Source organism: Streptomyces sp. NPDC008163 (assembly GCF_042956885.1).
Classification (GTDB): Bacteria; Actinomycetota; Actinomycetes; order Streptomycetales; family Streptomycetaceae; genus Streptomyces; species Streptomyces drozdowiczii_A.
On sequence record NZ_JBIBHG010000004.1, the window covers coordinates 1 to 228,143 of the forward strand.

The window sequence follows — 228,143 nt, forward strand, 5'->3', positions numbered from 1 at the left end:
GTCCTCGACCGCCTCCCCCTCACCCCCAACGGCAAGATCGACCGACGCGCCCTCCCCGAACCGGCCGCCGTCGTCTCCGAGGGCCGCGCCCCGCGCAACCCGCTGGAGGAGACCCTGACCGGCCTCTTCGCCCGCACGCTGGGCGCCGCGGAAGCGCTGAGCATCGATGACGACTTCTTCCACCACGGCGGCCACTCCCTCCTGGGCGCCCGCCTCACCAACCACATCGCGGTCTCCCTGGACGTCCGGCTCACCGTCCGCGACGTCTTCGAGCACCCGACACCGGCCCGGCTCGCCGAGCACATCACCGCACTGAAGTCCGCGCCGGCCGCCAAGAAGGCCCGGCCCGCCCTCCGCCGTCGTACCGAGACAGAACGGATCAGCTCATGACCTCCGTGTCCCCCGCCCCCGAAGACGTCGTCTGGGACCTTCCCGGTGACGGTCCGCACCGCATGTCGCTTCTGGTGCTGCCGCACGCCGGGGGCAACGCCCACGCCTACGGCGGCTGGCGCGAGCACCTGCCGGCCGATGTGCGGCTGCTGATCGGCCAGTACCCGGGGCGTGGCGCCCGCTACTGCGAGGACCTGCCGCTGTCCGTGGACGACCTCGCGCAGCCCGTGGCGGACTCGCTGCCCGCCGACACCGGTGAGCTGGTGGTGCTGGGGCACAGCATGGGGTCGCTGGTCGCCTTCGAGGTGGTACGCGCCCTGCGGGCGGCCGGCCGCACTCCGCGGCTGCTGATCGCGTCCGCGTGCCGGGCGCCGGTACTGCCGAACCAGTGCCCGGTGCACCCGGAGCGGCTGGACGACGACGAGCTGGTCGCGGCCATCAAGGAGCGCGGCGGCACCGACGACGGCATCCTCGACGACCCGGAGCTCCGGGAGATCGTCCTGCCGTCCATCCGGGCCGACTTCGCGATCGACGACGCCTACCGGTGCACCGCCCCGGACGCGCGACTCGACTGCCCGGTGGCCGTGTTCGGCGGGTCCGAGGACCCGATCGTCCCGGCGGACCTGCTCGCCGGCTGGTCGCTGGTGACCGGCCACGCGGTCGTGCCGCAGCTGCTGCCCGGCGACCACTTCTACTTCCAGCAGGACCTGCCGGGCTTCTTCGCCCGCCTGAACCCGGTCCTGGACACCCTCCGCGACTCCGCCGCGGCCTCCGCGTAACCACCCACCCGACTTCGCTCGAAGCAAGCCAAGGAAGAGGAACCCATCGTGACCGCTCTCGCCCAGCCGCCCGCCGCCGCCATCGCCCCCGTCCGGGAGCCCGGCAAGCCGGTGATCGTCCACACGCCGGAGTTCGGGACCATGGCGGAGGCCACCACGTGGCTGAACGCCCAGCGGCCCGCGATCCAGGCCGAGTTGCACAGGTCCGGTGCGGTCATGCTGCGCGGCCTGCCCGTGCGCGACGCGGCGACGTTCGCCGAGGCGCGGGACGCGCTCGTCGCGGAGCGGGCCGGCTACAAGGAGAAGGCCACCCCGCGCACCGACTTCGGTGAGGGCGTGTTCTCGTCCACGGACCTGCCGGCCGTCCAGCCGATCCGGCTGCACAACGAGAACAGCTACACGCTGGACTTCCCCGGTGTGCTGCTCTTCGGCTGTGTCACCGCGCCCGAGACCGGCGGCGCGACGACCGTCGGCGACATGCGGGCTGCGCTCGCCATGCTGCCGCCCGAGCTGACCGCGCGGTTCGCGGAGGCCGGCTGGCTGCTCGTACGCAACTACTCGGACCTGGCGGGCATGCCGTGGCGCAAGGCGTTCTCCTCTGAGGACCCGGCCGGTGCCCAGGAGTACTGCGACGCGCACTCCATCGGCTACGACTGGCTGGACGAGGACACCCTGCGTACGCGGCAGCGGCGTTCGGCGATCATCACGCACCCGGTGACCGGTGAGCGGGTCTGGTTCAACCACTTCGCGTTCTGGAACGCCCGCAGCCTGGACGAGGACGTCCGCGACGTGCTGGTCGAGACGTTCGGCGCGGACGGGCTGCCGTTCAACACCTACCTCGGGGACGGCACCGCCCTCACCGACGCGGAGGTCGACGCGATCAACGACGCCTACCAGGCGGTCACCGTACGGGAGACCTGGCAGGCCGGTGACGTGATGCTCGTGGACAACATCCTCTGCGCGCACGGCCGCGAGTCCTTCACCGGCGACCGGAAGATCCTCGTCGCGATGGGCGAGCCGGTGCCGCTGTCCGACTGCTCGCCCGCCTCCGCCCCCTCGACCACCCTGTACGGAAAGTGAGCCCCGCCATGACCGCCGTACTCCCCGAGCGCACGACCGCCCCCGCCCCCGCCCACCCGGCCGGCTGCCCCTGCGAGACCTGCGCCGCCGCCGGGACCGGCGCGGCCGACCTGATGGCCCGGCTCGCGGCCGTGCCCGGTGACCGCACCGCCGTGGTCGCCGGAACACAGCAGCTGACGTTTCATCAGCTGCGTGAGCGCGCGGCCTCGTTCGCGCACGGGATCGCCCGGCTGGGCGCCGGTCCGGAGAGCGTCGTGGCGCTCTGCCTGCCGCGCGGCGCCGACCTGGTCACCGCGATCATCGGCACCCTCACCGCGGGCGCCGCCTATCTGCCCGTGGACCCGGCGCTCCCCGAGGAGCGGCGGCGGCTGCTCCTCCAGGACTCCGGGGCCGACCTGGTGGTCACCGACGGCACCGGCCCCGCGCTTCCCGGCATCCGGGCGGTCACGACGGGCGAGCTGACCGCGCTCCCGGGCGGGGCGTTCGCGCCGGCGCCGGTGGGGCCGGGGGCGCTCGCGTACGTCATCTACACCTCCGGCTCCACGGGCCGGCCCAAGGGTGTGGAGATCGCCCGCGGTTCGGCCTCGCTGCTGCTGCGGGAGCTGGAGGACGCGGGAGCGGCGAGCGGTGAGGGCCTCCGGGTCGGGTGGAACGCGTCGCCGTCGTTCGACGCGTCGGTGCAGCAGTGGGTGCGGCTGTCGCGCGGGGACACTCTCGTGATGACGGACGAGGAGACGCGTCGCGACCCGGCCCTGCTGGCCGCCTTCATCGACGCGCAGGGGCTCACCGATCTCGACATCACCCCGTCGCACGCCGAACCGCTCCTGGACCTGCTCACCCCGGACGGCGGCCCGCGCCCGCTGACGCTGCTCGTCGGAGGCGAGGCGATCGGCCCGGCGCTCTGGGACCGGCTGGCCGAGGCCCACCGGGCGGGTGTGCTGCGCGCGGTGAACGTGTACGGGCCCACCGAGTGCACCGTCGACGCGACGGCCGGCTGGATCGAGGAGCCGGGCGAGCCGCACATCGGTGCCGTGCTCCCGGGGCTGCGGATGCGGCTGCTCGACGCGCACCTGGCGCCGGTCGGGCCGGGTGAGGACGGGGAGCTGTATCTCGCCGGGCCCCGGATGGCCCGCGGCTACCGCCGCAGCCCGCAACTGACCGCCCAGCGTTTCGTCGCCGACCCGTTCGGCGCGCCGGGCAGCCGGATGTACCGCACCGGGGACCGTTGCCGGCTGCTGCCGGACGGGCGCCTCGTCCACCTCGGACGCCTCGACGGGCAGGTGAAGCTGCGCGGCCACCGCATCGAGGTGCAGGAGATCGAGGCGACCCTGAACCGGGCCGGCGCCACCGAGGCGGCGGTGGTCCTGGGCGAGGACGCCGGGGGCACGCCGTGCCTGATCGCCTACCACCGGGGCGGTGACGCCGACGCGCTGCGCGAGGCCGTGACGCAGGCGCTGCCGGGGTACATGACGCCGTCCGCGTTCGTCGCGGTCGAGCGGTTCGCGACGACGCCCAGCGGCAAGCTGGACCGGTCCGCGCTGCCGGCCCGGACCGAGGCGGCCCAGCAGGCGCCCGCTCCCGGGACCGGGCTGAACGGGCAGGCGGAGGAGCTGATCGCCCGGGTGTGGGCGCAGGTCCTGGGCGCCGCGTCGATCGGCCCCGACGACAACTTCTTCAAGCTGGGCGGCCACTCGCTGCTCGCCATCAAGCTGGTCTCCCGCGTACGTGCCGAACTCTCCGTCGCCCTGCCGGTGAAGGCGGTCTACGCGCACCCGAGGCTGCGTGATCTCGCCGCCCACATCGAGGAGCTGACGGCCGCCAAGGATGGCTGACCCCCGCCTCCGCACCGGCCCGTCCTCCCGCCCTCCCCCGCCGTCCACGAGGAGCAGCAACCGTGATCCCCCTCTCGTACGCCCAGCACCGGCTGTGGTTCCTGAACCGACTCGAAGGCCCGTCGGCCGGGTACAACGCGCCCGTCGTGCTGCGCCTTGAGGCCACGCCCGACCGGCACGCCCTGGAGGCGGCGGTCCGTGACGTGGTGGACCGCCACGAAGTGCTCCGTACGGTCTACAAGGCCGTGGACGGGGAGCCGTACCAGGAGGTCGTCGGCGATCCCGGCGTGCGCCTCGGCGTACGGGAGTGCGGGGCGGGCGACGATGTGGACGCCCTGGTCACCGACTTCGCGCGGCTGCCGTTCGACGTCACACGTGATCTGCCGCTGCGAGCGCGGCTGTTCACGGTGCACGACGGAAGTGCGGTGCTGGTGCTGCTCGTTCACCACATCGCGACCGACGGCTGGTCCGTCGGCTGCCTGCTCACCGACCTCGACCGCGCCTACACGGCCCGGTGCGAGGGCCGCGTGCCCGGGTGGGAACCCCTGCCCGTGCAGTACGCGGACTACGCGCTGTGGCAGCGGGACATGCTCGGCGACCCCGCCGATCCCACGAGCCTGGCCCACGAACAACTTGCCCACTGGCGTGCGGCCCTGGACGGCGCACCGGCCGCGACCCGGCTGCCCGCCGACCGTCCCCGCCCCGCCGAGCCGAGCCACCGGGGAGCGCTGGTCACCGCCCGCCTCTCCGCCCGCGCCCACAAGGCGCTCGCCGCGACCGCCCGCGCCCACCGCGCGACGTTCTTCATGGCCGCCCGGGCCGCCCTCTGCGCCGCGTTGGGAGCGGCGGGGGCCGGGCCCGACGTGGTGGTGGGGACGCCCGTGGCGGGCCGGCCCGAGGAGGATCTGCACGACCTCGTCGGCTTCTTCGTCAACTCGCTCGCCCTGCGCGCCGATCTGTCCGACGACCCGGACCTCGGCACGCTGCTCAACCGGGTCCGCGAAGGGGACCTGGCCGCCATGGCCCACGAGGACCTGCCGTTCGACCTGCTCGTCGAGGACCTCAACCCGGAACGGTCCCTCGGCCTGCACCCCTTCTTCCAGGTCATGCTGACCACGCAGACCGCGCGGGACACCACCTGCACCCTGGGGGCCGTATCCGGCACCCTCGACGCCGCGGACCTGGCCACCGCCAAGTTCGACCTGAGCTTCCACTGTGCCGAGACCCACGGCCCCGACGGCGATCCCGCCGGGGTGCTGCTCGGCCTGCAGTACGCGACCGACCTGTACGACGAGGAGACGGCACACCTGCTCCTCACCCTGTTCCACCGTGCGCTGACCGCGTACGCCGAACAGCCGGCCGGCACACCCCTCAGCCGGACCGGCCTGCTCACCGCCTCGGACCGCGAGGCCATCGACCGCCGTCACGAGGCCCTGACCCGGGCCGGACAGCGGACCGCCGCCACCCCGGGCGACCGTGACGGCGAGAACCGGCGCACCCACGCCGCCGACCCCCGCGAGGAGATCCTTCGCGGCCTGTTCGCGGAGGTGCTGGGCCGGGACGAGGTCGGCGCCGAGGACAGCTTCTTCAAGCTGGGCGGCCACTCGCTGCTGGCCGGGAAGCTCACCAACCGCATCCGCAAGGCGCTGGGCGTCCAGGCCGCCATCCGCGACGTGTTCCTGGCGCCCACCCCCGCCCGGCTGCTGCGGCGCCTCGCGGAACAGGGCGACGGACCGGTCCGGCCGCCGCTGCGCCCGGTGCCCGCCGCTCTGCGGCCGGAGCGGCTGCCGCTGTCCGCCGCGCAGCAACGGCTCTGGTTCGTCGGCCAGCTGGAGGGCCCGAGCGCGACCTACAACATCCCGGTGGTGACCCGACTGCGCCGCCCGGTGGAGCCGGCCGCCTTCCGTGCCGCGCTCGCCGATGTCGTACGACGGCACGAGGTGCTGCGCACGGTGCACAGGTCGGCGGACGGGGAGCCGTACCAGGAGGTGCTGGCGCACGCGGAGCCCGTGCTCGATGTGGTGCGGACGGGTGGGCCGGAGGAGCTGCGGGCGGCCGTGGACACCGCCGCCGGGTACGTGTTCGACCTCGCGGCGGAGATCCCGTTCCGGGCGTGGCTCCTGGAGGAGGCCGACGGGGGCCAGGTGCTGGCGCTGCTGGTGCACCACATCGCCGGGGACGGCTGGTCCACCGGCTGCCTGCTCGCCGACCTGGACCGGGCCTACCGGGCCAGGTGCGAGGGCCGGGCGCCCGGGTGGCAGCCGCTTCCCGTCCAGTACGCCGACTACACCTTGTGGCAGCACGAGTTGCTGGACGGTGAGCACGGGCTGGCCGGCGAGCAGCTGGCGTACTGGCGGACCGCCCTCGACGGAATGCCGCCGCTGCTCGCACTGCCCACCGACCGGCCGCGCGGGCCGGAGCCGGACGGGCGGGGCGCGCTCGCGCGGTTCGAGGTGGGCGCCGAGACCCACCGGGCGCTGCTGCGGTGCGCCCGGGAGAACGGCGTCACCCTGTTCATGGTGGTGCAGGCGGCGCTCGCCGCGCTGCTGACGCGGCACGGGGCCGGCGAAGACCTGGCCATCGGGACCACCGTGGCCGGGCGGGGCGACGAGGCGCTGCACCCGCTCGTCGGGTTCTTCGTGAACACCCTGGTGCTGCGTACCGACACCTCGGGCGACCCGGCCTTCACGGAGCTGGTGCGCCGGGTCCGGGACACGGGCCTCGGCGCCTACAGCAACCAGGACCTGCCGTTCGACCGGCTCGTGGAGCACCTGAACCCGCACCGCTCGTCCGCGCACGCCCCGCTCGTCCAGGTGATGCTTCAGGTGCACGCGGCGGGGGCGGGCGAGTCCGGCGCCACGGCGTCCGCGCTGGACGGCGAGCCGGTGGCGTTCGGGGGCGCGGGCGCCAAGTCGGACCTGACGTTCGCGCTCACCGAGACGGTGGGCCCGGACGGTGAACGGGGCGGGCTGCGGGGCGTTCTGGAGTACGCCACCGCACTGTACGACGCGGAGACCGCCCGGCTGCTGGTCCGGCGACTCGCCGAGATCCTGGACGCGTGCGCTGCGGACCCGGGGGCGCCGCTGTCCGCGCTGGGCGACGGGCGGCCCGCGACGGGCGGCCCGGAGGTGGTCCTCGACGCGCAGGGCCGCCGTGCCCCGGTCCGCGTACCGGGCGAGGTGCACGAGCCGGGCCCGGACGGCGGGCTGCGCGCCACGGGACGGCGGGCGTACCGGGGTGCGGACGGGGCGCTGCGGCCCGTGGCCACGCAGTTCGTGAACGGCTATCCGGTGGAGTCCGGTCAGGTGGAGGGTGTGCTCACCCGTCACCCGGCGGTGACCGGGGCGCGGGCCCTCGTGCGCGACGGGCGGCTGCTGGTCTTCGTGACCTGCGCCCCGGGGACGCCGCCCGCCGAGAGCGCGTTGCGCGCCTGGGCCGCCGAGCGGCTGCCCGAGTATCTGGCGCCGGCCCGGGTGGTGCGGGCGGCCCGGCTGCCCGCCCCGGGCGAGGATCCGGCGGAGCTGTCCGAGGACGACACCGCGAGCGCCGCCCCCACGGGCGGGGCGGACACCGACGGGCGGCTCCTCGGGATCTTCCGGGACGTGCTGGGCGGGCGGGACGTCGGGGCGGACGACAACTTCTTCAAGTCCGGCGGGCATTCGCTGCTGGCGGTGCGTCTGCTGAACCGGATCCGCTCGGAGTTCGGCCGGGACCTGACGTTGCGCGATGTGTTCCGCAACCCGACGGCGGCGACGCTCTCCCGGCGGCTCGCCGGGGCCGTGGCCGACGCGACCGAGCCGGAGGAGGCCGGTCCGGTGGCCGCCCCGGCACTGCGCCGCCGGACCAGGGCGGGCGCCCGCAGGGGGTGAGGAAGCGACGGGGCGGGGGCCGGAGCGGCAGCTCCGGCCCCCGCTTTCTGCCGCCCGGAGCTGCCGGGCGGACTGCCGAGAGGGGCGGTCGGGGCCCCCTAGCGTGAAGGCACGGAGGCGAGAGGAACCGTTCGCCCCGGTCTCTCGGCGCCCCAGACGGAGGAAACCCCAGGATGCCCCCCATCAGAACGGACGACCTGCTCGACGGCGGCCCCTCTCCCTCGCCCGCCCCGCCGGTGCTCGACCTCATCGCCCACCAGGCGCGCATCCGGCCCGACGCGGTCGCCCTGGTGCACGACACCGCCCGGCTGACCTACGCGCAGCTCGCCGCCGCCGTTCGGGAGCGGGCGGGCGCGCTGGCCGCCGAGGGCGCGGGCCCGGGCCGGCTGGTCGCCCTCCACCGCCCCCGTGGGATCGACGCGATCGTCGGTCTCCTCGCCGTGCTCGGCACCGGCGCCGCCTATCTGCCGCTCGACATCCAGGCCCCCGACGCACGGAACGCGGCCATCCTCCGGGACAGCTGCGGCGACTCCGCGCCCGCGCCCGCCGAGGTGGCCGCCGCCGGTGAACTGGTCCTGCCCGGTCCGGGCGCACCGGCCGGGGCGGCCTACGTGATCTACACCTCCGGGTCCACGGGCACCCCCAACGGGGTCGTCGTCGCCCACGACTCGCTCGCGCACTTCATCGCGGGCGCCGTCCCGGCATACGGCATCGGCCCCGCGTCGCGGGTCCTCCAGTTCTCGCCGCTGCACTTCGACGCGAGCGTGCAGGAGGTGTTCGCCACGCTGGGCGCGGGCGGGACGCTGGTGCTGCGTACGGACGACATGCTGGACGTACGCGATCTGCTCGCCGGCTGCGCCCGGCACGGGATCACGGTGCTCGACCTGCCGGCCGCGTACTGGCACGAGCTGGTCCACGTCCTCAGCACCGGCGCGGTGGGCCTGCCCGGCTGCCTGGACACGGTGATCATTTACGGGGAGGCGGCGCTTCCGGAGCGGGTCGCCCAGTGGCGGGAGCTGACCGGGGAGCGGGCGCGGCTGCTGAACGCGTACGGCCCCACGGAGACCACGGTGGTCGCGACGGTCGCCGACCTGACCCGGCACGGGGACGGTCCGGTGCCGATCGGCCGGCCGCTGCCCGGGGTCCGGGCGGCCGTCGTCGGCGGTGAACTGTGGCTGCTCGGGGGCGGGTTGTCGTACGGCTATCTGAGCAACCCGGAGCTGAACGCCCGGCGCTTCACCGAGCTGGACGGGGAGCGCGCCTACCGCACCGGGGACCTCGTCACGATCGGCGAGGACCGGCAGATCCTGTACCACGGGCGGCTTGACGACGAGGTGAAGATCGGCGGGCAGCGCATCGACCCCGCCGCGATCGACTCGGTCCTCGCGGCGCATCCGAAGGTCCGCGAGGCCGCCGTCGTCGCCCAGCAGGACGCGGACGGGGTCAAGCGGCTCGTCGCGTTCGTCGTCACCGAGGGCGGGGTGGGGGCCGAGGAGCTGCGCAGCCTGGTGCGCGAGCGCATGCCCGCCGCCGCCGTGCCCGCCGCGGTGGGGATCGTCGCCGCGCTGCCCCGGACCAGCTCCGGGAAGATCAACCGCAAGGCGCTGCGGACCACGGACCCGCGTCTTTCGGTCGTCCACGAGGAACCGCTGCCCGCCGAGGACCGGGTGCCGCTCTCGCACGCGCAGCGTCGGCTGTGGCTGCTGGACCAGCTGGACGGTCCGTCCTGCGCGTACAACATGCCGATCGTGCTGGAGCTGGACGGGGTGCCCGACCGGGCGGCGCTCGCCGCCGCCGTCGGCGATCTCGCCGAGCGGCACGAGGTGCTGCGGACCGTGTTCCTGGCCCCGGAGGACGAGCCGTACCAGCATGTGCTGGCCGCGTCGGCGGTGCGGGCGCGTACGGTCGGGTGCCCGGCCGGTGAACTACGCGAACGGGTCGCGGATTTCGTGGCGGAGACGTTCGACCTGGCGCGGGAACTGCCGTTGCGGGTCGCGCTGTTCGTGCCCGAGGGCCCGACGGATGGCGGCCCGGCGGCGGTGCTGGCGGTGCTGCTGCACCATGTGGCGGGCGACGGCTGGTCGCTGGCGCCGCTGATGAACGACCTGGCCACCGCGTACGCCGCCCGTGCGCGGGGGCGTGCGCCGGAACAGGAGCCGCTTCCCGTCCAGTACGCCGACTACACCCTCTGGCAGCACGACGTCCTCGGGTCGGCCGACGACCCGGACTCCGCCGTCGCGCGCGGCCTCGCGCACTGGCGGGCCGCGCTGGACGGGCTGCCGGCCGTCACCGGTCTGCCGCTGGACCGGCCGCGCCCGGCCGTGCCGGACCACCGGGGCGGGGTCGTCTCCACGCGCCTCGGCCGGGACGCGCACACCCGGCTCGCCCTGCTGGCCGACGCGCACGGCGCGAGCATGCTGATGGTGCTCCAGGCGGCGCTGGCCCTCGCGCTGCGGGCGGCGGGCTGCGGGGAGCGGGTGGCTTTGGGCACGCCGGTCGCGGGGCGGGACGACGAGGCGCTGGGCGCCCTCGTCGGCTTCTTCGTCAACACGCTGGTCCTGCCGACCGACACATCGGGTGAGCCGGCGTTCGCCGAGTTGCTGGAGCGGGTACGCGACACGGACCTCGGCGCCTACGAGCACCAGGGCCTCCCCTTCGACCTGCTGGTGGAGCATCTGAACCCGCCGCGCACGCCCGGGGTGCACCCGCTCTTCCAGACGATGCTGACCCTGCGCACCGCGGCCCCGGACGACGCCCCCTTCGCGTTCGGCGCGCTCACCGGCCGCTTCCGGGCGGACGGCCCCGCCACCACCAAGTTCGACCTGACCGCCGCCTGCGTGGAGCACCGCACCGCCGACGGCACGCCCGCCGGTCTCGAACTCGCCCTGGAGTACGCGCGTGACGTCCTCGACGAGGACACCGCCCGCCTCCTCCTCGACGCCCTCGAACGCGCCCTGCGTGCGGCCGCCGAGCGGCCCGGGGCGCCCGTCGCCGACAGCGTGCTGCTGGGCGACGAGGAGCGCCTGGCCCTCGCCGGGCGCCGGGAGCGGGTCGCGGCCCTCGCCGTCCGGCAGGCCGCCGACGCCGAGGCGGCCCGGGCGGGCGGCACACCGGACGCGGAACACGTGGGCACCCTGCGGGAGATGTTCGCGGAGATCCTGGGGCTGGACGAGGTCGGCCCGGACGAGGGGTTCTTCACCATCGGCGGCCACTCGATGAGCGGGGTGCGGCTCGCCAACCGGATCAGGGCCCGCCTCGGCGTCGACATCCATGTGCGGGACCTGCTGCTCGCTCCGACCCCGGCCGCCCTGGCCCGCCGCATCGCGGAGCAGCGGGCCGCCGGGGACGGGGGCCCCGCGCTCGTCCGCCGCACGGAGCGGCCGGAGCGCCTGCCGCTGTCCCGGGCGCAGCGCCGGCTCTGGTTCATCGACGCGCTGGAGGGGCCGAGCGCCGCGTACAACATCCCGCTGGTGCTGCGTCCGGCCGAGCCGCTGGACGCCGAGGTCCTCGGCCGCGCCCTGGCCGACCTGGCGGAGCGCCACGAGGTGCTGCGTACCCGCTGTCCTTCGGTCGGCGGGGAGCCGTACCAGGAGATCGTGGCGGACGCGCGGCCCGTGCTCGATGTGCGGACCGTGCCGGCCGGCCGGTTCCGGGCGGCGGTGGCCTCGGCCGCCGGGCACGTCTTCGACCTCGCCGGTGAACTCCCGCTGCGGGCCGCCCTGCTCACCCCGGACGACGGCGGAGGCCAGGTCCTGGTCGTGCTCGTGCATCACATCGCCGCCGACGGCTGGTCGACGGGCCCGCTGCTCGCGGATCTGGGGGCCGCGTACGCCGCCCGCGCCGGGGGCCGCGCACCGGGCTGGGAGCCGCTTCCCGTCCAGTACGCGGACTACACGCTCTGGCAGCAGGAACTTCTCGACGGGTCGGCGGCGCATGACCACCTCGCCTTCTGGGAACGGGCCCTGGCCGACGCGCCGCCCGTCCTCGAACTGCCCGCCGCCCGCCCCCGCCCCGCCGAGGCCACCCACCGGGGCGGCCACGCACCGCTCATCGTCGACGCGGCCACCCATGAGGCTCTGGAGGAGCTGGCCCGGCGCCACGGCGCGACGCTGTTCATGGTGCTGCAGGCCGCGCTCGCCGCCGTCCTCACCCGGCACGGGGCGGGCACCGATCTGCCGCTGGCCACCATGACGGCCGGGCGCGACGACGAGGCGCTGAGCGATCTGGTCGGCTTCTTCGTCAACACGCTGGTCCTGCGCACCGACACGTCGGGCGACCCGGAGTTCAGCGAGCTGCTGGGGCGGGTGCGCGACACGGACCTCGCCGCCTACGCCCATCAGCGGCTCCCCTTCGACCGGATCGTGGAGCACCTCAACCCGGCCCGCTCCACCGCCCACCACCCGCTGGCCCAGTTCGTCGTACAGCTCCACCACGACTACGCGGCCGCCCGTGCCGAGGGGCCGCTGCTCCGGGCCGAACCGGCCCCGCTGGACACGCTGACCACCAAGTTCGACCTGACCCTCGCCCTGTGGGAGCGGAAGGACGGGGCGGGGCTGCCGGCCGGTCTGGCGGGCGGGCTCGAATACGCCACCGACCTGTTCGACGCGGCCACCGCCGGCCTGCTCGCCGCGCACATCGGGCGCCTGCTGCACACCGTCGCCGCCGACCCGGGGGTACGGATCGGGGCGGTGGACCTGCTCACCGACGCCGAGCGGTTCCGGCTGGTCGCGGAGTACAACGACACGGCCACCGTGACCCGCGACCGGGCGCCCGTCCACGAGGCCATCGCCCGCAGGGCCGCGCTCACGCCGGAGGCGCCCGCGCTGATCACCGGCGCGGAGACCCTCGGCTACGGCGGGCTCGACGCCCGTGCCGACGCGCTGGCCGCCCGGCTGCACGCGGCCGGGGTGCGCAGGGGCGACACCGTCGGGGTGCTGCTGGAACGGGGTGCGCCGCTGGTGGTCACCGCGCTCGCGGTCCTCAAGTGCGGCGCCGCCTACGTCCCGCTGGACCCCGCGCTGCCCGGGGCCCGGATCGCGCTGATGGTCCAGGACGCGGGTGTGCGCCTGATCGCGACGGACACCGGCCAGGCGGGCGCGGTACCGGAGGAGGTCCCCGTACCGGTCCTGCTGGTCGACGTGCCCGCCGAGGGCGCACCGCAGACGGGCCACGCTGCCGTGGCGGTCGACGGCGACGACCTGATGTACGTGATGTTCACGTCCGGGTCGACCGGCCGCCCGAAAGGCGTCGGCGTCACCCACCGCAACGTGACCGAGCTCGCCGCCGACCGCGACACCACCTCCGGCGGCCCCCACCGGATGCTGGTGCACTCCGCGACCGGGTTCGACGCCTCGGTGTTCGAGATGTGGGTGCCGCTCCTCAACGGCGGCAGCCTGGTCCTGATGCGCGGCGACGGCACCGACCTGGCGGAGACCGGCCGCACGGTCCGCGAACACGGCGTCACCGCCGCCTACTTCACCGTCGGCCTGTTCCATGTGATGGCCGACGAGGCGCTGGACACGCTGCGGCTGCTGCGCGAGGTGTGGACCGGCGGCGACGTCGCCTCGCCCACCGCCGTGCGACGGGTTCTGACGCACTGCCCGGACACCGCCCTCGTCCACTCCTACGGCCCCACCGAGACGACGTTCGCCTCGCACAACCAGTGGCTCACCGGCCACCGGGGCTCGCTCGGCGGATCCGGGCTGCACCTGGGCCGGCCCATGGACAACACCCGCAGCCACGTCCTGGACGCGGCGCTGCGGCCCGTGCCGCCGGGCGTGCCCGGGGAGCTGTACATCGCCGGTACGCATGTGGCGCGCGGGTACACCGGGCGCCCGGACCTGACGGCCGAGCGGTTCGTGCCCGATCCGTTCGAGGCGGACGGCAGCCGGATGTACCGCACCGGTGACCGCGTCGTGTGGACGCCCGAGGGCGAACTGCGTTTCCTGGGGCGGGCGGACGGCCAGGCCAAACTGCGCGGGGTGCGGATCGAGCCCGGCGAGGTGGAGCACGCGCTCGCCGCCCACCCCTCGGTCGGGCAGGCCCTCGCCGTCGTACGCGAGGACCGACCGGGCGAGCGGAGCCTCGTCGGGTACGTGGTGCCGCGCGCCGGGTCCGAGGTCACCGGGGCGGAGGTCCTGACCCTGGCCCGTACCACGCTGCCCGCCCACCTGGTGCCGTCGGCGGTCGTCGTCCTGGACGCCGTGCCGCTCACGGTGAACGGGAAGCCGGACCGCCGGGCGCTGCCCGCGCCGGACCGGCCGGCCGCCGGGTACCGGGCGCCGCGCAACGCCCGGGAGGAGGTGCTGTGCGGGCTGTTCGCCGAGATCCTGGGCGCGCCCCGGGTCGGTCTGGACGACAACTTCTTCACGCTGGGCGGGCATTCGCTGCTCGGTGTGCGCCTGGTGAGCCGGGTGCGTTCGGTCCTCGGCGTCGACCGGACGGTCCGGGACCTGTTCCGCTCCCCGACCCCGGCCGGGCTGCTCGGCGCGCAGGACCCGGACGGCACGGCCGGTGCGATGGGTGTCCTGCTGCCGCTGAACACCCGGGGCGGCCGCCGCCCACTGTTCTGCGTGCACCCCGGGACCGGCGTCGGCTGGTCGTACGCGGGCCTGGCCCGGCACCTCGGGGAGGACCAGCCGCTGTACGCCCTCCAGGCCCGTGTGCTGAGCGAGCCGGGCCATCTCCCGCGCACCGTCGAGGAGATGGCCGACGACTACCTGGAGCGCATCCGGCAGGTCCAGCCCTGGGGCCCGTACCGGCTGCTCGGCTGGTCCTTCGGCGGGATCGTCGCCCACACCATGGCCGTCCGGCTGCGCGCGTCCGGTCAGCGCGTCGAACTGCTCGCGCTGATGGACGTCCACCAGACCGGGCCGGGCAGCGTGTCCGTGCTGCCGGCGCGGGGACGGGACGCGGCACCCGAGGAGGACGCGCTGCCGGAGGCGGTGGACCCGGTGCTCGACGGCTTCAGCGCCGAGGAGATACGGGCGGTGGCGCGCGCCTCCGAGATCCATGCGGCCCTCATGGCACGGCACAGGCCGGAGCTCGCGGACACCGGCGCGGTCTTCTTCACCGCCCGCAGGCCCGGCGAACCGGAAGGTGCGCTGGCCGCCACCTGGAATCCGTATCTGACGGGCCGGGTCGAAAACCACACCGTGGAATCCACGCATCTCCGGATGGCCGAGGAAGAACCTCTCGCACACATCGGAAAAGTCATCGCGGAGAAACTCTCCGCACTGCAGGGGAACAGCCTGCGGGAAAACGAAACGAGGAGTTATTCATGAGCGACATCGCGAACCCCTTCGACGACGCCGAGGGCTCCTTCCACGTCGTGGTGAACGACGAGGACCAGCACTCCCTGTGGCCGGCCTTCGCCGACATCCCGGCAGGCTGGGAAGGTGTCTGGGGGCCCGGCAACCGCTCCGAGGCCCTGGAGTACATCACCGCGCACTGGACCGACATCCGCCCCCGGAGCCTGGTCGCCCAGTACGCCTGACCGGCCGCCACGCCCCTGCCGTGCCCCCGCAGCTCCTGCGGGGGCACGGCATTTCCGTATGCCCGCCGGCCCCTTTCCCGGGAAATCCAGGAAAAGGGGAACTGCCGCCTGTTACTGCCGCTCGACTTCCGCCTCGACTTCCGCCCGCGAGGGGTTCGGGAAAATATTGTCGAGGGCATGAAGATACTCCTGAGCGGAACCGCTTCGGACTCCCATACCTGGAACCTCGTGTATCTCGGGCTGTTCCTGGAGCAGCGGGGGCACGATGTCGTCGCGCTGGGCCCCTGTGTGAGTCCCCGTCTGCTCACGGCCTCCTGCCGCCTGCACGCCCCCGACGCGGTCGTGCTCAGCAGCGTCAACGGGCACGGTTACCGGGACGCGCTCGCCGCCGTGCGCGCGCTGCGGGCCGAATCGGAGCCGGCCGCCCTGCAGGTGGCGGTCGGCGGCAAGCTGGGCACGGCCGGCCACTCCCGGGAGGCCGAGGCTGCCCGGCTGCGCGCGGCGGGCTGCGATGTCGTCCTCGGGGACGGGGCCGGCGACCTGGACGCCCTGTGCGCGTTCCTCGAGGCGCCCGCGCGGGTGGGGGCATGACCGCCGCCGCGCCGCGCCCGTTCGGCGCGTTCCTCGCGGCGTCGGCCGCCGGCGGACGGCTGGTGGTCCAGCCCCGCATGGGCTTCGGCGACCCGCACGCCATGCGCACGGGACTTGAGCGGACCAGGGCAGCCGCGGCCACGACCGTCGGCACGCTCACCATCGACAGCTACACCCGGGTCGGTGACCTCGCGGGTGCCCGTGCCGCGCTCACCGAGGGCGCCGGGCTCAACGGCTATCCGATCGCCACCCACCCGCTCGCCGTCACCCGCGCCCTGCTCGACGGGGTGCACGACGACGGCTTCCCGGTCCAGGTCCGCCACGGCTCCGCCCGCCCGCAGGCCATCGTCCGGGCGCTGCTCGCCGCCGGACTCGACGCGACCGAGGGCGGGCCCGTCTCCTACTGCCTGCCGTACGGTCGCACCCCGCTGCGCGAGTCCGTCGCCGCCTGGGCCGAGGGGTGCGAACTCCTCGCCGGACACGCCCTCCCCGGCTCCGTGCCGCACCTCGAAAGCTTCGGCGGCTGTCTGCTCGGCCAGCTCTGCCCGCCCGGGCTGCTCGTCGCGATGAGCGTGCTGGAATGCCTGTTCTTCGCCCAGCACGGGGTCCGCAGCGTGTCGTTGAGCTACGCGCAGCAGACGGACCCGGGCCAGGACGAGGAGGCGGTACGGGCCCTGCGCCGGCTGGCCGGAGAACTGCTGCCGGCGGGCGTCGACCACCACGTCGTGCTCTACACCTACATGGGCGTCTACCCGCGCACCGAGCGCGGGGCGACCCGGCTGCTCGAAGCGTCGGCACGGCTCGCGGTGCGGGCCGGAGCGGACCGGCTCCTCGTCAAGACGACCGCCGAGTCTCGCCGTATCCCGACCGTCGCGGAGAACGTCCGCGCCCTGGAGACCGCGGCCGCGGCCGCCGCGCTCGCCGGTCCCCCGCTGCCGGGCGGCCGGGAGGACTCCGAGGTCTACGCGGAGGCGCGGGCCCTGGTGGAGGCCGTGCTCGGGCTCCACCCCGACCTGGCCCGTGCGCTGCCCGCCGCCTTCGAGCGCGGCCTGCTCGACGTGCCGTTCTGCCTCCACCCCGACAACGCCGGCCGCTCCCGCGGCGTCATCGGCTCGGACGGGCGGCTGCGCTGGTCGGACACCGGCGCGATGCCGATCCGCCCCGACGCCCCGGCCGATCTGGCGCCGCTCACCGCGCAAGGCCTCCTCACCGCCCTGAACCACATGGCCGACCGCTACGACCGGCCGCCGGACGATCTCGTGACCGCGTACCGACCACGCACCGCCGCCCCTCACCACCGCCACGAACAGGAGCCCGTCATGGACCACGCCCCGCAGCCCGCAGGCCCCGCCCTGCCGCCCCCGCTCGGCGAGCACCTGCGCTCCCCGCAGCTGCGCGCCGCCATGCTCGTCCAGCAGGAGGCGCTGTGGGCGGCCCGCGACTTCCTGCGGCGGTCGGGCTTCACGGAGCTGCTGCCCCCGCTCGTCGGACCCGTCACCGACCCGGGAGGCCGGGGCGCCAAGGCGCTGGACGTCGACTACTACGGACGCCCGTACAAGCTGATGACCAGCGCCATCCTGTACAAGCAGGCGTCGCTGCACGGCTTCCCGAAGCTGTTCTACATCGCGCCCAATGTCCGCGTGGAGCCGGAGGAGACCGCCACCACGGGCCGCCATCTGGTCGAGTTCCACCAGATCGACGTGGAGATCGCCGGCGCGAGCCGCGAGGACGCCCAGGAGGTCGCCGCCGGTCTTCTCACCCATGTCGCCGAGCACGTGTGGAGTGCCGTTCCCGAGGTTCTCGCCGAACTGGGCCGCCAAGAGGCCGACTTCGCCGACGTACGCAGCGGCAAGTACGACGTGTGCACCCATCAGGAGGCCGTTGCGCGGCTCCTGGCAGCCGGGCACCCGCAGAGCCCGGACAGCGAGATCGACTGGACCGGGGAACGGCTCCTCTCGCTGGAGAGCGACCGGCCGTTCTTCATCAACGACTACCCGAAGGGCTCGCGCGGCTTCTACGACCGCGAGGACCCCGAACGCCCCGGCGTGCTCCGCAACTTCGACCTGATCGCCCCGCACGGCTACGGCGAGCTGGTCTCGGGCAGCGAGCGCGAGTCGGACTACGCGACCATCGTCACGCGGATGCGCGAGAGCGGTGAGAACCCCGCCAAGTACGCCTGGTATCTGAAGGAGGCCCGCGAGGGCATCCCGGCCAGCGCGGGCTTCGGGATGGGCCTCCAGCGCCTCGTCCGCTTCCTCACCGGACTCGACTCGCTGTGGCAGGTCAGCGCCTACCCGAAGCTCCCCGGGGTGGTGGCCCCGTGAGCGCCCTCACCGCCCCCGGCCTCCCCGAGCGCGCGATCCGCGCCCGCGCCCGGCGCGGCACCGCCGAGGTGTTCCCCGACCCCGGCTCGTACGGTGGAGAGCTCTTCGGCCCCGGGCCCGCGGCCGGAACGGACGCGCTCGACCGGGCCAGGATCGTGCCGCCCGTCTTCATGCCGGAGCGGCTGGAGAAGCTGATCGCCCTCGCCCGCGAGCCGGAGTCCGGGGACGTCGGACTGGGTGTCAGGACCGGCGGGTTCACCGCTTCGCTGCCGCTGTACCTGTCGGCCTTCGGGTCGACCCGGGCGGGCAGCGGCGACCTGGCCGTGCAGGCGTCCCGGCAGGCCGGCCGCCTCGGCATCCCCATGGTCATCGGCGAGAACATGGTGCCCGTGCACGGCTACCGGCGCGGCGGGGACGCCGCCCGCTCCGCGCTCCTCGCGCGCATCGAGGCGTATCTCGACGCGGCGCCCGAGGGGGTCGGCGGGATCGTCGTCCAGCAGTCCACCGAGGACGCCGACTCGGAGGTCTGGAACCTCCTCTACAGCGACCCCGCCACCCGTCCGCTGCTCGCATCGGGGCGCCTGGCGTTCGAGTTGAAGACCGGCCAGGGCGCCAAGCCGGGCCTGGGCGGCATGACCGTCGTCGGGGGCGCGGAGGCGGCCCAGCTGGCGGACCGCTTCACGGTCACCGAGGCGTTCGGCGCGGACGACGAGCGCCGGCTGCGCTGTGCCACGCCGGGCACCTTCACCGACGAGATCCTGCGCCAGCAGCTGCGCTTCATGCGGAACAACTTCCCCAAGGCCCGTACGTGGGTGAAGTTCCACCCGGGCCGCGACATCCGGCACGCCGCGCGAACCGCCTGGGCGGCCGGGGCGGACGCCGTCACCGTGGACGGCGCGGAGGGCGGCACCGGCTGGGCGCCCCGGGTCTTCCTGGACCAGGTCGGTCTGCCGCTCGCGGAGTGCCTGCGCAGGATCGGGCGGCCCGGGGGCTGCCTGCTCGCGAGCGGCGGGATGTGGGAGGGCGGACGCGCTCTGCGTGCCCTCGCCCTGGGCGCCACGGCCGTCGGGCTCGGACGCGCCGCGCTGGTCGCCGTGGACGAGGACCCGGAACACGGCCTGGTCCGGCTCGCCGAGAGCATCGCGCTCGAACTGCGTCTGCTGATCAGCGCGTTGGGCAAGTACGAGGCGGGCGCGCTGGGCCCCGAGGACCTGTGGTGGCCGGACGGCGGCCCCTTCGACGCCGGAGCCCCGCTGCCCGCCGACCGGGCGGCCGCCGGAGCGACACCGTGAACGGGCGGGCGATGTCCGCGTCGGCACACGCCACCGGGGGCCGGTCCGCCGCGTCACGGCGACCCCGCCGCGTCACCGGCCGCCACCGCACCGTCCGGGCCCGGTTCGAGCTGCGGGAGATCCCCGGCGTCACCGTGCACGGCGTACGCGACGCGGCCTCCCGGGCCCCGGTGACCGGTGGCCCGGCCCCGGTGACCGACGCGCCGGATCCCGTGACAGACGGCCCGGACCCCGTGGCAGACGGCCCGGACCCCGTGGCCGACGCCTGGGCCCCCGTGGCCGACGCGGCCCGGCTCGCCGCCCAGCGGGCCCTGGCCGAGGCGGGCCGGGGCTACCTCGGCGGCTGCCTGGAACTCCGCGCCCCCGGGCGCGTCCGCGCCGCACGCGACCGGCGGGCCCTGCGGCGCGCCGCGGGCCGGGCCGCCGCGCTGGCCGTCGCGGCGACGCTGCGCGGCGACGACACCGGCGTCCACGTCCGCGTCACGCGCCGCTGAACCACGTAGGCGGCGCGCCCCCTACCGCACCAAGCCAACCCGGAATGCCGACCTCAGGAAGCCGATCCCATGACATCGAACCCCACCGCCCCGCCGTCCGATGCGGGCCCCGCGCCGGACTGGCGGCGCATCGGCAGCTTCATCACCGGACAGGCGGCCGTGCAGTGCGGCAGCTTCGCGCTGATCATCGCCATGAGCTGGACGGCCGTCCAGCTCGGCGGCCGGTCCGCGGTGACCCTCGTCATCCTCGCCTCCACCCTGCCGCGCGCCCTGATGCTGCTCTTCGGCGGCGCCCTCGCCGACGCCCTCGGCCCGCGCGCGGTCCTCCTCCGGGCCACCGCGACCCGGCTCGTCGTGCTGCTGATCGGCGCCCTGGTCACCGCGGGCGCCCACAGCATCTGGCCGCTGATCGCCGTCGCGGTGGTCGAGGGCTCGCTGCTCGGCCTGACCGGTCCGGCGTCGGGCGTGCTGCTCACCCGGCTGGCCCCTCAGGAGCACTTGGGCCGCGCCAACTCCCTGTTCTCCATGGTGATGCGGCTGGCGCCGATCGCCGGATCACCTCTGGGCGCCTGGCTGGTGGTGGCGGGCAGCCTGTCCGGGGTCATGCTCGTCTCGGCGGCCGGGTGCGCCGTCTGGCTGGTCTGCGCGTTCCACGTGAGCCGGGGCATGACCCGGCCGGAGCGCGGCGCCGGGGCGGGGGGCACGTCACTGTTCCGGCGCTCCGGCGACGGCCTGGCGCTGCTGGGCCGTCACCCCCGTCTGCGCTGGATGTTCGTCGCCTGCTTCTGCATGGACTTCGCGTTCCTCTGGCCGGCCGAGGTGGCCCTGCCGCTGCGTGCGGCCGGCGAGGGCTGGGGCATCGGTTCGGTCGCCGCGGCCCTGACCGCGTTCAGCGCGGGCGCCCTGGCGTCGGCGGCGGCCGGTGCCGTCCTCGCCCACCGCATCCCCGTCCCGATCAAGCTGATCGTCACCGGCACCGGGCTGGCGGTGGGCATGGGCGCCATGGCCCTGGCGCCCTCGCCGGCCGTCCTCGCGGTCACCGCCTGCGCGGTCGGCCTGTCCTCGGGGCTCAACGGACCCGCCCTGGTCACCGCGTACCAACAGGCCGTGCCCGAGGGGAAGCTGGGCGCCGCGATGTCCACGTTCTCGCTGTCCAGCATCGGGGCCGCGCCCCTGTCCCTGGCCGTCTTCAGTTCGCTCTCCGCGCCGCTGGGCGTGACCGGCACCTGGCTGCTGTGCGCATCCGTCGCGCTGTTCTCACCGGTCGCCGCCACGCTCGCCCTGCGCGCCCCGCTGACGCGGAAGGCCCCCGTCACGACGGAGGCCACCGCCGCCCCCGAGCCCGCCGCCACAGCCGTGTGAGGCAGCCATGTCCCTGCTGGACCCCCGTCCGTCACCCGCCCTCGAATCCACCGTCCCGGAATCCGCCCTGCTGCCCGCGGCGCTGCCGCCGCTGCCCGCCGCCCTGCCCCCACCGGCCGGGCCGGGCCCCGGCCGCCCGCAGCTCTGGCTGGTGGCCACCGCCGTGCACGAGGAGACCGCGGCCCGGTACGCCCCGCTCGTGCTCGGCCCCGCCGAACTGGCCCGGGCCGAGGAGTTCCGCCGCCCCGCCGACCGCGCCACCTATCTGTGCGCCCACGTCGGACTGCGCCGGGTCCTCGGCAACCACCTGGGCGTCGCCCCACGCACGGTGTCGGTGGCCCGGGCCCCCTGCCCGGGCTGCGGCGAACCGCACGGGCGGCCCGTGCTCCGGGACGGGCCCCTGCACTTCTCGCTCTCGCACTGCGAGGGCCTGAGCCTGATCGCCGTCGCCGCCACCCCGGTCGGCGTGGACGTCGAGCCCGTACCGGACCCGCGCACCCTCCTGGAGGCGGCCGATGTCGTCCACCCCTGGGAGGCGGCGGAACTCGCCGCGCTGGCACCCGCGTTGCGGCCGGCCGCCTTCGCCCGGGTGTGGACCCGGAAGGAGGCGTATCTGAAGGGCCTCGGCATCGGCCTGGGCGCGGACCCGTCGCAGGAGTACGTGGGCGCCGGACCGGCACCGGCTGCCCCGGGCGGCTGGCTCCTGGCCGACATCGCCGTCCCGCCCGGCCACCGCGCGGCGGTGGCGCTCCGCCGCGACGAGACGGGCGGCACCGGCCCGGACTGACCGGCTCTGCCCCGTAACGCCCCCGGCGGCGACCACCGCCGGGGGCCTCCGCCTGCCGGACGGACGGTGTCCGGCCTTACGTTGTTCCGGAAAAGACAACCGATTTCCAATATCCGGAACAACGTCGAAGCGAGGCGCCCGTGCCCACCGTGACCTTCCTGACCATCGGCCAGTCCCCCCGCCCCGATCTCTCCGCGGCCATCGAGGCGGAGCTGCCGCCCGGCGCCCGGATACGGCACGCGGGGGTCCTCGACGGACTGGACCGGGCGGAGGTGGGGACGCGGTTCGGGGCGGCGGCCGGGCGGGCGACGCTGCTGAGCCGGCTGGCCGACGGGACCTCCGTGACCCTGGACGCCGATGCCGTCGGGGCCGGGCTCACCGCCCTCGTGGAGCGGGTGGAGGCGGAAGGGGCGGACGTCCTGGTGCTCCTGTGCACCGGGGAGTTCCCGGGGCTGCGGACCCGGCGGGCGCGGCTGGTCGAGCCGGACGCGCTGCTCACGGGGTATGTGGGCGCTGCGTTGCGGGGCGCCCGGGTCGGGGTCGTCGTACCGCTGCCGGAGCAGGTGGCGGAGGCCCGGACGAAGTGGCGGGCGCTCGACCCGGCCCCGGATTTCGCCACGGCCTCCCCGTACGCCGACGACGACGGCGCCCTGTGCGCGGCGGCCCGCACGCGGCTGGACGCGGGGGCGGAGGCACTGGTGCTCGACTGCATGGGCTACGGGACCCGGCACCGCGAGGCGCTGCGCGCGGCCGGGATCACCGCGCCGGTGCTGACGCCGGGCGCGGTGGTCGGCGCGATGCTGGGACCGTTGCTCGCCTGACGAACGACCCCGGGGCCGGGGCCTATTCGGCCACGTACCGCAGCCAGTACGGATCGCCGATCCGCTTCCCCACGCGCCGGGCGGCGTCGCGCACCGCGCGTCCGAAGCGGGCCTCGTTCTCGTGGCGCAGCTCGGGGGCGGGCAGGGCGATCCCTATGCCGAAGACCTGCCCCGTATCGCTGTCCACGACGGCGGCGGAGATGCCCGCGACGTTCGGCACGAACTCTCCGCGCGAGGACTCCCAGCCGTCCGCGCGCACCCGGGCCAGCGAGGAGACCAGCTCACCGGGGGTGCGCGGGGCCGAGCCGGTGGCCTGTTCGAGGCGGGCGTCGACGAGTCGCAGCACCTGCGCGTCGTCGAGGCGGGCGAGCAGGGCGCGGCCCATGGAACTGGCGTAGGCGGGCGCGCGGGTGCCTGCCGGGGTGTACGCCTGGAGCGCGCCGACCGTGCCGATGCGCATGTGCAGCACCAGCGATTCGGTGCCGTCGAGCACATCCACGTAACCGGTGTAGCCGATGTCGGCGACGAGCCCGGCCAGTTCCTCCTCCAGGAGCGAGGCGGTGGAGCGGGAGGCGCGGAAGTGGTACGAGGCTTCCATGACGAGTTCGCCGGGCCGGTAGGCGCGGCTCACCGGGTCGCGGTCCAGGAAGCCGTATTCGGCCATCATGCTCAGCGTCCGTGACACGGAGCTCTTCGGCAGGTCGAGGGCGCCCGCCACATCCGTGACGGTCAGGTCGCGCTGAAGGCGCGCCAGCAGCCGCAGGACGTCCCGCGCGTTGGCGAGTGTGCTCACCGTTCTCCTGCCTCCCCCGGGCCCCTGGCCCGTGCGTCCGATCGTAAGGGGCGCCCACATACCGAGACCGCCGCCCACCCCCTTGACGGGCGGGCGCGCCGCGGAGATGATCCAGCGTATCCAGATATTCACACATGGTTCCAAATTTTGGAACTCCTGGAGCGGCGGAGACGCCGCCCCGCACGGAAGCACCGGAGATCCATGAGCACCGACGCGACGCCCCGGGCCGTCACCGACGCCCCGCATTCCGCGGCCGACGGAGGGCGCCACCCCCGCGCCCTCGCGCCCGGCAACCTGATCCTCACCGTGGTGCTCAGCGTGTTCGGCGCGGTCGTCGGTGTGCAGCTGCTCGCCACCCTCGGCGTCACGCCCAGCACGTCGCTGATCGGTGCGCTGGCCGCGATGACGCTGGCCCGTGTGCCGCTCGTCGCCTTCCGCGGCTTCCGCTCGGTGCACGCGCAGAACCTGGCGCAGACGAGCATCTCGTCGGCCACCTTCGGGGCCGCGAACAGCCTGTTCCTGCCGATCGGCATCCCGTTCCTGTTCGGGATGGACGACATGATCGTCCCGATGCTGGTCGGCGTCTCGGTCGCGATGCTGGTCGACGCCTGGCTGCTGTACCGGATGTACGACACCCCGGCCTTCCCCGCGAAGAACCCGTGGCCGCTGGGGCTCGCCGCCGCCGAGGCGATCCGGGCGGGCGACGAGGGCGGCCGTCGCGCCAAGGTGCTGGGCGTGGGGCTGGTGACCGGCCTGGTGGGCGCGGTGTTCTCGCTGCCGATGTCGGCGTTCGGCGTGGCCCTGATCGGCGGCTTCGGCGCGATGGCCGCGTTCGGCGTCGGCCTGCTGTTCACGCAGTACGCGGACCCGCTGTTCGGGCTCGACCTGAACGCGATGTACCTGCCGCACGGGATGATGATCGGCGCCGGGCTCGTCGCCCTCGTGCAGGTCGCCCGGACCATCCTCGGCGCCCGGCGGACGAACGCGGCGCGAGACCGCTCGGCGGCCGGGGCGCCGGAGGGCGCGGAGGACGGCGCGCGGCGGCTGGGGCGCTCGATGCGGCTGGGCCTCGGCGCCTACCTCGCGATCTCGGTCCTGCTGGCCTTCGGGACCGGCGCGGCGACGCACATGAGCCCCGGCATGCTGATCGGCTTCCTGGTGTACGCGACCGTCGCGGCGTTCCTGCACGAGCTGCTGGTCGGCATCGCGTCCATGCACTCCGGCTGGTTCCCGGCCTTCGCCATCGCCCTGATCACCCTGCTGCTCGGCATCCTCATCGGCTTCCCGCCGGAGGCGCTGGTCGTGCTGTCCGGCTTCACCGCGGCGACCGGTCCGGCCTTCGCGGACATGGGGTACGACCTGAAGACCGGCTACCTGCTGCGCGGCGGGAACGCGGACCCGGCGTTCGAGCTGGAGGGCCGCCGCCAGCAGCTGATCGCCGCGATGATCGGCTTCGGCGTCGCGATCGTCGTCGTCCTCGTCTCGTACCGGATGTTCTTCGACAACGGGCAGACGGCCCCGATCGACGCCGCGTACGTCGCCGCGATCAAGGCCGGCCCGTCCGTCGAGACGGCGAAGCACCTCGCGCTGTGGGCGATCCCCGGCGCGATCGTGCAGCTCGTCGGCGGATCGAAGCGCCAGCTCGGCATCCTGCTCGCGACCGGGCTGCTCATCACGACCCCGATGGCCGGCTGGATGGTCGCCGCCGGCATCGCCGCACGCGTCCTCGCCCCGCGCCTGTTCGGCCGGGACGTCAAGGGCGACCTGGAGGTCTTCGCCGGCGGTGCGATCGCCGGCGACGCCCTCTACTCCTTCGGCAACGGCGTGTTCAAGGCCGCCGAGTAACCGGCCCCCCTCACTGCCCTCTCGTACACCCGCACAGCACCACCCTGGGAGAACCCCGTGAAGCGACAGCTGACCCATGACGACATCCGCGCGGCCGTGTACGGCGGTGCCGTACTCGGCGGAGGCGGCGGCGGCTTCGTGGAGCGGGGCCTGCGCACCGCCGAGCTGGCCCTCCAGGTCGGCACGCCCGAGCTGTGGAGCGCCGACGAGTTCGCGGACGGGGACCTGACCGCGACCGTGGCCCTGGTCGGCGCCCCCGCCGCGCCCGACCCGCAGGTGCTGCCGACGCACCTGGTGCGCGCACTGGAACTGCTGCGCCGTGAACTGCCGGGCGACCTGGTCGCGCTGCACACCAACGAGAACGGCGCCGAGACCACGATCAACGGCTGGTTCCACTCCGCGCTCACCGGCCTGCCGGTCATCGACCTCGCGTGCAACGGCCGTGCCCACCCCTCCAGCCAGATGGGCGCGATGGGCCTGCACCGCCGCGAGGGCTACCGGTCCAGCCAGGGCTACGCGGGCGGCAAGCCGCACGCCTATGTCGAGGGGGCCGTCTCCGGCGGCCTGGACGCGACGTCGAACGTCGTCCGCCGCGCGTCCGTGGAGGCGGGCGGCTGGGTCGGCGTCGCCCGCAACCCGGTCGAGGTCGGCTACGCCGTCCGCAACGGCGCCCCGGGCGCCATCGGCTTCGCGATCGAGCTGGGGCGCCGCTTCCTGGCCGACGGACCGGCCGGCGCGGCCGCGCAGCTGGGCGGCGAGATCGCTGCGGCGGGGACCGTCCGCGAGTACCGCTGCGAGCAGCGCGAGGGCCTGGATGTGGGCGTCGCCGTGCTGGACGACGCCGACGGCACCACGCTGCACTTCGTCAACGAGTACATGGCGCTCGACCTGGCGGGCGGCCGCCGGGCCGCGTTCCCGGACCTGATCACGACGTTCGACGAGGCGGGACAGCCGCTCGCCTCCGCCGATGTCGCGGTGGGCCGGCGGATCGAGGTCCTGGTCGCCCCGGCGGAGAACCTGCTGCTGTCGCCGACGATGTACATGCCCGAGGTGTACGCCCCCGTGGAGGCGCTGCTCGGCATCGAGTTCGCGCCCGCCGGGAAGGCGTTCGCCCATGTCTGAGCCGTTCCTCGCGGACCCGGGCCCCGTACGGGAGTTCTGCGACGCGCAGTGGGAGGCCGAGATCCTGCCACTGGTCCGGGACCACATCCGGGTCCCGGCGGTCAGCCCCGCCTACGACCCCGAGTGGGAGGCCCGGGGCCACCTGGACCGGGCCGTGGACGCGCCGGCGGCCTGGCTGCGCGCCGTCCCGCTGCCGGGCCTGCGCACCGAGGTCCTGCGCGCCCCCGGCCGTACGCCCCTGATCTTCTTCGAGGTCCCCGGCGCGGGCACCCGGGCCGAGGAGACCGTCCTCTTCTACGGCCACCTCGACAAACAGCCCGAGGGCGGGGGCTGGACCGGGGGCCGCACCGCGTGGGAGCCGTCCTTCGACGGCACCCGGCTGTACGGGCGCGGCGGCGCCGACGACGGGTACGCGCTGCCCGCGTCGGTGACCGCGATCCGGGCGCTGGCCGGGCAGGGCGCGGCCCGGCCCCGGTGCGTCGGGGTGTTCGAGGCCGGGGAGGAGTCCGGCAGCCCGGACCTGGACCACTGGTTCGGGGTGCTGGCGGACCGGATCGGCGAGGTGGGCCTCGTGGTCTGCCTGGACTCGGGCGCGGGCGACTACGAACGGCTCTGGCTGGTCACGTCGTTGCGCGGGGCCTGCGGTGGCACGCTCGACGTGCGGGTCCTCGGCGACGGCGCGCACTCCGGGGACGCCGGGGGCGTGGTGCCGTCGTCGTTCCGGGTGCTGCGGCAGCTGCTCGACCGCGTGGAGGACCCGGCGACGGGCAGGCTGCGCCCCGCCGCCCTGCACGGCGCGGTGCCCCCGGAGCGCCGGGAGCAGACCCGCGAGGCGGCGGCCCTGCTCGGCGACGGGGTGCGGGAGCGCTTCGACTGGTACGGGGAGACCTCGGCCGTGGCCGACGACCCCGGTGAGCTGCTGCTCAACCGGGCGTGGCGCCCCAGCCTGGAGGTCACCGGGGCGGACGGGCTGCCGCCGGTCGCCTCGGCCGGCAACGTGCTGCGCCCGCACACCCGGGTGAAGCTGGCACTGCGGCTGCCGCCGACGGTGGACGCCGCGGCGGCCGTCGCGGAGCTGGGCAGGCTCCTGGAGACGGACCCGCCGTACGGCGCGGCGGTCCGCTTCACGCCCGACCGGGTCCTCGCGGACGGCTGGCAGGCCCCTGCCGAGGAGCCGTGGCTGAGCGCCGCGCTCTCCGGGGCGAGCCGGGCCTGCTTCGACGGGGCGGAGATCGCCCGGATCGGGCAGGGCGGCACGATCCCGCTGATGGGGAAGCTGTCCCGGCAGTTTCCCGGGGCCCAGTTCCTGGCCTGCGGAGTGCTGGGCCCGGGCGCGAACGCCCACGGCCCGAACGAGTCGCTGCACGTCCCGTACGCGCGGCGGCTCACCGCGAGCCTGTCCCTGACCCTGAACGCCTTCGCCGTACGGGAGCCGGCAGAGGCGGGGTGAGGGGGTGTCACGCCTTCTTCAATGACGTGAGGTGGGCGAAGACGACGACGTTGGCCGCGTAGCCGTCCTTCTTGTTGAAGCGTCCGCCGCACGTCATCAGGCGGAGCTCCGGACGACCGGTGCTGCCGTACACCTTGTCGTCGGGGAACTTGTCCTTGGTGTACGTCTCCACAGCGTCGACCGTGAAGACCGCCTTCTGCTTGTCGGCCCGGGTGACGGTGACCTTGTCGCCCTTGTGCAGGGCGTTGAGGTTCAGGAAGATCGCCGGTCCGGTCTCCGTGTCGCGGTGGCCGACGATCAGCGAGGTGCCTTTTTCGCCGGGCGAGGGCCCGTCGCGGTACCAGCCCACCTCCCGGGGCTTGCTCATGGGCGGGGCGCCGAGGTGCCCCTTCTTGTCGAGTCCGAGGCCGGTGACCGGCGCCTCGATGAAGATCGCGGGCACCGCGACCTTCACCGGCCGCGACGGGGAGAGGGGCGCGTGCGAGACCGGCCGGTCGCCGCCGCCCGCGGCGTCGTTGCCGTGGGCGGCGGCGACCGGATCGCCGGGCGAGTCGGAACTCGCCCAGACGATGCCGGCCACCAGCGAGGAGGTCACGCTCAATGTCATCGTGAGACGACATGCCCGGCTCGGGCCCCGTCGGCGTCTTCTGCGCGGGTTATGCCTCGTTGCGGGCACGGCGGCGTGCGGCTCGGCGGACCATGATCAGCCCGGCGGCTCCGGCGGCACCGGCCGCGAGCGCGGCGGTGGTCCCGACGTTCGAGTCGCTCTCGGAGCTGACGCCCTCCATGTCCGGCACGCCGCCGCCGCCGGCGGGCACACCGCCGGACGGCTGCTCGTAGCCCGACTCGGAGCCCGAAGCGGCGGAGCCGCGCTCGGCGTTGTTGCCGGAGCCGTTGTTGCCGGCCGGCTTGGTGCAGTTGACCTTGAACGCCTTGTTCTTCGGGCCGGACGGAACGATCCACACCAGCTGGTACGTGCCCTCGGGGAGCAGGTACTCCTGGCTGCGCGCCGAGCCGTTCACCAGGGGGAGGGTGCTGGCGAGGGTGTCCCCCGGGGGAACGGTCGGGGGCTGCGCGGTGATGGTCCACGGCACGGCCGGCATGTCGCCGAAGTTGCTGGCCTGGAGGACGAACTTGCAGACCTCGTTGCCGTCGCCGCCGCGCGCCGCCCAGCCGCCGGGGCGGATGTCGATGTCACCGCTGTCGCCGGGGGCGGCGAAGGCGGCCGACGCCCCGCCCAGCGTGGCGGCGGCGGCCGCGACCACGGCGGCCGCGACGGTGCCCGCGCGAACGCTGCGGGCACGGACGGAAGCGGAAATACGCATGCTGAACTCCTTCGAGCCGGGATGATTGTCGTACTGATCAATCGATCGACCTAAGAGATGCCATGACCCGCGGGATAAATGCCGCGTAACACTCTGAAAAGTGCGACAAGTACCCTGAGTAGCCGATAGCGGTCCGACCCGAAGGGCCCCCGGACGCGCGAACGGGGCGCCCGGTGAGCGCCCCGTTCCCGCTGGTGTCTCCGCAGCTCAGCCCGGCCCCACCCCGGCCTCGGCCGCCGCGCGCCGCCTGCGCTGCCCCGCCACGTCCGCCACCGGCGAGGCGAGCAGCAGGGTGCGCGTGTAGGCGTGGCGCGGCTCGGAGGTGACCGTGGCGGCGTCGCCCGTCTCCACGATCTCGCCCCGGTGGATGACCGACACGCGGTGGCTCATGAAGCGGACGACGGCCAGGTCGTGGGAGACGAAGAGGTACGCGACCCCTGTCTCCTCCTGGATCTCCAGGAGCAGGTCGAGCACCGTCCGCTGGGTCGTCAGGTCCAGTGCGGACACCGGCTCGTCGCAGATGACCAGCCGGGGCCGCAGGGCCAGCGCCCGGGCGATCGCGACCCGCTGCCGCTGTCCCCCGGAGAACTCCCGGGGCAGCCGGTCCGCCGCGTCGGACGGCAGGTGGACCCGCTCCAGCAGCCCGGCGACCCTCCCCCGGGCCTCCCGCGCCCCCGCCCCCTGCCCGATCAGCGGCTCGGCGAGGGTGTCCCCGATGGTGCGGGACGGGTTCAGGGAGGTGTAAGGGTCCTGGAAGATGACCTGGAGGTCGCGGCTGAGGGCCCTGCGGCGGCGGGCGGGGGCGTGCTCGATGCGCTCGCCGTCGAAGGTGACCGTGCCCGAGCGCACCGGGACGAGCCCGAGGACGGCGCGCCCGATGGTGGACTTGCCGGAGCCGGACTCGCCGACCAGGCCCAGGGTCTCCCCGGCCCTGACGGAGAGGCCGACGCCCCTGAGCACCTCGGTCTCCGGGGCGCGCCGGCCCTTGCCGGGGAAGGAGACCCGCAGGTCCCGCACGGTGAGCAGGGCGTCCGCTTCGGCGGCGTCGGGCGCGGCGTCGGAGGTCTTCATGCGGTGACGGTCCTTGCTTCTCGGGGCTGCCAGGGGGCGCGGGCGGGCGCGTCGTCCAGGACGGCGGCCAGGAGGGTCCGGGTGTACGGGTCCCGGGGCGCTCCGAGGATCTGTTCGGTGGTGCCGGTCTCCACGATGCGGCCGGCGTTCATCACGGCGACCCGGTCGCAGAGGTCGGCGACGACCCCGAGGTTGTGGGTCACCAGGAGGACGCCGAGGCCGCGTTCGTCCCGCAGGCGGCGCAGCAGGGCGAGCACTTCGGCCTGGACGCGGACGTCGAGCGCGGTGGTGGGCTCGTCGGCGATGAGGAGGTCGGGGTCGCAGGACATGGCACCGGCGATCAGGACGCGCTGGGCCATGCCGCCGGAGATCTCGTGCGGATGGAGGCGCAGGGTGCGGTCCGGGTCGGGGATCTCGACCAGGCGCAGCAACTCGCGTGCCTTGTCGGCGGCTTCCTTGCGGCCGAGTCCGAGGTGGTGGCGTACGGGCTCCATGAGCTGGCTGCCGATGGTAAAGGCGGGGTCGAGATTGCTCATGGGTTCCTGCGGTACGTACGCGAGGGTGCGGCCGCGCAGCGCGCGGTGGTCGCGTTCCCGCAGGCCCGCCGTCTCGCGGCCGTTGACCGTGACGCTGCCGTGCGTGACGCGCCCGCCCTCGGGCAGCAGGCCCAGGACGGAGAAGGCCGTCTGGGTCTTCCCGGAGCCGGACTCGCCGACCAGGCCGACGATTTCGCCGGGGCGCACATCGAGGTCGATGCCGTGCACGACCTCCTTGTCGGTGCCGTCGGGCCGGGTGTAGGCGACGGTGAGGCCGCGCACGGAGAGCAGTGCGGCGCGCGGGGCGGTGGACGCCTCGGGCTCGACGGGTTCGGCGGGCCCGGTGCGCCTGCGGCGGGCGGGCCGGGGCGTCTGGTCCTCCAGGGCGTCGCGTACGGCTCCGGCGAGCAGGACGAGCGCGCAGTTGGTGAGGCCGAGGGCGAGTCCGGGCCAGAGGATGAGCCGGGGGGCGCGCTGGATGTTCTGGAACGCCTCGTTGAGCATGGCGCCCCAGGTGGCGGACGACCCGCTGCCGACGCCGAGGAATTCCAGCCCGGCCTGGAGGGCGATCGCGATGCCGGCGACCAGGGCGATCTGGATGATGATGGGGCCGCGTACGACGGTCAGGACGTGCCGGGCGACGATGCGCGTGTCGGAGAGTCCGGAGACCTTCGCGGCGTCCACGTAGAGCTCGCCCCGGACGTTGGCGACGATGCCGCGCACCAGGCGGAAGAAGCTGGGCGCCACCAGGACGCCGAGCACGATCATCAGGACGTGGACGTCCGGGCCGAGGATGGCGCGGGAGGCGAGCAGCACGACCATGGCGGGCAGGGCCATGACGAGGTTGACCGTCCAGGTGGCGGCGGAGTCGAACCAGCCGCCCCGGTACCCGGCGAAGAGCCCGGACGGCACACCGAGCACCAGCGCGATGGCGAGGGCGAGCAGCGCGCCGCCCAGCGTGTTGCGTCCGCCGTACAGCACCCGGGCGAGGATGTCGCGCCCCGCCGAGTCCATGCCGAGGGGGTGGCCGCCGCTCGGCCCTGCGAACGCCTCGCCGAGCGAGGAGGCGCCGGGGTCCTGCGAGGCGATCACGGGCGCGAGGAGCACGGCCGCGACGACGATCAGGAGCAGGGCGGCGGAGAGCCCGCCGAGGGGGTTGCGCAGGACCCTGCGCAGGGTGCGGCCGGTACTCATGCGACCCTCGCCTTGGGGTTGAGCCAGCCGATCAGGATGTCGACCAGGAGGTTGATCAGGACGACGCCGACGACGGTGAGCATGACGAGGGCCATGATCACGGGGATGTCGCCGCGGGTGGTGTAGGTGACGGTCATGGAGCCGATGCCGGGGAGCCCGAAGATCTGCTCCACGAGGACGGCGCCGCCGAGCAGCCCGACGAACTGCATGCCGAGCACGGACAGCGCGGGCGCCGAGGCGTTGCGCAGGACGTGCTTGAACACGATGCGGGACGCGGGCAGTCCGCGGGCGCGCAGGGTGCGTACGTAGTCCTGGCGCAGGGCGTCGATGACGGCGCCCCGCACCTGCTGCGAGACGCCCGCGACGGAGGCCACGGACAGGGAGAGCACCGGCAGGGTGATGGTGGAGAGCCAGCCGCTGGGCGAGTCGGTGAATCCGGTGTAGCCGATGGCCGGGAACCAGCGGAGCCGTACCGCGAAGACCAGTACCAGGACCAGGGTGAGCAGGAATCCCGGCAGGGCGTAGCCCACCACCCCCAGCACCTGCACGAAGCGGTCGGCGGCTCCGCGCCGCACCCCGGCCCACACCCCGAGCAGGAAGGCGAGGACCGTGGTGACGGCGGTGACGCCGAGCATCAGGCTGGCCGTGACGGGGAGGCGGTTGCCGACGGCCCGACCCACGTCCTCACTCGTGAACCAGGAGGTGCCGAGGTCGCCTCGGACGGCGTGGGCGAGCCAACTTCCGTACTGTTGGAGCACCGGGTCGTCCAGGCCCAGCGACGCGTTCTTGGCGTCGATGGCGCTCTGGGAGGCGCTCTCGCCGAGCAGTTGCCGGCCCACGTCGATGTGCGGGACGGAGAGCAGCAGATAGGTGAGGAAGGAGATCACGACCAGGAGCAGGGCTCCGGAGGCGATCCTGCGGGCGATGAAGTTCAGCATGACACTCGGTATCCGTCGGCGCGGGGCGCTACTGGGCAGGCGCGTAGTTGTAGATCGAGGGGACGGCCATGCCGGACTGCGGCGCGATCTTCACGGTGCCGTCCGAGACGTGCAGATAGCTCATCCGGTAGAAGGGCACGAACCAGGCTTCCTCGACGAGGTGTTGGTTGAGTTCGCGGGCGGCCGACTTCGCCTCGGCCTCGCTGCCGGCCTTGAGGACGGGCAGCAGCTTCCGCGTCACCTCGTCCGTGGTGCCGAACATGTTGAAGGCGCCCGGGGTGACCAGCTCGTCGGTGGCCGCCCAGTCCGAGGTGGACTGGCCCATGTTCATGACCATGCCGGAGTACTGGCGGTCCTTGAACACCTTCTGGACGGCCGAGGCGCCGTCGAGCGTGTCCCAGACGAGCTTCACGCCGATGGCCTTGAAGTCGGACTGGAGCGAGGCGGCGAGCGCGTCGTTGACGATCGCCGTGATGCGTGGCAGCTTCAGCGTGAAGCCGCCTGCGTAACCAGCCTGCTTGAGAAGGGACTTGGCCTTGGCGGGGTCGTGCGCGTAGTAGCCGTCCAGCTTCTTGTCGTACGCCTGGGTCTCGGGGCCGAAGACCTGCGAGGTGGTCCGGCCGCGGTTCTGGCGGATGCGGTCGAGCATGGTGTCGCGGTCGACGGCGTAGTTGAGCGCCCGGCGCACGCGCGGGTCGCGCAGCGCGGGGGTGATCTTGCCGTCGCGGTCGAAGAGCAGCAGCCCCTGGAAGTCGAACTCCTGCTTCTCCGTCTTCACCTCGGGGTCGGACTCGATGGCGATCTGCTGGTCGGCGGTCTGGAGGAGCGCCGCGTTGACCTGCCCGGTCTTGAGGCCGTTGGTGATGGCGGTCTCGTTGTCGAAGAAGCTGATGTTGATGTTCTTGTAAGGGAGCTCCTTGCCCCAGTAGCCGGGGTTGCGGCTGTAGGACCACTTGGTGCCGACGGTGGTCCGCGTCTTGTCGAGGCGGTAGGGGCCGGTGCCGTCCGGGGTGGTCTTGAGGCTGTCGCCCTTCGTGAACTGCCGCGGGTTGGCCATCAGTCCGGGCGCGTCGCTGAGGTAGAACTCCATCGCCGGGTTGGGCTGCTTGAACTTCAGCGTGACGTGGGCGGCGTCGGTGACGTCGACGGCCTCCAGGTCGTTCAGCCACTTCGCGGAGGCGCCGCCGCCCTTCTGGAAGCGCTCCAGGTTCGCCTTGACCGCCGCGCCGTCGAAGGCGGTGCCGTCGGCGAACTTGACGTCCTTGCGCAGGGTCAGCGCGAGCGCGGTGTGGTCCTTGTTGTACGTCCACTCCGTGGCGAGCATCGGGCTGAAGGTGCCGTCGGGTTCGCGCTTGATGAGGGTGTCGTACATCGCCTGGAAGTACGGCAGGGCGCTGCCGGTGGCGACGGCGGGGTCCAGGCTCTGCGGGAGGGTCATCGTCGCGATGTTCAGCGTGGACGATCCGGCGCCCGCGGTGCCGCCGTTGTCGCCGGCGCATCCGGCGAGGGCGAGCGAGGCCGCGAGGCAGGCGGCGACCGTCGCGGTTCGGGCAGTTCTGCTCATGTCTTTCGCTCCGTCTGGAGAGCCGGGGGCACCGCCCCGGCGAAGATTGCCGGTGAGCCTACCCACGGAATTAACCACTTGGTAGGTTTTTGCTCGGTGGAATTAACCAGCCGGTAAGTTCTGCTGGACGAGGACCGATCGCGGCAGGAGACGACCGAAGTGACCGACCTTGCGCCCGAGGCGCCCCGGCGGCTGTCGAAGGGTGAGCGCACCCGTGCGCGCATCCTGGACTCCGCGACCGAGCTGTTCGCCCGCTCCGGCTTCCTCGCGGTCTCGCTGCGCGATATCGCCGCCCACGCCGGGCTCACCCATGCCGGGGTGCTGCACCACTTCCCCGGCAAGGAGGCCCTGCTCCTGGATGTGCTGAGCCGCCGGGACGAGCTGGACGCGCGCCGCCTCTTCCCCGGCGTGCTCGCCCCGGGCGAACCGGAGCCGGAGCCCGCCGAGCGGCTGCGGCTGCTGCTCGGCGTGGTCGACCGCAACGCCCGGACGCCGGGCCTGGTCGCGCTGTACGCGAAGCTGTCGGCGGAGGCGTCCGATCCGGACCACCCCGCCCACCTCTACTTCGTACGGCGCTACCAGGTGCTGCGCCGCGAGACGACCGGCCTGCTGGCGGAGCTGTTCGCGGCCGGCGGTGCCCGGGAGGACCCGGCCGCCGCGGCGCAGCAGCTGCTGGCCCTGATGGACGGGCTCCAGACGCAGTGGCTGCTGGAACCGGAAGCGGTCGACATGGCCGAGCAGGTCCGCGCCTTCCTCCGCCGCCACGGCGTCGCGGCGGAGGGGCGGGGCTGAGGCGTCAGTGACCGAGGGCGGCGAGGACGGCATCGGCCGTGCTCCTGTGTCCGGCGGCGTTCGGGTGGAAGCCGGCACCCTCGGCGGAGTCGGCCGGTTCGATCCAGCGCACCCCCGCGGCCCGGCAGGCGTCGTGCCCGACGGACGGACCGTAGGTGTCGACGTATCCCGCACGGTGCGCCCCGGCCCGCTGCGCCATCATCGCGTCGAGCTGCTTCTCCTCGTCCCGGACCCAGCCGAAGTCGCCCTCGGCGAGCGGGATCGTGGCGCGGCAGGAGCTGCCGTCGTCGGGGAGCAGCGAGGGGTAGCCGACGACGAGGACCCGGGCCTGCGGCGAGCGGGCGTGGATCGCGTCGAGCACCGCGTCCAGCTTCGGTGCGGTGGCGTTGATCCGGGAGCCGATCTCGTCGGTGCCGAACAGGGTGAAGCTGCTCTTGCAGGGCGAGCCGTGCGGCGCGAGGTAGCCGACGAGGACGCACCGGGTGATGACCCCGGCGAGGTCCAGGTCGTTGCCGCCGATCCCGAGGGTGACCAGGGTGGTGTCGGGGCGCAGCGCGTCGAGCTGGGGCGCCACGGAGCCCTGCGGTCCGGCCATGTGCGTGGTGTCGGCCCCGGCGCAGGTGACGTCGGTGAACGAGGCGGCGCCCACCGCGGCCGCCACGAGCGAGGGGTAGTTGCGGTCGGAGCGCCCGCAGACCGTGTCGGTCTGCTGCGGAATGCCGGGCCCGGAGCTGTACGAGTCGCCGAGCGCCACGTACCGCACGGGGTCGGCGGCCGCCGGGGCGGCCGGGGCGGCGACGCCGGGGGCCGCGGCGGCCGCGAGCAGCGCGGCGGCGGTGGCCGCCGCGAGAGCGAGACGCGGGGCGCGGGCCGGGTGGCCCGCCCCTTGGCGCGCGGGGGTGGTCGACCGACCGGATGCCGACATGACCGTTCCTCGATTCATGGGAGAGCGGAGCCGACGGGACGGACGGCAGCAGCAGGGAGCTCATCGGAGCGGACCGCCCGAGCTCGAAAACCGTACGGTGATCGGTTTCTGGCCGTCAAGAGCCGCGCCCGAAATGAAATCCGGCCGTTCGAGGTGGTCCCGCGCGCCGCACGCGGGGACCCTTGACACCAAAAACCGATCACCATACGTTTTTGGGCCGCATGCCGTCTTGCCCCGATTCGCCCGCCGGACGGTCACGGCCCGCCCCTCGCGCCCGGCACCCGCCCTCTTCACGGAAGCCCGACAGGTACTCGTATGACTCAGCGATCCACCCCCCACCCCTCCCCCGCCACCGCCCTTCCGCTCGCCGAGAAGGCCGCCCTGACCAGCGGTTCCGGGGACTTCGTGAGCGAGGGGTCCGAGGCGGCGGGGCTGCCCGTCGTCCGCATGTCCGACGGCCCGCACGGGCTGCGGCTGCCCCGGGAGACCGGCGACGGCGGCCAGCTCGACCTGCACAGCGCGGCGCCCGCCACCTGCTTCCCGCCCGCCGTCGCCCTCGGCAGCAGCTGGAATCCGGAGCTGGCCGAGGAGGTCGCCGCCGCCATCGCGGCCGAAGCCGCGGCGCACGGCGTCCATGTGGTGCTCGGGCCGGGCATCAACATCAAGCGGTCACCGCTGTGCGGCCGGAACTTCGAGTACTTCTCCGAGGACCCTCTGGTCTCGTCGGAGCTGGGCGGCGCGATGGTGCGCGGGCTCCAGAAGGCCGGGGTCGGGGCGTCGCTCAAGCACTACGCGGCCAACAACCAGGAGACCGACCGGATGCGGGTCAGCGCCGACATCGACGAGCGCCCGCTGCGCGAGATCTATCTGCGCGCCTTCGAACGCGTCGTCCGCCGTGACAAGCCGTGGTCCGTCATGGCCTCCTACAACGGCGTCAACGGCGTGCCCGTGGCGCAGCACACCCGCCTGCTGACCGAGATCCTGCGCGACGAGTGGGACTTCGACGGGATCGTCGTCTCCGACTGGGGCGCGGTGCGCGACCGGGTCGCCGCCCTCCGCGCCGGCCTCGACCTCCAGATGCCGGGCCCGGGCGGGCACACGGACCGCGAGGTGGCCGCCGCCGTGGAGTCCGGCGCGCTGGACGAGGCGGTGCTCGACCGGACCGTCGAACGCCTCGCCCTCTTCGCCGACCGCGCGACCGGCGGGGCCGGGACGCCCGCGCCGTTCGACGCGGAAACCTCGCACCGCATCGCCGGACGCGCCGCCGACCAGTGCGTGGTGCTCCTGAAGAACGACGGGGCGCTGCTGCCGCTGGACCCGGCGCGCGGCAGCCTGGCGGTCATCGGCGAGTTCGCCCGTACGCCCCGCTTCCAGGGCGCGGGCAGCTCGCAGGTCACCCCCACCCGGCTCGACGTCCCGCTGGACGGCCTGCGCGAACGGGCGACGGGCGCGGAGGTGCGGTTCGCCGCCGGGTACGCGCTGCCGGGCGCCGAGGACGGGCCGACGGAGGCCGAACTCGCCGACGAAGCGGTGCGGTTGGCCGAGTCGTCCGACACGGCGGTGCTGTTCCTCGGGCTGCCCGCGCAGGACGAGTCCGAGGGCTTCGACCGCGACCATCTGGACCTGCCCGCCGCCCAGACCGAGCTGCTGCGGCGGGTCCTGGACGTCAACCCGCGCACGGTCGTGGTGCTGTCCAACGGCGGGGCCGTCCGCACCGCACCCTGGCAGGACCGGGTGCCCGCGCTCGTGGAGGGGTGGCTGCTCGGCCAGGCGGGCGGCGGCGCGCTCGCCCGCGTCCTGTTCGGCGCGGTCAACCCGTCCGGAAAGCTGACGGAGACGATCCCGCTGCGCCTGGAGGACTCCCCGAGCCATCTCTCGTTCCCCGGCGAGGAGGGCAGGGCCCGCTACGGCGAGGGGATCTTCGTCGGATACCGGGGGTACGACACGCAGCGCCGCGAGGTCGCGTTCCCGTTCGGCCACGGCCTGTCGTACACGACGTTCGGTTACGCGGACCTGGCGGTGCGGGAGGACGGCGACGGCTTCCACGTCACGCTGACCGTCACCAACACCGGCACGGTCGCCGGGCGCGAGATCGTGCAGCTGTACGTGGGCGGGCCGGACGGTTCACGCGTCCTGCGGCCGGTGCGCGAACTGCGGGGCTTCGCCTCGGTGTTCCTGGAGCCGGGCGCGAGCGCCGAGGTGGCGGTGCGGGTGGCGCGGCACGATCTGGCGTACTTCAGCGAGCGCGAGGGCGGCTGGAAGGTCGAGGACGGCCGCTACCGCTTCGAGGCCGGCGCCTCCTCGCGGGACATCCGCGCCCAGGTGGAGACCGACGTGGCGGGCGACCCCTCGGGGCTGCGGCTGACCGGTCGGAACACCCTCGCCGAGTGGTTCGAGCACCCGGTGGGCGGCCCGCTGCTGATGGAGGCGTTCGCGAAGGCGCGTACGGACGAGTCCGCGAGCGCGCTCGCCGATCCCATGATGCTGCGGTTCCTCGCCGGAGTGCCGCTCGACGTGATCTGCGAGTTCCCGCAGAGCCCGCTGTCCCCCGAGAGCCTGCCCGCCCTGGCGGACGAGGTGGAGGCCCGCACGGCACGGCAGGAGGGCTGAGACGGCCACCGGCCGGGTGGCGCCCGGCCGGGAGCCCGTCCGGGACGCCTTCGTACGCGGCTGCGCCGACGATCCGGGCGCCGCGCAACTGGCCGTCCGCCACCACGGGCACCCGGTGGTCGATCCGGCCTCCGGTCCGCCGGACTTCGGGACGGAGGCGGTGACCGCGACGGCGGCGGCGCGCTGACCCGTACGGGAACGCTGGAGGGGCGGCGCATGCGCGCCGCCCCTCCTTCCCGGGTCAGGCCCCCTCGGGCGCCGGGCGTGGGTCGAGGATGGTGAGCAGGTCCTCGATGGGCTGCTCCATGTCCGTGGAGCGGTCGATCAGCCATTGCAGCTGGATGCCGTCGGCGACGGCGACCAGGAGCACCGCCAGCCGTTCCGGAGGGATCGCGGAGCTGATCCGCCCCTCCGCGATCCCGTCCCGGACGAAGTCCGCGACGCGTTCGCGCACCACCGGGTAGCGCTCGGCGAAGTGGGCGTGGGCGGGGTGGGCAGGGTCGCTGGCGGCGGCGGCCATCGAGACGAACAGCTCGACGAGGCCGGGCGTCTTGGCGCCCTCCCGGATGATCTCGCGGTAGCCGTACGGATCGGCGCGCTCCACCTGCCGGGCCCGCGCCGTCTCGTCACGCATCCGCAGGACCTGGGTGAGCAGGTCCTCCTTGGAATCGAAGTAGTGCATGAGTCCGGGCAGGCTGAGGCTGCACTTCGCCGCCACCTTCCGCAGGGAGGTACCCCGGTACCCCTCGGCGGCGAAGATCTCCAGTGCCGCGTGCAGGATCTCGCTGCGCTTGGCCTCGCCCTTCTCGTACGGGCCCCGTTTCGCCATGCCGGTCACCCTAACGCGAGGAGGGTGCGGTCACCGACCCGAGCGTGGCCCCGGCGGGCAGCCGGCGCTCCCGGGACAGGCCGCCCAGCCAGCGCGCCGACTTCTTGGGCGTCCGGGCGAAGGTGTCGCGGTCGACCGCGATCAGCCCGAACGTCGGCCGGTAGCTCCCCCACTCGTAGTTGTCGAGGGCGCTCCAGTGCAGATAGCCGCGTACGTCGACGCCCTCGGCCATCACCTCGGCGAGGCTCGCCAGGGCGCGTGCGGTGTAGGCGATGCGCCGCTCGTCGTCGTCCGTGGCGATGCCGTTCTCGGTGACCAGGACCGGCACGCGCGGGCCGACGACCTCCGCCGTGTGCCGGACCGCCTCGCCGAGCGCTTCGGGGTAGAACTCCCAGCCGGTGAGGGTCAGTTCGGCGCCCGGGGGCGGGGGCAGGGTGCCGTCGGGACCGATGCGGTGGCGGGTGTATGCCTGGACGCCGATCCAGTCGTCCTCGCGGGCGGCCTCCAGGAAGACGTCCTCTCGGGGCCACGCGTAGGCGGTCGCGGCGGACGCGCAGCCCGGCTCGGGCTGGTACACCTGATTGGCCACGGTCCAGCCGACCAGGACACCGGGCACGGTCTCCTTCAGCGCGGCGGCGGCGGCCCGGTGGGCGCGGATCAGGGCCCGGATCACCTCGGGGTCCGGGGCGAAGGAGGCCGGGTCGACGGCGGCGGCCCCGGCCTCGCGGGCGGCGTTCGCCCCGTGCGCGACGCTCTCCCAGCCGTGCTCGGCCGCATGCCGCTTGAGGGCGTACATCAGGGCCATGATGTTGGGCTCGTTGATGGTGGCGACATGGCGGACGCCCTCGCGCAGGATGCCGGCGCAGGTGCGCGCGTAGGCCGCGAACAGTTCCTCCGCACCGGGGGCCGTCCAGCCGCCGAGGTCGCTGAACCACCGGGGCGAGGTGAAGTGGTGGAGGGTCACGACCGGGGTCAGCCCGCGTTCCAGCGCGCCGCGCACCATGGCCCGGTAGTGCGCGACGGCGGCGCGCGAGATCCGGCCGCGCTCCGGCTCGATACGCGCCCACTCGATGCTGAACCGGTAGGAATCGAAGCCGAGTTCGCGCAGCAGGTCCATGTCCTCGGGCCACCGGTGGAAGCTGTCGGCCGCGTCCCCGCTGGGCTCCTGGACGAAGCTCCCGGGGTGGTTCTCCAGGGTCCACCAGTCGCTGGAGACGTTGTTGCCCTCGACTTGGTGGGCCGAGGTCGACGCTCCCATGAGGAAGCCTTCCGGCAGGGCGAAACCGGGTCCGGCCTCGTGCACCATCGGGTTCTCCTTTCGCCCGGAGGCGGCCCGTTCGCCCCCTCCGCAAAAAGCGTTCATTGATCGGTTTTCGTGTTAGCGTACAGGTGGCAGCGGTACGGGAGAAGAGGCGGCAGGTCCGGTCTCGCTCCGGCGCCGAATGCCCGGGGGGCCGGACCCGCCGGAACCTGACACCGCCGCTCCGGCTCCCCGGCCCACCGCGTACACCTCAGGGAGAAGCCTGTGAACGCCGTCATCCCGCACGCCGACGCCCGGCCGTCGTCCCCCGCCGGCGCACTGCCCGCCGCCGCCCCCTGGCACGTACGGGCGACGGACCCGGCCCTGGCGGAGGTGGCCGAGACCGTACGGGCGCTGCTCGCCCCGCACCTGCCGGACGCGTCCGGCGGCACGCCCCTGGAGCTGGTCCTCGCCCTGGACGAGTCGGCGTCCGCGCCCCCCCTCGGCGTCTCCCCCGAGGGGTTCGCACACCCGGTGGACGAGGGCTACCGGCTGCGGGTGGACGCCGACGGCATCACCTGCCACGGCCGCACCCCGGCCGGGGTGTTCCGGGGCGCGACCACGGCCCTCCAGCTCATCGCCACCGGTCAACTCCCGTACCAGGAACTGACGGACGCCCCGCGCTACGCCTGGCGCGGCCTCATGGTCGACCCGGCCCGCAGCTTCCTCGCCCCGGACGAGGTACGCCGGATCATCGACCTCGCCGCGCTCTACAAGCTCAACGTCCTGCACCTCCACCTCACCGACAACGAGGGCTGGCGCATCGAACTGCCCGGCACCCCCGCGCTGACCGCACCGGGCACGGACTTCTACACGGCCGCCGAGTACCGGGAGCTCCAGGAGTACGCGGCCCGCCGCTTCGTCACGGTCGTCCCCGAGATCGATCTGCCGGGCCACTGCGCGACGTTCCGGGCCGCCGTGCCCGGCCTTCCCCCTGCCCCCGCCCCGGCCGGGCTCGCGGACCGCTTCCCGTTCGTGCCCCCGCTCGACCTGACCGACGGGACGACCCGCGCCGCCGTGGCCCGTGTCCTCACCGAGGTCTGCGCCCTGACGACCGGCCCCCACGTGCACATCGGCGCCGACGAGGCGTTCGGCGCGACCCCGGAGAGCTTCGACGCCTCCGTACGCGAACTGCGCACGCTCGTCCGCGAGCTGGGCAAGCGCCCGGTGGCCTGGCAGGAGTCCTCACGCGCCGGGATCGGGCCCGAGGACATCGCGCAGTACTGGGTGGACGTGGAGATGTTGGACCTCCCGGACACGGCGGAAGGGCTGGCCGCCCGGCCCGAACTCGTGGCCGCCGGACGGACCGTGGAGCTCATCGCGGCGCTGAAGAACTTCTTCGCCCCCACCGACGACGACCTCCGCCGCACCGTCGAGGGCGGCGGGCGCGTGCTGCTGTCGCCCCAGTCCCACCTGTACCTGGACCGCCCGTACGCGGCCGGGTTCGCCCCGCCCGAGCAGTCCGCCGAGGCGGCCCGGCTCGGCTTCGAGGGATACCGGCCGCTGGGCATCCGCCACACGGCGGCCTGGGACCCGGGCGCCTACGCGATCCCGGACGCGAACGTCGCTGGCGTGGAGGCCACGGTCTTCGCCGAGAAGTTCAAGGGCTTCGAGGACGTCTCCGTACTCCTGCTGCCCCGGCTGGCCTCGGTCGCGGAGGCCGCGTGGTGCGGGCGCGCGCCGGAGTGGGCCGAATACCGCGAGCGCCTGGCCCGTCACGGCCGTGTCTGGGCCGACCGGGACCTGCCCTACTTCGCCTCCACGGAGGTGGACTGGCGCTGAGGGCGGCCCCTCAGGCGCCCAGCCCGAGCAGTTCCGCGAACGCCGTGCTCCCCGCAGGCGTCACCTTCACCGCGCGCCCCGAGCCGACGCGGCGGACCCACTCGCGCTCCAGGGCCGCCGCGCACAGCGCCGCGCCCAGGGCGCCGGCGAGGTGGGAGCGGCGCTCGGTCCAGTCCAGGCAGGTGCGGACGAGGGGGCGCCGGGCCCCTGCGGGCTGCCGGAAGTCCAGGGTGTCGGCCAGCCAGGCGCGGCCCGCCGGGGTGACGGCGATCCCGGAGGCGGTGTCGACCAGGCCGCGCGCGGTCATCGCGTCCGCCAGGGCGACCCCGAGCCGGCCCGCCAGATGGTCGTAGCAGGTGCGCGCCCGGGCCTCGGCGTCCTGGCGGACCGAGGCGCGCAGGGTGCGCGGGCGGGAGGTGCCGGGGGCGTACGCGGCGAGCGCCTCGGTGAGCGCGGCCGCCTCCGGGCCCGCGAGCCGGACATAGCGGTGCCTGCCCTGGCGCTCCTCGGCCAGCAGCCCGCCGGCGACGAGGCGGGAGATCTGCTCGCTGGCGGTGGACGCGCTCACGCCCGCGTGCCGGGCCAGCTCGCCGGACGTCCAGGCGCGCCCGTCGAGCAGCGCCTCGCAGAGGGCGGCACGGGTGCGGTCGGCGAAGAGGGCGGCGGTGTCGGCGAGTGAGGACATGCCTCCATGGTGGCGCAGGGACGGTTCGGCGGGGGCCGAAGTGTTCCGGGCCTACGGTCGGAGCCATGAGCCACCCGACGACACATGAGTTCAGTCAGTACGCGGAGGTCCTGGCGGCCCTCTCCGACCCCGCGCTCGTCCCGCCGCCGCCCGTCCCGGTCGAGGGCCCGCCCGGTGCGAGTGTCGCGTGGCTGCGGGGCTCGGTGGCGAGGTTCGCCTCCGGTGAGGCGCACCGGCGGCGCCGGGCCCTCGTGGAGGCCGAACTCGCGCGCCTGGCCCCGGCGGATGTGCACCGGGCGGCTTCGGGGGCCGACACCCGTAGCGATCCGCGGACGCGGGTGGTGCGCGGTCTCGCCGCCGCCCTGCACATGCCGGAGCCGGAGCGGGTCGCCCGGGAGGTGGGAGCGGTCGCGGACGCGTACTTCGGCGAGGACGGCGGACCCGGCGCCGACCGGGCCGTCGCCCGGCTCGTGGCGCTGCTCGCCCCGGGCGTCGTGGACGACACCGGGCTGGAGGCCGTCGCCAACCGCATCGGGCTCCTGGTCCAGGCGTGCGCCGCGACAGCAGCACTGGTCGAGGCGGCCGGGGACGGGGTACCCACGGCCCGGGTGCTGCGGGACGATCCGCCGGTGCGGGTCATGCGCCGGACCGCCGCGCGGGCCACCCGGGTCGCCGGACGGGAGATCGCCGAGGGCGACGAGGTGGTCCTCGACCTGGGGGCCGCCCAGCAGGGCCACGCCGCCCCGCTCGCCTTCGGCGCACCGCCCCGGGCATGCCCCGGCAGGGCGCACGCCCTCGCGCTGGCCGAGGGGCTGCTCGGGCGGCCGATGACCCCGTTCGCCCGCCTCCACCACCAGGGGAAGGCCCTGCTGCTGCCGAACGCCTGGGATTACGCGTCGGCCGCCGCGCTGGCCGCCGAGGGGTTCGAGGCGGTGGGGACCACCAGCCTGGGCGTGGCGGCGGGGCTCGGGCTGCCGGACGGGGCGGCGGCGACCAAGGAGGCGACCGTGGAACTGGCCGGGAGGCTGGGCCGGGGGCCGTTCCTGTTCAGCGTGGACGCCGAAGGGGGGTTCAGCGACAACCCGGCGGAGGTCGCCCTGCTGGCGCGCCGGCTGTACGAGGCGGGGGCGGCGGGGATCAATCTGGAGGACGGGCGGGCCGACGGCACCCTCGCCCCGGTGGAGCTGCACGCCGCGAAGATCGCCGCCGTGAAGGAGGCCGTGCCCGGGCTGTTCGTCAACGCCCGCACGGACACGTACTGGCTGGGGATCGCCCCGGAGCGGACCGCCGGCCGGCTCGCGGTGTACGAGCGGGCCGGGGCGGACGGGGTGTTCGTGCCGGGGCTCTCGGATCGGGCGGGGATCGCCGCGCTGACCGCCGCCCTGGTCACCCCGCTGAACGTGCTGTACAGCCCGGCCGGACCCGGCATCGCGGAGCTGGGCGCCCTGGGGGTGCGCCGGGTCAGCCTGGGTTCGCTGCTGTACCGGGAGGCGCTGGCCGGGGCGGTGTCCACGGCCGCCGCGATCCGGGACGGCGGGCCGGTGCGGGGCGGGGCGCTCCCGTACGCCGATGTGCAGGCGCTGGCGCCGGGCGACGGCTAGGGCCTGGCGTCGCCCGGCAGACGGGAATTTGACGACAGGACCTAGGGGGTCGCGGCGGAGACGACGTAGACGACCGGTGACATCGGGTCCGTCATGTCGACGGTGATGTCCTGGGTGGGGCGCGGGTCCTTGTTGGTGTGGGTGGTGCCCGCCCAGGAGACGCCGTCGCCGAAGTACCAGCCGGCGATCTTCGTGTCGCGCTTGCCGATGGTCACCTTGCCGGGTTGCAGGGCGGCGCGGCCGGTGCCGATGTCGGTCAGGAAGGCGTCCAGGCCGTTGGACGTCGTGCGGAACTGCATGTACATCCGGCTGGCCTTCCAGTTGTTCGTCTCGTAGTACTGCACGCCGGTCGCGTACCCGGGGATCGGGACCTCGAAGATGCGGCGCAGCATCTTCGACGGCCAGCCGGGGCGCAGCCCCTGCGCGGCGGCCTCGGCGGCCTTGTCCTGGCCGGAGCGGCGGCTCTGGCCCGCCGAGATCAGCAGGTAGCCGGCGGGGACGCCGATGAGCAGCACGATGATCGTCGCCGTGATCAGGCGCCGGCGGATCAGATGGCGGCGGGTCTCGGGGGGCCGCCCGTCGCCCTCGTCCGGGGGCGGCGGGGACTGGCGCGGCACGACGGGGTGCTCGGCTGCGGTCATGGGTGTGGGGCCCCTAGGAAGTGCGGGTGTTGCGGTTGCTGCGGAGGGTGCTCGCCGCCTGGTCGTAGATCTGCGCGTACCGCTCGTACCGCTCGACGCGGCGGCGGTTGGTGCGGCGGAAGCGCCGCGCGACCAGCCGGGCGAGGTCCGCCGCGCCGACCATACCGGCCTCCGGGCCGAGCTGTGCCTTGGCGATGCGGGCCTCGGGGCGGTAGCCGCGCCCGGTGAGGTGGCGTTTGAAGGCGTCCCGGGCCGGGCCGATGAGCAGGTCGTCGGCGGCGCTGACCCCGCCGCCGATGACGAAGCAGGAGGGGTCGAGCGCGGCGGCCAGATTGGCGATGCCGACGCCGAGCCACTGGCCGATGTCCTGGAGCAGCTCGACGCACATCGCGTCGCCCTCGCGGGCCAGTTCGGTGATGAGCGGTCCGGTGATGTCCGGGACGTTGCCCTTGACGCGTTCGATGATCCCGTGGGCCACCGGCGAGTCGGCGGCGGCCAGCTCGCGGGCCTCGCGGACCAGCGCGTTGCCGGAGCTGTACTGCTCCCAGCAGCCCCGGTTGCCGCAGGGGCAGCGGTGGCCGCCGGGCACGACCTGCATGTGGCCGAACTCACCGGCGACGCCGTACTTGCCGCGCTTGACCTGGCCGTCCTCCAGGATCGCGCCGCCGATGCCGGTACCGAGGGTGATCATGACGAGGTGGTCCTCGCCGCGCCCGGCGCCGAAGCGCCACTCGGCCCAGGCGGCGGTGTTGGCGTCGTTGTCCACCATGACGGGAACGACGAGCCGGGAGGCGAGGGCGTCACGCAGGGGCTCGTCGCGCCAGGCGAGGTGCGGGGCGAAGAGGACCTTGGAGCGGTCCGCGTCGACCCAGCCGGCCGCGCCGATGCCCACCGCGTGCACGTCGTGCCGGTCGGAGAGGTCGAGGACCAGCTCCACGATGGTGTCCTCGACGACCTTCGGGCTCTTGGACTTGTCCGGGGTCTCGGTGCGCACGGTCTCCAGGATCGTGCCGTCGGCGTCCACGACACCGGCCATGACCTTGGTGCCGCCGATGTCGATCCCGACGGTGGGGACCCGGGGCGCCGTGAGGTGCGAGCGCCTTTCCCGGGTGCCCACGGTCCGCAGGACGGTCGCGCGGGCGGAGCCGCGGTGTGCGAAGTCGCGGTACGTGCTCATCGTCCCTGAAAGGTGTGGGGTGACCGGGTCAGGAGTGATCCCGGTGGCGGACGGCGCCCGTCCGTCCCGATTCTGCCATTGCCGGGAGGGCGGGGCCGTCGGACGGGCGGGCCGGCCGCGCTTCTACGGCTTGTCGAGGGGGCCCGGTCCCGAGGTGCGCTCCAGCTCGTGGCTCAGCTCCTCCAGCTCGCTGCCGCCCGCCATCTGCCGGGTCAGCTCGTCCAGCGTGACGCTGTCCTTGGTGTGGCTGCCGGCCATGGCGCCCCGCTTGAGGAGGACGAACCGGTCGCCGACGAGATAGGCGTGGTGCGGGTTGTGCGTGATGAGGACCACGCCGAGTCCGGCGTCGCGGGCGGCCGCGATGTACTTCAGGACGACCCCGGACTGCTTGACGCCGAGGGCGGCCGTCGGCTCGTCCAGGACGAGCACCTTCGCGCCGAAGTGGACGGCGCGCGCGATGGCCACGCACTGCCGCTCGCCGCCGGACAGGGTGCCGATGGGCTGGTCCACGTCCCGCAGGTCGATGCCCATGCGGAGCAGCGCCGAGCGGGTCGTCTCGCGCATCAGCTTCACGTCGAGGCGCTTGAAGGGGCCGGCGCCGGTGGTCGGCTCGGAGCCCAGGAAGAAGTTGCGCCAGACCGGCATCAGGGGGACGACCGCGAGGTCCTGGTAGACCGTGGCGATGCCCCGGTCGAGGGCGTCGCGCGGGTTGGCGAGGGTGGTCTCCTCGCCGTCGATGAGGAACCGTCCGGCGTCGTGCCGGTGCAGCCCGGCGATGATCTTGATGAGGGTGGACTTGCCGGCGCCGTTGTCACCGAGCACGCAGGAGATCTCGCCCGCGTGGACTTCGAGGGAGACCCCTTCGAGCGCCTTGATGTTGCCGTAGTACTTGGCCACGTCGTCCAGCTCGACGAGGGCCTGCCGACCGGTGTCCTGCGGCCCGTCCTGGGCCTTGGGGGCCGTCATTTCGTCGCCTCCGCGCGCTTGCGTACCCATGCGTTGAGCAGGGTAGCCAGGAGCAGCATCGCTCCCAGGAAGAACTTGAACCAGTCCGGGTTCCACTCCGCGTACACGATGCCCTTGCTGGTCATGCCGAAGATCAGGGCACCGACCGCCGAGCCGATCGCGGAGCCGTAACCACCGGTGATCAGGCAGCCGCCGATGACGGCCGCGATGATGTAGATCAGCTCGTTGCCGACGCCCTCGCCGGACTGCACCACGTCGTAGCTGAACAGCAGGTGCTGCCCGGAGACCCAGGCGCCGAAGGCGACGCCGAGGTAGAGCCCGATCCTGGTGCGGATGACCGGGACGCCGACCGCGCGGGCCGCGTCCGCGCCACCGCCGACGGCGAAGATCCAGTTGCCGAAGCGGGTGCGGAGCAGGATCCAGGTCGCGACGGCCACCAGTCCGGCCCACCACAGCAGCGTCACCTTGAGCTCGACGCCGCCGACGGTCCAGTAGGAGGCGAAGAGCTTGCGGGCGGAGGGGAAGCCCTCCATGTCGCCGATGCCCTTCGTGGAGACGGTCCCGCTGATCAGCTTGGTGAGGCCCAGGTTGAGACCGGTCAGCATCAGGAAGGTGCCCAGCGTGATGATGAAGCTGGGGAGTTTCGTACGGGTCAGCATGAAGCCGTTGAACGCGCCGAAGGCGAGCGTGACCAGCAACGACACGAAGACGCCGACCCATACGTTGGCCGTCATCTGGTAGCTGAACATCGAGGAGATCAGCGCGGAGCTGGTGACCATCACACCGGCGGACAGGTCGAACTCGCCGCCGATCATCAGGAGCGCGACCGGCGCCGCCATGATCCCGATGGTGGAGGCCGCGTACAGCACCGTGCCGAAGCTGGTGGCGCGCAGGAAGCTGTCGGCGACGATCGCGAAGAACAGGAATACGGCCAGCGCGCCGACGACCGAGCCCAGCTCCGGGCGGCCGAGGAGCTTGCGCAGCGGAGAGGTGCGCAGCAGCCGTTCGTCCGCGACGGCCGACGATCCGGGCCCGGCGGTCATCGGGTGCCCCGGCCGGCGTACTCGGCGAGCTGGTCGGCGTCCTTCGCGGTGATGATCTGCGGGCCGGTGAGGACCGGGCGGCCGCCGCCGAGGACGTTGCGGTTGTAGCGGTAGAGCCAGAGCAGGTCGACGGCCTCGTAGCCCTGGAGGTAGGGCTGCTGGTCGACGGCGAAGCCGAGGGTCTTGGACTTCAGGCCCGCGGCGACGGTGGCGTTCAGGTCGAAGGTGTCGATCTCGGCCTTGCTGCCGGCGGTCTTCTTCGCCTTCACGGCGGCGTCCGCGAAGGGCGCGCCGAGCGTGACGACGGCGTCGATGTCCTTGTCGGACTGGAGCTTCGCCTCGATGGACGCCTGGACGTCGGGCATGTTGGTGCCCTCCACGTACAGGTTCTGCATCTGGCCGTCGAAGGTCTTCTTCGCTCCGGCGCAGCGCTGCTCGTGGCCCACGTTGCCCTGCTCGTGCAGGATGCACAGGGCCTTCTTGCGGCCGCGCTTGTTCAGCTCGTCGCCGACTGCCTCACCGGCGATGGACTCGTCCTGGCCGATGTGGGTGAGTGCGCCGTACGCCTTGGACTCGGCGGAGCCGGAGTTCACCGTGATCACGGGGATGCCCGCGCGGACGGCCTTGGCGACGACGTCCTTGAGGGCGTCGGGCTTGGCGAGCGTGACGATCAGCCCGTCGACCTTCTTGTCGATGGCCGCCTGCACCAGCTGGGCCTGCTGCTGGCCCTCGTCGTTGTGCGAGTACAGGAAGTTGATGTTGTCCTTCTTGGCGGCCATGTCGGCGCCCTTCTGGACGATGTCCCAGAAGGTGTCGCCGTCGCCCGAGTGGGTGACCATGGCGAAGGTCCAGCGGGGCGTGTTCACCGCGGCCCGGCCTTCGGCCGCGGCCTTGGCCGCACGCTCCTCCGCCCGCTTGCCGCCGGTGCTGCTGCATCCCATGAGGGACACCCCCAGCACCGCCGCAAGCACGGCGCCCATCGCACGTACCCCTGTCCGAACCCTTGCCACGACGCCGTGCCCTTCTTGTGCTGCTCGCTGTGCTGCTGCCGGTGGAGCCGGGGCCTGTGGTCCCGGCCCGGCTGGGCAAGTATCCCCGAGCACGCGCCGCCGCGACCCGGAGGGGCACGAACAGGACGGCGGCGCGTCGCTCACCAGCGCACCGGCAGCCGGCGCACCCCCCGGATCAGCGTGCCGGGCAGCCAGTCGAACGGGGCGGCCTCCGGGTCCGTCTCCAGGCCGGGGCAGCGTTCGAGGAGCGCGCGGATCGCGATGCGGCCCTCCATCCGGGCCAGCGGGGCGCCCAGGCAGAAGTGGATGCCGTGTCCGAAGGCGAGGTGGCCGCGGGTGTCGCGGCGGATGTCGAAGCGGTCGGGCTCGGGGTAGCGGGCCGGGTCGCGGTCCGAGCCCGCCAGGGAGACCAGGACCGCGTCGCCGGTCGCGATGGTCCGGGAGCCGACCTCGACCGGTTCCCGGGCGAAGCGGAGGGTGGCCGTCTCGACGGGTCCGTCGTAGCGCAGCATCTCCTCGACGGCGCCGTCGAGGAGCGAGAGGTCGGCGCGGAGCGCGGCGAGCTGGTCCGGATGGTCGAGCAGGGCGCGTACGCCGTTGGAGATGAGGTTGACGGTCGTCTCGTGGCCGGCGACGAGCAGCAGGAAGGCCATGCCGACCAGCTCGTCGGGCGAGAGCGCGTCGTCGTCCTCGTGGCGGGTGGCGATCAGGGCGCTGAGCAGGTCGTCGCCGGGTGAGCGGCGCTTGGCGTCGATCAGCTCCGTGAGGTAGCCGCCCATGGCGCGGACCGCCTCGCCCTCCTCCAGCGCGTTCGCGGGGGCGACGACGCCGTTGGACAGCTTGCGGAAGGCGGTCCGGTCCAGGTCGGGTACGCCGAGCAGCTCGCAGATCACGGTCATGGGGAGCGGGAAGGCGAGCGCGTCGACGAGGTCGGCGCGGCCCTCGGGAATCATCAGGTCGAGGAGTCCGCCGGTGATCTCCTCGACCCGGGGGCGCAGCGCCTCGATGCGGCGCGGGGTGAACTCGCGGGCGACGAGCTTGCGCAGCCGGGTGTGGTCGGGGGCGTCGGTCTCCAGCATGTTGGCGTTGATCGGGTCGCCGCCGGTCTCGCCGGGCAGCGCCCGCCAGTCCTTGCCGAAGCGCTGGTCGGACAGGACTGCCCGGCCCTCGTCGTAGCCGACGACGAGCCAGATGCGGTCGAACTCGTCGGTGCGGACGAGGTGCACGGGTCCGTCCGCGCGCATCCGCGCGTAGTAGGGGTAGGGATGCGCGGTGAAGTCGGCCAACCCCCGCAGATCCACAACGGTTTCGGACATGGGCCCGCCCTCCCGGTCGTGTCGTCCCCGCTGCGAGGACCGGCCCGTTCAGCGTATGCCGGGATGTCCGCCGGGAACGAGGGGCTTCAGGCCGGATTCGATCCGCTCTCGTCGTCCAGCAACCCGGCGTCGTGGACGAGGAGGGCGATCTGGACGCGGTTGTTGAAGCCGAACCTGGCGAGGATGCGGGAGACCTGGGTCTTGACCGTGGCGACGCTGAGGTAGAGCGTCGCGGCGATCTCCGCGTTGGACCGGCCCCGGCCCACGGCGACGGCCACCTCGCGCTCCCGGTCCGCGAGCTGCGCGATCCGTTCGCGCGCCCGGGCGGCCCGGTCCACGCGTTCCTCCTGCCCGGCACCGGACGCCCGCGCCATGAGCTGCCGGGTGACGGCTGGCGAGAGGACCGGGTCGCCGGCCGCGACCCGGCGCACCGATTCCACGATCTGCGCGGGCGGGGTGTCCTTGAGGACGAAGCCGGCGGCCCCGGCGCGGATGGCGCGGAGCACCTGTTCGTCGGCGTGGAAGGTGGTCAGGACGACGATCTCCGGCGCGTCGGGCCGGGCGCGCAGCGCTTCGGTGGCGGTCAGGCCGTCCATGACCGGCATCCGGATGTCCATCAGGACCACGTCGGGCCGCAGCCGGTCGACCAGCTCCGCGGCCTCGCTGCCGTCGGCGCCCTCGCCCACGATGGCGATGTCGTCGGCGCCGCCCAGCATCAGGTTCAGCCCGGCCCGGACGAGCGGGTCGTCGTCGATGATCAGAAGCCGGACGGGCGCGTGGGTCATGACGCCCACGGTAGCCAGGCCCGCACCGAGAACCCGCCGTCGGGGGCGGGCCCGTGGTCGAGGCGGCCGCCGGCGAGGGTGGCCCGTTCGGTGAGCCCGATGAGCCCCTGGCCGGAGCCGGGGACCGGGGTGAAGGGTTCGGTGGGGGCCGGGTTGCGGACCTCCACGGTGATGCCCTGGCCGGGTCCGCCGGTGACGGCGACGGTGACCTCGGTGCCGGGGGCGTGCTTGCGGGCGTTGGTGAGCGCCTCCTGGGCGATCCGGTAGACGGTGCGCCCGGAGCCGACGGGCACGGCGTCGGGGTCGGCGAGGCGGTTGTCGAGGGTGACCTTCATGCCGGCCTCCCGTGATTCGGCGACGAGGGCGTCGAGCGTGGCGAGGGTGGGCTGCGGGCGGTTGCCGTCGGTGTCGCGGGGGCCGCGGAGGACGCCGATGATCTCGCGGAGGTCCTGGAGCGCCTCGTGCGCGCTGTCCCGGATGACTCCGGCGGCGCGGGCGACCTCGGCCGGGGGCGCGTCGGGCCGGAATTCCAGGGCGCCCGCGTGGACGCTGAGCAGGGTCAGCCGGTGGGCGAGCACGTCGTGCATCTCACGGGCGATCTCCTCGCGGGCGAGCCGCTGGGCCTGTTCGGCGCGGAGGGCGGCCTCGGTCTCGGCGCGGACGGCGCGTTCCCGGAGGGAGACGACGAGCTGGCGCCGGGAGCGCACGACCATGCCCCAGCTGAGGACGAGCAGGATCAGCAGGAGTCCGATGACGGTGGACGCCAGGAACGACGTGTTCGGGTCGGGGCGCAGATACGGCTGTACGGGGGCGACGGCCAGGGCCGCCACGCCGACGAGGGCGACCGGGCGGAACGGCCGGTGGACGGCCAGGCTGAACAGCGCGACGAGCAGGGCGCCCGCCGCGACGGGTTCGACGGTGGACAGCAGGGTCAGGGCGACGGCGAGCCCGACCGGCCAGCGGCGCCGGAACCACAGGGCGCAGCAGGCGGCGGCGCCGACGAGGGAGTCCACCAGCACGAACGTGTCCGATGTGGTGGGGTCGGCCTCGATCGTGGCGAGCGTCGCCAGGCCGATGCCCGCCGCGCAGAGGAAGGCCGTGAGGTCGACCACCCAGTCCCGCACGGTGCGGCGGGACCGGCCCCGGTCGTCGGGCAGCTCGGGTCCGGCCATCGCCGAGGGCAGCAGCCAGGGGTACTCCGTACGCGTCATGTCGACAAAGCTACGCACGTGGGCGGCGGGTTCCGGGGGTCCGGGGCGCGGGAGCGACCAAAGTCGCGCGGCCGGATACTTTCGGACCCGGCGGGCAGACCACCGGCCGACGCGGTGGCGCCGCCCGGGCGGCCAGGCTCGGGGCCATGAAGAAATTCTGCGAGACGGCCGGGTTCCTGGTCTTCGTCCAGGGGGTCGCCGGGCTGCTCCATGTGTGGTTCGACTGGTTCCGCTTCTTCAACCTGGTGCGGCGGCTGCCGTTCGCCTCGGAGTACCCGCTCTTCGTGTCGATCGTGCTGGTGGTGGCGGGCGTGGCCGTCATGATCGCGGCGGACGCGGTCAAGGAGTGAGCCGGTCAGGGCGCGGCCGGGTCCGTGCTCCGCCGCCCCCAGGCGGTCCCGGCCAGGACCAGCACGGCGCCCGCCGCCCCGGCGAGGCCCAGCCGCTCGCCGCCGATCGCGATGCCGGCGGCGGCGGCCCACAGCGGTTCCGTACCGAGCAGCAGGCTGACCCGGGACGGGGAGGTGCGGCGTACGGACCACATCTGCACGAAGAACGCGAAGAGCGTGCAGAACACCGAGAGGAAGAGCAGCCCGGCCCACTCCCGGGCCCCGAATCCGGCGGCGACCGTCCAGGGGGCCTCGCCCGTCCCCGGCGCGGCGGCCAGCAGGGCGAAGACGGTGACGGCGCTGCCGAGCTGCACGGTCGTCAGGGACAGCGAGTCCGCGTCCCGGACGGACTTGATGCGGGCCATGAGCAGGACGTGCAGGGTCCGGGCGAGGGCTGCGGCCAGCATGAGCAGGTCACCGGCCGAGGGGCTGGTGAATCCGCCGCCCTGGGTCAGCAGCACCACGCCTGCCACCGAGAGCCCGGCGGCGGTGAGGAAGGTCCCGGTCGGCCGGGTCCGGTTGACGGCGGCCTCGGCGAGCGGGGTGAAGATCATGGTGAGGCTGATGATCAGCCCGGCGTTGGTCGCCGAGGTGTGCACGATGCCGTAGGTCTCGACCAGGAAGATCCCGCTGAGCACCAGGCCCAGCAGCCCGGCGCCCCGCCACTGCGCGGCGCTGAGCGCGCGCAGCCTGCGCCGTCCGGCGACCGCGAGGACGGGCAGCACGACGGCGAACCGCAGCACGAGCACGGCGACGACGGTCTGCGGGGCGGTGATGCCCTTGGCGGCGAGATAGCTGGACCCCCAGACCACCGCGACCATCAGCACGGGCAGATCGGTGAGCCAGGCCCGGCGCGGCGGGGCGAGTACGGGGGCGGGAACGGCGGCGGAGGACACCTGGACTCCTGCTCTCTCCACAGGGACGACGTGGAGACGGCACCGGCTCGCACTGGGAACGATCACGCTACCGGGCGCGCTCCCGGAATGACGAGCCCCGGACGGGCTCCGGACTCGGCGTCCAATTCCCGCCGGTCTCCGGGCCTCCGGACGACTTTCCTGGTTCCTGTCAGCACGACCGGCAACGGACAGGAACGACGATGAACAGCACCCTTCCCCCCGCCCGCACCGCGCTCGTCACCGGCGGCAGCCGGGGCATCGGCGCCGCGACCGCGCTGCGGCTCGCCCGGGACGGCGCCGATGTGGCGCTGACCTATGTACGCGACGAGCACGCCGCCAAGGAGGTCGTCGCCGCGATCGAGGCGACCGGCCGCCGCGCGGTCGCGCTGCGAGCCGACTCGGCCGACCCGGAGGCCGCCGCCTCGGTGGTGCACCGGGCGGCGGCGGAGCTGGGGCGGCTGGACATCCTGGTGAACAACGCGGGGCTCGGCGTCCTCGGCCCGATCGGCACGCTCACGCCCGCCGATGTGGACCGGGTCCTCGCCGTGAACGTCCGGGCGGTGTTCCTGGCCTGCCGGGCGGCGGCCGAGGTGATGGAGAGCGGCGGCAGGATCATCTCCCTCGGTACGGCCCTGAGCCGGTACGCGGGCGGGCCCGGTTCCACGCTGTACGCGATGAGCAAGTCCGCGCTCTCCGGTCTGACCAAGCCGCTGGCCCGTGAGCTGGGTCCGCGCGGCATCACGGTCAACCTGGTGCAGCCGGGCGCCGTGGACACCGACATGAACCCGGCCGACGGCCCCTTCGCCGACGGCCAGCGCGCGGCCAACGCGCTGGACCGCTTCGGCACGACGGAGGAGATCGCCGCGCTGATCTCGTACCTCGCGGGCGAGGAGGGCGCGTTCGTCACCGGGGCCGAGCTGGTCGTGGACGGCGGTCACGCCGCCTGACGTCGCGCTGCCGCGCTCCGCCTCCCCGCCTACGCTGGGCGGGGAGGCATGCCCGTGACGGCAGAGGACGAGAAGGGACGATCATGTCCGGTATCCCCGCGCACACCCTGAACGACGGCCGTACGATCCCGGCGGTCGGGCTCGGCACCTATCCGCTGGACGACGACGCGGCGGAGAAGGCCGTCTCCGGGGCGCTGGACCTCGGCTACCGGCTCGTGGACACCGCGCTGAACTACGGCAACGAGACCGGTACGGGGCGCGGCGTCGCCCGCAGCGGGGTTCCGCGCGAGGAGGTCTTCGTCACGACCAAGGTGCCCGGCCGGCACCACGGCTACGAGAAGACGCTCGCCTCGTTCGAGGAGTCCCGGAGCAACCTCGGTCTGGACTACGTGGACCTCTATCTCATCCACTGGCCGCTGCCCAAGGTGGGCCTCTACGTGGATACCTGGCGGGCCCTCATCAAGCTGCGGGAGGACGGGCTCGTCCGGTCGATCGGGGTCTCCAACTTCACCGCCGGGCACCTGAGGCGGCTGGAGGACGAGACGGGCGTGGTGCCCGCCGTCAACCAGATCGAGCTGCACCCCCGGCTGCCCCAGGAGGAGCTGCGCGCGGTGCACGCGGCGATGGGGATCGTCACGCAGAGCTGGAGCCCGCTGGGGCGCGGCCGGGACCTGCTGGCCGACCCGGACGTGGTGGCGGTCGCCGAGGCGCACGGCGTCACCCCCGGCCAGGCGGTGCTGCGGTGGCACACCCAGCTCGGGGCCGTGCCGATCCCGAAGTCGGCCGATCCGGGGCGGCAGCGGGAGAACCTGGACCTGTTCGGCTTCGAGCTGACGCCCGAGGAGCTGGGGCGGATCTCCGGCGGACCCAGGGAGCGGTTCGGCGGGGACCCCGAGGAGCACGAGGAGTTCTGACGCTCCCCGGGGCCCCGGGGCCTCAGCCGCCGAGTTCCGCGTGGCGGGCGGCGAGCCGGGCCGTGCCGCGTTCGGTGAGGGTGCCGAAGAGGCGGAGCCGGGAGATGCCGCCGTCCGGGAAGATGTCGATCCGGATCTGGTCGGCACGGACCGCGTCGGGCAGCACGAAGCGGTGGTTGGTGTCGGGCTGGAGCCGGGTCCGGGGCAGGAATGCGGTCCAGGCGCCGGTCTCCGCGTCCCGGGCGGTGAGCCGGGCCCAGCCCGCCGCGTTGCCCTTGAGGTAGGCGGTGTCGATCTCGACGGCGCGGATGTCCGCCTCTTCGACCAGGTGGTAGTGGATCCAGTCGTTGCCCCGGTCGCGCCGGCGGCGGGTCTCCCAGCCGTCGTCCATCTTGTGGGAGCGGCCGGGCTGGATGGTGTTCGTCGCCGGGGAGTAGAAGCGGTCGGAGGCGTCCTCGACCCGGCCGCCGTTCTCCAGGGCGACCACGTCGAACGTGCCGAGCGCGGTCAGCCAGGCGGGGTCGGGGGCGACCTCGCCGTAGACCCGCAGGCGGGCGATGCCGCCGTCCGGGTGCTGGTTGAGCCGCAGATGCGTGAAACGGCGCTCCACGTCGACGGTGAAGCCGTTGGCCGCGTGGCCGCCCACGGCGGTGCGGGGGACGAGCGTCGTCCACTTCACGTCCGGGGCGAGCAGCTCCTCCGGCGAGGGCGAGCCCGGCAGCGAGACGGCCTCGACGGAGACGGCCTGCGGGTAGTTGCCGCGGAAGTGGGCGGTGTCCACGACCAGGCCGCGCACGATGCCGGGGGCGCCGAGGCGGATCAGCGCCCAGTCGTGGTCCTCGTCCACCGGGTGCGGCCGCTCGGCGCTCGCACCGCGTCGGCGGCGGGTCTCCCAGCCGTCCATGATCTTGCCCTTGTGCCCGAACCGCTCCGGGTCGAAGTGGGCGGGCTCCGGCCTGAGCAGGTTCTCGCGCTCGGCGAAGAACTCGTCGTTGGCGGCGATCACGCCCGCGCCGAGCCGCCGGTCGGCGAGGTCCACGAGGTGGGTGAAGGGGTGGTCGGCGGTGCGGTAGTCGGCGTACGGGTCGCCGCCGCCGTACGGGTTCGCGTCGCCGGTGAAGTGCGCTGTCGCCGTCATGCCTGGGGGTCCCTTGTCTGGAGGCGGCCGGTGGGTTCGCAGAGCACGCCGTCTGCGGCGATCCGTACACCGCGCAGCCAGGTGGAGCGCACCACGCCGTGCAGGGTGCGTCCGGCGTACGCGGTGACCTGATTGCGGTGGAAGAGCTCGGCCGGGTCGACGGTGAAGGTGGCGTCGGGCGCCAGGACCGCGAAGTCGGCGTCGCGGCCCGCCTCGATGGCGCCCTTGCGGCGCAGCCCGGCCAGTTCGGCGGGGGCGGCGGACATCCAGCGGGCGACGTCGTCCAGGGTGTGGCCGCGTCGGCGGGCCTCGGTCCAGATGGCGGGCAGGCCGAGCTGGAGGGAGGAGATCCCGCCCCAGGCGGAGGCGAAGTCCGGGGTCTTGAGGTCGGTGGTGCACGGCGAGTGGTCGGAGACGATGCAGTCGATGGTGCCGTCGGCCAGCCCCTGCCACAGCGCGTCCTGGTTGGCGGCCTCCCGGATCGGCGGACAGCACTTGAACTCCGTGGCCCCGTCGGGGACCTCCTCTGCGGTGAGGGTGAGGAAGTGCGGGCAGGTCTCGACGGTGAGCCGGACCCCTTCGCGTCGGGCGGCGGCGATCAGCGGCAGCGCGTCGCTGGAGGACAGGTGCAGGACGTGGACGCGGGCGTTCAGCCGCCGGGCGTGGGCGATCAGGCCCTCGATCGCGGTGTTCTCGGCGTCGCGCGGCCGGGACGCCAGGAAGTTCGCGTAGGCCGGTCCGCCCTGCTGCGGTGCGGAGGCCAGGTGGTGCGGGTCCTCGGCGTGCACGATGAGCAGCCCGCCGAAGCCGGCGATCTCGGCCATGGACCGGGCCAGCTGCTCCTGGTCCAGCTCGGGGAACTCCTCGACCCCGGACGGCGAGAGGAAGCACTTGAAGCCGAACACCCCGGCCTCGTACAGCGGGCGCAGGTCCTTGACGTTGGCGGGGATCGCACCGCCCCAGAAGCCGGTGTCGACGTGCACCTTGGGCTCGGCGACGCCCTGCTTGACCCGCAGGTTCTCCACCGTGGTGGTGGGCGGCAGGGAGTTGAGGGGCATGTCGAGCAGCGTGGTGATGCCGCCGGCCGCCGCCGCGCGGGTGGCGGTCCAGAAGCCCTCCCACTCGGTGCGTCCGGGGTCGTTCACATGGACGTGGGTGTCCACGAGCCCGGGCAGCACGACGTCGTCCCCGAAGTCCTCGACGCGGGCACCGGCCGGCGCCTCGGAGTCGTACGGGAGAACGGCGTCGATGGTCCCGCCGGTGACGGCGACCGACGCGGGCCGGGTCCCCTCGGGGGTGACGACGCGCGTCGAGCGCAGTAGCAGCTTCACGTCCGGACCGGACACCGGTGCTCCTCACTTCGCACTTTCAACGAACTGTTGAAGGAGTCTTCACTCGGGAGCGCGACCCGTCAAGACCTCACCCTCGCACCTCGGCCACAGCCGGAGCCGCCCTGGAGGTTTCCACAAAGTAAAAGGTCAATTTCGGAGTGTGGAACGTAGAATGGGCCAGGCGCCGCGCGGCCGGGGCGCCGCACGGCCTGCGGACACCCGGACAAACGGGCGCTGACCGGCCAGGACGGTCCCCGTCGGCAGTGGGCCGATCGGAAAGGGCCCGGTAGGCTGCTGCCTTGCTCCTCCGCTTCGAAAGGACCGTTGACGTGCCGCCGTCCCACGCCAGCACTTCCGACTCCAAGCCCGCCGGATCCAGCGGTGGTGTGCAGTCCCTTGAGCGCGCCTTCGACCTGCTGGAGCGGATGGCCGACGCGGGGGGCGAGGTCGGCCTGAGCGAGCTCTCCGCGAGCAGCGGACTCCCGCTGCCCACGATCCACCGCCTGATGCGCACGCTGGTCCTGTGCGGTTACGTACGCCAGCAGCCCAACCGGCGTTACGCGCTGGGCCCCCGGCTGATCCGCCTCGGCGAGTCCGCCGCACGGCTGCTCGGCACCTGGGCGCGCCCCTATCTGGCCCGGCTGGTCGAGGAGACGGGCGAGACGGCCAACATGGCGCTGCTCGACGGCGACGAGATCGTGTACGTGGCGCAGGTGCCGTCCAAGCACTCGATGCGGATGTTCACCGAGGTGGGCCGCCGGGTGTTGCCGCACTCCACGGGTGTCGGCAAGGCGCTGCTCGCGCACACCCCGCCGGACGAGGTGCGCGCGCTGCTCGCCCGTACCGGGATGCCCGCCGCCACCGAGAAGACCATCACCACCCCGGACGGCTTCCTGGAGGCGCTGGACCAGGTGCGCCGGGTGGGCTACGCGGTGGACGACAACGAGCAGGAGATAGGGGTCCGCTGCCTGGCGGTGTCGGTGCCCAACTCCCCCACCTCCGCGGCGATCTCGATCTCCGGTCCGGCGGGCCGGGTCACCGAGGCGGCCACGGAGCGGATCGTGCCGATCCTCCAGCAGGCGGCCAAGGAGCTGTCGGACGCGCTGGCGAGCAGCGGGACCGCGGGCTGAGAAGCCGTGGGGCGGGCCCGGATCTCCTCGGAGGTCCGGGCCCGCCCCCGTTTCAGGTGAGCGCCGGGACCGTGAGGCGCCCGTCGAGCATCGTGACCGTGCGGTCCGCGCGGTCCAGGTGGGCGCGGTCGTGCGTGACCAGGACCGTCGCCGTGGACCGCTGCCGGGTCAGCGTCACGAGCAGGTCCAGGACGGCCGCGCCGCGCTCGTGGTCCAGGGCGCTGGTCGGCTCGTCCACGAGGAGCAGGGCCGGATCGTTCATCAGGGCGCGGGCGATGTTGACCCGCTGGCGCTGCCCGCCGGAGAGCTGGTGGGGCCTGCGGCCGGCCTGCCCGGCGAGACCGACCGCGTCGAGCAGTTCGAGCGCCCGGGCCCGGGCCGCCCCGGCCCGGCCGCCCGAGAGATGCGTCATGACCTGGAGCTGTTCGACGGCGGTCAGGGACGGGAGCAGGTTGGGCTGCTGGAAGACGATGCCGACGCGCTCCCGCCGCAGCGCCGCCTTCTGCGCGCGCCCGAGCTCCGTGGTGTCCGTACCGGCGACGACGACCGCCCCGCCGTCCGGGGCGACCAGGGTCGCTGCCACCGCGAGGAGGCTGGACTTGCCGGAGCCGGACGGTCCGACGACGGCGGTGAGGGTGCCGGCGGGCACGTCGAGCGCGACGCGGTCCAGCGCGGTGAGCCGCCCGTCGCCGTCCGGGTAGGTGAGGGTGACATCGGTGAGCGTGAGGGTCATCGGGCACTCCCGAGCGCGGTGAGCGGGTCGACGGCGGTGATCCGCCGGACGGACAGGGCGGCCCCGGCCGCGCCGAGGGCGATCATCACGGCGGCCGGGACGAGGACCGTCGCCGCTTCCAGGACGAACGGCACGGAGCCGCCGGAGACCAGGGCGCCGATGCCGGAGGCGAGCGCGGTGCCGAGGCCCGTACCGGCGGCGAGCATCACGACGGCCTGGCCGAGCGCGTCCCGGAGCAGATACGGGGTGGAGGCGCCCAGCGCCTTGAGGACGGCGACGTCGCCGCTGCGCTGGATCGTCCAGACGGTGAAGAACGCGCCGATCACCAGCGCGGAGATGGCGAAGAGGAAGCCGCGCATCAGCTGGAGGGAGCCGTTCTCGGCCTGGTAGGAGCCGATGGCGGACAGCGAGTCGTCGAGCGTGAGCGTGCGGGTGCCCGCCGCCCGGTCACCGGCGGCCAGATCGGCGGCGCCGGTGGTGGTCAGGGCGATCACGGTGGCGCGCCCGTCCCCGTTCCCGGACCGCCGCCAGTCGGCGAGGTCGGTCCAGACGACCGGGGTGTGGCTGTACGAGGCGTCGCCCGCGACGGCGGCCACGGTGGCCTCCCGGCCGCCGAGGGTGAGCCGGTCGCCCTCGCGTACGCCCAGCTCGTCGGCGCCCCCGCGCGAGAGCACCACCTCGCCGGGCCCGACCCGGGCGGGCGCCAGGCCGCTGCCGGGCTCGACGCCGAACGCGGAGACGGCGGCGGTGCGCTTCCCCGCACCGGCCGTGGCGTTCAGGGTGCGGATGCCGAGCGGGTGCGCGGACTCCACGCCGGGCCGCCCGGCCCAGGCGCGTACGGCGTCCTCGCCGAGCGACGAGTCGGTGAAGGACACCGACCGGCCGTCCGGCGGGGCGGCGAACGCGAGGTGGTCGGCGTCCAGGCCGGTGACGGCCGAGGTGTTCTCCCGGGCCAGCCCGGCGGTCAGGCCGGACAGCAGACCCACGAGCAGGGTGATCAGCACGATCACCGTGCCCATGAGCGCGAACCGGCCCTTGGCGAACCGTAGGTCTCTCCATGCGACGAACATGGCTCCAGCGTCGTTTTCCCCGGGCCCGGAAACATCGCCCCCGGGCTGGTGACGACATCAACCTTTCGATTGACCGGCCCCGGGCGGCCCGCGCCTACGCTGGAACATCATGGAAACGCGTGTCCATCCCCCCGTCGCCGCCGCGCTGCGGCTGTGTCTGCACGGGCTGATGCTCGGCCTGCTGGCGCTCACCGCCGTCAAGGCGTTCGCCGACGGCGGCCCGCACCCCGGCGCGGTCACGGCGCTCGCCGCTGTGCTGGCGGCGGTGTACGGGGCGGGCGCGGCGGCCCGGTCCGTGCAGCCGGGGACCCGCGCGGGGGCGGGGTGGCTGGCGGTGCTCGGGGTGCTGTGGGCGGCGCTGCTGGTGCTGTCCCCGGACGCGCTGTGGGTGGCCTTCCCGCTCTACTTCCTCCAGCTGCACCTGCTGCCGACGCGCTGGGGCCTGCCCGCCGTGGCGGTGACGGCGGGAGCCGCCATCGCGAGCTTCCTGCTGCACGGTCGGGAGGTCACACCGGGCACGTTCATCGGTCCGCTGCTCGGCGCGGCCGTCGCCGTCGCCACGGTCCTCGGTTACGAGGCGCTGTTCCGGGAGAGCGAGCGGCGCCGCGAGCTGATCGAGGAGCTCGTCGCGACCCGTGCGGAGCTGGCCGAGGCGGAGCGCACCGCCGGCACCCTGGCCGAGCGCGAGCGGCTGGCCCGGGAGATCCACGACACCCTCGCCCAGGGCCTGTCCTCCATCCAGCTGCTGCTGCGCGCCGCCGAGCGCACCCTGCCCGAGGACGCACCGGCCGCCGCCCATGTGCACCGGGCGCGCGAGGCGGCGCAGGACAACCTCGCCGAGGCGCGCCGCTTCGTCCGCGCGCTGACCCCGCCGGACCTGGCGAACGGCTCGCTGACGGCCGCCCTGGAACGGCTGTCGGCCCGCGCCACGACGCCCGCGCTCACCGTGCGGTTCGCGGTCAGCGGCACACCGGTCGAACTGCCGACGCCGTACGAGGTGGCGCTGCTGCGGACCGCCCAGTCGGCGCTGGCCAACACCGTGCGGCACGCCGGGGCGGGGCGGGCGGAGATCACGCTGAGCTTCATGGACACCTCGGTGTCGCTGGACGTGGTGGACGACGGACGCGGCTTCGCGCAGGACGTGCCCGCGGCCGGCGCCACGGGGTCCGGCGGTTTCGGGCTGCCCGCGATGCGCTCCCGGGCCCGGTCGCTCGGCGGCACCCTGAGCGTCGAGTCGGCGCCCGGCCAGGGCACCGCCGTCGCGCTGACCCTGCCGCTGCCGGCGGGCCGGACCGGGCGGGAGGCGGCATGAGCGCGGAGCCGGTCCGGCTGCTGCTCGCCGACGACCATCCGGTGGTCCGGGCGGGGCTGCGGGCGGTCCTGGACACCGAGCCGGACTTCCGGGTCGTCGCGGAGGCCGCCACCGCCGAGGAGGCGGTCGCCCGGGCGGCCGCCGGCGGGCTTGACGTCGTGCTGATGGACCTCCAGTTCGGCGCCGGGATGCACGGCGCGCAGGCCACCGCCGCGATCACGGCGGCTCCGGACGCGCCCCGGGTGCTGATCCTGACGACCTACGACAGCGACGCGGACATCCTGGCGGCGGTCGAAGCGGGGGCGGCCGGCTATCTGCTGAAGGACGCGCCGCCAGAGGAGCTGGCGGCTGCGGTCCGTACGGCGGCGGCCGGGCGCTCCGCGCTGGCCCCGGCCGTGGCGCACCGGCTGATGGACCGGATGCGCACCCCCGCCCAGGCGCTCACCAAGCGCGAGCTGGAGGTGCTGCAACTGGTCGGCGAGGGCTTGTCGAACGCGGAGATCAGCAAGCGGCTCTTCCTCAGCCAGGCGACCGTGAAGTCCCATCTGGTGCACATCTACGCGAAGCTCGGCGTCGACTCGCGCACGGCGGCCGTGGCGGCGGCGACGGCCCGCAGGCTCATCCGCCGCTGAGACCGCCGAAGGCGCCCGGCTCCCCCGGCCGGTCAGCGCTGCGGCGGCTCACCGAAGAGGTCGACGGCGACCCGGACGTCGCGGAGGGCGGCGGCCAGGGCGCTGACCGAGCCGATCGCCCCGGCGATCAGCAGCAGCGAGCGGCGCAGCCGGGGGATCTCGGGCGTTCCGCTGAGCGCCATCGCGTTGAGTGCGGCGAGCTCGTCCTCGGCGATGGCCCGGTCGGGGAACTGCCCGGGGTGGCCGGCCAGGGCCCGCCGGAGCCGGGAGACGGCGGTACGCAGCTCCGCCACCCGGGGGTCCTCACCGCTGCCGGTCACCCGCTCCTGCCCGACGCTCTTCAACAAAGCTCCCCCTCGCACGTCCTTGTGCCGGTGTCGTTCCGAACCGTCCCCGGACCGTGGTCAAGTGTCCGGGGATGCGGGCAAGTTAACGCCATAAAAGGTGCCGGGCGCCACTCCGCGTGCGTAGCACACGCCGTAGAGGTACGAGGCGGTGGGCGGGAGCGGCCGCCGTGGGGTATCCAGGCGGCATGACACACGCACAGATCGCCGGACTGCTGCTCGCCGCGGGCGGCGGCCGCCGGCTCGGCGGACGCCCGAAAGCCCTGCTGGAACACCGTGGCGGACTGCTCGTCGAGCACGCGGTGCGCACGCTGCGCGAGGGCGGCTGCGGCCCGGTCCATGTGGTGCTGGGCGCCTCGGCCGACGAGGTGCGGGCCCGGGCCCGGCTGGACGGCTGCGGGGTGAGCGTCAACCCTGGGTGGACCGAGGGCATGGGCTCGTCGCTGCGGACGGGGCTGGACGCGCTCGCGGGGACGGGCGCGGACGCGGCGCTCGTGCTGCTGGTCGACCAGCCGGGGATCGGGGCGGAGGCGGTGGCCCGGGTGGCCGCGGCGTACCGGAACCGGACGAGCCTGGCGGCGGCCTCGTACGCGGGGGAACGCGGGCATCCGGTGCTTTTCGGGGCGGACCGGTGGACGGACATCGCGGCGGGTGCGGTGGGCGATCAGGGGGCACGAGGGTATCTGCGGGCGCACCGGGAGACACTGGCGCTCGTGGAGTGCGGTGACGTGGCACAGGCGTACGACATCGACACTCCGGACGACCTCTCGCACCTGGAGTGAACGCCCTGGCACGCTGCGCCAGCACGCGGGCGGTTCTGTCGACCCGAAGAATCTCGACGTCAACAAACCATTGAACTTCCACCATGAGGAAACTACTATCCACTGATCAGAAGCCCTCTGCACCTCAGACGGCGGCCACAGCCGTATCCCGGAGCCCTGGCACGCCGTGCCGAATCGGGCGGCCCGGCGGCCGTGACGCCGTCCGCACCGCCCGCTGAAGGAGTGACAGCTCATGTCCGCACCAGCGCCGTCCTCGCTGGCCATCGTCGATGCCGAGCCCCTGCCCCGGCAGGACGAGGTCCTCACCCCCGCGGCCCTCGCATTCGTGGCCGAGCTGCACCGCCGGTTCACGCCCCGGCGCAACGAGCTGCTCGCCCGCCGCGGTGAGCGCCGTGCCGAGATCGCCCGCACCTCCACGCTGGACTTCCTGCCGGAGACCGCGGCGATCCGTGCGGACGACTCCTGGAAGGTCGCGCCGGCCCCGGCCGCGCTGAACGACCGCCGGGTGGAGATCACCGGTCCGACCGACCGCAAGATGACCATCAACGCCCTGAACTCGGGCGCGAAGGTCTGGCTCGCCGACTTCGAGGACGCCTCGGCCCCCACCTGGGAGAACGTGGTCCTCGGCCAGCTCAACCTGATGGACGCGTACAACCGCTCCATCGACTTCACGGACCCGAAGTCCGGCAAGTCGTACGCGCTGAAGCCGGCCGGCGAGCTGGCGACCGTGGTCACCCGCCCGCGCGGCTGGCACCTGGACGAGCGCCACCTCCAGCTCGACGGCGCCCCCGTGCCCGGCGCGCTGGTCGACTTCGGCCTGTACTTCTTCCACAACGCCCAGCGGCTGATCGACCTCGGCAAGGGCCCGTACTTCTACCTCCCGAAGACGGAGTCGCACCTGGAGGCCCGCCTCTGGAACGACATCTTCGTCTTCGCGCAGGACGAGCTGGGCATCCCCCAGGGCACCGTCCGCGCCACGGTCCTGATCGAGACGATCACCGCCGCGTACGAGATGGAGGAGATCCTGTACGAGCTGCGCGACCACGCCTCCGGGCTGAACGCGGGCCGCTGGGACTACCTCTTCTCCATCGTCAAGAACTTCCGTGACGGCGGCGCCAAGTTCGTCCTGCCCGACCGCAACGCGGTGACGATGACCGCCCCGTTCATGCGGGCGTACACCGAACTCCTGGTGCGCACCTGCCACAAGCGCGGCGCGCACGCGATCGGCGGCATGGCGGCCTTCATCCCGTCCCGCAGGGACGCCGAGGTCAACAAGGTCGCGTTCGAGAAGGTCAAGGCCGACAAGGACCGCGAGGCGAACGACGGCTTCGACGGGTCCTGGGTCGCCCACCCGGACCTCGTCCCGATCGCCATGGCCTCCTTCGACGCGGTCCTCGGCGAGAAGCCGAACCAGAAGGAGCGCCTGCGCGAGGACGTCTCGGTGGCGGCCGGCGACCTGATCGCCATCGACACGCTGCACGCCAAGCCCACGTACGAGGGCCTGCGCAACGCGGTCGCCGTCGGCATCCGTTACATCGAGGCATGGCTGCGCGGCATGGGCGCGGTCGCCATCTTCAACCTGATGGAGGACGCGGCCACCGCCGAGATCTCGCGCTCGCAGATCTGGCAGTGGATCAACGCGGACGTGGTCTTCGAGAACGGCGAGCACGCCACCGCGGAGCTGGCCCGCGAGGTCGCCGCCGAGGAACTGGCCGCGATCCGCGCGGAGATCGGCGACGAGGCGTTCGCCGCCGGCCAGTGGCAGGAGGCCCACGACCTCCTCCTCCAGGTCTCCCTGGACCAGGACTACGCGGACTTCCTGACCCTGCCCGCGTACGAGCAGCTGCGCTGACGTCCGGACCGCTTCGCGACGACCCCGCCCCCGGCACGCTCGTCCGGGGGCGGGGTCGTCGCGTTCAGCCGACCCGGATCGCGGTGACCTCGTGGACCATGGCCGCGCTCGTCGCCGGGCCGTTGCAGGTCAGCTGGTGCGGCGGGGCGCGGTGGGCGGTGACCTCCACGTCGTACGCGGTCGCGCCGGGCGGGGGCCCGGTGACGCGGATCAGCCAGTGCTGCCCGGCCCGGGAGGTGCCGGTGACCGTGTAGGCGTGGCGGCCCGCCGGGCCGAAGCGGTCGAGCACCGCCGCGACGGCCGCCTGCTGGGCCGGGAAGAGGTCGGTGTATCCGCGCAGGTGCGTGGCGTGGACGCGGCCGGCGAGGTGCTGTTCGACCACGGTGACGGACGAAGCCGCGTCCAGGCCGCCGTAGTAGACGCCGTCGGGGGCTACGAGCACGTTGGCGGCGAAGCGGTCGCCGCCCACGTGGGTGCATTCCCACACCAGGTCGGGCCACCGCTCGCTCAGCGCGCCGGCCACCGGGCGTCCGCGCACGGCGCAGCACGTGTCGTGGCGGCCGTGGGTGCAGACGAGGACGACGGGCGGGAGCCCCGTCTCCCCGTGCTCCCCGGGCGCTTCGAGTACGTCGGCGATGCGGGCCAGGTGCTCGTCGCGTTCCCAGGTCCCCCACTGCTGGCGGTGGGCGCCCGTGGCGTCGTACCGGAGTACGGCCCAGCGGCGGGGGCCCGGCTGCGGGGCGCGGCGGCCGTGGCGTCTGATCAGGAGGATGCGGGCCCGGACCGCCCGGGCGGCCTCGAAGAGGAGGGACTGGGCGACGGGGTCGAGCGGCAGGCCGTCGTACCCGTTGGCGGGCCACGGCGCGTGGTGTTCGACGAGGACCCAGACCAGGCCGTACGGGGCGGTGCCCGGGAGCGCGTCGCCGCGGGCCCGGGCGGCGTCGGCGCAGAAGAAGCGTTCCGCCGTCACCGGAGGCGTTCCGCGCTCACCGGGCGGCCGGGACGAGGACACCGGCGCGCAGCAGCCTCCCCGCGCAGGCGAGGCCGAGGTCGCCCGCGGTGCGCACCTCACCGGCTAGCAGGCGGGCCAGGGCGGGCAGGTCCGCGTCCGGGAAGTCCAGCCATCCCACGCGGGTGACCAGGCGATGGCCCTCCAGGCGGGCGTCCAGCGCGCCCCTGAGGCGGACCCGGGTGCCGGGGGCGAGTCCGTCGACGGCGGCGAGCTGGGCGAGCGGGCCGAGCGGGGCGGGGCGGGCCTGGGCGCGCCGGGCCCGGTGGAAGTGGGGCGCCGGGTCGGCCTCTTCCAGCGCGGCACGGAGGCGGTCGCGGACCGGACCGGCCTCCTCGTCCGGGCCGGCCACGCCCAGCGGAAGCGAGCCCCGCATCCATGGGTCGTCGCGCAACTCCGCGAGGGCGGCGCGCATCAGCTGTTCGGCGAGGGCGTACCGGGTCCAGGTGTGGACGCCGAGCGTCAGGTGGACGGAGACCTCGCCCTGCGCCTCGGCGGCGTGCAGCCAGCCGCGCGGCAGGTAGAGGACGTCGCCCGGTGCGAGCACGGTGTCGAGGTACGGCTCGCCCCCGGCGGCCTCGGCGACGGCACCCCGGTGGTCGGTCCAGGGCTGGTCGCGCAGCGGGTCCGGGTGCACCGGGCGGTGGACCATCCAGCGCTTGGAGCCCTCGGTCTGGAGCACGAAGACGTCGTGGACGTCGTAGTGGGCGTCGAAGCCCCGGTTCTGCGGCGGGGTGACGTAGGCGTTGGCCTGCACCGGGTGGCCGAGCTCGGCGCCGAGCGCGCCGGTGAGGTCGCCGACGGGGGCCCAGGTGCGGTGGAGCGCTTGCAGGACGAGCGTGGCGCCGTCGGCGAACTCCCGCCACAGCGCGGTGTCGTCGGCCTGGTCGCCGATGGTGGCGCCGACCCCGGCGGGCGAGGTGAACGAGGCCTCGGGCAGCGTGGCGCCGTTCTTGGCGACGCGGAGGAACGGCGTGCGCAGTCCGCGCCGCGAGACCAGTTCGTCCACGGCGGCGGCCGGGAAGAGGTCGGAGAAGTCACCGGCCCGGCGGGTGAGCAGAGCCTCGCGGCCCCAGAAGTCGCGGGCGAACGTGTCCCGGCTCGTGCCGGGTGTCAGGCGCGACTCCAGGACCCCGGGGACCGCCGTCGCGGCCGGGGGGTCCTGGGTGCCGGTCGGGGTTGTGCTCAAGAACGGCCCGCGCCGCCGTCGGCCCCGCCGTCCTGGACGCCGGGCGTACCCGCCGCACCGCCGTCGGCCGGGCCTTCGGCGCCACCGTCCGCGCCGCCGTCGTGGACGCCCGGCGTACCGGCCGCGCCGCCGTCGGCCGGACCCTCGGCACCGCCGTCGGCGCCACCGTCGGCCCCTCCGTCCGCGCCGCCGTCGTGCACGCCCGGCGTACCGGCCGCACCGCCGTCCGCGGGGCCCTCGGCCCCTCCGTCGGCGCCGCCGTCGTGCACGCCGGGCGTGCCCGCCGCACCACCGTCCGCGGGGCCTTCCTGCTGGTTCGGGTCCTGCTCGGGGCTGGTCATGGTTCCTCCCGCGCATCGAACGGCTGGATCCGGACCCGTGACGGTGTCCGGTGGTCAGGCACGGCGGTGCCACCGGGGGCACCGCCGCGACCAGCCTACCGCTAAGTGCGGTAAGTCTCGATTTGAGGGAAATGAGCAGGTGGGGGCTATTTCAGTCCGTTGTCCAGGGCGCCCATCAGCGTGCCCTGGGTGGTGTCGCCGGACATCTCCCAGACCATGACGCCGAGCAGCCCCTTGTCCTTCACGTAGTCCGTCTTCCTGCCGATGGACCAGGTGTCGTCGAAGGACCACCACTGGCTGCCGGTGTAGCCGTACGTGGAGATGGACTGTTCGTCGTGATGGACCGTCATCGCCGGATAGGCGCCGATGAGGTTCGCGTAGCCCCGGGTGCCGGCCTCCTCGGCGAACTGCCCGGGTGCGGCCCCGCCCGCCGGCTGCCACTCGCCCGCGACGCCCCCGCCGGTGACGCCCTGCCAGCCCCGCCCGTAGAAGGGGATGCCGAGGGTCAGCTTGCGGGGTTCGACGCCCGCGTCGGTGTACGCCTTGATGGCGGTGTCGGCGCTGAAGTGGAAGTCGTACGGGTCCTGGGTGTCGTTGTAGAGGTTGGCCTGGTGGCCGGTGCGGTTCGGCTCCCAGGAGTTGTCGCTGCCGGAGCCGTGGAAGTCGTAGCCCTGGACGTTGGCGACGTCGAGCGAGTCGAAGACCTTGGACAGGTCCCAGCCCTCGTCGATCTTCTGCGGGTCGGCGGGGGTGAAGGCGGTGAGCAGGCGGTGGCCGCCGCCCAGCGCGTCGAGCTGCTTGCGGAACTCGGCGAGCAGCAGGGTGAGGTTGCCCTTGTCCTGGGGCGAGTAGTGGTTGCCGGGGTGTCCGGTGCCGGTGCCCGGCCACTCCCAGTCGATGTCGAAGCCGTCGAAGATGCCGGCCGCGCTGCCCGGGCCGCCCGCGCCGTTGTACTCGGGCAGATTGCCCTTGATGTACATGTCGATGCAGGAGGAGACGAACTTCTTGCGGGCGGCGTCGGTGGCGGCGACGTCCGAGAAGTACTTGGAGTAGGTCCAGCCGCCGAGCGAGACCACGATCTTCAGCTCGGGGTGGAGCTTCTTCAGCTTCTTGAGCTGGTTGAAGTTGCCGCGCAGCTTGCCCCAGCCGTCGTCCGCGACGCCGTCCACGGACTGCGCGGCGCTGAACGGGCGGGCGTAGTCGGCGTCCGCGTCACCCGCGCCGGTGCCCTGCTCGGGGTCCTGGGGGTCGGCGGTCGTGCCCTTGGTGACACCGTTGAGGCAGGTGAGGTTGTGGGGGTCGATGTTGGCGAAGGCGTAGTTGACGATGTCGAGCTTGGCTGCGGCGCCCGAGGTCTCCAGGTTCTTGACGAAGTACTGGCGGCCGTAGATGCCCCACTGGACGAAGTAGCCGACCTTCGCGTAGTTCCCGGCGCCCACGATGTCGTCGGTCTTCACGGTGAGGGCGCTGCTCGCGGGCGAGGCGTTGTCGGCGGCGTCCCGGGCCTTCACGGTGAAGGTGTACGAGGTGGAGGGCGACAGGCCCCCGACGGTCGCGGTGGTCGTGGTGCCGGAGACCGTGGTGGCCAGGGCGGAGCCCCGGTAGATGTCGTACGCGGCGACCCGCTGGTTGTCCGTCGCGGCGGTCCAGGCCAGCGTCACGGACGAGGAGTCGGTGGCGGTGGCGTGCAGGGCGCCGGGAGCGGTCGGGGGCGAGGTGTCGGTGGCCGGGTCGACGGTCTTCACGGTCAGCGGGGTGCTCTCGGCGGAGACGTTGCCCCGGGTGTCCTTGGCCCGCACGGTGAACGCGTACGTGGTGGCGGGGGTCAGGCCGGTGACGGTGGCGGAGGTGGCCGCCGTGGCGGAGCCGACGACCTTGCCGCCCGCCAGGATGTCGTACGAGGCCACCGGGAAGTCGCCCGCCGCGGCGGCCGTCCAGGACAGCGACGCGGTGCGCGCGGTGACATCCGTCTGCTTCAGCCCGCCGGGCGCGCCCGGGGGCGCGTCGGCGGAGCCGTCGCACTTGTCGCCGTTGATCCGGCAGCCGGTCGGCGCCTTGATCGGGCCGGTGGCGACGAACCAGAAGCTGTACGGCTCGGTGCTGCTGTGCGCGGCGACCGTGCCGTTGTAGTGCGCGTTGACGGCGGTGATGTGGCTGCCCCGGGTGGTGGTCGTCCCGTTGTACGAGGACTGGATCGCGACCCCGGCCGGCAGGTCGAACTCCAGGCTCCAGCCGGTGACGGCGGTGTCGGTGTCGTTGCGCAGGACGTAGGTGCCCCTCCACCAGGGGCCGTTGTCGGCGGAGGTGAAGGCCGCCGTGAGCTTGCCCGCCGCGTGCGCGGGGACGGCCTGCAGGGACAGGAGCGCGAGGAGGAGGCCGAGAACGGCGAGCAGCGCGGTCGCCGTTCTCCGTCTGAGTGCGAGGTGCTCGGACATGGTTTCTCCCTTACGGCAGGGACCGGTGAGGCGGTCCTCGGGGAGGTGCGGATGTCGTGCCATGGAGCACCCGGGAAGCTAATTGGTCTGGACCAAGTCGTCAAGAGGTACAGACCACTTGAGATTCGGGCGCGACCCGGCTTCTCGGCGCCCGCGCAACCATGGGTGCAGGTGTGCGAATTGATCGCCGTCACGGTTAGGATCACGGACGGCAAGGCTGTAGCGCAGAGGTCGTCGCGCCCTAGCTGCAAGCTGGAGGACGTCGGTTCGAATCCGACCGGTCTTGCCACCTTTTCGTAGACGCGGGGGTAAGAGATGTCGCAGCCGACGCCGGTGCGCTGCCCGGCCATTGAACATCCGGACCTGCCCCTCGCCGACCCGGCGTCGCTGGGCCCGCTGCTCGACCGGCTGGCGGCGGCGGAACCTGTCGGGGCCGACGAGGCGTTCCCGCTGGGCGCGCTGCGCGCCGACGGGCGCGTCGATCTCTGCAAGCAGGGCCTCGGCGCGGCAGGCGCCGCCCGGATCATGCCCGCCGTAGCCCGCTCCCCGCACGCCACCCACGTACTGCTCGGCACCAACTCCCTCGGCGACGAGGGCGCTTCGGCCGTGGCGGCGGCGACGGCCGGGTCCGGGCACGGGCTGCACACCCTCTACCTCGGCTGCAACCGCATCGGCACCGAAGGGGCCGCCGCCCTCGCCGACGCCCTCGCCGACGACGCCACCGTCCGGGCCCTCTGGCTCAAGCGGAACCCGCTCGGCGACGCGGGCGTCCGCGCCCTGGTCCCGATGTTGCGCCGCAACACCGCGCTGCGCACCCTCGACCTGGTCAACACCGGGGTCACGACCGACGGACTCGCCGCCCTGCTGGACGTCCTGAGCACCCGTCCGCGCCCCGTCGAACGGCTCTTCCTCGGCGGCAACGGGCTGGGCGCCGACGCCGCGCCGCTGCTCGCCCGGCTGATCCTGGACGCCGGGGTGCGGGAGCTGTACCTGCCGTCCAACCACCTCGGCGACGAGGGCGCCGCCGTCCTCGCGGGCGCCGCCGATCCGTCCCGCCCGATCCGGCTCGGCCTGGGCGGCAACGGCATCGGCCCCGAGGGCGCCCGTGCCCTGGCCGGGGCGCTCGACGGGATCGAGGCGCTCGACCTGGGCCGGCCGCCCTCGGAACGCAGCCTGGGCGCCCCGCCCAACGCCACCGGGGACCCCGGGGCGCACGCGCTGGCCGAGGCGCTGCCCGGCAGTCCGTTGCGCCGCCTCGAACTCAGCCACACCGGGCTGACCGGGCGCGGGGCGAAGACCCTGCTCGCCGCCGTCGCCCCCGGGTCCCGGCTGGAGTACGTGGGGCTGGGCCCCGGGCTGCCGCGCCGGGTGAAGCGCTCCTTCGCGACGCTGCTGCGTCCGGACGGCGGGGCGCACCCCGATCTGCGCGCGGTCAGGAGCCTGTACCGATGAGCCCGCGCCACACCGCCCTGTTCCTGTCCCCGCAGGAGGCGGCGAGTTGGCACCAGGTCCGCCGCTACGCCGTGCCGCGCTCCGTGATTGAGGAGTCGGGCGCGCTGCGGGAGGCCGGCGACTGGCGGGGGGCCTGCGCGGCGGCCGGCTTCGACGTGCGCATCGACCCGGACAAGGTCTCCACCCGGTACGGCCCAAAGGTCGCCGAGGCCCTCCTCGCCGACCTCCGGGACCTGGCGCCGGACCTGCTGCGCTGGCACCTGCCCCGGGTCCTCGCGGGCCGCTCGACCCTGGCGACCGACCGGACCGTCCTCCTCGCGGGCTACGGCTCCGCGCCCGGCGCGTACCTCCAGCTGTCCACCCCGGCCATGGTCGACGGCCCCCAGCGCCTCCCGCTGCGGTTCGGCCCGCCGAAGCGCCGGGCCGCGTACGTGCTCGTCGACGACTGGCGGTCGCTCGGGCACCTGTGGCGCGCGGGCGAGGCCGGTGAGCTGCGCGCCCGGGCCGGGGGTGCGGACCGGCTGCCGTTCCTCACGGCCGACGGCACCCCGCTCCCGGCGGACCGGCTGCCGCAGGAGGACCCCGGCGGCGCCGGCCCGGTGGCCCGCGCCGAGTGGCTGAACCTGCTGTACGCGCAGGGCCGCATCGCCGACGCGCTGGCGGCGGCCGGGATCGCGTGGGACCCGACGCCGCCGGAGATGCCCTCGTACTACCGGGCCACCCCGGAGACGATCATGGCCGGCCTGGCGCTGGACGTGCCCCGGCTGGAGGCGGAGGTGCGCCGCTTCGCGGAGCTCACCGGGGCGGAGCGGTTCCAGATCGGCCAGGACTGGCGGGCGCGCGTCGTGCTCGACTTCACCGGTCCCGGTCCCGGCCGCGGCGGCCGGCTGCGGATCAGGCTCGTCAACCGGGAGGAGGCCGACGGCGCGGTCCTCCTGCCCGAGGCGGTCTGGCGCAGGGTGCCCGACCTGGAGCTGCTGGCCGGCGGCTTCCTGGGCCCCGCGGACCTGCATCCGCTGGTGGCCGGGTCGCTCTTCCCGGACCACGAGGGGCCGTTCGGGCCGCCCGGGGTCACGCCGCCCGCTCCGGTCCGGGTGCGCTGCCGGGGCGACTGGCACGAGGTGCGGTTCCGGGACGGGACGCTGACCTCCCCGCACACCGCGCAGGAGCGGCAGCGCGAGAGCGCCCTGCGGGCGTTCGGCGGGGCGGTCACCGGCTGCTTCGCCGTCGAGCACGCCTGCCTCACCGGCACGGGCCAACTGCCCAGGGCTCTGGCCGCCCAGCGGCGCGACCTCTTCCTGCGCGCCCAGCACGGGGACACGGCGGGCGTCGTGGCTCTGCTGGACGCGGGCGTCGATCCGCGCATCCGGGACGGCGGCAAGCACACGCTGCTCCACCTCCTGCCCCTGCTCGACCACACCGAGCTGCTCCCCCGGCTGCTGGCGGCCGGCCTCGACCTGGAGGCCAGGGACCACCGCGAGCGCACGCCGTTGAGCATCGCCGTATCGGGGCGCGGGACGGCACAGCTCGTCCGGGACCTGCTCGGCGCGGGCGCCCGGATCGACGTGAGCGACCAGACCGAACTCTCGCTGGAACAGATGATCCGCAAGTACCGGCGGACCGATCTGCGGTTCCTCGCGGAACGGGTGCTGAAGGAGCACCCGGACGCCGGATCGGAGTGGTGGGACGAGTGGGACGAGGACGAGGAGCACGACGACGAGGAAGGTGACGACGCGTGAGCACCGTGGCCCCCGGCGTCCCCCTGCAGACGTCGCATCCCCTGGACGCCGCCGACGCGCTCAACGGGCGGCTGCGCGCCACCCGGACCGAGACGGTCGCCAGCCCGCAGCTCGAAGCGCTGGCCCTGGCGGTGACCGCCAACCAGCCGGTGCTGCTCTGGGGCGAGCCGGGCATCGGGAAGTCGGCGGGGCTCGAACAGCTCGCGGCGGGCCTCGGCCTGGACCTGGAGACCGTCATCGCCAGCGTGCACGAGCCGTCCGACTTCGCGGGGCTGCCCGTCGTCGGGGACGACCCGGCCGCCACCGGGGTCCCGATGGCGCCGCCGGACTGGGCGGTCCGGCTCGCCCGCAAGGGCCAGGGGCTGCTGTTCTTCGACGAGTTGTCCTCCGCTCCCCCGGCCGTGCAGGCCGCCCTGCTGCGCGTCGTCCTGGAGCGCCGGGTGGGCAGCCTGAAGCTCCCCGACGCCGTGCGCATCGTGGCGGCGGCCAATCCGCCGTCCAGCGCGGCGGACGGCTGGCACCTGAGCCCCCCGCTCGCCAACCGCTTCGTGCACCTGCACTGGACGCACGATCCGCGCACCGTGGCACGCGGCATGGCCGGCACCTGGCCCGAGGCGCCCGTCCCCGTGGTCGATCCCGCCCGGACGGCCGGTGCGGTGGCCCGGGCCCGGGGCGCGGTCTCCGGATTCCTCACCGCGCGCCCGGGCCTGGTGCACCACCTCCCGGCCGACGCGGAGGGCCGGGGCAGGGCCTGGCCGTCGCCCCGGACCTGGGACATGGCGCTGCGGCTGCTGGCCGCCGGTTACGCGACCGGCACCGGCCGGGACGCCGTCGCCGCCGCCCTGACGGGGGCCGTCGGGGACGGGGCGGGCATCGAGCTCCTGTCGTACCTGGAGAATCTGGACCTGCCGGACCCGGACCGGGTGCTGGCCGATCCGGACGCCTTCGCGCTGCCCGAGCGCGGCGACCGGCAACTGGCGTTCCTGATCGCGGTGGTGGCCGCCGTCCAGGCCGAGCCGACCCGCCCGCGCTGGGAGGCGGGCTGGGCGGTGCTGGCGAAGGCCGTCGCGGCGGGTGTGCCGGATGTGGCGGCGCGGGCGGCGATGGACCTGGCGGCGATGCGGGACACCGACTGGCCGGTCCCGGAGGGCATCGACGCCTTCCTGGAACTCCTCCAGCTCTCCGGGGCGCTACCGGGAAGCGCCTGAGGCCGTGTCCGTACCCGCGCGGCTCCCGCTGGACCACACCAAGCTGCTGGCGGCGCGTTACCGGGCGGCGAGCGAACGTCCCTATCTCGCCACGGCGTTGTACGCCCTGTCCGTGGTGGAGAGCGACCGGGTGCCGACCATGGGCGTGGACCGGCACTGGCGCTGCTACGTGTCGCCCGCCTTCGTGGAGCGGACGCCGGTCGCCGAGCTGGCCGGGGTGTGGGTGCACGAGGTCGCGCATCTGCTGCGGGACCACCACGGCCGGGCCGCCCGGCTCCCGGCGGCGGACCAGCGCGACGCGCACCGGGTCAACGTCGCCCAGGACTGCGAGATCAACGACGACCTGATCAGCGACGGGCTCCAGCTGCCGGAGGGGCGGATGGAGCCGGGGCTCTTCGGGCTGCCGTCCGGGCAGCTCTTCGAGACGTACCTGCCGTCGCTGCCGCCCGGCCCGCCGCACACCTGCGGTTCGGGCGCGCACGGCAGCCCCGAGCCGTGGGAGCTGCCCGGCTCCGAGGGGCCGTCCCCGCTGGGCACGACGGAGGCGGAGGCGCTGCGGAGGCGTACGGCCGAGTCGATGCGCGCCCATCAGCGCACCCGGGGCAGCCTTCCGGCAGGCTGGCGGCGGTGGGCCGAGGAGATCCTGGAACCGACCGTGGACTGGCGGCAGGTGCTGGCCGGTGCGGTACGGGAGGCGGCGGCCTGGGTCACCGGGGCGGTGGACTACACCTACCGCCGCCCGTCCCGGCGCAGCGCGGCCCTGCGCGGCGTCGTCCTGCCGACGCTGCGCCGCCCGCTGCCCCGGGTGGCCGTCGTGGTGGACACCTCGGGCTCGATGGGCGACGACGAACTGGCGGCCGCGCTGGGCGAGGTCACCGGGGTGCTGCGGGAGGTGGGCATCCGGGGCAACCGGGTCTCCGTACTGGCCTGCGACGCCGACGTGCACGCCGTGTCCCGGGTGACCTCCGCCGACCAGGTCGCGCTGGGCGGGGGCGGCGGCACCGACATGCGCGTGGGCGTCGCCCGGGCGCTGGCCGCCCCGGAGCGCCCCGGCATCGTGGTCGTCCTCACCGACGGGCACACCCCGTGGCCCGACGAGTCCCCCTCCTGCCGGCTCGTCGCCGCGCTCATCGGGACGGACGCGCCACAGCCGCCGCCGTGGATCGAGACGGTCCGGGTCCCCGCCTAGGGGGTGTCTTGTCGATCAGGGCCGGATCAGGCCGCAGCGTCTGGTGCGGTGCATCGCAAGGCGCCGGAGCGTCTCGATAGCGGAGCTATTGGGGCGTTTCGGCAACGCCGCGAGGTGCCGTGCCAGGCGTCGCGGACCCGGCCATGATCGGCAAGACACCCCCTAGTCCCCGCCTAGTCGCCGAGCACCACCGTGCGGGCGGCCGAGAAGTCGCCCCACGTGCCGTCCGGGAGCTTGGCGCGGAGCTTCATCGCATAGCGGGTGCCACGGGGGTCGTTGACGGTGAGTTCGTAGTGCGCCCGGCCCGCGGGCGGCTCGCCTCCCCAGACGATCGTGGTGGTCAGCCTGCCGTTCATGTAGAGCTGGTACGCGGGGATCCTGCCGCCGGTCTCGGGCTGCTTCCAGTCCAGCTCGACGATGTGCTCCTTGCCTTCGGCCCGGTCGGTGATCCGCAGGTCCGTCGGGGCGGTGGAGGCGGGCGCGCCGGGCGCCGACGCGGTGGTGAGGTCGAGGCCCGCGCTGTCCGGTGACGAGGTGTCGGCCGCGTCCCTCGCCCGCACGGTGAACGTGTAGATGGTGCCGGGGCGCAGTCCGGTGAGCCGCGCGGTGGTCTGCGTACCGGGCACGCTGTGGATGCGGGAGCCCTCCTGGTAGATGTCGTACGCGGTGACGCCGACGTCGTCCGTGGAGCCGCCCCAGGACAGGGTGGCGGCCCGGCTGCCGTCCGCCTTGCCGCGCAGTTTCACCGGCCGGGTGGGGGCCTCGTGGTCGGCGGGGGTCGGGGCGGGGGTGGTGACGGACGCGGCGGCGCTCGGCGCGGAGAGGTTGCCGGCCTTGTCCCGGGCGCGGACGGTGAAGGTGTAGGCGGTGGAGGCGGTGAGCCCGTCGATGTCGATCATCACCCGGCTCGCGGACACCGACTTGACCTTCTTGCCCTCGCGGTAGACGTCGTAGCCGGTGACGGCCGTGTCGTCGGTGGCGGCCTTCCACATGACGTGCGCGGAGGTGGCGCTGCCGGCCTGCGCGGTCACCCCGCGCGGCGCGGTGGGCTCGCTGGTGTCCGCCTCGGCCTCCGAGCCACAGGCGGTGGTGAACGCGGCGAGGAGCAGGGCGGCGGAGCAGGCCAACGCGGCATGCGTGTGGGGGGATCGCACGGTCGTGCCTTCCATCCGGGAGCAATGGTCCAGACCTGTATCGCATGCGGTGGGGGTCGCCGACAAGAGGACGGAGCGGAACCTTCCGCAATATGCCGGTGTGCCCCCGGCCCGTGGTGCGCGCGCCGCCTGACGTACCGTCGGCGGATGCTGTGCGTACGAGGTGTGGTGCTGCCGGAGCGCGAGGAGCGGGCGTTCTGGATCGAGGGCGAGGTGCTGCGGGAGGGCGAGCCGCCGGGCGGGTTCGCGGGACGGCACGCCGAGACCGTCGTCGACGGCGGCTGGCTGCTGCCCGGCCTCGTCGACGTACACACCCATCCCGGGGCAACGGACACGAGCGAGCCGCTCGACGAGGAGCTGCTCCGCGAACAGCTGCGCGCGCACCGGGACGCCGGGGTCCTCGCCGTCCGCACCCCGGGCACGGCCGCGCGGATGCCGGCCTGGGTGGACGAGGACCGGGAGCTGCCCCGGGTCACATCGGCGGGCCGGTGGCTGGCCACCCCCGGCAGGTTCTTCCCCGGCTTCGGCCGGGACGTGAGCGAGGCGGAGCTCGTCCGGGCCGCCGTGGAGGAGTCGGCGGCCTCCTCCGGCTGGTGCAAGGTCGTCGGGGACTGGCGGCAGGACGAGCCCCCGGTGCCCCTCGCGCTGCTCACCGAGGTGGTGACCGCGGTCCACGCGGCGGGTGGCAAAGTGGCGGTGCACTGCCAGACCGCCGAGGGCACCCGCAACGCGGTTCTCGCGGGGGCGGACAGCCTGGAGCACGGTATGCATCTGGACCCCGGGCTGCTGGACCGGATGGCGGCGCAGGGCACGGCGTTCGTGCCGACGCTGGCGGCGTTCGGCAGGGGCGTGGACGCGATGCGGGCACGGGAGCCGAGTGCGCGCCGCGATCTGTGGCTGGCCGGCTGGGAGTCCCTGCCCGACACCGTCCGGGCCGCTCACGAGGCGGGCGTCACGGTGCTGGCCGGCACCGATTCGTTCCCCTGCGGGACCGTCGCGAGCGAGGCGTCCTGGCTGCTCCGGGCCGGGCTGCCGGCCGACGCGGCGCTCGGCGCGGCGTCCTGGACGGCGCGGTCCTGGCTCGGCCTGCCGGACCTGGTGGACGGGGCGCCGGCCGACCTGGTCGCGTACGACACCGATCCGACCGCCGATCCGGCGGTGCTCGACCACCCCCGCCGGATCGTTCTGCGAGGACACGTGGTGCGCTGACCGATGAGAGGGGGGCGGTCGGGCAGTCTGCACTGGTATGGACACACAACCGCTCGACCTCGAACCGGCCGCGCGCCGGATCACCGCGCAGCTCGACGCCGTGGACGACGGCGCGCTGGGGGCCGCGACACCGTGCCCCGGCGTGACCGTGGGGGCCCTGCTCGCCCATATCGGGGGCCTGGCCGTCGCCTTCCGCGACGCCGCCCGCAAGGAGCCGGGTCCGGCCACGGACTCGGCCCCCTCCGTGGAGTCCGGCGTCCTCGAAACCGGCTGGCGGGCCACGCTGCCCGCCGCGCTCGACGGGATGGTGGCCGCCTGGCGCTCCCCCGACGCCTGGACGGGCATGACCAGAGCGGGCGGCGTGGACCTGCCGGGACGGATCGCGGGGATGGTCGCGCTCAACGAACTGGTGCTGCACGGCTGGGACCTCGCGAAGGCGACCGGTCAGCCCTTCGGCGCCGAGGAGGCCCACCTGCGCAACACGCTCGCGCTGCTGGCGGACCAGGGTGACGACCCGTCCCCGTTCGGGCCGCCGGTGCCGGTCGCCGATGGCGCGCCGCTGCTGGACCGGGCGGTGGCCAGGGGCGGACGGCGGCCGGACTGGCGGCCGGAGGACTGAGGGTCGCTGGGGCGGGGCCCACGGCGTACGCGCCGGGCTGAACGGCGCACGGGCGGGCCCACGGCGTAAGCGCCGGAGCGCACGCCCCGAAGCGCGCCGGTCCACCCGGCCTCTCAGCTCGTGAAGAACTCCGTGATCCGCTGCGCCGTCTGCTCCGGATCGGACTCGTGCGGACGGTGGCCGCCGCCCATCGTGACCAGGTGGCAGTCCGGGATCATCGACGCCATGTCCTGGAGCCGCCCCTGCGGCATCGTGCTCGCCGGTCCGCCCGCCAGGATCAGCGTCGGCGCGACGATCTCCCCGAGGCCCCGCGCCCACGCCGGATCGGGGTCCGCCAGCTCGCCGTTCACCGAGGCGAGCACCGCCTCGTCGTAATCGGCGGGCCCGTCCGGCCCGACCGCCGGGCCCGCCGCCCCGGGGAACGGCGGCGGGGTCTCCACCAGGACCAGCCGCTCCACCCGGTCCGGGTGCTCCTGGGCGAGGAGGTGGGCGACGACCCCGCCCATGCCGTGGCCGACCACGCCCGCCCGGTCCAGCTCGCACTCGTCGAGGAAACCGAGCACGTCGTCGCGCATCAGCTCCAGGTCGTACTCGTCCGGCCAGTCGCTCTCCCCGTGGCCGCGCAGGTCGATTCCGTACACCCGCCACTCCCGCCCGAGCAGGCTCCCGGCCGCTTCCCAGCTCGCCGCGCTCGCGCCGAGATCGTGCAGCAGTACGACGGGCGACCCGAAGGGGTCACCCCAGGTCCGGTACGCCAGCCGCACGTCGCCGACATCCACCACAGACTGATCATCCATGCCCCCGACGCTACCGTCGAATGCGCCGGGATCCCGCCCCCGGGCTGGCAGGCTGGACCGGTGAAGCTCACCCCGCGCGCCCTGGTCACCCCCTTCGCCGCGCTCCTGATGACCGCCACCACGCTCACCGGCTGCGCAGAGGCGGGTCGTTCCTCCGGCAAGGGGACGGCGGACGGGCTGGCCGCCCCGGCGAAGAAGGACATCGCCATGCGGCTCGTCTCCAGCGCGGAGAACTCCACGCTGGACTGGAAGGCGCAGTACAAGTACATCGAGGACATCGGCGACGGGCGCGGCTACACGGGCGGCATCATCGGCTTCTGCTCCGGCACCGGAGACATGCTCCGGGTCGTGGAGCGGTACGCGAGGTCCCGGCCGGGCAACGCGCTGGAACGGTTCCTGCCCGCGCTGCGGAAGGTGAAGGGCAGCGACGCGCACACGGGTCTCGGCGCCCCCTTCACCCGGGCCTGGGCCGAGGCGGCGGGTGACGCGAGGTTCCGGGAGGCGCAGGACGCGGAGCGGGACGTTTCGTACTTCGATCCGGCGGTGCGCCGGGCGAAGCAGGACGGGCTGGGCACGCTGGGCCAGTTCGTCTACTACGACGCGTATGTGATGCACGGCGAGGCCGACGCGGACGGCACCACCGGCTTCCGCACGATCCGGAGCCAGGCACTCGACGCGGCCAGGACGCCCGCCGACGGGGGTGACGAGTCCGCGTATCTCGACGCCTTCCTCGACGCCCGGGTCGACGCGATCCGCGAGGAGCCCTCGCACAGTGACACCAGCCGGGTCGAGACCGCGCAGCGGGTGTTCCTCGACCGGGGCAACCTGGATCTGGACCCGCCGCTGGCCTGGAAGGTGTACGGCGACAGCTACGAGATCAAGAGCTCCTAGGGGGCGTGTCCGGGGCACGTCCCTCAACTCGCCCGTGCCGAAGGGGTGTACGACCACTGTTCGAGCCTGATAGGAAAGCTTCCTAACAGAACAGCGGAACGACGAACTCCTTTGGAGGACAGGTGTACGCTCCCCACAAGCGCACCGCACGTCGCACCACCCGATCCGTGCGCCTCGCGCTCGTCGCGCTCGGACTGACCCTCACGGCGGTGCCCGCCACCGCCTTCGCCGGCGCCACCCCCGTCCCCACGGCGGCGGCTCACCAGCAGGAGGCGGCCTTGGCCGGTCTCGACGATCCGGCGAAGAAGGACATCGCCATGCAACTGGTCTCCAGCGCGGAGAACTCCACGCTGGACTGGAAGGCGCAGTACGGCTACATCGAGGACATCGGCGACGGCCGCGGCTACACCGCGGGCATCATCGGCTTCTGTTCCGGCACCGGCGACATGCTCGACCTGGTGGAGCTGTACACGCAGCGCAAGCCGGACAACGTCCTGGCCGGGTATCTGCCGGCCCTGCGCGAGGTGGACGGCAGCGACTCGCACGACGGTCTGGACCCGGGCTTCCAGGACGCCTGGGAGACGGCCGCGCAGGATCCGGACTTCCAGCAGGCGCAGAACGACGAGCGCGACCGGGTGTACTTCGACCCGGCGGTCGGCCGGGCCAAGAGCGACGGCCTGGGCACGCTCGGCCAGTTCGCCTACTACGACGCCATCGTGATGCACGGCGACGGCGGCGACAGCACGAGCTTCGGGTCCATCCGGCAGCGGGCCCTGGCACAGGCCAAGCCGCCGGCCCAGGGCGGTGACGAGGTGGCCTACCTCGATGCCTTCCTGGACGCGCGGGTCTGGGCCATGGAGCAGGAGGAGGCCCACTCGGACACCAGCCGGGTGGACACCGCCCAGCGGGTCTTCCTGCGCAACGGCAATCTGAACCTGGACCCGCCGCTCGACTGGAAGGTGTACGGGGACAGCTTCCACATCGGCTGAACACGGGCAGAACCACTCGTGGCGCGTACGGCCAACCCCGTACGCGCCACGCTGTGCTGACCGTATGTCAGTGAGCGGCGACCTCCATCGCCTTGACCGGGTCGTGGCCGCCGGGCGCGGTGCCCGCCTCGTCCGAGTCGGCTTTGCGGCCGAGGTGGTTGAAGGCCAGGTTGAGGACGATCGCCACCACGCAGCCCGTCGAGATCCCGGAGTCCAGGACGACCAGGAGGTCCTTCGGGAAGGCGTGGTAGAAGTCCGGCGCCGCGATCGGGATCAGCCCGACCCCGACGGCCGCCGCCACGATCAGCGCGTTCTCGCCCTTCTCCAGCGCGGCGCCGGCCAGGGTCTGGATGCCGCTTGCGGCCACCGAACCGAACAGGACGATCCCCGCGCCGCCGAGCACCGGCAGCGGCACCAGCGCGATGACGGACGCGGCCACCGGGACCAGGCCGAGCAGGATCAGGATGCCGCCGCCGGCCGCGACCACGAAGCGGCTGCGCACCTTGGTCATCGCGACCAGGCCGATGTTCTGGGCGAACGCGCTGCACATGAAGCCGTTGAAGAGCGGGCTGATGGCGCTGCCCAGGGTGTCGGCGCGCAGCCCGCCCTCGATGGTCCGTTCGTCGGCGGGACGGTCCACGATCTTGCCGAGGGCCAGCATGTCCGCCGTGGACTCGGTCATACAGACCAGCATCACGATGCTCATCGAGACGATCGCGGCGATCTCGAACTGCGGTGCGCCGAAGTGGAACGGGGTGGGGAAGCCGATCGCGTCCGCGTTCTTGAGGGCGCCGAAGTCGGTGATGCCGACGGGGATCGCGATGAGCGTGCCGATGATCAGGCCGAGCAGGATGGCGATCTGCTGGAGGAAGCCGCGCAGCAGTTTGCGCAGGGCCAGCACGATGACGAGGGTGACCGCCGCCATGATGATGTTGGTGGTGGAGCCGTAGTCGTGGGCGGTCGCGTTGCCGCCCTGGGACCAGTTGAAGGCGACCGGCAGCAGCGAGACACCGATGAGGGTGATGACCGTGCCGGTGACCACGGGCGGGAAGAAGCGGACCAGTTTGCAGAAGTAGGGCGCGAGGACGAAGCCGAGGAGGCTCGCCACGATGATCGCACCGAAGATGACGGCGATCCCGTCGTGGCCCCGGTCCTTGCCGATCGCCACCATCGGGGTCACCCCGGCGAAGGAGACGCCGTTGACGAACGGCAGCCGGGCGCCTATCCGCCAGAAGCCGAGCGTCTGGAGCAGGGTGGCTATGCCCGCGGTGAACAGGCTCGCCCCCATCAGGAACGCGGTCTCCTTGGGACTGAGGCCCACGGCGGGCCCCACGATCATGGGCGGGGCCACCACGCCCGCGTACATCGCGGCCACATGCTGGAGGCCGCTGGTGAACATCTTCAGCGGGGGGAGTGTCTCGTCGACCGGATGCTTCCGGTCGGACGGGGCCGTATCCGGCGCACCGTCGTTGTGGGGGGTCGCACTTGCGTCGTCGCGAAACCTGGGCGTAGCTGCCACGGCGGTTCCTCCGGTCGGTTACACGTCGGCGGTGACGTGGGGTTCAGGGAGGTGGTGCCGGGGCCGGTCCGCCGGACCGGGCCCCGTGTACTGCGGTGGTGCGGTGAGGCAGGTCGAACGGCTGGTGCGGGCAGCCGGGATCGCCGGTGCGGGAGGCACGTGCGCGTGGGCGGCGCGCCTCCCGCACCGGTTGCCGCGGACCCCGCTCGGGTCCGCGGCGGCCGGGCCGAGGGCCGTCCCCCTCGTCCGGCCGCTTTCGGGGCCGCCGGGCCGTCAGGCTCCGGCGGCGATCTGGGCGAGGCGGCGGGCCTCGTCGCGGGTGGCGTGGGCGATGGCCTCCTCGTCCGCGGTGACCAGGCGGCCGGACTCCACGACCGGCTTGCCGTCGACCAGCGACAGGGTGACCGGGGCGGCGGCGCCGAAGACGAGCGCGGTGACCGGGTCGGCGATGGAGGCGTGGGCGAGGGTGTCCAGCTTCCAGAGGACCAGGTCGGCGAGCTTGCCGGCCTCCAGCGAGCCGGTCTGCGCGGCGCGGCCCAGGACCTGGGCGCCGCCGTAGGTGCCGAGGCGCAGTGCCTGACGGGCGTTCAGGGCGCGTTCCCGGTGCGGACCGAGGCGGTTGATGAGGAGGGCGTTGCGCAGTTCGGTGTGGAGCTCGCCGGACTCGTTGGACGCGGTGCCGTCGACGCCGAGGCCGACCGGGACGCCTGCGGCGAGCATGTCCGGGACGCGGGCGATGCCTGCGGCGAGGCGGGCGTTGGAGGACGGGCAGTGGGCGACGCCGGTGCCGGTGCGGGCGAAGGCGGCGATGTCGGAGTCGTTCATGTGGACGCAGTGCGCCATCCACACGTCCTCGCCGAGCCAGCCGGTGGACTCGAAGTAGTCGGTCGGGCCCATGCCGAACAGCTCGTGGCAGAACTTCTCCTCCTCCACGGTCTCCGAGCCGTGGGTGTGCAGCCGCACGCCCTTGCGCCGGGCCAGTTCGGCGCCCTGGCGCATGAGTTCGGTGGATACGGAGAACGGCGAGCAGGGCGCGACGGCGACCTGGGTCATCGCGTCGAAGGAGGCGTCGTGGTGGGCGTCGACGGTCGCCTCGGTGGCGGCGAGCGCGCCTTCCAGGGTCTCCACGGCGAAGTCCGGGGGCAGCCCGCCGTCCTTCTCGCTGCGGTCCATGGAGCCCCGGGCGAGGGTGAAGCGTACGCCCATGTCGCGGGCGGCCCCGATGATGGCGCCGGACAGGTCGCCGGAGCCCTTCGGGAAGACGTAGTGGTGGTCCATCGCGGTGGTGACGCCGCCGAGCGCCATCATGGCGAGCGAGCCCTGCGCGGCGGCGCGGGCCATCTGCTCGTCGATGCGCGCCCACGTCGGGTACAGCGCGACCAGCCAGTTGAAGAGGTTGTGGTCCGTGGCCAGGCCCCGGGTGATCCACTGGTAGAAGTGGTGGTGCGTGTTGATCAGGCCGGGCGTGGCCAGGTGGCCGGTTCCGTCGATCCGGCGTACGACGTTCTCCAGGCCCTCGGGTGCCCGGCCGGCGCCGACGGACTCGATGCGGTTCCCGGCGACGACGACATAGCCCGAGGCGTACTCGGTGTCGGCGGCGTCGACGGTCGCGATCGAGCAGTTCTCGATGACGATGCGCTCCACCCGGTCGGGGGCTGCCGGTGCTGCCATGGTGCTTCCTTCTCTCATGCGGGATGTGGGCACGGCAGGACCCTAGGAGGATTTGAGTGCCACGGCGGTGCGGCCGTGGGTGCCGAGATGGTGGAAGAACAGGTTGAGCAGGACCGCGACGAGCGCCCCCGCACTGATTCCGGAGCCCAGGACGGTCTGGGCCCAGGACGGGAAGTCGGCGTAGAACCCGGGCGCGGCGAGCGGGACGATGCCCGCGCCGAGGGCCACGGCGACCAGGATGATGTTGGAGCTGTCGTCCAGGCCGGCTTCGGAGAGCGTACGGATGCCGCTGACCGCGATGGAGCCGAAGAGGACGATGCCGGCGCCGCCGAGCACGGGCATCGGGACGAGCGAGACGACCGCGCCGAGGACCGGGAAGAGGCCGAGGACCAGCAGGGCGGCCCCGGCGGCGGCGACGACGTAACGGCTGCGGACCTTGGTGAGCGAGACGACGCCCACGTTCTGCGCGAAGGCGCTGGTGGGGAAGCCGCCGAAGACCGGGCCGATCAGGGTGGCGATGCCGTCGGTGCGCAGCCCCCGGGTGAGGGTGCGTCCGTCGGTGCGGCGGTCGCAGATCTCGCCGACGGCCAGCATCCCGGCGGACGACTCGGTCATCAGGACGAGCATCACGATGCACAGCGAGAGGATCGCGGCCGGCTGGAACTCCGGCGCGCCGAAGGCGAACGGGGTGGGCACGGCGGCCAGCGGGGCATCGCGCAGCGCGGCGAAGTCGGCGAGACCGAAGGGGACGGCGGCCAGCGTGCCGACCAAAAGACCCATCAGGAGGGCGACTTGGCGCAGAAAGCCGCGTCCGAAGCGCTGGATCAGCAGGATCACGACGAGGGTGAACGCGGCGAGCGCGAGGTACTTCATGTCGCCGAAGTCGGTGGCCGTCTTGTCGCCGCCCTGCGCCCAGGAGACCGGTACGGGCATCAGGGTGACCCCGATCAGGGTGATCACGACGCCGGTGACCAGGGGCGGGAAGAAACGCAGGAGTCTGCCGAAGAACGGCCCGACGGCCAGGCAGAACACCCCGGCGACGAGCACCGCGCCGTAGATCGCGGGCAGTTGGTGCCCGGGGGCACTGGTCTCGGCGATGGCGAGCATCGGGGCGATGCCCGCGGAGGACGCGGCGTTGACGAACGGCAGCCGGTTTCCGGCGAGGCCGCCGATGCCGAGGGTCTGGAGCAGGGTGGCGCAGCCGGCGATGAGGAGGCTCGCCGCGATGAGCCGGGTCATGCCCGCCGCGTCGAGGCCGACGGCCTGACCGATGATCAGCGGAGGGGTGACGACGCCGGCGTACATGGCGGCGATGTGCTGGAGGGCGGCCGGCAGGAGCCGCGAGGGGGTGAGCTTCTCGTCCACCGGATGCACCGCACGCTCCGGCGGGGTGGAACAGGGGCCTTCTGCTTCCGCGGGCCCGGATGCTGGCTGTGCCATGAGGGTTCCCTCCGGCCCGGCCGGTGCCCGGCCGCGAGGAGCGGGCGGGCACCGGCACGGCGCCGCGTCAGAGGTTGGTCATGTCGACCGGGATCTGCGGCTCGACGCCGTCCCGGAGCACGGTGCCCTCGATGAGCCCGTACGGACGGTCGGCCGCGAAGTACACCTCGTTGTCGTTCTTGAGGCCGAACGGCTCCAAGTCCACAAGGAAGTGGTGGTTGTTCGGCAGCGAGAAGCGGATCTCGTCGATCTCGCTGCGGTTGTTGATGATGCGCGAACCCATCTGGTACAGGGTCTGCTGGAGCGAGAGCGAGTACGTCTCGGCGAAGGCGTGCAGCATGTGCTTGCGCGCCTGCTCGTACGACTTCTCCCAGTTCGGCATGCGCTGCTCGTCGCTGGTCCAGTTGTGGCGCCAGCGGGCGGAGACGTCGGTCGCGAGGATGCGGTCGTACGCCTCCTTGAGCGTCGTGTACTTGTCCTTGACGTAGCCCCAGAACTCGGAGTTGGTCGAGTTCATCACGGTCAGGTCCTTGAGCCCGGAGATGACCTGCCACTTCTCACCGTCGAAGGTGATCTGGGCGGTGCGGATCTCCTGGTTCTTGCGCACGAAGGAGTGCTTGACCTCGTCGGACCCGATGAAACGGGAGTTCGCGTCGGAGGTGGCGATGCGCTCCCAGGCGTACTCCTCGATGCGGATGCGCGCGGTCTTGATCGGCTCCTGCGAGGTCACGAAGTGGCGGGCGAGGTGGATGCCGAACTGCTCGGCGGACTCGATCCCGTGCTCCTTGGCGAACGCGAACACCGTGTTCTTGGTGGTGTCCGTGGGCAGGACGTGCGCATTGGAGCCGGAGTAGTGGACGTCGTCCATCTCGCCGGAGAGCGCGACCGAGACGTTCAGGTCCTTGATGTGGTGGGTGTCGCCGTCCCGCGTGATCTTGACGACGCGGTTCTCTGCTTTGCCGTACTGGTTCTGGCCGAGAATCGTGGGCATGTGTCTGCTAGCTCCCTCGGTATACGGAGTAGCCGAACGGGTTGAGCAGCAGCGGTACGTGGTAGTGCTCGCCCGGGGTGACGGCGAAAGTGATCGCCACCTCGGGGAAGAACGCGCCGCTGTCCCTTACGCGGGGGGCGTCCTGCTGCGCCTCGGCTTGCTTCTTGGCTGTGAAGTACGGCTCGGTCTCGAAGTCGAGCCGTACGTGGGTGGTGCCCTCCGGCAGGGCCGGCAGGTCCTTGCAGCGCCCGTCCGCATCGGTCGCGGAGCCCCCGAGCGTCACCCACTCGGCGTCGGCGCCCGGGCGGGCGGCGAGCGAGACGGCGACATCGGCGGCGGGGCGGCCGATGCTGGTGTCCAGGATGTGGGTGGACACCGATGCGGTGGCGAAGGTGCTCAAGACCTTCACTCTCCTTCTGTTACGCGTCTTCCGTGACGAGGCGGGTGAGGCGGATGCGGTTGATCTTGCCCAGTTCGGTGCGCACGATCCCCCGCTCCTGCTCGGGGGGGTTCCCGATCCGGGACTTCACCGCGTCGCGCATCTGCTCACCGGTGGCGCCGGTGGCGCAGATCAGGAAGACATGTCCGAACCGCTCCTGGTAGGCCAGGTTGAGTTCGAGCATCTCGGCCTTGAGCTCCTCGGAGGCCCCGGCCATCCCCCGCTGTTCGCGGGAGGAGGTCGGGTCCCCGGGCTTCGGGCGGCCGATCGGCGGGTGACCGGCCATGGCCTCCGCCAGGTCCTCCGCGTCGAGTGCCGCCGTGGCGGTGTCGCTCGCGGAGAGCAGGGCTTCGGTGGTGGCGTACGGGCGGTGGGCGAGGATCGCTCGCCCCCATGCCGCACTGGCACACACCTCGTGCAGTGCGGCGGCCGCCTCGGCGTCCGCCTGGGTGTTGAACCGGGCGAGGCCCGGCGTGGAGCTCGAAGTCACGGGAGCCTCCGTGGCTGTTCTTCGCTGTGCGTTGGTCGGGCTGCGGATAGCTAACGCCCTCCGCAACACGACGTCAACAGTTTGTTGAAATTCCGTATACAGAAAAAGCCGCCGCCCGGTGGTACGGGCGGCGGCTTGATCGATCATGTGTCGGCAGCCTGTGCATGGGTGGTCCAACTACCCGCTCTTGGCGCCGTTTTCCCTGTTCAGGTAGTTGTACACGGTGAACCTGGAGACGCCCAGCGCCCCCGCCACGGTCTCGACCCCGTGCCTTACGGAGAAGGCACCGCGTGCCTCCAGGAGCCGGACGGCCTCCTGCTTGGCCTTGCGGTCCAGCTCGGCCAGCGGCATGCCGTGCCGGCGCTCCATCGCGGCCAGGATGTGGTCCAGCGACTCCGAGAGCTGCGGCAGCCGGACCGCCACGACGTCCTCGCCCTCCCAGGCCAGCACCACGTCGTCGGGGTGCGCCTCACCGGGGCCGACGAGCTCGGCCCCCATCGCGTCCGCGAGCGGCTTCACGGCGGTGACGAGGGGGTGGTCCACCGGTCCGGTCACTTCGGGTCCTCTCCGATGACGTTGACCTGGAGCGAGACCCGGGTGGCACCCGATGCCAGCGCTTGCCGCAGCAGGCTGTCCACCGCGGTGAGCACCTCGTCGGCACCGCCCTCCGCCGTGTTGCCGAACGGGCCGACGTCGACGGCGTCCAGCTCGGCCCCCTGGATGACCTCGCGCGCCACGACCGCGTGCGCGGGCGCCTCGTCCAGATCGAAGGGCTCGGTGGTGAACTCCACTCTCAAGCGCATGGTGCCTCCCTGATACGTCGCACCGCGTCCGGTGCGACCTGCGGCTCGGGCTCGACCCTAACGCCCTACACCGGCAGCACGCAGACCGCCGCCGGAGCCGCGTACGGCGTCCCGGCCGAGGTCAGGGAGCCCGATGCGGCGTCCACCCGGAAGGCGGTGACCGTGCCGGACTTCTGGTTGGCGGCGAAGAGCAGGGTGCCGTCCGGCGAGAACGCGGTGTGCCGCGGGAAGTCGCCGCCCACGGGCACGGTGTCGAGCAGGCGCAGCGCGGCCCCGCCGTCCTCGATCGCGTACCGGGTGATGCTGTTGTGACCCCGGTTCGCGAGATAGGCGAACCGGCCGTCGCCGGTGACCAGGAACTGCGCGGGGTAGCTGGTGCCGGAGCCGGTGCCGGTGGACTGCGGGTCCCCGGGGGTGAGCACGCCCGTAGCGGGATCGTAACCGCAGACCACCGCCGTGTTGTCGAGCTCGCAGGCCAGGTACGCGTGGCGCCCGTCGGGGTGGAAGGTGAGGTGGCGGGGCCCGGCGCCCGGCCGCAGCGCGGCGTACGACACCTGCTCCAGGGTGCCGTCCGTCTCGTCGAGCCGGTACGTGTAGACCGTGTCGTTGCCCAGGTCGACGGCCAGGACGTGGTCGCCGTCGGGGGCCGTGATGATCTGGTGCGCGTGCGGGCCGTCCTGCCCCGGTCCGGGGGCGGGCGAGCTGTGGGCGACCAGGTCGGTGCGCTCCCCCACCGACCCGTCCTCGGCCAGGGGGTGCACGGCGACGCTGCCGGAGGTGTAGTTGGCGCTGAGCAGCCACCGCCCGCCCGGGTGGACCGAGAGGTGGCAGGGTCCGGCGCCGCCGGTCGACCGGGTGCCGAGGACGCTGAAGGTGCCGTCGTCGGCGAGGGCGACCGCGGTGACGCCGCCGTTCTGCTGCTCGTCGACCGCGTAGAGCGTGGCGCCCGTGGGGTGGAGGGCGAGGTACGAGGGGTTCTCGACGCCCGTGACGACGGTGCGGGCGGTGATGCCCGCCGTCTCCGGGTCGTACGCGGCGACGCCGACGCCGGTCCCGCCGGGGCTGGTCGAGGTGTAGGTGCCGAGGTAGAGGGTGCGGGTGCCGAGGGCCGCCGGGTGGGCGGGGTGCGGCGGGTGGTGGGGGTGGTGGGGCGCGGGGCGGTGCGCGGTGCGCGGGAGGCTGGGGGCGGCGGCGAGGGCGCCGCCCGCCAGGAGGGCTCCGAGCAGCGTGCGGCGGCTGGTGGGGGACGTCATGCGAGGCACCTCGTGGGGTCGGTTGCGTCGGATGTCGCAGCCACAGTGGCCTGACCCGGGTCCCACCGCAAGAGGTGCACCGGTCATTGCACAGGACGCAACGCGTGGGCGACACGTGAGCCGGGCGTGCGCGGCGCCCGGTTCACGGCAGCCCCCTCAGTCGCCGGACTGAATGTCACCCCGCGTCGAGGACGTGATCGGCTCGCGCTGTGCGAAGTCGCCCGGCGGGATGCCCGGATGGTGGCCGCCCTCGACCGGTTCGACGGCGGCGGCCGGCCCGAGGGCCAGCCGGGACACGATGCGGTAGCGGTCACCCCGGTAGAGCGAGTGCACGTACTCGACGGGACGGCCCGTGGTGTCCGAGGTCAGCCGCTCGAAGAGCAGCGCGGGCGAGAGCTCGGGCACGTCCAGGAGGCGGGCCTCGGCCCGGGTCACCACGGTCGGCTCGATCGCCTGGACCGCCTCGTGGACGTGCACGTCGTGGCGCTCGCGCAGGTGCTCGTAGAGGTCGCCGCTCTCCAGCTCCTCGGCGGACAGGCCGGGCACCAGCTCGGCCCGGATGTGCAGGTGCTCGATGGCCATGGGCGCGCCGTCGACCAGCCGGAGCCGGGCGACGTACACGATGTCGGCCGCCGGCGACATGCGCAGCTTCCGGCCGACCCGGGCACCGGCCTGGACGGTGGTGAACTCCAGGAGCCGGCTCGACCAGGCCCCGGCCGCCTGCGGGACCGACAGGGCGAGGTCGGCCGAGATCAGCTCCTGGGTGATCTTCTCGGGCGCGACGAACATGCCCCGGCCGTGCTCCCGCACCAGGAGCCCGGTCGCGACCAGCTCGTCCACCGCGGCGCGCAGGGTGGGCCGGGAGACGCCGAGCGCGGCGCACAGGGACCGCTCCGAGGGGATCGCGTCGCCCGGGCGCCGGGACTCGATCATTTCCAGGATGGCGTCACGGGCCCGCTCCCGTTTGAGCACCGTCCCCGATGCGTCGGCGTCCATGAGCTGCCCCCTTCTGGCGGGTTAGGTACCTGACCACTGGACCACTGGTCAGGTGGAGTGTAGCCGCTTTCGCGGACGCCTCCGCCGGAGGATCGCCAAAATCCTTTGAATACTGGGGTCTTGACGGCTCCATTGGTCCATGCCACCTTCATCCACCAACAAGAGGTGAGCTGTCCAGCGGCCTTCACTGGTCAGGTGGTCAGGTCCTGTTCTCCCAGAGGTGAACCGTGAAGTACCGCTTGCTTGCCGGTGGGTCCGTGCTCGTGCTGGCCGCCGTCCTCAGCGCCTGTGGCTCGTCCGACGACTCGTCCGACTCCTCCGGCGACGGCCGGACCAGCATCGACGTCTGGCTGATGCGCGACAGCGTCTCGGCGCAGTTCCAGAAGGAGTTCGTCCAGGGCTTCGAGAAGGCGCACCCCGACATCCGGGCCCGGGTCCAGATCCAGGAGTGGGACGGCATCGGCGAGAAGATCACCGCCGCGCTCGCCAGCAACGACGCCCCGGACGTCATCGAGAGCGGCAACACCCAGGTCGCACAGTTCGCGCAGAGCGGCGGGCTGCTCGACCTCAGCGACAAGGTGGACGAGCTGAACGGCAAGGACTGGCTCAAGGGCCTCGCCGAGCCGGGCGCGTACGAGGGCAAGCAGTACGGCATCCCGTACTACGCCGCCAACCGCGTGGTCATCTACCGCACCGACCTCTTCGAAAAGGCCGGCATCGACGCGAAGACCATCAAGACCCGCGACCAGTGGGTCGCCGCGACCGAGAAGCTCAACAAGGGCGGCAACCAGGGCATCTACCTGCCGGGCCAGACCTGGTACGCCCTGGCCGGCTTCGTCTGGGACGAGGGCGGCGACCTCGCCACCGAATCCGGGGGGAAGTGGAAGGGCGCCCTGGACACCCCGGAGGCGCTGCGCGGCATGGAGTTCTACAAGAAGCTCCAGGCGCTCGGCAAGGGCCCCAAGGACGCCGACGAGGCCGATCCGCCGCAGGCCGATGTGATGGCGCAGGGCAAGGTCGCCCAGGTCATCTCCACGCCGGGCGGCGCCAACGTCGTCATCGAGAAGAACCCGGACCTGAAGGGGAAGCTGGGCTTCTTCCCGATCCCGGGCAAGACCGCCGAAACGCCGGGTGCCGTCTTCACCGGCGGCTCCGACCTGGTGATCCCCACCGCCTCCGGCAAGCAGGAGGCGGCGCTCACCTTCATCAAGGAACTCACCGGTGACGCCTGGCAGAAGAAGCTCGCCGTCGCCATGAGCTACGTGCCGAACCGGACCACGCTCGCCTCCGCCGTGGCCGCCGACCCGGGCGCGGCGGCGATGGCGGTCGGCGCGGCGAACGGCCACGCCACGCCCAACACCCCGAGCTGGGCCGCGGTCGAGGCCGAGAACCCGATCAAGGACTACATGACCGCCGTCCTCACCGGGGGTGACCCGGCGAAGGAGGCCGGCAAGGCGTCCGCCGACATCACCCGGGCCATGAACTCCGGTTCCTGATCCCCCTCCCACACCCCACACCGTCGAGAGGAGGCGTGCCGTGTCGGTCATCCGGGAACGGACCGCACCCCCCAGTCCCAAGCGCCGGGCCGTACCCGGCACGTCCGGACCGCCGCCCCGCCGGCGGCGGTCCGGGGAACCGCGCGGCATCTGGCCGTACGCCCTGATCGCACCGGCCGTCGGCGGGATGCTCTACCTGCTGGTCTATCCGCTGCTGCGGGCGGTCCTGATCTCGCTCCAGGACTTCCGGCTGCGGCAGCTGATCACGGGGGACGCGGAGTTCGTCGGGCTGCGCAACTACCGCACCCTGCTGAGCGATCCGCGATTCTGGGAGGTGGTCCGGCGCACCTTCCTGTTCATGGCGGTCAACGTGGTCCTGATCATGGTGATCGCGACGCTGGTCGCCCTGATGACCGAGCGCCTGGGCAGGACCGCCCGGACGGTGGTGCTCAGTTCGCTGGTGCTGGCCTGGGCCATGCCGGTGATCGCGGCCACCACGGTCTTCCAGTGGCTGTTCCACTCCGAGTTCGGCATCGTCAACCACCTGCTGACCGGCGCCGGCTTCTCCTCGTTCGACCGCTACCCGTGGTTCGCGCACGGCACCGCCGCCTTCGCCATCCTGGTGCTGCTGGTCGTGTGGCAGTCGGTGCCGTTCGCGGCGATCACCCTCTACTCCGGGCTGACCACGGTCCCCACCGAGCTGTACGAGTCGGCGCGGCTGGACGGGGCGAGCGGCGCCCGCGTCTTCCGCTCGGTCACCCTGCCGGTGCTCCGGCCGATCTTCCTGCTGGTGTTCTCGCTGGAGGTGATCTGGACGTTCAAGGCGTTCGTCCAGATCTGGGTGATGACCCGGGGCGGCCCGGGCGACGCCACGACGATCCTGCCCGTGTACGCGGTCCAGACCGCGCTCTCCGGCCAGCGTTACGACCTGGGCTCGGCCGCCTCGATGGTCACCGTGGTCCTGATGTCCGGGGTGCTCGTCCTCTACTTCCGCCAGATGTTCCGCCAGGAGGACGAGATCCGATGAGCCGTCTCCGTAGCGCCCGACTGCGGCGGCTTCCGCTGAACGCCGCCGCCGCGCTGACCGTCCTGGTCTGTCTGTTCCCCGTCTACTGGATGATCTCCACCGCGTTCAAACCGTCCAAGGACATCCAGTCCTCCGACCCGCAGCTCTTCCCGCACACCTGGACGCTCGACCACTTCCGCACCGCCGTGCAGGCCGACGGCTTCGGGATGTTCTGGCGCAACAGCGTGCTGGTGACGGTGAGTTCGATCCTGCTGGCCCTGATCGTGGCGCTCGCCTCGGCGTACGCGGTGGCCAGGCTGCGCTGGAAGGGCCGGCGGCAGTTCATGCTCATGGTGTTCATCGCGCAGATGGCGCCCTGGGAGTCGCTGATCATCCCGATCTACATCATCTCCCGCGACACGGACATGCTGGACCGGCTGCCGACGCTGACCCTCGTCTACTTCATGGTCACGCTGCCGTTCTCGGTGATCGTGCTGCGCGGCTTCATCGGGACGATCCCGCCGGAGCTGGAGGAGGCCGCGCAGGTCGACGGCTGCACCAGGACCAGCGCGTTCCGGAAGGTCGCCCTGCCACTGCTCGCACCGGGGCTGATGGCCACCTCGCTGTTCGGCTTCATCACCGCCTGGAACGAGTTCGCGTACGCCAACTTCCTGATCATCAAGCACCAGGACAGCCGCACCCTGCCGGTCTGGCTGTCCTCCTTCCAGAACACCTTCGGCACCGACTGGGGCGCCACGATGGCCGCCTCCACCCTCTTCGCCCTGCCCGCGCTGGTGGTCTTCCTGCTGCTCCAGCGCCATGTCACCTCCGGCTTCGCGGCCGGCGCCGTCAAGGGCTGACCGTCCCCCGCTCCCCTCCCGGAGGCCCCGCATGCCCGCACCCCGCCCCGAGCACTCCCTCGTCCCCCGCCCCCGCAAGGTCTCCGCGCGCCCCGGCCGCTTCACTCTGACCCCGGACACGGGTATCCGTGCCTACCCCGGCGCCGAGGCCGCCGCCGACCTGCTGCGCACCCTGCTCGCGCCCGGCACCGGGCTCCCCCTCGCCCCCTCCGCCACCGGCCGCATCGTGCTCGCCCTGGACCCGCAGCTGAGCGGCCTCGGCGAGGAGGGGTACGGGCTCACCATCGGCCCGGACACGGTGCTGCTGCGGGCCGCCGGGCTGCCCGGGCTGCTGTGCGGGGTCCAGACGCTGCGCCAGCTGCTGCCCGCCGAGGCGCTCTCGGCGGGGGCCCGGCGCGGCGGGGCGTGGACGCTGCCGTGCGTGGAGATCAGCGACGTCCCGGCGCATCCGTGGCGCGGCACGATGCTCGACGTGGCCCGGCACTTCCAGCCGGTCTCCTACCTGCGTCGTTACGTGGACCTGATGGCCCTGCACAAGCTCAACACCCTGCACCTCCACCTCACCGACGACCAGGGCTGGCGGATGCCGATCGCCGCGTACCCGAAGCTGACGGGGATCGGCGGCCACCGCAGCCAGTCGATGGCCGGTCCGCCGGGCGGCCCCGTCGAGAGCTTCGACGGCCTGCCGCACTCGGGGGCGTACACCACTCAGGAGCTGCGCGACCTCGTCCGGTACGCCGGGGAGCGCGGGGTGCGGGTGGTGCCGGAGATCGAGATGCCCGGCCATGTCCGGGCCGCCCTGGCCGCCCATCCGGAGCTGGGCAACGACCCGTCGCGGCGGCTGGGCGTGTGGACCAAGTGGGGCGTGTGCGAAACGGTGTTCGGGGTGCACGAGGAGGTCTTCGACTTCTGCCGGACGGTGCTCGACGAGGTCATGGACGTCTTCCCGTCGCCGTACATCCACGTCGGCGGCGACGAGTGCCCGACCACGGAGTGGGAGAACAGCCCGGCAGCCCGGGAGCGGGCCGCCGCCGAGGGGCTGCCCGACGCGCGGGCCCTGCACGGCTGGTTCATGGGCCGCATCGGGGCGCACGTCACCGAGCGGGGCCGTATCCCGGTCGGCTGGGCCGAGACCGGCACCGAACTCCCCCCGGAATTCACGGTGATGACCTGGCGCGACCCGGCCCACGCCCGCGCCGCCGCCCGCCGCGGCCACCAGGTGGTCGCCGCCCACTACCGGGCCACCTACCTCGACTACGCGGAATCCGCCGCCCCCGGCGAACCGCTCACGCAGCCGGGCCCGCCGGTCGAGCTGCGCACGGTGCACGGCGACCGCTCGCTGACCGACGACTGGGAGCCGGGCGACGCGGTCCGGCTGCTCGGCACGCAGGCCCAGCTGTGGACCGAGTACGCGCGCACCCCGGACCGGATCGAGTACCAGACGTATCCGAGGCTGTGCGCCCTCGCGGACCGCGCCTGGTCCGGCGGCGGCGACGGCTGGCCCGGCTTCCTCGCCCGCCTCGGCCACCACACCACCCGCCTGGACGCGTTGGGCGTCCGCTACCGCCCCCTGACCCCCCGGCCGCTCACCGCGGCGTCCCCAGGAACAGCGCCGACCCCGTGAATCCGCGCTCCCCAGGAACAGCGCCACCTTCGTGAATCCCCGCTCCCCCACGACGTTCCCGGAAGGAACAGACGCATGAAGTCACACGCGAAGAGCCGGCTGCGCGCCGCCGCCGCGGCCGCCGTCACCGTGGCGCTCGGCTGTACGGCCCTGGCCGCCGTCCCCACGACGGCGAGCGCCGCCGGTGAGCCGATCGCCGTGCAGTACCGCACCGGCGCGTCCGGCGCGAGCGCCGACCAGAGCGAGCCCTGGCTGAAGGTGCGCAACACCGGCAGCAAGTCCGTGCAGCTCAGCGACGTGAAGATCCGCTACTACTTCAAGGGCGACGCGGTGGGCGAGGTCTACCGGTTCGCCTGCTCCTGGGCGGTGAAGGGCTGCGGGAACATCACGGGGACGTTCGGCACGCTCGCCAAGCCGACCGCCACCGCCGACCGTTACCTGGAGATCGGCTTCACCTCCGGCGCGGGTTCGCTGGCACCGGGGGCCGACTCCGGTGACATGCAACTGCGGTTCTACCGGTCCAACTGGCAGCCGCTGGTGCAGAGCGACGACTACTCGTTCGGCGCCGGCGCGACCTCGTACGCCGACTGGACGAAGGTGACCGCGCAGCTCGGCGGCACCAAGGTCTGGGGCACGGCGCCCGAGGGCAACGACCCCACCGATCCGACCGACCCCACGGACCCGACCGACCCGGGTGACCCGGGCGAGAACGGGCCGACGCTCTTCGACGACTTCAACTACAGCAGCCACAGCGACCCGCAGATCGCCGCGCACGGCTGGAGCGTCCGCTCCAACGCGGGCGGGCCCGGCGTGCCCGGTGCCACCTGGGCACCGGACAAGGTCACGTTCGCCTCGCAGAGCGGCAACTCCATCATGAACCTGGAGACGTCGACGGCGGGCACCGGTGAGTCCACCAAGCAGACCGAGATCCTGACCCAGTCCATGAAGTTCCGCAACGGCACCTACGCGGCCCGGGTCAAGTTCAACGACGCGCCGAAGTCGGGCCCGGACGGCGACCACCTGGTCCAGACGTTCTTCACCATCAACGACCTCAAGGCGCCGATGGCGGACGACTACGCCGAGTACGACTTCGAGTACCTGCCCAACGGCGGCTGGGGCGAGAGCGGCAACATCCTCTACACCACCTCGTGGGAGACCTACCGGCCCGACCCGTGGGAGGCCGTCAACCAGCACACCGAGTCCCGGCAGAGCTACGCCGGCTGGCACGACCTGGTGGTGACCATCGACAACAGCGCGATCACGTATTACATCGACGGCCAGCTCTTCGGCACGCACGGCGCGGCCTACCTGCCGGAGCGCGGGATGTCGATCAACTTCAACCAGTGGCTGATCGACCTGGCCGGGCAGACGAGCACCACGCCCCGCGCGTACGACCAGCAGGTCGACTACGTCCTGCACGTGAAGGACAAGGTCCTCACGCCTTCGCAGGTGAACGCGAAGGTCGCCGCGTACCGCGCGGCGGGGACGACGTTCCAGGACACCGTTCCGGCCGGATGATCCGGTAGCGGATACGCGGGCGGGGCGAAGGCCGACGGGCCTCCGCCCCGCCCTTTCGCATGCTCTCCGAGAGGCGCGCGCCACCTCCCTGACCGGCACGAATTCCGGGCACCCCCTTGACAGCCCCGCCACCCTCCGGGCAATCTTCCATTAAGCAGAAATAAACTTCCGCAATACGGAAGGAGCGCCGAAACCCTCATGGGCTACCCGGACCAGCGCTTCGATGTGAACCTCTCGATCCTCTTCACGGAACTCCCGCTCCTGGAGCGTCCCGCGGCAGCCGCCGCGGCCGGCTTCACGGCGGTCGAGCTGTGGTGGCCCTGGATCGAGACCCCCACCCCCGAGCAGGCCGAGCTCGACGCCCTCAAGAAGGCGCTCGACGACGCCGGCACCCAGCTGGTGGGCCTGAACTTCTACGCCGGACAGCTCCCCGGCCCCGACCGCGGCGCGCTCTCCGTGCCCGGTACGGAGTCGGAGCGCTTCCGGGCCAACATCGAGGTGGCGGCCGACTTCGCCGCCTCGGTCGGCTGCAAGGCGCTCAACGCGCTGTACGGCAACCGGGTCGACGGCGTCGACCCCGCCGCCCAGGACGAACTCGCCCTGGAGAACCTGGTGCCGGCGGCCCGCGCCGCCGACCGGATCGGCGCGGTGCTGCTGATCGAGACCCTGAACGCGCCGGAGTCCCCGCGCTACCCGCTGGTGAGCGCACCGGCCGGGATCGAGGTCGTCGACCGGGTCAACGCCGCCACCGGCCTGGGCAACGCGAAGTTCCTGCTGGACCTGTACCACCTGTCGATGAACGGCGAGGACCTCAGCCAGGTCATCACCGCGTACGCCGACAGGACCGGGCACGTCCAGATCGCCGACAACCCGGGCCGCGGCGCGCCCGGCACCGGCTCGCTCCCCCTGGAGCAGCTCCTGGACGAGCTGACGAAGGCCGGTTACGAGGGCTGGGTCGGGCTGGAGTACAAGCCCGGCGACCGCCCGAGCGCCGACTCCTTCGACTGGCTCCCGGCCGCCGCGCGGCCCGCCCGCTAGGGCCCGGAGCCCCTCTACACGCTGATCGGAAGGCACCCTCATGAGCAACAACCTCCCCAAGGTTGCGTGGATCGGTCTCGGCATCATGGGTTCGCCCATGTCGGAGAACCTGATCAAGGCCGGTTACGACGTCACCGGTTACACCCTGGAGCAGGACAAGGTCGACCGCCTGGCCGCGGCCGGCGGCACCGGCGCCTCCTCGATCGCCGAGGCGGTCGAGGACGCGGACGTGGTCATCACGATGGTGCCCGCGTCGCCGCAGGTCGAGGCCATCGCCTACGGCCCCGACGGCATCCTGGAGAACACGAAGCGCGGGGCGCTGCTGATCGACATGTCCTCGATCACCCCGCAGACCTCCGTGGACCTCGCGAAGAACGCCGCCGAGAAGGGCATCCGGGTCCTGGACGCCCCCGTCTCCGGCGGTGAGGCCGGTGCGATCGAGGCCGTCCTCTCCATCATGGTGGGCGGCGAGCAGGCGGACTTCGACGCCGCGAAGCCGCTGCTCGAAGCGCTCGGCAAGACCATCGTGCTGTGCGGCCCGCACGGCTCGGGCCAGACGGTGAAGGCCGCGAACCAGCTGATCGTCGCGGTGAACATCCAGGCGTGCGCCGAGGCCGTGGTCTTCCTGGAGAAGTCCGGCGTGGACCTCGCCGCCGCACTGGACGTGCTGAACGGCGGCCTGGCCGGCTCGACCGTGCTGACCCGCAAGAAGGACAACTTCCTGAACCGGGACTTCGCCCCGGGCTTCCGGATCGACCTGCACCACAAGGACATGGGCATCGTCACGGACGCCGCCCGCAACGTCGGTGCCGCGCTGCCGGTCGGCGGTGTGGTCGCCCAGCTCGTCGCCTCGCTGCGCGCGCAGGGTGACGGCGGCCTGGACCACTCGGCGCTGCTGCGCTCGGTGGAGCGCCTGTCGGGTCAGCCGGTCAAGGGCTGACCCCGCCCGCTCCACCCCTCCCCCCAGACTTCCGGACGGTGCCGTCGCTGACACCTGTCCTGTCGCGCCCAGGCGCCGGCACCGTCCGGAACACCCTCCCACCAAGAATTTCAACAAACTGTTGACGTCAGGTTCGGAGCGTACCTACGCTCCTGGAGCCCCGAGCCGTCGCAGTTCAGCAGCTCCCCGTACGGAAGGTCGCCCCGACACCATGACGCAGCGTGTGCTTACGACCGAGTCCGGCGCCCCGGTCGCCGACAACCAGAACTCCGCCACCGCGGGTGCCGGAGGCCCGATCCTCCTCCAGGACGGGCACCTCCTGGAGAAGCTCGCCCGCTTCAACCGGGAGCGCATCCCGGAGCGCGTGGTGCACGCCCGGGGCTCCGGCGCGTACGGCTACTTCGAGGTGACCGACGACGTCACCGCCTTCACCCGCGCCGACTTCCTCTCCGAGGTGGGCCGCCGCACCGAGACGTTCCTCCGCTTCTCGACCGTCGCCGACTCGCTGGGCGGCGCGGACGCGGTGCGCGACCCGCGCGGTTTCGCCGTCAAGTTCTACACCGAGGAGGGCAATTACGATCTCGTCGGCAACAACACCCCGGTGTTCTTCATCAAGGACCCGATCAAGTTCCCCGACTTCATCCACTCGCAGAAGCGCGACCCGTTCACGGGCCGTCAGGAGCCGGACAACGTCTGGGACTTCTGGGGCAACTCCCCCGAGGCCACGCACCAGGTGACCTGGCTGATGGGCGACCGCGGCATCCCCGCCTCGTACCGCCACATGAACGGCTTCGGCTCGCACACGTACCAGTGGACGAACGCCGCGGGTGACGCGTACTTCGTGAAGTACCACTTCAAGACCAATCAGGGTGTGCGCTCCCTCTCCGCCGACCAGGCCGCCGAGCTCGTCGGCAAGGACGGCAGCTCGCACCAGACGGACCTGCTCCAGGCCATCGAGCGCGGTATGAACCCGTCCTGGACGCTGTACGTGCAGCTCATGCCGGCCGCCGAGGCGGCGGACTACCGCTTCAACCCGTTCGACGTCACCAAGGTGTGGCCGCACGCGGACTACCCGCTCCAGCGGGTGGGCCGGCTGGTGCTGGACCGCAACCCGGACAACGTCTTCGCCGAGGTCGAGCAGGCCGCGTTCTCGCCGAACAACTTCGTGCCCGGCATCGGCCCGTCCCCGGACAAGATGCTCCAGGGCCGCCTCTTCGCCTACGCGGACGCGCAGCGCTACCGCCTGGGCATCAACCACACCCAGCTCCCGGTGAACGCGCCGCGCGCCGCCACCGCGGACAACTACGGCCGCGACGGCCTCCACGCCACGCGGTACGGCTCGCGCCACGACAAGAACTACGAGCCCAACTCGTACGCGGGCCCCGCCCAGACGGACACGGCGCTCTCCGCCCCGCTCCCCGTCCAGGGCTGGACCGGCACCCACGAGGCGCCCCTCCACACCAAGGACGACGACTTCTTCCAGGCCGGCGAGCTGTACCGCCTGATGACGGCCGACGAGAAGGACCGCCTGATCGCGAACATCGCGGGCGGCCTGTCCCAGGTCTCCCGGGACGACGTCATCGAGAAGAACCTCGCCCACTTCCACGCCGCCGACCCCGAGTACGGCAAGCGCGTGGAGGAGGCGGTCCGCGCCCTCCGCGAGGACTGACCTCCCCCCGAGCCCTGCCCGCGCCGACGCGTCCACCCGGATGAGGGGTCATCGCACGGCACGGGCAGGACGAGGCCGCGGCGGTGGCGCGATGCCAGTGCGGTGGTACGCGGGAGGGCGGCCCGGTCACCAGACCTGAAGGTCCGTGCAGCCCCCCTTCGCGCCACCGCCGCGGCCCCTGTTCTTCCGTGAACCAGGGCGCGGAGTACGGATACGGTCCCGTACTCCGCGCCCTTTTCGCGCGCTGCGGATGTTCGTCGAACGCCTCCAGAGACGTGGCGCACCCGTCCAGCCCGCCGCCTGCGACCGGAACGCCCGGAACCAGCGCTTCACCATCGGCTGAGCGAATCCCCCGGCGGATGCAGGTACGACGAGCACTGCTCCAGCTCGTCCAGCTGCGCGACATAGCGTGGTCCGATCCGTGTGCGTCCGTGGCCGAGTACCCATGGCAGCAATTCCGGGGTGGCGTCGTATTCGTCTTAGAAGCCCAGCTTCAGCTCGGACAGCTGGTCCTCGAAGCACCAGAGATCGACAAGCTCTTCCAGATGCCTGGTCGCGCTCGGGGTGCGGGCTCGCTCCCACACCTCCAGCCACGGGTTCAGTGCACCCGTGACGACCGTGACGATGTCCAGGACGTCGTGCGCCGCCGTCGGGGCCGGGTACCGGTCGAGCGTCGCCGCCCACCAGGACGCCCACAGCTCCCGCAGCGCGGCCGTCTCCGCCGGCGGCCACCCCGTCCAGTTCGCCTCGACGAACCGCGTCCCGATCAGCCCCGCGTCGAGGTGCGTCTCGCCCCTCACCAGGAGCCGCGCGATCCGGGGCACCATCCGGCGCAGCAGTTCCCCGGGCTTGTCCCAGTGCGAGGGCACCTCGCTCAGCGGCGTCGTCACGAGATCGTCGGGTACCGCTTCCGGCGGCCCGGCCAGGGCGGCGATATCGGCCGCGCCATAGCAGTACAGACACCCGTCGAGGGCGAAGTCCCGCGCCGGTACGAACACTTCGTCCAGCGCATCCAACGCCCGCCGCAACCGCTCCTGCGGATCAGCCATGACAGTCCCCTGCCGGTACTCCACCGCCCAGCGGCGAAGAGCGCGACGTTACGCCATGGCCGTCGTCGGAGAAAGCGGGTTCCTGCTGCTCATCAGCCGGAGCAGCCCTCGCCGCCGGGGAGTCGGATGAACGCGTCACCGTGCGGAAATCGAGCACCCCAGGGCTCCTCGTCCAGGAGAAGCCCGTTGGCGAGACCGCTGATGGTTCGGTACCAGCCGATCAGTACGAACAGTTCGAGTACCTGATCCTCTTCGTAGTGCATACGAAGGGCGTCCCACGCGGACTGCGTGAGCCGGGTCGTGTCGTCGAGTTCGTCCACCGCGCGGAGCAGCGCCGTATGGCGTGGCGACCATGGGGCGCTGCCCACCGCGTCGGGCTGGGCGATCGCCCGGAGCAGTTCCGGGCCCAGTCCGGCCTGCGGCGCCAGGGTCGCGGCGTGGACGCCCCACTCGTAGGCGCAGCCGGACCGCGCGGTCACGCGGGCGATGACGATCTCCCGGTCCATGGCCCTCACCCACGCCCACCCCGACCGCTGCGCCTACGTCACGCACAGACGGCCATGGCACCGCTCACCAGCAGGACCGAGCAGCCGGAGCGCCGGCCGGTCACGCGAGCTGATCCATGTCGCGCCTTTCGGATCCTGCCGGCCCCGTCCCGCCCTTCGCGATTTCGGGGCCCGGCGCGACAAGGGGTGGAACGGCCTGGGCGAGTGCCTCTGTCGGCTGTCACTCCGAGCACGGCGTCGACCGGGTCTCCCGGTCTCAGGGCATCGAGACGGGCGCCGCCCCCGTGAGCGACACCGTAGGACCGACGATCACCGATCGTCGGTCCTACGGTGTGACCGGTCCGCTCAGCCGATATACGCCGGAGACACCGCCGCCGTGCTGATGCGTCGGGGTGTGCCCGTGCCGTCGGACGGGATCGTGTAGAGGTCGGCTCCGTAGTCGCCCGGCAGGGCGTAGGTCAGGGTGTGGTTGTCGCGCCAGACCGGTTGGTCGTCGACGCTGCGGGCTTCCGACACGGCCGTTTCGCGGCCGGTGCGGAGGTCGAGGACGTACAGGTGCCACGGGGCGTCCGCCGGGAGGCCCGTGACGCGCTTCTTGTAGGCGACGCGCGTGCCGTCCGGGGAGAGGGACGGGCACTCGACGTTGGGGTGCACGGTGGCGACGGTACGGGCCCGCAGGTCGCCGCGGACCAGGTAGGTCGAGCCGTGCGTGGCCATCGTGGCGTAGAAGGTGCGGTCGTCCGAAGCGAACGTCACGCCCCAGAAGTTGACGTCCGCCGCGCGATAAGTCCGACCGCCCTTGATGACGCGGTACGCCTCAAGCGACGGCGTCAGGCGCCCCGTGCGGGTGTCGACGATCGCCGCCCGCGTCGAGAAGTTCGTGCCCGCGTAGGAGTCGCCGCCGACGAACGCCGTCCAGGCCGCGTACCGCCCGCTGGGCGAGACCCGGGCCCGGGACGGGATCCCCGGCACGTCGTAGCGGGCCCGCTCGCGCAGTCCGGCGTCGAGGATCACCGCCTGGTAGGTCTCCTGGACGGCGCCGTGCTTCGCCTGGAGGCACACGCCGGTACCCGAAGCGGCGTAGAAGCGGAGGCACTTGACCTCCGACGCGACCCGTGGGCCCGACGGGTCCGAAGCCGGGACGGACGTCAGCTCGTCGCGATGCGGCCCCCACGCCATGTTGCGGAACACCAGCCGCCGGGATGCGGTCAGGGAAACGGGTCCGGCGGTGATCCGGGGGCCGCCCGGCCGGGCCTGGTTCCTGCGGTCCGCGCGCGCCGAGGCGTGCAGCACGGAGGCCACCGAGACGCCCGCGAGGACGGCCAGGGCACAGGCCAGGACCAGGATGCGGTTGCGCAGCGTCATACGAGGCTTTCTGAGGAAGTGGTGGGGCGGATCGGGCGGAGGCGCAGCGCGAACACGGCGCCCAGGGCGAGCAGGACGGCCGACGCCGTGAGCGCCGTCCGGTCGCCCCACGCCGTCCAGGCCGCGCCGAAGCCGAGCGAGCACGAGAAACGGGCCAGCGCCTGGCCCGTCTGGGCGAGCGCGAGCCCGGACGAGCGCAGCTCGCGCGGCACGCTGTCCGAGGCAGCCGCCATCAGCACGCCGTCGGTCGCCGCGTAGAAACCGCCGTGCAGGAGCAGTACGGCGCAGGCCGCCGCCGTGCCCTGCCAGGAACTGAGCAGAAGGGCGTACGCGAGGAGCAGGGCGCCGTGTCCGCCGAGGAACACCTGCCACCGGCCTGCCCGGTCCGCGAGTCGGCCGAGCGGGACGGCGAGGAGCAGGAAAGCGGCAGCGGTGCCGAGGGGCAGCAGCGCGAACCAGCGGTCCGGCACCCCGAGGCGCCGCTGGAGGAGCAGGAACACGAAGGAGTCACTGACTGTGGCGAGCCCGAGCAGCAGGGCGCAGACAGTGATACGTCGTAGCTCCGGGCGATGGAGGAGAGCCAGCGCAGCGCGCAGGGTGGGGCGCGGTGCGGCGGCCGGGAGGGCCGGAGTCCCGGCTCCGGGCTCCCCGGCTCGGCCCGTTTCGGCATCGGCGCCTGTCGGTCGCCCGGCGCCGTCCTTCGTGCCCGCACCCCCCGGTACGAACAGCACCAGCACCAGTACGCCCACCACGGCCACGCAGAAGCTCACCGTGAACACGGCGTCGTAGCCGTCGACGGTGGCGCGGAGGATCAGGAGGGCGACGAGGGGGCCGAGCAGGGCGCCCGCCGTGTCCATCGCACGGTGCACTCCGAAGGCTCGGCCGCGGTTCTCCGGGGTGCTCGACAGGGAGATGAGGGCGTCGCGCGGGGCGGTACGCAGGCCCTTGCCGGTGCGGTCGGCTGCGAGGATCAGGCCGATCGGGGTCAGCGTCTGCGCCGTCAGGAGCAGGGGTTTGCAGGCCGCCGAGAGGGCGTACCCGGCCCCCGCCACCCACTTGTGGCGCCCGCCTCCCCGGTCGGCGAGGTGTCCACCGACGAGGCGGACCAAGGCCGAGAAGCCGTTGTAGATCCCGTCGAGGAGCCCAAAGCCCAGCGGGGACAGGCCGAGGCCCGCCACCAGGTACAACGGCAGCACCGCCGTCACCATCTCGGAGGAGACGTCGGTGATCAGGCTGACCGCGCCGAGGGCCAGCACCGTGGGCGCGACCGCGGGACGGCGCCGCCCGGCGAGGGGCCGGGCGGCGCCGTCCGCGGACGGGGCCGCCGCCGGGGTCTCGGGCGTGCCGGCCCGGCTGTCCGCTACGTACATGTCAGGACGTCCAGATGCCCGTAATATCCTTGGCGGAGGCCGCGTTGCCGGCGTGCGTGAGGCCGTGCATGTCCTCCAGCGTCCGCAGCAGGTCGTAGTGGTTGTAGGTGGTGGCCGAGGAGGACCCCGGGGTCACCTGCTGGCCGTAGAGGACCGTCGGGATCTTGTTCCCGGCGAGCCGGTTGTCCTCGTCGAAGGTCACGACGAGGAGGCTGTTGTGGGTCTTTGCCCAGGTGGCGTAGGCGCCGAGCTTGTTCTTCAGCCAGGTGTCACCGGTGGACACCGAGCAGTCGTGCATGTCGCTGCACAGGTTCGGGACGACGAAGGAGACCTGGGGAAGCGTCGAGTAGTCCGTCGGGAACTGCGCGAACGTCTTGGCGCTGGACGTGGGGACATTGCTGAAGCCGAACCAGGGGTTGTGCTTGCGGGCGTAGTCGCCGCTGCTGCAGGTCGTCGAACCCTGGCTGGGCAGCGTCTCGTTGTAGCTGCCCCATGTCTTGCCCTTGGCGATCAGCTCGGAGGCGAGGTTGGGTGCGGAGGAGAAGCCGGGCGGGTAGCAGCTGTCGTCCGTGATCCCCTGCGTGGAGCCGGAGAACAGGGCGAAGTAGTTCGGCTGGCTCGGGTGCGTCTCGGCATACGACTGGGAGAGGTTTGCCCCGCCCGCCTTGAGCGAGTTGATATAGGGAGCGCTGGAGGAGCCGACCACCTGGCTGTACGCGTGATTCTCAAAGACCACGACCACGACGTGGTCCGGGGTCGGGACGGCCGCCGCGGCGTGCGCGGGGGCCGAGCCGGCGAAGCCGGTCCAGATCCCGGCCGCTGCCGCGGTGAACGCGAGAGCGGCTGCCACGACGGCACGACTGCGGCGGTACACGTTTCTGCCGGGCACTGCAGACCTCCGGTGAGGGGATGGCGACGGTGGCGGTGCGGTCAGAGCATGCACACGCCAACCGTCTCCGGGCCCCCCTTCGTCAGCCGGCAGGGTGAAGAGCGGGTGAACGGTTGCCGTTCGCGCCCGCCGGCGTCACGCCCGTGCAGCGTCCGCCCGCTGCCCTCCGGAACCCGTCCTGCTCGACCCCAAGGGCCCGGGGTTCGAACCGTTCGAGTGCGCACGCGTCCTGCTGGCGTACCTTTTCGCGGACGCCGCACAGGGGACGGTGCTGCCGGCCCGGGGCCGCCGGGGCGGTGGCCGCCTCGGCGGCAGGCCCTGTTGCCGGGTCGAGCGGCGACCCGGTCGAGTTTCCCAGGACAACGGAGAGCGCCTGCCAGGATCCGCAGGCGCTCTCCGGGGCTGGGGTCACAGGACCTGGACGATTACGCCTCCGCGTACGGCCTGATCGCCGTCGGGGCGTGCGACGGGTCCGTCGCGATGTCCTCGAACTCGTTGACCGAGGCGATGTCCGTGCCGCTCATCGCGATGTTCGTGACGCGTTCCAGGATCGCTTCGACCACCACCGGGACGCGGTGCTCCGCGGCCAGCTTCTTCGCTTCCTCGAAGGCCGGGAGGAGGGCGTCCGGTTCCGTCACGCGGATGGCCTTGCAGCCCAGGCCCTCGACCACCTTGACGTGGTCCACGCCGTAGACGCCCAGCTCCGGGGAGTTGAGGTTCTCGAACTCCAGGTTGACCTGGAAGTCGATGTCGAAGTTGCGCTGGGCCTGGCGGATCAGGCCGAGGTACGAGTTGTTGACCAGGACGTGCACGTACGGGATGCGGTGCTGGGCGCCGACCGCCAACTCCTCCAGCATGAACTGGAAGTCGTAGTCGCCGGAGAGCGCGACCACCGAGCCCTCCGGGTCGGCCGTCGCGACGCCCAGCGCGGCCGGGATCGTCCAGCCGAGCGGGCCCGCCTGGCCGCAGTTGATCCAGTGGCGCGGGCGGTAGACGTGGAGCATCTGGGCGCCCGCGATCTGGGAGAGGCCGATCGTCGTGACGTACCGGGTCTCCGGGCCGAACGCGCGGTTCATCTCCTCGTACACCCGCTGCGGCTTCAGCGGGACGTTGTCGAAGTGCGTCCGGCGTTGCAGGGCCGCACGGCGCTCCTGGGTGGACGCCGCCCAGGCCGAGCGGTCCGCCAGCCTGCCCGCCGCCTTCCACTCGCGGGCCACCTCCACGAACAGTTCCAGCGCCGCCTTCGCGTCGGAGACGATGCCGAGGTCCGGGGCGAAGATCTTGCCGATCTGGGTGGGCGCGATGTCCACGTGGACGAAGGTGCGGCCCTCCGTGTACACGTCCAGCTTGCCCGTGTGGCGGTTGGCCCAGCGGTTGCCGATGCCGAGGACGAAGTCGGACTCCAGGAAGTTCGCGTTGCCGTAGCGGTGCGAGGTCTGGAGGCCGACCATGCCGGCGTTCAGCTCGTGGTCGTCGGGGATGATGCCCCAGCCCATCAGGGTCGGGACGACCGGGACACCGGTCAACTCGGCGAATTCGACCAGGAGTTCCGACGCGTCGGCGTTGATGATGCCGCCGCCCGCGACGAGCAGCGGGCGCTCTGAGGCGTTCAGCATCTCCAGGGCGCGCTCGATCTGCTTGCGGGACGCGGCGGGCTTGTGCACCGGCAGCGGCTCGTACAGGTCGGGGTCGAACTCGATCTCGGTGAGCTGCACGTCGATCGGCAGGTCGATGAGGACGGGGCCGGGGCGGCCCGTACGCATCAGGTGGAACGCCTGCTGGAAGACGCCCGGGACCTGCGCGGCCTCCAGGACCGTCGTCGCGGCCTTGGCGACCGGGGCGGCGATCGAGGCGATGTCGACCGCCTGGAAGTCCTCCTTGTGCAGGACGGCGGTCGGCGCCTGGCCGGTGATGCACAGGATCGGGATCGAGTCCGCGATCGCGGAGTACAGGCCGGTGATCATGTCGGTGCCGGCGGGCCCCGACGTGCCGATGCAGACGCCGATGTTGCCCGGGCGGGCCCGGGTGTAGCCCTCCGCCATGTGGGAGGCGCCCTCGACGTGGCGGGCGAGCGTGTGGTGGACGCCGCCGGACGCCTTGAGGGCCGCGTAGAAGGGGTTGATCGCGGCGCCGGGCACACCGAACGCGTTGCTGACGCCTTCGCGCTTGAGGATCTCGACTGCCGCGCGGGCAGCGGTCATACGAGGCATTGAGTGCTCCTGCTCGTCCCTGGGTGGAGTCGGGGATGGAGTCGGGCTCTGTCGCGCCACCTGAGAGCACCACATCACCGGTTCCGCATTGCGGAAAACTTCTTCTGTTATGTGGAAGCAAATCTAAGCCGCGTCCGGACCGCCGTCAAGGGAGCGGGGAGCGGTACGGAGAAGGGCGCCGAGTGGAGCGATTCCGCTCCGGGCGGCGGACTCTTGGGGGAGCATGGAGAAATTACGGAAGTGGTACGGAGGGAGCACGGGTGGAGTCAGTGCCGGTACGGTGCCCGGCCTGTCGCCGCGACCACGCGTACGTGACCCCCGCCTATCCGTGCCCGTGCGGAGAGCCGACCGCCCCGCCGCTGCTGCGCGGCGCACCCGTCGTCCCGATCACCCATCGCACCTGGAACGACGACTGGGTGACCGTACGGTGCCGGGGCTGCGGGCGGCACGACCAGTGGCCGCAGCCCGAGCTGTGCTGCCCGTGCGGCGCGGTGCTGCGGGTGCCGGTGCGGCCGGTGGCGTCCGCCGGGGCGGTCCGGCCCGCGCACATACCGCTGCCGCGCACGGCGGCGGCGCCCCGTCCGGCGTTCCGCCCGCTGACCATCCGTACCGCGCGGGACGCGGTCGCGGCGGCGGCGCTCTATCTGACCTGGCTGGGTTTCCGGGACGTGACGCACCCGGTGAACCGGCCGGCCTCCAGGATCGACCTGCGGGCGGCCGGGCTGATCGCCGAGGTCGACTCCACGACCCGGCCGACCGCGATCCGCGACGTCGAGTGCCTGTGGCTCAACGCGCTCAACGGCTCGGTGCGCGGGGTGCTGTTCTCGCTCGCGGGCTACACGCCGGAGGCCCGCAAGCGCGCGGACACCTTATGCGTGCCGCTGTTCGTGCTGGACCTCACCGGCACGCCGCAGCCGGTGAACGGCGCGGCCGACGAACTCGTCAGCACCGGCGCCTGACCGCGCGCAACCCATCAGAATCGGACACACGGGCCGGGCGACGTGTCGTGCCTCACGGAAACCGACCGGCCACCCTGCGTGTGATCCGTCACGTTCTGGCCAACGGCCCCCGATGTGCGGTTCGTTGTCAGTGGCGGGCCCTACAGTGGAACGCATGGTCTTAACTCCACGGACTTCACCACCCTCGGACACGCCCGCGCACGCCCCCGCGCTCTCGGGCCGCGCCGCCCTGGAGGCCAATGAGGCGATCCGGGCGTTCGTGGACGCCCGTGCGGGGCGGGAGTGGTCCCCCGTGGAGTCCGCCGCGTACGAGGTGCTGCTCATCGAGTGGGCGGCCGCGACGCGCGGGACGGCGGCGGGGGACGTCATCGAGGCCGCCTGAAGCGGCTACCTCCGGTAGGTCTCGCGCAGCTCGATCTTGCGGACCTTGCCGCTGACCGTCATCGGGAAGGTCTCCAGGATCCGGAGCAGGCGCGGGATCTTGTAGTGCGCCAACTGCCCCTCGCAGAAAGCCCGTACGTCGTCGAGGGCCGGCGGGTCGGCCGGGTCGGCGGGGATGACACAGGCCAGCACCTCTTCCCCGTACCGTTCGTCGGGCACGCCGACGACCTGTACGTCGGCGATCTTCGGATGGCGGTACAGGAACTCCTCGATCTCGCGCGGGTAGATGTTCTCGCCGCCCCGGATGATCACGTCCTTGATGCGGCCGACGATCTGTACGTAGCCGTCCTCGCGCATCACCGCGAGGTCCCCGGTGTGCATCCAGCGCCCCGCGTCGATGGCCTCGGCGGTGCGCTCGGGCTGGTCCCAGTAGCCGAGCATGACGCTGTAGCCCCGGGTGCACAGCTCGCCGGACCGCCCGCGCTCCAGGGTCACGCCCGTCGCCGGGTCGATGACCTTGACCTCGATGTGCGGCATGACGCGGCCGACGGTGCCGGTGCGGCGCTCCAGGTCGTCGTCGCGGCGGGTCTGCGTGGAGACCGGGGAGGTCTCCGTCATGCCGTAGCAGATGGACACCTCGTCCATGTGCATCTCGGCCACCACCCGCTTCATCACCTCGACCGGGCACGGCGACCCGGCCATGATTCCGGTGCGCAGCGAGGACAGGTCGTACGAGGTGAAGTCCGGCAGGTTCAGCTCGGCGATGAACATCGTGGGCACCCCGTACAGCGAGGTGCAGCGCTCCTGCTGCACAGCCCTCAGCACGGCCGCCGGTTCGAACGAGCCGCCGGGGATCACGATGCAGGCGCCGTGCGAGGTGATGCCGAGGTTGCCCATCACCATGCCGAAGCAGTGGTAGAAGGGCACCGGGACGCAGACCCGGTCCTGCTCGGTGTAGGCGACCAACTCACCGACGAAGTAGCCGTTGTTGAGGATGTTGTGGTGGGAGAGCGTCGCCCCCTTGGGGAAGCCGGTGGTGCCCGAGGTGTACTGGATGTTGATCGGGTCGTCGCAGGACAGCCCGGCCTCGCGGTCAGTTAGCTGATGGGCCGTCACTTGGACGGCTGCCGAAAGGAGTTCGGCCCAGGAGTCGTCGCCGATGTAGTGCACCGCGCGCAGGTCCGGGCAGTTGGCGCGCACCTCCTCGACCAGGGCCCGGTAGTCGCTGGTGCGGTGGGTGAGGGAGGCGGCAAGGAGGGAGATCCCGGCCTGCTTGAGCACGTACTCCAGCTCATGGGCCCGGTAGGCAGGGTTGATGTTCACCATGATGGCGCCTATGCGGGCGGTGGCGTACTGGACGAGCACCCACTCGGGGCAGTTGACGGCCCAGATGCCGACCCGGTCCCCCTTGGCCACACCCGACGCCATCAGAGCCCGCGCCAGCTCCTCGACGGCCGCGCCGAACTCCGCGTACGTCCAGCGCCGGCCGGACGGCACGTCGACCAGCGCCTCGCGCTCGGGCCAGGCGGCGACGGCCCGGTCCAGGTTGCGTCCGATGGTGTCGCCGAGCAGGGCGGTGGTGCCCGTGCCGTGCGCGTACGAGAGCTCGGTCACGCCAGGTCCCCTTCGGCGTACTCGGTGCCGCCGCCCTGGGCGGTGCGCTCACGCAGTTCGATCCGGCGGATCTTGCCGGAGACGGTCTTGGGCAGCTCCGCGAACTCCAGCCGCCGCACCCGTTTGTACGGGGCGAGCACGGACCGGGAGTGGGCGAAGAGCACCTTGGCGGTGTCGGGGCCGGGCTCCCAGCCGTCGGCGAGCACCACGTACGCCTTCGGGACGGAGAGGCGGACCTCGTCGGGGGCCGGGACGACGGCGGCCTCGACCACCGCCTCGTGCTCCAGCAGTGCGCTCTCCAGCTCGAACGGGGAGATCTTGTAGTCCGAGGACTTGAAGACGTCGTCGGCGCGCCCCACGTAGGTGATGTAGCCGTCCTCGTCGCGGGAGCCGATGTCACCGGTGCGGTAGTAGCCCCCGGCCATCGCCTCGGCCGTGCGCTCCGGGTCGCCGTGGTAGCCGGTCATCAGGCCCACCGGGTGGGTCGACAGGTCGAGCGAGATCTCGCCCTCGACCGCGCCGGGCTCCCCGCTCACCGGGTCGAGCAGGACCACCCGGAAGCCGGGGCTGGGCCGTCCCATCGAACCGGGCTTGAGGACCTGGCCGGGGGTGTTGGCGACCTGCACCGCGGTCTCCGTCTGGCCGAAGCCGTCGCGGATGGTGACGCCCCAGGCGCGCCGGACCGCCTCGATGACCTCGGGGTTCAGCGGTTCACCGGCGGCGACCACCTCGCGCGGCGGGGTCTTCAGCTGGGTCAGGTCGGCCTGGATGAGCATGCGCCACACGGTGGGCGGGGCGCAGAAGCTCGTAATGCCGGAGCGGTCCATCTCGGCCATCAGGCGGCCGGCGTCGAAGCGGGTGTAGTTGAAGATGAAGACGGTCGCCTCGGCGCTCCACGGGGCGAAGAGGTTGGACCAGGCGTGCTTGGCCCAGCCGGGCGAGGAGATGTTGAGGTGGACGTCGCCGGGCTTGAGCCCGATCCAGTACATCGTCGCCAAGTGGCCCACCGGGTACGAGACATGGGTGTGCTCGACCAGCTTGGGGCTGGCGGTCGTGCCGGAGGTGAAGTAGAGCATCAGCGGTTCGTCCGCGTCGGTCTCGCGGTCCGGCGTGAAGGCGCGCGGGGCCCCGGCCGCGTCCGCGTAGTCGAGCCAGCCCTCGGTCGGGGCGCCGACGCAGATGCGGGTGTAGCGGCCGGGCACCTCGGCGAACTTCGCGGTGTCGGTGTCGCGGACCAGGACATGCCGGACCCGGCCGCGCTCGACCCGGTCGCGCAGGTCGGCGGGGCCGAGCAGCGGGGTCGCGGGGATGACGACGGCGCGGAGCTTCATCGCGGCGAGCGCGGTCTCCCACAGCTCGGCCTGGTTGCCGAGCATGACGAGGACGCGGTGCCCCTCGCGTACGCCCTGGGCGCGCAGCCAGTTCGCGGCCCGGTCGGAGCGGGCGGACATCTCGGCGAACGACACCTCGGTGCGGGTGCCGTCCTCCTCCACGATGTGCAGGGCGGTCCGGTCGTTGTCCCGGGCGATGACGTCGAACCAGTCGAGCGCCCAGTTGAAGTGGTCGTCGCGGGGCCAGCGGAAGCCCTGGTAGGCGGCGGCGTAGTCCTCGCGGTGCCGGAGCAGGAAGTCCCGGGCCGCCCGGAACGTCTCCGTCGCACTCGTTTCCGGCATGTGCCCTCCTCTTTACCGACCCGGCCGGTCCTTTGGCTCCTCACATGATGTAAACAGTGACCCAGGTCTCACCACCCCCGGACGGGGGTGTCGCGGGGCCGCCATTCCATCGGGGGCCGGGCAGAGAGGCGGCAGGGTGCCGGAATCCGTCGAGGCGGTCGAGATGCAAGCGGCGCTGCTGCGGCTGCGCCGGACGAGCGGGCTGCCGGTGGCGTTCGGCGGGCTGCTCGCCGACAGCCGCCACGCCCGGATCGCCGAGGTGAACGGGGCGCGTACGGCCGCGCTGCGGGGTCTCGTGATCTCGTCGGGCAGCGGCCTGGGCGGCAAGTCCATGGCCCTGTCCAGGCCGTGCGCGGTGACCGATTACCGCTCCTCGCGCCACATCAGCCACGAGTACGACACGGCCGTCGCGGCCGAGGGGCTGCGCTCGGTGGTCGCCGTCCCCGTCGTGGTGCGGCGCGAGGTGCGGGGTGTGCTGTACGGGGCGCTGCGCGAGCCGCTCACGCTGGGGGACCGCACGTTCGACGCGGCGGTGGCCGCCGCCCGCGACGTGGAGCAGGCGCTGGTGGTCCGGGACGAGGTGCGGCAGCTGCTGGCCGCGAGCCGCCCGGAGCCGGACGCCGCTCCCGGCGCTGCGGGGGCGGCGGCCTGGGAGGACGTCCGGGAGGCGCACCGTGAGCTGCGCGCCCTGATGCCGAAGGTGCTCGACCCGGCGCTGCGGGACGAGCTGCTGGCGGTGTGCGGGCGGCTGGCCACGGCGACGGGCAGCCGGGAGCCCGGGGAGCGGGAGGTCCGGCTCGCGCCGCGCGAGATCGATGTGCTGGCGTGCGTGGCGGCGGGTGCGACGAACGCGGTGGCGGCGGACCGGTTGGGGCTGCGCCCGGAGACGGTGAAGGGCTATCTGCGGTCCGCGATGCGGCGGCTGGGGGCGCACACCCGGCTGGAGGCGGTGGTGGCGGCCCGGCGGGCGGGGCTGCTGCCGTAGGCGCCCCCCGCACCGTCGGGCGCCCCCCGCGCCGTCGGGCGTCCCCCGCGCCGTCGGGCGTCCCCCGCGCCGTAGGGCCCCCGCGCCGTAGGCCTCCGACGCCGCAGGGCGCCCCCCGCCCCGTGAACCGACCCCGCATCCGTGCCTTTGTCAGCGCCCCAGGTCCACGAACGGACCGAATCGGACGTCGTGCTCCCTCGCCGAGGTCATCGCCGCCATCAGGTCCAACGCCTCCCCCGTCACGGCCTCGCACTCCGCGCCCGTCAGCGGGCGCACCTCCTGGACGGTGACGACGGCGGGGGCGTCGCGCGGTGTGTCCAGCCGCCAGACCGCCGCGAAGAACCCGTCCACCAGCACGCTGCCGTAGGTCTGGTTGCCCACCCCGTTGAGGCCCTTGAGGGGCGCCGGGATGACCCGGGTGCGGTCGGCGTGACCGAGGAGGACGTTGTCGAACTCGGGCAGGAAGCGGGGCGGGGCGGGGGTGTCCTCGGCGGGGCGCGGGGCGTCGGGCAGGTCGAAGAGTTCGGTGCCGTGCTCGTCGCGGAAGGTGACGAGCCGGGGCCGCAGCCGCTCGAATACCTCCTTCATCCGGGTCACCCCGGCCCAGGTCTGCATGTCCTTCACCGAGGCGGGGCCGAATGCTCCGAGGTAGCGCAGCACTGCGCCTTCCGGGTCGGGCGCCGCGTCCGCCGTGCGGCCGAGCCAGTGCTCGACGGTGGTCAGGGTGACGGCGCCGCTGCGGCCCCAGACCCCGCGCGGGGTGACCTGGACCAGCGGCAGCACGCAGCGGGCGGCGATGCTCAGGGCGAGTGGATCCGCGTCGGGCCACTCGGTGAGCAGGAGCTCGCGGATCGCCTTGGGGGTACGCGGCGCCTCCTCCACGTACGCCCTGGTCAGCTCGCGCAGGCGGTCCATGTCCACGCCCGGGAGGCGCTTGCGGAAGGCGGCGAGTTCCCGGGCGAGGGCGGGCTGCGTCAGGGGGCGCAGGTGGAGGGCGTCGTCGGCGGTGTGGGTGTGGATGGTGGAGCGGAGGGTGGGGATACGGACGACCTCGCGGGACTCCATGAGCGCGGCCAGCTCGGCGGGCCGGAAGCCCTGGAGCCGGGCCAGGAGCTGGTAGTACGGCGGCTTGGTGTTCTGCGCCTGGAGGCCGACGAGGTGGGTGACGGCGTCCTTCGCGCTCATCGCGGTCCGGCTCAGCAGGAGCTGGCGGTCCAGGGTCGCCCGGCCGAGGGCCCTGGGCGTGAGCACGGGGACGGGGGCGGCACCGGCGGAGGGCTTCTTCTTCACGGCCATGACGGCACGCTACGCGGCCATGAGGCCGGATTCTGTCCTGATGGAACGCGCGAGGGCGCCGCCCCGCGACAGGCTCCCGTCCTGAGGAGCGGGGTGCGGGGCCGCCACGCCCTCCCCCGGCGAAGCCGGAATCGCGGCGGGGCCGCCCCCATCATGGTCCCGTGATCGCCGTCCTGTTCGCCGTCCTGACCGCCCTCAGCAACGGCTCCGCCTCCGTGCTCCAGCGCCGGGCCGCCCTCGACGTGCCGCAGACCGAGGCCATGCGGTTGTCGCTCATCGGCCATCTGCTGCGCCAGAAGGTGTGGCTCGCGGGGATCGGGCTGGTGATCGTCGCCGCCGTCTGCCAGGCGGTCGCGCTGGCCACCGGACCGATCTCGGTGGTGCAGCCGATCTTCGTGATCGAGCTTCCGGCGACCCTGCTCCTGGCCGGTTTCATGATGCGGGCGCGGCTGCCCGGGGCGGTCTGGCTGGGGGTCGCCGCCGTGACGGCCGGGCTGGCCCTCGGGATGGCGACGGCCGCGCCGGGCGGCGGCAGTGACACCGTGCACGGGGCGGCGTGGGTGCCGGCGCTGATCCTGACGGGCGTGTTCGAGGCGCTGCTGATCGCGGGCGCGCTGGGCGCCCGGGGCGATGTCCGGGCCGCCCTGCTGGCCACGGCCGCCGCCTGCGGTTACGCGCTGACCGCCGCGCTGATGAAGGACGCGATGGCACGGCTCGACACGGGCGGGGCGGGGGCGCTGTTCGGCTCCTGGCAGCTGTACGCGATGGCGGTGGCGGGCGTCGGCGCGCTGTTCCTGCTCCAGAACGCCCTTCAGGCCGGCACACTCGTCGCCGTACAGCCGTGTCTGACGCTGGGCGACGCGCTGATCAGCATCCTGTACGGGGTGACGCTGTTCGGCGAGGAGGTGCGCACCGGCTGGTGGGTGCTGCCCGAGCTGCTGGCCCTGGGGCTGATCGCGGCGGGGTGCGTGGAGCTGGCGCGGTCACCGCTGGCCACCGGGAACCCGGCGGCCCCGGCCCGCGCGCGCCGGGTCGACTGACCGGGCGCGCACGGACCGGGGCCCGGTCGTACGCGTATGACGTGACGATCCCGTCCTACTTGCTGATCGCGAAACGCATCAGGGCGTGCTCGTCGCCCTGCTTGATCTTGCCGGTCTCGTTGATCACCTGGAGCTTCCAGCCGGTGCCCACGCGCATGGCCTTGGCCACGGCGCAGCCGTTGTCGTTGGTGAGCAGGCTCGGCCAGATGTCGGCGACCTGCTGGCTGCTGCCGCCCGTGGCGTCGTAGACCTTGATGCTGACGTTGCGCGCGTTCTGGAAGGAGCTGCCCTTCTTGTACGCGGCGGCGACGAAGACGACCGCCGTGACGTTCGGGGGGATTCGGGCGAAGTCGACGGTGACCGTCTCGTCGTCGCCGTCGCCCTTGCCGGTCTGGTTGTCACCGCTGTGCACCAGCGAGCCGTTGCCCAGCGGGTCCAGCGAGTCGAGGCCGGCCAGCCGCACCGGGTCCGCGCCCTGCATCGCGATGGCGATCAGGTCGAGGTCGGTGCCCTTCTTCTGCTTCAGCTTCCCCAACAGCCCGCCACTGCTGCCGACGGTGGGGTCCCAGGAGACGCCGATGGAAAGGTGGGTCACCCCGTCCAGGTCCGCCGGGCCGTCTTCCTTCTTCAACGTGATCATGCGTGATCCTCTTCGTGGCGAGATTCCTACAGGGTGAGTCTGCCTGGTGTCCTCCCGCTACCCCCCACCAGGGGCAAAATTTCGACCAAGTGTGGGAGGGGCCCGGCCGGATTGTCCTGCCTCGGCATGATGTACGGGTACGTGTCCCCGTGATACGGGCACGCCGACGACGCCCGGTCCGGGGGTGGACCGGGCGTCGGTTGTCGGCCGTCTCAGGCGGCGTCCTCGCGCACCACCATCGGCGCTCCCAGGTGCTGGTGGCCGCCGCTGGCGAGCATGCGGACCTCCGCGTGGTCGCTGATCTCGGCGCGGACGATGCCGGTGTCGTCCTCGTAGACGGGGTGTCCGCCCGCACCGCTCTGTGCCGTCCGGTGGACGGTGACGGCGTCGTCCTCCACTGCCGAGGACTGGAAGACGAGCTCGTAGCTCTCCGGATATTCCATGACGGGGCTTTCCAGACGAACGTCTCCGGGCCGGCCCCTCGGGCGCTCCCGGCTTGCACTGTCCATGGTTGCGCAGACCCGGGCCGGATGCAGGGGCGCGCGTCCTGCGGGGCGGGGCGGGGGCCGCCTATGCTGAAGGAGAGCCCCGCCGCGGGAAGGGAAGCGCCATGGACGATGCCGGTCTGGGCGACGACGTCTATCAGCCCCAGCAGGAGTCGGAGGCATCCGATCCGGTCGAGCAGCTCGACACGGAGGACACCTTGGACGACCCGGACGTGGACGATGTCCTGGACCGGGGTTACTCACCGCCCGAGCGCCCCTACGCGGTGGACGACGTGGGCACCACCGCCGCCGAGCAGCACCGGGGCGAGTCCCTGGAGAGCCGGCTCGCGCGCGAGCGCCCCGAGCACGACGGCCCGCCCGGCGACGGGGTGGGCGATGTCGTGGACGGGGACGGCGAACCGTGGGACGGCGAGGTCGGCACCGTGCGCGCGGGCCGGCTCACCCGCGACCTGGACATCGAGGAGCCGGACAGCACGGCGGGCGAGGACGTGGGAATCGACGGCGCCGCCGCCTCGGCCGAAGAGGCCGCGGTGCACGTCATCGCGGACGGCGGGGACCTGGCGTAGGGCCGCCCGCTCCCCCTTACCCCGGAGGTAATCGACGCCCCGCGCGTCCTCGGACATCGTGTTCCTCACGAGCACAGCGCTCCCGGCCCACCGGCCGGAGGCCTTACCGGAGGGACCCACGATGACCATGTACGACGACGCCGTGCAGCGCTACTTCGCCGCCTGGAACGCCGGTCCGGACGAGCTGGACAAGGCCGTCGGCGCCGCGTTCACCGACGAGGCCGCGTACACCGACCCGCTGGCCGACGTACGGGGCCACGAGCAGCTGGCCGCCGCCATCACGGGGGCGCGAGAGCAGTTCCCCGGCTTCACGTTCCGCCCGCTCGGTGCGGTGGACGGGCACCACGCGCTGGTCCGCTTCGGGTGGGAGCTGGTCGCGCCCGACGGCTCGGCGCCCGTCGCCGGATTCGACGTGGCGACGCTGGCCGAGGACGGCCGGATCACCTCGGTCAGCGGCTTCCTGGACCGGGTCCCGGCCGCCTGATCACGAGGCGGGGTGCGAACGGCGGCGCGACGGCCGGGACATGCGCGCCGCCGGCCCCCAACGGGCCCCAGGCAACCGAACGTTTTCCGGAATTCACCCCTGATGCCTTGTCATCGCCTGTTCTACGCGCATAGCTTGTGCTCCCTCACCACACTCTGAGGGGCATTCTCCGTGCGCATATCCACCACCCGTTCCGCCCTGCTGGCCGGCGCGGTAGCCGTGACGCTCTCGGCGACCGCGCTGCCCGCCGCCTTCGCGGCCCCGTCCTCGACCGCCGTGATCTCCGAGGTGTACGGGGGCGGCGGGAACTCCGGTGCGACGCTGACCCGTGACTTCATCGAGCTGGCCAACGCCGGCTCGGCCGCGTACGGCCTGGACGGGCTCAGCGTCCAGTACCTGCCGGGCGCCCCGTCGGCGGGCTCGCTGTGGCAGGTGTCCGCGCTGACCGGATCCGTCGCGCCGGGCGGCCGCTATCTCGTCGCGGAGGCGGCGGGCACCGGCGGCACGGTGGCCCTGCCCGCGCCGGACGCCACGGGCACCGTCGCGATGTCCGCCACGGCCGGCACCGTGGCCCTGGTCTCCGGGACGGCCCCGCTGACCTGCAAGACGGCGGCCGACTGCGCCGCGGACACCCGGATCGTGGACCTGGTCGGCTACGGCACCGCGGTCGTCCGGGAAGGCAGCGGACCGGCCAAGGGCGCCTCGGCCACGGCCTCCGTGGCGCGGGCGGCCTCGCTCGCGGACACCGACGACAACGCCGCCGACCTCACCGCGGCGGCCCCGTCCCCGGTCAACGCGGCCGGCGCGACCTCCGGCGGCGGCGAGGACCCGGGCGACCCGGGCAACCCCACCGAGCCCGGCACCGTGCGCGTCCACGACATCCAGGGCACCACCCGGGTCTCCCCGCTGGACGGCAAGGCGGTCACCGGGGTGCCCGGCGTCGTCACGGCGGTGCGCACCTCGGGTTCGCGCGGTTTCTGGATCCAGGACACCGCCCCGGACGCCGACCCGCGCACCGGCGAGGGCGTCTTCGTATACACCGGCTCCGCCGCCCCGGCCGTCCAGGTGGGCGATTCGGTGCTAGTGAGCGGGACCGTGGACGAGTACTACCCGTCGTCCACCACCCAGTCGGTCACCGAGATCACCGCCCCGAAGGTCACGGTCGTCTCCTCCGGCAACGCGCTGCCGGCGCCGGTGGTGCTGGACGCGAAGGCGGTGCCGTCGCAGTACGTGCCCTCGGCCGGGGGCGGCTCGATCGACGCGCTGCCGCTGGAGCCGTCGACGTACGCGCTGGACCTGTACGAGTCCCTGGAGGGCACCCGGGTCCAGATCGCCGACACCCGGGTGACCGGCGCGTCGACCAAGTACCACGAGGTCTGGGTGACGGTGGAGCCGAAGCAGAACCCGACCCGGCGCGGCGGCACGCTCTACGCCTCGTACACCGACCAGAACACCGGCCGGATCAAGGTCCTTTCGCTGGACCCGGCCGCACCGGTGCCCACCGCGAACGTGGGCGACGTGCTCGCCGGTACCACCTCGGGCGTCCTGGACTACGACTCGTACGGCGGCTACAACCTCCAGGCCACCGCGCTCGGCACGGTCACCGACCACCACCTGAAGCGCGAGGTCACGCGCAAGCAGCGGGGCAAGGAGCTCGCGGTCGCCACGTACAACGTGGAGAACCTCGACGCGCTCGACGACCAGGCGAAGTTCGACACGCTGGCCGAGGGCGTCGCGGTCAACCTGTCCTCGCCGGACATCGTGTCGCTGGAGGAGATCCAGGACGACAACGGCGCGGTCAACGACGGCACGGTGGGTTCCGAGGCGACGCTGAAGCGGTTCACGGACGCGATCGTCGCGGCGGGCGGCCCGCGCTACTCCTGGCGTTATGTGGCACCGCAGGACGGGAAGGACGGCGGCGAGCCCGGCGGCAACATCCGCAACGTGTTCCTCTTCAACCCGAAGCGGGTCGGCTTCGTGGACCGTCCGGGCGGCGACGCGACGACCCCCGTCGCGGCCGTGAAGACGAGGAAGGGCGTCACGCTGTCGGTCTCGCCGGGCCGGATCGCACCCGCGAGCGCGGCCTGGGACGACAGCCGCAAGCCTCTGGTCGGCGAGTTCCGGTTCCACGGGAAGTCCGTCTTCGTCGTCGGCAACCACTTCGCGTCGAAGGGCGGCGACCAGCCGCTGCACGGGCGCTACCAGGAGCCGGTGCGCAGCTCGGAGACCAAGCGGGTGGAGCAGGCGAAGGAGGTCAACACCTTCGTCAAGTCGCTGCTCGCGGCCGACAAGTCGGCGCGGGTCGTGGTCCTCGGCGACCTCAACGACTTCGCCTTCTCGCCCACTGTGGGCGCGCTGACCGACGGCAAGGTCCTCAAGCCGCTGATCACCACGCTGCCGAAGAACGAGCAGTACAGCTATGTGTACGAGGGCAACTCGCAGACCCTCGACCACATCCTGACCAGCCCGGGCGTGCGCCGCTTCGACTACGACGTGGTGCACATCAACGCGGAGTTCGCCGACCAGGCGAGCGACCACGACCCGCAGATCGTCCGCGTCGACGTGAACGCGCCGGAGCACGGCCACGGTCACGGCGGGCACCACGGGCACCAATGACCCGGTCCGCGGGCGGGCGGTTCAGCCGCCCGCCCGCGGCAGCACCGCGTCCGCCGCCTCCGCGCGCGGGCGTGGCAGCGGGGCGACCGGCCGCAGCGCGGGGGCCGGTTCCAGCGGCCGGTCGGTCAGGAAGCGGGCCACCAGGTCCGCCACGTCGTCGGGGCGTTCCAGGACGACCCAGTGGTCCGACTCGCCGATGGTGAGGAAGCGGCTGCCCTCGATCGTCGCCGCGAAGGCCCGCTGGCGGGCGGGCGAGGTCACGGTGTCGTGCTCGCCCGCGAAGACGAGCGCCGGGATGCCGGTCAGCCCGCCGGAGAAGTCCGGGCGGTGCTCCAGCGAACGGCGCAGCGAGCGCTCCGCGTGCGGGGAGTGCGTGAGGGCGTGCACGAAGGACCGGCGCACATAGCGCAGGGCCAGCTCCCGCCGGTGGACCGGCCGTTCCGGGTCCAGGCACATCAGCGCCTCGGCGGTCAGGGCGGCGAGCCCTTCCGCGTCGCCGGCCTCCAGCCGTTCGACGGCCCGGCTCCAGCCGTCGCGCTGGGCGTCGCTGAGGTGCGACGGTACGCCGCCGAGGACCAGGCGGGCGATCCGGCCGGGGGCGCGCCGGGCGCAGCCGAAGGCGATGGACGTGCCGTAGGAGAAGCCGAAGAGGTTGAACCGGTCGGCGCCCAGGTCGTCCATGACGCCGGTGACGGCGGCGCACAGGAGGCCGTCACCGGTGCCGGGCGGCAGCGGGTCGGCGCCGCCCATGCCGGGCAGGTCGAGGGTGATCACGGAGGCGTGCGGGCCGAGGTGCTCGTCCATCTGCGGCCAGCCGTGGATGCCCTGGAGGGCGCCGCCGAGGACGACGACCGGTTCGGTGCGGGGCGCGGGCTGCGGCAGGAGGCGGTAGCGGTAGCGCAGGCCGTCAACGGTGCGGGTGCGGATGATTTCTTCGGTCATGAGCTTCGGTCACCTGGTGAGGACGAGGGCGGCGTTGTGGCCCCCGAAGCCGAGCGAGGTCTTGACGGCCGCGTCGAACGCGGCGGGCCTTGCCTCCTTGCTCACCACCTCGACCGGGATGTCCGGGTCGGGGGCGTCGAGGTTGGCGGTGGGCGGGACGAGCTGGTGCTGGAGGGCGAGGACGGTCAGCGCGGTCTCGATGCCTCCGGCGGCGCCGAGGGTGTGGCCGGTCATCGCCTTGGTGGAGGTGACGAGGGGCTGTTCCCCCAGGACCCGGCGGAGCATGGCCGTCTCGATCAGGTCGTTGGAGACGGTGGAGGTGCCGTGCGCGTTGACGTGGCCGACGGCGGCCGGGTCGATCCCGGCGTCCGCGAGGGCGGTGCGCAGCGCGCGTTCGATGCCGAGCCCGTCGGGGTCGGGGGCGACGGCCGAGTAGGCGTCGCTGGACGAGCCGTAGCCGGTGACGTGGGCGCGGACGGCGGCGCCCCGGGCGCGGGCGTGTTCGGGGCGTTCCAGGACGAGGAGCCCGGCGCCCTCGCCGACGACGAAGCCGTCGCGGTGGGTGTCGAAGGGGCGGCAGGCGGCCTGCGGGTCGTCGATGCGGGTGGAGACGGCCTTGAGGCGGCAGGCGCTGGCGATCAGGAGCCGGGAGCAGACGGACTCGGCGCCCCCGGCGACGACGACGTCGCAGGCGCCGGTGCGCAGCATCTGGTGGGCGGTGCCGATGGCGACGGTGCCGGAGGAGCAGGCGGTGGAGACGGCCTGACTGGGTCCGTGGGCGCCGAGGTCGGTGGCGACGCTGCTGGCGGCGCCGTTGACGACGGTGAGCGGAGCGAGCTTGGGCGAGACGCGGCGGGCGCCGCGCTCGGTGAGCGCGGTGTGCTGTTCGTCGTAGAAGGGCAGGCCGCCGTGGGCGGAGCCGATGACGACGGCGACCCGGCCGCTGTCCCAGACGGCGGGGTCCAGGCCCGCGTCGGCGACGGCCTCGCGGGCGGCGATGACGGCGAGGTGCGAGAAGCGGTCCATCAGCCGGTGCGCGGCGACGCCGAGCACGGCCCGGGTGTCGAGGCCGGTGACGCTGTACATGAAGTCGCAGGGCAGCCCTGCCAGTTCGGGCCGGTGCGGCACGCAGGGCGCGGTTCCGGGGTCGTTGACCGCGTGCCAGGTGGCGTCGGTGCCGACGCCCGCCGAGGTGACGAGGCCGATCCCGGTGACGGCCGCGGCGAACGGCGGCAGGCGGTGGGGGGCCGTCACGCGGCGGCCTTGCGGCGCACGGCGTCGATCAGCTGGCCGACGGTGTCGCGCGAGGTGAGCTGGACGTCGTCGAGGTCGACGTCGAGCCGGTCCTCGATGAGGAGCCGCAGCTCCTCCAGCGCCAGCGAGTCCAGCCGGAGCTGCCTGAGCGGCACCTCGGGGCGGATCGCCACGGGGTCGGTTCCGAAGTTCGCCGTCAGCAAGGTGCTGATCTCGTCTGCCGTGCTCATGCTCATCGGGCACTTCTCCGCTGTCGTACGCGGTGACGCCTTGCCGCGTGAGATGTGAGTGCCATCGGGGACGCCGGCCGGTCCGGAGTTCTCTGTTATACGCCTTGTCGGCGGCGGGCCCGGCCCGCGTTCCCCCGTGCGGTGGGCTGCCGTCCAGGTGTACGAATCCCGAGCGGCGCGGGAATGCTTACGGGCCGTCAACTCCGCCGGAGTGCACGCGGTTCGACACGCCTGCGGGCTGATTGTCATACCTGTGGTGGCTCTCTATCGTGAGCAGGCTTCGCGGCCGCCCGGCCCCGTCGGCCGGCCCTCCCCCACACAGCAGGAGCAGGTATGCCCAGACGCGCCGCCCGGACCCGCGCCTCCCTTCTCGCGGCCCTCACCGCTACCGTCCTCGCCGCGACCGGCACCCCGGCCCTCGCGGCGGCGGACCCCGGGCACCCGATGGACCGGGCGTTCACCCGGGCCGCCGAGGCGTTCGACGTACCGCGCGACCTGCTCGCCGCCGTCGGGTACGGAGAGACCCGGCTCGACGGCCACGCCGGACACCCCAGCCAGGCGGGCGGCTTCGGCGTGATGCACCTGATCAGCAACCCCACGCACCACACCCTGGAACGGGCCGCGGCCCTCACCGGGGAACCGGTCGCCACCCTGCGCACCGACACCGCCGCCAACATCCTGGGCGGCGCGGCGCTGCTGCGCGGTTACGCGGACGGGCTGGGCCTGGACGCCGCGGACCGCGACGACATCGACGCCTGGTACCCGGCCGTCGTCCGCTACAGCGGTACGCGGGGCACGGCCGCCGCGCTCTACGCGGACACGGTCTACACCTTCCTGGCCGACGGGCTCGACGCCCTCACCCCGGACGGCGAGCGGATCACCGTGACCGGGCGGCCGGTCTCCCCGGAGCGCGACGGGGCCGGGGCGGCGGACTCCGGTGCCCGGAGCGCCGACTACCCGGCCGCGCTCTGGGTCCCGGCCGACCCGAACAACTACACCAGTGGCCGGACCGCGAAGATCGACAAGGTCGTCATCCACGTCACGCAGGGCTCGTACGCGGGCTCGATCAGCTGGTTCCAGGATCCCGTGTCCGAGGTGAGCGCGCACTACGTGGTGCGTTCGTCGGACGGGCAGATCACCCAGATGGTGCGGGACGCCGACACCGCGTACCACGCGCGCAGCGCCAACGCCTCGGCGCTGGGCATCGAGCACGAGGGCTTCATCGACGACCCCACCTGGTTCACGGACGCGATGTACCGGTCGTCGGCCGCGCTGACCGCCTCGCTGTGCGACACGTACGGCATCCCGAAGGACCGGGCGCACATCATCGGGCACAGCGAGGCCCCGGGCAACGACCACACGGACCCCGGCCCGTACTGGGACTGGGACCGCTACATGGAACTGGTCACCGGCACCGGGACGGGCGGCGGGACCAGGGACGGGCTGAGCTTCGCCACGTACACGACCCAGCGCTCCGGCGCGACGGGCCCTCAGGTCACCGCCCTCCAGCGGCTGCTGAACGACCAGGGTTACGCGGCGGGCGAGGCGGACGGCAGCTTCGGGCCGGCCACGGCGGCGGCGGTGACCTCGTTCCAGTCGGCGCACGGCCTCGACGCGGACGGGATCGTGGGGGCCAGGACCTGGACGGCGCTGCTGTCCGCCGGGACCACTCCGGTGCTCGCCGAGGACGCGACGGGCGAGGACGTGAAGCGGCTCCAGCGGGGCCTGACGGCGGCGCTGGGCTCGACGGTGGAGGCGGACGGCAGCTTCGGCCCGGCGACCGCGACCGCCGTGCGCTCCTACCAGACGGGGCGGGGGCTGACGGCGGACGGGATCGTGGGCGCCGCCACCTGGACGGCGCTCCAGGCGGGCCGCTGACGGACCGGTGGCGTCCCGGGCCGGGCCCGGGGCGTCACCGGTCGGCGCGGTCGTAACAGAGCTCCACGACCCCGGTGCCGAAGGTGCGGCTGCCGGTGAGGCGGAGGGGCCGCAGGGTCTCCTCGGCCGGGAACATCGGCTTGCCCCGGCCGATGAGGACCGGGTGGACGTAGACGCGGTACTGGTCGATCAGGTCGTGCGCCGCGAAGGACGCGGCGAGACCGGCGCCGCCGAGGGCGAGGTCGCCGCCGGGCTGCTCCTTGAGGGCCCTGACCTCCTCGGGGACCACCTCGCGGACGATGGTGGTGTTCCAGTCGGCGTGTTCCAGCGTCCGCGAGTAGACGTACTTCGGCATGTTCCGCCAGATGACGGCGAAGTCGGCCATCGGACCCTCGTTGGCGGGGTCCTGGTCGGCGGTGGGCCAGAAGCCGGCCATCAGCTCATGGGTGACGCGCCCGTCCAGCATGCCGCCCATACCGGCCAGTTGCTCGTTGAAGTAGCTGTGGAGCTCCTCGTCCACCGTATGCCAGTCGATGTTCCGGTCCGGCCCCTCGATGAAGCCGTCGAGTGACATCGACATCCAGTAGATGATCTTGCGCATCGGGCACCTCACCGGGCGTTCGGGGACGGGGCGGCGAAACGCTACGACGTTACCGTCCGCCCTTGACGCCGGGCCGGAGCGGCGCATAGGAGTCGGGCATGAGACTCGGAGAGGCGCGCGCCGCCGCCGCGCACTGGGTGACCGCGTACGCCCGCCCCGCGCCGGACTATCTGGGGGCCTACTTCACCGGGTCCACGGTCGGGCGGCCCGACGGCGCGGAGCTGCCGGTCTCCTCGGACGTGGACGTGGTCGTGGTGACCGAGGGGGCCGAGGCCCCGGCGAAGCCCGGCAAGCTGCCGCACCGGGGCGCGCTCCTGGAGATCACCTACGAGCCGTGGTCCCTGCTGGCCGACCCGGAGGCGGTGCTGGGCGCGTACCACCTGGCGGGCGGCTTCCGCCGGGACACCGTCATCGACGACCCCACGGGGCGGCTGCGCGCCCTGCACGCGTACGTCGCACCGCGCTTCGCCCGGCGGGACCATGTGCGGCGGCGGTGCCTGGACGCCCGGCACCGCGTGGAGAACCGGCTCGCCGCCCTGGACCCCACGGAGCCCTTCGCCGCCCGGGTGCTGGCCTGGCTCTTCCCCACCGGGGTCACCACCCACGTCCCGCTGGTGGCCGCCCTGCGCAACCCGACCGTCCGGCTGCGCTACCCCGCCGTGCGGGACGTGCTCACCGCGTACGGGCAGGAGGCGCTGTACCCCGAGCTGCTGGCGCTCCTGGGCTGTGCGGAGGTGTCCGCGCCACTGGTGCGGCACCATCTCGCCGAGCTGACGCGGACGTTCGACGCCACGGTCCCCGTCGTGCGCACGCCGTTCTTCTTCGGCAGCGACCTCACGGAGCGGGCGCGGCCGGTCGCCGTCGACGGCAGCCGGGAGCTGATCGACCGGGGCGACCACCGGGAGGCGGTGTTCTGGATCCTGGCGACCTTCGCCCGCTGCCACACCGTCCTGGCCGTGGACGCGCCCGCACTGCACACCGCCCGGCTGCCGGCCTTCCGGGAGGCGGTCGCGGACCTCACCGGCATCACGGACACCCGGGACCTGCTCGCCCGGCGCGACGAAGTGCTGAGCTTCGTGCCCCGGCTGTGGACGGTCACGGAAGAGATCCTGACGTCCCGTCCGGGGGTCGTGGAGTAGGGCGGGTCTCTGCTACCTTGCCCCGCGTGTCTCTTCCTCGTGCGTAGGACCCCGTCGAGACCGCGCCCGGCGTACCGGGTGCGGCGCTCCGGTGTCCCCGCATACCCGTGGCGCGGCAGGCCCGCGCCGCCCTCCCGAGGAAGACCGCCGTGTCCACTCCTTCGTATCGCGCTGTCCTGCGCGTCCCGCACGCCGCGCGCGCCTTCGCCGCCGCGCTGATCGGGCGCCTCTCGTACGGAATCGCCCCGCTCGCCCTGCTGCTGGCCGTCAAGGACGCCACCGGCTCCTACTCCGCCGCCGGCACCGTCATGGCCCTGTTCGGGGCCGCCAGTGTGTTCCTGTCCCCCGCCCGTGCCGGGCTGATCGACCGGTACGGGGCGCGCCGCGCGCTGCCGCCGATGGCCGGTCTGTACGCGGTGCTGCTCGCCGTCCTCGCGCTGGTCACCTGGCGGCCGGGCGCGTCCCCCGTGGTGCTCGGGATCCTCGCCACGGCGGCCGGGGTCTGCACGCCGCCGCTCGGCCCGGTCATGCGGACGGTGTGGAGCGACCTCGTCCCCGACCGGGAGCTGCTGCGCCGGGCGTACAGCCTGGACGGGGTGTCCGAGGAACTGATGTACGTCACCGCCCCGTTGCTGGTGGGCGTCGCGGTGACGGTCACCGGCCCCGCCGCCGCCGTGCTGGCCGGTGCGGTGCTGATCGCGGTGGGGGCGGGGGCGCTGGCGACCTCGCCCGCCGTGCCGCGCGGGAAGCCGGACCACGGCACGCGGGCCGACGGACCGGCCGCGCCCGGGCTGCGGCTGAGCGCCGTGCCCGCACTGCGGCGGGCCGTGCTGCTGACGGCGGCCGTGGGGCTCTGCCTCGGGGCCCTCGACCTGCTGGCGGTGGCCCTCACCGAGGCGATGCACCGGGCGTCGGCGGTGTCCTGGGTGCTGGCCGCCCTGTCGGCGACGAGCGCGGTCGGGGGCCTGGCCTACGGGGCGCTGCGGTGGCGGGCCCCGCTCGGGGTGCGGCTGCCGCTGCTGGCCGCCGGGCTGTCCGGCGCGGTGGCGGCGGCCGGTCTCGCGGGCAACGTGTACGTGCTGATCGCCGTGGTCGGGGCGGCCGGGCTGTTCCTCGCACCGGCGCTCACGACCGCCTACCTGATCGCGGACGAGTCGGCGGACGCGGCCCGGCGCACCCGGGCGGGCGCCTGGGTCAACACCGCGTTCAACGCGGGCTCCTCCGTCGGCACCGCGACGGTGGGACTGCTGGTGGACCGGCTGCCGCTGACCCTGTGCTGCGCGGTGGCGGCGGCCCCGGCGCTGCTGTGCGCGGCGGCCGTCCGGGGCGCCGGTGCCCGGCGGACCCGGGCCGGGACGGAAGTGGAGGCGGTCTGACGCACGGGTACGGCCGCCCGCCCCGGGAAGGGGTGGGCGGCCGTCTCGTGCGGGGGTTCAGCGGGTCACTTCAGGCCGAACGCCCGGATGATCTCCTGGTCCACCGCGAGGCCGCCGGCGGCCTGGGCGTGCGCCTTGAGCGAGACCGCGGTGGCGCCCTTCTTCGGGGTCTTGAACCGGGCGGTCCAGGAACCCGTCCGGTCCTTCTTGAGCGACACCGCGCTCCAGGTCTTCCCGTCGTCGTAACTCACCGACAGGGAAGCCTTCGTGGCCTTCACGGCGCCGTCCAGCCACTCCTGCGTGGTGGACGAGAGACCGATCTCGGTCCACGTGCCGGCCTTGACGTCACCCGCGAGGTCCGTGGCGACGTCGTAGTCGAGCTGGAGCATCGGGATGTCGACCTGGTACGGGCCCTCGGGGTCGAGGGCGCCCGAGACGAACGACCACTCCGAGTGGGTGCGGACCGACGTCTTCCAGGTGTCCGCGTCGCGCGAGGCGTCGAGGACCAGGCGGTAGGGCAGCTTCTCGTCGGGCAGGTCGCCGATGTAGCCGGCGCGGCCCGGGGACTCGTCGAGCAGCTTGTCGCCCTGGTAGACGGCGACCTTGCCGGTGTCGTACTCCTTGTCCGGCATGGAGCCCGAGTGCCCGGCCCCGCCGTCCGTCCACGGGGTGATGTTGTACTGGATGTCGCCGTACTGCGAGCGGTTCGGGCCCCAGAAGGCGGTGCCGAGGCGCGGCCGGGTGATGGGCGCGAACCACTGGGCCCTGCTGGTGGAGCCGGCCCGGTAGTCCATCTCGCCGCCGCGCTCCTCCAGCGCGGTGTCGCTGCCCTCGGCGTTGAACTGGGAGTGGTTCTCGTACCAGAACGAGGCACCCGGCAGCGGGGTGACCCACTCGGTGCGGGTGCCGGGGAACTTCTCGTACTCGTCGAAGCCGAGCCCGGGGCCGTACTCGGGGATGTCGTAGCGGTAGCCGCCGCCGACGACCTCGTGGTGGCCGTAGAAGGTGTTCTCGATCTTCGCCAGGTCACGGGTGGCCGGGGCGAAGGCGAGCGACCGGTTCGGGACGGTGCCGTCGTGGCGGTCGACCAGGTCGTAGACGTAGCTCGCGTACTTGTGCTGCTCGATGGTCAGCTTCTCGCCGAACTGCGCGGCCTTGACCAGGCTCTCGCCGGCGATCCGCTGCACCGTGGCCACCGGGATCGGGAGCTGGGTGCCGTAGTCGGCGTAGGACTCCATCAGCCGGCCGTCGCCGCGGTTGACGACGAACAGCGCCTTGGCGCCGGCGGCGATCGCTGCGGCGGCGCGGTCGGCCGGGGACACCTTGTCACTGGCGCGGATCACCACGGCCATGCCCTTGGCATCCACGCGCTTGTAGTCGGCGGCGGAGCCGTTGCCCGCGAAGACGCTGCGGAGCTTGCCCCTGCTGTCCTCGGCGACCGCCGATCCGCCCTGCGGGGTGACCGGGACGTCCCGGCCGTCGGACGTCAGGTCGATGAGCTTCTCGCCCTGGCGCCAGCGGGTCAGGAAGGAGAAGTCGCCCTGGGTGACCTTCTTGGTCGGGGCCGCCCACAGCTGGTCGTACGTCAGCGGGATCTGGTACGCGTCGCGCTGGACGGTGCCGTCGGGGGCGGTGCGCGCCATGTCGTAGCGCAGCTGGCGGGTCTCGGTCTCCTTCGGCGTGCTCACGCTGATCCTGCGGGCCTTGGAGGCGTCGAGGGTGGCCGTGACCGGCTTGTTCAGGATGATCTCGGGGACCGCGAGGAAGGCGACGGCCTTGGAGTCGGCGGTGTCGCCCTTGACGTCGGCGGCGGCCCAGGCGGTGTAGTTGCCCGGGGGCAGGCGGAGCGTCGTCTGGCCGGACACCGCGATCGGCGACAGGTTCGTGTCACCGAGGGCGCCGAGGACGACGGTGCCGTCCATGGGCTTGCCGGAGCGGTCGCGGAGCCGGAGCGTGAGGTCGTAGAGCTCCTGCTCCTTGTTGAGCGCGAAGCCGGTGTGCGCGACGACGGCGCCGGAGCCGTCCTTGGCGACGACCTGGCCGGAGAACGTGGTGCCCGCGTCGACCTTCGACGGGTCGAGCGTCAGGACGGCCTCCGCGGTGGAGCCGGCCGGGACGGTCAGCCGCTTCACGGACAGCGTGTACGCGTCCGAGTCGCTGTCCGTCGCCAGGTCGAGGGTGACGTCGGCGGTGCCGGTGTTGCGGTAGGTGAGGGTGCGCTCGGCCACCGGGTCGGAGGCGCTGTGCGGCCAGTCGTACGCGGCGACCGCGACGGAGCCCGTGGCCTCGATGGTGGTGTCGATGGCGGCCTTCACGTCGAGGCGGCCGGTGCCCTGCTCGTACGGGGTGTAGTCGGGCAGCACCTTGGACGAGGTCATCAGCGCGTCCTTGATGCGCTGGCCGGACCAGTCGGGGTGGCGCTGCTTGACGATGGCGGCGGCGCCGGCGACGTGCGGGGTCGCCATCGACGTGCCGGACATCGACTGGTACATGCCCTCGATGCCGGGGACGGACTGCGAGGCGGCGGCGTTGATGTCGACGCCGGGCGCGGACAGGTCCGGCTTCAGGCCGTAGCTGCGCACCAGCGGGCCCATGGACGAGAAGTCGGCGCGGCCGTCCTGCTTGTCGACGGCGGCGACGGTGAGCGCCTTGTCGGCGGAGCCGGGCGAGCCGATGGTGCCCGCGCCGTACGCGTTGCCGGCGGCGATCACGAAGAGCGGGCCGCCGTCCGCGGAGAGGGTGTTGACGGCCTGGGACATGGGATCGGTGCCGTCGTCGGCGACCGGTGAGCCGAGGCTCATGGAGACGACGTCGGCGCCCTCCGCCTTGGCCCACTCCATCGCCTCGATGATCCCGGAGTCGGCGCCGGAGCCCTCGTTGCTGAGGACCTTGCCGACGAGCAGCCCGGCCTCGGGGGCGACGCCCTTGTTGACGCCGTCGGAGGCGGCGCCCGAGCCGGCGATGGTGGAGGCGACGTGCGTGCCGTGGCCGTTCTTGTCGTCGACCTCCTCGCCCGGGACGAAGCTCTTCGTCTCCAGGATGCGGTCCTTGACGTCCGGGTGGTCCTCGTCGATGCCGGTGTCCAGGACGGCGACCTTGATGCCCTTGCCGTCGTAGCCCTCGGCCCACGCCTGCGGGGCGTTGATCTGCGGCACGGAGTCCTTGAGGGCGGCCTCGGCGCGGCCGTCGAGCCAGAGCTTGGCGATGCCGCTGTCCAGCGAGCGGGCGGTGGCGGTGCGCGCGATGTCGTTCCAGAAGGCGCGGGCGGTGTCCTTGCCGGCCTTGAGGGCGGCGCCGTGGATGGACTCCAGCTGCCGGACGGTCTTGCTGCCGCGCGGGGCGACGGGCAGCGAACGGGCCTTGGCGGCAGGGTAGGTGGCGATCAGCGGGATGCCGCCGGTCCGCTTGTCGTCGTAGCCCATCTTCACGAGCGCCGAGACGTTGAAGAGGCGGCGGTCCAGCTTGCCGGCCGCGAGGAGGCCCTGCGCCTCGTCGGGCAGGACGTAGATGTCGTCCCCGGCCTGCTGGACGTGGACGCCGCCGGTCGCGCCCTCGGGGCGGTCGACGGTGACGGTGTCCTGCTTGCCCGCGCCGTCGGTGTAGTGGACCACGTCACCGGTGACGAGGGTGAGGTCGTAGCGGTGCACGGTCTTCGCGGCGGGGGTGGTTGCCGCGGTGGGGGAAGCGGGGGCGGCGTACGCGGTGGCCGTGACGGGGAGCAGCGCGCCGCTCATCAGGGCCGCGGCGGTGGCTATCACGAGGGTGCGTCGCCCGGCGCGTGCGGGTCTCGCCCGGCCGGTCGCGGTGGAGGGGGAGAAAGTCATGGGTGATGATCTACCGGTAAACCGGCCGCCGTGGGACGGTCCGCGCCTGGCGCGAATGTGCCGTGGCGGCTAACCGCCGGTGGTGGACGCCCCGCCCCTGAGGGCTACTTCAGGCCACCGAGCCGATGCGGCCGGCCGGGGGCAGCCCGCCGGGATGGTGGATCGGGGTGTGCGCGCCGGTCAGCGGAGCGCCGCTGCCGCCTCGCCGCACGGCGACGATCTCGGCGGCGATCGACAGGGCGGTCTCCTCGGGCGTACGGGCTCCGAGGTCGAGCCCGATCGGCGAGTGCAGGCGGGCCAGCTCCAGTTCGGTCACCCCGGCCTCGCGCAGCCGTTCGTTCCGCTGGAGGTGGGTGCGGCGGGAGCCCATCGCGCCGACGTACGCGACGGGCAGCTTGAGCGCCGCCTCCAGCAGGGGCACGTCGAACTTGGCGTCGTGCGTGAGGACGCACAGGACCGTGCGGGCGTCCACCGAGGTTCCGGCCAGATAGCGGTGCGGCCAGTCCACGACCAGCTCGTCGGCGTCCGGGAAGCGGGCCTTCGTCGCGAAGACGGGCCGCGCGTCGCACACCGTGACGTGGTAGCCGAGGAACTTGCCGGCCCGGACCAGGGCGGCGGCGAAGTCGATGGCCCCGAACACGATCATCCGCGGCGGCGGCACGCTGGACTCCACGAGCAGCGTGAGGGGCTGCCCGCAGCGCGAGCCGTCGGCGCCGATGGTGAGGGTCCCGGTGCGGCCCTGGTCCAGCAGGGCGCGGGCCTCGGCCACCGCGGTGCGGTCCAGCTCGGGGTGTCCGCCGAGCCCGCCCTCGTGACGGCCGTCGGGGTGGACCAGGAGGGGCCGGCCGAGGAGTTCGGCGGGGCCTTCGGTGATCCGGGCGACCGCCGCCGCCTCCCCCCGTACGGCGGCGGTGAGCGCGGCGGCGTACACCGGGCGGGCGGGGTCGTCCGCCCGGACCGGGGTCACCAGGATGTCGATGACGCCGCCGCAGGTCAGGCCGACCGCGAAGGCGTCCTCGTCGCTGTAGCCGAAGCGTTCGAGGCGGGTCAGCCCGTCCTCCAGCGCCTCCTGGCACAGCTCGTACACGGCGCCCTCCACGCACCCGCCGGAGACCGAGCCGATCGCCGTGCCGTCGCGGTCGACGGCCAGCGCGGCCCCCGGCTGGCGGGGGGCGCTGCCGCCGACGGCGACGACGGTGGCCACGGCGAAATCGCGTCCCTGCCCGGCCCAGCGGTCGAGCTCTTCGGCGATGTCCAGCATCTCGGTCTCCTTGGCGGGTGAGGGGCGGGTCAGCTGACGCCGAGCCAGCTCTCGATCGGGTGCAGGGCGAAGTAGACGACGAAGATCACCGTCAGGCCCCACATGAACGCGCCGACCTCGCGGGCCCGGCCCTGGGCGGCCTTGATGGCGACGTACGAGATGACGCCCGCCGCCACACCGGTGGTGATGGTGTACGTGAACGGCATCATGACCACCGTCAGGAACACCGGGATGGCCACGGAGCGGTCGCTCCAGTCCACGTGCCGGGCGTTCTGCATCATCATCGCTCCGATGACGACGAGAGCGGCGGAGGCCACCTCGGCGGGCACGATCGCGGTGAGCGGGGTGAAGAAGAGACAGGCGGCGAAGAACAGGCCGGTGACGACGGAGGCGAGGCCGGTCCTGGCCCCTTCGCCGACACCGGTCGCGGACTCCACGAAGACCGTCTGCCCCGAACCCCCGGCGACACCGCCGATGGCTCCGCCGGCGCCGTCGATGAAGAGCGCCTTGGACAGGCCCGGCATGCGGCCCTTGTCGTCGGCGAGCCCGGCCTCCGTACCGACGCCGATGATGGTGGCCATCGCGTCGAAGAAGCCGGCGAGCACGAGGGTGAAGACGATGAAGCCGACGGTCATCGCGCCGACGTCGCCCCAGCCGCCGAAGTCGACGTCTCCGAAGAGCGAGAAGTCGGGCGAGGAGACCGCGGAGCCCTTGAGCTCGGGGGGGCCGCTGCTCCAGATCTTGGGGTCGACGTCCGCGACCTTGTTGATGACGACGGCGACCACGGTGCCGACGACGATGCCGATCAGGATCGCGCCGGGGATGTTGCGGGCCTGGAGCATGAAGATCAGCAGCAGGGTGACGGCGAAGACGAGGACGGGCCAGCCGGCTAGTTCACCGGCGGGGCCGAGGGTCACCGGCGTCGCGGTGCCCTTGCCGACGAAACCGGCCTTGTAGAGCCCGATCAGGGCGATGAACAGGCCGATGCCCATGGTGATGCCGTGCTTCAGCGGGAGCGGGATCGCGTTCATGATCAGCTCGCGCAGACCGGTGACCACCAGGAGGCAGATCACCACGCCGTACATCACGCACATGCCCATGGCCTGCGGCCAGGTCATTTCGGGGGCGACCTGCGAGGACAGGACCCCGGAGACGCTGAGGCCCGCGGCGAGCGCGAGCGGGACCTTGCCGACGAAGCCCATGAGCAGGGTGGTCGCCGCCGCCGCGAGCGCGGTGGCGGTGATCAGGGCGGGCTGGCTGAGCAGGTTGCCGTCGACGTCCTTGCCGCCGAGGATCAGCGGGTTGAGCAGAAGGATGTACGCCATGGCCATGAAGGTCGTGACACCGCCGCGCACTTCCCGGGCCACGGTCGAACCGCGGTCGGATATGTGGAAGTACCGGTCGAGCCACGATCTGCCGGCGGGGACGCGCGAGCCGGGGCCCGCGTCCTCCGCACCGGTCTTCGGCTGCACTGACTGCTGGGTCATGATGCCTGACTCCCAAGGTTCACAGGGGCACCCGCGATGAAGAATCGAAATGCGGGATTTGGGATGACTGCGCTGGCGGCACGACCCGGGGGACGGCCCGAGACGAACTGTTCATGCAGGAGGGAACGGAACGGGTGGTGCTGTTCCGGTGCGGGGGGACTGGGGGCCGCGAGCGGGGCGGGACCCTGGGCCTCCGGGCGGTGCGGGCCGGGAAGTGTGACGTTCGCCGGTGGCGCGCACCGCCCGGAGAGCGGTGGGGGCGGAGCCCCGGTCAGACGCCGGTGAGGTGTTCGGGCCGGACCGGCGTCCGGTTGAGCTCCAGACCCGTCGCGTTCCGGATCGCCGCGAGGACGGCCGGGGTGGACGACAGGGTCGGGGCCTCGCCGATGCCGCGCAGCCCGTACGGGGCGTGGTCGTCGGCGAGTTCGAGCACGTCGACCGGGATGGTCGGCGTGTCGAGGATGGTGGGGAGGAGGTAGTCCGTGAAGGAGGGGTTGCGCACCTTCGCGGTCACCGGGTCGACGATGATCTCCTCCATGACGGCGATGCCCATCCCCTGGATGGTGCCGCCCTGGATCTGGCCGACGACCGACAGCGGGTTGAGCGCCTTGCCGACGTCCTGGGCGCAGGCCAGTTCGATGACCTTGACCAGGCCGAGCTCGGTGTCGACCTCGACCACCGCGCGGTGCGCGGCGAAGGAGTACTGGACGTGGCCGTTGCCCTGTCCGGTGCGCAGGTCGAACGCCTCGGTGGGCCGGTGGCGCCACTCCAGCTCGATGTCGATCGCCTCGTCCTCCAGGACGTCCGCGATGTCGGCCAGTACCTCGCCGCCGTCGGTGACGACCTTGCCGCCCTCCAGGAGGAGTTCGGCGGTGGCCCAGGCGGGGTGGTAGGTGCCGAGCTTGCGGCGGCCGAGCTCCAGGAGCTGTTCGCGGACGGCCTCGCAGGAGTTCTTGACCGCGCCGCCGGTGACGTACGTCTGACGGGACGCGGAGGTCGATCCGGCGGAGCCGACCTGGGTGTCGGCGGGGTGGATGGTGACCTGGGAGACGCCGAGTTCGGTACGGGCGATCTGGGCGTGCACCGTGACGCCGCCCTGCCCGACCTCGGCCATGGCGGTGTGGACGGTCGCGACGGGTTCGCCGCCGATGACCTCCATGCGGACCCGGGCGGTGGAGTAGTCGTCGAAGCCCTCGGAGAAGCCGACGTTCTTCAGGCCGACCGCGTAGCCGATGCCGCGTACGACGCCCTCGCCGTGGGTGGTGTTGGACAGGCCGCCGGGCAGGGCACGGACGTCGGGGTGCTCGCCGGCGCTCTCCCACTGGCGCTCGGGCGGGAGCGGCATGGCCTTGACGCGGCGCAGCAGTTCGGCGACCGGGGCGGGCGAGTCGACCTGCTGGCCGGTGGGCAGCAGGGTGCCCTGTTCCATGGCGTTGAGCTGCCGGAACTCGACCGGGTCCATGTCCAGTTCGGCGGCCAGCTTGTCCATCTGCGCCTCGTAGGCGAAGCACGCCTGGACGGCGCCGAAGCCGCGCATGGCGCCGCACGGGGGGTTGTTGGTGTAGAGGGCGATGGCCTCGATGTCGACGTCCTCGATGACGTACGGGCCGACGGCCAGCGAGGAGGCGTTGCCGACGACCGCCGGGGACGCGGAGGCGTAGGCGCCGCCGTCCAGGACGATGCGGCACTTCATGTGCGTGAGCTTGCCGTCGCGGGTGGCGCCGTGCTCGTAGTGGAGGCGGGCCGGGTGGCGGTGGACGTGCCCGAAGAAGGACTCGAAACGGTTGTAGACGATCTTCACGGGCTTGCCGGTGCGCAGCGCGAGCAGGCAGGCGTGGATCTGCATCGACAGGTCCTCGCGCCCGCCGAAGGCGCCGCCGACGCCGGAGAGCGTCATCCGGACCTTGTCCTCGGGCAGGCCGAGGACGGGCGCGATCTGGCGCAGGTCTGAGTGAAGCCACTGAGTCGCCACGTACAGGTCGACACCGCCGTCCTCGGCGGGTACGGCGAGGCCGGACTCGGGGCCCAGGAACGCCTGGTCCTGCATGCCGAAGTAGTAGTCGCCCTTGACGATCACATCGGCCCGGGCCTCGGCCGCGTCCGCGTCGCCGCGGACGATCGGCTGGCGGTGGACGATGTTGGGGTGCGGCACATGGCCGATGTGGTGGTCGTCGCGGCCCTCGTGGATGAGGGGGGCGCCGGGCGCGGTCGCGGAGGCCTCGTCGGTGACGACGGGCAGCTCGCGGTAGTCGATCCGGATCTTCGCGGCGGCGCGGCGGGCCGTCTCCGGGTGGTCGGCGGCGACGAGCGCGACGGGCTCGCCGTGGTGGCGGACCCGGCCGTGGGCGAGGACGGGGGTGTCCTGGATCTCCAGGCCGTAGTTCTTCATCGCGGCGGGCAGGTCGTCGTAGGTGAGGACCGCGTAGACGCCGGAGGTGGCCAGCGCCTCGGAGACGTCGATGGAGACGATCTCCGCGTGCGCGACGGTGGAGCGCAGGGTGTGGCCCCAGAGCATGTCCTCGTGCCACATGTCCGAGGAGTACGCGAACTCGCCGGTGACCTTCAGGATGCCGTCGGGGCGCAGGGTGGACTCGCCGATGCCGCCCTTGGTGCGGCTGCCCTGGTTGATGTTGGTGGGGGAACCGGTAACGCCCATGGCTCAGACCGTCTCTTCCGCGCGGGCGGCCGCCAGGCGGACCGCGTCGAGGATCTTCTCGTAGCCGGTGCAGCGGCAGAGGTTGCCGGAGAGCGCCTCGCGGATGTCCGCGTCGGACGGCTGCGGGGTGCGCTCCAGGAGCTCGTCGGCCGCGACCAGGAGGCCGGGGGTGCAGAAGCCGCACTGGACGGCCCCGGCGTCGATGAACGCCTGCTGGATCGGGGAGAGCTCCCCGGTGTCGCGGGTCTCGTCGCCCGCGGCCGGCTCGGCCTTCCAGCGCTTGGCCCGGTCCAGCGAGGTGCCGCAGGCGCCGGAGGCGCAGCCGGTGCCGGGGTGGGCCTCGGCGCGGTGGGCGGCGAAGTCGGCCAGACCTTCTACGGTGACGACGTCGCGGCCCTCGACCTGGCCGGCGGCGACCAGGCAGGAGCAGACCGGGACGCCGTCGAGGCGGACCGTGCAGGAGCCGCACTCGCCCTGCTCGCAGGCGTTCTTGGAGCCGGGCAGGCCCATGCGCTCGCGCAGGACGTAGAGGAGGGATTCGCCCTCCCAGACGTCGTCGGCCTCGTGACGGCGGCCGTTGACCGTGAAATTGACGCGCATGATCAGGCGGCTCCTTCAGTGCTGCGGCCGTTGCCGCGGTATGACTCCCAGGCCCAGCCGAGGGTGCGGCGGGCCATGATGCCGACGGCGTGCCGGCGGTAGCTCGCGGTGCCGCGCACGTCGTCGATCGGGTTGCAGGCGCCGGCGGCGAGCGTGGCGAACTGCTGGGCGACGGAAGGCGTGATGATCGTGCGGCTGTCCCAGAACCCGCCCTCCTCCAGCGCGGCGTTCAGGAATTCCTCGGCCTCCTTCGCCCGTACGGGTGTCGGGGCGGCCGATCCGATGCCGGTGCGGACCGTGCGGGTCTCGGGGTGCAGGGCGAGGCCGAAGGCGCAGACGGCGATGACCATCGCGTTGCGGGTGCCGACCTTGGAGTACTGCTGCGGCCCGTCGGCCTTCTTGATGTGCACGGCCCGGATGAGCTCGTCCGGTTCGAGGGCGTTGCGCTTGACGCCGGTGTAGAAGGCGTCGATGGGGATCATCCGGGTGCCGCGTACGGACTCGGCCTCCACCTCGGCGCCGGCCGCGAGGAGGGCGGGGTGGGCGTCACCGGCCGGGGACGCGGTGCCGAGGTTGCCGCCGACACCGCCCCGGTTGCGGATCTGCGGGGATGCGACGGTGTGCGAGGCGAGCGCGAGACCGGGCAGCTCGGCCCGCAGGTGCTCCATGATCTGGCTGTACGGGACCGAGGCGCCGAGCCGTACGCTCTCCTGGCCCACCTCCCACTCGGTGAGGTCACCGATGCGGTTGAGGTCCAGGAGGTATTCGGGGCGCCGGTGGTCGAAGTTGATCTCGACCATCACATCGGTGCCCCCGGCGATGGGCACAGCCGTCGGGTGCTCGGCCTTGGCGGCGAGCGCCTCCTCCCAGCTTGCGGGGCGAAGGAAGTCCATGGTGGCTCTCTTCTTCTCAATCGGGGTTTCACGCTGGGCTGGGTGACGGCCGGCCCTCGAACTTGTTCATGTCTTGTTCACGCGGTGTGTGGCCCAGTACACAAGCCCTGCTCCACCTGGTGCAGTCACCGAACCCATGAAGGAGTTGGCTGGTCTCCGCTCATGTCTTGTAGATTCGAACGAATGGTGGGACTCAATAGCCTCACCGCAACACCCAGACTTCACCCGTACCAACGAGAGAGATCGGCGGCGACCCGATGCGGCTGCGCGCACTGCTGGAGAACGACGCGCTGGGCCTGCGGCTGCTCGGCGGCGACGAGGAGCTGGACCGGTCGGTCCGCGGCGTGATGACGACCGACCTGCGCGACCCGAGCCGCTACCTCACCGGCGGCGAGCTGGTCCTGACCGGTCTGGCCTGGCGCCGGGACGCCGCGGACTCGGAGCCGTTCGTGCGCATCCTGGCGGGCGCCGGGGTGGCCGGTCTCGCGGCGGGCGAGGCGGAGCTGGGCGACATCCCGGACGATCTCGTGGAGGCGTGCCGCCACCACCGGCTGCCGCTGTTCGCGGTCCATGAGACGGTCGCGTTCGCAACGATCACCGAGTACGTGGTGCGCCAGGTGTCCGGCGAGCGGGCGGGCGACCTGGCGGCCGTCGTGGACCGGCACCGCAGGCTGATGACCTCGGGCCCGACCGGCGGCGGACCCGAGGTGGTTCTCGATCTCCTGGGGTCCGACCTGGATCTCCACGCCTGGGTGCTCTCCCCCACCGGGCGGCAGATCGCGGGCGCCGGCGCCCCGCTGCCCGCCGCCGCCGGGGCCGAGCTGGCCGGGCTGCATCTGGCCGCCGTCCGCTCCGGCCGCCGCGCCCCGCACCGGGCCGCCCTCGGCGGTACGACGTATTCGCTCTTCCCGATCCGGAACAACGGCCGGGGCGGCGCGGTGCCGCCCGCCCGCGACGTCCGGGAGTCGGTGCTCTCCGACTGGCTGCTCGCCGTGGAGGCCGACGCGGGCGACTGGCCGGCCGCGCGGCTCGACCTGCTCCAGGGCGTCACCCAGCTGATCGCGGTCGAGCGCGACCGCCGCGACGCGGCCCGCACGGTGCGCCGCCGGCTCGCCCAGGAGGTCCTGGAGCTGGTCCAGGCGGGCGCCGCACCCGCCGAGATCGCGGCCAGGCTGCGCGTGGCGACCCCGGTCCTGCTCCCCGGCCTCGGCACCGCCCCGCACTGGCAGGTCGTGGTGGCCCGGGTCGAGTGGGACGAGGACGGCGCGTCCCAGGTCAGGGGCGGCCCGGTCGCCCAGGCCCTGCTGGAGGAGATCCTGGTCGACCCGGCGGTGACCGGACCCGATTCGGCGGACCGGATCGCCGTCGCCCACACGGGGGACGAGGCCATCGCGCTGGTGCCGCTGCCCGCCGCCCCGGAGCGGGCGGACGGCGCGGCGGGCGAGGGGCCTTCCGACGGCGACGACGCCACCGAGGGCGACGACCCCGCCCTGCACGCCGACGCGCTGCTCGCCGCCGTGCGCGCCCCGCTCTCCGCGGGGCTCGGCGACGACGGCCGCCTGACACTCGGTGTCAGCGCCTCCGTGCACTCGGCGGAGGGGCTGCGCGGGGCGCTGGAGGAGGCCCGGCACGCGCGCCGGGTGGCGGCGGCCCGGCCCGGCCGGGTCTGCGCGGCCGGTCACCACGAGCTGGCCTCGCACGTGCTGCTGCTGCCGTTCGTGCCGGACGACGTGCGGCGGGCGTTCACGGCGCGGCTGCTGGACCCGCTGCGCGAGTACGACCGGCGCCACCGCGCGGAGCTCATCCCGACCCTGGAAGCCTTCCTGGACTGCGACGGTTCGTGGACCCGCTGCGCGGCCCGGCTGCACCTGCACGTCAACACGCTGCGCTACCGGGTCGGGCGAATCGAGCAGTTGACGGGGCGTGATCTGGCGCGCCTGGAGGACAAGCTCGATTTCTTCCTGGCCCTGCGGATGAGCTGAAATCCCGGGCCGGGCAAGGGCCCCGGGGGTGTCCGGCCCCGCGTCGCCGATTGTGAAAAGTTTCACCTGACATTGCCTCGACCTCTTGGCCCGGCGTGCCATTCCGTGCTGTGATGCGGCCCATACTCAACAGCTCGACGGCGCGCTCGGGGAGGGCAATGTGGCGCATACCGCCATGTCTGGTTCCGGAACGACAGCAGATGACGATCCTCCGCTCCAGACCGCGGTATGGCGGCTGCGCTCGCGCGCCTGCTGGACGGACGCCGCGGCCCTGCTGGAACACGACGCCGCCACCGACCCGGCCGCGGCCCTCCAGCGGACGGCCCTGCTGACCGAGCGGTGCCTGTACACCGGGCAGGGCTGGACGGACGCCGAGGACGCCCTGCGCACCGCCGAGGCCATGGCCCACGACGACGAGGAGCGCGGCGCGGCCGCCTGCGAGCGCGGCTATCTCGCGTACGCCTCGACCCTCCTCGGGGTACGGGACCGTGCCGACGAGGCCCGCGTCGCGCTGGGCCGGGCCGCCGCGCTGCTCTCCCCCGTCGCTCAGGGCCGTCCGCTGCTCGACTTCCGGCGCGGCCTGATCGCGCAGAACATCGCGGACTCCCCGCAGGCCGCCCGGGCCGCGTACCGCAGGGCCCACGCGGGCGCCACCGCGCAGGGCGACGCGCTGCTGCTCTCCTCGACCTGGCGCCATCTCGCCCTGATCGCGCTGCGCGAGGGCGAGCTGGCGGAGGCCCGGCACGGCTTCGCGGAGTCGCTGCGGATAAGGGAGGAGCTGGGCTACCTGGTCGGTACGGCCCCGGCGCTCATCGCGCTGGCCGACGCCGAGCCCGAACCGGAGGCGGCGACCCGGCTGCGCGCCGAGGCGGGCCGGCTCTTCCGGCTGCTGGGCGGCGTCCCGACCTGGCTGGGCCCGCACCTGGACCAGCCCCCGCCGGAGACGGTCGGGGCGAACTGAGCGCGGGCGCCCGGCCCGGTCCCGTCCGCGCGAGGGCTTACGGGGGTCAGCCGTCGGCGCCCGCGAAGTGTTCGCGTACGAGCGACTGGACGACCGCCACGTCCTGGGCGATCAGCGCGTCGAGCAGCGCGGTGTGCTCGGAGGCGTCGGCCAGCAGGTCGGCGCGCCGGGTGACCGGGTTGTCCACCAGGGGCCACTGGGAGCGGCGGTGCAGATCATCGGCGACGGCCACCAGGCTGTGGTTCCCGGCGAGGGCGAGCACCGCGCCGTGGAAGGCCCGGTCGGCGTCGGCGTAGCTCGCCCGGTCGCCGACGGCCGCCGCGGCCACGGTGGCGTCGGCCAGCGGGCGCAGCGCGCACCAGCGGGCGGGCGGCACGGTGCGGGCGAGCCGCAGCATGACGGGGACCTCGATCAGGGCGCGGACCTCGGCCAGTTCCGCCAGCTCGCGCGGTCCGCGCTCGGCGACCCGGAAGCCCCGGTTCGGGACGACCTCCACGGCCCCCTCGGTGGCCAGTCGCTGCATCGCCTCGCGCACCGGGGTGGCGGAGACGCCGAACCGGGCGCCGAGGGCGGGGGCCGAGTAGACCTGGCCGGGGACCAGTTCGCCGTCGACCAGGGCGGCGCGCAGGGCCTCCAGGATCTGGCCGCGCACGGAGTGCCGGCGCACCTGGGCGCGGGGAGCCCCGTGCGGGTGCTCCCCATGGGTGTGCTCGCCGCGGGCCTGCTCGGGCACCCGGACGGCCGGGACACCGCCGTACGGGGGACGCACCTCCTCGCGCGCTCCGCCCTGCTCCACGGGCACCTCCTCGGCCGGTCACGGGCGCGCTCGCGCGTCGGGCGCCCTGAGTGCACGATAGGCGCAAGGGCCCCCGGTTCACACATCGATCCGGCAGGGTAAGGTAAGGCTTACCTGCTGACGATCGTGAATCGGTGGTCCCCGTATGACCATGCCCGCCCTGCTCCCCGCAGTGACGGCCTCGCCCGTGGCCGACGCCTACGCGCGCCTGACCGAGGTCTTCCCCGGGGTGCGCGCCGAGATCCTCGCCGAGGGCGAGAGCGCCCCCGGCGGCCCCGGCTGGGTGGGTGCGCACGAGCTGGCGGCCGGCGGCGAGGCCCTGGACACGTTCCTCGCCTTCGACGCCGAGCAGGTGCGGCGGGACTACGGCCAGGACGGCCGGCCCGATGTGATCGCCAGCTTCGGACTGCACCGGTACGCCTGGCCGGCCTGTCTGCTGGTGACGGTGCCGTGGTTCCTGCACCGCCGGGTGCCCCGCGTCCCGGTCGAGGACGTCTCGTTCCAGCGGGCACTGGGCCATCTGATGCTGCGGGTGCGGGAGTTCGCCTGCCTGCCGGACGACCCGGCGGCCGGGCTGCCGGGCGCCCGGGTGGTGGCCGACGAGGCGGCGCTGCGGGCCGAGGTGCTGGACGCGGTGGCCGAACACCTGGGTCCGGTCCTGGAGGGCTTCCGGCCGCGGATGCGGCGCGGCAGGCGGGCCCTGTGGGGGATGGCGACGGACGAGATCGTCGAGGGCCTCTGGTACGTCGCCCATCTGCTGGGCGAGGAGGGGCGCGCCATGAGGGAGCTGGAGGCGCTGCTGCCGGGCACCACCGAGCCGTACGTCGGCACCGCCGGCTTCCGCGAGCTGACCGGCCCGAACGGGGAGTCGCTGCCGACCCGGGACCGGGCGAGCTGCTGCCTGTTCTACACGCTGCGCCCCGAGGACACCTGCGTCACGTGCCCGCGTACGTGCGACGAGGAACGCGTCCGCAGGCTGACGCCCGCGCCCTGATCCACCGCTCCGGATTCACACCGCCCGGACGGGTGGCAGGTATTCGAACATCATGCGCAATCCGCTGAAGTGCGTTCGACCAGAACGTCCATATCGGCGGCCTCCCCCACCCCTTTGGCGTTCTCTTGCCCCGAAACCGCCTGGCCGTGACGGGATTTCCGCCACGATGGCGCCCGAAACGCCCTACGTGACGCAAGGGACGGCGCATGAGACTGACCGACATATCGCTTGACTGGCTGCTTCCGGGCGCCGTGCTGCTCGTGGGGGTCATGGCGGCGGTGGCGGTGGTCGCGCGCGGAAGGCGCGCCTCTGACACAGCAGCCTCGGCCGACGACAGCTGGGAACGCAGCGAGGAGCGGCGCAGACGCAAGGAAGCGCTGTACGCCACCGCTTCGTACGTGCTGCTGTTCTGCTGTGCGGCGGTCGCCGCCGCACTCTCCTTCCACGGGCTCGTCGGCTTCGGCGAGCAGAACCTCGGCCTTTCCGACGGCTGGGAGTACCTGGTGCCCTTCGGCCTGGACGGGGCGGCGATGTTCTGCTCGGTCCTGGCCGTACGGGAGGCCAGCCACGGGGACGCGGCGCTCGGCTCGCGCCTCCTGGTGTGGACCTTCGCCGGTGCCGCCGCCTGGTTCAACTGGGTGCACGCGCCGCGCGGCATCAACCACGCGGGTGCTCCGCACTTCTTCGCGGGCATGTCGCTCTCGGCCGCCGTGCTGTTCGACCGCGCGCTGAAGCAGACCCGCCGGGCCGCGCTGCGCGAGCAGGGCCTCGTGCCCCGCCCGTTGCCGCAGATCCGGATCGTGCGCTGGCTGCGCGCGCCCCGGGAGACCTTCGGCGCCTGGTCGCTGATGCTCCTCGAAGGCGTACGCACACTGGACGAGGCGGTCGACGAGGTACGCGAGGACCGCAGGGAGAAAGAGCAGAACCGTCTCCGCAGAAGAGACCAGGAGAAGCTGGACCGGGCGCACATCAAGGCCCTGAACCGGCAGAACCGGGCCTGGGGACGGCTCGGACGGAGTGGCCCCCCGGTCGAGGTGGCCGCACTGTCCCCCGCGACGGGCTCCGCGCAGTCCGTCGCGGAGCCCGCCATATCGGAGCCGGGTCAGCTGCCCCTGCGACCCCGGCCATCCCTGCAAGCCGTGAACCACTCGAACTCGGCGAGCGTCCCTGAACTGGGCGCGAGCGAATCGGCCCCGGCCGATCCGCTCACCGACGACGACACCCAGGCCCTGCCCCGGCTCGATTCGCTGGAGCAGAAACTCAAGGACCTGGAGCAGCAGTTCGGCTGACGCGGGACAGCGGTTGCGGGCGAACGGCCCTGACAGTCCTTCCGGACTGTCAGGGCCGTTCGCCGTCCAGTTCGAACCAGACCACCTTGCCCAACGAGCGGGGGCTGATCCCCCAGGAGTCGGCCAGGCTCTCCACCAGGACGAGTCCCCGGCCGTGCGTATCGTCGGCGGCGGACGATACGTGCGGCTCGGGGTCCATGCCGGGGACGAAGTCCCTTACCTCCACGCGCAGGCGGCGCGGTGCGACGCTCACGGCGACGACCGCGCCGTCGTCCGTGTGCACCAGGGCGTTGGTCACCAGCTCACTGAGCAGCAGCTCGGCGACCTGCGCCGGCTCTTCCTTCCAGCGGTAGCGCAGTAACTCCCGGACCGCGCCCCGGACCTCACCCACGGCCGCCAGATCGGCCCGGTCCACCCTGCGATGCATCCGGGCCTCTTCATGACGCTCCATCGTTTCCCCCGCCCACACGGTCATTCGCCCCCTGTCTCGAAGGTGCTCACGCAATGCATGCCCCGCCTACCGGCTGTCACGCTTGCGGAGCCCTTCGGACCGGGCGGAATCGTGTGGGGCTCAGCCCCGCTTGTAGTAGTACTCGGCGCCGCTGACGTTGTGGCGTATGCCGCTGCCGCTGACGTCGAAGTAGGACGCGGCGAGTTCATTGACGCAGTAGGGGACGGCGGGGCCGGTGAGCTTGGCTGCGCCGACATTGAGGCGCTTGCCGCCGTTGGAGGTGGACGTCACCTTCCCCTCGTACATGCACTGGTTGTACATGTAGCCGCTCAGGCGCACCACGCCCGCCTTGGAGATGGTGATGGTGTCCGGCTGGCCCACGGGGTACATCTCGCCGTACTTCCAGGTGCCGGCGAACGACGCCGGGACCGTGCTGCCGCCTCCGCCCGAGCCGCCGGCGGAGCCGCCCGATGTGCTGGTCGAGCCGCCACCGCCGCCGGACGTGCTCGTGGAGGAGCCTCCCGTGCTGCTGCCGCCGGAGCTGCCGCCGCTCGTCGTGGTGGAGCCCCCGCCCCCGCCCCCGCCTCCGCCTCCGGTGGAGGACGAACCGCCACCGCCCGTGGAGGACGAACCGCCCCCGGTCGAGCCCGAGCCGCCGCCCGAACCGGCCGTGTTCCGGCCGTCCCTGCCCGGCTCCCCGTCCTCGCCGTCCTTCCCGTCCCTGCCGGTGTCCGCCTTCTTCTTGCCGGGCGACGGCTTCGGGCTCCTGCTGCCGGCCGGGGACGCGCTGCCGGCCACCGAGGGCTCCGGGGCGGCGGTCGGTCCGGTCGAAGTGGCGACCGGGGGTGCCGCGTGCGCGTCGCCGCCGTCGTGGCTGAACGGCTGGAGCATGACCAGCGTGCCGCCCCCGCCGCCGAGGACGACCACCAGCGGCACGGCGACCAGCCAGGGGCGGCGGCGCTTCGGCTTCTCCTTGTCGGGCGTCTTCGCACCCTCCACCGCCGCCGCCACCTCCGGCGCCGACCGGAGGTCCATCGTCGGACGGTCGCCCTCCTGCCGCAGCGGTTCCGCCTCGGCGTCGAGCAACTGCGCCGACTGCCGGGCCAGATGGCTCACGACGGCGGCGGGCAGCCAGGAGGCGGCGACCGGGCCCGCCTCGCGCCCCGGCTCGGCCAGCAGCTCGTCCACGGAGGGGCGCTCGTCGATCGGCTTGGCCAGGAGCCGGGTGATCAGCGCCTTCAGATCCGCGTTCCGGACCCGCCCGAGCTCGGGTTCGGCCTCCGCGATCCGGTACATGATCGCGTGCTGGTTGCTCGCCCCGTGCCCGAAGGGGAGCGTCCCGGTCGCCGCGTACGTCAGGACACAGCCGAGGGTGAAGACGTCGCTCTTCGGGACCGCGCTCTCCCCGCGCACCTGCTCCGGGGCCATGAAGCCGGGCGAGCCGATCATCATGCCGGTGCTGGTGAGCAGGGACTCGACGGTGGTCCCGACGGCGCGGGCGATCCCGAAGTCGATGACCTTCGGCCCCTCCATCGTGAGCATCACGTTGGACGGCTTGAGGTCGCGGTGGACGATGCCCGCCGCGTGGATGTCCTTCAGCGCGTGCAGCAGCCCGGCGGCGAGAGCCTGCACCGAGGCGGCGGGCAGAGCGCCATGGCCCCGCACGACCTGTTCCAGGGAGAGCCCGGGCACGTAACCCGTGGCCACCCAGGGGAATTCGGCGTCCGGGGCCGCGTCCAGGACGGGCGCGGTCCAGCGCTCGCCGACGCGCCGCGCCGCCTCGACCTCGCGCCGGAAGCGGGCCCTGAACTGCGGGTCCGCGACGTGCTCCGCGTGGACCACCTTGACCGCGACGGTACGGCCGCCGTCGGAGCGGGCGAGGTAGACCCGGCCCATGCCGCCCGCGCCGAGCCGGCCCAGCAGCAGATAGGGCCCGACGCGCGCCGGGTCCGTCGGTGTCAGCGGTTTGATGCCTCCGTCGAGGTAGTCCTCGTTGTCCGCGTGCTCGTCGTTGTTCACGCCCGTCTCCTGAAATCCCCGTGTACGGCCGCGACTTGGCGCGACAAACGTTCAGTGTGAAGCAGAGTGGGCACCGATTGGAACAACTTCTGGAAACAATTCCGGAATATTCTTCTACGCTGTCCCCCGGGGGCATCATGAGGAGCCAGAGATTCCGGAAGCGGGGGCCGCGTCGATGAGTCCGAAGCAACAGCGCGGGGAGGCCACGGCCGCCCAGGTGCTCGACTGCGCCCTGGAACTGTATGCGGCCCAGGGCGAGGCCGGTCTCACACTGAACGCGATCACCTCGGCCAGCGGCGTGAGCGCGGGCAGCATCTACCACCACTTCGGCAGCCTTCAGGGCGTGGTCCTCGCTCTCGCGCAGTCCTGGCTGGGCCGCCTCCTCGACGAGGTGGTCGAGGCGATGCGGCACGTCACGGACGCGCGCGGCGGGGTGCGGGCGCTGACGGAGGCGTACCTCCGCTTCATCCAAAAGCACCCGGACGCGGCCCGGCTGATGCACTCGGTGACCGCGGACCGCGAGGCCATCACCAACGCGCGGCAACTGCGGGGCGCCCAGGAGGCCCGGCTCGCCCCGCTCGCCGCCTGGCTCCACGCCCACCAGGAGTCGGGCGAGCTGGTCGCTCTGCCGCTGCCGGTCCTGGAGTCGCTGATCCTGGGGCCGGTGACGAGCATCGCGCGGCGCTGGCTCGCGGTGGGCGACATCGACATCGAGGAGGCCATCCGGACGGTGCCCCATCACATCTGGCGCTCCGTCAGCCCGTGAGCCGGTGGCGGACTTGCGTTCGAGCACCGCACGGCCGTGGCACTCCGACGCCCGCTGATACGGGATGTGTTCCCTCTCCACGGTTAACTCCAGAAGAATTCACCCGAGTTGGCGTTGACGAGGCACTGTCTACGCGCGTCATCATGGAGCATGCGAATCCCCCCACGGATCACCACGCTCGGCGGCGCTGCCGCCCTCCTGTCCGCTCTCCTCGTCGGCGGCCCGGTCACGGCGACCGCTTCGGCGACAGCCGCCTCGGTCGGCAGTGTCTGTTACTCGGACCTGCCGTCCCAGGCCCACGACACCCTGGACCTCATCGACTCCGGCGGCCCGTTCCCGTACGACCAGGACGGCACCGTCTTCCAGAACCGCGAGGGCGTGCTGCCCGCGCAGGACACCGGCTACTACCACGAGTACACCGTCATCACCCCGGGCTCCTCCACACGCGGCGCGCGGCGCATCGTCACGGGTGAGGAGAGCCAGGAGGACTACTACACCGCCGACCACTACGAGACGTTCGACCTGGTGGACCACGGCTGCTGACCCGTGCCCGTAGGGTCGTTCCCATGACCGTGACCTATGTGATCGAGGGTTCCCGCGTCACCGGCCTGGACAGCTTCTGGACCGTGGTCGGTGAGGCGGTGAACGGGCCGGGTGGCTACTTCGGCCGCAATCTCGACGCCTTCGCGGACTGTCTCAGCGGTGGCATGGGCGCGCCGGACGACGGCGACTTCGTCTTCGAGTGGCGCGATCACCTGTTGTCCGCGGAAGCGTTGGGGCATCCGGAGACGGCCCGCTATCTGGACCGGCTGGCCGCCCGCGCCCATGAGAGCAACCGGAGCCGCCTGCGCGAGGAGTACGCGCAGGCGGCTGCGGGGCGCGGTCCGACCCTGTTCGACCGGCTGGTGGAGATCATCCGGGACCGGGCGGGGCCGGACGCGCTGCGGCTGCTCTGAGGGCGTGCCCGGTCAGTAGCGCGTCGCGACGCTCACCTGCCCGAAGTCCTGCACGCCGTACAGGCTGATGTAGTGCGCCCCGGCGGCGGGGTGGTCGACGGTGAGGGTGTGCGCGTTGCCGCTGCCGGTGGCCCTGGCGGTGTACGAGCCGGTCGTCGCCCAGCCGTTGGTGCTGTAGTAGAGGTCGGCGTCGCCGGTGCCGCCGCCGGTGGTGATGGTCAGTCGCTCGGTGCCGGTGGGTATGTAGAGGTACAGGTAGGCGTAGTCGCCTCGGCCGGCGTGCTGTCCGGGGCGCGCGCAGTTCTGGCCGAGTTCGCGGGTGTCGGTGCCGGTGCACTGGGTGGTGGGCTCGGTCGGCGGGTTGGTGGTGGTGCCGCAGCTGCCCGCCGCGCAGGCCGTGAGCCAGGCGGCCCAGTCGGTGTCGTAACGGCTGCCGATGGTGGAGGTGAGCAGGGTGCGGGCGTCGTTCCAGTCACCGGCGCGGTAGAGGCCGAGGAGTCTGTCCACGTCGGCCCGGTGCGACTGGAGCATGTAACGGACGGCCAGGTAACCCCAGTTGTAGATGCGGGTCTGGTCGGCGTTCTCGTAGGTGGTGTCGAAGAGGGTGCGCAGGGTGTAGGTGTGCGCGGCGGCCTGGGTGAGGGCGTCGTCGTAGGTGACGTCGCGGTACGAGTAGGAGACGTACTCCGCGAAGCCCTCGATCCACCACACGGTCGGGGTGGTGACTCCGGCGTCGAAGTCGCCCGCCATGTCGAACCGGCCGTCGAGGTAGTGGGTGTACTCGTGGTTGAGGTTCCAGATCTGGAAGTCGGGCCGGACCCACTCGGCCTCGTAGGCGATGAACCTCGGCTGGTTGCCCGCCGCCGAGGGGTCGCCCTCCAGGTACATCCCTCCGTTGTTGGTGTCGATGCCGTAGATGGCGCCCGCGTAGGTCTGGTAGTCGGTGCTGGAGTCGAAGACGACGACCTCGATGGTGGTGTTGCGGTCGCCCGCTACGGGTCCGCCGTCCCTGGCGACCTGGTGGAAGTAGGCGTCCTGGCCGCGCAGGCTGGTGCACGCCTCGGTCAGGTCGCCCGGGGACATCTGCTGGGCGAGGATGCGGATGCTGTCGCTGCAGGTGTACGAGGTCGGCAGGACGGCGCTCCTGAGGCGGGCGGCCAGGTCGCAGGTGCCGTACGCGGAGCAGTGCGCGCTGTCGTAGGAGTCGGCCATCTCGGCCAGGCCGACCCAGAGCGGCGCGGTCCGCCCGGTCGGCGAGGAGCGGCCCAGGAGGTCGATGACCAGTGGCTTCGCCGTGGGCCCGAGCGTGTCCTCCTGGAGGAAGCGGGCCAGCTCGCGGCCCGCGTTGGAGGTCAGATAGGACTGGTCGGTGCCCAGCAGGTCCAGGTGGTCGCGGGCGAATCCGGCGAGCGCGTCGAGCAGGCTCGGGTCGGCCTCGACGGCGCTGACGAACGCGGGCAGCTGGTGGCCCCGGAAGGCCACGGTGAAGACGTTGTTGACGGCGTTGAGCATGTACCAGGAGCCGTTGTACGTGGAGTCGTAGCCGGCCAGCAGCCGCTTGACGACCGACAGGTAGCGGGCGTTCTGCTCGGCGCTGTCGATGAGGATGACGGCCTCGGCCAGGGTCTCGCCGTTGGCGTCGGTGACGTCGCGGGAGTGCGCCGAGGCGAAGAAGGCGTCCAGCCCGCCCTGGATGGCGGTGCGCAGGGCGGTGCCGTACGAGCCGACGGTACCGGGGTCGTAGTACTGCACGTAGTACCCGGCGCGCAGATACAGCACCAGTTGGGGCATGCCGGTGGAGCTGTCGCCGGGGTAGGCGGCCGAGCCGTCGCGCAGGGCGTTGGCCACGGTGACCATCTGGGTCTCGCGGAAGGCGAGGTAGCCGTCGTTGCCCTTGACGGAGAAGAGGGTGTTGACGCAGTCGGTGGTGGACGCCTTGATCTGCTGGACGAGGGCGCTGCCGGTGCGGCCGGTGAAGTCGCTCACGGAGCAGGCGGCGGCCCGGGCGAAGGACTGCGTCTTCATGGAGGGGGCGGGGTGGCTCGGCTCGCTGGCGCGCGGGTCGTCGTAGTCGCGCCGCAACGCGTCCTTGGAGGCGCTGAGCGGGGCCCGGTCGGCGGGGCTGACGGCCGTCTCGCCCAGGTGGGCCGGGTCCTGGGCGGGCGCGGTGGCGGCCTGCGCGACGGGGCCGCCGGGCTCGGGTGGCGTCTGTACGGCCGCCCGGTGAGCGGTGGCCGGGGCGGAGGGCCGGGGCTCGGCGGCCGGGGCCGGTGCGGCGAGCATGCCGATGCCCAGGCAGGCCGCCAGGGCCGAGGTGGTGAGCCCGGTGACTCTCTGTCGGACCGTTCGTTTCTTCACGTGCCGCCTCCCAGCGGTGTGAGGACCGCGCACCGACGCACGGCCGTGGGGGATGGCGCGCGGGTGAGGCCGGACGGAGACGGCGGGCGACCGGGACGGTCAGCAAAGTGACATGGACACGACCTCAAGCGCGACCGTCAGTACAATGGCACATGTCACATGTCTTTAGGAAGCGGCCGTGAGGACATTCGTGGGCGTCCCAACGCCCTTGCCTGCAAGGCGGCTTGAGGCGTTACGCCTGGTTCGCCGGTTCACCCCGGCGGCCGTCCGCCCACAGCGAGCGGACGTGCGACATGTGGCCGAGCATGCAGGACTCGGCGCCCTCGGCGTCCCCGGCGACCACCAGGTCGAGCAGCTCGATGTGCTCCTCGGCCGAGGCGGCCAGCTGCCCGGACTCGGAGAGCCGGTTCAGCCCGAAGAGCCGGGAGCGCCTGCGGAGTTCGCCGACCTCCTCGACCAGCCGCCGGTTGCCGGCCAGCGCCAGCAGGGCGAGGTGGAAGCGCCGGTCCGCCTCCAGGTAGCCCAGGATGTCGTGCCGCCGGGCGGCCTCGACGATCTCCTCGGCGACGGGCCGCAGCGCTTCCAGCTCGTGCGTCAGCCCCATGCGGGCGATCCGGCCGACCGTGGGGACCTCGATCATCGCGCGCAGCTCGGTGTAGTCGTCCAGGTCCTGGTCGGTCAGCTCGGTGATCCGGAAGCCCTTGTTGCGGACGGCCTCGACCTGGCCCTCGCGGACCAGGTCGAGCATCGCCTCACGTACGGGGGTGGCGGAGACGCCGAACTGGGCGGCCAGGGCGGGCGCCGAGTAGACCGTGCCGGGCCGCAGTTCGCCGGAGACGAGGGCCGCGCGCAGCGCGTGTGCCACCTGGTCGCGCAGGTGCTCCTGCGCCGAGATGGCGTTGAGCGACGTCAGGCGGGCCATGTCTGTTCCTCCAGCACCGTGCGGAGGGCCAGAATACAAGGTGACGTTGCACCCGAACCCGGCGCGGCTTCACAGCAGGAAGCCCTCCGGGAAGGGGTCGTCCGGGTCCAGGAAGTACTGCGCGGTCCCGGTGATCCAGGCCCTCCCCGTGACCGTCGGCACGACGGCGGGCACCGCGCCCACCGTGGTCTCGCCGACCAGCCGGCCGGTGAACCGGGTGCCGATGAAGGACTCGTTGACGAAGTCCCGGTCGAGCGGGAGTTCGCCCCGGGCGTGCAGCTGGGCCATGCGCGCGGAGGTGCCCGTGCCGCAGGGCGAGCGGTCGAACCAGCCGGGGTGGATGGCCATCGCATGGCGCGAGTGCGCCGCGTCGGAGCCGGGCGCGATCAGCTGGACGTGCTTGAGGCCGTGGATGTCCGGGTCCACCGGATGGACCGGCCGGTCCGTGGCGTTGACGGTCTCCATCAACGCCAGCCCTGCCGCGAGGAGTTCGCTCTTCCGCGCCCGGTCGAACGGCAGGCCCAGGTCCTCCAGCCGCACCATCGCGTAGAAGTTGCCGCCGTAGGCCAGGTCGTACGCCACCTCACCGAACCCGGGTACCTTCGCGCTGAGGCCGAGCCCGGCGCTGAAGGCCGGCACGTTGGTGAGGGTGACCGAGGAGGCGGCCCCGCCCTCCACGCGTACGTCCACGGTGACGAGGCCGGCGGGGGTGTCCAGCCGTACGGTGGTGACCGGTTCGGTGACCGTGACCATGCCGGTCTCCACCAGGACGGTCGCCACCCCGATCGTGCCGTGCCCGCACATCGGCAGGCAGCCGGAGACCTCCATGAAGAGCACCCCGAAATCGGCGTCGGGCCGGGTCGGCGGCTGGAGGACGGCGCCGCTCATCGCGGAGTGGCCGCGCGGCTCGTACATCAGCAGGGTGCGCACCGCGTCCCGGTGCGCCATGAAATACGCGCGGCGCTCGGCCATGCTGGCGCCGGGGAGCGTGCCGATCCCGCCGGTGATCACGCGGGTCGGCATGCCCTCGGTGTGCGAGTCGACGGCGTGGAAGACGTGGCGGCTGCGCATCGTCCCTCCCCCTCTCAGTCCAGGCCCTCGGCGAGGGCCTTCTCCGTCGCGGCCCGTACGGCGGCCAGCGCGTCGGCGTCCAGCGGCAGGCGGGGCGGCCGGGTGGGCCCGCCGTGCCGGCCGACGATGTCCATGGACGCCTTGATGGCCTGGACGAACTCCGGCCTGGAGTCCCACCGCAGCAGCGGATGCAGCCTCCGGTAGAGCGGCAGGGCCCGTCCCAGGTCCCCGGAGACGGCTGCCCGGTACAGCTCGGCACATCCGCGCGGCAGCATGTTGGGGCAGCCGGCGATCCAGCCCACGGCCCCGGCCAGGGCGAGTTCGAGCAGCACGTCGTCGGCCCCCACGAGCAGATCGAGGCCGGGCGCCTCCTCCGCGATCTCGTACGCCCTGCGGACATCGCCACTGAACTCCTTGACCGCGACGACCGATCCCTCCGTGTGGAGCTGCCCGAGCAGCCGGGGCGTCAGATCCACCTTGGTGTCGTACGGGTTGTTGTACGCGACGACGGGCAGCCCGGCCGCCGCGACCTCGGCGTAGTGCGCGCGCACGGCCGCGTCCTCGCACCGGTAGCCGTTGGGCGGCAGCAGCAGCACCGAGCCGGCCCCGGCCTCGGCGGCCTCCTCGGCGCGGCGCCGCGACTGCGTGCTGTCGTACGAGGAGACCCCCGGCATCACCCTGGCCCCGTCCCCGGCCGCCTCGACGGCTACCCTCACGATCTCCCGGCGCTCCCGGTCGCTCAGGGTCTGGTACTCCCCCAGCGATCCGTTGGGCACCACCCCGTCGCACCCCGCGTCGATGAGGTCGCGGACGTGCGCCGCGTACGCGTCGAAGTCGACGGACCGGTCCTCACGCAGGGTGAGCGGGGTGGCGACCATGACACCCCGCCAGGGGGCGTGGGTGCGGGTGGGCTCGGCGGTCATAGGGGCTCCTTCGGGGCGGGTGTACGGGTGGGTGGAGCGGTGGTGCGGGGGGGGGTCCGGGCGGGCGCGGGCGGCGCGTTCACCCCTCCTCCTCCTCCGCCTCGGCCGCGCGGGCGAGCGTGGAGAGCGGGACCGGGCAGGCGAGCGGGCGCCGGTCCGGGGTGGCGTCGGCGGACGCAGGGCCGGCCAGGGCGCGGACGGCGAAGCCGCAGGTGCGGCCCTGGCACCAGCCCATGCCGGCCCGGGTGAGCAGCTTGGCGGTGCGCGCGTCGCCCGCGCCCAGCTCGGCGACGGCCGTCCGGAGCGTGCCTGCGGTGACCTCCTCGCACCGGCAGACCTCGGTGTCCGGGGCGAGCCACGCGGTCCACCCCGGTCCGGGCCGGTGCACGGCCCCCATCAGCCCGGCGAACCCGCGCATCCGGCGCCGACGACGGCGCAGCGCGCCCGCGCGGGCCGGGACGCGGCCGCCCCGCGTCTCGGCGATCACCGAGAGGGCGGCGAGCTCCCCTTCTGCCAGGGCCAGTCGCACGCCGCCGATGCCTCCGGTCTCACCGGCGGCCCAGACTCCGGGCACGGTCGTACGCAACTGCGCGTCGACCTCCAGGACCGCCGAGCCGTCCGTGTCCGCGCGGGTGGCGCAGCCCAGGCCGAGGGCGAGGTCGAGTTGCGGGACGAGGCCGTGGCCGACGGCGAGCGCGTCGCAGTCGATGCGCCGCCCGCTCCCCGGCACGGGACGCCAGTCGCGGTCGAGGCGGCTGACCGTGACCGCTTCCACCCGCTCGGCGCCGTGGACGGCGGTGACGGCCCGGTGCGTGAGCATCCGCACCCCGTGCCGGGCGAGGCCCGCCCGGTGGCGGGCGCCCTCCGCGAGCCGGTCGGGGTTCGCGGCCAGGGTCAGGGGTGCGCGGGCGTACGCGCCGTAGCCGGCGGCCTCCACCAGGGCGGGCACCCGGGCCCCGGCCCCGGCCAGGGAGAGCGCGACGGCCTGGAGCAGCGGACCGCTCCCGGCGACGACGACCCGCCTGCCGGGCAGCACGAGCCCCGACTTGAGCATGGCCTGCGCCCCGGCCGCGCCGACCACGCCGGGCAGGGTCCAGCCGGGGAAGGGCAGTTGGCGCTCGACGGCGCCGGTCGCGAGGACGAGGCGGCGGGCGCGCGGGGCGGCCCCCTCACCGCCGTCGGGGCCGGTGACCGCGTGCAGGGTCCAGTCCTCGCCGGTCCGCGTCACCGCCCAGACCTGGTGGCCGGTGAGGTGACGCACCCGCCCGGTGGTGCGGTGCCGGTCGAGGCGAGCGGTGAGCGCGGTGAAGGTGCCCCAGCCGTGGTGCGGGGCCTCCGGACGTGTGGCGCCGAGGCCGGGGGCGGGGGCGGGGGCGGGGGCGCGGTAGTACTGGCCGCCGGGGGCCTCGGCCGCGTCGAGCAGCAGCACGTCGAGCCCGGCGTCGGCGGCGGTGACGGCGGCGGCGAGCCCGGCCGGTCCCGCGCCGACCACGGCGAGCTCGGCGCGGTCAGGGGCGGGGCGCGGCATGTCCGTTGCCCTCCTGGGTGGTGACGGCGTCGCCGGGGCGGGCGGGCAGCAGGCAGGCCCGCAGGTTGGGGTGCCCGTTGACGGTGGCCAGGCACTCGAAGCAGGAGCCGATCCCGCAGAAGGCGCCCCTCGGGCGACCGTTGACCCGGGTGGTCCGCCAGCTGAGGACGGAGGCGGACCACAGTGCGGCCGCGATGCTCTGTCCGGGCAGGGCGGGGACCGGACGCCCGTCGAAGGTGATCTCGAATCCGGGCCCGGGCTCGGCACCGGCCGGGGTGCGGTCGGGGTCGCGTCGGCGTGCGCGTCTCACCGGGGCTCCTGTCTCGTGGAGGGGGCGGTACGGGGAGGGGCGGGGCGGGGCCGGGGAAGGGGCAGGGGCTCAGGGGGTGGCGGCCCGTGGGGAGCGGGCGGCGGCTCACCCGCCCCCGGTGTCCGCCTCGAAGCGGTCCGGCCGGAACGGCTCCGCGTCCAGGGGCGGTTGCTCGCCCCTGATCGCCGCCGTGACCAGGGCCGCCGTCGCCGGGGCGAGACCGATGCCCGCGCCCTCGTGGCCGCAGGCGTGGAAGAGCCCGGGGACCCGGCGGTCGGGGCCGATGGCCGGGAGGTGGTCGGGCAGGTACGGGCGGAAGCCGTGGTAGGCGCGGATCACCCGGGCGGTCGCGAGGACCGGGAACAGCGCGGCCGCCGCCTCGGCCAGCCTGCTGATCACCGGCACGGACAGGGTGCGGTCGAAGCCGACCCGTTCGCGGCTGGCGCCGATGAGGACGGGCCCCGCGGGGGTGCCCTCCACGACCGGTGACGTCTGGAGGGCGGCCGACGCGCTGGACACGTCGGCCACGTACTCGGCGGCGTACACCTTGTGCCGGATCAGCCGGGGCAGCGCCTCGGTCACCAGGACGAACCCGCGCCGGGGCAGGACGGGCAGCTCCACCCCGGCGAGCGCGGCGAACTCCCCGCCCCGGACACCCGTCGCGTTGACCACGGCCGGGGCGAGCAGCTCACCGGCCCCGGTCCGGACGCCGCGCACCGCGCCCGTGGGGCCGGTGAGCAGGGCGGTGACCCGGGTGCCGGTGTGCAGGGCCGCCCCGGCGTCGCGGGCGGCGCGGATCAGGTGGGCGGCGGCCAGGGCGGGCTGGACCTGGGCGTCCTCCGGGTAGAGGACGCCGCCCGCGAGCCCGGGAGCCAGGTGCGGTTCCAGCTCGGACAGTTCGTGCGGGGCGACGGTGGTGGTGCGTACCCCTGCCTCGGACTGTCCGGCGGCGGTCGCGGTCAGGGTCGCGAGGGACCGCTCGTCCGCCGCGACGACGAGGCCGCCCTTCCGCTCGTACTCGATCGCGGAGGGCAGCGCCTCGGACAGCTCGCTCCAGAGGGCGGCGGAGAGCCGGGCGAGGGCGAGTTCGGGTCCGGGCGGCTTGTCGGAGACCAGGAGGTTCCCCTCCCCCGCCCCGGTGGTGCCGCCGCCGACCGGTCCGCCGTCCACCACCGCGACCGAGAGACCGGACCGGGTGGCGTAGTACGCGCAGGCGGCGCCGACGACACCGGCTCCGACGACGACAACATCCAGAGGCTGTCTCGTGAACACGCCAGTAATATGTCACATGGCTCTGAGGGTGCCAAGAGCGCGCCCCGCGCGCGCTCCTGACGTGACGTCAGGTCTTTACGGTCAGGGCCGGGGCATGTTGCGGAGGTTGGAGCGGGCCATCTGGAGCATCCGGCCGACTCCGCCGTCGAGCACGATCTTGCTCGCGGACAGGGCGAAGCCGGTCACCATGTCCGCGCTGATCTTCGGCGGAATGGAGAGCGCGTTGGGGTCGGTGACGACATCGACCAGTGCCGGGCCCTTGTGCTTGAAGGCGTCCTTGAGCGCGCCCGTCAGCTCCTTGGGCTTCTCGACCCGGACGCCGTACGCCCCCGCCGCGCGCGCCACGGCCGCGAAGTCCGGGTTCTTGTTGGTCGTCCCGAACGACGGCAGTCCGCCGACCAGCATCTCCAGCTCGACCATGCCCAGCGAGGAGTTGTTGAAGAGGACGACCTTGACGGGCAGGTTGTACTGGACGAGGGTCAGGAAGTCGCCCATGAGCATGGTGAATCCGCCGTCGCCCGACATCGAGACGACCTGCCGGTTCCGGTCGGTGAACTGGGCGCCGATGGCCTGCGGAAGCGCGTTGGCCATCGAGCCGTGGCTGAACGAACCGATCACCCGGCGCTTGCCGTTGGGCGTCAGATAGCGGGCCGCCCAGACGTTGCACATGCCGGTGTCCACGGTGAACACGGCGTCGTCGTCGGCGAGTTCGTCCAGCACCGAGGCCACGTACTCGGGATGGATCGGGACGTGCTTCTCGACCTTGCGGGTGTACGCCTTGACCACGCCCTCCAGCGCGTCGGCGTGCTTCTTGAGCATCCGGTCGAGGAACTTGCGGTCGGTCTTCGCCTTCACCCGGGGCGTCAGACAGCGCAGCGTCTCGCGGACGTCGCCCCAGACGGCCAGGTCCAGCTTGGTGCGCCGGCCGAGGTGTTCCGGCCGCACATCGACCTGGACGATCTTCACGTCGTCCGGCAGGAAGGCGTTGTACGGGAAGTCGGTTCCGAGCAGGATCAGCAGATCGCACTCGTGGGTGGCCTCGTAGGCGGCGCCGTAGCCGAGCAGCCCGCTCATGCCGACGTCGTACGGGTTGTCGTACTGGATCCACTCCTTGCCGCGCAGGGCGTGCCCCACCGGGGACTTGATCCGCTCGGCGAACTCCATGACCTCGGCGTGCGCGCCCGCCGTGCCGCTGCCGCAGAACAGCGTGACCCGCTTGGCCTCGTCGACCATCCGGCACAGCTTCTCGATCTCCGCGTCGCCGGGCCGCACGGTGGGCCGCGAGGTGACCAGCGCGTGTTCGGCGGACCGTTCCGGCGCGGGCTGCCCGGCGACGTCGCCCGGCATGGTCACGACGCTGACCCCGCCCTGGCCGACCGCGTGCTGGATGGCGGTCTGGAGCAGCCGGGGCATCTGCTGCGGGTTGGAGATCATCTCGTTGTAGTGGCTGCACTCCTGGAAGAGCAGCTCGGGGTGGGTCGCCTGGAAGTAGTTGAGGCCGATCTCGCTGGACGGGATGTGCGAGGCCAGCGCGAGCACCGGGGCCATGGAGCGGTGGGCGTCGTACAGGCCGTTGATGAGGTGCAGGTTGCCGGGCCCGCACGACCCGGCGCAGGCCGCCAGGTCACCGGTGATCTGTGCCTCGGCGCCGGCCGCGAACGCCGCCGTCTCCTCGTGCCTGACCTGGACCCATTCGAGGTCCTTGTGCCGCCGCACGGCGTCGACCACCGGGTTGAGGCTGTCTCCGACGACCCCGTAGAGGCGTTTGACGCCCGCGCGGGCGAGGATGTCGACGAACTGCTCCGACACGTTCTGCTTGGCCATGGGTGACGCACTCCCTCTGCCTGTGCTCCGTGCACGTCCGGCTGTCCGGGACGCGGGGCCTCAAACCCCGGCCCGGACGGTGTCCGGAATCCATCAACCCATGGCGTGCGCGGTTACGCCTCCCAGACGCCGACCGCCGTCCGGTCGTCGGCGTACCCCTTCACGCGGATCTGGGTGTCCGCGAGGAACGCCCCGAGCCCCGGTGCCTCCACCGGCGACCAGCGCGTGGCCAGCTCGGCGGCGAGCTCCGGTTCGCCGCGCAGCGGTTCGGCGAGGCCCGCCCCGCACAGCAGCAGGGTGTCCCCCGGCCGGGCGACGGAGGCGCGGAAGCGGAACGGTTCCGCAGGCGGCGGGAGCGGGTCCTCGACGTACGGGGCGGGGCCGGTGACGATGTCCAGGTCCATGGTCAGCCGGTCGCCGTCGGGCCCGCTCTCGGGCGGGCTCTCCGGGGCGGAGGAGCCGAAGCCCACGACGGGCTCCCCGCTCAGCGCGGCGGGCGGTGGCAGCACCGGTTCCAGGTCGTGCCAGTCGCCGTCGCGCAGCCGGAAGAGGCCGCCCGCGCCGATGCCGAAGAAGACCCGGGTGCGGCAGTCCGGGTCGGCGGACAGCAGCAGGCAGCGCAGGCTCGCGGTGTACGCGTCCGGTTCCAGGCCCAGTTCGGCGGCGCGGGCGCGCAGCTTGCCGAAGGCGCGGTCGGTGAGCCGGTGGAGCCCGGATTTCAGATCGGCGCGGCGGCCCGCCCTTATGTCGTCGGAGAGCCGGGCGTGGCTGCGCCCAACCGCCTCGCCGATCCAGTGACAGGCGTCCGCGGCCGCCGTGTGCGCCCCCTCCGCTCCCCGGGACGCGCCCGCGACGGCCACCAGCACCAGCGCGCCCTCGCCGCCCCCGAACCGCGCTGTCAGCAGCGCGTCCCGGCGCGGCTCGCCCCGGAACCGGGCCGAGTCACCGCGTACGGACGCGGCGCGCAGCGTGTACGTCCCGTACGTGGCACCGTCGAGCACCGTGTCCGGGACGACGCGGTCGAGTGCGTACGGGTCGGTGGCAGGCAGCGCCGTCGGCTCGGCGTCGTAGGTGGGCGGCCGGGTCCCGACGTGGGCGACCCGCGGCGGGGGCGCGACGGCGGGCTCCGCCGGGGCCTCTTCCGGGGCGGGCCCGTCCGCCTCGGCCCGCTCGCCGACGGGGCGTCCGGGCAGCGGGGGAACTTCGCGCCCGGCGGGAACACGAGGGTCCTCCGAGGCAGGCGGCTCGGGGGCCGGTGGTCCCGGAAAGGTGCGCGGGAGCGCGGGCCCGGTCGTCGGCTCCCACGGCGCGCGGGCAGCCGACCCCTCCGGCGGCCGCGCGACCACGCCCGAAGGGATGCCGGGCCCGGTGCCCGCCGGCCCGGTGTCCGCCGGCCGGGTGACCGCCGCCGGGCCCACCGGCCGAGGCTCCTCCCTGGGCCCGGGTATCTCCCCCGGCGTCCCGGAGGCCGCGCCCCTCGCGGACGCCACCGTGTCCGACGCCGAGTCGAAGCGGTCGTCGAGACTGTCGGCCGTGCCGTTCGCCCCCGTGTCCGGGGCGGATTCGTCGTACAGCCTGCGCCACCAGTCGTCCTCGTGGGCCGCGGGCCTCTCCCCCTGCTGACTCATGTCCTTATTGTCGACCGCGGGGGCCGTACGAAAACGGGCATCCGGAAAATGGGCCGGCCGGGCGCCCCCACCCCCCACGGGAAGGACGCCCGGCAGACCGCTCCGGGAAGCGGGTGCCGGACAGGCCGCCGGTCCCGCTGTGGCGTCACATTGGCAGAGTGGCGCACGGTACGGCGATGATGTGCCGTGGCGAAATCACGCCGTGGCGCCTTTTCGCCAGGCGGGGTGCGCCGTACGCGTACGCACTGGTCCGGGGAGGGGTCGGGGATGCTGGCAGCCATAGGTCTCGACGAGCGGCAGGAATCGGCCTACCGGGCACTGGTCGCGTTGGGGGCCGCCGAGGTGTCCGACCTCTCGCACCGGCTGGCGCTCCCCGAGCGGGACACCGAACGGGCGCTGCGCCGGCTGGAACAGCACGGTCTGGCCGCCCAGTCCTCCGCCCGCACGGGCCGCTGGGTCGCGGCCCCGCCCGGGGTCGCCCTGGGGGCCCTGCTCACCCAGCAGCGCCATCAGCTGGAGCAGGCCGAGCTGGCGGCGGCGCTGCTCGCCGAGGAGTACCGCGCCGACGCCGTCGAACCGGCCGTCCACGACCTGGTCGAGGTGGTCACCGGGGCGAGCGCGGTCGCCCACCGCTTCCACCAGCTCCAGCTGGGCGCGACGAGCGAGGTGTGCGCGCTGGTCACCGGGAAGCCGATCGCGGTCAGCGGCCTGGAGAACGAGTCGGAGGAGGAGGCGGCCACCCGCGGCGTCGCGTTCCGGGTGGTGGTGGAGCGCGAGGTGCTGGGCCTGGAGTCCGGGATCACGGAACTGTCCGCGGCACTCAGCCGCGACGAGCAGTGCCGGGTGGTGCCCCGGGTCCCGACGAAGCTGGTGATCGCCGACCGAGCGCTGGCCATGGTGCCGCTGACCGGCCGGGGCGCGGAGCCGGCCGCGCTGGTCGTGCACGCGTCGGGGCTGCTGGAATCGCTGGCCGGGCTCTTCGAAGCGGTCTGGCGCGAGGCCATGCCGTTGCGGCTCGGGGAGAGCGGCGCGGTCCTGGAGGAGCCCGGCGGCCCGGACCCGACGGATCTGGAGATCCTGTCGCTGCTGCTGGCCGGTCTGACCGACGCGAGCGTCGCCAAGCAGCTTGACCTGGGCCTGCGGACCGTGCAGCGCCGGGTCAAGGGCCTGATGGAACTGACCGGCGTCTCCACCCGGCTCCAGCTCGGCTGGCACGCGTACGAACGGGGCTGGGTGGCCCGCTAGGCCCTGGTCAGAACGGGCGGGACCGGGTGGACTCCGGCACGCTGGTCAGATGAGTGTGTGGCAGCTCGTCGCCGTCGGACTGGTGATGCTGCTCGGCCTGATCGGTGTGCTGGTGCCGGGCGTGCCGGGACAGGCGATCGTCTGGGCCGCCGTCCTGTGGTGGGCGTTCACCGACACGACCCCGGCCGCGTGGGCCGTACTGATCGGGGCCACGGCGCTGCTCCTGCTCAACCAGGCGCTGAAACCGCTGCTGCCGCCGCGCCGGCCCCGTGAGTCGGGGGCCCCGCGCCGGACGCTGCTGCTGGGCGGGCTCGGCGCGATCGCCGGGTTCTTCGTGCTGCCCGTCGTCGGGGCGGTCGTGGGATACGTCGGGGTGATCTTCGGGGCGGAGCGGCTGCGCCTCGGCAGCCGGGGCGCGGGGTGGGCCTCGGTCCGTTCGGTGATGCGGGCGACCGGCTACTCGGTGCTCGTGGAGCTCTTCGCGTGCCTGCTGGTGACGGGCGCCTGGCTGGGGGCGCTGATCTGGGCCTGAGCCGCGCGCCGCGCCCGCCGTACGCCGTACGAGCGCCAGGGGCGCCAGCGGATCGCGCCCGGGGTGCGGTACGGGTCGACGTCCGGGTCGCCCAGGCCGCGCATCCTGATCAGCGCGGCCCCGGCGGGGCCGATGCCGGGCACCCGGCGCAGCGCCCGCTCGGCCTCGTCGCGGTCGGCGCCCGCGTCCAGGCGTACGGTGCCGTCGGCGAGCGCGGTCGCCAGGGCCCGCAGGGCCGGGTCACCGGCCGCCTCGGCGAGCACGGCCGGCTCGGGGAAGACGTGGGTGAGCGCGCCGCACGGCACGTCCAGCGCCTTGCCGTACGTCTCGACGAGCTCCCCCGCCGCCGTGTCGCCCACCAGCGTCCGTACGGCGAACTCCTCGGCGTCGGCCGCCCCCGGCGAGCGCACGCCCGGCCGGGCCGCGACGTCTGGGGCGAGCGCCGGATCGGCGGCGAGCAGCTCGTCCACCGCGTACGGGTCGGCGTCCAGGTCGAGGAGGCGGCGCAGCCGCTGGACGGCCGTGGTCAGGTCACGCAGGTCGGTGAGGTGGATGCGGGCGTCCAGCCAGTTCCCGGCGGACCGTTCGTCCACGGAGGTGACGGCGGTGCCGTACGGGAGGCGCAGCGTGCGCCGGTAGGTGCGGCGGCCGGGCTCCCCCGTGATCTCCTCGACGCGCGCGACCGTTCCGGCGGCGAGCAGGTCGAAGACGTCGCCGGCGGCGTACGGCCCCCGGTGCGCGAGCCGGAGCGGGATGCCGGTGGTGCCGGCCTGGCGGACCGCGATGCCCAGCCCCGTACCGGCTTCGGCGCGCAGGGCGCTCGGGGTGCGGGCGTAGATCTGCCGGACGGTGTCGTTGAACTGGCGCAGGCTGCCGAACCCGGCCGCGAAGGCGATCTCGGTGACCGGCAGGGCCGTGGTCTGGAGCAGGATCCGGGCGGTGTGGGCGCGCTGGGCGCGGGCCAGGGCGACGGGTCCGGCGCCCAGTTCCGCGTTGAGCTGGCGCTGCACCTGGCGGGAGCTGTAGCCGAGCCGGTGGGCGAGCCCGGGGACGCCTTCGCGGTCCACCACGCCGTCGCCGATCATCCGCATGGCGCGTCCGACGACATCGGCCCGGACGTTCCACTCGGCGGAGCCGGGGACGGCGTCCGGGCGGCAGCGGCGGCACGCCCGGAAGCCGTGGGTCTGGGCGGCCGCCGCCGTGGGATAGAAGCGGACGTTCTTCCGCTTGGGGGTGACGGCGGGGCAGCTCGGCCGGCAGTAGATGCCGGTCGTCTCGACGGCGAAGAAGAACTCGCCGTCGAAACGGGCGTCGCGGCTGCTCACCGCCTCGTACCTGGTCTCTTCGTCCCACACACCGTCCAGTGTGCGCCCCGCCGGGCGCTGTCACTCGCGGTTTTCGGACGTCGACCAGGGGACCCGGCTACCGGATGCGACCGCGCTTGGCGTCCATCGCCGCCCGGCCCTCGGCCCCCTTCCGCTTCCAGTCGCGCCGGATCTCGGCCCGGACGCGGGCGTCGGTCTTGGCGACGATGCGCTGGTTCTCGCGCTGGAGCTTGCGGTAGCTGTCGAAGCGGCGCTCGGGCAGCGTGCCGTCCTCGATCGCCTCCCGCACGGCGCAGCCGGGCTCCGCCTCGTGGGCGCAGTCGTGGAACCGGCAGTCCTCGGCCAGCTCCTCGATCTCGGAGAAGACCTGCCCGACACCGACCCCGGCGTCCCAGAGGCCGACGCCGCGCAGTCCGGGGGTGTCGATGAGGACCCCGCCGGCGGGCAGCACGAGGAGGTTGCGGGTGGTCGTGGTGTGCCGGCCCTTGCCGTCCACGTCGCGGGCGGCCTGGACCTCCATCACGTCCTGGCCGAGCAGCGTGTTGGCGAGGGTCGACTTGCCGGCTCCGGACACCCCGAGCAGCACGCTCGTACCGCCGGAGACGATCGCGGAGAACACGTCGATGCCCTCGCCGGTGGCGGAGCTGACCGGGAGCACCTGCACACCGGGCGCGATGTGTTCGATGTCCTGGACGAGGTGGGAGAGGGTGACCGCGTCCGGCACCAGGTCGGCCTTGGTGAGGACGACGACCGGTTCGGCGGTGCGCTCGCCCGCCCCGGCGGCGTCGCCGAGCAGCGCGTCACCGGCGGAGCTGGACATGGCGAGGGCCAGGAACCGCTCGACGCGGCCCAGGTCGAGCTCCACGGCCAGCGAGACGCAGATGACGATGTGGTCGACGTTGGTGGCGAGCACCTGGCCCTCGGAGCGCTTGGACGAGGTGGAACGTACGAAGGCGGTGCGCCGCGGCAGCAGCGTACGGACGAACCGCGGGTCGCCGTCGGCGTCGACGGCCGCCCAGTCGCCGGTGCAGATGATCCGCATCGGGTCGCGCGGCACGACGAAGGCGGTGTCCGCCCAGATCGTGCCCTCGGGCGTGACGATGTCGCAGCGCCCGCGGTCCACGCGGACGACACGTCCGGGCACCAGTCCCTGGGCGGCGTACGGGGCGAACTCCGCGGCCCAGTCGTCGTCCCAGCCGTACGCGGCGAGCGGGTGCGAAACGGTGGAGAGGGAGGAGGGGAGAGCGGAGAAGGACGGGAGAGACAAGGGAAACCCTTCACAGGGTGGCCCGGCGGTGCGCGTGAGGACGCGAAGGGGTCAGCCGGTGGCCACGGAGGTGACAAAGAGGAACTTCGACTCGTGGGCAGCGCCCACCGCAACGACCGTCGTCAATGTCCTCACCTCCGCATTCGTCCAGGTCCGTACGGGCGGCAGGTCCGCCGTCCGTCTCGTCGCACACCATAGCCCCCACCGGTCCGGGGGCTCAACGGATTATTCGCGCGGACCGGGTTGAGACAGTCATCCCCCGATCGGGTGATACGCATGGAGTTCGACCGGTCGCGGACGGTTAGGGTGCCGCACATGACCTCCCCCCAGACAGCCAACGGCACCTTCACCCAAGCCCAGTTGGGCACCCTCATCCTGATCGGCTGGAGCGGCGAGTACCGGCAGAGCGGGCGCGACGCCGCCTTTCTGCTCGCCTACTCGCTGGGCGACGGATCGGACGGACCGGCGGCCGGCGAGCACGCCATGCGGCTCGCGTTGCAGCGCTGCGGGCTCACCGTCGGCGGTGAGCCGGTGCGGGCCGACGAGACGCCGGGGCTTCCCGTGAAGCTCCTCGTCCAGGCCGGACAGGCCGTCCTGACCCTGCCGCACTTCAAGGCGCAGTACCCGGTGCCGCCCGAGTGGCTGGCGGCGGCGCGCGAACAGGGCGAGGTGCACGCGATGTTCGCCACCCGCCCCTGGCCGCAGGGCGCGCCCGGGCTCCCCGTCGGCGAGGCGGAGCTGCGGGCCTTCGCGGGTGATCCGGACACCATCGCGACCTCGGCGCACTGCGTGCTCCCGGTCCGCAGCCTCGGCTGATCCGGTCCACGGAAGAGGCCCACCACCCGTCGAGGGTGGTGGGCCTCCGTCATGCCGTACGCGCTCGCGCCGCACAGGACGGACGACGCGGGCGCGGCACGCGATCAGTCGTTGGCGACGCCGTTCCCGGAGAGGACCGGGATGTCGTCCACCAGGTGCGACAGGGGCTCGTCGCCCTTGGCCTGGGTGGAGTTGTCGGCGCACTGCTGGTTCTGCGGGTTGGACAGGACGTTGACGTCCTGGACCGCGACCGGCACCAGCAGGCCCACCAGCGAACCGACGTTGGCCTTGACCGGGACGCCCAGGCACAGGTCGTTGAGCGAACCCTGGATGAGCTGGGCCTGCGGGCTGCCGTCGCCCTGGGTCTCGGCGTTGCCGTACGAGCTGGCGGCGCCGTTGCCGTTGAGGGTCGTGGTGCCCCCGTCGTTGCCGATCGCCATGGCCGAGGGGGCCGCGGCGGCCGACAGGCCGACCAGGGACACGGCCACTGCCGCGCCGGCCATCATCTTCTTCATCACGCTTCACCTTTCGGAGCGTTCCGTCTGGAACGTACTGATCAACCCCGTGCGGACGCTTCGGTTCCGCTGATCCACCCAAATGGGTTCGATCCCGCATGAGTTCGACGGTCTCGCGTCAGCCCCGGCCGCCCGTCTCGGCCGAGGTGCGCGCCGGGGGCACGAGTCCGCCCAGGTGGGCGGGGGCGGGGTCCGGGGCGGGTTCGGCGTGGGCGGCCCGCCACTCGGCGAGGAGCCGGTCGTAGATCGGGGTCGCGCTGTCGGGGTGCCGGCTGTGGTGCTGGTCCATGCGGAGGCCCTACCCGCTGCGGCGGGGAACGGCCGCCCTTACTACGGCAAGCGGCCCAGCGAGCCGCCCTTTCGGGCGACCGCCGGGCCGCGTGTGGTGCGCCGTCAGTGCCGGTCAGTTGTTGCCGGCACCGTTGCCCGAGAGGATCGGGATGTCGTCCAGGATGTGCGACAGGGCCTCGTCGCCCTTGGCCTGGGTGGAGTTCTCGGTGCACTGCTGGTTCTGCGGCGAGGACAGGACGTTGATGTCCTGGACCGAGATCGGCACGACGCCGAGCAGCGAGCCCACGTTGGCCTTGGCCGGCAGGGCGATGCAGGGCTTGTTGAGCGAGCCCTGGATGAGCGCGAACTGCGGGCTCCAGTCGCCGTGGGTGGCGGAGTTGCCGTAGGCCTGCATGGCACCGTTGCCGTTGACGGTGGTCGTGCCCTGGTCGTTGCCGATGGCCATGGCCGACGGGGCGACCGCGGCGGAGACGCCGACGATCGATGCGGCGACGGCCGCCGAGGCCATCATCTTCTTGATCATGAAACTGCCCTTCTGGTTTTCTCTGGTTGCCCGCCGGTGCCGAGCGCACTGATCAACTCGGCCGGGCGGGAATGGTTCCGGCACATCACCCGAAAGGTGCGGGTCAGTTCGAGAGGGGCAGGCCGCCGAGGAGCGGGGCCGCGCCCTCGGCCGCGCCGGTGGCCTGGCCGGCGACCTTCGCGACGGTGCCGTCCTCGTGCAGGCGTTCGGCGGCGCCGCTGACGGTGTCGAGCACCGGATCGACCACCTGCGGAGCGGCCGCGGTCACCTGGTTGACGCCGCCGTCCAGGCTGAAGTTGGGGGCCGTGGTCGTGGTGACGGCGAAGGCGGGAGCAGCCGTGCCGAGTGCGACCACGGAACCGGCGACGAGCGCGGCGGACTTCGCGTACTTCACTTTCGGGTTCCCTTCTCAGCGGCGGCCGTTCCGGTCGCGTCCCCGCGCCGCACGGGCCTTCTTCGCCCGTTTCACCGGCCGCCCTTTCCCTGGCTAACGAACCGGATACGGCGGGGAAACTGGACGGCGCGGGATTTCTCGGAGCGCGGGCACGGAAAGGTTTCGGCACGGACGGCTTCCGGGGCACGGGAAAAGCCCCGGGCCGCCGTGTGCACGGGCCGGGGCTTTTCGAGCCGAGAGAGTTCGGCGGGGTGAATCAGTCGTTGACGCAGGCGTTGCCGAAGGCCGGGTTCAGCAGGCCGATGACGTCGATGGTGTTGCCGCAGACGTTGACCGGGATGTGCACCGGCACCTGGATGGTGTTGCCGGAGATGACACCCGGGGAGGCCACGGCCGCACCCTCGGCGCCGGAGTCGGCGAAGGCGGGGGCGGCGGCACCCACGGCCATGAGCGTACCGGCGGCGACAGCGGCGATCTTGGTGTACTTCACTTGAAACCCTTTCTTGTGCGGAGTCCGGAGCGGTCACGGCTTTCGTGCCGCACGAGCGCGGACCTGATCGCTCGTAACTCCGCCACTCTCATTCGTAACGATTTCGGACGATATGCGACACTGCTCAGCGAGCAGATTGCTCGAATACCGCCCGAATGATGCAGTTTCGGTCAGCCGACCGTGTTCCCGCCCTGCGCGCGCGAGGCGGCAGCGGGCCCGGGCCGCTCGGAGGAGGAACGCCGATGGCCCGGGCCCGGGGCGGGGCCGGATCAGCTGTTGCCGGCGCCGTTGCCCGAGAGGACCGGGATGCCGTCCAGGATGTGCGACAGCGGCTCGTCGCCCTTGGCCTGGGTGGAGTTCTCGGTGCACTGCTGGTTCTGCGGGTTGGACAGGACGTTGACGTCCTGGACCGCGATCGGGACGAGGCCGATGAGCGAACCGACGTTCGCCTTGAGCGGCAGGCCGACGCAGGGCTTGTTCAGCGAGCCCTGGACCAGGTCGAACTGGGGGCTGCCGTCACCCTTGGTCACGGCGTTGCCGAAGGACTGCGAGGCACCGTTGCCGTTGACCGAGGTCGTCCCGCCGTCGTTGCCGATGGCCATCGCCTGCGTGGCGCCGAGCCCGAGGATGGAGGCGGCGACGGCACCCGTAGCCAGGACCTTCTTGATCACGATGAACCCTTCTCGTACTGGATACCCCGTAGCCGGAGCGCCCTGATCAACTGCCGGGCCGACGTTTGGTTATCGCCATTCACCCGAATGCCTGGAAGACACGGACGTCCGTACGAAAGTGATCGAGTAATACTGTCGGAAATCGAGAGACGAAACGTTCACTCGCAGCCTCACCGCGTGCGCACAGAAAATTCACCGCATTCACGTTTCCCATGCACGCGGGCGTCGTTATGGGTGTCGTCAAGCCGCTCCGCCAGGAGGGCCGCCCCTGGATGGGCGGGTCCGACGGCTGCTGCACCGCCTGATGAACGAACTGTGGGCCGTGCGCCCGCGAGAAATGTCCCAAGGAAGGGCACCAATGCGAAAAGCCTTGAGTAAAAGCATGCTCGTCATGGCGGCGGCGTCAGGCATCCTGACCGCCTCCGGCGGCTATGCCTTCGCCGATGCCACGGCCGACGGTGCGGCCGTCGGCTCCCCCGGCGTCGCTTCGGGCAACGTCGTGCAGGTCCCGGTGCACGTGCCGGTCAACGTGTGCGGCAACACGGTCAACGTGATCGGCGCACTGAACCCCGCCTTCGGCAACGAGTGCGAGAACAAGGGCGGCGGCTCCGGCGGCGGCTCGCAGGGCGCGAGCGCCCAGGGCGTGGCCGCCGGCTCCCCCGGCGTGCTCTCCGGCAACGTGGTCCAGGCCCCGGTCGACATCCCGGTCAACGTCTGCGGCAACAGCGTCAACGTGGTCGGTCTGCTCAACCCGGCCGCCGGCAACAAGTGCGAGAACGGCGGTGGCGACGAGGGCAACCCGCCCACCACGGAGCCGCCGACCGAGCACCCGCCGCACAAGCCGCCGCACCACCACAAGCCCCCGCACCACAAGCCGCCGAAGGGTCACCACGACCACGACTGCAACTGCGGCCACGAGCACAACCCGCCGAAGCCCCCGAAGCCCCCGGTGCACCACCACGACGACGACTGCCCGCCGAGCCACCACCACAACCCGCCGAAGCCGCACCACCCGCCGAAGCCCCCGAAGCCCCCGGTGCACCACCACAACGACGACTGCCCGCCCAGTCACCACCACAACCCGCCGACCCCTCCCACGGAGGAGCCGCCCACGCACAACCCGCCGACCCACACCGGTTGGCACCACACGCCTCCGAAGCACCACAAGCCGCCGCAGATGGCGCACACCGGTGCCAACGAGAACCTGGGCATCGCCGGTGGCGCCAGCGCCGCGCTGGTGCTCGGCGGCGGCCTGCTGATGCGCCGCGCCCGCGCCGCGAAGAAGTGAGCTGACGCTTCCCCGAGCACGAAGAGGTCCGGCCCGACAGCCCTGAGCTGTCCGGCCGGACCTCTTGTTTCCGGTACCCCGTGCGGCGGAGCAGTAGGACGATGGTCGGCCTGGGACGGGCCCTTGGGCCTGGTCCCCGGTGGGGCCGGAATCGTCCGCGCGCCCGATGGAGTCCGGCCGGGGCGGGGGGCGAGGGTGGGTGCACACCGATCGAAGGAGTGCACCATGTCGTACCCGGAGCATCTGGAGTACCCGGAGCCCCGCTACCTCGGCGCCACGGGCGAGGTGAACGCCGTCTTCCGGCCTGCGGACACCCCGCCGGACATCTCCTCGCCGGGCGGCGGCGCCACCCACTACCTCGCCACCAACGACTCGACCGGCGGTGAGTTCGGGCTGTACAAGGTCGATCTGGCGGCCCGGTCCGCCGGGGCGAAGACCCACTTCCACAAGGCGATGTCGGAGTCGTTCTACGTCCTCTCGGGCGAGATCGAGCTCTACAACGGCGAGAAGTGGGTCACCGGCCGGACGGGCGACTTCCTGTACGTACCGGTCGGCGGGCTGCACGCCTTCAAGAACGTCACCGACGAGCCGATGTCCATGCTCATGCTGTTCTCGCCGGGCGCCCCGCGCGAGGAGTACTTCGAGCAGGTCGCGGAGATGTCGCAGCGGAGCGCCGAGGAGCTGAAGCGGTTCCGCGTCCGCCACGACAGCTACTTCACCGAGGACTTCGGGCCGGACACCCCGTAGCCGCTGTGTCAGGGCGCGATGCGCTCGAAGACCGCCGCGAGGCCCTGGCCGCCGCCGATGCACATCGTCTCCAGGCCGTAGCGGGCCTCGCGGCGGTGCAGTTCGCGGGTGAGCGTGGCCAGGATGCGGGCGCCGGTCGCTCCGACCGGGTGGCCCAGTGAAACACCGGAGCCGTTCACATTGATCCGCTCCTCGTGGTCCTTCTCGCCGAGGCCCATCTCGCGGGTGCAGGCCAGCACCTGGGCCGCGAACGCCTCGTTCAGCTCGATCAGGTCGAGGTCGGCGAGCGTGAGTCCGGCGCGGCCGAGCGCGGCCGCCGTCGCGGGGACGGGGCCGAGGCCCATGGTCGCCGCGGGCACCCCGGCCCGGGCGAAGGAGACGAGCCGGACGAGCGGGGTGAGGCCGAGGCGTTCGGCGGTGGCGGCGCCGGTCACCAGGCAGGCGGCGGCCGCGTCGTTCTGGCCGCTGGCGTTGCCCGCGGTGACGGTGGCCTCCGGGTCGGACTTCTGCATGACCGGGCGGAGCGCGGCGAGTTGTTCGGCGGTGGTGTCGGGGCGGGGGTGCTCGTCGGCGGAGATCACCGTCTCGCCCTTCCTGGTCCTCACCGTGACCGGCACCGTCTCCTTCTCGTACCGGCCCTCGGCGGCGGCCAGTCCCGCCCGCCGCTGTGAGCGCAGGGCCAGCGCGTCCTGGTCCTCGCGGCTGATCCCGTAAGCCCGGCGCAGGTTCTCGGCGGTCTCGATCATGCCGCCGGGCACGGGGTGGCCGACTCCCCCCGCGGTGACCCGGCCCCGGGCGAGCGCGTCGTGGAGCTGGAGGCCGGGGCCCTTGATGCCCCAGCGCCCCTCGTGCGTGTAGTACGGGGCGCCGCTCATCACGTCGACGCCGCCCGCGACGACGACCTCGCTGAACCCGGCCCGGATCTGCATGGCCGCGTCCAGGACCGCCTGGAGCCCGGAGCCGCAGCGGCGGTCGGTCTGGAGGCCGGTCACCGACTGCGGGAGCCCGGCGTCCAGGGCGGCGACCCGGCCGATCGCGGGGGCCTCCGCCGAGGGGTAGGAGTGGCCGAGGATCACCTCGTCCACCCGGTCGGGGTCGATGCCGGTCCGGGCGACGACCTCGGCGATCACCCGGGCCGCGAGGGCGGCCGGCCGCTCCCCGGCGAACACCCCGCCGAACCGGCCGATGGGGGTGCGCAGGGGTTCGCAGATCACGACATCGAGGGCGTCGGGCACGGCGGGGCCTTTCCGGGAGACGGAGTACGAGGGTCCGGCACGACCCTCGCACCCGGCGGCGTGACCGGTCCAATACCCGGTTTCCCCGGAACCGAGACGCCTGGCGTCTCAATCGGCCGCCTCCGGGGGTCTCAGGCGCGGGCCTGGGTCGCGAGCATCAGGCGCAGGGCGCGGGTCACCGCGTTGTCCGCGCCGAAGTCCACGCCCGCGGGCACCTCGACCAGCTCGCCGTGGGCGAGGACGAGGACCCCGCAGGAACCGGGCCGTGCCGTGCCGGTCCCGTCGAGCCATTCCGCGTAACCGCCGGATGTGGTGTCCAGGTCCGCCCGGCTGCGGCGGCTGACCTGCGCCATCAGGTCGTCGACACCGGTCAGTCCCTCGATGGAGGCGAACGGGACGGTCACGACCGGTTCCTCGACGAGGCGGACGCGGGGTTCCTCGTCTCGGCCGGGGCCCTCGGGGGTCTCCGGCAGCAGGCCCCGGCCGAAGCGGGAGTGGTACAGCAGGGTGTGCGCGGAGTCGATGCCGCCGACGAAGGGGCGGTCGAAGCTGGTCCTGCGGAAGCCGGCGCTGCGGTCGCGCGGGATGCGGCGGTCCTCGGCCTCCGGCCAGTGCACCTCGCCGGACCGGCGGTCGCGCCAGGGCACGTAGCGCCGGATGTCGTCGGAGGCGGAGGTCGGCAGCAGGTCGATGCCGAACCGGCCGGGGTCCTTGGCGACGATGGAGCCGGGGGTCAGCGCGAACAGGCCGATGCCGGCCGTCGTCCAGAGCTTCTCGTGGTGCCGGAGGAAGTCGTACGTCTCCAGCGCCTCGTCCCGGGTCTCGGTGGGGAAGCCGGTGAAGCCCATCATCTGCGCGGCGATGCCGTTGCGCGCCAGTTCGGCCAGGACGTCCGGGACGGCGTCGATCCGCACCCCCTTGTCGATGAGGTCGAGGACCCGCTGACTGCCCGACTCGTAGCCGAAGGAGACCGCGACGCAGCCGGAGGCCGCGAGGAGTTCACCGACGGCGCGCTTGGGAAACGTCCGCTCCAGCCGCAGTTCGGCGGACCACCGCAGGTCCAGGGAGGATTCGGCGAGGGCGGCGGCGAGGGTGCGCAGATAGCGCGGGGACATGGCGTCCACCGCGAAGTAGAGGGTCCGGCCGTGGCGGCTCACCTCCCGCAGGTCCTCCAGGACGGCGGCGACGGGGCGTTCGCGGGACGGCGAGGTCGGCCGGTCGGTGTTGAGCCCGTAGTCGCAGAAGGTGCACTTGTTCCAGTAGCAGCCCCGGGTGGGGCTGTAGAGGATCACCGGTTCCGGCGCCCAGTAGCGGTCCCAGTCCCACACGTCGTACGCGGGCGGGTCCAGCGTCGCCACGCTGCTGTAGGCGATGACGGGGTCCGGCCGGCTCCTGGTCATCACGCCGCCGATGCCCTCGAAGGCGTCGTCGCCCCGGACCGCGCCGTTCCCGATCGCGTCGAGGATGCCGATGAGGGCGTTCTCGCCCTCGCCCGGGACGATGAGGTCGGCGTCCTGGAAGACCCGCCACGCCGTCGCCGGATCGGTGGCGTACTTGATCACGTCGCCGACCTCGGTGCCGCCGAACACGATCACCGTGTCGGGCAGCACGCTCCGGATCAGGCGGGCCATCCGCAGGGCGACCGGCAGTTGGCTGGTGTAGTTGACGGAGAGTCCCACCACCGCCCAGGGGCGTTCGCGCAGCTTCGGGACGAACGCGTCGGCGAAGTAGCCCTCGAAGGGGCGCGCCACGGCCGCCGGGACCGCCGGGTCGGACAGGTCCGCCGTGCTGCACAGGTTGACGGCGGACTTCACCCGCATCGAGAAGCCGTCCGCCGCGCCGGGCGGCATCTCCAGCGCGATCAGCTCCCACCAGCGGCTCGTCACCGCGACCGCCTGGGCGTACGTCGGCGGGTGGTAGAAGTGCTCGGGGTCCTGGAACACGCGGATCGCGTCGCGCGCCGATGTGGCGGTCAGGCCCTCGGCGGCCAGCGCTTGCCGGTAGCGGATCTCGTCGTGGCGGCGGGGTGCGCCGGACCTGGCCTCGATCTCGGCGCGCAGGGCGCGGGCGGCCGTGAGCGTGGCGCCGAAGCGCGCGGGGTCGGCGAGATAGGTGAAGGCGTCGAGATTGGCGTCCACGCAGGCGTACTCGGTGTGGCCGGCCGCCCGGGCGGCGCCCACGAGGTACGGGATCGAGTGGTAGGCGGTCGTCGGGTCGGTCACGGGCGGGTTGACCAGCAGATACGCGGTGTCGCCGGTCCCCCGGCCCGGCCGGGCGCCGTGGTCCGGTCCGCCCTCGAACCGGGGCATGCCCAACGGGACGAACACGCTCATCGCTGTGACTCCTGACTGTTGTCCTGCCCTGGATGCGTGGCGCGGGCGGCCGGTGCCCCGGCGGTTACGGGGACCGGCGGGGCGTACTCGGTGTCGGCGCGGTGCTCACGGAACACCCGCTGGGTGAGCGCGCCGAGCACGGTGAGGGCGATGGCCCCGCCCGCCACCGGGAAGAAGGGGGCCGCGCCGAGGTGGCGGACCCCGAAGCCGGCCACCGCGACGGAGACCGGGAAGGTGCCCATGACGGCCAGCATGACCAGGCTCATGACCCGGCCGATGAGCGCGGACGGCGCCCAGACCTGGAGCATCGTGACCACGACGATGTTCTGCCAGCCACTGGCCAGGGCGTACACACAGACGCACACCGCGGCACCGGCCAGGCCCCCGGCGTACGGGACTGTGCCCAGGGCGAGGCCCATGACGACCGCGAGCGCGGCGAACAGATAGGCGGGTGACCGCACCGGACGGCTGCGGGCGGCGACCAGGGAGCCGGCCAGACCGCCCAGGCTCAGACAGGTCAGCAGGATGCCGTAGCCGGTGGCGCCCATGCCCTGGTGGGCGAGTTCCGGCAGGGCCACTTCGATCGTGCCGTTGAAGGCCAGGTTGCAGACGAGGGCCACCACCAGCACGACGTGCAGCAGCCTTCCGTGGCGCAGCAGTTCGGTGAAGGACACCTTGCGGGCGGGGGCCTCGTCGGTGGTGTCGGGCCCCTCGTGTTCCGGGGCGTCCGCCCCGGTGCGGATGCGGGCGAGGACCAGCGCCGACACGAGGAACGACGCGGCGTCCACCGTGAGTGCCGGGCCCGCGTCGAAGGCGGCGACCAGGGCGCCGCCCGCGGTGGGTCCGAGGAGTCCGCCGACCTGGTTGACCATGGTCGACAGGGCGTTGCCCCGGCCCAGGTCCTCCTTGCGCAGCAGGGCGGGCAGGAGGGTGTACGAGGCGGGGATGAACATGCCGGAGCAGGCGCCCAGGACGACGGCGATGGGGGCGAGCTGACCCAGTGTCGGCGTCCCGGCCGAGGCGAGCACCGCGAGGATGCCGACGGCCGCGGCCCGCACCACGTCGGCCATGAGCATGACGCGCCGGCCGCCGATCCGGTCGGCCACCACCCCGCCCAGCGGAATGGTGACGACGCGGGGGATGCCGTAGCAGGCCAGGACCGTGCCGAGCAGGACCGGGCCGCCGTCGCCCGAGAGGATCAGCCAGGGCAGCGCGACGGCGTAGCAGTAGTCGCCGACGGTGGAGGAGAGCTGTCCGGCGAGCAGCAGCCGGAAGCCGCGTACGGACATGGGTCCGCCCGTCAGTGCCGTACGGAGTCTGTGTCCGGCTGCTGCCACGTGTCCTCCTTCTGCTGGGTGGGGTGGTCAGCCGCCGAGCGGGCCGACGGGCATGTCCAGGAACTCGCCGATCACCGCCGTGACGGTGGCGGGCGGCGGCAGCCCGAGGTTCTTGCGTACGTCGCCCGCGGCGATCTGCCAGCCGGCGGCGGGCACCGGGTCCACGACGGCGTGGCCGTCCGCGCGCAGCTGTTCCACGTTGCGGCGGACGGCCGGGCGCTCCCACATCAGGCTGTTCATGCTCGGGAAGAACACCACCGGGCGTTCATGGGCGAGCAGTGCGGAGCTGAGGAGTCCGGAGGCGAGTCCGTGGGCGGCCTGGCCGAGCATGTTGGCGGTGGCGGGCAGGACGACGAACCGGTCCGCCCAGACGGCGGGGGCGACGTGACCGGTCGTCAGCTCGTCCTCGCCGTCGCAGTACACGTCCCGGCAGAGCAGCCGCATGGTCGCGGCCGGGATGAGCGCGGCGGCGGAGCGGGTCATGGCCATCCGGATCTCGACGCCGGGTCCGAGGCCGGTGCGCAGCGCCATGAGGTACTGCGGAACGGCGAGTACGTTGCCGGAGCCGCAGACCCCGATGAGCAGCCGGCGCGGGGTGTCAGGGCCGGTCTCCGCCGTCATCCCCGGGCTCCGGCGGGCTCACCGGCCACCTCGTGCAGGCCGCACTGGGCGGCGATGAGATCCAGCCGGTCCTGGACGTTGTACTTGTAGCCGGGGCAGGGCGGGTGGCCCTCCTGCCACGCCTTGGGGCAGGAGCCGCCGCAGGTGGGCATGAAGACGCAGCTCTTGCACCAGGTGGTGCCCGCGGCGATCTCGTCGTTCCAGCCGTCGAAGGGGCCCAGCGGGCGGAGCGGTTCGGTGCCTGCCCGGTCGATGTGGATCAGCGGGAGAGTGCGCTCGGCCTCGGGGACGAGGGGGTACTCGCTGCACGAGAAGATGTTTCCGGTGCTGCTGATGATCTCGGAGGAGCGGGTCGTGGCGGGGCAGAGGACCTTCCGCGCGGTGGTCGGCAGCAGCTGCGTGTGCAGCCCGTGACCGGTGAGCAGCTTGAGCCACCCGGTCTCGCGTTCGGCGAACTCGTACTTGGAGACCTCGATCTCCGATACGTCGTTTCCCCACGAGTGGACGGGAGCGATCGAGAAGGATACGCGCGGGTGGCTGAAACCCAGCTCCGCCATCAGCTCGACATAGCGGGGCACGGAGTCCTGGTTGTGCACATCGACATTCGTCCGGAACGAGAAATGGGCGGGCCCCAGGTCCGGTTCGTCGAGTGCGGAGCGCACGGCGCGCACGATGTTCCAGAAAGATCCGCGTCCGCTTTTCAGCGGGCGGTGTTCATTGTGGATATCCGGCGGCCCGTCGATCGTGATCTCGAAATGTGTGACCCCGCAGGAACGGATGAGGGTGTTGATTTTTGCGGGATTCAGGAGGGAACCGTTGGTGACGATCACCGAGGAGTAGGCGACCCCGCGTTCGGCGGCCGCGGCGACGAACCGCGGGGCGAGGTCGCGGATGACCGCGTACCCCATCATCGGCTCGGCCCCGAACCAGTCGATGCGGGCGCTGCGGGTCTCCGGGGCGGTCACGGCGCGCAGCACGCGGTCGTGCACCCGGCTGCGGTGGTTGCGGGACAGGCCGCCCCGGGTGTGCTCCTGTCCGCAGTAGGCGCAGCCCATGTTGCAGTAGGAGGTCGGCAACAGGGCGATGTGCACCGCCGAACGGTCCGCCGAGGCGCGCCGGTTGCGGTCGAGCACGGTGGCCAGCTCGTCCTCGCCCGCGGGTACGAGCAGCCTGGCCGCGCGCAGGGCACCGGTCCAGGCAGGGCTGATCGCGGCGGCGTCGCCGGCCTCCAGGGCCCGCGCGGTGGGAAGGTCGACCGCCACGGTGCTCGCGGTGCGGGTGCCGTAGGCGAGCCGCACCGGGACGCCGGTGGTGTCGGCGTACGCGCGGTCGCTCAGCACCAGGTATCTGCTGACTTGGTCCATCATCACGCTCCCACTGGGTGTCCGGACGCACGGCGGTCGGGCGCGTCGTCCGGGTCCGGCGGCCGGAGCCGCCGGACCCGCCGATGCCGGGATCAGCAGAGAACGTTGACCTGGTTGTCGTTGACCTGGCCCTCGACCGCGGCCGACACGGCGTTCAGCCGGGCCTGGATCGAGCCGAGGACCGCGACCTCGTCCGGGCTGAGGCCGTTGAAGACCTCGCGCTCGGAGTCCGACAGCAGGTCGACCGGGGTGCCGGCGCTGCGCAGTGCGTCGAGGGGTGCTTGCGACATGGGTCACTCCTTCAGGAAGACGGTCACGGGCTGGTGCAACGGCAAGGCTGCTCCGGCGCCGCCCGGCTTCACATCCCTCAATCGACTATGAATCGGTGGGCGGGAGATCCCGCTCAAGGCGTTCTTGTCCGGAACATGACCCGCAGCTACTCTGACCCCCGGGAGTGAGGAAATCCCCCTGCCGGCCCATGCTTCGCTCACCGAAATGAGGGGTAAAGGGTTTGACCAGGCGTGAAATTCTGATCGCTTCGCTCGTGGCCGCCGGCTCCTCGAACCGGGATATCGCCGAAGCTCTCTGCATCAGCCCGCACACGGTGGCGGCGCACTTATGCAACATGCTCCGAAGAACGGGCGCGTCCAACCGTACGGAAATGATTGCGCGGCTGTACGCCCAGGGCGTTCTGGTCCAGGGGATCTGGCCGCCGCTGCCCGCAGACGAGCGGAAGCGGCAGGCGGCTCCCGAGGCGGTGGGCGCCCTCGCGGCGGCGGTCGCGGAGTGCTCGATCGGACCGGCCGGCGTCACGCTCGACTGGCCGCACTACGGGAACGAGGTACCGGTAGCCATGACCTTCGACGCGCTGCACGCACTACGTGAGGCCGGACACCCGGTGGACCTGCTGGCGGTCGAGCAGCGCTCGGTCCTCTCGGGGCTCAGCGAGCAGGAGGTCCAGGTCCTCAACTCCGTGAAGGAGCGGCTGGAAGCGGTCTCCGGTGAGGTGGAGGGACAGGACATCAAGCTCCTGTGAACGGTGCCGCGCGGTGCGGTGGCTGCCGGGCCGCGGTGCCGGACGGGGCCAGGTTCTGCCCCGAGTGCGGCACACCGGTGGTCGCGGGGGCGCCGTCGTCGGACAGCCGCAGAATCGTCACCGCGCTCTTCATCGACCTGGTCGGCTCGACCGTGCTGGCCGAGACCCTGGACCCGGAGGCGCTGCGGCGCACGATGGACCGCTACTACCGCGCCTGCACCACGGCGGTGACCGAACACGGCGGTGTGGTCGAGAAGTTCATCGGCGACGCGGTGATGGCCGTCTTCGGCGCCTTCGTCACCCATGAGGACGACGCGCTGCACGCGGTCCGCGCGGCCTGCGCCGTGCGCGAGTCCGTGGCGGCCATCGCGACCGGTCCCGGGGTGCGGCTGGACATCCACTGCGGGATCGCCTCGGGCGAGGCCGTGGTGGCGGGGGTGCTCGGCGGCGCGGCCAGGGTGGTCGGGGACGTCGTGCACACCGCCGCCCGCCTCCAGTCGCACGCCGGGCCGCACGAGATCCTGATCGGCGCGGAGACGGCGGGGCTGGTCGGGGGCCGGGTCCGCATGGAGGCCGTCGCCCCGCTTCGGGTGAAGGGCAAGCGTGAACCGGTCGCCGCCTGGCGGGCCCTCTCGGTCGACGAGGGAACGGGCCAGGAGGATCTGGTGCCCCTCGTCGGGCGGGACGCCGATCTGGCCGCGCTGCTGCGGGAGTTCCAGGCTGTCCGCCGCGAGCGCCGCAGCCGTCCCGTGACGGTCACCGGTCCCCCGGGCATCGGGAAGTCCCGCCTGGTACGGGAGTTCCTGGCGGGGCACGGCGCGGAGGGGGCCGTCGTGCTGCGGGCCGGCTGCCAGGCGTACGGGGCCGGGCTCGCCCACCGCCCGCTGGCCGACGCGGTCTGGTCGCTGCCCGGCGGCTGGGAGCAGGCCCGCGGCGCGCTGGAGACGCTGCGCCCGAGCGCGGACCGGGCCGTCACCGCCCTCGCCGTCGCCCTGGGCATCCGCACCGGGAACGGACTCCCGGTGAGCGTCGAGGAAATCGGCTGGGCGTTCCGGCGGCTGCTGGAGGCCCTGGGGCGGCGGACCGCCGTGATCCTGGTCCTGGAGGACTTCCAGTGGGCGCAGCCGACGCTCGCCGGCATGGTCGGCGATCTGTGCGAGGGGATACGGGACGCGCGGGTGCTGGTTGTCCGCGTGGCCCGGAGCGAGGCGCCGGCCCCGTCCGGCGGCGACCTGGTGCTGCACCTCGACCCGCTGCCCCGCGCCCACACGGAGCGGCTGGTGGGGCTGCTCGTGGACCGGGCGGAGGTGGCGGCGCAGGAGGCGGTCGCCACCGAGGACGAGCTGTCCCGGGTCGTCCGGGAGTGCGACGGCAATCCGCTCTTCGCCGAACTGCTGCTGGAGAACCTGGCCGGTCCCCGGTCGGTGGACCGTGGCGTCCCCACCTCGGTCCGGGTCCTGCTGACCGCCTGGCTGGACCGGCTGCCGGCCATCGACCGGGCGGTGCTGGAGCGGGCGGCGGGGGTGGGCGGCTCGTTCACCGCCGGGGACGTGCGGGCGCTCGCCGAAGACGAACCCGCCCTGGCCGGCCAGGCCTTGGACGAGGCGCTGAACCGGCTCCTGCGTTCCCGGGTGATCCATCTGTACGGGCCGCCCGGCGCCTATCGGTTCACCCGCGCGCTGGCCCGGGACACCCTGTACGAGATGACCTCCAAGGCCCGGCGCGCGATCTGGCACACCGCGCTCGCCGACCGGCTCGACGCGCGGGCGCCGGGCCCGGCCACGGAGGGCGACCTCGCCCACCATCTGGAGTCCGCGTGCCGGCTGCTGTCCGAGGCGGACCCGGGCGATCCCGGGCTGCCCGCGCTGACCGGCCGGGCGGCGCGCGCCCTGGTGGCCACCGGGTACCGGGCGCTGCACCGCCGCGACCTGCCCGCCGCCGTCTCGCTGATGGAGCGCGGCCGCGGCCTCACCCCGGACGGCGACCCGCAGCACCGGGTGCTGGCCGCCCGCATCACCGACACCTACGCCGCGCTGGGGCGTTGGGACAGTGCCCGGCGAGCCGTGGCCGAGGCGGAGCGCCGGAACGCGGACGACGTGCCGACCCGGGACACCTGCGCCATCCTGCGGCAGCTGATCGCCCTGCGCTCGGGCGGACCGCCGCCCGCCGGTGTCCCGTACGGGCCGGGTGCCGGGGATGCCGGGCCGGACGCGGCGGACGACCTGAGCTGGTGCAGGCTGCACCAGCTGTCCTCGCTGCGGAGCTTCGCGGAGGGCCGGATCGGCGCGGCGGAGACCGCCATGCGGGACGCGCTCTCCCGGGCGCACGGGCTCGGCGACACCTATGAGGGGAACCGCATCCTGGCGTCGATCTGCGAGCTGACGCAGTGGTCGCCGACCCCGCTCTCCCAGGCCATCGCGCTCTGCGAGGACCTGGTCCGCCGGTTCGACGGCGACCGGAGCCTGCTGGTACCGGTCCTGCTGACCCGGGCCCGGCATCTGGCCCTGTCGGACCGGGTGGACGCGGCCCGCGAGGACATCGCGCTGGTCCGCGTCCACTGCGGGGAACTGGGGCTGGCCCTCGGCGCCCTGGCGGCCGATCAGACGGCGGGGCTCGTGGAGTCCCTGGCCGGTGCGCACCCGGCGGCGGCCGGCCACTACACGGCGTCGGCGGACGGGCTCGCCGCGCTGGGGCAGACCAGGACCGCGGCCACGCTGCGGCTGTACGCGGCCCGTGAGCGGTTCCGCGCCGGGTCCGACGCCCTCCTGGACGCGCCCGAACTCACCGAGCCGGCCGGGGAGCCCCCGGCGGAGGCGCGTACCCGGGCCGTCCGGCTGGCCCTCCGGGCGCGGGTGCGGGCGCGGGCCGGGGCGTACGGGGAGGCTGCCGCGGACGCCGAACGCGCCGTCGCCGCACTGGACGGCACCGACGACCCGTGCCTCATCGGTGACGTCTGGTCCGAGGCGGCCCTGGTGCTGGACGCGGTGGGTGAACCGGAGCGGGCCCGGCGCGCGGCGGGGCGTGCGCTGGCCGCGCTGACGGCGAAGGAGGCCGTGCTCCCCGCCCGGACGGTGCGGATGTGGCTGGCCGGGCTGGAGGAGGGACGATGAGCGATCCGCCCTGGAGACGGCCTCCGAGGGCCTACACACCGGGGGTCCCGGCCTGGGGCGCGACCCGGGAGCAGGCGGCGGAGCGGTTCGCGTCGGTGCCCATGGACTCGGTCTCGCCCGAGTGGGCGTGGGGCGGCTCCGACGGTTCCGGGGTCCGGGTGTGCGTGGTGGACAGCGGGGTCGAGGGCGGCCATCCGATGGTCGGCCCGGTCGATCTCGCCCTGACGGCCGTGCCGGGCGAGGACGGCGAGGTGGAGATGGTGCCGTGCGAGCCCACCGACCGGGCCGGCCACGGCACCGCCTGCGCCGGGGTGATCCGGTCCGTCGCGCCGGGGGTCTCGCTCTCGTCCGTACAGGTGCTGACCGACGGGAAGACCGGCAGCGGCCCGGCCCTGATCGCCGGGCTCTCGTGGGCCGTCGAGCAGAACTTCGACGTCATCAACCTGAGTCTGGCGACGACCCGGCCCGCCCTGACCGCGCAGCTCCACGAGCTCGCCGACCGGGCCTACTTCCGCCGGTGCGCGCTGGTCGTCTCCGCGCACAACCGGCCGGTGGCCAGCTATCCCTGGTCGTTCTCCTCGGTGATCTCCGTCGCGAGCCACGACGAGGACGACCCGATGACGTACTACTACAACCCCGCGCCGCCCGTGGAGTTCCACGCGCGCGGGGTGCGCGTGCCCGTGGCGTGGCCCGGTGGCGGCACCATCCGCTCGACCGGGAACAGCTTCGCCGCGCCGCACATCGCGGGCCTGTGCGCGCTGATCCTCGGCAAGCACCCCTGGCTCACGCCGTTCCAGCTGAAGACGGTGCTGTTCCTCTGTGCCGGGAACACCACCGGTCGACTTGGAGGTGCGCATGACGAAACCTGCTGACGCCGCGACGCCCGTGGAGCGCCGCCTGCTGCAGTCCATCGTGGAAGTCGCGCGCCATGCGTTCGGCGCGGCGGCCTCCTCGATCTTCCTCATCGATCCGGAGACCGGCGACCTGGTCTTCGAGGCGGTGGCCGGGGAGGGGGACGGACAGCTCGTCGGCACGCGCTTCCCGGCGGGGACCGGCATCGCGGGCTGGGTCGCCGCCTCGGGGCAGTCGATGCTCGTCGACGACCTGCGCGAGTCCCGGCACTTCTCGGGCGAGGCCGCCGCCTCCACCGGGTACGTGCCCGACAGCATCATGGCCGCCCCGCTGTTCGGGGACGACGAGTGCGTCGGCGTTCTGGAGGTGCTGGACCGGGGGGCGGGCGGCGTACGGGAGATGGCCGACGTCGAACTGCTGGGCCTGCTGGCGGACCAGGCGGCGATCGGCCTGGAACTGCTCACCCGGCTGCGCGCCGCCGAGCCCGGCGACCGTTCCGACAAGGCGCTGCGGCTCCTGGAGATGGCGGAATCGCTGCTGGCCCCGACCCGTGGCTGAGCGCCGCGTGCTCCTGCTCACCCGACGCGGCGACGGGGAGGCCACCGAGGCGGCGGCCCTGCTGCGGCGGATCGGTGTGCCCGTGCAGCGGATCGACGCGGACGGCCTGGCGGATGTCCGGGCCGTCCTGGGGCCGGACGGCGTACTGACCCTGGACGGGCACCGGTTCGCCCCGACGGTGACCTGGCTGCGGCACTTCTCGCTGCGGGCCGCGCCGTCGTCGGCCGGGGCGGCCGGCGGACGGATGGTCTACCGGGACGCGTGGGCCGCCCTGGCCCGGCAGCTGGCCGCCGCATCGCCCGCCGTCATCGGCGCCCACGATCCGGGGCAGCTGGTGCAGCGGGACCGGGCGCGGGCGCTCGGCGTGCGCACCCCGCGCGGGCTGGTCACCACCGACCCGGCGGACGCGGCCGGTCTGCTCCCGGCCGCGCGGTACGTACTGAAGGTCCTCGACCGGCATTACGTGGAGCCGTCGCCCGGCCGCTTCGACTGGTACCTGCCCCGCGTCCTCGGCCGCGACCGGCTCGCCGGTGTGCCGGGGCTCCCGCGCGGCACACCGGTGGTGCTGCAGGAGTACGTCGAGCACGAAGCCGAGTACCGCGTCTACGTCGCCGGGGACGAGCTGCACGCCTTCGAGGTGGCGAAGGAGCGCCCCGAGGACGTCTGGACCCGCCCCGACGAGGTGCGCGTACGGCAGGTCCGGCCGCCGGACGCGGTGGCGTCGGCGGCGCGCGCCCTGGCCGGGGGGACCGGCGCGGTCTACGGGGCGTTCGACTTCCTCTGGGCCGGGGGCGAGCCGGTGTTCCTGGAGGTGAACGCGCACGGCGACTGGCTCTGGTTCGAGCGCAAGGCCGGTGTCGACGTGGTGACCCGCGCCGTCGTACGGGCCGTGCGCGATCTGCACCGGACCGCCGTGGGCGACGCCCGCCCGGCGGCCGTCAGCCTGCTCGCCTTTCTGGGGGCGGGTCCGGGGCGGTGAGCCGGCTGCCGGGCGTGGGCAGCGCCCGCTCCGCGACGTCGAGCACCGCGCGCAGGGCGGCCGACGGATTGTCCGTCCGCCAGGCGAGCGCGGGCTGCCGTCTGATCGGCGGCCCGGCCAGCGGGCGGTAGACCAGGCCGCTGAGCTGGATGTGCTGGACGGAGGTGACGGTCAGGGTCACCCCGACGCCCGCCGCGACCAGCGCCAGGATGGTGTACGAGTCCGGCGCCTCCTGCACCACGCGCGGGCTGAACCCGGCCGCCTCGCACGCCTGGGTCATCGCGTCCCGCACGGTGGAGCCGGTGTTGGCGGGAAAGGCGACGAACGGCTCCCCGGCCAGCGCGTCGAGCGGGATCTCCGGGCGGCCGGCGAGCGGATGGTCGAGGGGCAGCGCGCACACCAGCTCCTCCTCGTCGATCACCCGGCAGCTCACGCCCGGCGCGGTCACCGGCAGCCGGACGAAGCCCAGGTCGAGCGAGCCGTCCGCGACCCGGGCGAGCGCCACGTCGGCGTACGTCTGGCCGGTCATGACCAGCTCGATGCCCGGGTGGGCGGCCCGCACGGCCCGGGTGAGCAGCGGCAGCGTCTCGTGGCTGGACGCGCCCGCGAAGCCGATGCGAACCCTCCCGTAGGCGCCCTGTCCGGCCGCCCGCGCGGCCCGCACCGCCGTGTCCAGATCGTCCAGCACGGTTCGCACCGGCTGGAGGAAGGACTCCCCGGCGCTGGTGAGCCGCACCGAGCGGGTGTTGCGTTCGAAGAGCTGGACGCCGAGTTCCTTCTCCAGACGGCGGATCTGCTGGCTCAGCGGCGGCTGTGCCATCCGGAGCCGTTTGGCGGCGCGGCCGAAGTGCAGTTCCTCCGCCACGGCGAGGAACGCGGACAGATACCGCAGCTCCATACCGCTCCTCCCCCGGGCGCACCCGCATCATTGATTCGTCAGGCGTCTCGGTCCGAGCCTAATTCGGTATTGGACGGCGATCAAAGCCACTGAAAGCGTCGGCAGCGCGGGCATCCGGCCCGCCCAGTGAGAGGACCGTGACCCGCATGCGTATCAGGATCGTCGGCGCCGGAGCCATGGGCCGCGGCATCGCCCAGTGGGCGGCGTCGGCCGGACACACCGTCGAGCTGTGCGACGTCCGCGCCGAGGCGGTGGCGGACGCCGTCGCCTTCGTACGCTCCATGCTGGACCGGGCCGTGGCCAAGGGGCGGATGGCGGCGGCGGACGCCGAGTCGGCGGCGGAGCGGCTGGTCCCGCTGGACGACCCGTGGGCGCCGGGCCCCGAAGTGGAGCTGGTGATCGAGGCGGTACGCGAGGACCTGGCGACCAAGACCGAGGTGTTCGGGCGCCTGGAGCAGGCGCTGCCCGACTCGGCCGTGTTCGCCACCAACACCTCCTCGCTGTCGGTGACCCGGATCGCCGCCGCGCTCAAGGATCCGACGCGCCTGGCCGGGCTGCACTTCTTCAACCCGGTGCCGCTGATGCGGATCGTGGAGGTGGTGCCCGGCGCGGCGACCCGGCCGGAGATCCCGCCGCTGCTCACCTCGCTCGTGGAGGGCTGCGGCCACCGCGCGGTGACGGTCGCGGACACCCCGGGCTTCCTGATCAACCACGCCGGGCGCGGCCTGGTCACGGAGGCGCTGGCGCTGCTTGAGGAGGGTGTCGGGGAGCCCGCCGACATCGACCGGATCGCGCGCGAGGTGCTGGGCCTGCGGATGGGCCCGTTCGAGCTGATGGACCTCACCGGGCTCGATGTGACGGCCGCCGTCATCGACTCCATCTGGGAGGGCTTCCGTCACGAGGACCGGCTCCGCCCCTCCTTCCTCACCCCGAACCGGGTGGCGGCCGGGCTGCACGGCCGCAAGACCGGCCGCGGCTGGTACGCGTACGGCCCCGAGGCCACCGGACCCGCGCCGGAGCCGCCGGTCGCCGGGGACGCGGACCGCCCGGTGCACGTCTTCGCCCCGGACCCCGCGCGGGAGGCCGAAGCGGCCGCGCTCCGCGAGGCGCTGGCCGCGGCGGGCGCCGCCGTGGAGAGCGGGGACCGGCCCTCGGACGCGGCTGTCGTCCTGGTCCCGGTCTGGGGCACCCCGGTCTCCTCGGCGGTCGCCGCGCACGGGCTGCCCGCCGGGCGCACCTTCGGCGTCGACCCGCTGCCTGCGGCGGGGCGGCGGCGCGTGCTCGCGGTGACCCCGGCGGCGGACGCGGGGGCGGCGCGGGACGCCCGCGCGGTGCTGGCCCGTGCCGCGGACGGCGAGGAGCCGTTCGCGGTGTCGGTGGTCCGGGACACCGCGGGCTCGGTCGCGCAGCGGCTGCTGGCCTCCGTCGTGTCGGTCGCCGCGTCCATCGCGGAGCGCGCGCTCGCCGTCCCGGCCGACATCGACGTGGCCGTGACGACGGGGCTCGGCTACCCGGTGGGCCCGCTGGCCTGGGGTGACCGGATCGGCGCGGCCCGGATGCTGGAGCTGCACCGGGCGCTGCACACGTCGACGGGCGACCCGCGCCACCGCCCGACGCGCTGGGTCACGGAGCGCGCGGCGCTGGGGCTCGCGCTGACGGACCCGGGGACGTCGCCCGGGGATGTGCTCGGGGCACCGTGACCGATTCGTACAAGACGGCGGGCGCGGGCCCGGCCTACGGTCGGTCCATGACTCCACGACTCGACGCGATCGGCATCACCGCCGCCGACCTGCCCGCATCCCTCGCCTTCTACCGCCGGCTGGGGCTCGACATCCCGGCCGGTGCGGAGTCCGCACCCCATGTGGAGGTGACCCTGCCCGGCGGCGGGCGCCTGATGTGGGACACCGAGGACGTCGTCCGCTCCTTCGACCCCGGCTGGAACCCGCCGCCCGGCGGGGACCGGCTGGGGCTCGCCTTCCTGTGCGACAGCCCGGCGGAGGTCGACGCGGTGTACGAGGACCTGACCGGCGCCGGCCACCGGGGCCATCTGAAGCCGTGGGACGCGGTGTGGGGGCAGCGGTACGCCGTCGTTCTCGACCCGGACGGCTGCGCGGTCTCGCTGTTCGCGCCCCTCGCCCCCTAGGGGGTGCCGAAGTACGCGGTCAGGGTGGTGCCGGCCAGGTCGCGCATGTCCCGCGCCAGGTGGGCCTGGTCGGCGCAGCCCGCCGCGAGTGCCGCGTCGGCGTACGGCAGTCCCGAGCGTACGAGGGCCAGGGCCCGCTGGAGGCGCAGCACCCGGCCCAGGGTCTTGGGTCCGTAGCCGAAGGCGGTCAGCGAGCGACGGTGCAGCTGGCGGGGGCCGAGACCGGCGCTCCGGGCGGCCTCCGCGACGCTGCCGCCGGCCTCAAGGCACGCGGCGACCGCGCGCATCACCGGGTCCGGGGGCTCGGTGCGGGCCGCCCGCTCCAGGGCGATGTCCTCCAGGGCGGCGGCCGGGCCGGGCGCTTCGGCGAGGCGCTCGGTGAGGCGACGGACCCGGTCCCCGGGCCACAGCGCCGCGAGCGGGACCCGGAGGTCGCGCAGTTCGTCGGCGGGGACGCCGAGCAGGGCGGGGGCGGTGCCGGGGGCGAAGCGGATGCCGGCCCAGCTGCCGCCGGTTCCGGTGGAGGGCGCGGTGCGGGTGTCCGGTCCGGCGACGAGGAGCCGGTCCCCGTTCCACAGCAGGTCCATGCAGCCGTCGGGCAGCACCGGGTGGTCCGTGCCGGGCTCGACGGTGAGGGTCCACACCGTCGCGCCGTCCAGACGCGACGCGCGCTCTACATAGCTGTCGCCCATGCCACTAGTGTCGTCGACGGACACGGCAGCGTACGTACTCGGCTACGGGGGCGGTCATGGCGGCACTGATGGAGTTCACCACGGACAACGGGGCGACGGTGACCGTGGAGGTCGACCGTCACGCGCAGGGCGCGCAGCTGGTCTCGCGGGACGGGCAGCACGCGCTGGCGCGCGCGGGGCGCACCTTCGACAGCGCGCTCGAAGGCATCCGGTCGGCGGCCGAGTCGGCCCTCGCCGTGTTCCGGGACGGACGGCTGAAGCCGGACGGGGTGGAGCTGGAGTTCGGCGTGAAGATCACCTCGGAGGCGGGCGCGGTGATCGCGAAGAGCGCGCTGGAGGGCCATCTGACGGTGAAGCTGTCCTGGTCCCCGGGGTCGGAGAGCGCGCCGGCCGCCGACTGAGCGCTCACTCGTCGTACGGGTTGGTCCGGTCCGGGTCCTTCTCGCGGCCGGGCTTCTGGAGCCGGGACTTCACGTCGTCCGGGGGCAGGAACCGCGACCAGCGCTCGGGGAACTCGGAGGGCATGTACGGGCTGTCGCCCTCGTCGCCCTCGTCCTCGTCGTCCTCGTCGTCGAGCGGGCCGCCGTGCCAGCTCTCCGCCTGGGTGCGGGCCACGAACTCGGCGGCCTGGGCGGCGCGCACCCGGTCGTTCGCGGCGCGGGCGGCGGCCGTCGCCACCGAGGGCCAGACCCGGTCGATGGCCGCGTTGACGGCGGCGCCCACCAGCACCGCGAAGGCGGAGACGCCGATCCACAGCAGTACCGCGATGGGGGCGGCCAGCGACCCGTAGATCGTGGGGCCCTCGACCGTACTGGTCAGATAGATTCGGAGCAGGAAGCTGCCGAACACCCACATCGCCAGGGCCACCAGGGCGCCCGGCATGTCCTCGATCCACGGCGACCGGACCGGCACGGACACGTGGTAGAGGGTCGTCAGGAAGGCGACCGAGAGCACGATGACGAGCGGCCAGTACAGGACGCTTATGACCTCGGTGCCCCACGGTATGAGCTCCACGACCCGGTCCGGGCCGACGACGAGCAGCGGAAGCACGACCGCGCCGAGCAGGAGCGCCACGACGTACAGCAGGAAGGCGAGCATCCGGGTCCTGACGATGCCGCGCTGGCCGTCGAGCCCGTACATGACGGTGATCGTGTCGATGAAGACGTTGACCGCGCGGGAGCCGGACCACAGGGCGATGGCGAAGCCGAGGGAGATGACGTCGGGCCGGGCGCCGGTCGTGACGTCGGCCAGGAGCGGCTTGGCGAAGTCGTTGACGCCGCGCTCGGAGAGCATGGTGTGGGCGGCGCTGAGGATGTTGCGCTCGATGGACGCGACCGTGGTGGTGCTGGTCCACTCGTCCACGTAACCGAGCAGGCCGATCAGGCCGAGGAGCAGCGGGGGCAGGGACAGCAGGGTGAAGAACGCGGCCTCGGCGGCGAGTCCCAGGATGCGGTACTCCATGCAGGAGTTGACCGTGTCCTTGAGCAGCTGCCAGGCGAGCTGCCGCTTGGAGACGTTGCGGTAGAGCACTCGGGCCCGGTGGAGCCGGCCCGGTGGCCGCTCGGGTGTTTCGTTTGCTGCCTGCACGTCCTTACCGTATCGGCATGGCGACCACCACCCACACCGTGTCCAACCAGGCCCCTCCCCTGCTCGGCTATGACGTCTTCGGCGCCGATCGGGTGCTCGGCGAGGCCGTGGAACGCCATCTTCCGCCCGAGGTCCTGGACGAGGCCCGGGACGGGCTCACCGCGCTCGGCCGGTCGGCCGGCTCCGCGCAGGCCGCGTCCTGGGGAGCCGAGGCGAACGCGAACCCGCCGAGGCTGCGCACCCACGACCGCTACGGGCGCCGCGTCGACGAGGTCGACTTCCATCCGGCCTGGCACCGGTTGCTCGGGCATGCCGTGGGCGCGGGGCTGACCGGCGCCTGGGACCGTCCTGGCGGCCATGTCCGCCGGGCGGCCGGCTTCCTGGTGTGGACGCAGGCGGAGGCGGGCCACGGCTGCCCGCTCTCCATGACGCACGCGGCGGTGCCGGCCCTGCGCGCCGAGCCGGAGGTGGCCGCCGAGTGGGAGCCGCTGCTGACCTCGCGGGTGTACGAGGAGGGGCTGCGGCCGCCCGGGCGGAAGGCCGGTGCGCTGCTCGGGATGGGCATGACGGAGAAGCAGGGCGGCTCGGACGTACGGGCGAACACCACGCGCGCCGAGCCGCTGTCCGGGGACGGCGGCTACGCGCTGACCGGGCACAAGTGGTTCTGCTCGGCGCCGATGTCCGACGGCTTCCTGGTCCTCGCGCAGGCCCCGGAGGGTCTCACCTGCTTCCTGCTGCCCCGGGTGCTGCCGGACGGCAGCCGCAACCCGTTCGCGATCCAGCGGCTCAAGGACAAGCTGGGCAACCGGTCCAACGCATCGGCGGAGGTCGAGTTCGCCGGGACGTGGGCGCGGCGGATCGGTGAGGAGGGGCAGGGCGTCCGCACGATCATGGGCATGGTGGCGGCGACCCGGCTGGACTGCGTGACCGGTTCGGCGGCGCTGATGCGGCAGGCGGTGGCCCAGGCGGTCCACCACACGACGCACCGGAGCGCGTTCGGCGGGCCGCTCGTGGACAAGCCGCTGATGCGCAACGTGCTGGCCGATCTGGCGGTGGAGTCGGAGGCGGCGACCGTGCTGGCGATGCGGCTCGCCGCCGCGTACGACGACGGTGGCGAGGCCGAGGCGGCGTTCCTGCGGATCGCGGTGCCGGCGGCGAAGTACTGGGTGACCAAGCGGTGCACGCCGCTGGTGGGCGAGGCCCTCGAGTGTCTGGGCGGGAACGGCTACGTGGAGGAGTCGGGGATGCCCCGGCTGCTGCGGGAGGCGCCGCTCAACTCCATCTGGGAGGGGTCCGGGAACGTCCAGGCGCTGGACGTGCTGCGGGTGCTGCGGCGCGAACCGCTCGCGCTGAACGCGTTCCTCCAGGAGGTCGGGCGGGCCCGGGGCGCAGATCACCGGCTGGACGCGGCGATCAGGGACATGCTGACGGAGCTGGCCGACCTGGAAGGGATCGAGGCGCGGGCGCGCCGGGTCGTGGAGCGCATCGCGCTGGTGCTCCAGGGCTCGCTGCTGGTGCGCTGGGCGCCGCCCGAGGTGGCGGACGCCTTCTGCGCTTCGCGCCTGGGCGGGGACGGGGGCGCGGCCTTCGGGACCCTGCCGCACACGCTGGATCTGGGGGCGGTCGTGGCCCGCGCCCGGCCGGTGGATTCCTGACCGGACACAGCGACGGGGGGTGGTGCTGCGCCGACACGGCACCACCCCCCATGCTGTACACACCGCACGTGAGGGCCGGGGCCCCGCGGCGCGGTGTGCCGCCACTCTTGTACGGTCCGGGGACCCTCGCCAGAGTTGCAGAGGGTTGCAACCATTGTGTGGAGTTGCGATATCGGGGCCCGGGCGGCGGCAGGATGGGGGCCCGGCCCGCGCACCGGGCCGGCACTGGGGTGAGGGGGGAACCGGCATGGAGACGACTCCGGCCGAGGTGCTGACGCCGGCAGCTCGGGAGAGCGCGCAGGCCAGACGCCTGGTGCACCGGTCCCGTGAGGCGCGGATGGCGGGCGACCGGATGCCCGCAGTGCCCCGGGCGGAGATCGGCGCCTCCTGGGACCGGGTGCTGCGCAGCGGCATCGATCCCGAGCAGACGACGCACAGCAGGCTGCTGGAGGCGGACGAGATCGAGCACCGGCGCCGCAGTTCCGCGCTGGGCGAGGTGATGCCGCTGCTCAGCGACGGGCTGACGAGCATCGCGGACGCCTCGCAGCAGATCATGGTCGTCACCGATGTGGAGGGCCGGGTGCTGTGGCGCGAGGGCAACACGGGGGTGCTGCGCCGGGCCGACGACATCTGCCTCGCGGAGGGCGCGGCCTGGTCCGAGGAGATCACCGGCACCAACGCGATCGGCACGGCGCTGGCCTCCCGCACCCCGGTGCAGGTGCACTCGGCGGAGCACTTCGTGCGCACGCTGCACGGCTGGACGTGCGCGGCGGCCCCGGTGCGCGATCCCCGGGACGGCCGGCTGATGGGGATCGTGGACATCAGCGGGCCCGCGTCCACGTTCCACCCGACGACGCTGGCCCTGGTGCGGTCGGTGGCGCGGCTGGCGGAGAGCGAGATCCGGGTGCGGCACCTGGAGGCGGTGGACCGGCTGCGGGCGGTGGCCGCCCCGGTCCTGAGCCGGATCGGCGGCCGGGCGGTGGCGGTGGACGGCCACGGCTGGACGGCGGCGGTGACGGGGATGCCGCCGGTGGACCGGCTGCCGCTGCCGAAGTCGCTGGGGCCGGGCCGGGTGTGGCTGCCGTCGCTCGGGATGTGCCGGGTGGAGCCGCTGCCGGGCGGCTGGCTGGTCCAGGTCGCGGACGGGGCGATGGACAGCCCGCCGCGCCGGGTGGTCCTCGATCTGAGCCGGCCGCGTGCGCTCGCGGTGAACGTGGTGGGCCCGGTGGGCACCTGGGCCCAGCGGCTCTCCCCGCGCCACGCCGAGCTGCTGTACGCGCTGGCGCTGCACCGGGAGGGCCGGACGGCCTCCGAGCTGGCCCAGGACCTGTTCGGTGACGCGACCAGGACGGTGACGGTGCGGGCGGAGATATCGCGGCTGCGGCGCCATCTGGCCGAGGTCCTCGCGCACCGTCCGTACCGGTTCGGCGAGGGCGTGGAGGTGGAGGTGATCCACCCGGAGCACCCGGCCGATCTGCTGCCGCGCTCGCAGGCCCCGGTGGTGGCGGCGGCGCGCGAGGCGCGTGAGCGAAAGGGCCCGGGTCCTGCGTGACCAGGGGCCGGGTGGGCCGCGGGGTGCGGTCCATGGTTGTCTGGCAGCCATGAGCGACCCCGTACGTCCCGCACCGCCGGCCTCCGAAGAGGTGACGATCTGGTCCCTGGAGCAGACCTCGCCCGATGATCTGCGGCCGTCCGCCGTGCCGGACGCGGAGGTCCGGATCGTGCGGTCCGAGGTGCCGCTGCCCGAGTTCAGCCGCTTCCTGTACACGGCGGTGGGCGGGGACGTCCGGTGGACGGACCGCCTCGGCATGACGTACGCGCAGTGGCAGGAGGCCCTGGAGCGGCCCGGCGCGGAGACCTGGGTGGCGTACGCGAACGGCACCCCGGCGGGCTACATCGAGCTGGACCCGCAGGCCGACGGCGCCGTCGAGATCATGTACTTCGGGCTGATCCCGGCCTTCCGGGGGCGGCGGATCGGCGGTCATCTGCTCTCGTACGGCACGGCCCGCGCCTGGGACCTGGCGGAGCGGTGGCCGGAGCGGCCGGCGACGAAGCGGGTGTGGCTGCACACCTGCTCCAAGGACGGTCCGCACGCGATGGACAACTACCTGAGGCGCGGCTTCCGGCTCTTCGGCACGCGGACCGAGCTGGAGGAGCCGGTGGACACCCCGGGCCCGTGGCCGGGCTCCGGCCGCTGAGCGGTGCCCCGCGCACAGCCGTCACCGCTTCCGCAGCAAATCCCCTCGCTTGTCCGGTTTTACGCTCCGCCCCGGCGCCCGCCCCACACGTGACGGGCGCCACATCGTCTCACTAGACGGGACCACGCCGTCCACATCATGGATAGTGGTGGACTGCCGCGAGATCCCCATGACACGCTTCCGTCATGTCCGGAACTGGAATTGCCTTGGTGAGTCGACGCCACGTCGACCTCGGCCGCATGTCCAGCGCCATCTGTCCGGCGAGCTGAGAGTCCCAGCACCGCCGCGATCTCTTTCTTTCTCTGCAAACCCTGCGCACCGCCGCGCCTCACGCGAGTGTGCAGTTCAGAGCCGCCCTCCCGCAGTCCCGAAGGACGTACTGTCATGGCCGCAACCCCGGAAAAGCCTGCGCCCGCCGCGCCCCGCCGCAAGGTGGGCCGCCACCGCGGCGAGGGTCAGTGGGCGATGGGGCACTACACCCCCCTCAACGGCAATGAGCAGTTCAAGAAGGACGACGACAGTCTCAACGTGCGGACACGTATTGAGACGATCTACTCCAAGCGTGGATTCGACTCGATCGACCCCAACGACCTTCGTGGGCGCATGCGTTGGTGGGGGCTCTACACCCAGCGCAAGGCCGGTATCGACGGTGGCAAGACCGCAGTGCTGGAGCCGGAGGAGCTGGAGGACAAGTACTTCATGATGCGGGTCCGCATCGACGGCGGGAAGCTGACCACTCAGCAGCTGCGCGTCATCGGCGAGATCTCTCAGGAGTACGCGCGGGGCAGCGCGGACATCACCGACCGGCAGAACGTCCAGATGCACTGGATCCGGATCGAGGACGTCCCGGCGATCTGGCAGAAGCTGGAGGCCGTGGGGCTCTCCACCACCGAGGCGTGCGGCGACTGCCCCCGCGTCATCATCGGTTCGCCCGTGGCGGGCATCGCGGCCGACGAGATCATCGACGGCAGCCCGGCGGTCGAGGAGATCCACTCCCGCTACATCGGCAGCCCCGAATTCTCCAACCTGCCGCGCAAGTTCAAGACCGCGATCTCCGGGTCCCCGGTCCAGGACGTCGTCCACGAGATCAACGACATCGCCTTCGTCGGCGTCGAACACCCCGAACACGGCCCGGGCTTCGACCTCTGGGTCGGCGGCGGGCTCTCGACCAACCCCCGGCTGGCCGAACGCCTCGGCACCTGGGTGCCGTTGGACGAGGTGCCGGACGTCTGGGCGGGCGTCGTCGGCATCTTCCGCGACTACGGCTACCGGCGGCTGCGCAACCGGGCTCGGCTGAAGTTCCTGATGGCCGACTGGGGTCCGGCGAAGTTCCGCCAGATCCTGGAGGACGAGTACCTGAAGCGCCCGCTGCTCGACGGCCCCGCCCCGGCGGAACCGAGCAGCAGGTGGCGCGACCACGTCGGCGTCCACCAGCAGCAGGACGGCCGCTTCTACGTCGGCTTCGCCCCCCGGGTCGGCCGGGTCGACGGCTCCACGCTCGCCAAGATCGCGGAGCTGGCCGAGGAGCACGGCTCCGGCCGGGTCCGGACCACCGTCGAGCAGAAGATGATCATCCTCGACGTCGAGCAGGACCGGGTCGAGTCGCTGTCCGCCGGTCTGGAGGCGCTCGGTTTCCAGGTGAAGCCCTCCACCTTCCGGCGCGGCACGATGGCCTGCACCGGCATCGAGTACTGCAAGCTGGCGATCGTCGAGACGAAGGCGCGCGGCGCCTCCCTCATCGAGGAACTGGAGCGCAGGCTCCCCGACTTCGACGAGCCCCTGACCATCAACATCAACGGCTGCCCCAACGCCTGCGCCCGCATCCAGACCGCGGACATCGGCCTCAAGGGCCAGCTCGTCCTGGACGAGAACGGCGAGCAGGTGGAGGGCTACCAGGTCCACCTGGGCGGCGCCCTCGGCCTGGACGCCGGCTTCGGCCGCAAGGTGCGCGGCCTGAAGGTCACCTCGGCCGAACTGCCCGACTATGTCGAGCGGGTGCTCGGCCGGTACCAGGAGGAGCGCGAGGCCGACGAGCGCTTCGCGACCTGGGCGGCCCGCGCCAGTGCGGAGTCGCTGTCATGAGCGAGCGCGCCGCCCCCTTCCACTGCCCGTACTGCGGCGACGAGGACCTGCGCCCGCACGAGGCCGGGCACGGGGCGTGGGAATGCGCCTCCTGCAATCGGGCGTTCCAGCTGAAGTTCCTGGGCCTGCTGAGCCGGGGACTGACGCCCGACAACGTTGGAGGGGACGGGATATGACGGTCACTCAAAACATCGACACGCTCACCGACGGGGAGCTGCGGGAGCTCGCCGAGCGGGCCGGGCGCGAGCTGGAGGACTCCTCCGCGCTCGACATCCTGAAGTGGGCCGCCGACACCTTCGGCCCCCGGTTCTGTGTCACCTCCTCCATGGAGGACGCGGTCGTCGCCCACCTCGCCTCCCGGGTGATGCCCGGCGTCGACGTGGTGTTCCTCGACACCGGCTACCACTTCGAGGAGACCATCGGGACCCGGGACGCGGTCGACGCCGTGATGGACGTCAACGTGATCACGCTGACCCCGCGGCAGACGGTCGCCGAGCAGGACGCCGAGTACGGGCCGAAGCTGCACGACCGCGACCCCGACCTCTGCTGCAAGCTGCGCAAGGTCAAGCCCCTGGAAGAGGGCCTGACCGGCTACGCCGCCTGGGCGACCGGGCTGCGCCGCGACGAGTCCCCGACCCGGGCGAACACCCCGGTGGTCGGCTGGGACGAGAAGCGCCGGAAGGTGAAGGTCTCGCCGATCGCCCGCTGGACCCAGGACGACGTGGACGCCTACGTCGCCGAGCACGGGGTGCTCACCAACCCGTTGCTGATGGACGGCTACGCCTCCGTGGGCTGCGCACCCTGCACCCGCCGGGTACTGGAGGGCGAGGACGCCCGGGCCGGCCGCTGGGCCGGGCGCGGCAAGACCGAGTGCGGGCTGCACGGCTGATGACGACTGATCAGGAGACTTCGATGAGCGTGACGGAGACGGGGGCCACCGTCTGGCTGACCGGTCTGCCGAGCGCCGGCAAGACCACCATCGCCTATGAACTCGCCGGGCGGCTGCGCGCCGAGGGCCACCGCGTGGAGGTGCTCGACGGCGACGAGATCCGCGAGTTCCTCTCGGCGGGCCTCGGCTTCTCGCGCGAGGACCGGCACACCAACGTGCAGCGGATCGGCTTCGTCGCCGAGCTGCTGGCGGCCAACGGCGTCAAGGTGCTGGTCCCGGTCATCGCCCCGTACGCGGACAGCAGGGACGCCGTCCGCAAGCGACACCAGGCCGAGGGCACCGCGTATCTGGAGGTGCACGTCGCCACTCCGGTCGAGGTGTGCTCGGAGCGCGATGTGAAGGGGCTTTACGCCAAGCAGGCGGCGGGCGAGATCAGCGGGCTCACCGGGGTGGACGACCCCTACGAGGCGCCCGAATCACCCGATCTGCGGATCGAGTCGCACCGCCAGACCGTGCAGGAGTCCGCGGCGGAGCTGTACGCGCTGCTGAGCGAAAGGGGTGCGGCATGACGACCGTCGCGACTGTGCATGAGGGCACCGACCATCCGTACGCGCTGAGCCACCTGGACTCGCTGGAGTCCGAGGCGGTCCACATCTTCCGCGAGGTGGCGGGCGAGTTCGAGCGGCCGGTGATCCTGTTCTCGGGCGGCAAGGACTCGATCCTGATGCTGCACCTGGCGCTCAAGGCGTTCGCGCCGGCGCCGGTGCCCTTCGCCCTGCTGCACGTGGACACCGGGCACAACTTCCCCGAGGTGCTGGCCTATCGCGACCGCGTGGTCGCCGAGCACGGGCTGCGGCTGCACGTCGCGTCCGTGCAGGAGTACATCGACGCCGGCAAGCTCCGCGAGCGCCCCGACGGCACCCGCAACCCGCTCCAGACCGTGCCGCTCACCGAGGCCATCCAGCAGCACCGCTTCGACGCGGTGTTCGGCGGCGGCCGGCGCGACGAGGAGAAGGCGCGCGCCAAGGAGCGGGTCTTCTCGCTGCGCGACGAGTTCTCCCAGTGGGACCCGCGCCGCCAGCGCCCCGAGCTGTGGCAGCTGTACAACGGCCGGCACGCGCCCGGCGAGCACGTCCGGGTCTTCCCGATCTCCAACTGGACCGAGCTGGACGTCTGGCAGTACATCGAGCGCGAGGGCATCGAGCTGCCGGAGATCTACTTCGCCCACGAGCGCGAGGTGTTCAACCGCAACGGCATGTGGCTGACCGCGGGCGACTGGGGCGGGCCGAAGGAGCACGAGAAGACGGAGACCCGGCAGGTGCGCTACCGCACGGTCGGTGACATGTCCTGCACCGGGGCCGTCGACTCCGACGCCGTCACGCTGGACGCCGTGATCACCGAGATCGCCGCCTCCCGGCTCACCGAGCGGGGCGCGACCCGCGCCGACGACAAGATGTCCGAGGCCGCGATGGAAGACCGTAAGCGCGAGGGGTACTTCTAAATGACCACTACAGCCGAGCAGTTGAGCGCCACCACCCTGCTGCGCTTCGCCACCGCCGGGTCCGTCGACGACGGCAAGTCCACCCTCGTGGGACGCCTGCTGCACGACTCCAAGTCGGTCCTCACCGACCAGCTGGAGGCCGTCGAGCACGCCTCGCGCAACCGGGGCCAGGAGGCGCCGGACCTGGCGCTGCTGACCGACGGGCTGCGCGCCGAGCGCGAGCAGGGCATCACCATCGACGTCGCCTACCGCTACTTCGCCACGCCCCGCCGCCGGTTCATCCTGGCCGACACCCCGGGCCATGTGCAGTACACCCGCAACATGGTCACCGGCGCCTCCACGGCCGAGCTGGCCGTGGTCCTGGTCGACGCCCGCAACGGGGTGGTCGAGCAGACCCGCAGGCACGCCGCCGTCGCCGCCCTGCTGCGCGTCCCGCACGTGGTGCTGGCCGTGAACAAGATGGACCTGGTGGAGTACGCGGAGCCGGTGTTCGCCGCGATAGCCGAGGAGTTCACCGCGTACGCGGCGTCCCTCGGGGTCCCCGAGATCACCGCGATCCCGATCTCCGCGCTGGCCGGCGACAACGTCGTGGAGCCGTCCGCCCACATGGACTGGTACGGCGGCCCGACGGTGCTGGAGCACCTGGAGACCGTCCCGGTCAGCCACGACCTGACCGGCTGCCACGCCCGCTTCCCGGTCCAGTACGTGATCCGGCCGCAGACCGCGGAGCACCCCGACTACCGGGGCTACGCGGGCCAGATCGCCGCCGGTGTGTTCCGGGTCGGCGAGTCCGTGACCGTGCTGCCCTCGGGCCGCACCTCCACGATCGAGGGCATCGACCTGCTCGGCGAGCCGGTGGACATCGCCTGGGCGCCCCAGTCGGTGACCCTGCGCCTGGCGGACGACATCGACGTCTCGCGCGGCGACCTCATCGCGCCGGTGGGCGACGCGCCCGCCGTCACCCAGGACGTCGAGGCGACCGTCTGCCACGTCGCGGACGAACCGCTCACCGTGGGCCGGCGGGTGCTCCTCAAGCACACCACGCGCACGGTCAAGGCCATCGTCAAGGACATCCCCTCGCGGCTGACCCTGGACGACCTCTCGCAGCACCCGGCCCCGGGCAAGCTGGTCGCCAACGACATCGGGCGGGTCGTGGTCCGGACCGCCGAGCCGCTGGCGCTCGACGCGTACGCCGACTCGCGCCGCACCGGTTCCTTCCTGCTGATCGACCCGGCGGACGGCACCACCCTCTCGGCGGGCATGGCGGGCGCCTCGTTCGCCGCCGCCGAGGAAGCGCCGGCCGCGGACGACGACGCGGAGTGGGACTTCTGATGGGCATCGACGTCTTCTCGACCTTCGCGAAGGAGGGCGGCCGCGTCGGCAGCGGCGCGCTGGGCAGCGGCCAGGGCGGAGTCGGGCGATGTGCGCGATGACGTACGCGCACCGCATGCGCGCCCGGCAGCACCAACAGCTCCGCACGCACCGCCCGCACCGACGAAGACCTGCCGACTGCCCGGCCGCGCCCCCGCACGCACGAGGGGTGTGAGCACCGGGCCTCCGAGAGGAAGACCTCCCGTGCCTGCCCCCCGTACCACGCCGCGCCGCACCCTCGCCGCCGTCGCCGCCCTGCCCCTGCTGGCCTTGGCCCTGACCGCCTGCGGCTACGGCTCCGAGTCGACGGACGACAGCAAGAAGGTCAACGCGGCCAGCGGCAAGAAGCTCTCCGTGGACACCGTGCGCATCGGGTACTTCCCGAACCTCACGCACGCCACCGCGCTCGTGGGCGACCAGGAGGGTCTGTTCCAGAAGGAGCTGGGCGGCACCCAGCTCAAGACCTCCACCTTCAACGCCGGCCCGTCCGAGATCGAGGCGCTGAACGCCGACTCGATCGACATCGGCTTCATCGGCCCCTCGCCGTCCATCAACGGCTACACCAAGTCCAAGGGCCAGAACCTGCGGATCATCGGCGGCTCCGCGTCCGGCGGCGTCAAGCTCGTCGTGAACCCGAAGAAGATCAAGACCCTGGACGACCTCAAGGGCAAGAAGATCGCCACCCCGCAGCTCGGCAACACCCAGGACGTGGCGTTCCTCAACTGGATCTCCGAGAAGGGCTGGAAGGTCGACGCCCAGAGCGGCAAGGGTGACGTCTCCGTCGTCCGTACGGACAACAAGGTGACGCCCGACGCCTACCGCTCCGGTTCCATCGACGGCGCCTGGGTCCCCGAGCCGACCGCCTCCAAGCTGGTCGCCGAGGGAGCGAAGGAACTGCTGGACGAGTCGACGCTGTGGCCGGACGACAAGTTCGTGATCACCAACATCATCGTGTCGCAGAAGTTCCTGAAGGAGCACCCGGACGTCGTCGAGGCGGTCCTGCGCGGCTCGGTGAAGACCAACGCCTGGATCAACGCCAACCCGGACAAGGCGAAGACTTCCGCCAACGCCGCGCTGAAGAAGCTCACCGGCAAGGAGCTGCCGGCCGAGGTCATCGACCCCGCCTGGAAGTCGATCCAGATCACCGACGACCCGCTGGCCGCGACGCTCGACGCCCAGGCCCGGCACGCGGTCAAGGCCGGTCTGCTGGAGCAGCCCGACCTCAAGGGCATCTACGACCTGAAGCCGCTCAACAAGATCCTCAAGGCCGCGGGCAAGCCCGAGGCCGACGACGCCGGTCTCGGCGTCAAGTAACCAGCCGCCCGAAGACTCCCAGGAGGTGACGACCATGGCGAACACCCTCACCAAGGCCGAGGACCGTGTCTCGGTCGGGCACGCCGCCCGTATCGCGCATGTCTCGAAGTCCTTCGCCGGGCCCGCGGGAACGCAGCTGGTCCTGGACGACATCAGTCTCGATGTCGCCCCGGGCGAGTTCGTCACCCTCCTGGGAGCCTCCGGGTGCGGCAAGTCCACGCTGCTCAACCTGGTGGCCGGCCTCGACCGGCCGACCGGGGGCAGCATCGAGACCCCCGGCGGCCGGCCCGCGCTGATGTTCCAGGAGCACGCCCTCTTCCCGTGGCTGACCGCGGGCAAGAACATCGAACTGGCCCTGCGCCTGCGCGGGGTACCGAAGGCGCAGCGCCGCGCCGAGGCGGAACGGCTGCTGGAGCTGGTCCGGCTCGGCGGCGCGTACGGCAAGCGGGTGCACGAGCTGTCCGGCGGCATGCGGCAGCGCGTGGCGATGGCCCGCGCGCTCGCCCAGGACAGCCAACTGCTGCTGATGGACGAGCCGTTCGCGGCGCTAGACGCCATCACCCGCGATGTGCTGCACGACGAGCTGACCCGGATCTGGCGCGAGACCAACGTCTCGGTCCTCTTCGTCACACACAACGTGCGCGAGGCCGTCCGCCTCGCCGAGCGCGTGGTGCTGCTCTCGTCCCGCCCCGGCCGGATCGCCCGTGAGTGGACGGTCGACATCGAGCAGCCGCGCCGTATCGAGGACACCGCCGTCGCGGAACTGTCCGTCGAGATCACCGAACAACTGCGTGGGGAGATCCGCCGTCATGGCCAGCACTGACATCAAGTCGGACGAGGCGGGGTCCGGCGGGAAGCCGGACGACCTGGCCGGGCTCGAAGCCGGTCTGGACGCCCTGGACGCGGTGCAGGTGCAGCGCACCCCGGTGCGCGAGGTCCTGCTGCGCAAGGTCCTGCCCCCGCTCATCGCGGTGGCCCTGGTCCTGGTCGTCTGGCAGCTGCTCGTCTGGGGCGGGGTGACCGAGGACTACAAGCTGCCCGCGCCGTCCGCCGTCTGGGACAGCGCCCGCGACATGTGGCTCCGGGGCACCCTGCTCGATGTGGTGTGGACCAGCATCTCGCGCGGTCTGCTCGGCTTCCTGCTGTCGGTCGCGATCGGTACGCCGCTGGGCCTGCTGGTGGCCCGGGTGAAGTTCGTCCGGGCCGCGATCGGTCCGATCCTTTCCGGGCTGCAGTCGCTGCCCTCGGTGGCCTGGGTGGCGCCGGCGGTGATCTGGCTCGGGCTGAACGACTCGATGATGTTCGCGGTCATCCTGCTCGGTGCGGTGCCCTCGATCGCCAACGGGCTCGTCTCGGGCGTCGACCAGGTGCCTCCGCTCTTCCTGCGGGCGGGCCGCACGCTCGGCGCGACCGGGTTGCGCGGGACCTGGCTGATCGTCATGCCAGCGGCTCTGCCCGGCTATCTGGCGGGCCTCAAGCAGGGCTGGGCTTTCTCCTGGCGTTCGCTGATGGCCGCCGAGATCATCGCCTCGTCGCCGGACCTCGGCCTCGGGCTCGGCCAGTTGCTGGAGAACGGCCGCAACAACGCGGACATGCCGGGGATCTTCCTCGCCATCTTCCTGATCCTGATCGTCGGCATCGCCATCGACCTGGTCATCTTCAGCCCGCTGGAGCGGTGGGTGCTGCGCAGCCGCGGTCTCCTCGTCAAGAACTGAGCCTTCCATGTCCTCTCCGGTCCTCCTCGTCATCGCCCACGGCAGCCGCGACCCGCGGCACGCCGCGACCGTGCACGCGCTGACCGCGCGGGTACGGGAGCTGCGGCCCGGGCTGCGCGTGGAAACGGGGTTCCTGGACTTCAACGCGCCCTCGGTGCCCAGGCTCCTGGAGCGGCTGGCCGCCGAGGGCGCGTCCGAGGTGGTGGCGCTGCCGCTGCTGCTCACCCGGGCGTTCCATGCCAAGTCGGACATCCCGGCGGTGTTGCGCGAGGCCCGCGCGGCGCTGCCCCGGCTGCGGGTCCGGCAGGCCGAGGTGCTCGGCCCGTCGCCGCTGCTGAACGCCGCGCTGGAACGGCGGCTGTACGAGGCCGGGGTGCGCCCCGGCGACCGAAGCTCGACCGGGCTCGTCCTGGCCTCGGCGGGCTCGTCGGACCCGGAGGCGATCGCAGTGATCGCTGAAATCGCGCGGGAGCTGCGGCACACCGGTTGGTGTTCCGTGCGGCCTGCGTTCGCCTCCGCATCTCTTCCCCGGACCGAGGACGCGGTCCGGGCCCTGCGGGCCGGGGGCGCGCGCCGCGTGGCCGTCGCCCCGTACGTGATCGCGCCCGGCCGCCTCCCGGACCGCATCGCGGCGGGGGCGGCCGAGGCCGGCGCGGACGTGCTGGCCGAGGTGCTGGGGCCGGCCCCGGAGCTGGCCCGGCTGCTGCTCGACCGGTACGACGAGGCGAACGCGCTCGCGTCGCGGCCGGTCGCGGTCAGCGCCTGACCCGGGCGGCGCGCCCGCACCCGGGTCCGCACCCGGGTCAGCCGACGTCGATGCCGCCCGTACGGGTGCGCTTGAGCTCGAAGAAGTCGGCGTGGCCGGCGAGTACCCTGAAGCTGTCGAACAGTTGGGCCGCCTCCTCGCCGCGCGGGATCGCCCGCAGCACCGGCCCGAACCACACTGTCCCGTCGACGTGGATCGTGGGCGTGCCGACGTAGCCGCCCGCCTCCGGGTCCCGGCCGGCCTCGTGGCTGCGCCGCACGACCTCGTCGTACGCCTCGCTGTGCGCGGCCTCCGCGAGGTGCGCGGGCAGGTCCAGCTCGGCCAGGGCCTCGGCGACGACCTGGTCGAAGTCCTCGTTCTTCTGCTGGTGGATGCGGCTGCCGAGGGCGGTGTAGAGGTCGCGCAGGACCTGGCCGCCCCGCTCCTCGGCCGCGGCGGCGGCGACCCGGACGGGTCCGATCGAACGGTCGACCAGATCGCGGTACCACTCGGGGAGTTCGTTGCCCATGTTGTGCAGATAGAGGCTCATCACATGGAAGCGCAGCTCGATGTCGCGGTGCTGCTCCACCTCCAGCATCCAGCGGGAGGTGATCCAGGCGAACGGGCAGGCCGGGTCGAAGTAGAAGTCGACCCGTACGGGCTCTGCGGGCCGGCCCGGTTCCGGGGCGGAGTGAGTGGTCATGGGGCGAGCCTAGCCAGCCGGTGGCACACTCCCCCGGGCCATTCGGCACCCGTCCGCCTGGGCCATTCTCAGGACGCGGTCCACTGCGGGTCGCGCCCGCTCAGGGCCAGCGCGCGGGTGAACCCGGTGGCACCGGGGGCGTCCACCTCGTCGGTGAACCCCTCGTACTGACGGTAGAGCGCGGCGGTCTTCTCGACGGTGGCCAGGACGTATCCGGCGGCCTCGTCGGAGAGCCGGAACTCCTGGCCGGTGGCGCGGGCCACGTCCCAGCCGTGCAGTGCGATCTCCTCGATGAGCATCGCGGCGGTGTCGGCGGCCGGGGACGCGGAGTCGCCCTCGCCGATGGTGCCCTCCCAGACGGCGGGGTCGGACCAGGCGGCGACGGCCCGGTCGAGCTGGGCGGCGTACCGCTCGGCCCAGTCGGCGTCGGCGGTGAAGTCGCGGGCGATCAGCTCCTCGGGGAGTTCGGTGCGCCGGGCTCGGTGCTCCATGCCGTGCGAGGTGTACAGGACCCAGTGGTTGACGAGGGTGCGGGTGTCCCAGTCCCCACAGGGGGTGGCATTCGCCTCCAGTTGTGCGGCGGTGACGCCCCGGGCCACACGGGCGGCCTCGGCGGCGCATTCGGTCATATGGGCGTGCTCGGTCTTCATGCTCCCCAACCTACGGACACGCGGCCGGCCGGTATTGAAGAAAGGCGACAGGTGCCGGACGAGTCGGGTGTACGGGGCACGGATAGGCTTTCCGGTGCGCGGATGAGCGCTCGCGCCCGTACGAAGGAGCAGCCGCACGTGACCACCACCGCACCCCTGTCCCTCTCCGCCGGCACGGCCCCGGTTCCGGTCATCCGGGCCGACGAGGTCTCTCTCGTACGCGACGGGAACGTCCTGCTGGACGCGGTCTCGCTCACCGTGCGCGGCGGGGAGCACTGGGCGCTGCTCGGGGCGAACGGGGCGGGCAAGAGCACCCTGCTCGGGCTGCTCGGGGCGGTCACGCATCCGACGCGGGGTTCGGTCGAGGTGCTGGGCCGCACGCTGGGACGGGTGGACCTCCGGGAGCTGCGCACGCTGCTCGGCCATGTCAATCCGCGCCATCCGCTGCGATCCCCGCTGACGGTGAGCGAGGTGGTGCTGACCGGGCTGACGAACTCGGTCGAGCCGGTGCCGCGCTGGTCTCCGGGGCCGGGGCAGCGGGAGCGGGCGGAGCGGCTGCTGAAGATGCTGGGCATGGGCGGCAAGACGGGCTCGCGCTGGCCGTCGCTGTCCCAGGGCGAGCGCGGCCGTACGCTGATCGCCCGGGCCCTGATGCCGCAGCCCCGGCTGCTGCTGCTCGACGAGCCGGCGACCGGTCTTGACCTGGCCGCCCGGGAACAACTGCTCGACAGCCTGGACGCGTTGCGCGAGGAGCATCCGGAGCTGGCGACCGTACTGGTCACCCATCATCTGGAGGAGCTGCCCGCCTCCACCACGCACGCGATGCTGCTGCGCGGCGGGCGGTGCCTGGCCTCGGGCGGGGCGGACGAGGTGCTGACCACGGACCTGGTCAGCGAGTGCTTCGGCCACCCGGTCCTGATCAGCCGGACGGACGGCCGGTGGGCGGCCCGGGCACGGCGGGCGGTCCGGGGCTGATGCCGGACGCTCAGCGGTCGGGCGCGGCCTCGAAGGGCGTGGCCTGGTGGTAGTAGAGGAGCCAGCCGGCCCGGGTGAGCCGCCAGAGCGAACTGCGGTGGGCGCGCTTGTTCCTGGCCTCCGTGTCGAAGGTGAGGTGGACGAGCCCGTCGGCGAGGTGCACGCCCCGCATGAGTGAGGCGGTGAGCCGGCCGGGCCCCGGAGCCTGCCCCGAGACGAGCAGGTCGATGATGGTGTCCCGGTCCCAGTGGCGGCCGGTGGTGTCCACCTCGCGGTAGTCGGGGTGCAGCACCTGGTCGAGGAGGTCGGCGGACGCCCGGACCAGGGGGTCCAGGAGCCGGAGCTCCCCCTCGATGGCCGCGGCCACACCCGGCGCCGGTCCGGTCATGCCCGCCTCCCGCCCGCAACGGTTGTCATAGGGCAAGCGTAGGTCGACGAGGGCGGACCGGGCGGCCGCCGCGCCCCGTGGGGGAGAGCGCGGTGGCCGCCGGTGGGTGGAGCTGTTACTCGACGATCTTCAGGAGCTTGTTCGCCGTTCCCTCGGTGGCGTTGCTGATGGCGTCCGGGGTCGCCCCGTCGGTGAGGGCCGTGGCGACCTCGTCCGGGGTGGCGTCCGGGTGCCCGGCCAGGTAGACGGCGGCGGCGCCGACGACGTGCGGGGTGGCCATCGACGTACCGGAGATGGTGTTGGAGCCGGTGTCGCTGTCGTTCCAGGAGGAGGTGATGTCGGAGCCCGGTGCGTAGATGTCCACGACCGAGCCGTAGTTGGAGAACGACGACTGCTCGTCGTCCACGGTGGACGAGGCGACGGTGATGGCCTCGGGGACGCGGGACGGGGAGCCCTCGCCGGCGTCGCTGGACTCGTTGCCGGCGGCGACCGCGAAGGTGACACCGGAGGCGATGGCCTTCTTCACGGCCGCGTCGAGCGCCTCGTCGGCGCCGCCCCCCAGGCTCATGTTGGCGACGGACGGGCCCTCGTGGTGCTCGGTGACCCAGTCGATGCCGGCGACGACCTGCTCCGTGGTGCCGGAGCCGGAGTCGTCCAGGACGCGGACGGCGACGATCTTCGCCTTCTTGGCGACGCCGTAGGTCGACCCGGCTATGGTGCCGGCGACGTGGGTGCCGTGGCCGTTGCCGTCGTCGGCGCTGTCGTCGTTGTCGACGGCGTCGAAGCCGGAGCTGGCGCGGCCGCCGAACTCCTCATGGGTGGTGCGGACCCCGGTGTCGATGACGTACGCGGTGACGCCCTCGCCCGCGCTGTCCGGGTAGGTGTACGCGTTGTCGCCCGCGGTCTCCGTCTGGTCGATGCGGTCCAGGCCCCAGGACGGCGGGTTGTCCTGGGTGGCGTCGATGTGGAACTTCTTGTTCTGTACGACCTTGGAGACGGCCGGGTCGGCGGCGAGCCGCTTGGCCTCGGTCTGCGAAAGGCCGCTGGCGGAGAAGCCGTTGATGGCGGAGCTGTAGTTGCGCTTCAGCTTTCCGCCGTACTCCTTGGCGAGTTCGGCCTTGTCCGCCTTCTGGTCCAGCATCACGATGTAGCTGCCGGAGACCGCGGTCGCCGCGTCGGCGCCGTAGACCTTGCCCATGGCCGGAGCGGGTGTCGCTCCGGCGAACGGGGTGCCCAGCAGGGTGACGCCGGCGGCGGCCGCGACCGCGGTGATGGAGGCGGTCAGCTTGAACCGGCGTGCGCGCTTGTGAATGGCCATGAAGAGGGGTCTCCTCGTCATTCTTTGTGGGGGGATTGGCCCCCGGCCGGAAAATCTCCGGGGGCTGGCTCGAAACCCTGACCGATTGACGCGCGCAGATCAAGACCTCCCTACAGCTCCGCCGCACTCGCCAACTTTTCGTCACAGGAAGGTCGCAGGAGCCCCTCGATACGCCGATCACCTTTACGTGCAAGGGGCTTCGATGCCCCTTCTCGGGGGCACGCCCCGCCCCCAGGGCGGAGAGCGGCCGTTGCCGGCTCGCCGGAGACCATGACGAACTGGCTTTATGCCGCCCCTGCCTTCGAATCGGGAGGCGGCGGCGGTGGGCCGGTGCCGGTCACGAGGGGGCGGGCCCGTCATGGGGAACGTGGATGCGGAGCGAGGGCCGCGGGTGCGGGGCGTCGCGGCCCGGGCGGGCGGCAGATGGGCATCAGCCTGGCGGCGGCGGTGCTGATCGACGCGACGATCATCCGCGGGGTGTCGCTCCCGGCCGTGATGGCCCTGCTGGGCGACCGCAACTGGTACTTCCCGACGTGGCTGGGGTGGCTGCCGGACATGACGCACGACGAGTCGTACGAGGACGAGCCGGCCGCGTCCGCACCGGCGCGCGGCGGCGAGGAGCCGGAGCGGGTCGGCGTCTGACCGCCTGCTTCACGCGGTCCCTCCTCCCGGACACCGGGAGGAGGGACCTTCGTGTTCAGCGCTGGTAGCGGGCCAGGACCCGGTTGCCGTCGGTCACCAGACGCTTCTTCAGCTCGGCCGCGTCGATCGCTCCGCTGTAGTACTCCTGGAGCGCGGGCGTCGCCACCTTGTCCTTCCACTCGGGGTAGCCGCGCACCGACTGGGCCGGGGCGGACCGCAGCGACCCGGCGAGCGCGGCGCCGGTCGCCCAGCCCCGGTCCGCGGTGTGCAGCGAGGGGTCGGCCAGCGCCTCGGTACCGGTGGGCAGCATCCAGTCCCCCTTGGCCAGGCGCACCATGTTGGCGGACCTGAGCAGGAAGCCGATGAACTCCACCGCCTCCTTCTTGTGCGGGCTGTCCTCCGCGACGGACAGGGTCTGCGGGCTCACCCCCTGCGCCGTCCCGTCCCGTCCCGCCGGAGCGGGCAGCACCGTCCACTCGAAGCCCTTGGGCGCCTGCTCCACGATCTGCTGGCGGTAGGAGAAACCGAGCGGCACCATCGCGTACTTGCCGCCGAAGAAGCCGGGCAGGGTGTCGCCGCCGCCCATGCCGAGCGCGGTGCGGGCGGCGCTGTGGTCGGTGTTGACCTGGTCGTGGATGGTGCCGGGGACGACCTGGTCGCCCTCCCCCATCGCGACGGTCACCTTGCCGTCGGCGCCCCGGTGGAAGAGTTCGCCGCCCGCCGAGAGGCCCAGGTTGAGGGTGACGGAGACCGGCTCCTTGAGCGGCCAGGCGACCCCGTAACGGCCCTTGCCGGTCAGCTCCTCGGTCACCTGCCGGAATTCCGTCCAGCTCCACGGCTGCTCGGGGGTGGGGATGCGGACCCCGGACGCCTTGAGGATCTTGGTGTTGGCGATCAGGACCCGGGGCTCCTGGAGGAAGGGCACGCCGTAGACCCCGCCGTCGAAGGTGGCCGTCTCCCAGCTGTTGCGCGGGATGCCCTCGGTCAGCCCCTTCGGCAGGAGGGGGCGGAGGTCGGCGAGGTAGCCCCCGTAGGCGAAGTCGGCGAGGTCGTCGGACGCGTCGTGGATGATGTCGGGCGCCTCGCCGCCCTCGAAGGAGGTGAGGAGCTGGTCGTGGACGCTGTCCCAGCTGCCCTGGACGTACTTGACCCGGATGTCGGGATGGGCCGCGTTCCACTCCTTCACCAGCTGCTTGTTGATGTCGACGGACTCCTTCTGCCAGGCCAGCGACTGGAAGCGGAGGGTGATCCGACCGTCCGCCCCGCCGTCGTCGCCCCCGCCGCAGCCGGTGAGCAGCAGGGCGAGCGCGGTGGCCGCCGCGGCAGCGTTGCGTACCAGCGCGCGCATCAGCTCTTCACCGCCCCGGCCAGCATGCCGCCGGTGATCCGGCGCTGGATCACCGCGAACAGCACGAGCGAGGGGAGGGTGGCGAGGAACGCGGCGGCGGCGAGCGGCCCGAGGTCGCTGGCGCCCTCGGCGCCGAGGAAGTGCGTCAGTACGACCGGCAAGGTCTGCTTCTCCGGGGTCTTGAGGAGGACGAGCGCGAAGAAGAACTCGTTCCACGCGGTGATGAACGCGAAGAGGGCCGTGGCGACGATTCCCGGGGCCAGCAGCGGGGCGGTGACGGAGACCAGCGTGCGCAGCCGCCCGGCCCCGTCGACCGCCGCCGCCTCCTCCAGCTCGCGCGGCACGGCCCTGACGTAACCGACGAGCATCCACAGCGCGAAGGGCAGCGCCCACACCACGTAGACCAGGATCAGCCCCCAGAGGGTGTTGATCAGGTGCAGGTTCTTCAGGACCAGGAAGAGCGGAATGATCAGCAGGACGAAGGGGAACGCCTGGCTGACCACCACCCAGCCGGTGGCGGCCGTGGCGAGGCGGTTGCGGTGGCGGGCCATCACATAGGCCATCGGGGTCGCGATGAGCACGGCGATCAGCCCGGCCGAGACCGCGGCGATCAGCGAGTTGGCGGTGGCCCGCAGCAGCGGCTGCTCGTCGAAGGCCTGCCGGAAGTTGTCCAGCGTCGGGTGCCGCGGGATCCAGGTCGGGTGCAGGGAGCCGAGTTCCGGCGCGGGCTTGAAGGCCGTGGAGATCAGCCACAGGAAGGGGAACGCGAGGAAGACCAGATAGCACAGCAGCGCCACGTACTGCCCGGCGCGCACGGACCGCTTGGTACGCATGCTCATCGGTCGTCGCCTCCCCTGAGCCGCCCGGCGAGATACACGGCGAGGATCACGGAGATCACCGCGACCATGACGCAGCCCATCGCGGCGGCGTAGCCGAACTGGCCGTAGCGGAAAGCCTCCTCGTACGCGAAGAGCATCGGCAGCCGGGTGCGGCCGCCGGGTCCGCCGTTGGTCAGGACGTAGACCAGGGCGAAGGAGTTGAAGTTCCAGATGAAGTTGAGCGCGGTGATGGAGAGGGCGACCGGTCTGATGGCGGGCCAGGTCACCGTGCGGAACCGGCGCCAGGCACCCGCCCCGTCCAGCGCGGCGGCCTCGTGGAGCTCGTGCGGGGTGTTCTGGAGCCCGGCCAGCAGGGCGACCGTGGTCTGCGGCATCCCGGACCAGACGCCGACGACGATCACGGCGGGCAGTGCGGTCGCGAGACCGGTGAGCCAGTCCCGGCCGTCCCCGAGGCCCAGATCGCGGATGGTCTCGTTGAGGATGCCGGCGTCCGGGTTGTAGACGAGGCGCCACATGATGCCGACGACGACCTCGGGCATCGCCCACGGGATGATCGCCAGGGCCCGGGCCAGCCAGCGCATCCGCAGGTTCTCGTTGAGCAGCAGCGCCAGGCCGAGGGCCAGCACGAACTGCGGGAAGGTGACGCCGACCGCCCACACCAGGCCGATCCGGAACGACTCCCAGAACAGGCCGTCGTGCAGCAGGTCCTGGAAGTTCAGCGTGCCGGTCCACTGCGTGGCGCGGGTGCGGCCGGACTGGGCGTCGGTGAAGGCGAGCGCGATGCCGTAGAGCAGCGGGCCGACGCTCAGGACCAGGATCGGGACCAGGGCGGGGAGCACCAGGAACCAGGTGCCCGCACCCCGGTCGAGCCGCCCGTCGGGGTGCTTCCCGGTGCGCTTGCCGGGCGGGCCGTGCCGTCCGGAACCCACGGTTGCACTCGCCAATGTCATGCTTACGCCCCCTTTGCGTCGTTCGACCGGCTACTTGCCGTTCCGGCCGCTCAGGTGGCCTCCGTCATCGTGCTGACGGCCCGCCGGTTCGTCAAGGCAACCTGCACGGATGCGAAAATCGGACCATGAACGAGATGGAAGCGCGCGAGGTGCTGGCCGCCGCCGGGTTCGCGGGAGGCGCGGAGCTGCTGGCGCTCGGCGAGAACGCGGTGTTCACGGCAGACGGCCTCGTGATCAAGGTCGGCCGGGACGCCGTGAGCCACCCCGAGCTGCTGGAACGGGCCGAGCGCGAGGTGGCCGTCGCCCGGTGGCTCGCGGCGTCCGGCGTCCCCGCCGTGCGGGCCGCCGAGGACGGGGCGCGGCTGGTCGGCGGTCATCCGGTGACCGTGTGGCACCGGCTGCCCGACGCGGTGCGGCCCGCCGAGCCGCGCGATCTGGCTCCGCTGCTGACCGCCGTCCACGCGCTGCCCGCGCCGGAGGACTTCGCGCTGCCGCGCCGGGAGCTGCTGGGCGGCGTCGAGCGGTGGCTGCGGCTGGCGGGCGACTCGATCGATCCGGCCGACGCGGCGTATCTGCGCGAGCGGCGGGACGGGTTCGCGGCGGCGGCCGCGGCGCTGGTCCCGCATCTGCCGCCGGGACCGATCCACGGGGACGCGCTGGCGCGCAACGTACATGTCGGGCCGGACGGGCCGGTCCTGGTGGACCTGGAGACCTTCTCCTCCGATCTGCGCGAACACGATCTGGTGGTCCTCGCGCTGTCCCGCGACCGGTACGGGCTGGCGGCGGACGCGTACGACGCGTTCACCGGGGCGTACGGGTGGGACGTGCGGGAGTGGGACGGGTGCGGGGTGTTGCGGGGGGCGCGGGAGACGGCGAGCTGTGCGTGGGTGGCACAGCATGCGCCCTCGAACGGTGCCGCTCTCGCGGAGTTCCGTCGCCGGGTGGCGTCCCTGCGGGACGGTGACCCTTCGGTGCGGTGGTACCCGTTCTGAGCCGGCTCGGGTGTCCGGCGCGCCGGACCAGCGTGTGTCCTCAATCGCCGGACGGGCTTGACTTTGCCGCCGCCGTCTTCTTCCCGCAGCCGGGATCCGGGCGAAAACCCAAGCAGGTCCAGCGATTGACCTCGCCATGAGGACGGCCACATCAAAGCCCGTCCGGCGATTGAGGACACACGTGGGCGGGCGGGGCGTCCGCGGTCAGGCGGTCGTGCGGACCGGCTCCCGGACCGGCCACTGGCCGTCCACCACCGCGTCCGGCGTGCCCTTGCGGCGGAGGAAGTTCTGGAAGTCCGCGGCCCACTCCGCGTGCCAGGTGATCTGGCGGTCGTGCAGGGCGGCCGGTGCGAGTTCCGCCACGGCCCGGTGGCGGGCGGCTATCGCGTAGGCCACGCGCACCGCGGCCAGCGCGTCCGCCGCCGCGTCGTGCGCGCCCCCGTGCACCACGCCGTACTCGACGCAGACCGCCTCCAGGTTCCGCTTGCCCTTGCGGTAGCGGTCGACCGCGCGGTCGATGGTGTACGGGTCGATGACGGGGCCGACGGGCGCCCCGTCCAGCCGGTCGGCGAGCGGGGGCAGCCCGTGGCGGTGCAACTCCGCGGTGAGCAGCGTCAGGTCGAACGCGGCGTTGTACGCGACGACCGGGACGCCCCGGCGCCAGTAGCCTGCCAGCGTGTCGGCGATCTCGTCGGCCACCTCGTGGACGGGACGGCCCTCCGCCGCCGCCCGCTCGCTGCTGATGCCGTGGATCGCGGACGCCTGGGCGGGGATACGGATGCCCGGGTCGGCCAGCCAGGTGTGCCGGGCGGTCGGCTCACCGTCCCGGTCGTCCACCGCGATCACCGCGGCCGTGACGATCCGGGCCTCCAGCGGGTCCGTCCCCGTCGTCTCCAGATCGAAGCCGACCAGCGCGTGCCGGTGCCAGCTCATCCCGTACCTCCTTCATGGTGCTCCCCCGAATGACGACCACCCTCGCACGGGCCACTGACAACGCCGCTCAGGAGACCGGCCGGGAGTCCGTCCACACCGACTCGAACTCCTCGCGGTACGTCTCGAACAGCCCGTGCTCGTATCCCTGCCCCGCCCGCACCACCGCACGCCCGCCGCCGCGCAGCACCAGCACCGGCGCCTCCATGCCGCGCGCCCGGCGCAGATAGGTCTGGACGACCCCCACCGCGTCGGCGCCGTCGCCGTCCACCAGGTAGGCCGTGAAGCGCGGGGTCTCGTCGAAGACGTGGATCTGGAAGGCGTCCGGGTCGCGGAGCTTGGCGCGCACCCGGCGGATGTGCAGGATGTTCATCTCGACGGACCGGCTCAGCTCGCCCTTCTTCAGGCCGAGCTCCCGCTCGCGGCGCTTGACCGCGCTGCTGGCCGGGTTGATGAAGAGCAGCCGGATCCGGCAGCCCGACTCGGCGAGCCGGATGAGGCGGCGTCCGGAGAAGTTCTGCACCAGCAGGTTGAGCCCGATGCCGATCGCGTCGAGCCGGCGGGCACCGCCGAACAGGTCCTCGGCGGGCAGCTGGCGCTGGAGGCGCACCCGGTCGGAGTGGACGGAGACCACGTCCGCGTACCGGTCGCCGACCAGCTCCTCGACCGCGTCGACCGGGAGCCGGTCCGCGGAGGGCACCCCCGCCCCGCTGCCCAGCATCTCCAGGAGCCGGGCGGAGGCCCGCTCCGCCTGGGCGAGCACCGCCTCGTTCAGCGCGCGGTTGCGGGAGACGACATTGCGCGCGACCTCCAGCTCGTCGAGCGCCAGTTCGACATCGCGGCGGTCGTCGAAGTACGGCTCGAAACAAGGCCAGTGCTGGACCATCAGCTCGCGGAGCTGGGGCAGCGTGAGGAAGCTGAGGACGTTGTCGTCGGCCGGGTCGAGCAGATAGCCCTTGCGGCGGGAGACCTCGCGCACGGCGACCGCGCGCTGCACCCACTCCTGTCCGGCGGGCCCGGCGGCGGCCACCACCCAGTCCTCGCCGTGGACGGGCTCGTAGATCGGCCGGAGCACCGCCGCGACGACGGCGCGCAGCCGCTGTTCGACCAGATTCAGCCAGATATAGGCGCGCCCGGCCCGCTGGGCGCGGGTGCGCACCTCGCTCCAGGCATCGGCGTCCCAGTCCAGCTCCGCACCGATCTCCAGGGGCTGTGCCAGCGATACCGCCCCGGGCGGGACCTCGGCCACGTCCCCCTCGTGACCCGCGTCACCCGGGGGCAGCTCGAACCCTCCCGAGCTCACCCACGCACCGCCTTCCACTCCCCCACCAACGATCAAGGAAGGGTACTCCGGGAGCGGGAGCCGGTGCAGCCGGATGCGCAGGCTCCTTTACCAACTCCCCATGGAATCAATCCTGTTCCGGTCGGCGGCTTCGACGGGAGTGAGCGGATTCATAGTGATTAAACACCCCAGCGCAGAACGTGATCCGGACAGCCCGGGCGAGGGGCCGGCCGGAGGCCGGATCCGGGCGACGCGGAGAGGCACGAGGTTGACCGACCGGCCGACGTCCTAGGTAAGGGGCGGTCTTTCGGGGAAGATCTGGCCCGGGGACCAGGCGGCCCGCACTCCCCCAGGGCGACCGCGGCAGGACGGGAAGAGTCGAATCCATGCAGGTGTGGCCGGGACAGGCGTATCCGCTCGGTGCCACGTACGACGGCGCCGGGACCAATTTCGCGGTCTTCTCGGAGGCCGCCCACCGAATCGAGTTGTGCCTTCTGCACGACGACGGTTCCGAGACGGCGGTGGAGCTGAGAGAGACCGACGCGTTCGTCCGGCACGCGTATCTGCCCGGGGTGATGCCCGGTCAGCGCTACGGCTTCCGCGTGCACGGACCGTACGAACCGGAGCACGGCATCCGGTGCAACTCCGCCAAGCTGCTCCTCGACCCGTACGCCCGCGCGGTGTCCGGGCAGATCAAGTGGGGGGAGGCGGTCTACGGCTACCCGTTCGGGAAGCCCGACGCGCGCAACGACCTCGACTCCGCCCCCCACACCATGACCTCGGTCGTGGTGAACCCGTACTTCGACTGGGGCGACGACCGGCGCCCCCGTACGGACTACCACCGCACGGTGATCTACGAGGCCCATGTGAAGGGCCTGACGATGCTCCATCCGGGGCTGCCGAAGGAGCTGCGCGGCACCTACGCCGGGCTGGCGCATCCGGAGATCATCGCCCATCTGACGGAGCTCGGCGTCACGGCGATCGAGCTGATGCCGGTGCACCAGTTCGTGCAGGACCACCGGCTCGCGGACGCCGGGCTCGCCAACTACTGGGGCTACAACACGATCGGCTTCTTCGCCCCGCACAACGCGTACGCCTCCTGGGGCGACCGGGGCGAGCAGGTCCTGGAGTTCAAGCAGGCCGTGCGCGCCCTGCACCAGGCGGGCATCGAGGTCATCCTCGACGTGGTCTACAACCACACCGCCGAGGGCAACCACCTCGGGCCCACACTGTCCTTCCGGGGGCTGGACAACGCCTCGTACTACCGGCTGACCGACGACCAGCGGTACTACATGGACACCACGGGCACCGGGAACTCGCTGCTCATGCGGTCACCGCACGTGCTCCAGATGATCATGGACTCGCTGCGGTACTGGGTGACCGAGATGCATGTGGACGGCTTCCGCTTCGACCTGGCGGCCACGCTGGCCCGGCAGTTCCACGAGGTGGACCGGCTGTCGTCGTTCTTCGACCTGGTGCAGCAGGACCCGGTGGTCAGCCAGGTCAAGCTGATCGCCGAGCCGTGGGACGTCGGCGAGGGCGGCTACCAGGTGGGGAACTTCCCGCCGCTGTGGACCGAGTGGAACGGCAAGTACCGGGACACGGTCCGCGACCTGTGGCGGGGCGAGCCCCGGACGCTGGCGGAGTTCGCCGGGCGGCTGACCGGCTCATCGGACCTGTATCAGGACGACGGGCGGCGCCCGCTGGCCTCGATCAACTTCACCACCTGCCACGACGGCTTCACGCTGCACGACATGGTCTCGTACAACGACAAGCACAACGAGGCCAACGGCGAGGGCAACCGGGACGGCGAGAGCCACAACCGGTCGTGGAACTGCGGCGCCGAGGGCGAGACGGACCGGCCCGAGGTGCTGGAGCTGCGCGAGCGTCAGATGCGCAACTTCATCGCCACCCTGATGCTGTCGCAGGGCGTGCCGATGCTCAGTCACGGCGACGAGTTCGGGCGTACCCAGCAGGGCAACAACAACGCCTACTGCCAGGACAACGAGCTGTCGTGGGTGCACTGGCCCGAGCCCTCCGCCGCCGTGGGCGAGGACGGCGCGGACGAGGGCGAGGGGGCGGGTGGCGCCGCCGAGGACATGAGCCTGCTGGAGTTCACCCGGGCGATGGTGTGGCTGCGCCGCGACCACCCGGTCTTCCGCCGCCGCCGGTTCTTCCACGGCCGCCCGGTGGAGGGCACGCACGACGAGCTGTCCGACATCGCCTGGTTCACGCCCGAGGGCCAGGAGATGACCCAGCGGGACTGGCAGGCCGCCCACGCGAAGGCCCTGACGGTGTTCCTGAACGGCAGCGCCATCTCGGAGCCGGGGCCGCGCGGGGAGCGGATCTCCGACGACTCGTTCCTGCTGATGTTCAACGCGAGCGCCGAGACGCTGGAATTCGCCGTGCCCGTCGACCACGGCCGGCAGTGGCACGCCGTCGTGGACACCGCGCGCCCGGCCGGGGTGCTGCCCGGGGCCGGGCCGAAGGTGGCGGCGGGCGACCGGGTGACGCTGGTGGGCCGGAGCATGGTGGTGCTCCAGCGCCCGGCCTGACCGGTCGCGCGGGGCCGCCCGTGTCACCCCGTCGTGCCCTTGTGCCGGGCAGGGTGACACAGGCGGCCCCGATGTGGGTACGAAGGTCTTCATGACGCCTACCGCCACGTACCGGCTCCAGCTCCAGCCGGAGTTCCCGTTCCGCGCCGCCGAGGACGCCGTGCCGTACCTGGCCTCCCTCGGCGTCTCCCATCTGCATCTCTCCCCGGTCCTGGAAGCGGTGCCGGGCTCCCGGCACGGCTACGACGTCACCGACCACGGCCGGGTACGGGACGAGCTGGGAGGCGAGGAGGGGCTGCGGCGCCTCGCGCGCACCGCGCGGGAGCACGGGCTCGGCCTGGTCCTGGACATCGTGCCCAACCACATGGCGGCCGACCCCGTCCACAACCACGCCCTGCGCGAGGTGCTGCGCGAGGGCCCGGACTCTCCGTACGCCCGCTGGTTCGACATCGACTGGGCGGCCGGTGACGGGCGGGTGCTGCTGCCGGTGCTGGGCGGCCGGATCGGCGACGAGATGGCGCGGATGCGGGTCGACGGCGAGGTGCTGCGCTACGGCGAGCAGGAGTTCCCGCTCCGCGAAGGCACCGCCGGCCTTCCGCTGCCGGAGCTGCTGGACGCCCAGCACTACCGGCTCGGCTGGTGGCGGCTGGCCCGCACCGAGCTGAACTACCGCCGGTTCTTCACCATCTCGGAGCTGATCGGGGTGCGGGTGGAGGACCCGGAGGTCTTCGCCGCCACCCACGGCAAGATCCTCGAACTGGTCCGGGACGGGGTGGTGGACGGTCTGCGGATCGACCACCCGGACGGCCTCGCCGACCCGGCCGGCTATCTGGAACGGCTCTCCGGGGCGAGCGGCGGGGTGTGGACGGTGGTGGAGAAGATCCTCACCGGCGCCGAGCCGCTGCCGGCCGGCTGGGCCGTCGCCGGGACCACGGGCTACGACGCGCTGTACCGGATCGACGGACTCTTCACCGACCCCCAGGGCGCCGCCGAACTGCTCGGCCACTACCACGAGGCGGCGTCCCCGGCCGACGACCGGGGCGGTTACTGGACGGCGACCGTGCGCCGGGCCGCGTACCGCGTCGTCACCCATGAACTGGCGGCGGAGACCGAGCTGCTGACCCGCCTCGCCTCCCGGATCTGCGCCGGGGACCCCGCGCTGCGCGACCACGCCCCCTGGGCGCTGCGCACCGCCGTGCGTGAGCTGCTGGTCCGCGTCCCGGTCTACCGCCCGTACGTGACGGCGGGCGGGCCCTGCACCGACGCGGCCGAGGCGACGCTCGACGCGACGACGGTGAGCGACGCCAAGGCGGCGTTCGCGGTACGCGACGAGGCGTCGGCCGTCGACGTGGTGCGGGACCTGGCGCTCGGGCGGCTCGGCGGCGGCGCGGACCGGGCGGCGTTCTGCGCCCGGTTCGCGCAGACCTCGTCCGCGCTGCGCGCGAAGGCGGTCGAGGACACCGCGTACTACCGCTATCTGCCGCTGATCTCGGCGAACGAGGTGGGCGGCGACCCGGGACACCCGGCGGTCGGCCCGGAGGACTTCCACGCCTTCTGCACCCGCATCGCCCGCGACTGGCCCGCCACCGGGACGGCCCTGACGACGCATGACACGAAGCGCAGCGCCGAAGTGCGGGCGGGCATCGCGGTGCTGTCCCAGTGCCCCGGGCGGTGGGCGGGTCTGGTGGCGGGGCTCGGGCGGTCCGCCCAGCCCGCGCCCGATCCACAGCTGGCCTGGCAGGCGTGGCAGACGGCGGTCGGCTGCGCGGGCATCCCGGCCGAGGAGCGGGCTGCGCGGCTGGAGCCGGCGCTGCTGAAGGCGGTGCGCGAGTCGGGCCTGTTCACCAGCTGGACGGAGCCCGATCCGGTGTACGAGCGGCTGGCGTCGGACTTCGTCGCCGCCGGACCCGCCGCGGACACCGGTCCGGTGCGGGCCCTGGTGGAGGAGTTCGCCGCCCCGCTGGCCGCCCATGTGCGGGCGCAGTCGCTGGGCGCGGCCCTGGTGCACCTGACGATGCCGGGGGTGCCGGACCTCTACCAGGGCACCGAGCGCGCGTATCTGGCGCTGGTCGACCCGGACAACCGGCGGCCGTTCACGGAGCCGTCGCCGGACGCGCCCGCCGACGAGAAGGCGGAGCTGACGCGGGCGGCACTGCGGCTGCGCCGGGATCGGCCCGCGGTGTTCGGCGAGTCGGGCACGTACGCCCCGCTGCGCGCCTCGGGCCCGGCGGCCTCGCACTGCGTGGCCTTCTGCCGCTCCGGGGAGGTCGTCACGGCGGTGACCCGGCTGTCGTTGCGGCTCGCCGAGTCGGGCGGCTGGCGAGGCACACGGCTGGCCCTGCCGGACGACGGCGTGTGGCGCGACCTCCTCGCGCCGGGCCGCGCGTTCACGGGCGGCACGGCGGAGGTGGCGGAACTGTTCGCGGACCGGCCGGTGGCGTTGCTGGTACGGGGCTGAGGGCTCAGGGCCGGTCGTCGAACTGCCGTTGTCGCCCGCGGTTCGACGACCGGACCTCAGCCCGGCCGGACGAGGAGGGAGCGCGGGCCCCTCGTGAGCAGGCCCGTGGCGGCCGGGCGGAAGCCCTCCGCCCAGCGGAGCCGGGGCATCGCGTCGAGCAGGGCGCGCAGCCCCTGTTCGGCCTCCAGGCGGCTGAGCGACACGGCCGGGCAGCCCGCCGGGCCGGTCAGCGTGCGGTCCTGGTCCGGGCGGAACGGGTCGAAGGCGTCCGGCGCAGCGAACCGCTGCGGGTCGCGTGCGGCGGCCCCGACGAGGCAGGCGACGGGCGCCCGCGCGGGGAGGGTGCCCCCGCTGAGGGCGACCTCGGCGACCGTGCGGCGCAGGACGACCTGGACCGGCGGGTCCCGGCGCAGCGACTCCGTCCAGGCCCGGCCGGTGAGCGCGGGTTCGACGCGCAGGGCGGCCAGCAGGTCGGGGTCGTCCAGCAGATTGGCGAGGAGCGAGGCGAGCGCGGTCCGGCGCAGGGCGGCGTCCCGGGCGCACGGCCCGTCACCGGCCGGCGCGGCGGGCAGCCAGCGGCAGAACTCCTCGACCAGGTCGGCCCGGGCGGAGCGGGCGATCCGCCGGGCGAGCACGAAGGCGGTGCGCTCCACGCGCTCGGCGAGCCGGTCCGGGACCGTGCCGGTCACCACGGTGTAGCGGTCGGCGGGCAGACAGCGCGGGCTGCCGTGGCACAGGCCGAGCGGCGCGGGCCCGCCCCGGGGCGCCCCGTCCTGCGGGAAGCCGGTGAACCGGGGGTCGGCGAGAGCGGTGGTCACATCGTCGTACCGGCTGACCAGCCAGGCGCCGAGGGGCGCGTCGTAGCTGAGCGGGTACTGCTCGCGCAGCATCCGGTAGAAGCGGTACGGGTCCCGGGCCGCGCCGCGCGCGAGGAGGCTGGGCCCGGTGCAGGCCCGGCCGGTCCTGCGGGACCCGGCGGAGCGGGTGGCGCGGGCGCGTGGCTCGGGCGAGGTGGTCGGGGCGGGTATGTCTCGGGGCGCGTCTGCCTGCATGGCGGTTCCCCCGGGCGAGTCGGTACGCCGGTGGACGGCGCGGTCCTTCTCAGGGCATCACCTGAACGGTCGCGTCGCAGTCGGCGCGCGGCCGTTCAGGTGACACGGCGACCGCCTCGCCGCTGCTCCGGGCGTCGGCCAGCAGATCGGTGAAGGCGGCGGCCGCGCCGCTCAGCGGGACGCGGGAGAAGACGGCGAGCTCGCGGCGCCAGGCCGGGTCCACGGTGAGCAGGGCGCAGTCCTCGCCGACCGCTCCCCGTACGACGTGGGCGGGGGCGGTGGCGACGCCGACCCCGGCCGCCGCCATGCGCACCGCCGTCGAGGTGTGCTCGGTGCGCACCGCCGTACGGGGGCTGAAACCGGCGCGGGCGCAGGCCCGGTCGAGGAAGGGGGTCCCGTCCACGAGCGGTTCCATGGCGCAGCGCACCCAGAAGCGGTCCGCGAGTTCCTGGAGGCGGACCGAGGTGCGGCCGGCGAGCGGGTCGTCGAAGGGGACGACGAGGACGATGTCCTCCGCGCCGACGGGGACGACCGGACCGCTCCAGCGGGCGGGCGGCGGGCCGACGGCGAGGTCGGCGGTGCCCCGTTCGATCTGGTCCTCCAGGGCCTCGGTGGTGGCGTACTCGTGCAGGACGAGGGCGACGCCGGGGTGGGCCGTGCGCCAGCGGGCGAAGACGTCGGGGAGGATGCCGACGGCGATGGCGTGGACGGTGGCGATGTGGAGTTCGCCGCCCTGCGCACCGGCGGCGGCGCGCGCGGCGCGGCGGGCCTGGGCGGCGCTGCGCACGGAGCGTTCGGCGTGCGGCAGGTAGGCGCGGCCCATCGCGGTGAGCCGGACCCCGCGCGGCAGCCGTTCGAGCAGGGGCCCGCCGACGGCCCGCTCCAGGGCCTTGATCTGGTGGGAGAGCGCGGGCTGGGTGACGTGCAGCCGCTCGGCGGCCCGGGTGAAGGACGCCTCCTCGACCACGGTCACGAAGTACTCCATCTGCCTCAGGCTCATCGCGCCCTCCTGCCATGAGCTCCCTGCATGGAAACCACACAAACATTGCCTTGGACTCATGGCAAGGGCCGGGCGGAGGGTGGGAGCCATGACACAGGAGCAGCGGATGCGGGAAGCGGACGTCGTCGTCATCGGCGGCGGTACCGGGGGTTATTCGACGGCGCTGCGGGCGGCCGGGCTCGGGCTGAGCGTGGTCCTCGCGGAGCGCGACAAGGTGGGCGGGACCTGTCTGCACCGGGGCTGCATCCCGAGCAAGGCGATGCTGCACGCGGCCGAGTTGGTCGACGGCATCGCGGAGGCGCGTGAGCGGTGGGGGGTGAAGGCGGTGCTGGATTCGGTGGACTGGCCGGCGCTGGTCGCCACCCGGGACGACATCGTGGCACGCAACCACCGGGGCGTGCAGGCCCACTTGGCGCACGCGGACGTGGAAGTGGTGCCGGGAAGCGCCGAGTTGACCGGGCCGCGCACGGTGCGGATCGAGGGGTACGGGGAGGTGGCCGCCCGGCGCGGCATCGTCCTCGCGACGGGGTCGCGGCCCCGGATGCTGCCGGGCCTGGCGGCGGACGGGCGGCGGGTGGTGACCAGTGACGACGCGCTGTTCGCGCCCGGTCTGCCGGATTCGGTGCTGGTGCTGGGCGGCGGCGCGATCGGTGTGGAGTACGCCTCGCTGCACCGGTCGATGGGGGCGCGGGTGACCCTGGTGGAGGCGGCGGACCGGCTGGTCCCGCTGGAGGACGCGGAGGTGTCCCGCCACCTGACCCGGGGGCTGAAGAAGAGGGGCATCGAGGTGCGGACCGGGACGCGGCTGCTGGAGACGGTGCTCCTCGACGACGGGGTACGGGCCACGCTCCGCACCCCGCGCGGCGAGACCGTGACGGTGGAGGCCGAGCGGCTGCTGGTGGCGGTGGGCCGGATGCCGGTGACGGACGGGCTGGGGCTCGCCGCCGCCGGGGTGGCCGCCGATGAGCGGGGGTACGTGGCACCCGCCGACTGGTCGCGGCTGGAGACCTCGGTGCCGGGCATCCACGTGGTCGGCGATCTGCTGCCGCCGCCGTCCCTCGGGCTCGCCCATGCCTCGTTCGCGGAGGGGCTGTTGGTCGCGGAGACCCTGGCGGGGCGGCGTACGGCGGCGGTGGACTACGACGCGGTGCCCCGGGTCACGTACTCGGCACCGCAGACGGCGGCGGTGGGGCTCTCCGAGGCGGCGGCGCGCGAGGCGGGCCACGACGTCGTCGTCAACACCATGCCGCTGACCGCCGTCGCCAAGGGCATGGTGCACGGGCAGGGCGGCATGGTGAAGGTGGTCGCCGAGCGGGACGGGCGGGTGCTCGGCGTGCACCTGGTCGGGCCGCACGTCTCCGAGATGATCGCCGAGTCCCAGCTGATCGTGGGCTGGGACGCCGAACCCTTCGACGTGGCCCAGCACATCCACCCGCACCCGACGCTCTCCGAGGCGATCGGCGAGTCCTTCCTCACGCTGGCGGGCCGGGGGCTGCACCAGCAGGCGTGAGGGCGGGTCCTACCCGGGCGGCCGGAGCGTCGGCGCGGAGAGGCGGAACATCATGCGGCCGAAGCTCACCTGGTCCCCCTCGCGCACCGGGACCGTGCCGGTGACCCGCTGCCCGTTGACGCAGGTGCCGTTGGTCGAGCCGAGGTCCCGCAGCAGCCAGCGGTCGCCGTGCGCGGTCAGCTCCGCGTGCGCCCGGGAGACGGTCTCGTGGCTGAGCCGCAGCCCGCTGCCCGGGTCGCGGCCGATGACCAGGGGGGTCGGGCTGGGGGCGGGGAGCAGCAGCTTGGGCAGCCGCTCCGCCCGCCAGGCCCGGCGGACCCGCTCGGGGAAGCCGGAGACCCCGCCGACGGCGCGCAGCAGCTGCCGGGACCAACGGCCCTCGCGCTCCAGGTCCTTGGTGAGGGCTTCCAGCTCCTCGGGGCGGCTGGTCGTCAGTGCCACCTCCATGCGCTGCATGAAGGTGTCCTGGGAGAGCCTGCCCTGGGCGGCGCCCTCCCTGAGCACACCGAGAACACGGTCGCGCTGCGCGTCGGACAGGCGCGCGGTGGGCGTGTGGTACTCGAACGGGGACGTCACGGCTCGATTGTCGGTCCGACGGGCCCGGGGTGTCCAGAAGAACCCCGGTTTCCGGCCCCTCTGACCTGCACCGGATATCCAGGGGCGGCCCGTGGGGAACGTTGCTAGGGTCTGCCGCTGTCGTCCGGAGACCGCCGTGACGCGCCCTTCGTCTTTGGAGCTCAGTGCCCGACGCACCGCTTGAACTGACCATCCGTCCGCTGGCCGGCCCCGGGGAGCTGAAGCTCTTCCTCGAACTCCCCTACGTCCTCGACCACGAACTGGCCGACGACCTCGCCACCGGCCGACGCCGCCCGGAATGGATGTGGGTGGCGCTGCGCGGCGACCGGGTGGTCGCGCGGATCGCCTGGTGGAGCAGGGACGGCGCGGCGCCGCTGCTGCTCGACTTCTTCGACCTGGACGACACCCTGCCGCCCGCCGAGCGCGAGGAGGCCGGGCTGCGCCTGGTCGAGACGGCGACGGCCGCCGTGGTCCCGGCCGGGGCGCCCCGCCCCGAGTACGGGCGGTTCGTGCCGCCCGACTGGCGTGAGGACCCGGCCGTCCGCGAGGCGGTCGAGGCCCGGATCCGGGTCATGGAGCGCACCGGGGCCCGGATGCTGGTGGAGCGGCTGCGCCTGGAGTGGCGCGCGGGGACCCCGGTGCCCGCCGCGAGCGGGCGACTGCGGTTCCGGGCGGTGGAGGGGCGCGAGGACCTGCTCGCGCTGATGACGCCCGTGATGGAGGGGACCCTCGACGCGCACGGGCAGACGGACCTGACGCCGCGTCTGGCCGCCGAGAAGCATTACGACGAGGAACTGGCCGGGTACGCCACGCCCCGTGAGTGGTGGCGTATCGCCGAACTCCCGGACGGCGAGCCGGTCGGCTTCGTGATCCCGGCCCGCAACAGCTACAACCCGATCATCGCGTACATCGGTGTGCTGCCCGCTCACCGCGGTCACGGCTACATCGACGACATCCTCGCCGAGGGGACGCGGATACTGGCCGCGCAGGACGGGGTGGAGCGCATCCGGGCGGCGACGGACCTGGGCAATGTGCCGATGGCGAGGGCGTTCGCCCGGCTGGGCTACGTCAATTTCGAGCGCGCCTTCGACATGGTGTGGGACGACTGACGGCTGCCTGGTCGTCGTAGCACGATGGTCCCGGGGCGCACGGCCCCGGGACCGAGGGAGTGCTGCATGTTGTTCGAGGTATGGGCACCCGACGCGGGGTCGGCCGCGCTGCGGCTGGCGGGCGAACTGCGGCCCATGGAGCCCGATCCGGACCGGCCCGGCTGGTGGACCGCCGAGGCCGAGGCGGCGGACGGCGACCGGTACGGCTTCGCCCTGGACGGCGGTCCGGTGCGCCCCGACCCGCGCTCGCGGCGCCAGCCGGACGGCCCCGACGGCGAGTCGGCGGTGGTCGACCACGACGCGTTCGTCTGGCGCTCGGAGTGGGCGGGGCGCGAGCTGCCGGGCGCGGTCCTCTACGAGCTGCACACCGGCACGTTCACCGAGGAGGGCACCTTCGACGCGGCGGCGGCCCGGCTCGGCCATCTCGCGGAGCTGGGCGTCACCCATGTGTCGCTGATGCCGGTGTGCCCGTTCCCGGGGGTGCACGGCTGGGGGTACGAGGGGGTGTCGCTGTGGGCCGTCCACGAGCCGTACGGCGGCCCCGAGGGACTCAAGCGCTTCGTCGACGCGGCGCACGGTCTCGGGCTCGCCGTCGTCCTGGACGTCGTCCACAACCATCTGGGCCCGTCCGGGAACTACCTCCCCGCGTTCGGCCCGTACTTCACCGAGACGCACCACACCCCGTGGGGCGCGGCGGTGAATCTGGACGCGCCGGGCTCCGACGAGGTGCGGGCGTATCTGCTGGGCAGCGCGCTCGCCTGGCTGCGGGACTACCGGCTCGACGGGCTGCGGCTCGACGCGGTGCACGCCCTGGCCGACACGCGGGCGCTGACGTATCTCGAGGAGCTGTCCGCCGGGGCCGACGCGCTCGCCGCCGAGCTGGGGCGCCCGCTGCCGCTGATCGCGGAGTCCGATCTGTGCGACCCGCGCACCACCACCCCGCGCGAGGAGGGCGGGCTCGGGCTGCACGCGCAGTGGAACGACGACTTCCACCACTGCCTGCACACCGCGCTCACCGGCGAGTCCCAGGGCTACTACGCGGACTTCGCGGCCGCCCCGCTGGCCGGGCTCGCCAAGACGATGACGAGCGCCTTCTTCCACAACGGCACGTACTCCAGCTTTCGGGGCCGTACGCA

Annotated in this window: 200 protein-coding genes, 1 tRNA gene and 2 pseudogenes (1 of these 203 running past the window's edge); 100 read left to right on the forward strand and 103 right to left on the reverse strand. The window is 73.1% G+C overall.

Annotated elements, in window-relative coordinates:
- The 14 genes from ACFZAT_RS10510 to ACFZAT_RS10575 form a co-directional block, all read left to right on the forward strand.
- On the forward strand, positions 1–390 hold a 390-nt coding region (locus ACFZAT_RS10510; protein WP_391262797.1), incomplete at its 5' end, for a phosphopantetheine-binding protein.
- On the forward strand, positions 387–1,169 hold the full coding sequence (locus ACFZAT_RS10515) for an alpha/beta fold hydrolase (RefSeq protein ID WP_391262799.1): 783 nt from the start codon (positions 387–389) through the stop codon (positions 1,167–1,169). The genes ACFZAT_RS10510 and ACFZAT_RS10515, both read left to right, overlap by 4 nt.
- A gap of 48 nt (positions 1,170–1,217) precedes the next feature.
- Positions 1,218–2,249: a TauD/TfdA family dioxygenase gene (locus ACFZAT_RS10520; protein ID WP_391262801.1), complete on the forward strand. Its 1,032-nt coding sequence runs from the start codon at positions 1,218–1,220 to the stop codon at positions 2,247–2,249.
- An 8-nt stretch (positions 2,250–2,257) separates the two neighbouring features.
- A complete protein-coding gene (locus ACFZAT_RS10525; protein WP_391262803.1) occupies positions 2,258–4,081 on the forward strand; it encodes an amino acid adenylation domain-containing protein in 1,824 nt (607 codons plus the stop codon).
- A gap of 62 nt (positions 4,082–4,143) precedes the next feature.
- Positions 4,144–7,950, forward strand: coding sequence for a condensation domain-containing protein (locus ACFZAT_RS10530; RefSeq protein ID WP_391262805.1), 3,807 nt, complete (start codon positions 4,144–4,146; stop codon positions 7,948–7,950).
- Between the two features lie 173 nt (positions 7,951–8,123).
- Positions 8,124–15,233 carry an amino acid adenylation domain-containing protein gene (locus ACFZAT_RS10535; protein ID WP_391262807.1) on the forward strand — a complete coding sequence of 2,370 codons (7,110 nt, stop codon included), beginning with the start codon at positions 8,124–8,126 and terminating at the stop codon, positions 15,231–15,233.
- Positions 15,230–15,445, forward strand: a complete 216-nt coding sequence (locus ACFZAT_RS10540) for an MbtH family NRPS accessory protein (RefSeq protein ID WP_391262809.1) — start codon at positions 15,230–15,232, stop codon at positions 15,443–15,445. The genes ACFZAT_RS10535 and ACFZAT_RS10540 overlap by 4 nt, the downstream gene beginning before the upstream one ends.
- 177 nt (positions 15,446–15,622) lie before the next feature.
- A complete protein-coding gene (locus ACFZAT_RS10545; protein WP_391262811.1) occupies positions 15,623–16,036 on the forward strand; it encodes a cobalamin-dependent protein in 414 nt (137 codons plus the stop codon).
- The gene (locus ACFZAT_RS10550; RefSeq protein ID WP_391262813.1) at positions 16,033–18,360 is read left to right on the forward strand and encodes an amino acid--tRNA ligase-related protein; all 2,328 of its coding nucleotides are present in this window, start codon (positions 16,033–16,035) and stop codon (positions 18,358–18,360) included. Before ACFZAT_RS10545 ends, ACFZAT_RS10550 begins: the two co-directional genes overlap by 4 nt.
- Positions 18,357–19,652 carry a glutamate synthase-related protein gene (locus ACFZAT_RS10555; RefSeq protein ID WP_391262815.1) on the forward strand — a complete coding sequence of 432 codons (1,296 nt, stop codon included), beginning with the start codon at positions 18,357–18,359 and terminating at the stop codon, positions 19,650–19,652. The genes ACFZAT_RS10550 and ACFZAT_RS10555 overlap by 4 nt, the downstream gene beginning before the upstream one ends.
- A gap of 11 nt (positions 19,653–19,663) precedes the next feature.
- The gene (locus ACFZAT_RS10560) at positions 19,664–20,146 is read left to right on the forward strand and encodes a hypothetical protein (RefSeq protein ID WP_391262817.1); all 483 of its coding nucleotides are present in this window, start codon (positions 19,664–19,666) and stop codon (positions 20,144–20,146) included.
- A 69-nt stretch (positions 20,147–20,215) separates the two neighbouring features.
- Complete coding sequence (locus tag ACFZAT_RS10565) at positions 20,216–21,508, forward strand: MFS transporter (RefSeq protein ID WP_391262819.1); 1,293 nt, start codon at positions 20,216–20,218, stop codon at positions 21,506–21,508.
- A 7-nt stretch (positions 21,509–21,515) separates the two neighbouring features.
- Positions 21,516–22,295: a 4'-phosphopantetheinyl transferase superfamily protein gene (locus tag ACFZAT_RS10570; RefSeq protein WP_391262821.1), complete on the forward strand. Its 780-nt coding sequence runs from the start codon at positions 21,516–21,518 to the stop codon at positions 22,293–22,295.
- Positions 22,296–22,435: 140 nt separating this feature from the next.
- A complete protein-coding gene (locus ACFZAT_RS10575) occupies positions 22,436–23,116 on the forward strand; it encodes an AroM family protein (RefSeq protein ID WP_391262823.1) in 681 nt (226 codons plus the stop codon).
- Between the two features lie 22 nt (positions 23,117–23,138).
- Here the strand turns inward: ACFZAT_RS10575 and ACFZAT_RS10580 are convergent, their stop codons facing one another.
- On the reverse strand, positions 23,139–23,909 hold the full coding sequence (locus ACFZAT_RS10580) for an IclR family transcriptional regulator C-terminal domain-containing protein (protein ID WP_391262825.1): 771 nt from the start codon (positions 23,907–23,909) through the stop codon (positions 23,139–23,141).
- Positions 23,910–24,110: 201 nt separating this feature from the next.
- Between ACFZAT_RS10580 and ACFZAT_RS10585 the strand changes: the two genes are divergently transcribed.
- Genes ACFZAT_RS10585 through ACFZAT_RS10595 form a run of 3 tightly spaced genes read left to right on the forward strand, consistent with a single transcriptional unit; the run spans position 24,111 to position 28,326 of the window.
- On the forward strand, positions 24,111–25,754 hold the full coding sequence (locus ACFZAT_RS10585) for an OPT/YSL family transporter (protein ID WP_391262827.1): 1,644 nt from the start codon (positions 24,111–24,113) through the stop codon (positions 25,752–25,754).
- Between the two features lie 57 nt (positions 25,755–25,811).
- The gene (locus ACFZAT_RS10590; RefSeq protein ID WP_391262828.1) at positions 25,812–26,876 is read left to right on the forward strand and encodes a DUF917 family protein; all 1,065 of its coding nucleotides are present in this window, start codon (positions 25,812–25,814) and stop codon (positions 26,874–26,876) included.
- On the forward strand, positions 26,869–28,326 hold the full coding sequence (locus ACFZAT_RS10595; RefSeq protein ID WP_391262830.1) for a M20/M25/M40 family metallo-hydrolase: 1,458 nt from the start codon (positions 26,869–26,871) through the stop codon (positions 28,324–28,326). Before ACFZAT_RS10590 ends, ACFZAT_RS10595 begins: the two co-directional genes overlap by 8 nt.
- 7 nt (positions 28,327–28,333) lie before the next feature.
- On the opposite strand, the gene ACFZAT_RS10600 is transcribed toward ACFZAT_RS10595, so the two are convergent.
- The 6 genes from ACFZAT_RS10600 to ACFZAT_RS10625 form a co-directional block, all read right to left on the reverse strand.
- Complete coding sequence (locus tag ACFZAT_RS10600; protein ID WP_391262832.1) at positions 28,334–28,933, reverse strand: class F sortase; 600 nt, start codon at positions 28,931–28,933, stop codon at positions 28,334–28,336.
- A 49-nt stretch (positions 28,934–28,982) separates the two neighbouring features.
- Complete coding sequence (locus ACFZAT_RS10605; RefSeq protein ID WP_391262834.1) at positions 28,983–29,651, reverse strand: hypothetical protein; 669 nt, start codon at positions 29,649–29,651, stop codon at positions 28,983–28,985.
- Positions 29,652–29,858: 207 nt separating this feature from the next.
- The gene (locus ACFZAT_RS10610) at positions 29,859–30,722 is read right to left on the reverse strand and encodes an ATP-binding cassette domain-containing protein (protein ID WP_391262836.1); all 864 of its coding nucleotides are present in this window, start codon (positions 30,720–30,722) and stop codon (positions 29,859–29,861) included.
- On the reverse strand, positions 30,719–32,452 hold the full coding sequence (locus ACFZAT_RS10615; RefSeq protein WP_391262837.1) for an ATP-binding cassette domain-containing protein: 1,734 nt from the start codon (positions 32,450–32,452) through the stop codon (positions 30,719–30,721). Before ACFZAT_RS10615 ends, ACFZAT_RS10610 begins: the two co-directional genes overlap by 4 nt.
- On the reverse strand, positions 32,449–33,390 hold the full coding sequence (locus ACFZAT_RS10620; RefSeq protein WP_265539477.1) for an ABC transporter permease: 942 nt from the start codon (positions 33,388–33,390) through the stop codon (positions 32,449–32,451). Before ACFZAT_RS10620 ends, ACFZAT_RS10615 begins: the two co-directional genes overlap by 4 nt.
- A gap of 28 nt (positions 33,391–33,418) precedes the next feature.
- On the reverse strand, positions 33,419–34,954 hold the full coding sequence (locus tag ACFZAT_RS10625) for an ABC transporter substrate-binding protein (RefSeq protein WP_391262839.1): 1,536 nt from the start codon (positions 34,952–34,954) through the stop codon (positions 33,419–33,421).
- A 159-nt stretch (positions 34,955–35,113) separates the two neighbouring features.
- Here ACFZAT_RS10625 and ACFZAT_RS10630 point away from each other — a divergent pair, with 159 nt between their 5' ends.
- A complete protein-coding gene (locus ACFZAT_RS10630) occupies positions 35,114–35,746 on the forward strand; it encodes a TetR family transcriptional regulator (protein ID WP_391262841.1) in 633 nt (210 codons plus the stop codon).
- A gap of 4 nt (positions 35,747–35,750) precedes the next feature.
- Here the strand turns inward: ACFZAT_RS10630 and ACFZAT_RS10635 are convergent, their stop codons facing one another.
- A complete protein-coding gene (locus tag ACFZAT_RS10635; RefSeq protein ID WP_391262843.1) occupies positions 35,751–36,671 on the reverse strand; it encodes a GDSL-type esterase/lipase family protein in 921 nt (306 codons plus the stop codon).
- A 315-nt stretch (positions 36,672–36,986) separates the two neighbouring features.
- On the opposite strand from ACFZAT_RS10635, the gene ACFZAT_RS10640 reads away from it, so the two are divergent.
- Positions 36,987–39,281: a glycoside hydrolase family 3 C-terminal domain-containing protein gene (locus ACFZAT_RS10640; RefSeq protein WP_391262845.1), complete on the forward strand. Its 2,295-nt coding sequence runs from the start codon at positions 36,987–36,989 to the stop codon at positions 39,279–39,281.
- A gap of 16 nt (positions 39,282–39,297) precedes the next feature.
- On the forward strand, positions 39,298–39,468 hold the full coding sequence (locus ACFZAT_RS10645) for a hypothetical protein (RefSeq protein ID WP_391262846.1): 171 nt from the start codon (positions 39,298–39,300) through the stop codon (positions 39,466–39,468).
- A gap of 54 nt (positions 39,469–39,522) precedes the next feature.
- Here ACFZAT_RS10645 and ACFZAT_RS10650 read toward each other — a convergent pair whose 3' ends face one another.
- Positions 39,523–40,110, reverse strand: coding sequence for a TetR family transcriptional regulator (locus ACFZAT_RS10650; protein ID WP_391262848.1), 588 nt, complete (start codon positions 40,108–40,110; stop codon positions 39,523–39,525).
- Positions 40,111–40,120: 10 nt separating this feature from the next.
- The gene (locus ACFZAT_RS10655; protein ID WP_391262850.1) at positions 40,121–41,416 is read right to left on the reverse strand and encodes a family 1 glycosylhydrolase; all 1,296 of its coding nucleotides are present in this window, start codon (positions 41,414–41,416) and stop codon (positions 40,121–40,123) included.
- 219 nt (positions 41,417–41,635) lie between these two features.
- Here ACFZAT_RS10655 and ACFZAT_RS10660 point away from each other — a divergent pair, with 219 nt between their 5' ends.
- On the forward strand, positions 41,636–43,192 hold the full coding sequence (locus ACFZAT_RS10660) for a family 20 glycosylhydrolase (RefSeq protein WP_391262852.1): 1,557 nt from the start codon (positions 41,636–41,638) through the stop codon (positions 43,190–43,192).
- Between the two features lie 10 nt (positions 43,193–43,202).
- Here ACFZAT_RS10660 and ACFZAT_RS10665 read toward each other — a convergent pair whose 3' ends face one another.
- The gene (locus ACFZAT_RS10665; protein WP_391262853.1) at positions 43,203–43,877 is read right to left on the reverse strand and encodes a helix-turn-helix domain-containing protein; all 675 of its coding nucleotides are present in this window, start codon (positions 43,875–43,877) and stop codon (positions 43,203–43,205) included.
- A gap of 65 nt (positions 43,878–43,942) precedes the next feature.
- On the opposite strand from ACFZAT_RS10665, the gene ACFZAT_RS10670 reads away from it, so the two are divergent.
- Positions 43,943–45,478 (forward strand): isocitrate lyase/phosphoenolpyruvate mutase family protein, encoded by a 1,536-nt coding sequence (locus tag ACFZAT_RS10670; protein ID WP_391262855.1) that lies wholly within the window; start codon positions 43,943–43,945, stop codon positions 45,476–45,478.
- 41 nt (positions 45,479–45,519) lie between these two features.
- Here the strand turns inward: ACFZAT_RS10670 and ACFZAT_RS10675 are convergent, their stop codons facing one another.
- From ACFZAT_RS10675 to ACFZAT_RS10710, 8 genes are all read right to left on the reverse strand, one after another.
- Positions 45,520–46,119: a hypothetical protein gene (locus ACFZAT_RS10675; protein ID WP_391262857.1), complete on the reverse strand. Its 600-nt coding sequence runs from the start codon at positions 46,117–46,119 to the stop codon at positions 45,520–45,522.
- 13 nt (positions 46,120–46,132) lie between these two features.
- The gene (locus ACFZAT_RS10680) at positions 46,133–47,296 is read right to left on the reverse strand and encodes an ROK family glucokinase (protein WP_365687172.1); all 1,164 of its coding nucleotides are present in this window, start codon (positions 47,294–47,296) and stop codon (positions 46,133–46,135) included.
- 123 nt (positions 47,297–47,419) lie between these two features.
- Positions 47,420–48,262 carry an ATP-binding cassette domain-containing protein gene (locus ACFZAT_RS10685; protein WP_391262859.1) on the reverse strand — a complete coding sequence of 281 codons (843 nt, stop codon included), beginning with the start codon at positions 48,260–48,262 and terminating at the stop codon, positions 47,420–47,422.
- On the reverse strand, positions 48,259–49,305 hold the full coding sequence (locus ACFZAT_RS10690; protein WP_391262861.1) for an ABC transporter permease: 1,047 nt from the start codon (positions 49,303–49,305) through the stop codon (positions 48,259–48,261). The genes ACFZAT_RS10685 and ACFZAT_RS10690 overlap by 4 nt, the downstream gene beginning before the upstream one ends.
- Entirely contained in the window at positions 49,302–50,285 is a 984-nt protein-coding gene (locus tag ACFZAT_RS10695) for a substrate-binding domain-containing protein (RefSeq protein WP_391262864.1), read from the reverse strand. Before ACFZAT_RS10695 ends, ACFZAT_RS10690 begins: the two co-directional genes overlap by 4 nt.
- Before the next feature lie 170 nt (positions 50,286–50,455).
- Complete coding sequence (locus ACFZAT_RS10700) at positions 50,456–51,631, reverse strand: cytochrome P450 (RefSeq protein ID WP_391262865.1); 1,176 nt, start codon at positions 51,629–51,631, stop codon at positions 50,456–50,458.
- Positions 51,632–51,717: 86 nt separating this feature from the next.
- Positions 51,718–52,416, reverse strand: coding sequence for a response regulator (locus ACFZAT_RS10705; protein ID WP_391262868.1), 699 nt, complete (start codon positions 52,414–52,416; stop codon positions 51,718–51,720).
- On the reverse strand, positions 52,413–53,627 hold the full coding sequence (locus ACFZAT_RS10710) for a histidine kinase (RefSeq protein WP_391262870.1): 1,215 nt from the start codon (positions 53,625–53,627) through the stop codon (positions 52,413–52,415). Before ACFZAT_RS10710 ends, ACFZAT_RS10705 begins: the two co-directional genes overlap by 4 nt.
- A 146-nt stretch (positions 53,628–53,773) precedes the next feature.
- Here ACFZAT_RS10710 and ACFZAT_RS10715 point away from each other — a divergent pair, with 146 nt between their 5' ends.
- Positions 53,774–53,977, forward strand: a complete 204-nt coding sequence (locus ACFZAT_RS10715; RefSeq protein WP_391262872.1) for a hypothetical protein — start codon at positions 53,774–53,776, stop codon at positions 53,975–53,977.
- 5 nt (positions 53,978–53,982) lie between these two features.
- Here the strand turns inward: ACFZAT_RS10715 and ACFZAT_RS10720 are convergent, their stop codons facing one another.
- Positions 53,983–54,912, reverse strand: coding sequence for an EamA family transporter (locus tag ACFZAT_RS10720; RefSeq protein ID WP_391262875.1), 930 nt, complete (start codon positions 54,910–54,912; stop codon positions 53,983–53,985).
- A 200-nt stretch (positions 54,913–55,112) separates the two neighbouring features.
- On the opposite strand from ACFZAT_RS10720, the gene ACFZAT_RS10725 reads away from it, so the two are divergent.
- Entirely contained in the window at positions 55,113–55,859 is a 747-nt protein-coding gene (locus ACFZAT_RS10725; RefSeq protein ID WP_391262877.1) for an SDR family oxidoreductase, read from the forward strand.
- Positions 55,860–55,942: 83 nt separating this feature from the next.
- Complete coding sequence (locus ACFZAT_RS10730) at positions 55,943–56,773, forward strand: aldo/keto reductase (protein WP_391262879.1); 831 nt, start codon at positions 55,943–55,945, stop codon at positions 56,771–56,773.
- A gap of 22 nt (positions 56,774–56,795) precedes the next feature.
- Here ACFZAT_RS10730 and alc read toward each other — a convergent pair whose 3' ends face one another.
- Positions 56,796–57,911: an allantoicase gene (gene alc / locus ACFZAT_RS10735; RefSeq protein ID WP_391262881.1), complete on the reverse strand. Its 1,116-nt coding sequence runs from the start codon at positions 57,909–57,911 to the stop codon at positions 56,796–56,798.
- Entirely contained in the window at positions 57,908–59,257 is a 1,350-nt protein-coding gene (gene allB, locus ACFZAT_RS10740) for an allantoinase AllB (protein WP_391262883.1), read from the reverse strand. The genes alc and allB overlap by 4 nt, the downstream gene beginning before the upstream one ends.
- A gap of 314 nt (positions 59,258–59,571) precedes the next feature.
- On the opposite strand from allB, the gene ACFZAT_RS10745 reads away from it, so the two are divergent.
- The gene (locus tag ACFZAT_RS10745; RefSeq protein ID WP_018100489.1) at positions 59,572–60,372 is read left to right on the forward strand and encodes an IclR family transcriptional regulator; all 801 of its coding nucleotides are present in this window, start codon (positions 59,572–59,574) and stop codon (positions 60,370–60,372) included.
- A 52-nt stretch (positions 60,373–60,424) separates the two neighbouring features.
- Here the strand turns inward: ACFZAT_RS10745 and ACFZAT_RS10750 are convergent, their stop codons facing one another.
- On the reverse strand, positions 60,425–61,105 hold the full coding sequence (locus ACFZAT_RS10750; protein WP_391262885.1) for an ATP-binding cassette domain-containing protein: 681 nt from the start codon (positions 61,103–61,105) through the stop codon (positions 60,425–60,427).
- Entirely contained in the window at positions 61,102–62,175 is a 1,074-nt protein-coding gene (locus ACFZAT_RS10755) for an ABC transporter permease (protein ID WP_391262887.1), read from the reverse strand. Before ACFZAT_RS10755 ends, ACFZAT_RS10750 begins: the two co-directional genes overlap by 4 nt.
- Positions 62,176–62,284: 109 nt before the next feature.
- Here ACFZAT_RS10755 and ACFZAT_RS10760 point away from each other — a divergent pair, with 109 nt between their 5' ends.
- Together ACFZAT_RS10760 and ACFZAT_RS10765 are read left to right on the forward strand one after the other, a co-directional pair.
- A complete protein-coding gene (locus ACFZAT_RS10760) occupies positions 62,285–63,487 on the forward strand; it encodes a histidine kinase (protein WP_391262889.1) in 1,203 nt (400 codons plus the stop codon).
- Positions 63,484–64,119, forward strand: a complete 636-nt coding sequence (locus ACFZAT_RS10765; protein WP_391262891.1) for a response regulator — start codon at positions 63,484–63,486, stop codon at positions 64,117–64,119. Before ACFZAT_RS10760 ends, ACFZAT_RS10765 begins: the two co-directional genes overlap by 4 nt.
- Before the next feature lie 32 nt (positions 64,120–64,151).
- Here the strand turns inward: ACFZAT_RS10765 and ACFZAT_RS10770 are convergent, their stop codons facing one another.
- Positions 64,152–64,466 carry a DUF5955 family protein gene (locus ACFZAT_RS10770; protein ID WP_328903354.1) on the reverse strand — a complete coding sequence of 105 codons (315 nt, stop codon included), beginning with the start codon at positions 64,464–64,466 and terminating at the stop codon, positions 64,152–64,154.
- Positions 64,467–64,651: 185 nt separating this feature from the next.
- On the opposite strand from ACFZAT_RS10770, the gene ACFZAT_RS10775 reads away from it, so the two are divergent.
- Both ACFZAT_RS10775 and aceB read left to right on the forward strand, forming a co-directional pair.
- The gene (locus ACFZAT_RS10775) at positions 64,652–65,245 is read left to right on the forward strand and encodes an NTP transferase domain-containing protein (protein ID WP_391262893.1); all 594 of its coding nucleotides are present in this window, start codon (positions 64,652–64,654) and stop codon (positions 65,243–65,245) included.
- A 232-nt stretch (positions 65,246–65,477) separates the two neighbouring features.
- A complete protein-coding gene (aceB, locus tag ACFZAT_RS10780) occupies positions 65,478–67,097 on the forward strand; it encodes a malate synthase A (RefSeq protein WP_391262895.1) in 1,620 nt (539 codons plus the stop codon).
- Positions 67,098–67,161: 64 nt separating this feature from the next.
- Here the strand turns inward: aceB and ACFZAT_RS10785 are convergent, their stop codons facing one another.
- From ACFZAT_RS10785 to ACFZAT_RS10800, 4 genes are all read right to left on the reverse strand, one after another.
- A complete protein-coding gene (locus ACFZAT_RS10785; protein ID WP_391262897.1) occupies positions 67,162–68,067 on the reverse strand; it encodes a sucrase ferredoxin in 906 nt (301 codons plus the stop codon).
- A 16-nt stretch (positions 68,068–68,083) separates the two neighbouring features.
- Entirely contained in the window at positions 68,084–69,295 is a 1,212-nt protein-coding gene (locus ACFZAT_RS10790; RefSeq protein WP_391262899.1) for a JmjC domain-containing protein, read from the reverse strand.
- The gene (locus tag ACFZAT_RS10795) at positions 69,292–69,636 is read right to left on the reverse strand and encodes a BatC protein (protein ID WP_365687139.1); all 345 of its coding nucleotides are present in this window, start codon (positions 69,634–69,636) and stop codon (positions 69,292–69,294) included. The genes ACFZAT_RS10790 and ACFZAT_RS10795 overlap by 4 nt, the downstream gene beginning before the upstream one ends.
- A gap of 146 nt (positions 69,637–69,782) precedes the next feature.
- Complete coding sequence (locus ACFZAT_RS10800; RefSeq protein WP_391262902.1) at positions 69,783–72,071, reverse strand: glycosyl hydrolase family 18 protein; 2,289 nt, start codon at positions 72,069–72,071, stop codon at positions 69,783–69,785.
- Between the two features lie 213 nt (positions 72,072–72,284).
- Between ACFZAT_RS10800 and ACFZAT_RS10805 the strand changes: the two genes are divergently transcribed.
- From ACFZAT_RS10805 to ACFZAT_RS10825, 5 genes are all read left to right on the forward strand, one after another.
- Positions 72,285–72,360, forward strand: a tRNA-Cys gene (locus ACFZAT_RS10805).
- Between the two features lie 26 nt (positions 72,361–72,386).
- The gene (locus ACFZAT_RS10810; protein ID WP_391262903.1) at positions 72,387–73,523 is read left to right on the forward strand and encodes a gala protein; all 1,137 of its coding nucleotides are present in this window, start codon (positions 72,387–72,389) and stop codon (positions 73,521–73,523) included.
- The gene (locus tag ACFZAT_RS10815) at positions 73,520–75,262 is read left to right on the forward strand and encodes an ankyrin repeat domain-containing protein (protein WP_391262905.1); all 1,743 of its coding nucleotides are present in this window, start codon (positions 73,520–73,522) and stop codon (positions 75,260–75,262) included. The genes ACFZAT_RS10810 and ACFZAT_RS10815 overlap by 4 nt, the downstream gene beginning before the upstream one ends.
- A complete protein-coding gene (locus tag ACFZAT_RS10820) occupies positions 75,259–76,470 on the forward strand; it encodes an AAA family ATPase (RefSeq protein WP_391262907.1) in 1,212 nt (403 codons plus the stop codon). Before ACFZAT_RS10815 ends, ACFZAT_RS10820 begins: the two co-directional genes overlap by 4 nt.
- Before the next feature lie 4 nt (positions 76,471–76,474).
- Positions 76,475–77,659 carry a VWA-like domain-containing protein gene (locus tag ACFZAT_RS10825; protein ID WP_391262909.1) on the forward strand — a complete coding sequence of 395 codons (1,185 nt, stop codon included), beginning with the start codon at positions 76,475–76,477 and terminating at the stop codon, positions 77,657–77,659.
- 173 nt (positions 77,660–77,832) lie between these two features.
- Here the strand turns inward: ACFZAT_RS10825 and ACFZAT_RS10830 are convergent, their stop codons facing one another.
- Positions 77,833–78,828, reverse strand: a complete 996-nt coding sequence (locus ACFZAT_RS10830; protein WP_391262911.1) for a fibronectin type III domain-containing protein — start codon at positions 78,826–78,828, stop codon at positions 77,833–77,835.
- Positions 78,829–78,960: 132 nt separating this feature from the next.
- Here ACFZAT_RS10830 and ACFZAT_RS10835 point away from each other — a divergent pair, with 132 nt between their 5' ends.
- Positions 78,961–80,022 carry an amidohydrolase family protein gene (locus ACFZAT_RS10835; protein ID WP_391262913.1) on the forward strand — a complete coding sequence of 354 codons (1,062 nt, stop codon included), beginning with the start codon at positions 78,961–78,963 and terminating at the stop codon, positions 80,020–80,022.
- Positions 80,023–80,059: 37 nt separating this feature from the next.
- A complete protein-coding gene (locus ACFZAT_RS10840) occupies positions 80,060–80,641 on the forward strand; it encodes a TIGR03086 family metal-binding protein (RefSeq protein ID WP_391262915.1) in 582 nt (193 codons plus the stop codon).
- 113 nt (positions 80,642–80,754) lie between these two features.
- On the opposite strand, the gene ACFZAT_RS10845 is transcribed toward ACFZAT_RS10840, so the two are convergent.
- Positions 80,755–81,438, reverse strand: coding sequence for an alpha/beta fold hydrolase (locus tag ACFZAT_RS10845; protein ID WP_391262917.1), 684 nt, complete (start codon positions 81,436–81,438; stop codon positions 80,755–80,757).
- A 60-nt stretch (positions 81,439–81,498) separates the two neighbouring features.
- Here ACFZAT_RS10845 and ACFZAT_RS10850 point away from each other — a divergent pair, with 60 nt between their 5' ends.
- Positions 81,499–82,329, forward strand: a complete 831-nt coding sequence (locus ACFZAT_RS10850; protein WP_391262919.1) for a chitosanase — start codon at positions 81,499–81,501, stop codon at positions 82,327–82,329.
- Between the two features lie 122 nt (positions 82,330–82,451).
- Entirely contained in the window at positions 82,452–83,318 is an 867-nt protein-coding gene (locus ACFZAT_RS10855; protein WP_391262921.1) for a chitosanase, read from the forward strand.
- Between the two features lie 67 nt (positions 83,319–83,385).
- On the opposite strand, the gene ACFZAT_RS10860 is transcribed toward ACFZAT_RS10855, so the two are convergent.
- From ACFZAT_RS10860 to ACFZAT_RS10905, 10 genes are all read right to left on the reverse strand, one after another.
- Positions 83,386–84,837, reverse strand: a complete 1,452-nt coding sequence (locus ACFZAT_RS10860) for a solute carrier family 23 protein (protein WP_391262923.1) — start codon at positions 84,835–84,837, stop codon at positions 83,386–83,388.
- Positions 84,838–85,110: 273 nt separating this feature from the next.
- Positions 85,111–86,508, reverse strand: a complete 1,398-nt coding sequence (locus tag ACFZAT_RS10865; RefSeq protein ID WP_391262925.1) for an 8-oxoguanine deaminase — start codon at positions 86,506–86,508, stop codon at positions 85,111–85,113.
- 42 nt (positions 86,509–86,550) lie between these two features.
- Complete coding sequence (locus tag ACFZAT_RS10870; protein ID WP_391262927.1) at positions 86,551–87,948, reverse strand: solute carrier family 23 protein; 1,398 nt, start codon at positions 87,946–87,948, stop codon at positions 86,551–86,553.
- Positions 87,949–88,015: 67 nt separating this feature from the next.
- Positions 88,016–88,939, reverse strand: coding sequence for a factor-independent urate hydroxylase (pucL, locus tag ACFZAT_RS10875; protein ID WP_391262929.1), 924 nt, complete (start codon positions 88,937–88,939; stop codon positions 88,016–88,018).
- Positions 88,940–88,946: 7 nt separating this feature from the next.
- On the reverse strand, positions 88,947–89,339 hold the full coding sequence (gene uraH / locus ACFZAT_RS10880) for a hydroxyisourate hydrolase (protein ID WP_391262931.1): 393 nt from the start codon (positions 89,337–89,339) through the stop codon (positions 88,947–88,949).
- 19 nt (positions 89,340–89,358) lie between these two features.
- Positions 89,359–89,868, reverse strand: a complete 510-nt coding sequence (uraD, locus tag ACFZAT_RS10885; RefSeq protein WP_391262933.1) for a 2-oxo-4-hydroxy-4-carboxy-5-ureidoimidazoline decarboxylase — start codon at positions 89,866–89,868, stop codon at positions 89,359–89,361.
- A gap of 177 nt (positions 89,869–90,045) precedes the next feature.
- Entirely contained in the window at positions 90,046–90,423 is a 378-nt protein-coding gene (locus tag ACFZAT_RS10890) for a helix-turn-helix domain-containing protein (RefSeq protein ID WP_391262934.1), read from the reverse strand.
- Positions 90,420–90,671, reverse strand: a complete 252-nt coding sequence (locus tag ACFZAT_RS10895) for a hypothetical protein (RefSeq protein ID WP_265539553.1) — start codon at positions 90,669–90,671, stop codon at positions 90,420–90,422. The genes ACFZAT_RS10890 and ACFZAT_RS10895 overlap by 4 nt, the downstream gene beginning before the upstream one ends.
- Before the next feature lie 65 nt (positions 90,672–90,736).
- Positions 90,737–91,924, reverse strand: a complete 1,188-nt coding sequence (locus tag ACFZAT_RS10900) for a beta-propeller fold lactonase family protein (protein WP_391262936.1) — start codon at positions 91,922–91,924, stop codon at positions 90,737–90,739.
- A 156-nt stretch (positions 91,925–92,080) separates the two neighbouring features.
- Entirely contained in the window at positions 92,081–92,920 is an 840-nt protein-coding gene (locus ACFZAT_RS10905) for a UTRA domain-containing protein (protein WP_391262938.1), read from the reverse strand.
- Positions 92,921–93,147: 227 nt separating this feature from the next.
- Here ACFZAT_RS10905 and ACFZAT_RS10910 point away from each other — a divergent pair, with 227 nt between their 5' ends.
- The 8 genes from ACFZAT_RS10910 to ACFZAT_RS10945 all read left to right on the forward strand — a co-directional run bounded on the left by ACFZAT_RS10910 (position 93,148) and on the right by ACFZAT_RS10945 (position 103,071).
- Complete coding sequence (locus ACFZAT_RS10910) at positions 93,148–94,416, forward strand: extracellular solute-binding protein (RefSeq protein ID WP_391262940.1); 1,269 nt, start codon at positions 93,148–93,150, stop codon at positions 94,414–94,416.
- Between the two features lie 40 nt (positions 94,417–94,456).
- A complete protein-coding gene (locus tag ACFZAT_RS10915; RefSeq protein ID WP_391262942.1) occupies positions 94,457–95,443 on the forward strand; it encodes an ABC transporter permease subunit in 987 nt (328 codons plus the stop codon).
- Positions 95,440–96,282 (forward strand): ABC transporter permease subunit, encoded by an 843-nt coding sequence (locus ACFZAT_RS10920; RefSeq protein ID WP_391262944.1) that lies wholly within the window; start codon positions 95,440–95,442, stop codon positions 96,280–96,282. Before ACFZAT_RS10915 ends, ACFZAT_RS10920 begins: the two co-directional genes overlap by 4 nt.
- 31 nt (positions 96,283–96,313) lie before the next feature.
- Positions 96,314–97,906, forward strand: coding sequence for a family 20 glycosylhydrolase (locus ACFZAT_RS10925; protein ID WP_391262946.1), 1,593 nt, complete (start codon positions 96,314–96,316; stop codon positions 97,904–97,906).
- A 75-nt stretch (positions 97,907–97,981) separates the two neighbouring features.
- Positions 97,982–99,424, forward strand: coding sequence for a cellulose binding domain-containing protein (locus tag ACFZAT_RS10930; RefSeq protein WP_391262948.1), 1,443 nt, complete (start codon positions 97,982–97,984; stop codon positions 99,422–99,424).
- A 198-nt stretch (positions 99,425–99,622) separates the two neighbouring features.
- Positions 99,623–100,462: a TIM barrel protein gene (locus ACFZAT_RS10935; RefSeq protein ID WP_391262950.1), complete on the forward strand. Its 840-nt coding sequence runs from the start codon at positions 99,623–99,625 to the stop codon at positions 100,460–100,462.
- A 40-nt stretch (positions 100,463–100,502) separates the two neighbouring features.
- A complete protein-coding gene (locus tag ACFZAT_RS10940) occupies positions 100,503–101,402 on the forward strand; it encodes a 2-hydroxy-3-oxopropionate reductase (RefSeq protein WP_391262952.1) in 900 nt (299 codons plus the stop codon).
- Between the two features lie 211 nt (positions 101,403–101,613).
- On the forward strand, positions 101,614–103,071 hold the full coding sequence (locus tag ACFZAT_RS10945; RefSeq protein ID WP_391262954.1) for a catalase: 1,458 nt from the start codon (positions 101,614–101,616) through the stop codon (positions 103,069–103,071).
- Positions 103,072–103,550: 479 nt separating this feature from the next.
- Here ACFZAT_RS10945 and ACFZAT_RS10950 read toward each other — a convergent pair whose 3' ends face one another.
- From ACFZAT_RS10950 to gcl, 6 genes are all read right to left on the reverse strand, one after another.
- Positions 103,551–104,120 carry a hypothetical protein gene (locus ACFZAT_RS10950; protein WP_391262956.1) on the reverse strand — a complete coding sequence of 190 codons (570 nt, stop codon included), beginning with the start codon at positions 104,118–104,120 and terminating at the stop codon, positions 103,551–103,553.
- A 92-nt stretch (positions 104,121–104,212) separates the two neighbouring features.
- Positions 104,213–104,626 carry a carboxymuconolactone decarboxylase family protein gene (locus tag ACFZAT_RS10955; protein ID WP_391262958.1) on the reverse strand — a complete coding sequence of 138 codons (414 nt, stop codon included), beginning with the start codon at positions 104,624–104,626 and terminating at the stop codon, positions 104,213–104,215.
- A gap of 345 nt (positions 104,627–104,971) precedes the next feature.
- Positions 104,972–105,991: a TolB family protein gene (locus ACFZAT_RS10960; protein ID WP_391262960.1), complete on the reverse strand. Its 1,020-nt coding sequence runs from the start codon at positions 105,989–105,991 to the stop codon at positions 104,972–104,974.
- Entirely contained in the window at positions 105,988–107,361 is a 1,374-nt protein-coding gene (locus ACFZAT_RS10965; RefSeq protein ID WP_391262961.1) for an MFS transporter, read from the reverse strand. The genes ACFZAT_RS10960 and ACFZAT_RS10965 overlap by 4 nt, the downstream gene beginning before the upstream one ends.
- Before the next feature lies 1 nt (position 107,362).
- Positions 107,363–108,250 carry an alkaline phosphatase family protein gene (locus ACFZAT_RS10970; RefSeq protein ID WP_391262963.1) on the reverse strand — a complete coding sequence of 296 codons (888 nt, stop codon included), beginning with the start codon at positions 108,248–108,250 and terminating at the stop codon, positions 107,363–107,365.
- A gap of 425 nt (positions 108,251–108,675) precedes the next feature.
- The gene (gcl, locus tag ACFZAT_RS10975; RefSeq protein WP_391262965.1) at positions 108,676–110,451 is read right to left on the reverse strand and encodes a glyoxylate carboligase; all 1,776 of its coding nucleotides are present in this window, start codon (positions 110,449–110,451) and stop codon (positions 108,676–108,678) included.
- 269 nt (positions 110,452–110,720) lie between these two features.
- On the opposite strand from gcl, the gene ACFZAT_RS10980 reads away from it, so the two are divergent.
- A complete protein-coding gene (locus ACFZAT_RS10980; RefSeq protein WP_391262967.1) occupies positions 110,721–111,419 on the forward strand; it encodes a hypothetical protein in 699 nt (232 codons plus the stop codon).
- A gap of 154 nt (positions 111,420–111,573) precedes the next feature.
- Positions 111,574–111,801: a hypothetical protein gene (locus tag ACFZAT_RS10985; protein WP_391262969.1), complete on the forward strand. Its 228-nt coding sequence runs from the start codon at positions 111,574–111,576 to the stop codon at positions 111,799–111,801.
- Positions 111,802–111,806: 5 nt separating this feature from the next.
- On the opposite strand, the gene ACFZAT_RS10990 is transcribed toward ACFZAT_RS10985, so the two are convergent.
- Entirely contained in the window at positions 111,807–113,414 is a 1,608-nt protein-coding gene (locus ACFZAT_RS10990) for an AMP-binding protein (protein ID WP_391262971.1), read from the reverse strand.
- Positions 113,411–115,087 carry an AMP-binding protein gene (locus ACFZAT_RS10995; RefSeq protein ID WP_391262973.1) on the reverse strand — a complete coding sequence of 559 codons (1,677 nt, stop codon included), beginning with the start codon at positions 115,085–115,087 and terminating at the stop codon, positions 113,411–113,413. Before ACFZAT_RS10995 ends, ACFZAT_RS10990 begins: the two co-directional genes overlap by 4 nt.
- A 136-nt stretch (positions 115,088–115,223) precedes the next feature.
- Here ACFZAT_RS10995 and ACFZAT_RS11000 point away from each other — a divergent pair, with 136 nt between their 5' ends.
- Entirely contained in the window at positions 115,224–116,072 is an 849-nt protein-coding gene (locus ACFZAT_RS11000) for a LuxR C-terminal-related transcriptional regulator (protein ID WP_391262975.1), read from the forward strand.
- A gap of 150 nt (positions 116,073–116,222) precedes the next feature.
- Here the strand turns inward: ACFZAT_RS11000 and ACFZAT_RS11005 are convergent, their stop codons facing one another.
- Complete coding sequence (locus ACFZAT_RS11005) at positions 116,223–117,368, reverse strand: DNA glycosylase AlkZ-like family protein (RefSeq protein WP_391262977.1); 1,146 nt, start codon at positions 117,366–117,368, stop codon at positions 116,223–116,225.
- A 161-nt stretch (positions 117,369–117,529) separates the two neighbouring features.
- Between ACFZAT_RS11005 and ACFZAT_RS11010 the strand changes: the two genes are divergently transcribed.
- Positions 117,530–118,408 carry a DMT family transporter gene (locus ACFZAT_RS11010; protein ID WP_391262979.1) on the forward strand — a complete coding sequence of 293 codons (879 nt, stop codon included), beginning with the start codon at positions 117,530–117,532 and terminating at the stop codon, positions 118,406–118,408.
- A 55-nt stretch (positions 118,409–118,463) separates the two neighbouring features.
- Here the strand turns inward: ACFZAT_RS11010 and ACFZAT_RS11015 are convergent, their stop codons facing one another.
- Together ACFZAT_RS11015 and ACFZAT_RS11020 are read right to left on the reverse strand one after the other, a co-directional pair.
- Positions 118,464–119,048 carry a TerD family protein gene (locus tag ACFZAT_RS11015; RefSeq protein WP_391262981.1) on the reverse strand — a complete coding sequence of 195 codons (585 nt, stop codon included), beginning with the start codon at positions 119,046–119,048 and terminating at the stop codon, positions 118,464–118,466.
- Positions 119,049–119,260: 212 nt separating this feature from the next.
- Positions 119,261–119,491 (reverse strand): DUF6296 family protein, encoded by a 231-nt coding sequence (locus tag ACFZAT_RS11020; protein WP_391262983.1) that lies wholly within the window; start codon positions 119,489–119,491, stop codon positions 119,261–119,263.
- Between the two features lie 167 nt (positions 119,492–119,658).
- On the opposite strand from ACFZAT_RS11020, the gene ACFZAT_RS11025 reads away from it, so the two are divergent.
- The 3 genes from ACFZAT_RS11025 (at position 119,659) to ACFZAT_RS11035 (ending at position 123,220) form a co-directional block, all read left to right on the forward strand.
- Positions 119,659–120,120, forward strand: coding sequence for a DUF5709 domain-containing protein (locus ACFZAT_RS11025; RefSeq protein ID WP_391262985.1), 462 nt, complete (start codon positions 119,659–119,661; stop codon positions 120,118–120,120).
- A gap of 121 nt (positions 120,121–120,241) precedes the next feature.
- The gene (locus tag ACFZAT_RS11030) at positions 120,242–120,604 is read left to right on the forward strand and encodes a nuclear transport factor 2 family protein (RefSeq protein ID WP_391262987.1); all 363 of its coding nucleotides are present in this window, start codon (positions 120,242–120,244) and stop codon (positions 120,602–120,604) included.
- A gap of 171 nt (positions 120,605–120,775) precedes the next feature.
- Positions 120,776–123,220 carry an endonuclease/exonuclease/phosphatase family protein gene (locus tag ACFZAT_RS11035; RefSeq protein WP_391262989.1) on the forward strand — a complete coding sequence of 815 codons (2,445 nt, stop codon included), beginning with the start codon at positions 120,776–120,778 and terminating at the stop codon, positions 123,218–123,220.
- Between the two features lie 21 nt (positions 123,221–123,241).
- Here the strand turns inward: ACFZAT_RS11035 and ACFZAT_RS11040 are convergent, their stop codons facing one another.
- The 3 genes from ACFZAT_RS11040 to ACFZAT_RS11050 are packed head-to-tail and all read right to left on the reverse strand — an operon-like array spanning position 123,242 to position 125,646.
- Positions 123,242–124,162, reverse strand: coding sequence for an alpha/beta fold hydrolase (locus ACFZAT_RS11040; RefSeq protein WP_391262991.1), 921 nt, complete (start codon positions 124,160–124,162; stop codon positions 123,242–123,244).
- A 9-nt stretch (positions 124,163–124,171) separates the two neighbouring features.
- Positions 124,172–125,416, reverse strand: coding sequence for a beta-ketoacyl-ACP synthase II (locus ACFZAT_RS11045; RefSeq protein WP_391262994.1), 1,245 nt, complete (start codon positions 125,414–125,416; stop codon positions 124,172–124,174).
- Positions 125,413–125,646 (reverse strand): phosphopantetheine-binding protein, encoded by a 234-nt coding sequence (locus ACFZAT_RS11050; RefSeq protein WP_391262996.1) that lies wholly within the window; start codon positions 125,644–125,646, stop codon positions 125,413–125,415. The genes ACFZAT_RS11045 and ACFZAT_RS11050 overlap by 4 nt, the downstream gene beginning before the upstream one ends.
- 333 nt (positions 125,647–125,979) lie before the next feature.
- Between ACFZAT_RS11050 and ACFZAT_RS11055 the strand changes: the two genes are divergently transcribed.
- Positions 125,980–127,524, forward strand: a complete 1,545-nt coding sequence (locus ACFZAT_RS11055; RefSeq protein WP_391262998.1) for a peptidoglycan-binding protein — start codon at positions 125,980–125,982, stop codon at positions 127,522–127,524.
- Positions 127,525–127,558: 34 nt separating this feature from the next.
- On the opposite strand, the gene ACFZAT_RS11060 is transcribed toward ACFZAT_RS11055, so the two are convergent.
- Entirely contained in the window at positions 127,559–128,125 is a 567-nt protein-coding gene (locus ACFZAT_RS11060) for a dihydrofolate reductase family protein (protein WP_391263000.1), read from the reverse strand.
- 98 nt (positions 128,126–128,223) lie between these two features.
- On the opposite strand from ACFZAT_RS11060, the gene ACFZAT_RS11065 reads away from it, so the two are divergent.
- Entirely contained in the window at positions 128,224–129,264 is a 1,041-nt protein-coding gene (locus ACFZAT_RS11065; RefSeq protein WP_391263002.1) for a hypothetical protein, read from the forward strand.
- A gap of 149 nt (positions 129,265–129,413) precedes the next feature.
- Positions 129,414–130,640: an MFS transporter gene (locus ACFZAT_RS11070; protein ID WP_391263004.1), complete on the forward strand. Its 1,227-nt coding sequence runs from the start codon at positions 129,414–129,416 to the stop codon at positions 130,638–130,640.
- 65 nt (positions 130,641–130,705) lie between these two features.
- On the opposite strand, the gene ACFZAT_RS11075 is transcribed toward ACFZAT_RS11070, so the two are convergent.
- From ACFZAT_RS11075 to ACFZAT_RS11100, 6 genes are all read right to left on the reverse strand, one after another.
- Positions 130,706–134,464, reverse strand: a complete 3,759-nt coding sequence (locus ACFZAT_RS11075) for a S8 family serine peptidase (RefSeq protein ID WP_391263006.1) — start codon at positions 134,462–134,464, stop codon at positions 130,706–130,708.
- Positions 134,465–134,573: 109 nt separating this feature from the next.
- A complete protein-coding gene (locus tag ACFZAT_RS11080) occupies positions 134,574–135,725 on the reverse strand; it encodes an XdhC family protein (protein WP_391263008.1) in 1,152 nt (383 codons plus the stop codon).
- Between the two features lie 29 nt (positions 135,726–135,754).
- Complete coding sequence (locus tag ACFZAT_RS11085; protein ID WP_391263010.1) at positions 135,755–137,212, reverse strand: solute carrier family 23 protein; 1,458 nt, start codon at positions 137,210–137,212, stop codon at positions 135,755–135,757.
- A 271-nt stretch (positions 137,213–137,483) separates the two neighbouring features.
- Positions 137,484–139,868 (reverse strand): molybdopterin cofactor-binding domain-containing protein, encoded by a 2,385-nt coding sequence (locus ACFZAT_RS11090; protein WP_391263011.1) that lies wholly within the window; start codon positions 139,866–139,868, stop codon positions 137,484–137,486.
- Between the two features lie 3 nt (positions 139,869–139,871).
- Positions 139,872–140,468 carry a (2Fe-2S)-binding protein gene (locus ACFZAT_RS11095; RefSeq protein ID WP_093704893.1) on the reverse strand — a complete coding sequence of 199 codons (597 nt, stop codon included), beginning with the start codon at positions 140,466–140,468 and terminating at the stop codon, positions 139,872–139,874.
- Between the two features lie 2 nt (positions 140,469–140,470).
- Positions 140,471–141,361: an FAD binding domain-containing protein gene (locus ACFZAT_RS11100; protein ID WP_391263013.1), complete on the reverse strand. Its 891-nt coding sequence runs from the start codon at positions 141,359–141,361 to the stop codon at positions 140,471–140,473.
- Between the two features lie 257 nt (positions 141,362–141,618).
- On the opposite strand from ACFZAT_RS11100, the gene ACFZAT_RS11105 reads away from it, so the two are divergent.
- Both ACFZAT_RS11105 and ACFZAT_RS11110 read left to right on the forward strand, forming a co-directional pair.
- Positions 141,619–143,343, forward strand: coding sequence for a PucR family transcriptional regulator ligand-binding domain-containing protein (locus ACFZAT_RS11105; protein ID WP_391263015.1), 1,725 nt, complete (start codon positions 141,619–141,621; stop codon positions 143,341–143,343).
- A 175-nt stretch (positions 143,344–143,518) separates the two neighbouring features.
- Positions 143,519–144,304 carry a hypothetical protein gene (locus tag ACFZAT_RS11110; protein WP_391263017.1) on the forward strand — a complete coding sequence of 262 codons (786 nt, stop codon included), beginning with the start codon at positions 143,519–143,521 and terminating at the stop codon, positions 144,302–144,304.
- A 46-nt stretch (positions 144,305–144,350) separates the two neighbouring features.
- On the opposite strand, the gene ACFZAT_RS11115 is transcribed toward ACFZAT_RS11110, so the two are convergent.
- On the reverse strand, positions 144,351–145,100 hold the full coding sequence (locus ACFZAT_RS11115) for an FCD domain-containing protein (protein WP_391263019.1): 750 nt from the start codon (positions 145,098–145,100) through the stop codon (positions 144,351–144,353).
- Positions 145,101–145,245: 145 nt separating this feature from the next.
- Between ACFZAT_RS11115 and ACFZAT_RS11120 the strand changes: the two genes are divergently transcribed.
- The gene (locus tag ACFZAT_RS11120; RefSeq protein WP_391263021.1) at positions 145,246–146,094 is read left to right on the forward strand and encodes a (2Fe-2S)-binding protein; all 849 of its coding nucleotides are present in this window, start codon (positions 145,246–145,248) and stop codon (positions 146,092–146,094) included.
- A gap of 206 nt (positions 146,095–146,300) precedes the next feature.
- Complete coding sequence (locus ACFZAT_RS11125) at positions 146,301–147,383, forward strand: DUF2637 domain-containing protein (RefSeq protein ID WP_391263023.1); 1,083 nt, start codon at positions 146,301–146,303, stop codon at positions 147,381–147,383.
- 49 nt (positions 147,384–147,432) lie between these two features.
- Here ACFZAT_RS11125 and ACFZAT_RS11130 read toward each other — a convergent pair whose 3' ends face one another.
- Both ACFZAT_RS11130 and ACFZAT_RS11135 read right to left on the reverse strand, forming a co-directional pair.
- Positions 147,433–147,798, reverse strand: a complete 366-nt coding sequence (locus tag ACFZAT_RS11130; protein WP_391263562.1) for an ATP-binding protein — start codon at positions 147,796–147,798, stop codon at positions 147,433–147,435.
- Between the two features lie 156 nt (positions 147,799–147,954).
- Positions 147,955–149,853, reverse strand: coding sequence for a protein kinase (locus tag ACFZAT_RS11135; RefSeq protein ID WP_391263025.1), 1,899 nt, complete (start codon positions 149,851–149,853; stop codon positions 147,955–147,957).
- A 175-nt stretch (positions 149,854–150,028) separates the two neighbouring features.
- On the opposite strand from ACFZAT_RS11135, the gene ACFZAT_RS11140 reads away from it, so the two are divergent.
- The 3 genes from ACFZAT_RS11140 to ACFZAT_RS11150 all read left to right on the forward strand — a co-directional run bounded on the left by ACFZAT_RS11140 (position 150,029) and on the right by ACFZAT_RS11150 (position 151,575).
- Entirely contained in the window at positions 150,029–150,619 is a 591-nt protein-coding gene (locus tag ACFZAT_RS11140) for a TetR family transcriptional regulator (RefSeq protein WP_391263027.1), read from the forward strand.
- Between the two features lie 150 nt (positions 150,620–150,769).
- Positions 150,770–151,162 carry a ribonuclease domain-containing protein gene (locus ACFZAT_RS11145; RefSeq protein WP_391263029.1) on the forward strand — a complete coding sequence of 131 codons (393 nt, stop codon included), beginning with the start codon at positions 150,770–150,772 and terminating at the stop codon, positions 151,160–151,162.
- A gap of 23 nt (positions 151,163–151,185) precedes the next feature.
- Positions 151,186–151,575 carry a barstar family protein gene (locus ACFZAT_RS11150; RefSeq protein WP_391263031.1) on the forward strand — a complete coding sequence of 130 codons (390 nt, stop codon included), beginning with the start codon at positions 151,186–151,188 and terminating at the stop codon, positions 151,573–151,575.
- A gap of 12 nt (positions 151,576–151,587) precedes the next feature.
- On the opposite strand, the gene ACFZAT_RS11155 is transcribed toward ACFZAT_RS11150, so the two are convergent.
- The 9 genes from ACFZAT_RS11155 to ACFZAT_RS11195 all read right to left on the reverse strand — a co-directional run bounded on the left by ACFZAT_RS11155 (position 151,588) and on the right by ACFZAT_RS11195 (position 163,411).
- Positions 151,588–153,933, reverse strand: coding sequence for a collagenase (locus ACFZAT_RS11155; RefSeq protein WP_391263033.1), 2,346 nt, complete (start codon positions 153,931–153,933; stop codon positions 151,588–151,590).
- Positions 153,934–154,165: 232 nt separating this feature from the next.
- Positions 154,166–154,855 carry an FCD domain-containing protein gene (locus tag ACFZAT_RS11160; RefSeq protein ID WP_391263034.1) on the reverse strand — a complete coding sequence of 230 codons (690 nt, stop codon included), beginning with the start codon at positions 154,853–154,855 and terminating at the stop codon, positions 154,166–154,168.
- A gap of 69 nt (positions 154,856–154,924) precedes the next feature.
- Positions 154,925–155,926, reverse strand: coding sequence for a proline racemase family protein (locus tag ACFZAT_RS11165; RefSeq protein WP_391263036.1), 1,002 nt, complete (start codon positions 155,924–155,926; stop codon positions 154,925–154,927).
- A gap of 14 nt (positions 155,927–155,940) precedes the next feature.
- A complete protein-coding gene (locus tag ACFZAT_RS11170; protein WP_391263038.1) occupies positions 155,941–156,849 on the reverse strand; it encodes a dihydrodipicolinate synthase family protein in 909 nt (302 codons plus the stop codon).
- Positions 156,850–156,928: 79 nt separating this feature from the next.
- Positions 156,929–158,377: an FAD-dependent oxidoreductase gene (locus tag ACFZAT_RS11175; RefSeq protein WP_391263040.1), complete on the reverse strand. Its 1,449-nt coding sequence runs from the start codon at positions 158,375–158,377 to the stop codon at positions 156,929–156,931.
- Positions 158,358–158,687, reverse strand: coding sequence for a 2Fe-2S iron-sulfur cluster-binding protein (locus tag ACFZAT_RS11180; protein WP_391263041.1), 330 nt, complete (start codon positions 158,685–158,687; stop codon positions 158,358–158,360). Before ACFZAT_RS11180 ends, ACFZAT_RS11175 begins: the two co-directional genes overlap by 20 nt.
- A 105-nt stretch (positions 158,688–158,792) precedes the next feature.
- Positions 158,793–159,959 (reverse strand): FAD-dependent oxidoreductase, encoded by a 1,167-nt coding sequence (locus ACFZAT_RS11185; protein WP_391263043.1) that lies wholly within the window; start codon positions 159,957–159,959, stop codon positions 158,793–158,795.
- Positions 159,960–160,040: 81 nt separating this feature from the next.
- Positions 160,041–161,783: a pyruvate dehydrogenase gene (locus ACFZAT_RS11190; RefSeq protein ID WP_391263045.1), complete on the reverse strand. Its 1,743-nt coding sequence runs from the start codon at positions 161,781–161,783 to the stop codon at positions 160,041–160,043.
- 113 nt (positions 161,784–161,896) lie between these two features.
- On the reverse strand, positions 161,897–163,411 hold the full coding sequence (locus ACFZAT_RS11195) for a protein phosphatase 2C domain-containing protein (RefSeq protein ID WP_391263046.1): 1,515 nt from the start codon (positions 163,409–163,411) through the stop codon (positions 161,897–161,899).
- Between the two features lie 267 nt (positions 163,412–163,678).
- Between ACFZAT_RS11195 and ACFZAT_RS11200 the strand changes: the two genes are divergently transcribed.
- Positions 163,679–164,656, forward strand: a complete 978-nt coding sequence (locus ACFZAT_RS11200) for a helix-turn-helix domain-containing protein (protein ID WP_391263047.1) — start codon at positions 163,679–163,681, stop codon at positions 164,654–164,656.
- 49 nt (positions 164,657–164,705) lie between these two features.
- Positions 164,706–165,188 carry a DUF456 family protein gene (locus ACFZAT_RS11205; protein WP_391263049.1) on the forward strand — a complete coding sequence of 161 codons (483 nt, stop codon included), beginning with the start codon at positions 164,706–164,708 and terminating at the stop codon, positions 165,186–165,188.
- Here ACFZAT_RS11205 and ACFZAT_RS11210 read toward each other — a convergent pair.
- Positions 165,113–166,543 carry an AlkA N-terminal domain-containing protein gene (locus tag ACFZAT_RS11210; protein ID WP_391263051.1) on the reverse strand — a complete coding sequence of 477 codons (1,431 nt, stop codon included), beginning with the start codon at positions 166,541–166,543 and terminating at the stop codon, positions 165,113–165,115. The two genes, ACFZAT_RS11205 and ACFZAT_RS11210, sit on opposite strands and share 76 nt — an antisense overlap.
- A gap of 67 nt (positions 166,544–166,610) precedes the next feature.
- Positions 166,611–167,780, reverse strand: coding sequence for a ribosome small subunit-dependent GTPase A (gene rsgA / locus ACFZAT_RS11215; RefSeq protein ID WP_391263053.1), 1,170 nt, complete (start codon positions 167,778–167,780; stop codon positions 166,611–166,613).
- Positions 167,781–168,095: 315 nt separating this feature from the next.
- Between rsgA and ACFZAT_RS11220 the strand changes: the two genes are divergently transcribed.
- Positions 168,096–168,596: a DUF5949 family protein gene (locus ACFZAT_RS11220; protein ID WP_391263055.1), complete on the forward strand. Its 501-nt coding sequence runs from the start codon at positions 168,096–168,098 to the stop codon at positions 168,594–168,596.
- Positions 168,597–168,700: 104 nt separating this feature from the next.
- On the opposite strand, the gene ACFZAT_RS11225 is transcribed toward ACFZAT_RS11220, so the two are convergent.
- The 6 genes from ACFZAT_RS11225 to ACFZAT_RS11250 all read right to left on the reverse strand — a co-directional run bounded on the left by ACFZAT_RS11225 (position 168,701) and on the right by ACFZAT_RS11250 (position 171,480).
- Positions 168,701–169,111, reverse strand: a complete 411-nt coding sequence (locus tag ACFZAT_RS11225) for a rodlin (RefSeq protein ID WP_391263057.1) — start codon at positions 169,109–169,111, stop codon at positions 168,701–168,703.
- A 118-nt stretch (positions 169,112–169,229) separates the two neighbouring features.
- Positions 169,230–169,400, reverse strand: a complete 171-nt coding sequence (locus ACFZAT_RS11230) for a hypothetical protein (protein WP_391263058.1) — start codon at positions 169,398–169,400, stop codon at positions 169,230–169,232.
- Positions 169,401–169,514: 114 nt separating this feature from the next.
- Positions 169,515–169,925 carry a rodlin gene (locus ACFZAT_RS11235; protein WP_018100605.1) on the reverse strand — a complete coding sequence of 137 codons (411 nt, stop codon included), beginning with the start codon at positions 169,923–169,925 and terminating at the stop codon, positions 169,515–169,517.
- 103 nt (positions 169,926–170,028) lie between these two features.
- Positions 170,029–170,319, reverse strand: coding sequence for a hypothetical protein (locus ACFZAT_RS11240; RefSeq protein WP_391263060.1), 291 nt, complete (start codon positions 170,317–170,319; stop codon positions 170,029–170,031).
- A 256-nt stretch (positions 170,320–170,575) separates the two neighbouring features.
- Entirely contained in the window at positions 170,576–170,809 is a 234-nt protein-coding gene (locus ACFZAT_RS11245; protein WP_018523737.1) for a chaplin, read from the reverse strand.
- A gap of 269 nt (positions 170,810–171,078) precedes the next feature.
- Positions 171,079–171,480: a rodlin gene (locus tag ACFZAT_RS11250; RefSeq protein ID WP_147969579.1), complete on the reverse strand. Its 402-nt coding sequence runs from the start codon at positions 171,478–171,480 to the stop codon at positions 171,079–171,081.
- A gap of 382 nt (positions 171,481–171,862) precedes the next feature.
- Here ACFZAT_RS11250 and ACFZAT_RS11255 point away from each other — a divergent pair, with 382 nt between their 5' ends.
- Complete coding sequence (locus tag ACFZAT_RS11255; RefSeq protein WP_391263063.1) at positions 171,863–172,768, forward strand: chaplin family protein; 906 nt, start codon at positions 171,863–171,865, stop codon at positions 172,766–172,768.
- 225 nt (positions 172,769–172,993) lie between these two features.
- Positions 172,994–173,515: a cupin domain-containing protein gene (locus ACFZAT_RS11260; RefSeq protein WP_391263065.1), complete on the forward strand. Its 522-nt coding sequence runs from the start codon at positions 172,994–172,996 to the stop codon at positions 173,513–173,515.
- Positions 173,516–173,523: 8 nt separating this feature from the next.
- Here ACFZAT_RS11260 and ACFZAT_RS11265 read toward each other — a convergent pair whose 3' ends face one another.
- The 6 genes from ACFZAT_RS11265 to ACFZAT_RS11290 all read right to left on the reverse strand — a co-directional run bounded on the left by ACFZAT_RS11265 (position 173,524) and on the right by ACFZAT_RS11290 (position 180,695).
- Positions 173,524–174,750, reverse strand: coding sequence for an acetyl-CoA C-acetyltransferase (locus tag ACFZAT_RS11265; RefSeq protein ID WP_391263067.1), 1,227 nt, complete (start codon positions 174,748–174,750; stop codon positions 173,524–173,526).
- Between the two features lie 131 nt (positions 174,751–174,881).
- Positions 174,882–177,083 (reverse strand): radical SAM protein, encoded by a 2,202-nt coding sequence (locus tag ACFZAT_RS11270; RefSeq protein ID WP_391263069.1) that lies wholly within the window; start codon positions 177,081–177,083, stop codon positions 174,882–174,884.
- Positions 177,080–178,420, reverse strand: a complete 1,341-nt coding sequence (locus ACFZAT_RS11275; RefSeq protein ID WP_391263071.1) for an MFS transporter — start codon at positions 178,418–178,420, stop codon at positions 177,080–177,082. The genes ACFZAT_RS11270 and ACFZAT_RS11275 overlap by 4 nt, the downstream gene beginning before the upstream one ends.
- 27 nt (positions 178,421–178,447) lie before the next feature.
- Positions 178,448–179,041: a flavoprotein gene (locus tag ACFZAT_RS11280; protein ID WP_391263073.1), complete on the reverse strand. Its 594-nt coding sequence runs from the start codon at positions 179,039–179,041 to the stop codon at positions 178,448–178,450.
- Positions 179,038–180,408 carry a radical SAM protein gene (locus tag ACFZAT_RS11285; RefSeq protein WP_391263075.1) on the reverse strand — a complete coding sequence of 457 codons (1,371 nt, stop codon included), beginning with the start codon at positions 180,406–180,408 and terminating at the stop codon, positions 179,038–179,040. Before ACFZAT_RS11285 ends, ACFZAT_RS11280 begins: the two co-directional genes overlap by 4 nt.
- A gap of 89 nt (positions 180,409–180,497) precedes the next feature.
- Positions 180,498–180,695, reverse strand: coding sequence for an aroma-sacti cluster domain-containing protein (locus tag ACFZAT_RS11290; RefSeq protein ID WP_164403485.1), 198 nt, complete (start codon positions 180,693–180,695; stop codon positions 180,498–180,500).
- 221 nt (positions 180,696–180,916) lie between these two features.
- Here ACFZAT_RS11290 and ACFZAT_RS11295 point away from each other — a divergent pair.
- From ACFZAT_RS11295 to ACFZAT_RS11320, 6 genes and pseudogenes are all read left to right on the forward strand, one after another.
- Positions 180,917–181,060 (forward strand): annotated as a pseudogene (locus tag ACFZAT_RS11295) (helix-turn-helix transcriptional regulator); the annotation flags it as partial.
- Between the two features lie 6 nt (positions 181,061–181,066).
- A complete protein-coding gene (locus tag ACFZAT_RS11300) occupies positions 181,067–181,441 on the forward strand; it encodes an aroma-sacti cluster domain-containing protein (RefSeq protein WP_391263564.1) in 375 nt (124 codons plus the stop codon).
- Positions 181,438–184,551, forward strand: coding sequence for an AAA family ATPase (locus ACFZAT_RS11305; RefSeq protein WP_391263077.1), 3,114 nt, complete (start codon positions 181,438–181,440; stop codon positions 184,549–184,551). The genes ACFZAT_RS11300 and ACFZAT_RS11305 overlap by 4 nt, the downstream gene beginning before the upstream one ends.
- A complete protein-coding gene (locus ACFZAT_RS11310; RefSeq protein ID WP_391263078.1) occupies positions 184,548–185,423 on the forward strand; it encodes a S8 family serine peptidase in 876 nt (291 codons plus the stop codon). The genes ACFZAT_RS11305 and ACFZAT_RS11310 overlap by 4 nt, the downstream gene beginning before the upstream one ends.
- Positions 185,424–185,436: 13 nt before the next feature.
- On the forward strand, positions 185,437–185,961 hold the full coding sequence (locus tag ACFZAT_RS11315) for a GAF domain-containing protein (RefSeq protein WP_391263565.1): 525 nt from the start codon (positions 185,437–185,439) through the stop codon (positions 185,959–185,961).
- Positions 185,954–186,940, forward strand: a complete 987-nt coding sequence (locus ACFZAT_RS11320; protein ID WP_391263080.1) for a hypothetical protein — start codon at positions 185,954–185,956, stop codon at positions 186,938–186,940. Before ACFZAT_RS11315 ends, ACFZAT_RS11320 begins: the two co-directional genes overlap by 8 nt.
- Here the strand turns inward: ACFZAT_RS11320 and ACFZAT_RS11325 are convergent.
- Entirely contained in the window at positions 186,900–187,838 is a 939-nt protein-coding gene (locus ACFZAT_RS11325; protein WP_391263082.1) for a LysR substrate-binding domain-containing protein, read from the reverse strand. The genes ACFZAT_RS11320 and ACFZAT_RS11325 overlap by 41 nt on opposite strands.
- Positions 187,839–187,984: 146 nt before the next feature.
- Here ACFZAT_RS11325 and ACFZAT_RS11330 point away from each other — a divergent pair, with 146 nt between their 5' ends.
- Complete coding sequence (locus ACFZAT_RS11330; protein ID WP_391263084.1) at positions 187,985–189,538, forward strand: 3-hydroxyacyl-CoA dehydrogenase; 1,554 nt, start codon at positions 187,985–187,987, stop codon at positions 189,536–189,538.
- 47 nt (positions 189,539–189,585) lie between these two features.
- Entirely contained in the window at positions 189,586–189,981 is a 396-nt protein-coding gene (locus ACFZAT_RS11335; RefSeq protein WP_391263085.1) for a VOC family protein, read from the forward strand.
- On the opposite strand, the gene ACFZAT_RS11340 is transcribed toward ACFZAT_RS11335, so the two are convergent.
- Complete coding sequence (locus ACFZAT_RS11340) at positions 189,978–190,673, reverse strand: DUF6597 domain-containing transcriptional factor (protein ID WP_391263087.1); 696 nt, start codon at positions 190,671–190,673, stop codon at positions 189,978–189,980. The two genes, ACFZAT_RS11335 and ACFZAT_RS11340, sit on opposite strands and share 4 nt — an antisense overlap.
- Positions 190,674–190,729: 56 nt before the next feature.
- Between ACFZAT_RS11340 and ACFZAT_RS11345 the strand changes: the two genes are divergently transcribed.
- Positions 190,730–191,074 (forward strand): CU044_2847 family protein, encoded by a 345-nt coding sequence (locus tag ACFZAT_RS11345; RefSeq protein WP_391263089.1) that lies wholly within the window; start codon positions 190,730–190,732, stop codon positions 191,072–191,074.
- A gap of 4 nt (positions 191,075–191,078) precedes the next feature.
- Here ACFZAT_RS11345 and ACFZAT_RS11350 read toward each other — a convergent pair whose 3' ends face one another.
- On the reverse strand, positions 191,079–192,203 hold the full coding sequence (locus tag ACFZAT_RS11350; protein WP_391263567.1) for a YhjD/YihY/BrkB family envelope integrity protein: 1,125 nt from the start codon (positions 192,201–192,203) through the stop codon (positions 191,079–191,081).
- A 74-nt stretch (positions 192,204–192,277) separates the two neighbouring features.
- Between ACFZAT_RS11350 and ACFZAT_RS11355 the strand changes: the two genes are divergently transcribed.
- The 14 genes from ACFZAT_RS11355 (at position 192,278) to ACFZAT_RS11420 (ending at position 205,751) form a co-directional block, all read left to right on the forward strand.
- Positions 192,278–193,915: an acyl-CoA dehydrogenase family protein gene (locus ACFZAT_RS11355; RefSeq protein ID WP_391263091.1), complete on the forward strand. Its 1,638-nt coding sequence runs from the start codon at positions 192,278–192,280 to the stop codon at positions 193,913–193,915.
- Between the two features lie 247 nt (positions 193,916–194,162).
- Positions 194,163–195,467 carry a GAF domain-containing protein gene (locus ACFZAT_RS11360; RefSeq protein WP_391263093.1) on the forward strand — a complete coding sequence of 435 codons (1,305 nt, stop codon included), beginning with the start codon at positions 194,163–194,165 and terminating at the stop codon, positions 195,465–195,467.
- Between the two features lie 49 nt (positions 195,468–195,516).
- Positions 195,517–196,113: a GNAT family N-acetyltransferase gene (locus ACFZAT_RS11365; RefSeq protein ID WP_391263094.1), complete on the forward strand. Its 597-nt coding sequence runs from the start codon at positions 195,517–195,519 to the stop codon at positions 196,111–196,113.
- Between the two features lie 185 nt (positions 196,114–196,298).
- Positions 196,299–196,382: a putative leader peptide gene (locus ACFZAT_RS11370; RefSeq protein WP_309486338.1), complete on the forward strand. Its 84-nt coding sequence runs from the start codon at positions 196,299–196,301 to the stop codon at positions 196,380–196,382.
- Between the two features lie 115 nt (positions 196,383–196,497).
- Positions 196,498–198,195 carry a nitrite/sulfite reductase gene (locus tag ACFZAT_RS11375; RefSeq protein WP_391263096.1) on the forward strand — a complete coding sequence of 566 codons (1,698 nt, stop codon included), beginning with the start codon at positions 196,498–196,500 and terminating at the stop codon, positions 198,193–198,195.
- A complete protein-coding gene (locus ACFZAT_RS11380; RefSeq protein ID WP_164399769.1) occupies positions 198,192–198,371 on the forward strand; it encodes an IS1 family transposase in 180 nt (59 codons plus the stop codon). The genes ACFZAT_RS11375 and ACFZAT_RS11380 overlap by 4 nt, the downstream gene beginning before the upstream one ends.
- Positions 198,368–199,084, forward strand: coding sequence for a phosphoadenylyl-sulfate reductase (locus tag ACFZAT_RS11385; protein WP_391263099.1), 717 nt, complete (start codon positions 198,368–198,370; stop codon positions 199,082–199,084). Before ACFZAT_RS11380 ends, ACFZAT_RS11385 begins: the two co-directional genes overlap by 4 nt.
- A 23-nt stretch (positions 199,085–199,107) precedes the next feature.
- Positions 199,108–199,653 carry an adenylyl-sulfate kinase gene (cysC, locus tag ACFZAT_RS11390; protein WP_018100635.1) on the forward strand — a complete coding sequence of 182 codons (546 nt, stop codon included), beginning with the start codon at positions 199,108–199,110 and terminating at the stop codon, positions 199,651–199,653.
- Complete coding sequence (gene cysD / locus ACFZAT_RS11395; RefSeq protein ID WP_391263101.1) at positions 199,650–200,585, forward strand: sulfate adenylyltransferase subunit CysD; 936 nt, start codon at positions 199,650–199,652, stop codon at positions 200,583–200,585. The genes cysC and cysD overlap by 4 nt, the downstream gene beginning before the upstream one ends.
- Positions 200,586–201,917: a GTP-binding protein gene (locus tag ACFZAT_RS11400; protein WP_391263103.1), complete on the forward strand. Its 1,332-nt coding sequence runs from the start codon at positions 200,586–200,588 to the stop codon at positions 201,915–201,917.
- Between the two features lie 243 nt (positions 201,918–202,160).
- Positions 202,161–203,270 carry an aliphatic sulfonate ABC transporter substrate-binding protein gene (locus ACFZAT_RS11405; RefSeq protein ID WP_391263104.1) on the forward strand — a complete coding sequence of 370 codons (1,110 nt, stop codon included), beginning with the start codon at positions 202,161–202,163 and terminating at the stop codon, positions 203,268–203,270.
- Between the two features lie 34 nt (positions 203,271–203,304).
- Positions 203,305–204,093, forward strand: a complete 789-nt coding sequence (locus ACFZAT_RS11410) for an ATP-binding cassette domain-containing protein (protein WP_391263106.1) — start codon at positions 203,305–203,307, stop codon at positions 204,091–204,093.
- Positions 204,080–204,985 (forward strand): ABC transporter permease subunit, encoded by a 906-nt coding sequence (locus ACFZAT_RS11415; protein WP_391263108.1) that lies wholly within the window; start codon positions 204,080–204,082, stop codon positions 204,983–204,985. Before ACFZAT_RS11410 ends, ACFZAT_RS11415 begins: the two co-directional genes overlap by 14 nt.
- A gap of 7 nt (positions 204,986–204,992) precedes the next feature.
- The gene (locus ACFZAT_RS11420) at positions 204,993–205,751 is read left to right on the forward strand and encodes a CbiX/SirB N-terminal domain-containing protein (protein WP_391263109.1); all 759 of its coding nucleotides are present in this window, start codon (positions 204,993–204,995) and stop codon (positions 205,749–205,751) included.
- Positions 205,752–205,788: 37 nt separating this feature from the next.
- On the opposite strand, the gene ACFZAT_RS11425 is transcribed toward ACFZAT_RS11420, so the two are convergent.
- Together ACFZAT_RS11425 and ACFZAT_RS11430 are read right to left on the reverse strand one after the other, a co-directional pair.
- On the reverse strand, positions 205,789–206,433 hold the full coding sequence (locus ACFZAT_RS11425; RefSeq protein ID WP_391263111.1) for a DsbA family protein: 645 nt from the start codon (positions 206,431–206,433) through the stop codon (positions 205,789–205,791).
- A 68-nt stretch (positions 206,434–206,501) separates the two neighbouring features.
- Positions 206,502–207,083 carry a TIGR03086 family metal-binding protein gene (locus tag ACFZAT_RS11430; protein ID WP_391263113.1) on the reverse strand — a complete coding sequence of 194 codons (582 nt, stop codon included), beginning with the start codon at positions 207,081–207,083 and terminating at the stop codon, positions 206,502–206,504.
- Between the two features lie 138 nt (positions 207,084–207,221).
- On the opposite strand from ACFZAT_RS11430, the gene ACFZAT_RS11435 reads away from it, so the two are divergent.
- The gene (locus ACFZAT_RS11435) at positions 207,222–208,058 is read left to right on the forward strand and encodes an ATP-binding cassette domain-containing protein (RefSeq protein ID WP_391263115.1); all 837 of its coding nucleotides are present in this window, start codon (positions 207,222–207,224) and stop codon (positions 208,056–208,058) included.
- A gap of 10 nt (positions 208,059–208,068) precedes the next feature.
- Here the strand turns inward: ACFZAT_RS11435 and ACFZAT_RS11440 are convergent, their stop codons facing one another.
- Both ACFZAT_RS11440 and ACFZAT_RS11445 read right to left on the reverse strand, forming a co-directional pair.
- Complete coding sequence (locus tag ACFZAT_RS11440; RefSeq protein ID WP_391263117.1) at positions 208,069–208,446, reverse strand: DUF4440 domain-containing protein; 378 nt, start codon at positions 208,444–208,446, stop codon at positions 208,069–208,071.
- Between the two features lie 115 nt (positions 208,447–208,561).
- Entirely contained in the window at positions 208,562–209,764 is a 1,203-nt protein-coding gene (locus ACFZAT_RS11445) for a S8 family serine peptidase (protein WP_391263119.1), read from the reverse strand.
- A 417-nt stretch (positions 209,765–210,181) separates the two neighbouring features.
- Here ACFZAT_RS11445 and ACFZAT_RS11450 point away from each other — a divergent pair.
- Positions 210,182–210,406: pseudogene (locus ACFZAT_RS11450) on the forward strand (hypothetical protein); the annotation flags it as partial.
- Positions 210,407–210,461: 55 nt separating this feature from the next.
- Here the strand turns inward: ACFZAT_RS11450 and ACFZAT_RS11455 are convergent.
- From ACFZAT_RS11455 to ACFZAT_RS11465, 3 genes are read right to left on the reverse strand one after another with little or no spacing between them, the layout of a single operon-like run.
- A complete protein-coding gene (locus tag ACFZAT_RS11455; protein WP_391263121.1) occupies positions 210,462–211,754 on the reverse strand; it encodes an extracellular solute-binding protein in 1,293 nt (430 codons plus the stop codon).
- On the reverse strand, positions 211,754–212,593 hold the full coding sequence (locus tag ACFZAT_RS11460; RefSeq protein WP_391263123.1) for an ABC transporter permease subunit: 840 nt from the start codon (positions 212,591–212,593) through the stop codon (positions 211,754–211,756). The genes ACFZAT_RS11455 and ACFZAT_RS11460 overlap by 1 nt, the downstream gene beginning before the upstream one ends.
- Positions 212,590–213,543: an ABC transporter permease subunit gene (locus tag ACFZAT_RS11465; RefSeq protein ID WP_391263125.1), complete on the reverse strand. Its 954-nt coding sequence runs from the start codon at positions 213,541–213,543 to the stop codon at positions 212,590–212,592. The genes ACFZAT_RS11460 and ACFZAT_RS11465 overlap by 4 nt, the downstream gene beginning before the upstream one ends.
- 125 nt (positions 213,544–213,668) lie before the next feature.
- Between ACFZAT_RS11465 and ACFZAT_RS11470 the strand changes: the two genes are divergently transcribed.
- Positions 213,669–214,535 carry a phosphotransferase gene (locus ACFZAT_RS11470; protein WP_391263127.1) on the forward strand — a complete coding sequence of 289 codons (867 nt, stop codon included), beginning with the start codon at positions 213,669–213,671 and terminating at the stop codon, positions 214,533–214,535.
- Between the two features lie 204 nt (positions 214,536–214,739).
- Here the strand turns inward: ACFZAT_RS11470 and ACFZAT_RS11475 are convergent, their stop codons facing one another.
- Together ACFZAT_RS11475 and ACFZAT_RS11480 are read right to left on the reverse strand one after the other, a co-directional pair.
- Positions 214,740–215,468 (reverse strand): exonuclease domain-containing protein, encoded by a 729-nt coding sequence (locus ACFZAT_RS11475; RefSeq protein WP_391263129.1) that lies wholly within the window; start codon positions 215,466–215,468, stop codon positions 214,740–214,742.
- 67 nt (positions 215,469–215,535) lie between these two features.
- Positions 215,536–216,768, reverse strand: a complete 1,233-nt coding sequence (locus ACFZAT_RS11480; protein WP_391263131.1) for an SAV2148 family HEPN domain-containing protein — start codon at positions 216,766–216,768, stop codon at positions 215,536–215,538.
- Between the two features lie 365 nt (positions 216,769–217,133).
- Here ACFZAT_RS11480 and glgX point away from each other — a divergent pair, with 365 nt between their 5' ends.
- Complete coding sequence (gene glgX, locus ACFZAT_RS11485) at positions 217,134–219,302, forward strand: glycogen debranching protein GlgX (RefSeq protein WP_391263132.1); 2,169 nt, start codon at positions 217,134–217,136, stop codon at positions 219,300–219,302.
- 91 nt (positions 219,303–219,393) lie between these two features.
- Positions 219,394–221,760, forward strand: a complete 2,367-nt coding sequence (gene treY, locus ACFZAT_RS11490; RefSeq protein WP_391263133.1) for a malto-oligosyltrehalose synthase — start codon at positions 219,394–219,396, stop codon at positions 221,758–221,760.
- Between the two features lie 56 nt (positions 221,761–221,816).
- Here treY and ACFZAT_RS11495 read toward each other — a convergent pair whose 3' ends face one another.
- On the reverse strand, positions 221,817–222,812 hold the full coding sequence (locus tag ACFZAT_RS11495) for a cytochrome P450 (RefSeq protein ID WP_391263135.1): 996 nt from the start codon (positions 222,810–222,812) through the stop codon (positions 221,817–221,819).
- Positions 222,813–222,861: 49 nt separating this feature from the next.
- On the reverse strand, positions 222,862–223,812 hold the full coding sequence (locus tag ACFZAT_RS11500; protein WP_391263137.1) for a LysR substrate-binding domain-containing protein: 951 nt from the start codon (positions 223,810–223,812) through the stop codon (positions 222,862–222,864).
- Positions 223,813–223,900: 88 nt separating this feature from the next.
- On the opposite strand from ACFZAT_RS11500, the gene lpdA reads away from it, so the two are divergent.
- Positions 223,901–225,322: a dihydrolipoyl dehydrogenase gene (gene lpdA, locus ACFZAT_RS11505; protein ID WP_391263139.1), complete on the forward strand. Its 1,422-nt coding sequence runs from the start codon at positions 223,901–223,903 to the stop codon at positions 225,320–225,322.
- A gap of 9 nt (positions 225,323–225,331) precedes the next feature.
- On the opposite strand, the gene ACFZAT_RS11510 is transcribed toward lpdA, so the two are convergent.
- Positions 225,332–225,898, reverse strand: a complete 567-nt coding sequence (locus ACFZAT_RS11510) for an FHA domain-containing protein (RefSeq protein ID WP_391263141.1) — start codon at positions 225,896–225,898, stop codon at positions 225,332–225,334.
- A 164-nt stretch (positions 225,899–226,062) separates the two neighbouring features.
- Between ACFZAT_RS11510 and ACFZAT_RS11515 the strand changes: the two genes are divergently transcribed.
- Positions 226,063–227,007, forward strand: coding sequence for a GNAT family N-acetyltransferase (locus tag ACFZAT_RS11515; protein WP_391263143.1), 945 nt, complete (start codon positions 226,063–226,065; stop codon positions 227,005–227,007).
- Between the two features lie 66 nt (positions 227,008–227,073).
- Positions 227,074–228,143 carry the 5' portion of a malto-oligosyltrehalose trehalohydrolase gene (gene treZ / locus ACFZAT_RS11520; RefSeq protein WP_391263145.1) on the forward strand. Its footprint extends 691 nt past the window's final position, so only the first 1,070 of its 1,761 coding nucleotides appear in the window; its start codon is at positions 227,074–227,076; its stop codon lies beyond the right edge, outside the window.

Coding starts and splice junctions, on each gene's coding strand:
- ACFZAT_RS10905 (WP_391262938.1), bottom strand. CDS start 92,920: ATGGACGCCGACGCATCGGGGACGGTGCTCAAACGGGAGCGGGCCCGT.
- ACFZAT_RS11420 (WP_391263109.1), top strand. CDS start 204,993: ATGTCCTCTCCGGTCCTCCTCGTCATCGCCCACGGCAGCCGCGACCCG.
- ACFZAT_RS11355 (WP_391263091.1), top strand. CDS start 192,278: ATGGCGACCACCACCCACACCGTGTCCAACCAGGCCCCTCCCCTGCTC.
- ACFZAT_RS10610 (WP_391262836.1), bottom strand. CDS start 30,722: ATGAAGACCTCCGACGCCGCGCCCGACGCCGCCGAAGCGGACGCCCTG.
- ACFZAT_RS11475 (WP_391263129.1), bottom strand. CDS start 215,468: ATGAGCTGGCACCGGCACGCGCTGGTCGGCTTCGATCTGGAGACGACG.
- ACFZAT_RS11310 (WP_391263078.1), top strand. CDS start 184,548: ATGAGCGATCCGCCCTGGAGACGGCCTCCGAGGGCCTACACACCGGGG.
- ACFZAT_RS11415 (WP_391263108.1), top strand. CDS start 204,080: ATGGCCAGCACTGACATCAAGTCGGACGAGGCGGGGTCCGGCGGGAAG.
- ACFZAT_RS11235 (WP_018100605.1), bottom strand. CDS start 169,925: ATGATCAAGAAGATGATGGCCTCGGCGGCCGTCGCCGCATCGATCGTC.
- ACFZAT_RS11150 (WP_391263031.1), top strand. CDS start 151,186: ATGACCGTGACCTATGTGATCGAGGGTTCCCGCGTCACCGGCCTGGAC.
- ACFZAT_RS11425 (WP_391263111.1), bottom strand. CDS start 206,433: ATGACCACTCACTCCGCCCCGGAACCGGGCCGGCCCGCAGAGCCCGTA.
- ACFZAT_RS10605 (WP_391262834.1), bottom strand. CDS start 29,651: ATGCGTATTTCCGCTTCCGTCCGTGCCCGCAGCGTTCGCGCGGGCACC.
- ACFZAT_RS10965 (WP_391262961.1), bottom strand. CDS start 107,361: ATGTACGTAGCGGACAGCCGGGCCGGCACGCCCGAGACCCCGGCGGCG.
- ACFZAT_RS11400 (WP_391263103.1), top strand. CDS start 200,586: ATGACCACTACAGCCGAGCAGTTGAGCGCCACCACCCTGCTGCGCTTC.
- ACFZAT_RS11370 (WP_309486338.1), top strand. CDS start 196,299: ATGTCCGGAACTGGAATTGCCTTGGTGAGTCGACGCCACGTCGACCTC.
- ACFZAT_RS11290 (WP_164403485.1), bottom strand. CDS start 180,695: ATGTCGCAAGCACCCCTCGACGCACTGCGCAGCGCCGGCACCCCGGTC.
- ACFZAT_RS10870 (WP_391262927.1), bottom strand. CDS start 87,948: ATGGCACAGCCAGCATCCGGGCCCGCGGAAGCAGAAGGCCCCTGTTCC.
- ACFZAT_RS11105 (WP_391263015.1), top strand. CDS start 141,619: ATGCGGCTGCGCGCACTGCTGGAGAACGACGCGCTGGGCCTGCGGCTG.
- treY (WP_391263133.1), top strand. CDS start 219,394: ATGACGCCTACCGCCACGTACCGGCTCCAGCTCCAGCCGGAGTTCCCG.
- ACFZAT_RS10845 (WP_391262917.1), bottom strand. CDS start 81,438: ATGGATGATCAGTCTGTGGTGGATGTCGGCGACGTGCGGCTGGCGTAC.
- ACFZAT_RS11270 (WP_391263069.1), bottom strand. CDS start 177,083: ATGAGCGTGTTCGTCCCGTTGGGCATGCCCCGGTTCGAGGGCGGACCG.
- ACFZAT_RS10675 (WP_391262857.1), bottom strand. CDS start 46,119: ATGACCGCAGCCGAGCACCCCGTCGTGCCGCGCCAGTCCCCGCCGCCC.
- ACFZAT_RS11345 (WP_391263089.1), top strand. CDS start 190,730: ATGGCGGCACTGATGGAGTTCACCACGGACAACGGGGCGACGGTGACC.
- ACFZAT_RS10800 (WP_391262902.1), bottom strand. CDS start 72,071: ATGTCCGAGCACCTCGCACTCAGACGGAGAACGGCGACCGCGCTGCTC.
- ACFZAT_RS10995 (WP_391262973.1), bottom strand. CDS start 115,087: ATGCCGGAAACGAGTGCGACGGAGACGTTCCGGGCGGCCCGGGACTTC.
- ACFZAT_RS11280 (WP_391263073.1), bottom strand. CDS start 179,041: ATGACGGCGGAGACCGGCCCTGACACCCCGCGCCGGCTGCTCATCGGG.
- ACFZAT_RS10985 (WP_391262969.1), top strand. CDS start 111,574: ATGGTCTTAACTCCACGGACTTCACCACCCTCGGACACGCCCGCGCAC.
- ACFZAT_RS10625 (WP_391262839.1), bottom strand. CDS start 34,954: ATGAGCAGAACTGCCCGAACCGCGACGGTCGCCGCCTGCCTCGCGGCC.
- ACFZAT_RS11080 (WP_391263008.1), bottom strand. CDS start 135,725: ATGCTGGACATCGCCGAAGAGCTCGACCGCTGGGCCGGGCAGGGACGC.
- ACFZAT_RS11110 (WP_391263017.1), top strand. CDS start 143,519: ATGTCTGGTTCCGGAACGACAGCAGATGACGATCCTCCGCTCCAGACC.
- ACFZAT_RS11065 (WP_391263002.1), top strand. CDS start 128,224: ATGAGACTCGGAGAGGCGCGCGCCGCCGCCGCGCACTGGGTGACCGCG.
- ACFZAT_RS10940 (WP_391262952.1), top strand. CDS start 100,503: ATGAGCAACAACCTCCCCAAGGTTGCGTGGATCGGTCTCGGCATCATG.
- ACFZAT_RS11200 (WP_391263047.1), top strand. CDS start 163,679: ATGCTGGCAGCCATAGGTCTCGACGAGCGGCAGGAATCGGCCTACCGG.
- ACFZAT_RS10595 (WP_391262830.1), top strand. CDS start 26,869: ATGTCTGAGCCGTTCCTCGCGGACCCGGGCCCCGTACGGGAGTTCTGC.
- aceB (WP_391262895.1), top strand. CDS start 65,478: ATGTCCGCACCAGCGCCGTCCTCGCTGGCCATCGTCGATGCCGAGCCC.
- ACFZAT_RS10765 (WP_391262891.1), top strand. CDS start 63,484: ATGAGCGCGGAGCCGGTCCGGCTGCTGCTCGCCGACGACCATCCGGTG.
- ACFZAT_RS10570 (WP_391262821.1), top strand. CDS start 21,516: ATGTCCCTGCTGGACCCCCGTCCGTCACCCGCCCTCGAATCCACCGTC.
- ACFZAT_RS11055 (WP_391262998.1), top strand. CDS start 125,980: ATGCCCAGACGCGCCGCCCGGACCCGCGCCTCCCTTCTCGCGGCCCTC.
- ACFZAT_RS10665 (WP_391262853.1), bottom strand. CDS start 43,877: ATGTCCTCACTCGCCGACACCGCCGCCCTCTTCGCCGACCGCACCCGT.
- ACFZAT_RS11360 (WP_391263093.1), top strand. CDS start 194,163: ATGGAGACGACTCCGGCCGAGGTGCTGACGCCGGCAGCTCGGGAGAGC.
- ACFZAT_RS11255 (WP_391263063.1), top strand. CDS start 171,863: ATGCTCGTCATGGCGGCGGCGTCAGGCATCCTGACCGCCTCCGGCGGC.
- ACFZAT_RS11335 (WP_391263085.1), top strand. CDS start 189,586: ATGACTCCACGACTCGACGCGATCGGCATCACCGCCGCCGACCTGCCC.
- ACFZAT_RS11410 (WP_391263106.1), top strand. CDS start 203,305: ATGGCGAACACCCTCACCAAGGCCGAGGACCGTGTCTCGGTCGGGCAC.
- ACFZAT_RS11170 (WP_391263038.1), bottom strand. CDS start 156,849: ATGACCGCCGAGCCCACCCGCACCCACGCCCCCTGGCGGGGTGTCATG.
- ACFZAT_RS11190 (WP_391263045.1), bottom strand. CDS start 161,783: ATGGCCAAGCAGAACGTGTCGGAGCAGTTCGTCGACATCCTCGCCCGC.
- ACFZAT_RS11205 (WP_391263049.1), top strand. CDS start 164,706: ATGAGTGTGTGGCAGCTCGTCGCCGTCGGACTGGTGATGCTGCTCGGC.
- ACFZAT_RS10920 (WP_391262944.1), top strand. CDS start 95,440: ATGAGCCGTCTCCGTAGCGCCCGACTGCGGCGGCTTCCGCTGAACGCC.
- ACFZAT_RS10535 (WP_391262807.1), top strand. CDS start 8,124: ATGCCCCCCATCAGAACGGACGACCTGCTCGACGGCGGCCCCTCTCCC.
- ACFZAT_RS11385 (WP_391263099.1), top strand. CDS start 198,368: ATGACGGTCACTCAAAACATCGACACGCTCACCGACGGGGAGCTGCGG.
- ACFZAT_RS10725 (WP_391262877.1), top strand. CDS start 55,113: ATGAACAGCACCCTTCCCCCCGCCCGCACCGCGCTCGTCACCGGCGGC.
- ACFZAT_RS10550 (WP_391262813.1), top strand. CDS start 16,033: ATGACCGCCGCCGCGCCGCGCCCGTTCGGCGCGTTCCTCGCGGCGTCG.
- ACFZAT_RS10945 (WP_391262954.1), top strand. CDS start 101,614: ATGACGCAGCGTGTGCTTACGACCGAGTCCGGCGCCCCGGTCGCCGAC.
- ACFZAT_RS10545 (WP_391262811.1), top strand. CDS start 15,623: ATGAAGATACTCCTGAGCGGAACCGCTTCGGACTCCCATACCTGGAAC.
- ACFZAT_RS11330 (WP_391263084.1), top strand. CDS start 187,985: ATGCGTATCAGGATCGTCGGCGCCGGAGCCATGGGCCGCGGCATCGCC.
- ACFZAT_RS11060 (WP_391263000.1), bottom strand. CDS start 128,125: ATGCGCAAGATCATCTACTGGATGTCGATGTCACTCGACGGCTTCATC.
- ACFZAT_RS10900 (WP_391262936.1), bottom strand. CDS start 91,924: ATGACGTCCCCCACCAGCCGCCGCACGCTGCTCGGAGCCCTCCTGGCG.
- ACFZAT_RS10715 (WP_391262872.1), top strand. CDS start 53,774: ATGAAGAAATTCTGCGAGACGGCCGGGTTCCTGGTCTTCGTCCAGGGG.
- ACFZAT_RS10955 (WP_391262958.1), bottom strand. CDS start 104,626: ATGGACCGGGAGATCGTCATCGCCCGCGTGACCGCGCGGTCCGGCTGC.
- ACFZAT_RS10690 (WP_391262861.1), bottom strand. CDS start 49,305: ATGACCGCCGGGCCCGGATCGTCGGCCGTCGCGGACGAACGGCTGCTG.
- ACFZAT_RS10960 (WP_391262960.1), bottom strand. CDS start 105,991: ATGACGCTGCGCAACCGCATCCTGGTCCTGGCCTGTGCCCTGGCCGTC.
- ACFZAT_RS10925 (WP_391262946.1), top strand. CDS start 96,314: ATGCCCGCACCCCGCCCCGAGCACTCCCTCGTCCCCCGCCCCCGCAAG.
- ACFZAT_RS10705 (WP_391262868.1), bottom strand. CDS start 52,416: ATGACCCACGCGCCCGTCCGGCTTCTGATCATCGACGACGACCCGCTC.
- ACFZAT_RS11175 (WP_391263040.1), bottom strand. CDS start 158,377: ATGCCGCGCCCCGCCCCTGACCGCGCCGAGCTCGCCGTGGTCGGCGCG.
- ACFZAT_RS10540 (WP_391262809.1), top strand. CDS start 15,230: ATGAGCGACATCGCGAACCCCTTCGACGACGCCGAGGGCTCCTTCCAC.
- ACFZAT_RS10600 (WP_391262832.1), bottom strand. CDS start 28,933: ATGACATTGAGCGTGACCTCCTCGCTGGTGGCCGGCATCGTCTGGGCG.
- gcl (WP_391262965.1), bottom strand. CDS start 110,451: ATGACCGCTGCCCGCGCGGCAGTCGAGATCCTCAAGCGCGAAGGCGTC.
- ACFZAT_RS10865 (WP_391262925.1), bottom strand. CDS start 86,508: ATGGCAGCACCGGCAGCCCCCGACCGGGTGGAGCGCATCGTCATCGAG.
- ACFZAT_RS10525 (WP_391262803.1), top strand. CDS start 2,258: ATGACCGCCGTACTCCCCGAGCGCACGACCGCCCCCGCCCCCGCCCAC.
- ACFZAT_RS11365 (WP_391263094.1), top strand. CDS start 195,517: ATGAGCGACCCCGTACGTCCCGCACCGCCGGCCTCCGAAGAGGTGACG.
- ACFZAT_RS10750 (WP_391262885.1), bottom strand. CDS start 61,105: ATGACCCTCACGCTCACCGATGTCACCCTCACCTACCCGGACGGCGAC.
- ACFZAT_RS11040 (WP_391262991.1), bottom strand. CDS start 124,162: ATGACCGAAGAAATCATCCGCACCCGCACCGTTGACGGCCTGCGCTAC.
- alc (WP_391262881.1), bottom strand. CDS start 57,911: ATGACGGCGACAGCGCACTTCACCGGCGACGCGAACCCGTACGGCGGC.
- ACFZAT_RS11145 (WP_391263029.1), top strand. CDS start 150,770: ATGCGAATCCCCCCACGGATCACCACGCTCGGCGGCGCTGCCGCCCTC.
- ACFZAT_RS10620 (WP_265539477.1), bottom strand. CDS start 33,390: ATGCTGAACTTCATCGCCCGCAGGATCGCCTCCGGAGCCCTGCTCCTG.
- ACFZAT_RS11050 (WP_391262996.1), bottom strand. CDS start 125,646: ATGAGCACGGCAGACGAGATCAGCACCTTGCTGACGGCGAACTTCGGA.
- ACFZAT_RS10515 (WP_391262799.1), top strand. CDS start 387: ATGACCTCCGTGTCCCCCGCCCCCGAAGACGTCGTCTGGGACCTTCCC.
- ACFZAT_RS11260 (WP_391263065.1), top strand. CDS start 172,994: ATGTCGTACCCGGAGCATCTGGAGTACCCGGAGCCCCGCTACCTCGGC.
- ACFZAT_RS10755 (WP_391262887.1), bottom strand. CDS start 62,175: ATGTTCGTCGCATGGAGAGACCTACGGTTCGCCAAGGGCCGGTTCGCG.
- ACFZAT_RS10835 (WP_391262913.1), top strand. CDS start 78,961: ATGCTGTGCGTACGAGGTGTGGTGCTGCCGGAGCGCGAGGAGCGGGCG.
- ACFZAT_RS10640 (WP_391262845.1), top strand. CDS start 36,987: ATGACTCAGCGATCCACCCCCCACCCCTCCCCCGCCACCGCCCTTCCG.
- ACFZAT_RS11140 (WP_391263027.1), top strand. CDS start 150,029: ATGAGTCCGAAGCAACAGCGCGGGGAGGCCACGGCCGCCCAGGTGCTC.
- ACFZAT_RS10795 (WP_365687139.1), bottom strand. CDS start 69,636: ATGACCAGCCCCGAGCAGGACCCGAACCAGCAGGAAGGCCCCGCGGAC.
- ACFZAT_RS11470 (WP_391263127.1), top strand. CDS start 213,669: ATGAACGAGATGGAAGCGCGCGAGGTGCTGGCCGCCGCCGGGTTCGCG.
- ACFZAT_RS11005 (WP_391262977.1), bottom strand. CDS start 117,368: ATGGCCGTGAAGAAGAAGCCCTCCGCCGGTGCCGCCCCCGTCCCCGTG.
- ACFZAT_RS10670 (WP_391262855.1), top strand. CDS start 43,943: ATGAGCCACCCGACGACACATGAGTTCAGTCAGTACGCGGAGGTCCTG.
- ACFZAT_RS10760 (WP_391262889.1), top strand. CDS start 62,285: ATGGAAACGCGTGTCCATCCCCCCGTCGCCGCCGCGCTGCGGCTGTGT.
- ACFZAT_RS11455 (WP_391263121.1), bottom strand. CDS start 211,754: ATGCGCGCGCTGGTACGCAACGCTGCCGCGGCGGCCACCGCGCTCGCC.
- ACFZAT_RS10650 (WP_391262848.1), bottom strand. CDS start 40,110: ATGGCGAAACGGGGCCCGTACGAGAAGGGCGAGGCCAAGCGCAGCGAG.
- ACFZAT_RS10680 (WP_365687172.1), bottom strand. CDS start 47,296: ATGAGCACGTACCGCGACTTCGCACACCGCGGCTCCGCCCGCGCGACC.
- ACFZAT_RS11015 (WP_391262981.1), bottom strand. CDS start 119,048: ATGATCACGTTGAAGAAGGAAGACGGCCCGGCGGACCTGGACGGGGTG.
- ACFZAT_RS11445 (WP_391263119.1), bottom strand. CDS start 209,764: ATGGCCATTCACAAGCGCGCACGCCGGTTCAAGCTGACCGCCTCCATC.
- ACFZAT_RS10565 (WP_391262819.1), top strand. CDS start 20,216: ATGACATCGAACCCCACCGCCCCGCCGTCCGATGCGGGCCCCGCGCCG.
- ACFZAT_RS11495 (WP_391263135.1), bottom strand. CDS start 222,812: ATGCAGGCAGACGCGCCCCGAGACATACCCGCCCCGACCACCTCGCCC.
- ACFZAT_RS11220 (WP_391263055.1), top strand. CDS start 168,096: ATGACCTCCCCCCAGACAGCCAACGGCACCTTCACCCAAGCCCAGTTG.
- cysD (WP_391263101.1), top strand. CDS start 199,650: ATGACGACCGTCGCGACTGTGCATGAGGGCACCGACCATCCGTACGCG.
- ACFZAT_RS11020 (WP_391262983.1), bottom strand. CDS start 119,491: ATGGAATATCCGGAGAGCTACGAGCTCGTCTTCCAGTCCTCGGCAGTG.
- ACFZAT_RS10930 (WP_391262948.1), top strand. CDS start 97,982: ATGAAGTCACACGCGAAGAGCCGGCTGCGCGCCGCCGCCGCGGCCGCC.
- lpdA (WP_391263139.1), top strand. CDS start 223,901: ATGACACAGGAGCAGCGGATGCGGGAAGCGGACGTCGTCGTCATCGGC.
- ACFZAT_RS10935 (WP_391262950.1), top strand. CDS start 99,623: ATGGGCTACCCGGACCAGCGCTTCGATGTGAACCTCTCGATCCTCTTC.
- ACFZAT_RS11030 (WP_391262987.1), top strand. CDS start 120,242: ATGACCATGTACGACGACGCCGTGCAGCGCTACTTCGCCGCCTGGAAC.
- glgX (WP_391263132.1), top strand. CDS start 217,134: ATGCAGGTGTGGCCGGGACAGGCGTATCCGCTCGGTGCCACGTACGAC.
- ACFZAT_RS10895 (WP_265539553.1), bottom strand. CDS start 90,671: ATGCGCTTGAGAGTGGAGTTCACCACCGAGCCCTTCGATCTGGACGAG.
- ACFZAT_RS10560 (WP_391262817.1), top strand. CDS start 19,664: ATGTCCGCGTCGGCACACGCCACCGGGGGCCGGTCCGCCGCGTCACGG.
- ACFZAT_RS11195 (WP_391263046.1), bottom strand. CDS start 163,411: ATGAGTCAGCAGGGGGAGAGGCCCGCGGCCCACGAGGACGACTGGTGG.
- ACFZAT_RS11500 (WP_391263137.1), bottom strand. CDS start 223,812: ATGAGCCTGAGGCAGATGGAGTACTTCGTGACCGTGGTCGAGGAGGCG.
- cysC (WP_018100635.1), top strand. CDS start 199,108: ATGAGCGTGACGGAGACGGGGGCCACCGTCTGGCTGACCGGTCTGCCG.
- ACFZAT_RS10840 (WP_391262915.1), top strand. CDS start 80,060: ATGGACACACAACCGCTCGACCTCGAACCGGCCGCGCGCCGGATCACC.
- ACFZAT_RS11430 (WP_391263113.1), bottom strand. CDS start 207,083: ATGAAGACCGAGCACGCCCATATGACCGAATGCGCCGCCGAGGCCGCC.
- ACFZAT_RS11165 (WP_391263036.1), bottom strand. CDS start 155,926: ATGCGCAGCCGCCACGTCTTCCACGCCGTCGACTCGCACACCGAGGGC.
- ACFZAT_RS11125 (WP_391263023.1), top strand. CDS start 146,301: ATGAGACTGACCGACATATCGCTTGACTGGCTGCTTCCGGGCGCCGTG.
- ACFZAT_RS11100 (WP_391263013.1), bottom strand. CDS start 141,361: ATGGACTTCCTTCGCCCCGCAAGCTGGGAGGAGGCGCTCGCCGCCAAG.
- ACFZAT_RS10815 (WP_391262905.1), top strand. CDS start 73,520: ATGAGCCCGCGCCACACCGCCCTGTTCCTGTCCCCGCAGGAGGCGGCG.
- ACFZAT_RS10655 (WP_391262850.1), bottom strand. CDS start 41,416: ATGGTGCACGAGGCCGGACCCGGTTTCGCCCTGCCGGAAGGCTTCCTC.
- ACFZAT_RS11380 (WP_164399769.1), top strand. CDS start 198,192: ATGAGCGAGCGCGCCGCCCCCTTCCACTGCCCGTACTGCGGCGACGAG.
- ACFZAT_RS11465 (WP_391263125.1), bottom strand. CDS start 213,543: ATGACATTGGCGAGTGCAACCGTGGGTTCCGGACGGCACGGCCCGCCC.
- ACFZAT_RS10775 (WP_391262893.1), top strand. CDS start 64,652: ATGACACACGCACAGATCGCCGGACTGCTGCTCGCCGCGGGCGGCGGC.
- ACFZAT_RS11090 (WP_391263011.1), bottom strand. CDS start 139,868: ATGGGCGTTACCGGTTCCCCCACCAACATCAACCAGGGCAGCCGCACC.
- ACFZAT_RS11460 (WP_391263123.1), bottom strand. CDS start 212,593: ATGAGCATGCGTACCAAGCGGTCCGTGCGCGCCGGGCAGTACGTGGCG.
- ACFZAT_RS10950 (WP_391262956.1), bottom strand. CDS start 104,120: ATGGCTGATCCGCAGGAGCGGTTGCGGCGGGCGTTGGATGCGCTGGAC.
- ACFZAT_RS11025 (WP_391262985.1), top strand. CDS start 119,659: ATGGACGATGCCGGTCTGGGCGACGACGTCTATCAGCCCCAGCAGGAG.
- ACFZAT_RS11285 (WP_391263075.1), bottom strand. CDS start 180,408: ATGATGGACCAAGTCAGCAGATACCTGGTGCTGAGCGACCGCGCGTAC.
- ACFZAT_RS11095 (WP_093704893.1), bottom strand. CDS start 140,468: ATGCGCGTCAATTTCACGGTCAACGGCCGCCGTCACGAGGCCGACGAC.
- ACFZAT_RS10730 (WP_391262879.1), top strand. CDS start 55,943: ATGTCCGGTATCCCCGCGCACACCCTGAACGACGGCCGTACGATCCCG.
- ACFZAT_RS11085 (WP_391263010.1), bottom strand. CDS start 137,212: ATGACCCAGCAGTCAGTGCAGCCGAAGACCGGTGCGGAGGACGCGGGC.
- ACFZAT_RS10710 (WP_391262870.1), bottom strand. CDS start 53,627: ATGACGCGTACGGAGTACCCCTGGCTGCTGCCCTCGGCGATGGCCGGA.
- ACFZAT_RS10700 (WP_391262865.1), bottom strand. CDS start 51,631: ATGTCCGAAACCGTTGTGGATCTGCGGGGGTTGGCCGACTTCACCGCG.
- ACFZAT_RS11375 (WP_391263096.1), top strand. CDS start 196,498: ATGGCCGCAACCCCGGAAAAGCCTGCGCCCGCCGCGCCCCGCCGCAAG.
- ACFZAT_RS10635 (WP_391262843.1), bottom strand. CDS start 36,671: ATGTCGGCATCCGGTCGGTCGACCACCCCCGCGCGCCAAGGGGCGGGC.
- ACFZAT_RS11230 (WP_391263058.1), bottom strand. CDS start 169,400: ATGGACCAGCACCACAGCCGGCACCCCGACAGCGCGACCCCGATCTAC.
- ACFZAT_RS11120 (WP_391263021.1), top strand. CDS start 145,246: ATGACCATGCCCGCCCTGCTCCCCGCAGTGACGGCCTCGCCCGTGGCC.
- pucL (WP_391262929.1), bottom strand. CDS start 88,939: ATGCCCACGATTCTCGGCCAGAACCAGTACGGCAAAGCAGAGAACCGC.
- ACFZAT_RS10830 (WP_391262911.1), bottom strand. CDS start 78,828: ATGGAAGGCACGACCGTGCGATCCCCCCACACGCATGCCGCGTTGGCC.
- ACFZAT_RS10585 (WP_391262827.1), top strand. CDS start 24,111: ATGAGCACCGACGCGACGCCCCGGGCCGTCACCGACGCCCCGCATTCC.
- ACFZAT_RS10810 (WP_391262903.1), top strand. CDS start 72,387: ATGTCGCAGCCGACGCCGGTGCGCTGCCCGGCCATTGAACATCCGGAC.
- ACFZAT_RS10685 (WP_391262859.1), bottom strand. CDS start 48,262: ATGACGGCCCCCAAGGCCCAGGACGGGCCGCAGGACACCGGTCGGCAG.
- ACFZAT_RS11160 (WP_391263034.1), bottom strand. CDS start 154,855: ATGGCCCGCCTGACGTCGCTCAACGCCATCTCGGCGCAGGAGCACCTG.
- ACFZAT_RS11440 (WP_391263117.1), bottom strand. CDS start 208,446: ATGACCGGACCGGCGCCGGGTGTGGCCGCGGCCATCGAGGGGGAGCTC.
- ACFZAT_RS10615 (WP_391262837.1), bottom strand. CDS start 32,452: ATGAGTACCGGCCGCACCCTGCGCAGGGTCCTGCGCAACCCCCTCGGC.
- ACFZAT_RS11225 (WP_391263057.1), bottom strand. CDS start 169,111: ATGAAGAAGATGATGGCCGGCGCGGCAGTGGCCGTGTCCCTGGTCGGC.
- ACFZAT_RS11075 (WP_391263006.1), bottom strand. CDS start 134,464: ATGACTTTCTCCCCCTCCACCGCGACCGGCCGGGCGAGACCCGCACGC.
- ACFZAT_RS11325 (WP_391263082.1), bottom strand. CDS start 187,838: ATGGAGCTGCGGTATCTGTCCGCGTTCCTCGCCGTGGCGGAGGAACTG.
- ACFZAT_RS11300 (WP_391263564.1), top strand. CDS start 181,067: ATGATTGCGCGGCTGTACGCCCAGGGCGTTCTGGTCCAGGGGATCTGG.
- ACFZAT_RS11340 (WP_391263087.1), bottom strand. CDS start 190,673: ATGGGCGACAGCTATGTAGAGCGCGCGTCGCGTCTGGACGGCGCGACG.
- ACFZAT_RS10695 (WP_391262864.1), bottom strand. CDS start 50,285: ATGGGCGCCGTGCTTGCGGCGGTGCTGGGGGTGTCCCTCATGGGATGC.